We start from the raw sequence: 213206 nt of genomic DNA, 5'->3' as shown, positions 1-213206 counted from the left end.
GGATAGTGTTAAATTAGGGGGCATCGAACCCCCTAATTTAACCGTGCTTACATCCCCGCCCACGAGGGGACGGGGTTTTACACACGTTCAATAAATCAAGTCCTAATATAAAAACAAAAGCGATTGATCGTTGTAATAGCGCTCAAATTATGATGTGGAGCAAAAAAGTTTCATATCTTTAGAAAAAACTAGGTTTCTCCTATAGGTAGATTCCAGAAAACTGAAAAATATTTATACTAAGTTTATAATTTGTTAACTGCAAGAAGATTATCTACCTACCTCTGCGTAAGAAGTAGAGCGGTGAGAAGTTTTAGACTTTTGTGGGAAAACAGTACTTTTTGATGCCAAAAATTACTGTCACACAGCTTATGCATTCTCGCCGTTTTTTGTTAATGATATCTCTAAAAATTACTTGGTAATAACACGGCTGTTTAACCCCAAAAGCTCCCCAATAGGAGAAAAGTAAATGATTTTGGACACAAATAAGCCGCACAAACAGGTGAAAATGAAAGATCCCGTAGTCGCTAACCAACTAATTAATAGCCAGTTAGATGCAGTTGTGAAGAGCGAGGTGGCTACCGCAGATTTCAAGAGTAGACTTATTGCAAACAGTATTTGTTCAACAGGTGGAAAAGGGAAAGGAGAAAATTACTTCCTTTGCTCCACTTATGTAAGAAGTTTATTAATGTCTTGTTTGGTAGCTATTGGACTGCTGACGGCAAGTTGTGGCTCGTCGCCCAAAGAATCAGCAGATGCAGAATCTCAGAGTCCTGGTAATAAGGAAGGTAGTCGTGTAACACCTGTAGATGTGGTGATCGCTCGAACTGAGTTGCTGGAAAAACAACTAGAATACATAGGTAATACAACACCCTTCCGTATTGTATCACTGCGATCGCAAGTAGAAGGTCGCTTGTTGGCTTTGAACCTGGATGTGGGCGATACAGTAAAGCTTGGGCAAAACGTCGGGCAGTTAGATGATGCCATACTTTCGACCGGATTAAAGCAAGCAGAAGCTGAACTAGCAGCCCTGAAATCAGAAGTAGCTAGGGCAAATAATCAGGTAAGTAATGCCCGTGCTGACGTTGAAAAGGCACGGTTAGAGGTTCTGCAAGCTCAGGCAGATTCAGAACGGCAACAGAGGTTGTTTAAAGCCGGAGCGATCGCAGAAGTCAACGAGGTACTCAAGGATGTAGACTTACCTGATGGCGTTTCAATTGTGCCTAGTTCTGCCCAAGAAACTAATCAGCAACTTCAAGATGCTTTAAAAACTTTGGGGGCGTTGGCAACGTTCTTAATCTTTGTAGTTATGGCGGTGCAATACAATTCGCTAATTGACCCATTGGTAATTCTGTTCACCATCCCACTGGCGTTAGCTGGAGGAATTTTTGGACTTTACATTACCAAAACTGCGATCGGCGCAACTGTAATTGTTGGTGTCGTGCTGCTGGTGGGAATTGTTGTGAATGCGGGAATTCTCATGGTAGAACTTGCGAATCAAATTCGGGATGAAGAAGGTTGTAGTCGCCAAATTGCGATCGTGAAAGCTGCTCCCCAACGCTTGCGCCCGATTATCATGACCACAGTCACCACTATCTTGGGACTGTTCCCCTTAGCATTAGGTATTGGGGAAGGTTCTGAGTTTTTGCAGCCTTTAGGGATTGTAGTTTTCTTTGGGATGGCGATCTCTACAATGCTGACATTATTTATCATCCCCTGTTTTTATATTCTGCTGCACGATTTGCTGGGTGGAAATTGGGCAAAGCCAGTGTTTATCAGGTTACGTAGATTTACGAAAAAATTGATTTGAATCCCTGATAAGCTGTTGCGTATTTAATTTGTATATGCGACGCGGGCAATTCGTGCCGAACTACAATACCCTGTCCTGACTTTAATCCCTCTTCTTACCAAGGAGAGGGACAGGTTTTGCGTAGCAGAACCAGGGTGAGGTTTCAACTTTGTGTATACCATAGGTGGGGAGAGGCACACTGAGGATATAAATCACATTTCTCAAATAACATATTGCTGAATTTGTCAACGCATAAGTTATAACTGAGATTTTTTATAAAGATTGCGTGAAATTACTAGTTATTGTGATAGAGCTTTACAAGAATTGCTTTATAAATCAACATACGAGTATATGTAAACTCACTGAGCAGGCACACATTAACTGCTATTTATCTAGCAAGTATATAGCAGTTCAAAGGTGAGGTTTTGCTGTTTGATTTAACCCACCCGGCATAGCATTTTCTCAACCAATATCGAAGAGGACAGAAATATGACAATAGTAACCAAAATAGCCTTATCTCTTCTAGGAGCAGTAGGAATTAGTTTTTTGTCTTTGACACCAGCGAGAGCCGTTATCTTGGTAGAATCCATTGTGACGACTCAAGATCCAGACATACTCAACACTAAAAGCCCAAGAATTCTTACAGATTATCAACCAGGGCAAGTAATAGAATATGGTGTTCCAGATGTAGCTAATAACTTTCTAAATAACACTGGGTACGATATAGAAAGCTTAGTCTTTGATTTAAAAACGCTGTCCTATAGTAATACTGATTCTACTCCAGCATATAATAATGAGCCTGTGGAGTGGGGAGATGTTAATGGAGATGGAAAAATTGGTTACTCTAATAACCCCAATCTAAAGGATATTTTTACAGACATTACCATCAGTGGCAGTACTATTACTTTTAGTGGTGGCGTAATTCCAAACGGAAGCCTCTTTTACAATCCCTTCGCTACCCTACCAAATCTAGCACCAGGCGCTGGAATCATTCCACCAGTGCCATCAGATAAAGCAGATAAGGATGGGCCTATTAGAGTCGCTGCTTATTATACCGCCATTCCTGAGTCAACTAACGTTTTGGGTATAGTAGCCTTTGGTGCTTTAGGTGTAGCTTTAAAATTAAAGCGATCGCTACATGGTTATTAGGGACTAGGGACTGGGGACTGGGGACTGGGGAAAGTAGCAATTCCCAATTCCCTTTAATCACAATAGACTGCCAATGTTTCCTGATGAACGCGGGCAACACTCAACCATTCGAGGTTTTGATTTGCCCGATTTTTCCACTCATGCAGCATATCGGCATTACTGAGTAATTGGACTAAAACCCCAGCTAAAGCCTTACTATCTTTTGCTGGCACTAAAAGACCTGCTTGCCCATTGTCTAAAGCTTCAGGAATCCCATCTACTTGAGTGCCAACGATCGCGATTCCAGCTTCCCTAGCTTCGGAAAGTACCAAAGGGCAAGGATCTCGATGGGAAGCTAACACAAATATGTCACAAGATATCAGGTAGCGTTGAGGTTCCGGCTGGAAGCCTTCAAAATGAATCCGTTCTTTTACAGAAGTTGCCTGTGCTTGTGCCTCAAATAGCTGTTTATCAGGGCCATTGCCTACCAAATAAAGGTGTGCTTGGGGAAAATCTGGGGCAATTTGTTCAAAGGCAGCGATTAACTCAGCAATACCTTTGCGTTGATACATTCCGGCTACAGTAGCGATCGCTGGACGTTGTAACTCTAAAGGTTGATAATCTTGTATTTGCCGGGTGCGAGGACTGCCCAAAGTTCCATTGCATACTACCCGCAACTTGTCTTCTGGGATACCCCGCTTTTCCATAGAATCTCGCACCGCTTTGCTAACGGCAATTACTCTGTCAGCTAAACCCATCAGCACACTAGAACGCTGAAATTCGTTATGGACTGTGGAAACTAAAGTATATTTATTGCCTTTAAAAATGCGTGCTAAAATTACTCCCGTCATCATGTGAGCATGAACGATATCCGGCTGAAATTCTGCTGCGATCGCCCGGTAACGTACAGCCGCTTTGATAATACTTCTCGGTTTTCTAGTTTGGTCTAGTTGGTAGTGTTTGACACCATATATATTTAGTAATTTTTCGTATTCACCACCAGCAGAAATAACCGCTACCTCATAGCCAGATTTTGCCTGTAAACAAGCCAGATCCACAGCCACATTTACAATACCGTTACCTATTTCTTGAACGTGGTTCAAAATATGTATGATTCGCATAATCTTTGATATATGTATAAAAAATAAAGATAAGTAATAAGTGTAAATCAACATAATTCTTGAGGTATTTAGCAACAACTCAAGATTAGTCAGCAGCGCGAAAAATTGACTAATAGCGCTTCTAACTACTTACTTAGCTTTAAAGATTTATTCAATAACGGCTCAATAAATCGGGGAAAAATTCCAAAATTCTGAAACCTGAAGTAGATAGGCAATGCAGCATTAGAATCTGGAAGTCCGTATAAGTGATATGGAAGTGACTCTACCGTGGAATGCCAAGCCTTACCAGATTGAAGGAGGCAGGAGTCTTTGTAGTAAGCACTTTAGTGCTTATAAAATTAAGTGATAAAGTCCTTACTACGAAATTACTGAACTATCAATTTAAATTTTACACAGTACTAAGACTCAATCAATACAAGTTTACGAACCTCAGAATTTTGTCCCTGAGAACGGCGTGATGAGGCAGCAGTTAGCAAAAACTTCCAAGAGTTAGGAGAAAGTATAGAAGAATCTATCATTGAAACAAAGCTCTTGAGATTTTTTTGCTTCAGTGATACTAAAATCCAATGGAGTTTCAGGTAATTTTTTATATCTTGAAATCCGGGAATCTTTGAGCGATGTTGCTCATTTACCAGGGCGTAAATTTTTTCCTTCATCAAAATATTTGTCGCCAACCGCCGAGACAAAGAAAACTTTTGATTATACGCACCAGTCCAGATAGTGCGGTAAGCAAGACACTGGTTGAAGAAAATGGCATCGCCAAACTGGGCAATCCGAATCCACGAATCGATGTCATCACAGTTAGCATCAAGGGTGGAGTCCCAACCACCAGTTTGTAGAAAAGCATCACGACGGCAAGCTACTTGTACAGGTGTGCCAAAGGGTACAAGCTCTAATAGCATACCGTAGTGAATATCGGCTTGGGGGATATAAAAAGCTAAACCAGGGCCTACTTGTGGGGTGCGACTGAGTTCAACTTCATTACCATCCACCTGAGCCGCCACACAAGAGCAGATTACAGCATCGGGACGAAGTGCGATCGCTTTAGCCATCTCTTCTATGCAATTAGGCGCTAAATAGTCGTCATCATCCAAAAACTTAATCCAGTCGCCGCTAGCTTTGGCAACTCCAGCATTTACCGTTGCTGCATGGCCAAGGTTAACTTCATTCCGATGGTAAACAACCTTATCCCCTAAGCTTTTGAGATAGGTTTGGGTATCATCAGAAGAACAGTCATCGGCAACAACCACCTCACACTCAATGGTTTGGTTCCAAGCCGACTCAATTGCTCTTTTCAGCAAGTTCAAGCGATTATAAGTACTGATGACGACGCTAAATTTCATAAATTTCCACCTGTGGTACAGCATTTTGCAATATAGCTTCGATCTATCGGGTCTTGTCTCAGTAAAATTCTCAATCTCTAATAAGTAGAAGTAGACTGAAATAGGATTATCGATTTATGATTGATGATCGTGGGTTTTTTTTAAGCAGACAGAAAGACTATGAACGCTCAAGAGATTATCCGCTCCATTGAAGCGGAACACATAAAATCTAATCTGCCCGACATTTATGTGGGCGATACAGTAAAAGTAGGAGTGAAAATTAAAGAAGGCGAAAAATTCCGGGTACAACCCTACGAAGGAGTAGTCATTGCCAAACGCAATGGTGGCATCAACGAAACTATTACAGTCCGTAAGGTTTTTCAAGGTGTAGGTGTTGAGCGCGTATTTTTGTTGCATTCTCCCCGCATTGACAGCATCAAAGTATTACGTCGCGGTAAAGTCCGCCGTGCTAAACTTTATTATCTCCGCGATCGCGTAGGTAAGGCAACCCGGATTAAGCAACGGTTTGACCGCCCTTTGTGATTCAAACTTCTTTCATTATGGGAGAAATCTCAAGCGGCATCTGCCGCTAACTTGTTTTATCAACGAAATTGAAGTATGATAGAAATCGCTTGTTGCGTTAAACTAAAATTTAGTTCAGCGCAATGACTGAATAAAAAACAGCTTGTGCGCTCTTAGTTCAGTTGGTAGAACGCAGGTCTCCAAAACCTGATGTCGGGGGTTCAAGTCCTCCAGGGCGCGCTCAAGAGCAAAAAACAAAGCCCGAAATAATTACGCAGTTGCTAATTCAGCAGCTAGCGATAATAATTTCGGGTAAACTTATTGTATTTGCAGTTGTTTTGCTTTCAGTTAACTAAGTAAAATAGAGTCGAAACTGCAAAACTGGATAACCGAATTTTAGATTTCTTCTCAATCCAAAATCTGAAATTGATTACTTTGGACTGAAATGGAATAAATCTAAAATCCAAAATCCAAAATTGACTAAGAAACCGGGGGATAAACCGTCGTGGCTAAAAAAAGTGAAGCAGAATTGCCAGAAACTACAAATGGGTTTAGCTTAGGCAACTTCATACAGGGAACCAAAGAAGAACTTGACAAAGTAGTTTGGCCCAGTCGTAAACAGATAGTGAGCGAATCAGCTGCTGTGTTGTTAATGGTGGCACTCTCCGCATCTTTGATATACTTGGTCGATGGATTGTTTGGTTGGGCAGCAAAACAGGTGTTCTGATGACTTTTGCAACAGACGAACCTCGCAACTCCACGTTGCAGTCGGAGGAAACAACAGAAACAGCAGAAGCAGCGTCAAAAGAAGCACGCTGGTATGCTGTGCAAGTAGCTTCAGGCTGTGAAAAGCGTGTAAAGACTAACTTGGAGCAACGCATTCAAACTTTTGATGTAGCGGACAAAATTATCCAAGTAGAAATTCCGCAAACGCCGGCGGTGAAAATCCGCAAAGACGGCAGTCGCCAGCATACAGAAGAAAAAGTTTTTCCTGGTTATGTGTTGGTGCGGATGATGATGGATGATGATACCTGGCAGGTGGTACGAAACACCTCTCATGTAATTAACTTTGTCGGCTCAGAACAAAAACGTGGTAGCAGCAAGGGTCGCGGTCATGTCCACCCCATACCACTGAGTGGTTCAGAAGTTGAACGCATATTCAAACAAACCAGCGAACAAGAAGCTGTTGTCAAAATTGACATGGCTACTGGTGATAAGATAATGGTGCTTTCTGGGCCATTTAAAGACTTTGAAGGCGAGGTAATTGAAGTGTCTCCAGAACGGAGTAAACTTAAAGCCTTGCTCTCAATTTTCGGCAGGGATACACCAGTAGAACTGGAATTTAATCAGGTAGAGAAACAGAGTTAAATACAAATGGCGAAGAAAGTAGTGGCGGTCATTAAACTGGCCCTGAATGCTGGAAAAGCCAACCCAGCACCACCAGTCGGGCCCGCCTTGGGTCAACATGGTGTTAACATCATGATGTTCTGCAAAGAGTACAACGCCAAAACAGCAGACCAAGCTGGAATGGTGATACCTGTAGAAATTTCGGTTTTTGAAGACCGGAGTTTTACATTTGTACTCAAAACGCCACCAGCATCAGTGCTGATTCGGAAAGCAGCGAAAGTTGAAAAAGGCTCGAATGAACCCAACAAAAAGAAGGTTGGGTCAATAACTAAAGCACAATTGCAAGAAATAGCCCAAACCAAACTCCCCGACCTCAATGCCAACGACATCGACGCGGCAATGAAGATTGTGGGAGGAACGGCTAAGAATATGGGTATAACAGTCACGGATTAGTCATTGGTCATTGGTCATTAGTCATTGGTAACTGACGAAAGACAAAGGACAAAGGACAAATAACTAAAAATTATCGGGGGAGAGGCGAAGCTTCGGAATTACCCCAGGAGAAAAAAATGGTAAAAATATCGCGTCGTTTGCAGACGCTGCAAGCAAAAGTAGAAGAGAAGGATTATCATCCTTTAGAGGCTTTAGCCCTTCTTAAAGACACAGCAACAGCTAAATTTGTTGAAGCTGCCGAAGCCCATATCCGATTGGGAATTGACCCCAAATATACAGACCAACAGTTGCGGACAACGGTAGCACTGCCTAAAGGTACAGGACAAATCGTTCGCGTGGCAGTGATAGCCAGAGGCGAAAAAGTAAACGAAGCGAGCAACGCTGGTGCTGATATAGTCGGTTCAGAAGAACTGATTGACGAAATCCAGAAAGGTAGAATGGATTTTGACAAGCTGATTGCCACGCCCGATGTGATGCCACAAGTGGCAAAGTTGGGTAAGCTGCTTGGGCCGCGTGGTTTGATGCCATCGCCCAAAGGTGGAACCGTAACATTTGATTTAGCAGGTGCGATCGCAGAATTCAAAGCTGGTAAACTAGAATTCCGAGCCGACCGAACTGGTATTGTCCATGTTATGTTTGGTAAGACAACCTTCTCGCCTGAAGATTTGTTAGTCAACCTGAAGGCATTGCAGGAGACGATTGACCGTAACCGTCCTTCAGGAGCTAAAGGTCGTTATTGGCGCACATTTTATGTGTCAGCCACAATGGGGCCATCAATTAAAATTGATGTCACCGCCCTACGAGATTTAAAACTGAGCGAAGCAGCTTAAAAAGGACTGGCGACTGGGGACTGGGGACTGGAGACTGGGTAATACCCAATTTTCATCATTTAACCCAATACCCAATCACCAGTACTTAATTAAATAGGCAAAGCCGAAGACAGCAGGTGCTAATAGCTTAAATATCCTGCCGAGGTTAAAACTCTAATTGTCAAAATTACCACCCCGAAAGGTGTGATAACTATGGCATCACGAGTCTTAATACTCAACCCCGGCTAAATTAGTCGGGGTTTGTTGTTTGGGTTCAGGTTTAGAAGAAACGTACAAGTAGGGCAATCACCGATTGTTTTAAGGAGGTGAGATTGGAATGGGTAGAACACTAGAAAATAAAAAAGAGATAGTAGCTGACCTCAAAGAAACTTTGAGTAATTCAACTCTGGCACTGGTAATTGACTATCAGGGGCTAACAGTTTCGGAAATCACAGACTTACGGCGGCGGCTACGTCCCAGTGGCACCGTTTGTAAGGTGACAAAGAACACCCTGATGGGCATTGCCATTAAAGGTAATGAAAAATGGCAGCCTTTGTCAGAATTGCTCAATGGTTCTTCCGCTTTTTTGCTGGTAAAAGAAGATTTTTCATCGGCAATTAAGGCATACCAAGAATTCCAAAAAGTCACCAAGAAGACAGAACTTCGCGGTGGTGTCCTGGAAGGTCGCCTACTCAAAGAACCTGATGTCAAGATACTGGGAGACTTGCCATCTAAGGAACAACTTATCGCGCAAATTGCTGGAGCTATCAACGCCTTGGCTACCAAGATTGCTGTGGGTATCAACGAAGTTCCTGGTTCACTGGCTCGTGCTTTACAGGCTGTGGCCGACCAAGAGCAAAGTGGTGGTAGCACCGAAACTGCTGCTGTCCAAGATAGCAGTGCCGAAACCGCAACTGTTGCTGATAGCAGCACTGAAACTGCTGCTGAATAGACTTCGTGGTTCATCAGTCAATAGTCAAAAGCTAATGACTAATAAATAATCAAAATTACAGGAGTTATATCAATGTCTGCTGCAACCGATCAAATTTTAGAAGACCTAAAAAAACTGTCTTTGCTAGAAGCTTCTGAGCTAGTCAAGCAAATTGAAGAAGCTTTTGGCGTGAGTGCTGCTGCACCCGTTGGTGGCATGATGATGATGCCTGGTGGTGGTGGTGCTGCTCCTGCTGAAGAAGCTGTTGAGCAAACCGAGTTTGAAGTAATTCTTGATTCAGTCCCAGCTGATAAAAAGATTGCCGTGCTGAAGATTGTCCGGGAATTGACCGGTTTGGGTCTGAAAGAAGCGAAAGACTTGGTAGAAGCTGCGCCCAAGGCAGTTAAAGAAGGTATTGCTAAGGATGCTGCTGAAGATGCTAAGAAGCGCATCGAAGAAGCTGGCGGTAAGGTGACTATCAAGTAGTCACAATTCTATTACTAGTTTTTATTAAGGAGCCTGAGTCAGGCTCCTTTTTTTTCATATCAAGTTAATATAGTACTTTTGTTCTGATGAACGTAAATTTTATTTTCGAGTTTTGCATTTGGAGTCCGCAGATCATTCCTAAATTTATCAAGCAGTGGAAGAAAGAACATAACCAAAACATCACTTTCAATCAAAGCTATGATGGCTCAGGTTCGCAGACTATTGCGGTAATTGACGGTAAGGAAGCTGACGTAGTACACCTGTCACTTGCGCTGGACATTAATAAACTTGTTGAGGCAGGTTTTATTCAACCGGGTTGGGAAAAAGAAGCGCCTAACAATGCAATTGTTACCAAATCTCTAGATGCGATCGCCATTCGTGAAGGTAATCCCAAAAATATCAAAACGTGGGCAGATTTGGCACGAGATGGCGTAAATGTGGTTACACCTGACCCCAGAAGCTCTGGCGGCGCTCGCTGGAACTTTCTTAGTCTTTGGGGTTCTGTGACAAAAACTGGTGGAAATGAAAATCAAGCAATAGACTTTATTTCCAAGGTCTATAAAAATGCACCTTTGTTACCTAAAACAGCTCGAAATGCCACTGAACTGTTTTTCAACGATAATAAAGGTGATGTTTTGCTCAATTACGAAAACGAGATGATTTTGCTAGCAAAAAATGGCAAAAAAATCTCATACGTTGTCCCCGATGTAAATATCTCCATCGAAAATCCTGTTGCTGTTGTAGATAAAAATGTCGATAAACATGGGACTCGCGCAATTGCTGAAGCATTTGTTAAATTTATTTACACCCCCGACTCACAACGAGAGTTTACTAAATTAGGATTTCGTCCCGTTGACTTAACTGTTACAAAAGAAACAGAAGGCAATTTTCCCAAAATTAAAACTATCTTCAAAGCTGAAGATTTAGGAGGATGGAACAAGATTCAGCAAAAATTCTTTGATGAAGGTGCGATCTTTGACAAAATTCGAGCTAAAAAGTCTTAGAAGTTTTGCCAAGTAGATAGCATAATTTAGACATGTAATAAAATCCTTGTTTGTAGTGAGCGATGAATCGCTCATGTAAGGTTTATCAAAACTGAAGTCCTCACTACAAACTTGAATTGATTTACGTCTGGCTACTTAGCTAATCATCTTCTCTAAAGCGATTTGCAAATCTTTTGTTAAATCACTCACAGCTTGTCTAGATGCCTGGCGATCGCCCTGAGAATTTGACCAACGTTCTGTAACTGAAATTGGCTCTCCCACAGTAATTTGTGCTTGTCGCAAACCTAAGCGCGGTCGTCCTGGGAGTGTTGTATCCTGAATTCTAGAAAGCATATCGAATACAAGTAAAGCTGTTTCCGCAAACCGTTCCGCCGTTGGTTGTTCTTGAATATAAGTAGCTGTAACTGCAACAAAGCTTTCCACAATTCGCATGTGCCGCATTCGCAAGTCTGCTTCCTCTGCAATCCAGTCTGCCAAACCACGTTTAAACGCTGGTATAGCATTGATATCTGGCAAATCTTCTCGATAAATGTAATTCCAGCCAGCCTCTTCTAAGCGGCGACATCGGTCAATAAAATTACCCTGCGCTTGAACTCCAAAATGCTGTTCGGTAACTTGTAAAGCTTTATCCAGTAAGCAATGAAGTCGGTTAATCAACACCTGATTAGGACTAGCAGATTCATCACTTAAGATGGTTTTTGGAATGTCTTGATGATAGAAGCGACGATAAAACTCTTCCATCTCGGTAATCAGATATTCAGCTAACCTACAGAGGCGTTGATAATAAATCTCTTTTTGATCGCCCGAATCAATTTCCTTAACTGCCAAGCCGCTATCAGCTTCCAACTTACTTAAGAGCCAATCCAGCTTAGACCAAGGTGGCTCAACGTAGCGATACTGGATGGCGATCGGTACAATAATCACAGTCTCAGTCCGGTTGGCTTTATGCAAGTCTTCTGCACACCAGAACCCCATTTGAGCAACACCAGGTTCCAGTGGGCTAACAATGCCACTATGACCATTAGTACCTCCTTCGGGTGCGACTGCGATCGGTACTTTCCCATTAGCAAACAACTCTCGTGCTGTTTGAATAGCTTGCCGATCTAGTCGCCTACCGCGATGAACTGGCACACCCCCCAGCCGGGAAAACAACCAAGCTAGCCAATCTCCAGCCCAAACCGTCATTCCGCGATCGTAGAGAAAATAGCTATGAACAAGCGATCGCAGTGTAATACCTTTCTGACGAGCTACCCGTGGCACAATGTGAGAAAGCAAATACAACATACAGAGGGGATCTTCTACCTCTGGGTGACGAAATGCCAACAAAAAGCGAATTTTTCCCGCCTGGAATTGTTGATAAAGTTCAGCCAATACCTCAACATTCTTGGCTTCAACCCTGACAATACCAGCCGGTAGCCAAGGGCGAGTGCGAAATCGTAGTGCGATCGGCAATAACCACCGAACAATCTGGAGTATTGGCAGATTAAGGCGTTGGGGAATAAATTTCAGTGGTGGTTGAGTAGAGTGAATCGTTTTAGGCAAGTCGCTCTCCAGATTGTATTTCTAGCGATTGTACAACTTGGGGTCTTAGTTTGGCGTTAGATATTGCTCAGTTGTTACTTTTAACAATAGACCATATAACAGAATAAAAGTTATTTTTTATGTTTGGGAAAATTGCGGAATAGATACACAAAGACTGCTAAGTTTAATAAAAAAACCAATATCTTAAGAGGAGATATCCCCCTAATCAATTCATAAATTTCTGGTGGAATGCTGATACCGACAAGTACCAATACTAAAATATGTGCCCACCGTTTTTCATACCACAAACCAACAGCTTCAATACCAGTTACAATAGCATATATTCCTGCGCCAACGCCGCTAAATGCCAGAGTTCTGGGATTTAAGTTGATAACTTTTTGTAAAACCCAATCAATGATTATCGATTTACCTTCTAAAACATAATCGTCTGAAAAAGCCTCTAGATTTTGATAATTTTTTAACGTCAATAATAAAGCGATCGAAGTAACCATAAGCAGCAAGGCCGTAAATGATTTGTAGAGAACAATTGCCACTAAGCCCAATGGACGCTTTTTCAAATAACCCCCTAATGTATATAGAAGTAAAATTTTGATTAACTGGCTCTTAATGATGCCAACTAAGATGCCTATTGTAGCAGTACTTTATCCGACTATCTTAGCCCAAAGATTTATCTAACTAAGTACGACTTTGAATATTAGGGCAATTGGATGCAACACCAACTTATCTATCCCTTAACTGCTTGACTAGTACAGCACAGCGTAAATAAACCACCCATTCCAAATCAAGAGAACGCTCACCCTGTATTCATTTTGAATTTTGAATTTTGAATTCCGCCTTGCGGTACTAGCATGTGCTATAACCCATTCTGTAGTAGAGAATGGGGTTTTGATTTAGGGATGTTTGCTTTGAGATATTCAAAGCGATCGCACATTTATCAAAATTAGATCCAATGGAGGTTAGCGGACTCGAACCGCTGACATCCTGCTTGCAAAGCAGGCGCTCTACCAACTGAGCTAAACCCCCATAAAATTAAAATAGTCGGTAACTTTGGTTGCCGTTGTTATTCTAACTTATATTGTTCCATTACTAAAGGGATGAAGCCAGAAAATATCCAAGTTGTTGCAGCACTGTATAAATTCGTCAAGCTGCCAGATTTTGCCGAGAAACGATATCCTCTACTGTCTTACTGCCAAGAGCAAGGTGTCAAGGGGACAATTTTGCTGGCACAAGAAGGCATTAACGGTACAATTGCGGGTTCGCGTCAGGCGATTGATTCTGTTCTCTGTTTTCTGCGTACTGACCCCCGTTTAGCAGACCTAGAATACAAAGAGTCCCATGCTGAAACCCCACCCTTTGAGCGGATGAAGGTGCGGTTGAAGCCAGAAATTGTCACTTTGGGATTGCCTGAAATAGATCCAAATGAGCAAGTTGGCACTTATGTCAGTCCCCAGGAATGGAATGATTTGATTAGCGATCCTGAAGTAACCGTGATTGACACCCGCAATGATTATGAGGTGAATATCGGTACTTTTCAAGGGGCAGAAAATCCTCAAACTGGCTCATTCCGAGAATTTCCCGATTATGTGCTACGCCACCTCGACCCAACTAAACATAAAAAAGTTGCTCTGTTTTGTACTGGCGGCATTCGCTGTGAAAAAGCTTCATCCTTCATGCTTGCCCAAGGCTTTGCAGAGGTCTATCATCTCAAGGGCGGAATTCTCAAGTATTTGAAAGAAGTTCCAGCAGAGAAAAGTTTATGGGAAGGAGAATGTTTTGTCTTTGACGAGCGGGTAGCCGTTAGTCATGGGCTGGAGAAAGGGAGTTCTGAGCGATGCTTCAGTTGTGGGTATGCAATTTCTGAGGAAGATAAGGTATCTGACAAGTACGAGGAAGGTATCTCCTGTGCTTATTGTTTTGATAGCCTCACCGAAGAAAAAAGAGTGCGTCAACAGAAAAAATGGCGGCACTACCAAACCCAAGTTGCTAATTCTAAAAATCGGAATGTTAGTAACCTATAACTACTTTTCATAACCGAGATAAAAGAAGTTTACTCCTCAAAATTTGGGGTTTTTTAGGAGTAAACTAATTTTTATGAATTAGAGATATTGACTCAATTCGGTTTTGACTTTCTCGAAGAACTTTGATCGCTTCTGGATCTTTGAGTGTTTGAGACTGGAGTTGCAATAGGCTGGAGACTATTTGTAAATTATTTTTAACTCGATGATGGACTTCTTTTAACAGGATTTCTTTTTCAGCTAAGGCATGTCTTAACTTTACTTCAGCTTTTTGTCTTTGAACTAGTTCAGTTTGAGCTTGCTCAAAGATGCTGGATTGTTGAATTGCGATCGCTAATTGCACTGTCAGTTGATCGAGCAAGTTAACTGACTCTGGATTTTTGTCAGGATCTATGAGTCATAAGCTATTCCACAGTGAAATTGCATAAGCTGGGCGCTCATATTGCCCACCTTACAAGACTTATGTTTAATTCGATTATGTAAATTAGATATTGTTTGGCTTACCAAACAATACTTTCGATAGAGGGGCGAATCAGTGATAACTATATTCTAGATAGATGCACTCATACTCCTGATTTTTCTAAGATAATCCCAACAATGAAAGATTAGGAATGTAGTCATGGCTGAAGAACAAAAACAAAAATCTAACCAAGAAAGCACACCTAGTGCTTCTGGTGGCTACCAAACCCCCATCGACGAAAAAATCCGCAAAACTGGCGATGCCGAAAAGAGTGATGCTAAACCCACCGCTACACCAGAAGCACCAGGAGAGGATTCTGTAGCAGGTAGCCCCAATCAGGGAACAGAGTCACGCTAATTGGTTTGAACTTTTCCCAGTTCCAATAATCTAATTGGGTTTTTTAGTAACGCGCATTTAGTAAACTTTGAGTGGATAGTTGTGGTTTAAATCACGATTATCTACTTATTTTTTTGTGTAAGAATCGTTTCTAGGGAGGATGGAGGTTGATGGAGTAAGTAGACATTGCTTTTATATAATGTCCAATGTATTAAATTATACCCTAAAAATTCCTTGCTTGTATTTAGTGAATAGCTGAATTTTGTCAGCACAGCTTAAAGGACAAATCAGCTATCCCTGAAATCTGCTAAACTTCATGATTCTTAATCCTGTTAGCTTTCTCTTCTGGCTGACAGAAGTCACACAATCCAATAGGCTGATCTTAAAGTGGTAATTTTTCACTTGCCGTTAATAACTATCCATACAGAAAATGTCCCTGAAAATCGTTCAAGACTTTGATGGCAGTTTCACACTTGAAACACAAGCTCAAGAAACTCTATTTAATTTATTGACAAGCGTTGCTTTCATAGATCAAATTTGTCAACAGTTGCAGTGTGAGCAAGTTAAATTTACAGAATTACTTTTTCAACCAGTTCCTTACAGCTTAACTACTGCTAAAGGAATGCCAGCAGAATTTGAAAAATATCATGAGTCTGATGAATATGCCATCATTAACGTACCACCAAATTTTATGTTTAGTGCTAAAATTTTCAAACCCAGTCGCCTTTGTGCAATTTATCAAAAATTTGGCAATGGTTAATTTTTAAGATCATTTTTCGCTAATAGGCAAATACTAAACTTGATATTTGATGTATGACTTTTGAAACTAATCTTTCTTCTTTGGCAACCCTAGAATATATTCCTTACATTGATGATTCTGGTCAATTACCCGAACAATTTCAGGGCAAAATCGGGGTATATGCTATCTTTAACCAAGAAAAAACTCTGCAATTTGTAGGATATTCTCGTGATGTTTATCTCAGCCTAAAACAGCATTTAGTCCGCCAGCCACAGCATTGCTACTGGGTGAAAATTCAAACTATTGAACGCCCTAGTCGCACAATTTTAGAAAATACTGAAAATGTTTGGATTAGTGAAAATGGTAGTGTGCCTTGGGGAAATGGGGAGCAAAAGGAAAAATGGACGCATCCTATTGATGTCAAAGCGATCATGACACCTGAAGAACAGGCAAAATATCAAAATCCAGCTAATGATGAATTAGCACAAATAAAAATTATTAAAAATGTAGCGCGGAGAGTAGAAGCAGAAATTTCAACACAATTGCTAGAAGTGCGTGGTTTGCAAATACAAATTCGTTTCAATCCTAAATTGAAAGAAGAAGGTTTACTAGATTTGAAATGAAGGTTGTTTTGGGAAAACTATCTTATAAATATCGCTTATAATCTCCCATGACAATACATCTGCTGAACGATCGCTATCAAGTTGTCCGTGAACAAGATGGTAAACCAGTGCTAATTGATTTTGGTGCTGTCCGGGAATCAATGGCAACAGTGGTGAACTCTCAAGGTAATCCTACCAGTTCGATTGTAATTGGTACACCTGGCTATATGCCGAGTGAACAAGCCGCAGGTAGACCAATTTTCTCTAGTGATTTATATAGTTTAGGAATGACGGTAATTTATTTGCTGACTGGTAAACAGGCGCAACAACTAGAAACTGATTCCCAGACTGGTGAGATTATCTGGCGACAGTATGCTGGTCATGTTAGCTCAATTATGGCAGAAGCGATCGATAAAGCGATCGCTTATCATCCGCGCGATCGCTACCCCACAGCCAGAGCAATGCTGGATGCTTTGCAGAGCATAGCAAATCCAATTCCACCAACACAACCCTTTTTAAATCAACGAACTGTAGTCTCTGCACCACCAAATCGGGCAGTGCCTGTCAAACCACAGCCGACTCCTCAAAGCAAGAGTCAGAATAATATTCTTATCGGCAGTTTAATCGCAGGTGGGTTAGTTGGTGCATCTGTCATCATGAGCCAGGTGTTACCAAAATCTACTCAATCTACAGCAGACAAAACGGTGTTACCTTCAGAAACACCATCAATTATTACAAGCCCCGTAATAGAAACTCCCAAAGTTATACCAACTACCCCATTTCTTCCTGTTCAATCTACACCTTCCCCAGCTAAATCAATAGCACCACTTACCACCACATCTGTCAACACTTATTTCTGGCTTTCCCAAAGACTTGTAACTGATGCAGATTTGGATGGGAAAGATGGTTTTGAACTAGATATTATGCGAAATTCAATTTTTGCCAGTCATGGCCGCCGTTTTGATACTCCTGAATTACAATATTACTTTAATAACCAACCTTGGTATCGTCCTAAATATTCATCACAAGGATTTCCACCTAAATTGCTGTCAAAATTCGAGCAACAGAATGTAGACTATATCAACACATATCAAGACCGTTACCGCTTAAGATATTTTAAAAAATAAAATTTTTATCATTATACCATTTAAAAATATACCTAATATGAATCTGCTTAGATTTATGAATTTATTTATGTCGGTAGGTAAGGGGCAAGGGGAAAGAAGGCTTGTTGTTTGTATTGAGTTTTTTTAAATCAAATATGAGTTCTATATGTTGCTAAAGGCGTAATAGTGTAAGCCCTTATACAATTTGTATTTGAAAATGTGCCTAATTGTAGAGTCAATTCATGAATTGCCCCTACAGACAAGTGGAAACTCAGATGTAATCGGTATTATGCCCTATGCATGTATTGCAAATCTTCTTGTAAATGCTATAAGTAGTAAGTGTATTAGCTTAGGCTTATCAAACGATTTATTTCTACTTATTAGATGATATTGAGGTATATTAGTGTAAGATATCGGACAGATTACTAAATATTTAATAGCCTAAAATCATGAGATATTAGAGGCTAATCCTAGCGAAGTGTATATATAGTCAGAGCTAACCTGTTTTTTTATCTACCAAATTCCATCTCTAGATACTAGGCCGTTTCCGAACCAGGCATTTATATATAATATATAAACTTGCTATCTACAAGATTAGAAATCTATAAGTTAAAGAAATGCAATTTTTATATTTTCTTTGTTATTTTGTATTTAACGGGACAGTTCTTCCTGATTTGGTGGGTTTAAATAACAATTAGTTAAACCATTTACCTCTGAAGATGCATGTAAATTCTTTCAATTGTGCTTATTTTGTTTCTTTCTTTACAAACAAGCAAAATGCAAATTGATTAGAGAAATTAAATGGTAATATCCCAATCGGCAAATAGTTCATCTACAGAAGTAAAACCTTGCCTAAAACCATGCTTAAAACAAACAATCGGCGTATTTTTCTATCTGCTTTTATTCAACCTGTAGGACAAAATCATCAAGCAGATAGTAAAAACCAATTAGCTCAACCTAAATTAGATTTACTGCAACCATTACGCCAATGGCTGGATAAAATTGAGATTCATAATCGGAAATTAGCTAAATTTATTGCGAAACTGATCCCCGCCCAGTGTCCATTCGAGCGTGATGTCATCGTTTTTGGTCGCAAAATAGCCCATATTCCGCCAATGTGCAAGCTAAATCCGCTTTATAACGAACTTGTATACTTGCGTTTTCGCGCTTTGTGTTATCTAGTAGATCAGTGTGGAGAGGATATTCAATCCTACTGCTAAACATAACTAGATAAAGCACAATATGGAAATTAAAATTGAGCATCAACCTAACACAAGAACGCCTCAATGAATTGGGTGTCTTTAAATGGAAAATTTGGAATAAGGAAGTCTCAAAATTCCCTTGGACTTATGATTCTCAAGAAACTTGCTACATTTTGGAAGGAAATGTAATAGTTACTCCTGATGGTGGACAGCCAGTGCAAATGGGTAAAGGTGATTTGGTGATTTTTCCTGCTGGCATGTCCTGCATCTGGGAAATTACAAGTGATGTGAAAAAACATTATTACTTTGATTAACCAATCAATAGACAAAAGCGATCCCCGTCGATTTGACAACTTTTCTATTGGTTTGTTTGGTTAAGATAACTACCAAAATAGCGCTCAAATTTTTGACGCATTTGATTAAAAATATAGCTTTTCGCCACAGTAGAAGAAACATACAGCGCTTTGCAACTAAATTAAGTACATCCTTCTTTAACCCTAGTGAATGCCTTGTAGCGGGTATACCTTAATAAATTGAAATCTGCTGTAATTTTATCAGTGAGGTTGTATACAACAAGGGGCAAAATCCCCTTGTTTGACAAGCCTGATTTTGCACAATTTCAGAAATAATTGGTGTAAATGAGTTGCCGGAAAAAATTCAAGATATATGAATAAATATAATTTTAAAGTATGTAGGACTTACGCAAAACTACACGCGGTAGGGGGAATTAATGAATTCCCCCTACCGGAAACTCAAGGTTTGGGCTATTTTTTGCCTAAGTCCTGGTATGGTGCGTTAACATATCCCATAAAGTACCTGGAATTGTTGATGATCTGTGGCAACTTACTTATATTTAGATTTCTTAACATAGCTTAAAATATTAATTATCATCGGTTTACTTGACTCTAATTTGCGATCCCCGATGTAAAAGTTGACTTGCTCAATAAACCCCACTTGTGAGAGGGAGTATCTAAGCCTTAATCTGTAAGAACAACTAATAAAACAGCACTAAACTTTTGTAGAATTTCTCTCAATTCCCGGTAATTATATCGGGATAGTAGTCTTATGAATTATGAATTAAAAACTACCATTGACTCTTTAAAAGGATAGTACTAATGTTAGTAGTAGTGCTTTTAAGGACACTATTTATGCATCAACAAATCAGGAGGTATCTCAAATGATGATGATGATGATGAATGAAACTATGACTGCCGAAATGCAAGCTTGTATGGAAGTCTGTATGGACTGTCATAAAATGTGCATGGAAACCATGACTTACTGTATGGCCAAAGGTGGTATGCAGATGAACAAGAACATGATGAGCATGATGAGCATGATGCGCGATTGCTCTGAAATGTGCATGATGTGCATGAATATGATGATGAGCGGTTCTGAGTTCATGGGACGCACTTGTATGCTTTGCGCCGAAATGTGCGATCGCACTGCAATGGCCTGTGAGATGATGAGCGATGACATGAAAATGATGGAATGTGCTGCCGCTTGCCGCAAATGTGCAGAGTCTTGCAGAAGTATGCAGATGATGCCTGCTTAATTTCCCTAACTAGCAGAAGTTTCTCTGCAACCTAATATTCAAGCGCTCAGACTCTTTGGAATCTGGGCGCTTGAAGTAAGATGATTTTGAAGAATTTCCCGTGTCCTGTATATTTCTACGTTCACTCCATTAAAATTAAGCGTAGAGGATCTAAACGCACATACCAAGGAAAAGGTTGGTCTTTCATAGTCGCCCATTTTTCTTTGAAGACTTCAGCTTGCAGATGGTAATCTTGAGAATTCTTACCAGCAGAATGTAATTTGAGAAACAACGTCATTCGATGGGGCGTTTCACTGGTTCGTACTACCCAGCAGGGAAAGGTATTTTCCTGTAATGAGTCGTTGGTAAAAATGAACTGATGGGCACGAATGCCGATATGGGATAATTCGCTCTTGACTGGTTCAACTACTTGGAGACTACAACCCCAATCAATCGCTTCTACCTGTTCTGATGACTGGAGAACAGCACGTGAGAAGTTTTTGCATCCGGTAAGTTGAGCGACACTAACGGTAGCAGGATGCTGAAAAATATCATGTTTGCTGCCATGATGAATCGCTCTACCATGCTCTAATACCAACAGGTTTGGGCAAATTCGATAAGCTTCTTCCATATTATGAGTGACAAATAAAGTCACACCTTGGTAATCAGCCAGAGTTTCTGTCATTTGCTGCTCTAATTGACTACGCAAATGGGTATCAAGTGCCGAAAACGGCTCATCTAAAAGTAATGCTTCCGGTTGACTTGCCAATGCTCTTGCCAAGGCTACCCGTTGTTGTTGTCCCCCAGAAAGTTGGTGCGGATAGCGATCGCCTAATCCCTGCAACTGCATCGCTATAAGTTGCTCCTCTACTTGCACTCTAATACTTCCAGCAGATAGTTTTTTCGGTAAGCCAAAAGCAATATTTTGCGCCACACTCATGTTCGGAAAGAGGGCATAATTCTGCACCAAAAAACCGATGCGGCGATCGCGGCTGGGTAGATTAATTCCTTGTTCAGAGTCAAACAGGACTCTGCCATTTAAAACTATGCGCCCTCTTGTTGGCGTTTCTATCCCCGCAAGGCAGCGCAAAATCATGCTCTTACCTGCTCCAGAACCCCCCAATAATCCCAAAGGTTGCTCATCAGTAGTGAAAGCAACTTTTAAATCAAAGCTAGGAAGGATTTTTTCAATATTGACTAACAATCCCCCTGATTCAAAACTAGATTGCGGAGTGTAAAGAATTTCTCCCCCTGCCCCCTGCCCCCCGCCCCCTGCCTTCTTCTCCCGCAATTCTTGCCAGAAATTAACCCCAATAATTCCAGATAGAGAAATCGCCATAATTGCGATCGCCCAAAACCACGCCTCGTTCATTGCTCCCGCTTCCACAGCAAAATAAATTGCCATTGGAATTGTCTGCGTTTGTCCGGGAATATTACCAGCCAGCATTAATGTTGCACCGAATTCTCCCAAAGCACGGGCAAAAGCGAGCATTGTGGCGGCAACAATGCCGGGTACTGCTAGGGGTAAACTGATGCGCCAAAAGATTGTAGCTTCGGTTGCACCAAGGGTTCTAGCTACTCGCAGCAGATTACCATCTATTTGTTCAAAGGCTCCAAGTGCAGTTTTATACATTAATGGGAAAGAAACTACTGTGGCTGCGATCGCAGCACCATACCAAGTAAAAACGATGGTGAAGTCAAAAGTCTCCATGAGTTTCCCTACAGGGCCATTTTTGCCAAAAAATAGCAGCAACAAGAAACCGACAACTGTAGGCGGTAAAATCAAGGGTGCAATAAAGATACCCTCAATTAACGATTTACCTTTGCCACGATATCCCAACATCCAGTAGGCAGCAGCGATCCCCAAAAAGAAAGTGATAAATGTGGCAAGTAATGAAGTTTTGAGTGATATCCAAAGGGGCGATAAATCCGATGGCATAGTTGCGTAGGGAAGAATTAGCTTAAGTAATTACTAATTTACCAACTTTAATTTAAATATGTCGGTAAAAGTTGGTAAGTTACATAACAACTCCTAAAAAACAAGATCCCCGACTTCTTAGAGAAGTCGGGGATCTGATTGTTTGCGAATTATTTAAGATTGCTATAGTTGACTGCTGTAGGCACTAAAACCATAAGCCAAAGTCTCTTTTAAAGCATCTGATGGTTTAAGACTTCTGTTAATAGCATTAGCAAAAGGTACTGGAATTCCTTTAATGGTTTCCGGCAAAATTGCATATTCTTGCGTTGGTTCCACAATGTATTCTGAACACTTAGTTTGCAGACCAGCATCTGCTAACATTTCATTTATTTCAACAGCAGAATATTGCTTGAGATAAACTGGATTTCTTACAAATGGGTTTAGCTTTCTGATAAAGTTGTGGATAATATGAGAAGGACAAGATTTATTGTGAAAGGAATGATTGAAAACAAAAATTCCACCAGGTTTTAGGACGCGAGATATATCAGCCAACAAATTCCTTAATTGTGCATCGGGGATATGCATAAAGACGCAATTGGAAATTACCAAATCTATAGAATTCTCTTCTAAAGGCAAAATTTCAGCAGAAGTGCAAATCAAGTTAAATTCGGCTTCTGGAAAAAAATTATATTCTTGTTTAACCTTGATTAACCGCCGCAATAAAGGTTCAGAAATATCAATACCATAATATTTTTCGCATTTGAGATTTTTCGCTTTCGAGAGATGCAAAGGTGCGCGTCCATAACCAGAGCCAATCTCTAGAATAGAGCCAACAGATTTATTCAATGGAAATTTGTTCCACGTCCCTCCAGGTGTGCCAGTTAGCAGAGTATAATCTTGTTTTATGGGCGATGTCTCTGCAAGTTTTTCAACTTTTTGGGAACCATAATATGTTTTACCAATTGCGTCCCATGTTTTTTTATGTTGAGTATTATTCAATTCTTCATAGTCACTAGGAAAATAAATGCCATCTCGTAATTCAAAGTCATTTAGACTGAATTTTGTATTTGCTAATTGAGTCATTATGATTATTCCTCATCAATAGTTAAGTCTGTTTTCTGTTATACTCGTAACTCAGCATTAACCGCAAGGGATTTTTACTGAACTGCATTCCAACCAAAACCGCGATCGCAACACAAGTTCGTATACATTAGTTGATGGACAGCAACAATCGGAGGCTGGAATGGTAGAAGGATCGCAACAAAAACGGGTGGTAGTTGTAGGTGCTGGTTGGGCTGGTTTAGGAGCAACCTACCATTTGGCGAAACAAGGTTATGATGTGACTCTTCTAGAAGCAGGCCCTTATCCCGGTGGGTTGGTGGCAGGTTGGCAAACAGCCGCCGGAAAATCTGTTGAAGCTGGCATTCATGGCTTTTGGTATCCTTACAAAAATATTTTTTCCCTAATCAATCAATTAGAAATTAATCCTTTTACTACTTGGACTCGTTCTTCGCAATATTCGCCAGCAGGCTTAGAAGTTGAATCACCGATTTTTCAAGACTTACCGCGACTCCCCTCCCCACTAGGAACTTTTCTATATACTAAGTTTAAACGATTGCCACTAATTGACCGTCTGAGCGCCCTGCCTTTACTGTATGCTGTTGTTGATTTTGACAATTCTGATCAAGCTTGGCGGCGCTATGATTTTGTAACTGCTAGGGAATTGTTCAAAGACTTTAATGTTTCTGCGCGACTTTACCGCGAGGCTTTTGAACCAATGTTATTAGTGGGCTTATTTGCCCCTGGTGAACAATGTTCAGCCGCCGCGACTTTAGGGATGCTTTACTTTTTTATTCTGGCTCATCAACCTGATTTTGATGTAGTTTGGTGTCGAGGAACTGTTGGAGAAAAGATATTTCGTCCTTGGGTAGAACAGATTGAAAAAGCTGGTGCGCGAGTGCTACCCAAGCGTCGGGTTACAGACTTAATTGTTGATAGCAATCATCGGGCCAAAGGTGTGGTTTGCGGTGATGAAGTAATTGAAGCAGATGCTGTGATTTTTGCGGTTGGCATTGCGGGAATGAAGAAAATCGTCTCAACTAGCCCTAGTTTACAAAGCCATGAAGAATTCCGTAATTTGAGCAATTTAGGAGCAATTGATGTTTTAGCAACGCGGCTATGGTTTGACCGCAAAATTGATATTCCGCGTCCTTCTAATGCTTGCTTTGGATTTGACGCAAGTACAGGTTGGACGTTTTTTGATTTGAATGCTCTACATGATGAATATCGGGATGAGCCAGGAACGGTGATTGAGGCTGATTTTTATCACGCAAATCAGTTTCTCAGTTTGAGTGATGAGGAGATTGTGGCAATAGTTCAGGGTTATTTAGCAACTTGTGTGCCGGCCTTTCGGGAGGCAAAGATTGTTGATAGCAGTGTAATTCGGCTACCTCAAGCGGTGACTCACTTTGCACCTGGTAGCTATGGTTATATGTTACCCGCTAAGACAAGTTTTGAGAACGTGTTTATGAGTGGGGATTGGATTGTGAACCGGCATGGTTCCTGGTCACAGGAAAAGGCTTATGTTACTGGTTTGGAGGCGGCGAATTTGGTGGTGTCTTATTTGGGAAAAGGTCAGCCAGCCGAGATTTTAGCTGTAGAAGAGGATGAAGTGCATATCCAAGTGGCGCGATCGCTCAACCAAACTCTACGTGACTTGGGCAAATCTATCCTACCTGACTTTTGGTTGCCTTAATCTGTATGGACGCGAAGAGTTAGTCATTAATTCTAATCTAAATTCGGTAAGCTAAAGAAAGCTATGCTATACGATCCTTCTAATGTAAACCAAATCACATAAGCTTATGGAGCCAGACTCTTTACTAACTGAGGTGATTCTGACACATCCGCCTGAGTCACTCGGTAAAGTGCAACTTGATTGGACACCCCAACCCGGAAATTATCTCGATTTTGAGGGTAAAACCTACGCAGTTTTAGAACGCCGCCATCGATACCAACTAAAAGCTGGGCGCTACCGCTTACATAATGTTGCCATTTATGTACAGTCTGCTAAACGGCCATCTGAGAAAAGTTTGGTAGGTGGACGTTGGGTAATTGGTGATGCCACCTGTTCCTACAATGCTCATTCAGAACTCATTCGCTGTGCAGTCAACCCAGATGGCCCTTGCGAATCTTGCCGCTTTTATGAAGAGTTAGAAGTTACAAGTTAGGATTTATAAGGTAGTTTTTCACGTATCCACTTAGTAAGTTGGGATAAGGTGCGTAGGCGTAGCCCATCGTTCGCGTAGCGTCTCGCAGAGAAGATATCGCTTAATTTATCTCAATTGACAAAGGCGATCGCCCCTTTTTGCTAGAGTTAAAAGTATCAAGACTGCTTATACTAATACCAATCATTAGCTCTTTGCTGTCTCCGGCTAGCAAAATTATGTTGAAGACGATAAAAATAAATAATTTCCGTAGCTTCAAATCTTTCGAGCTTCAGCAGCTTGGTAGAGTTAACCTGCTCGTTGGAAAAAACAATATCGGTAAAACATCAATACTGGAGGCTATTCAACTTTTATGCTCACGGAATAATCTTGAGCCACTACGTCAGACAATGACTAATCGAAGTGAATATTTTTTTGATGATGAGCGTAGTGAACGTAGATTAAGGTTAGGCCAATCTCAAGACCTTGATCTTCGTCACCTTTTTTATGGTCACGAGATTGAACTGGGGAGCAAATTTTCAATAACAGGTACTAATGGCAATATTCAAGAGGATCTTATTGTATCAATAGAAGAACGCAAAATTTCTTCAAAAGAGCCACTTAGCTCATCGCCTGAGTTTCCAGATGATGAAGTCCCAGATGCATTAAAGGAACTAGATTTCAGTATTAAGTGGAATTATGGGCGAGAAGAAAAGCCTTGGAGACTACCGCTATCAGCTAATGGCGGACTTCCTATAGAGGATTATACTCGTCAATTGCGTAGAGATACTAAAAATTCAGCACCAAAAATACAATTTATAACATCATCTTCTCTAGGAACTGAGAAGATGATTGAACTATTTGATCAGATAGTACTAACGCCTGAAGAAAAACTTGTAGAGCAGGCACTTCATAGAATAGACTCTAAAATTCAACGGATTGCTCCAGTTAGTTCTCGAAAGTCTAGGTATTCTTTAGATTCGCGGGGCGGTTTTTTTGTCCTTCTTTCTGGTAATCAGCGTGTACCAATTGGCAGTATGGGTGATGGTATTTGGCGGATATTAGGACTTGCACTGGCTACAGTGTGTGCTAAAGACGGATACTTATTTGTTGATGAGATTGATACCGGACTCCATTTTACGGCAATGTCTGATATGTGGAAACTGATTTGGGAAACAGCCAAAAGATTAAATGTGCAAGTTTTCGCAACTACACACAATAGTGATTGTTGGACAAGTTTAGCCAGTATTGCAGAGCAGCAAGATGCCACTGAGGATGGTATTAGAATTCACAGAATCGAGAAAGGTAAAGAAACAAGTGTAGTTTTTATTGAACCTCAAATCGTCATTGCTGCTGAAAGAGAAATTGAGGTACGTTAGTAATGGCAAAAGGTTATGAACCCAAAAAACTGTTAGTAGAAGGACAGGAAGATTTACGAGTTATACCAGAATTAATAGAAAAAAACGGAATTCGTTGGGGTGATAAAAAAAGGGAAGCAATTGTATCAATACAAGATTGTGAAGGTTACGAGAACATTGATGCAAACCTTATTTCTACTGAATTACAAGCATCAGGACTCACTAATTTAGGCGTGATAATAGACGCAGATGAAGATTTACCTGCACGTTGGATAAGTATAAGAAATGCTTGTTTGTCAAGTATACCTGACATTCCTGAAGAAATATCAGAGACAGGACTTATCCACATTACAAAAAATGGAATTAAGTTTGGTATCTGGATTATGCCAGATAACCAAATGAGAGGTATGTTAGAGACGTTTTTAGCTTACATAATTAGAAATGATGGTGAAACTATTTGGCAATATGCTCAGGAAGTAGCAAAAGAGGCAAAAAACAAAGGAGCATCATTCAAAGATTCTTATCTTGATAAAGCTAAAATTTACACTTGGCTAGCATGGCAAGAAGAACCAGGAAGACAACTTCATCAAGCTATAAAGTATGAAATTCTTAATCCACAGCATCCTAAAGCGCAGACATTCGTAACCTGGTTTAAAACTCTGTATGAGCTATGATTTAATTTGCTGGATTTGATATATTAGAGAATCTGAATAGGATAAGGCGATCGCACTTGTTACTGTACCATTTGAGATTTCTCTACAAGATTTATACAACAAAGTTAAGTTTGAGCCTGTTGAATCGGAAGGGGAAAGTACTGATATTGAGGGTTTGCGGTAAGGGTGCGATGGCCTTACCTGTGCAGATTATCTTAAAAAGATTTAAGCCACTTTTAACGGTTTCTGAGGAAAAGTAATTGGTTCTGGCAGAGGTTTTCCTTGCTCTTGATACCATTCAATCAGAGACTCAATCACTTCTTGCCCATGTTTAGCGGCTTCTTCATAACTCTTACCATGAGTGTGGAATTGCTGCCAAGGAAATTCTGGTAAGTGTACTAAGTAGCAATTATCCTCATCTGACCATTGAATTACCATACTGTAGCGATCGCTCATTATTCTTCCTCTATTTCTCCTAGTTGCTCCAAAACACGATTTACTTGCTGTTTTGTAAGCTTTTTAGAAGCTATATTGAAGTTATACAGGTTATGAAATAATATCTGTATTCAAAAGATTTCAGAAGTATCAAAAGCAAAATAAGATGGTTCACAAGATTGCCTTGTTCAATCACAAGGGTGGTGTCAGTAAGACCACAACGACTTTTAACTTAGGTTGGATGCTTGCTTCAAAGGGTAAGAGAGTTATCCTTGTAGATACCGATCCTCAATGTAATCTAACAGGAATAGCTCTAAAAGAAGAAACTGAAGATGACGAAGCAAGGATAGAAAACATCTACAACACACGTTCAAATATAAAAACTGGCTTGGCTCCTGCTTTTGAGTCACAGCCACGGGCTATTGAAGCTGTAGATTGTATTCCGATAGAAGGACAAGAAGGTTTATTTTTATTGCCTGGTCATGTTGGCTTTGCTGAATACGAAGTAACATTAGGTATCGCGCAGGAACTCAGTGGCTCAATTCAGACACTCAAAAACTTGCCAGGTGCTATTTCTGATATTTTAGAAAAAACTGCTAAGAAATTTAATGCTGACTATATTCTGATTGATATGAGTCCAAGTTTAGGAGCAATCAATCAGAATTTACTGATGACAAGTGACTATTTCTTAGTACCTACAACTGCTGATTTTTTCTCTGTGATGGCAATTGATTCTCTGTCTAGAATTTTATCAAAGTGGTGTAGTTGGGCAAGGATGGCAAGCGTAAACCCTATATTAAAGGAAGCTACTTATCCCTTTCCAGAATTTAACTTGAAATTTTTAGGAACTATAGTTCAAAACTATAGAATTATTAGGGGTAAAGAAACAGCAGCATTTCAATCATGGATAGAAAAAATTGAGCGAAGAGTTGTTTCTCAACTAGTTCCGATTTTACGTGATAATAATCTGCTATTGCCTAATAATGTCTATACTAATCAGGATATTAATAGTAATTTTACCCTGACAAAGATTTCTAACTTTAACAGCTTAATTGCTCTATCACAGGAACACAGGACACCTGTTTATGCGCTAACACCTGAACAGTTAAATCAAAAAGGCAAAGTGTTAGATAATAATCAGGCAAAGCAAGAGGAGTTTAAAAAAACTTTTTCTGACTTAGCAGATAAAATTATTGCACTATCATCCAGTTATGCAATTAGCGCTTGACCAGTTTCGCATTAGTATTCAGCGTGTTAGGGATCTTATTGCTGTTCATACTTCTGTTAAGGCTCAAGCTACTGCTGCTCTGGATCTTTCAGACATTTTACGAGCTGCCCTAGTTCTAACTGTTAGTGCCTTGGATTATTATATCCATGAGGTTGTCACCTTGGGTATGGTGGAAATTCATCGAGGACAACGTGCTGAACCAGTATCTTCAGCTAATACAACTCAATCAGCCTTTTCCCGTTTTCAAGTTTCGTTGGGAAGCGCTCGTGAAGATAGAAAAATAGCCATAGATATCGCCTCTTGGATAGAGAGTGACATACAGCAGGTTTATGGAGCTAACTTTTTACAGCAGTCTCATACTATTTCTGGTTTAATTCCAGCTATATCAAATAGTATTTTGAACAGATTAAATAATACTTCATGGTTAGAGGACGAGATTCGAGAACGTCTAAGTTATCAAAGCTTTCAGCAGCCCGATAAAATAGCTGATGCAATTAGACAAATTTCTGATAAAAAATTGTGGGATGAGGTTGCTACTAAAATGAGTAAGCCTGCTAAAGATATTAAGCAACAACTTACTTTAATTGTGGATCGCAGAAACAAAATTGCTCACGAAGCAGATATAGATCCTACCCTCAACATAGGTAATCGCTGGTATATCGACGAATCAATGGTTGGTGATACAGTAGATTTTATTGAGCAGCTAATAGAGAGTATTCATCAAATCTTGTAACTTTGGGTGGATCAAGGGTAGATATTGTTGACTAATTGAGCAAGATAGGCAAGCAATCGTTGTGGAGAGATGAGGGCTATGATCGCACCCCCTCCTCCAAACTTCGATAAAATCACTATGGTGCTACTTAACCCTAAATCTGATGAAAAGCGATATCTCCGATGGGCTACGCCTACGCTCCCTTTCCCAACTCTCTCTTCAACGTCCTGAACTACTCGCGCCAGCAGGTAATTGGGAATGTGCTAAAGCTGCTGTGGAAAATGGGGCAGATGCGATTTACTTCGGTTTGGATCGGTTTAACGCCAGAATGCGGGCAGAAAATTTTACTGAGGCAGACTTACCCAGCTTGATGAAATTTCTGCACAGTCGCGGCGTAAAGGGTTATGTCACTGTCAACACACTAATATTTCCTAAAGAACTAGCAGAAGCCCAGCAGTATCTCCGCACAATTATTGCCGCAGGTGTGGATGCGGTGATTGTCCAAGATGTGGGAATTTGTCGTCTCATCCGTCATCTGTCGCCCGATTTTCCCATCCATGCTTCCACCCAAATGACCATCACCAGTGCGGCTGGGGTAGAATTTGCCAAATCCCTCGGCTGTCAATTAGTGGTGCTGGCGCGTGAATGTTCTCTTCAGGAAATCAATAAAATACAGCAGCAGATTGCCCTACAAGAAGCTTCGCTGCCCTTGGAAGTATTTGTTCACGGTGCTTTGTGCGTGGCGTATTCCGGTCAGTGTTTGACTAGCGAGGCTTTAGGCGGACGTTCTGCTAACCGAGGCGAATGTGCCCAAGCTTGTCGGATGCCCTACGATTTGATTGCCGATGGGGAAGTTGTAAATTTAAAAGAACGCAAGTATTTACTCAGTCCTCAAGACTTAGCAGGCTTAGATGTTTTGCCCGATTTGGTGAAATCAGGAGTAACTTGTCTCAAAATTGAAGGTCGTTTGAAAGCTCCAGAGTATGTTGCTAATGTCACCCGTGTTTATCGGCAAGCTTTGGATGGAGTGATGACGGAATTGGAAAGACCTAACCCCCTAACCCCCTTCCCGAAGCGGGAAGGGGGAATAAAAGCTCCCCTCTCCGCTATGCCTAACGGCAGGCTTACGCCAACGGAGAGGGGTTGGGGGAGAGGTCAATCAAATCAAGAACATTACAACCTAGAAATGGCATTTTCTCGCGGACTCTACACGGGTTGGTTTGGCGGGATTAATAATCAGGAATTAGTTCACGCCCGCTTTGGGAAAAAACGTGGAGTTTATTTAGGTGAAGTTACCCGCATTCACAACGAACAGGTAACAGTTAAACTCGAAGCGCCTGTAAAACCAGGGGATGGAATAGTATTTGACTGCGGTCATCCAGAGGCGAAGGAAGAAGGCGGCCGCGTTTATGCTGTAGTGTCCAAGGGTAAAGAAGCCATGCTCACCTTTGGACGAAATGACTTGAACCTGCGGCGAGTGCATATAGGCGATCGCATTTGGAAAACCAGCGATCCAGAACTCGATAAGCAACTGCGTCAGAGTTTTGCAGGTGAGAATCCCCAATTTCAGCGTCCCATTGATGTAGAGGTTTATGGAGAACTTGGTCAGGCGTTGATTGCGATCGCCCGCGATCGACTCGGTAATGTTGTACAGGTGGAGTCTGCAATTTCTCTGGTGGAGGCGCACACGAAACCCTTAGATACAGCCCGTTTGCAAGAACAATTTGGTCGTCTCGGTAACACACCTTTGGTTTTGAAAAAACTAACAAACCACCTCAGCACTTCCCTTATGTTGCCCGTAAGTGAGTTGAATCGGATGCGGCGGGAAATTGTGGCGCAGTTGGAAGAATTGCGAAGTCAACCCAAACGCTGGCAATTACGTTCTGATGTCTCTTTCCAAGACTTACTCCCTTCCTCATCTTCCTCATCCCCTTTATCTCCTTCACTCATCGTCTTAGTACGAAACCTCAAGCAACTCCAAGCCGCGCTCAAAGCTGGTGTTGAAACACTGTACTGTGAATTTGAAGACCCTCGCGCCTACAGAGAAGCAGTGCAAATGGTGCGCCAACAACAGCAAAAAAACAAAGCAGAAAATTCTTCACTCCCCACAATCTGGGTTGCACCACCCCGAATTACCAAACCTGGGGAAAATTGGATTTTGCAGCAGGTACGCGCCTGTGAAGCAGATGGCTATCTGATACGAAACTATGACCAACTGCAATTCTTTGCTCAAGACCGTTGTATTGGAGATTTTTCGCTCAACGTTGCTAATCCCTTAACAGCAGACTACTTTCAGCAACGCTTTGGGTTAGAACGGCTGACGGCATCTTATGACCTGAATATTACCCAACTCCAAGATTTGCTCACCAGTTCTCCACCCCAGTGGTTTGAGGTGACAATCCATCAGCATATACCGATGTTCCACATGGAGCATTGTGTTTTTTGTGCTTTTCTATCGACGGGTACAGACCATACCAACTGTGGACGACCTTGTGAAAAGCAGGAAGTAAAATTAAAAGACCGTGTAGGTAGCGAACACGTTATTAAAGCAGATGTAGGTTGCCGTAATACTGTATTTAACGGCACTGCCCAAACGGGAGCCGAGTACGTACAGCGCCTTCTAGAACTTGGATTAGGTCACTTTCGCATCGAGTTTGTGAATGAGACACCAGAACAAGTGAGTAAAACAATACATTGCTACAGTCAATTATTGCAAGGTAAGATTACAGGTTATCAACTCTGGCGAGAGTTGAAACTGCAAAATCAGCTAGGTGTAACTCGTGGCCCATTGGGACTTTGACCAGATAATTCATCTAACTTTTCACGTCGTGAGGAAAAGCTCACGAAAAACCCAACCCCCTAGCCCCCTTCCCGATGCGGGAAGGGGGAAAATTCAAAGTCTCTCTCCTTTTAGGAGAGAGATTTAGAGAGAGGTTTTCCAGATACCGTGAAAAGTCACGATAATTCATAATTCTGGAGCAGTTGAGTGAAAAACTTAATGTTTCCTTAAAGCTGTAATAGTCAGTGCTTAAGCCCGTATCACTATATTCCTGATGGTTACAATCAGTTTGTAAAAATCAATGCAACTACAGTTATTGAAGTGGACGCTTCTTCCCGTTGCTTTTGTGGCCGGGAGCCTCCTAAGCGCACAGGCGGCAGTGGCAGCAAGCCTTGGTGATATCTTCGTCATAGATATGGAGAACCACAACTTCACGCAACCAAGTAGCGATACAAATGCGCCCAATCAGATATTCGGCAATGTTGCTACCCCGTATCAGAACAGCCTCATCACCCCCGGATATCCGAATGCCGCTCAGGTCTCCTACGCCGGTGCTTATCATAACGTCCTGGCTACACCATCGGGCAATAACCCCAGCATCCACCCGTCTGAACCAAACTATATTTGGCAGGAAGCCGGAGATAACTTTGGCGTGTTGAACGACAATGATCCTTTTAAGAACCCCGGTGGTACTAACCAGAACGCGATTAACCTTAGCGGACTACTCCAGAACGCTGGCATCTCTTGGAAGTCTTACCAGGAAGATATCGACCTAGCCACCAACAGCCAGGGTAAGCTGACCAACACCGTCCTACCGCAAAGTCAGTGGACTGTTCCCTTGAGCAGTGTCAGTGGTACGTCGGCGGACTACACTAACCCCTACAACGGTAGCAACCAGTATAACTTCGCCGCCAAACACGACGGGCAGCTGTTCTTTACCGACACCAACGGCGGCAACGATCCAACGCCTTCAAACCCCGAAGCCTCCCACTATGCACCATTGCAGCAGTTGTCAACAGACCTTGCTAACAATACTGTCGGCAAATATAACCTCATCACCCCCGACCAGTACAACGACTCACACACCGCATTGACCGACGGCTTTACTTATAATGGGGTGCATTACACAGGCGATGAGGCCGAACTCGCACAGGGTGACAACTTCCTTGCCACGGTCATTCCCCAGATCATGTCATCCGATGCTTACAAAAATAATGGCGCGATCGTGATCTGGTGGGATGAGACTGAAGGCAAGAATCAAAACGACTTCAGCCACACCCTACCGGAAATAGTGATCTCACCTCTGGCTAAAGGCAACGCCTATGAAAGCCTCGTAAATTATACCCACTCCTCCGACCTGAAAAGCTGGCAGGAACTCTTCGGTGTGTACGGGCTAGGGGGCGGGTTTTTGGGTGATGCAAACTCCCCAGACACCAAAGACCTCTCGGATCTGTTTAAGGATGGGGCACTAGCCTCTCCTGTTCCTGAACCTTCCTTCGATCTGGGTATGGCAATATTCACAGTCTTAGGGCTGTTCCTCAAGACACGCAAGCGCTGGCTGTCAGAGTAAGACAGGCAAGGATAGAAACAAAACAGGGGCATGACAATTCAACCCAAAAAGCATCCGCGTTGACATCAACATAAAACTCTCGAATGATTGTTTTTAGTTGTAACCAAATATTTTCTTATTGTTGTAAGCCACCCTATTCACCACTGCTGGGCAGTTTGTTTAACTATCTCCACAAACCTCTGCACAGTTGGGGATGTCTCGTTTTTTCGCCAAATCATTGCAATGCTAACTTTTGGGGTAGGTTCTTGTACAATTTTATAAACTACCCCGATCCGTTGCAGGTTTTGCAAAGATTCTGGCACGATCGCAACACCCATCTCGGCTGCTACTAAGCTAACAATCGTTTGCATCTGGATAGCTTCTTGAGCAACCTTGGGACTAAAACCTGCTTGCTGGCAGATACTGATGATTAAATCATAAAGTCCTGGCGCTAATATCCTGGGAAATAAAATAAATGCTTCATTGGCAAGGGATGTCAAACACACATCAGATTGACTCGCTAGCAAATGTGCTTCAGGTAGTGCCACCATCAGCGACTCTTGAAAAATTGTTTCGCAGCTAAATCTATTTTCTTCAACAGGTGGACGCAATAATCCCACATCCATCCTACCTTCTCCTAACCACTCTAACTGTTGATCTGTAGTCAGTTCATGCAACTCGATATTCACACCAGGAACGTGACTACGAAAAGTTCGCAAAATAATAGGCAAAATATTATGCGCCGCAGAACTGACAAAGCCAACCACCAACTGTCCAATTTCGCCCCGACTGGTTTGCCGCCCAATTTGGATTGCTTGTTGTAATTGCCTCATAATTTGCTGAACTTCACCCAGAAACACTTGCCCCGCTTCTGTTAACTGTACTTTTCGTTTCGTGCGGTGAAACAGTTCAAAACCCAATTCCCCCTCTAGCTGCCGAATTTGTTGACTTAGGGGAGGTTGGGCAATGTGCAATCGTTCCGCCGCCCGTCCAAAGTGCAGTTCCTCTGCCAAGGTGACAAAGTAGCGCAAGTGTCGTAGTTCCATCTGTTACCTGAACTCATATCTTTAAAATATTAGTTAAGGTGAAAATATATATTGGACATAATTAAAAATATTTTTTACTCTGATGAATAGGCGGTGATCAACCCAAGGCAGAGGATTGATTATCGGAAAATAAACCCTCTGTAATTTCACCACTTATGAAGAATATTTCAATACCTAATAATTATTGGGACACTTCCCTTTACGAAGATAAACACGCCTTTGTCTGGCGGTATGGCGAAGACTTATTGCAATTACTCAACCCTCAGCCAGGAGAATCGATTTTGGATCTTGGCTGTGGGACTGGACAACTCACAGAAAAAATTGCCCAAGCTGGTGCTGAAGTTATGGGAGTTGATTATGCATCCACAATGATAGAAAAAGCAAGAGAAAACTATCCCCATATCCGCTTTGATGTTGCTGATGCTAGGAACTTTCAACTAGACAAGCCATTGGATGCTGTGTTTTCCAACGCTGTATTACATTGGGTGAAAGAAGCAGAGAGCGCGATCGCTTCCATCCATCAATCCCTAAAACCCGGAGGTCGTTTTGTGGCAGAATTTGGGGGGAAGGGTAATGTTTTGGCGATCGCCACAGCTTTAGAAAGTGCCTTAGAAGCAATTAATATCCCTGCACAAGCCCTAAATCCTTGGTATTTCCCTAGTATCGGTGAGTACGCCAGCCTCCTAGAACAGCAAGGCTTTGATGTAATTCATGCCATACTTTTTGCTCGTCCAACTCCTTTAGCAGAAGGAGAAGCAGGTATGGCAAACTGGATTCAGATGTTTGCTAGTTCTTTTTTAGCAGGACTTTCTGATGAGCAACAAATACAAATAATTCGCGTCGTAGAGGAATATCTCAAGCCGACGCTGTATCAACAAGGAACTTGGACAGCAGACTACCGAAGAATTCGCATCGTTGCCATCAAAGTTTAAATTATGCGAATTTTTACTAATGCCTTAATTACGAATTAGTATCAGCTATGCATATACCTAAATTGTACGATGCCTGCGGCGGGCTGCGCCATCGCCAAACATCATTTTCATTACTACTAACCATTGTCCTCACCACTTTACTAGTACCGTCGCCCTCACAAGCGCAAACGCCCTCAATACCGTCACCTTCTAGTGCGCCTTTAGAACTAGAGTTATTGACTAAGCCAAAAGACTATATAGTCACAGCTAACACGATTCATCCAGAAGGATTAACCGTTCCGAGTTTATGGTGGGCGCAACAAAACTCTGAGAAAAAGCTATTAGATAATTGGATAGCATATCCAGCTTCTGGCAAAGAACCTGCACGAGTAGACTTGATCGTGAATCAGCAAATTTGGAGCTTACTAGAGTATGTAGAGCGCTACGACTTCGTAAATCGCTTAGGTAGTGCAGCACGGAACTTTGGTTACAATGTTCGGGTATTTAACTATCAAAAAGAACCCTTGGCAACCTACACTTGTAACTTTAGTACAAGTCCAGCTTTATGTAGTATCCAAACCAATGTTAAGAACAAGATAGGTTTACAGAGTTTACTTTAGTAAATAGTTAGGAGTTAGAAATTGGAGGAGATGAGCAAGATAGGAAAATTTAAATTCCCAATTCCCAATTCCCAATTCCCAATTCCCAATTCCCAATTCCCAATTAAACCTTAATTTTGGCAAATAAAGACTCGTATTGTTTGATTGCAGATGGCGGTAAAGGAAGCAAAAATTCACTCTTATCGAAAACTGCGCGTAGGCGTAGCCCGTCGTAGACATCGCTCTGTAACAGACTCAGTAATGGTTCTTGAATGTCGGAAGCGGTAATATTTGTAGAAATTGGCGAATTACTTTTAGTCAGCACCGAAATTTGTTTAGCTATGCTTGGTTGCAAACAAAAATCAATCCATTGATCTGATAAAGTATCCTTAGTAATACCTGCTGGACGTACCCACAAGTCCGCCCACATCGCTGTTCCTGACTGAGGGATAACTACACTCAGTTGGGGATAACGTCCCAGAACTTGTAGGACATCACTTGACCAACCAACCGCTAACCAAGTGTCTCCCATAATTAGAGGTTCTAAGTAGTTATTGGAACTGTAAAACCTCACCCGTTGGTTTAATGTCTGTAATTCCTTTTCCAAGTCTGGTACTTGGTCAAGATTCTCTGTATTGTAAGATTTTCCTAGCTTCTTTAAGACCAGACCAATAACTTCTCGTGGTTGATTAAGTAGAGAAATGCGTTGCTGAATTCCATCTCGCCACAAATCACTCCAATCTTTGGGTGTCCAATCCAATTCTCGCAACTTGTCACGGTTATAAACAATCACTGTGCTACCCCAACGATAAGGCGCACCCCACACCTTCCCTTGAGTATCTAAGTTACCTTGGTCGTTGCGCGTTACTAATTTTTTCCACTTTTCATCTAAAGCGGGCCATTGCTTTAATTCATTTCCCTGTAACTCTTGGAGTGGTTGAATGAGTTTCTGCTCAATAGCTGCTTTTAGCCAATAATCTCCCAATGTTATGAGGTCTGCATCAGCCGTTTTTTGACCTTGCCTAAAGGGTATAAAACGACTCCATCCTTGTTCATCGCTAGATTTTGGTTTTTGCTGCCAATTTTGTAATTGCTGAAATAAATCTTCTATCTGCTCGACTGGGGCAAACTTTAACTCTACCTGTTGCTGTAAACCTTTGTGGAACTGATTCACTACCTGACCAGGTATAGAACCTTTTAATAACTGTACTTTTAGTTGCGTCTGCTTGTTTCCAGCACAGCCAAAAAGCAGTTGTGAAAGTACCAGTGTACTTGTACCTAGCAAGAAAGACCGTCGATCCATTGATTTTGGATTTGAGATTTTTGATTATACCTAATATTAAGCAGAGATTCACCAGATGCTGACTATCTGAAAAAGTGGAGTTGCAAAATCATCTGTATTTTTGCTTGATAATACCGATAATTTTGAATATTTGACTTAAATTAGCGATTTTTTGAGCCAATTCATGCATAAATATGAATTTTTCTCTATAAATTTACTGACTAGTATTTTTAATCAAGATTTACTTGTCTTTACAAGTAATCATTTAAATGTCACAATTGCACCAAAAATTATCAATACTTAAATAATCCATAAATATAGTTAAGGTTGGGAATAAATTGAATAACATAAAGAAAATGTACGGATACAGGGTATTAAATGGAGCCATTACAGCAGCAGATCCTGACTTTAAGCGAAAAACTGGATGCCCTCTGCCAAGTGATCGATCAACTTGATATTAAAGTCACTCAAGCTTTCTCAGAGTGTTCTTTAGCGAATACACAAGCAAAGGATAATTATCAGGAAAACGGCGCGCCTGGAGGCTATCAGATTAGACGCATAAGTTTGAATCCAGAAATGGAACATAAGGATGTATTGACAGATGGTATTTATCTTGACATGCATCGTCAAAGTGGAGATAACATAACACCAGAAATTCAAATCCAACGACTGACAGCGCAATTAACAGCAGCATATAATCGCATCGCTGCTTTAGAAGAACAATTACTTAGAGAAAGAATTCATTAAATTTAACCTGATTCAACAAATTAAAAAATGCCTTGAGGCACAGAAGACAAGCCTTTAGCTTCAATCTAGAGCTAGGGCTTTGTAGGTATATTAAATATAATCAACTAATCTAACTATTAAATTGATAAAAAACTTAAACACACTATTACATATACTTACGTAATAGTGTGATATATCTATTTGTAATCTTTTAGTGGATTGTTCACTATGAAACAAAAAAAAACAACCCTAAGACTGGTGTAGTTAGGGGATTTTATACTTCAAAAGCCAAGATTTTCTTATTAATCAGCATTTTTATCATTAGTGTTTTTGGCATTTTGTTATCAAATTGGTTGATGACAAGCCAGACAGCTTTCGCAACAATTGACTTTTTGGAACCTGCTCCTACTCAACCGCTAGGCTATTACGACTATTTTGGCAAACTACTTAGCCCTCAACAAGCAGCAGGAGTAGTTGCAAATAAGGGACTCGATCCTAATGACCCCATTTCCTATCAACGGGTAGGTGCAGTTAAAATTACTCAGGAATTAATCGCCCAAGGTGAAGATATATTCTTCAACCGGAAGATTGGCGACACATTTGGTTTACAAGGGGTATTCGGTTTTGGATATGGCATTGCTAAAATTTTGCCAGAATTACAGACAGCAATAGTTAAGTTGCAAGGTCAGCCGACAACGAACTTACAACTTATTCTTGAGAAGGATATAGCATTAGGTAGTCGAACTTTTCCCCAAGGAAGTGTCATTAATACAGGCTTAAAAGTGGAAAAGGGAGGGACTTTTCCGGTTGGACTGGGAATTACAGTTAATACAACAACAAATACAAGTCAGATTGACCTTCGTTGTGCTGCTTGCCACATATCCCTTTCAAATAAAGGTGAACGTCTTATGGGAGTACCTAATAGTGAAATCGCTACAGCTTTGTTAGTTACTCTAGCATCAAATTCATCTGCTGGATTTGCACGGTTAAATCTTAACCCCCTCAACCCGGAATATCGAGGCAATGGTAAAATTATTCTGGATAGTAAAGGTAACAAAGTAGAATTACCCGATCCTGAAAAGTTTGAAAAAGCTTTTGATGATGCAGTCTTAGATGTGCCTTTTGGGAATTTTGAGAGTACACCGGATGGTATTAGAAACACGACCCAAATTCCCAGCCTCTTCACATTTAACAATCATCCCTATACAGCCTCTGGAGAGTTTGCTTTTGGCCCGTTTGCTGGACTAACCTCTACCAATAACGGTGTTCATTCTTCAGAAATTAATCTGTTTGCAGCTGCTCAACTCAGTGCAGAAACCCTTGGCATTGACCGAGAAGTTTATATTGGTACACTTCTTCAGAATGCTGACAATCTCAGCCTACGTTTACCAGAAGGAGTTATAGTAAAACCCTCAGAATGGCTGCGGAAGATCGCACCGAATCCTACAGAAGCAGAATTAGAAGACCAAATTCCTGCTCCTGGCACAGGAACTTACCCAAACCTGCGTCCTAGTTTGTTTACTTACAACGGCTTAGTTTTCAGCCCAAATACTCAAAAGCCCACTGATATTGCCAGTGGTACTTTCCTATTTGCTGATAACGCTATGTCTGCTTTTCAAAATAGCTTAGTACCCCCTGCTAACCAGACTTCGGAAAACTGGCAAGCGTTGAACAGCAATTCTGTTAAGCGTGGCGCAAAAATATTTGAGAAGGCCAATTGTGCAACTTGCCATATTCCACCCTTCTTCACTGACAACAAAATTCATCCAATTGATGAAATTCATACTAATCCAGCCCGCGCCCAGTCTCGTTTGGGGTTAAATAATTTGTTAGTACCACCCAAGCTATACACTTTTAATACTCCCGTTCCCATACCTGCTAATGCTGAAGTGCTGGATGTACCAACACAAGGTATCTCAGATAGTCCCACAACTCTACCCAAAGGGATATTGCCAAAAGGCGGTTACAAAACTGCTACCTTACGTGGTCTTTATTTAAGCGCACCATATTTGCATGATGGTGGTGCAGCAGTACAGGCAGGAAGCCTTGCTGTTGATTCAGATGGTAGTTTCACGGTTGTTAACAAGAATGGCTTAGGGCTTTCTGGTACTCTAAGCCAAGGTATACCAGCCGATGCTGCTAGCAGCTTACGTGCCTTAGTCGATCGCGATCTTCGTACTGAAGTTGTGAAAGCCAACAAAGCTAACCCTGCTTTAGTGCGTAGTAACCTTGATGGCACAGGTCATCACTTCTACGTAGATAGACAGGCTGGGTTTAATTCCAAGCAGCAAGTAGACCTAATTAATTTCTTGCTAGCACTTGATGACAATCCTGGAAGTTTCTAATAAAGCTACGGCTGATATTCTAATGTTAGGGATTTCCAAGAAATAAATAGTTAAATATTTTTTATTTGGAAGTCCTAACTACAACAATAGAGTTCAGTTAAGGTTAAAATTCTTTCTCATACTTCTGGGAAGCTACTGTTTGTTTTCGCTTTGTCCACCAGCCAAAACTAAGAGCAAGCAATGAGCCAACTACTGTGTAAGGTTCAGGAACAGGACGTGGTATTACACTAAAGTTGCCATAATCTACATCGCTTGAAAGCTCTGAATAACCTTCATTGAAACTACTGTAAAATACGTTAACATTGCCATTTCCGTCTTCCCCGCTTCCAGAAACCAGGTAAGAAAAACCGTTCTGGGTTAATAGCGGGGTACTTGCATTTAAAAAATTATCGTTGATTCCGTATGTACCTGGAGAAAGTAGCCCGACGATTGTCTCGGTAATTCCTTCGACTTTCCTTGTACCAGTGATTCCTGTGATTGTGTAATTGTTTTTTATAGGATCTAAATCAGTAGTGGTGAGGATGCCGCTAGCAGAAATCGCTGTACCATTTGCTTCATAACTGGGAAAAGAGTACTGAAAATCAAATAATTGTACAGCTTGTGCCGCAGAAGATGTACCGACACCAGTGATACCTATAGCAGCACTAGCAGTAGCAATACCAAGCTTTTGGACTAATTTCATTAGATAAATCTCCTGAAAAACAAGAAGGTAAATAAAGTTGCAATAGCTCAAATTACTATCAAGACGCTCTTACCCACAAAAACACAGATAATTCAGGAATTTCTGGTTTTCTGAGATCAAAAGTTCGGTAGACACGCAGATACAATTTGAATAATGAAATTATAAACAATTCTCCTCCGCATAAAAAAAGGCAGCTGTGAAGATCAAGAAGGTAGCACCGTAAGGAATTAATCCTGAAGCGTACAATGCTATACGATTACAGATTGCGCCCATAGCATGTTCAACAAAATCTAGGGGAGCAAGGCTTACTAGAGAGGCTAAGAATCTGTTGATAGCTTATTCTTCAGGCTTAGTCCTTTAACCCGCAGCAAGTCATAATCGTTAGAAACTAAAATTAAACCGCCCGCGTGCGATCGCTCCCATCCTGTTTGTAGCAAATTACCATTTGTCCACCAGCGCAACCAGGGTAATTCTAGATTTTGATAGCGACCTTGCCAAATTCCTAATTCCACACCCATCGCCAGCCGTAGAAATCGCTTACCAAAGCAAATAAGACTTTATGTTCTGTATATCAATACCGTAGAAAAAGATAATTACTACCAGCTTCACTGCCAGCGTAGTCAAGAATACTCTAATAGCCTCAAGCGAATTTACCCAAATAACACATCTAGGGTAAAAACCAATAGATAAAATACCAATAGTGACATAACCAACTAAAGTTAAAGTCACAGTCATTGCTACAATACCAAATGTGAACCCTGCTGCAATTATAGTTCCAATTCTATCTTCAATAATTAGCGCTATTATAGTTCCTATGATCAAGGCTAATACTAACCAAGAGAATATATCAATATAAAAATCATTTTCAAGAATCCACTGTATACTCCAAACAATGAATACAGTTAAAATTACAACAATTGCTCCTACTTTTGCTCCGGTAATAGCTAAATTCAGGTTAGTAACTTCCTTCATCAAAGGAATAACTAGAGTTGCATTCATAACTCCAATTGCAATCCCTGCAAAGAAGGTAGTGCTTAATAGTAAATCTTTATGAGGCGAAGAAGGGCTATCCATAATAACAATATTTTAAGAATCGGTTTGCAACCAGTTTTCTAAATTAATCCCCTGCACTCTCAGCAAATCAGAATCATTAGAAACCAGAATTAATCCGCGTGCGATCGCTGTAGCCGCTATCAATATATCTTGTTCTTGTATCTTCAAACCCCTACGTTGTAAATCCACATGAATTTCGCAGGCTTTTTCAATAATTTCTATATCATCCAGAAATAAAACTTCATATTTACTATAAAACTGATTAAATTCAGCTAACTGCCTCGTAGCATTTGCATACAACAGTCCTCTTTTAAGTTCATAGTAAGTTATGCAACTGATAAAAACTTCTTCTCCTGAACGATTAGCATCCCGTAGTTTCTTGCCAACAGTTGCATTTCTCCTCAAAATATAACTAACAATATTTGTATCTAGTAAATAAGTCACTTTGTCTATTTTCGTTTTACTGCTTCATCGTACATTTTGATTTGCTCTGGGGTCAAATCATTTAACGTACCAGAAACCGCTTCTAAGACAAGAATCTTATCAATTCTGCGTGTTAGTTCATGCTCGGTTATAGCTCTCATTTCCTCTGTTGATAACTGTCCAAAGAGTTCTACTAACATTTCTATCATTTTTTGTTGGTTTAACTTAACTTGATATAAGGTATTACCTTTAATTAGCTTTTCAACGATTGGTGATATGCGATTCCTGACTTCTTGATGATAATTAGCAACTTCTGGCATAATTCCCTCCATTTATCAAATAATTATCTTAATTATAAACAATCTTACTCAGCGAACCTCTACCTCTGCGTCTACCTCAGCGTTCCTACCCTACGGGAAGGCGTTCGCGTAGCGTCTCGTAGAGAAGCGCCTATGCGTTAAAAAAAAGGCGGGCTTTTCAGCCCACCTCACACAATTTTGAGAATATTGTGTTGCTATTAACCCAACAATTGTTTAGCCTTAGCTAATACATTATCAACGCTAAAACCAAACTTCTCTAAACAAACATTACCTGGAGCCGAAGCACCAAAGCGATCGATACTAACGCAATCGCCTTCAGTACCTACGTATTTGTGCCAACCGAAACTGCTAGCAGCTTCTACAGACAAGCGTTTGGTAACAGCTTTCGGCAGAACTGATTCTCTATAAGCCGCATCCTGTGCTTCAAATAGTTCCCATGAAGGTAGCGAGACGACACGAACTTTCTTACCTTCGGCTTTGAGTTTTTCGGCTGCACCAACAGCGAGGCTCAATTCTGAACCAGTCCCAATCAAGATAATCTCAGGTGTGCCTTCGCTATCTACCACGGTGTATCCACCCTTCGCCACACCCTCAATTGATGTACCTGCCAAGTTGGGAACGTTTTGACGGGTGAACGCCAATAGAGATGGAGCGTTTTGCTTCGACTTTTCGATCGCTATTTTATAAGCGCCAGAGGTTTCGTTACCGTCTGCGGGACGAAACACTAATAAATTAGGAATAGCTCGTAAGGAAGCTAGAGTTTCAATGGGTTGGTGTGTCGGCCCATCTTCACCTTGCCCAATAGAATCGTGAGTCATCACCCAAATCGAGCCAGCTTGAGAAAGGGCGGATAAACGGATGGCAGCACGCATATAATCTGTGAAGATCAAAAAGGTAGCACCGTAGGGAATTAATCCTGAAGTGTGCAGCGCTATACCATTACAGATTGCGCCCATAGCATGTTCCCGCACCCCAAAGTGGATGTTGGGGTTTTCGTAGTTCCCTTTTTTGAAGTCGCCCTTACCCTTGATTTCGGTCAAGTTGGAGTGGGTTAAGTCAGCCGAACCACCAATCAATTCAGGTAAAACTGTCGCTAGTTTGTTGAGGCAGTTTTCTGAGTGTTTGCGGGTGGGCAATCCTTTGTCTTCGGGGGTGTAGGTGGGTAGTACCTTATCCCAACCGTCGGCTAGCTTGCCGCTTAGGTAACGTTCAAATTCAGCCGCTTCTTGGCCATACTTAGCTTTGTAGTCGGCAAATGTTTTGTTCCATTCCTCTTCATAACCTGCGCCACGTTCAACAGCTTTACGTGTGTGGTTGAGAGCTTCTTCTGGAATTACGAAAGGCTCGTATTCCCAACCCAAATTTTTCCGAGTTAATGCTATTTCGTCTCCACCCAAAGCAGCGCCGTGAACGCCAGCAGTGTTTGCTTTATTGGGGGAACCATAACCGATGATGGTTGTCACCTTAATCATTGAAGGTTTATCGGTGACAGATTTAGCTTCTTCAATTGCTTTAGCGATCGCTTCTAAATCTGTATTACCATCTTTAACATGCAAAACGTGCCAACCGTAAGCTTCAAAGCGCTTGGAAACATCTTCGGTGAATGCCACATCTGTGGAACCGTCGATGGAAATGTGGTTGTCGTCGTACAGAGCGATGAGTTTGCCTAATCCCAAGTGTCCTGCAAAAGAACAAGCTTCACCAGAAATTCCTTCCATGTTGCAACCGTCACCTACAATTACGTAGGTGTAATGGTCAACAATCTTGGTATCGGGTTTGTTGTATTTAGCGGCAAGGTGCGCTTCGGCGATCGCTAAACCGACTCCATTGGCAATTCCTTGACCCAAGGGGCCAGTTGTGACTTCCACGCCTGGGGTCATGAAGTTTTCGGGGTGTCCAGGGGTTTTGGATTCCCATTGACGGAATTGTTTGATATCTTCAATGGTGACGCTATCGTAGCCTGTCAGATACAGCAGGGCGTACAGCAACATCGAGCCATGACCGGCAGACAAGACAAAGCGATCGCGGTTAAACCATTTGGGATTCTTGGGATTAAACTTCATAAAGCGATCCCAGAGGACAAAAGCCATCGGAGCTGCGCCCATTGGTAATCCTGGGTGTCCCGACTTTGCTTTCTCTACGGCATCAACAGCCAAGAAGCGGATCGAGTTAATAGCCAGTTCTTCGACAGACAATTCTTTGGCGGATTGGGTTGCAACAGTCATAATCTCTTGTTTTTAACGACGGGTTAGCACTCTTTGTAGCTTCTCTTGCTGGGGTTATTTTAGATTCCCCACAGTATCCTCATCATCCCACTCCCACTTGTCGATGGACAAGCGGGATCTCCTGAGTTTATGGTGATAAATCAAGCTGATAATTGGGTCATGCTGAACGCTTAAATTATATCGGAATGATATTTCTGATACTTTGGACATGGGGCATTGGGCATTAGGCATTAGGCATTGGGCATTGGGCATTGGGCATTGGTTATTAATTGTTGTCCCTCACTCCCTCATCTCCCCCTGCTCCCTGCTCCCCTGCCTTCTTTTAGACGTATTTCTTAAAGGCCAGTGTGACATTATGACCGCCAAATCCAAAAGAATTGGATATTGCCACCTCGACTTTTTGAGCGCGGCTAAAGTTAGGCACGTAATCTAAGTCACATTCTGGATCGGGATTTTCCAGATTGATTGTCGGTGGAATTTGGTCATTAGCGATCGCCAGTACTGTTGCTACTGCTTCAATACCTCCAGAACCGCCTAATAAATGACCTGTCATCGATTTAGTCGAGCTAATTGCCACCTTATAAGCATGTTCTCCCAAGGCTTTTTTGATTGCTGAGGTTTCAGTTGAATCATTAGCCGGAGTACTAGTACCGTGGGCATTAATATAGCTAATCTGTTCGGGAGTGATATTAGCATCTTTGAGCGCCAGTTCTATGGCTCTCGCTGCCCCTAGTCCGCCAGGGACGGGGGATGTGATATGGTATGCGTCACAGGTCATACCATAGCCAATCATTTCAGCATAAATGTGAGCGCCGCGACTTAGGGCGTGCTGTAGTTCTTCTAGAATTAAAATTCCTGAACCTTCACCCAAGATAAATCCATCGCGATCGCGATCGAAAGGACGACAAGCATGAGCCGGATCGTCATTGCGAAAAGAGAGGGCTTTGCAGGCGGCAAACCCAGCCATTGATAATGGTGTCACGGCTGACTCTGTTCCGCCGCAAATCATCGCTTGGGCATATCCCCCTTGAATTAAGCGAAAGGCATCGCCTACAGCGTTGGAGCCAGCAGCGCAGGCAGTTACAGGACAGGAATTTGGTCCTTTAGCACCCGTGTGAATTGCCGTTAATCCTGCTGCCATATTGGCGATCATCATCGGTATCATGAATGGACTACAGCGATCGGGCCCACGGTTGAGGTAGATAGTTTGCTGGTCTTCTAATACCTTAATGCCGCCAACGCCAGAACCGATCATGACACCTACCTGTTCTGCATTCAGTTCATTAATAACTAACTGCGCGTTAGCTAGAGCCTGTTTTGCTGCCACAACCCCAAATTGGGAAAATCGATCCATGCGCTTTGCGTCTTTGCGCTCCAAGTAATTGTATGGATCGAAATTTTTTACCTCACCCGCAATGCGGCAATCATGGCGAGACGCATCAAAAAATGTGATGTAGTCAATCCCATTGCGTCCACTCAATAATCCATCCCAATATTCTGTTGCTGTGTTACCTATAGGTGTAATCGCGCCAACACCAGTTACAACAACGCGTTTACGTGTATGATCTGTCATGATTCAGTTAAAGGTGGCGAAAAAGCAGCAGGCATTAAACAGTGCTGAGTTCTGTTAGCGGATAGCTAGGGTTTAGCCCGTCCTGAGTTCTGAGTTTTGGAAGCACTCAAAGATGGAGAGAACTCCGAACTTTTGCCTCCTAAAACTCTAACTCTTAAACTTTTAACTGTTCAGCACTCAGTGAAAAGTTAAATGAGTGGTTTTTGCCATAAACGCCCAGAGGGGGCATGGCATTGCCATCTGAACTTTGAAAACTCCAAACTTTATTTAAGCTGATGCGGTAACTTTGTTATTGATGTAATCTACTGCGTCTTGAACCGATATAATCTGCTCGGCAGCTTCGTCGGGAATTTCGATATCAAATTCTTCTTCCAAAGCCATCACGAGTTCAACAGTATCTAGGGAATCGGCTCCTAAATCTTCCATAAATTTGGACTGTGGTGTGACTTTTTCAGGGGGGTCAACACTCAGTTGTTCGATAACGATTTTTTTGACCTTATCAAAAAGTTCGGTTTGGCTCATAAATAATAAAAGTCCTTAACCAGTTGCTAGGTTCTGCTCTTTACGGGAGACATTGTTTTGAGCATATACATCTTATCGTCAAGCGCGATCGCCCGTATACTACACAAGGGTTTTTCTGTTAGAAAACCCCTACCGTCCTTCAAAATAATCGGGTAAGTTTTTTGGGAACAGTTGAGTCGGGGAGCGGGCTACGCCATCATCGATACCATATAAATGCTTCGGTGGTCTAATTATTGCTAATTTTTTTTACAATGTCTCGATCGGTATTTCCAGCCTTGCTAGCAATCAGAATATGTAGACGCTGCGGCTTTGAACCTAGATGGTTAAAGGTCGCTCAACGTCAAACATCAGAACTTTAGTGCTAACAAGGAATGATAAAACAGTTATTGTTTAGAGCGATCGCTCTAACCCAAATATACCTCTATGCTATCTCAGACACTCAAACTGAAATACGCCTACTTTCCCGGTTGTGTTGCTCAAGGGGCCTGTCGGGAACTTTACCAGTCAACTCAAGCCCTTACCCAAGCACTGGGTATCGAATTGGTTGAACTTAAAAAAGCTGCTTGCTGCGGTTCTGGCACATTTAAAGAAGATTCCCAACTGCTAGAAGATACAGTTAACGCTAGAAATATTGCTTTAGCAGAAGAATTAAATTTGCCCTTACTTACTCATTGCAGTACTTGTCAAGGTGTTATTGGTCACGTCAACGAACATCTGAAAGAATGTCAGACTTCTGACCCTGCTTACATTGAACAGGTTAATGGCTTGCTCCATAAAGAAGGTTGTTCGCCCTATCGCGGCAGTACTGACGTTAAACATCTCCTCTACGCTTTGGTAACAGATTACGGTTTAGAGGAAATTACCAAACGTGTCACCCGGAAGTTAAGTGGATTAAAATGTGCGGCTTTTTATGGCTGCTATCTCCTCCGCGCCCAAAAAACCATGCCTTATGACGATCCGTTCCAACCAGAAGCGATGGAAAATATGTTTCGGGCGGTGGGTGCAACACCAATTTATTACCGAGGCCGGACACAATGTTGTGGTTGGCCTCTGGCTAGTTATGCCACTACTCAATCTTTCAAGATGGCGGGGATGCATATTCAAGACGCTTTGACATCTGGTGCTGACTGTATAGTTACACCTTGTCCACTGTGCCACTTAAATTTAGACTCGCGTCAGCCAGAGGTAGAAAAGGTTATTGGGCAAAAGTTAGGTTTACCAGTATTGCATTTACCCCAATTGATTGCTTTGGCACTTGGGGTTAGCCCAAAAGAACTGGGTTTAGAACGGCATGTTGTTTCCACCAAGCCAGTACTAGATAAATTAGGATTTTAGTATGTAGATATACCTTAGAGGCTGTTTGAAAAGTATTTTGCTGTGACTTTAGGTACTGTTAGATAGATCCCCCCTTAAAAAGGCTGCGGTGTACACAAAAGTCGAATTACCCCCCTTAATCCCCCCGATGCATTGGGGGGAAACAGGAAATCTAGTTCCCTCCCTAATGCATCGGGGAGGGTTAGGGTGGGGTAAAACTAACGCTCAAACCCCGATGAGTAAGCTATTTCAGACTTGTTTGTACCCCGCAGCTAAAAAAGGGGGGAACCGGAATCAAAGTCCCCCAATTTATCGGGGGATTTAGGGGGATGTAAACGATACTGTTAAATGCGAGGATTAATTGACTGAGATTGACTTGACTTCAATTTGCGATCGCCCATTAGTGTGATGCGCGAGAGCCGCCATTCCATGTTCTGAGGCCCGCAGTTCTTGATCGGATATTTCTGGCTCCTTAATATAGACCGAACTCACTAAGATATTCAAGACTCCACTTTCTTCAGCCTGACGCACAGCACGATGCGTAATTAATTCACCCACATTCAAAATTACATTGTCTTGTGGATCAAGAATGACGCGGGTAACTGGACGACCGAGTGCTTGTTCAATTCGTTGCTTCTTCAGCGCCCGTGTGCTGCGTCCTTGTAACTTTTCTGCCTGATCTTTCAAAGCTTGCCAGAAAGTGTTGAGGTTCTTTTGGGCAACGCTTGCTTGACCGCGCAGTTGAACTTTGGTTTCTAACCATGTGTCACTTGCGCTAGAACTAACTGCATTTACCACAGCCAGACCAGCAGCATTTAGTAATTCTGCTTCTTTACGGTAAGTTTGGGCGCGAGCCAGGACGGATTCAGTTACAATTTGCCCAGATGCTGCAATAATTAAGCCATCGTCAGCACGCACTGTTTGCAGGACTCTACGCCCTTTTGCCTGCTGGATCGCCACATATTCTGTCAGCCCATCAACCGATTGACGCAAGTTAGCACCAACGCTGTGAGTTGCGCTCTGAATTTGATTACTAGTAGATTCTGTTGCTGCTTTCAAATTGCGGCTAATGTTTGCAGTCAAACTGCCTCCCGTAGCTCGATAGAGTTCATCGAGGATACTCATGCGATCCGCCGCTTCTGCATCAACTAGTGTGACTTCCTGCCCCTGTAGTAGCAGTACATTACCGTCTGGAGTCAGCACATCCCACTCAACATGCTTGCCAATCACGTATATTTTTTGCTCCGCAGGGTCAACCAGATTGTTTGTCAGGGAGGCAGATGCATCTCGATTGAGGTCTTGCAGTTTGCTGCTAGTAGCATCAGTTGCAGCTTGCAGTTGCTCACGTGCATTATCGCTTGTTGACTGTAGCCTGCGGTTTACATTCTCTACTGAGCTTTGAAATTGCTCACCTGCCGACTGGCTGGCTTTTTGTAGTCTGCGGTTAGCCATTTGGGCTGATTCTTGCAAGCTATCTTCAGTTGCTTGGACGGCTCCCCGGATACCACCCACCTGTTCTTCCATCATCTGAGCAGTTTGTGGAGGCACAAAGGCAACATCGTAACCAATTGTCAGCGTTTCGGGAGCGGGAACGAACGATCGCCCCGAATAAGCATCCGCAAATACACCGCCAGAAACTTCGTATCCTTCCACCAGTCCACTATGTTCATCGAAGAACAAATCAACTAGTCCACCAAGGTCGAGTCCCTCAGTGGTTAGAATTCTCGTTCCTTTTAAAATCATATTCTGGTGCAGAATCTCTTTAATTGCAGGTACACGATGTGCCTTAACAACAGATTTTTTTGAGTTAACGACGATCGCATCTAAGCCGATCGCTTGCACCTCTTCCAAGGGAATGACTTTAGCATCCCGAAACAGTCCTTTTTCTTCAACTAGGAAACCCAAAAGTTGATTATGTTTTTGATCGAAAATTAAATCTATAATTCGCTCAATTTTCTTACCATTGTCGTATGTGACGACAACTTTATCGATAACATCACTACCTTTACGCATTTATCTATTCCTGATAGTTTTTATTTATTTGGTTGACCAGTAACTTGTTCGTTGGTTGGCTGAATTTTTAGCTGAAAATACCGCCCCTCTCTGCCAAAACCAGGGACAATATCAATAACGCCAAAGTATTCAAGAAATACCCCAAAGATAGCGACAAGGATGATGAGAACGGTGATATTTGCTCCAGTATTAGAGCGTTGTCCTACAAGCCTGGGCATTTTTTACCTCTTATTTTTTGTTTTTTATTGTGAAGCTTACTATAAAAATCATACATATTTATTTATATCATTATTAGTTGTCCTTACACATATACCTTTCGGAATATGGTATTTACCAGTTTATTCTTCAAAAAGATATTTCTCAAAGTACATGTATTTGCTATCTATTACCAAAACTCTTTTGAAAAATAAATTATTTTTATAGATAGCTTTAATAATATTTAAACTGTAATAGCTTAAGAATAATTTTAGTCAATATGTTTTGTGAATTATAGGACAATACGGTTCAGTTAAGCATTTTTTTCTTCTCTCTGTTTCCTCTGCACCTCTGCGGTAGCCTGCGGCAAGCCGTTCGCGTAGCGTCTCGTAGAGAAGCGTCTACGTTAAAAAAATTGAGTTTCACAAAGAGTTTTAACCTTAACTGAACCGGATTGAATTATAGGAATTTGGTTTGATTTATGAAAAAATTTAATTATATATAGGGTATAAGTTTTTTCACACAATTTATACAACTTATACGCAATTCAAGCATTTACTGAAACATGATTAGAGAATGATCTAATCACTCCAAATCACGTTTTTTGGGCTGAAATTGATTTATCACTCCGCTAAAGCGTCTCTAATCACCTGCTTATACGCTAGACAATGCCATTGATTAGCCGTTATCAATACTCAACCAAAGGGCATACTAAGCATATAAATTTCTGCTGTGAAACTTGTACAGTAAGGTAGGTACAGATGGATGCGATCGCCACAATTCCCAAATATCAACTAATAGAAAAACTCTATGCTGGCTCTCGAACAGTGGTCTATCGAGGCATAAGAGAAGCAGATCGGCTGGAGATTGTGGTCAAATTGCTACAGCGTGAGTACCCAACCTTCAATGAATTGTTACAGTTTCGTAACCAGTATACCATTGCCAAAAATCTCGATAATCCGGGGATTATTCGTCCGTATAGTTTAGAAACCTACCGCAATAGCTATGCCTTAGTAATGGAAGATTTTGGCGGTACTTCACTACGAGACTATGTTCAAAATCAACCACTAGCATCCAGAGAGTTTTTGGAAATTGCCATCCAACTGGCAGATATCCTCAACTACCTGCACTATCACCAAATTATTCACAAAGACATCAAACCTGCAAATATCCTCATTCACCCAGAGACAAAGCAAGTTAAAATTATCGATTTTAGTATTGCCTCATTATTACCCAAAGAAACGCAGGAAATTAAAAATCCCAATGTTCTAGAAGGAACATTAGCCTATCTTGCGCCAGAACAAACTGGGCGGATGAATCGAGGGATTGATTATCGAGCAGATTTCTATGCACTAGGAGTTACTTTTTTTGAATTGCTAACGGGAGAACTACCATTTTTGACTGACGATCCAATGGAGTTACTACATTGCCATATTGCCAAACAACCGGATACATTCAAAATTCAGAATTCAAAATTCAAAAATGGAGAAGTAGTTCCCCAAGTTCTCTGTAACATTACGATTAAGCTGATGGCAAAAAATGCTGAAGATCGCTATCAGAGTGCATTGGGATTGAAATATGATTTGGAAAATTGTCTAGAACAACTCAATTTTACAGATAAGATTGAAACCTTTAAGATTGCAACCAGGGATGTGTGCGATCGCTTCCTGATTCGAGAAAAATTATACGGTCGAGAAAATGAAGTTCAGCAACTACTAGCCGCATTTGAAAGGGTTTCTCAAGGAGCCAGTGAACTAATGTTAGTAGCAGGTTTTTCTGGCATTGGTAAAACTGCTGTAGTTAATGAGGTTCATAAACCCATTGTTAAACAACGCGGTTATTTTATTAAAGGTAAATTTGACCAATTTAATCGGAATATTCCCTTTTCTGCTTTTGTACAAGCTTTTCGTAATCTCATGATGCAGTTGCTAACAGAAAGTGACCAACAACTAGATCATTGGAAAACTAAGATTATAGAAGCTGTTGGTGACAATGGACAAGTAATCATTGAAGTTATTCCTGAATTACAAATAATTATTGGTCAACAATTACCAGCACCAAATTTATCAGGAAATGCGGTGCAGAATCGCTTTAATTTATTATTTCAGAAGTTTGTAGAATTATTCACAACTAAAGAGCATCCTTTAGTAATATTCTTAGATGATTTGCAGTGGGCTGATTCAGCCTCTCTGAAGTTAATGCAATTGTTGATGCGTGAATCAACTAGTGGATATTTATTATTAATTGGTGCTTATCGAGATAACGAAGTTTTTGCTGCTCATCCTTTGAATTTTACATTAGAAGAAATTAAGAAAGCAAAGACTACTATTAATACGATTATATTAGCTAATCTCAGCTTGTTAAGTTTAAATGAATTGGTGGCTGATACCCTGAGTTGTTCTCTAGAAGTTGCCCAACCATTAACTCAACTCATTTGTCAAAAGAGTAAAGGTAATCCGTTTTTTAGTACACAATTTCTTAAAGCTCTCTATGAAGATAACTTAATTACTTTTGATCAAAAATTAGGTTACTGGCAATGTGATATTGTAGCAGTCAAAGCTTTAAGTCTAACTGATGATGTCGTTGAATTTATGGCGTTGCAATTGCAGAAGCTGCCGACAGCAACACAGAATATTTTGAAACTTGCAGCTTGTATTGGTAATCAATTTGATTTAGCAACTTTGGCAATTGTTTCTGAGCAGTCAGAACTTGAAACCTCATCGGATTTGTGGAAAGCATTGCAAGAGGGGTTCATCTTGCCTCGAAGTGAAATATACAAGTTCTATATAGGACAAGAAATAGAAGATGAGCTAAAAAGTTCTCAAACTATTAGTTATAAATTTTTGCACGATCGCATTCAGCAAGCGGCTTATTCTCTAATCCCAAATGATGATAATCAAGTAATTCATCAGCGAATTGGGGAACTGCTATTAAATAACACACCTATTGAAAAGCAAGAAGAGAGAATTTTTGAGATTGTTAATCAATTAAATATTGGTGCGAACTTAATTATTGAGCAGTCAGAGAGAGAGCAATTAGCACAGTTAAATCTGCTGGCTGGGCAAAAAGCTAAACTATCTACTGCATATACTGCGGCAATGGAATATATTAATTTTGGAATTCAGCTATTGGCAACAGATAGTTGGGAACGAAAATATACCCTGGCTTTAGCTTTGTATGAAGAAGCTGCTGCGGCTGCTTATCTAACTGGCGAATTTGACAAAGTAGAAGAGTTTGCTCTAGAAGTACAACACCATGCTAAAGTTTTACTAGATCGGGTTAAATCTATTGAAATTCAAATCCAATCTTATTTAGCTCAGAGTCGCTTTGATAATTCAATTCAGACTGCGATCGCACTTCTGAATCTCTTAGGTGTTAAACTCTCTCCCCAAGCCAGTCAAATGCAAACATTACTGGGTTTAGGCAGAGTAACATTACGATTGCTAGGTAAATCTCCTTTAAGTTTAATTGACTTGCCTAACATGACTGGAGATGAACAACTAGCGGCAATCAGAATTCTAGCTAGTACTAATTCAACGGCTTATATTGCCCGCCCAGATTTACTACCACCAATTATTTTAAGCGAAGTCAGTTTATCGATGCAGTATGGTAATGCAGCAGAATCTGCATTTGGTTATGCCTGGTATGGATTAATTCAATGTGGCATTATCGGAAATATTCAGGCAGGTTATGAATTTGGTCAATTGGCATTAAAAGTTTTAGATAAATTTAATGCTCAGGAGTTAAAAGCTAGAACTTTTTTCATTGTTGAAACATTTGTTAATCACTGGCATCAACATACTCAAAAGACAATTGCACCGTTAACCGAAGCTTATCAAGTAGGTTTAGAAACGGGAGATATTGAATATGCATCATGGGCTAGTTATACTTGCAGTTTTCATGGATATTTTATCGGTGAGGAGTTGTCTGAGTTACAAAAAAAGATGGATAATTATGCCGAAGTCTACAGGCAATTTAAACAAGATAAACCTTATGTATACACAAATTCGTTTCGTCAAGCAATCAAAAATCTGTTGGGAGAATCTACTAATCCTAGTGAATTATCAGGTTCTATTTATGATGCCCAAAGCATTCGCGCATTACAAAAACAAGTAGGCGATCGCACCGGATTAAGCTTTAGCTATACCAATGAATTAATACTTTGCTACCTGTTTGAAAATTATGCTGCGGCTTCAGATGCAGCGATTAATTCCATAATCTATTTAGATGGGGTAACATCGGCATCAGTAGTACCAGTAGTTTATTTTTATGACGCATTAACACAACTAAATCTTTATCCCAAAGCAACCACGATTGAGAAAAAACAAATTATTAAACAAGTCACTTCTCATCAAAAAAAGTTTAGAAAATGGCTACATCATGCCCCAATGAATTACCAACACAAATTTGACTTAATTGATGCAGAACGTCATCGAGTTTTGCAACATAAAAACAAAGCAATGGAATTATATGATTCCTCTATCTCCCTCGCCAAAGAAAACGGTTACATTCAAGAAGAAGCCCTCGCAAACGAACTTGCAGCCAAATTTTACCTAGAATTGGGAAAAGAAAAAGTAGCTCAGGGATATATGCAAGAAGCTTACTATTGCTATGCTAAATGGGGTGCTAAGGCAAAAACTGATGATTTAGAAAAACGCTATCCTCAGCTACTCCAACCTGTTTTGCAACAACTAAAACTTAGCTTCAATTCTCTAGAAACTATAGCATTCATTGGCGGCACTTCAACTTCAAAATCAACTACTACTAGCATTTATGATATTTTAGATTTTGTTTCTGTGAGCAAAGTAGCTCAAGTTATTTCCCGCAGTATCCAATTAGATGAATTAATTACTAGCCTCACTAAAATTATCTTAGAAAATGCTGGAGCAAAAAAATGTGTCTTAATTCTGCCAGATAAAGATAAATGGCAAGTTCAAGTGATTGCTTCTATTAATCCTAGCGATCAACAAACTACAACAGTTATTAGTTCACAACCGTTAGATGATTCTCGAGAAGTTCCTGGACAGCTAATTCAATATGTTAAACATACATTAGAACCCCTTGTAATTGACAATTGCCAAACTGAAATCAGTGGCGTGATTGATGATTATATGTTGCAATATCAACCAAAAAGTGCTTTATGTGTACCGATTCTTAATCAAGGGCATTTAGTTGGGATTATTTATTTAGAAAATAGTTTAACTCAAGGAATATTTACAATTAATCGCTTAGTAGTTATTAATTTGCTTTGTACTCAAGCCGCAATTTCTCTAGAAAATGCTCGGCTTTATCAACAGTCACAACAAGCATTTCACGATTTACAAAAAGCTCAATTGCAACTTGTACAAAGCGAGAAAATGTCAGCATTGGGTAATTTAGTTGCAGGTATTGCCCATGAAATCAACAATCCTATAGGCTTTATTTCTGGAAATATTCCCCCAGCATTAGATTACCTCAAAGATATATTCAGCTTACTTAATTTATATCAACAAGAATATCAGCAAAGTAATGCAGCAATTGCAGATAAAATTAATAAGATTGATTTGAAATATATACAAGAAGATTTACCGAAGTTGATTGCATCTATGGAATTAGGAATTAATCGTATCCGCGATATTAGCAACAGCTTAAGAACTTTTTCTAGGTCAGATCAGTACTACAAAGTTGCTTGCGATATTCATGAAGGTATTAATAGTACAATTCTGATTTTGAAACATCGTATCAAAGCAAATGAAACGCGTCCAGCAATTGAGGTTATTACAGATTATGGTGATTTGCCTGAAGTTGAATGCTTTTTTGGACAACTGAATCAGGTATTTATGAATTTATTAGCAAATGCTATTGATGCTTTAGAAGAATCAAGTCAGGGACGCAGTTATAAGGAAATTGAGGCTAAGGTTAATCGCATTACAATTCGGACATTTTTACAAGATGAGCGTGTAAATATTTTGATTGCTGATAATGGTAATGGGATGACATCAGAGGTAAAAGAAAGAATTTTTGACTATTTATTTACAACTAAAGGAGTTGGTCAAGGTACAGGATTAGGATTAGCGATCGCTCGTCAAATTGTGGTAGAAAAACACGGTGGTCAAATTGTTGTGGAGTCTGAAGTCGGTGCAGGTACGCAATTTGCGATCGCTATTCCTATTTAGAATTTACAAAACCCTTTGGGTAGGGAATTGTCAATTCCCCATTTCCAAATTTTATTGATTAATCATTGCTATTTTTAGATTTACGTTGCAATTGTTTTAGTGATTGATACATATCTGGCAGGCGACCATAAACAGCACATACCTTGAGATATAGTTTGTAAGGAAGCGCTGGAGTTCCGCAGACAACTTCTCCTGGTGCAACATCATTGTGAATTCCACTTTGAGCAGATGTCATTGCTCCATCTCCTATCTTGACTTGATTAACTATTCCTGTTTGTCCAGCTAAAATCACACGATTTCCTAGTTGAACACCTCCCGCCATACCAACCTGGCCTGCGATCGCACAGCCAGAACCAATTTTGCAACCGTGACCTATTTGCACTAAGCTATCAATTACTGTATTGCGACCTACCCGTGTTTCTCCGACGGATGGACGGTCAATACCACTGTTGCAGCCAACTTCTACGCCATCTTCTAAAACTGTATAGCCAGATTGTTCCATTTTGAACCAACCAGTCTGGGTAGGAACAAAACCAAAACCTTCTGCACCAATGACAGCACCACTGTGAATTACGCAATCTGCACCGATGCGGGTGCGTTCGTGGATGGTACAGTTGGCGTGTAAGGTGGTGCGATCGCCAATTTTAGCATCTGGATAAATCACCACATTGGGATGAATAATTGCACCATCGCCAATTTCTACGCCTTGCTGAATCACAGCATGGGGGCCAATATAAACATCACTACCAACTTTTGCAGTGGAGTGAATCACAGCAGTGGGATGAATTTCTGGGATGGGGCGATATGGTTGGTAAAAAAGTGCGATCGCTTTGGCAAAGAACAGTCGCGGATCTGGGGTTGCTATCCAGACAATACCCCTTTCTTGTGCGACTACCTGTAATTTTTCGTCTTTGGGCAAAATTAAAGCAGTAGCATTGGTATTACTGACAAAAGACCCAAATTTTGCCCCTTCTACGTAACTGAGAGTACCAGTTGTAGCTTCATCAATGGCTGCTACTCCTGTAATTTCTGGGTCATGGTCTGGGTTGCTAGTCAGGCTATGATTAGTGACGGCATCACCAAATTGGCGGAGGATTTCGCTGAATTTCATTGTTGAATGTGTTCAAAATTGATCTACAAAGGATGGTAGCTTTATTTTTGCCGCTTTGTACTAGTCGCTATTCGCCATTGCTACCCCTGCTAAATACCCAGTTGTCCAAGCACTTTGGAAGTTAAAGCCACCGGTAACGCCATCAATATCTAAGATTTCTCCAGCAAAATAAAGACCAGGAATTAACCTACTTTCCATCGTCTTGAAGTTGACTTCTTTGAGCTTAACGCCACCACAGGTAACAAATTCTTCTTTGAAGGCTCCTTTGCCATTTATTAAATATTGTCCCTGAGTAAGTTCCTGCACCAGTTGATTTAAGCTTTTACTAGATATTTCTGCCCAACGGTCATCCGTAGCGATCCCTGCACGGGCAATGATATATTGCCAGAGACGATGGGGTAAATCAACGCCGCGATGTAATGCGATCGCTTTTTTTCCCCATTCATCCTTAACTGCTAAAACTTTTTCTCGCACTTGTTCTTGTGGCATCAGGGGCAGCCAATTAATCGATAATTTGGCTTGATAGCGGCTTTCGTGCAGAACTCTCGCACCCCAAGCAGAAAGCTTCAAAACAGCCGGGCCACTCAAACCCCAGTGGGTAATTAACAATGGCCCAGTTTGTTGTAATTGGGATTTTCCGCCCGCAGATAACCGTAATTGAACAGGGTTAATGCTAACTCCAGCTAACTCCCGCAACTTTTGATCGAGAATGTTGAAGGTAAATAATGAGGGGACTGGCGGTTCAATTTGATGTCCTAACTCTTGGACAATTTTATAACCGACAATGCTGCTACCGGTAGCAAGAAGTAAGCGATCGCATTTAATCGTCTCTCCCAACTTTAAAAGAATCTCAAACCCCCCATCTGCTGAGGTTCTCACCGAAGTTACATGTGTACCGATACGGAGTTTTACCCCAGATTTCGCCACCGCTTTAATTAGACATTCCACAATAGTTTCTGAAGTATTGGTGACAGGAAACATCCGGCCATCAGCTTCAGTTTTGAGATAGACTCCACTAGCAGCAAACCAAGCTGCTGTATCTTGAGGGCCAAAATGAGTCAAAGCACCCCGCAAAGCTTTTGCACCTCTGGGGTAATTTTGGACTAACTCCTCCGGCTCAAAGCAAGCGTGAGTAACATTGCAGCGTCCACCACCAGAAATTAGGACTTTCGCCAGTGGTTGACGACTGGCTTCGAGTAAAGTAACTTGGGCATCAGGATTGGCTTTAGCACAAGCGATCGCGCCAAAAAATCCCGCAGCCCCACCCCCAATAACTACAATTCGTGACGGTAGCAAGTTCTAAAATTTCTCAATAGCAAGTACTTTACTAGGCTAGCCGTTATCTTCACTATTCAACTAGTTCAAATTGATCTTTTGTGGCTCCACAAGTCGGACAGACCCAATCATCTGGTATATTTTCAAAGGGTGTTCCTGGTGCTATATCGCTATCTGGATCGCCTGCTTCTGGGTCGTATTCATAGCCGCAAACGGTACATCTATACTTTGCCATGTTCCTTTCCCTTAGTAAATTGTTGGTATCGCTTCCCTATTAAATACTTCTAGGGGTGAGTAATAATAGCCACGCTACAATTCTTAAACGAGAGTACAGGTATACCCTTGGAGAAAATTTTCCAGATTATGAGAAATCAGATTACAAACGCCACCAAGTTCTTTGGGCGTAACTGATCAACCCGATCGCGATCGCTCCTAGTAGCAGTAGCAAAATTATTCCACCTGGAATAAAAGTGAGAATAGCAAAACCTCTCAGTACCCAGATAGCTACGCTAACGCCGAGAAGCATACCAAAAATCTGGATTAATCTACGATTTAAAGAAGATTGACTCACTTAATTTTCCTCTCAACTCAACAGACATTACACTTGATATTGACAATTAAAATATGAAGTTACGATGAAGTTAGAGTTTCATCAGAATTAACACGCAAAAATCAAGAAATGCAAGCCAAATTTTTGGGTAAGGTGCTTGATGTTAGTTCGTGTTTGTGCCATTCTAGCGATTAAGAACTTAGTTTTTGATTTATAAATATTTCTATTATTAAATCGGCTTAAGTGCCAATTGTGTTAATTGTGATAAGAACTACAGCTTTTACGTAAAGTAACTGAAATAATTACCAATAACTAACCCTTGCCGGAAAGGATAGGTATTACACTGGAACTAAAATTTAATGAGTTAGAGCTTAATCAAGTTTTATAGCTTGTAGTTTCAACTTTATTTAGGTGGATGAGTTGAGGAGTAACAAAAATGATTATGTCTGCGTCTTATATCTCAGACTCAATTATTGCAGGTTCAGATATGGCTTGGAGTCAAGATAAGCAAAAGTTGCTGGTACAGGGTGAAATCTTGGTAGAAACGCGATCGCACAAAAGCTGTGGTGGCGCTGTCACAGCTTGGATGTATTTGCCGATGGTGCGATCGCAAGTTTGGCAGCAATTAACCGATTATCCCCGGTGGGTGCAATATTTTCCTGATATCACCAAAAGCGAGATATCACACAAAGGCGAAGTTAAACGCCTGTATCAAGCAGCACAAAAAGCCTTTTTCTTTTTCACGGCTCAAGTCGAAATTTACCTCAGCGTTGTAGAGGTGCTGGGGCAACAAATCCAATTCCGCATGGAAAAAGGGACTTTTGAGGATTTTAACGCCAATTTAGAACTCCAAGATTGCGGTAATGGCACGTTGCTTGCTTATACTGTGCAAGCTACACCTCTGATTCCGATTCCATCAATTTTTATTCAACAAGCAATGAACTTTGAGTTACCTGCAAATATGCGTAAAATGCGACAAGTGATTTGTAAGACTAAGTAATAAAAATGTCATTGGCAAAAACTATTTTAGAATTTCGGTTTGAGTTTTTGCAGCGACTAGGTTCGATATTTTAGTTCCTGCAAAGACGCTTTCTTCTTTATAGGAAGCGTCTTTATTGCTTATACAAATTTGAAAAATGATTACAACAGATGGATTAATATAACCCAGGCAGAAAAGGGAATTTACAATCCATCAAAAATCCAAAATGGTATTATTTTTATTGTTATTGGCGATCGCTTGTGTCAAGTTGAGGCAGATATAGCTATGACAGGATTTTTTCCAATCGTTGCTATACCCCGACTATAGTTAAAATAGCCTGCATTAGTACCTCTGGCTCAATTGGTTTAGAAATATGGTGTTGAAATCCGGCTGCTAGTGCAAGTTGTCGATCGATCTCTCCTGCATAAGCAGTGAGGGCGATCGCCGGAATTCCGCCGCCGCGATCGGGTGACTGCTTTCTAATTTGACGAATTAGTGTATAGCCATCCATGTCGGGCATCCCAATATCACTGATTAGCAAATCAAATTTTGCTTGCCCCAAACTGCTCAGAGCTTCATGTGCTGATTGGGCTTGATTCACTTGCGCCCCGTACTGTTCTAGCAGGAAGGCAATTAACTCCCGCGAATCTTTGTCATCATCTACAAGCAGCACTTGCAATCCATTCAAATCGAAGTCTGAGAGATTACGAGACGCAGTATCATCTTGATTCAGTTTTACCGCAGCGATTGGTGGAAACTTGGCTGAAAAAGTTGCTCCTTGCCCTTCTCCAAAGCTTGTTGCCTGAACTGTTCCTCCATGCAGTTCCACCAAATGACGCACGATCGCTAACCCTAATCCCAATCCTCCAAATCTTCGAGTTGTTGTCCCATCAGCTTGGCGAAAGTAGTCAAAGACATAAGGCAGAAATTCACCAGAGATCCCCATGCCAGTGTCGCTGACAGTGATTTGAGTGTATTCCAAAGGATGAGTCTCTAGTTCATCCTTGATCCTTTCTAACCGCACCTCTACTCGACCACCCTGTGAGGTAAATTTAATCGCGTTAGAAAGTAGATTCCAAACAACTTGTTGCAGGCGACCAGAATCACCCAACACTTGCCCAACGTTCGGTTCAAATATTGTTTGAATCTGAATGGATTTAGCTTCAGCAGCAAGCCGCACGGTTTCCAGGGCAGCTTTGATGGTAAAAGTTAGACTGACTGGAACTGTATTCAAACTCAACTTGCCTTGGAGAATGCGCGATACATCGAGCAAGTCTTCAATTAGTTGCGCTTGTAGTTTAGCGTTGCGCTCGATCGTTTCGAGTGCATACTGAGTTTTGGCTGCATCCTGCTGGCGCGTTTGCAAAATTTTTGCCCATCCCAAAATCGGATTCAGGGGCGATCGCAATTCATGAGACAACACTGCCAAAAACTCATCTTTAATCCGATTAGCTTGTTGGGCTTGTTCAGTTTGTTGTTGCAAAGAAAGCATCAGCCGATTGAGGTGTTCGTTCTGCTCTTGCAGCAAGGCTGATGATCGCTTCCGTTCGGTGATATCGGAGAGGATGAAAACGGCACCTGTGAGATTCCCATATCGATCAAATACCGGGTCGATGGTTTTGGCAAACCACCGTTCTGTGGACTGAAATTCTAGAATTTGCCGTTGGTGAGTTTCTTTAGCACGGCGAAAGCAAGCACCATCACCAACTCCCAATTCTGCGCCCATCAACTCATGGTGAACACAACCTAATATTTCCTGGGCGGGCTTGGAAAAAAGCTGCATCATTGCTCGATTGCAGCGCAGAATTACCCCTTCCCTGTCTACCAAACATACGCTGTCTTTGATCGAGTCAAAGGTGGTTTGCCACTCCCGTGCTGAGGATAGAGCAGCTTCTTCCGCTCGGCGAATTCGCAACAGCGATCGCACCGTAGCCAGCAATTCAATGGGTTCAACAGGTTGCGCTAGATAAGCATCGGCACCACTGTCTAAGCCTTCTGCTTTATCCTGGCTGAGAATAAAACTTGCAGAAAGGTGTAGCACGAGAATAAAAGCAGTTTCAGGATTTGCCTTAATTTGGCGACAGACTTCAAAGCCGCTAATATCTGGTAATTTGACATCCAAAATCACCAGAGTAGGCTGATGTTCAGTAGCGGCCTTTAATCCTGCTGCTCCGGTTGCCGCTTCCACGACGGTAAAGCCTGCATTTTGCAAAATCCGGTTCACAACATAACGATTGGCTTCGTTATCGTCAACATGCAGGATGATAACCCGTGGCTCAGACATGACTTTGCCCGCAAGCATCTAGAACAAGTCCGGCTTTGATCAGCGCATCTTGAAGTTGGGCGTTCGCCAAAGGCGGGGCGTAGCCCATCGCTGCCGTTTGAGAACCTGTTTCTTTGGAAAGAATGGCGATGCTTTTTTTTGCTAATTGGCTGTGCGTTTCTGCATCCAGTTGTGCAGAGGAGTAGATAATCGTCGGAATCGACTCAGTGACAGAATTGCTCTTAAGCTCCTTGAGGACATCAAAACCGCTCAACCCTGGCATCTCCAAGTCAAGCACGATTGCGGTCGGTTGCTCCCGTTGTGCTAAATTTAATCCTTCCCATCCGTTCATGGCTTCTAAGATACTCAATTGTGTATTTATTAACAACTGTTTCACCAAATACCGATAGGCGGGGTCATCGTCAATTAACAAGATTTTTTGAGGCTTGTTCTGATTAATTAGCGTATTAAGTTTGTTCAACAACTGCAATCTGTCTACCGGCTTAATTAGAAAACCGTTGGCTCCTAGCGCTAGTGCTTGCTTCTCGTTGTCAATGATGGTAATAACGAGTACAGGGATCTTACAGGTCGTTTCATCTCCTTTGATTTCTCGCAAGAACGTCCAGCCGTTTTGCCCTTCTAGCATAATATTTAGCATAATTGCCACCGGTTGAATTTGTTGTAAGACAAGCCTTGCCTGAGCTAAAGTCCGGGTGGCAATTAATTGATAAGTTGACTCCTGAAGGTGCTTTTCGTAAATAAATAGCGTTTCTGGATGATCTTCAATCGCCAGAATCGGCAGGCGAGTTGGCTCAAGTGATGCAATCGGTTGCAGTTGGGTGGGAAATTCAGTTGCATAAGGGTAGACCATCGGAATCGATGCTGTAAAGGTGGAGCCTTGACCCAGTTTACTTGTAACTGAAATACTGCCGCCGAGTAGCTCTGTTAACTTGCGCGATAACGGCAATCCTAACCCGGTTCCTTTCACCTGCTTTTGCAGAGAAGACTCAATTTGGACAAAATCCTCAAAAATGCGTTCCACATCGGCTGGAGCTATACCGATACCCGTATCGGACACGGAGAAGGTCACGGTATGACCCATTTGCACAGCAGTTACACGCACCTCTCCCTGCTCAGTAAATTTGAGCGCATTTGAGATAAAGTTTCTCAGAATTTGCGCGACTTTGCCCTCATCGCTATATATCTGCAAAATGCCGTCAGGTTCGTCGACAATCAGCGCCACAGAGGAGCCTTGAACCAATAATGGGCGCAGCATTCCTCGCAGCGTGGCAAACAAGTCACTGACTTCAAAGGAACTGGGACGCACTTCAGTTTTTCCAGCTTCCACCTTTGCCAAATCTAGTAAGTCGTTAACTAGTTCTGATAACCCGCTTGCCGCCTTTTGGATGAATGTCACCTGCTTTTCTTGCTCGGTGGTCAAATCGCCATCCATGCGTGCCAGTAGCATCCGAGATAGTGACAAAATCGAGTTAAGCGGTGTGCGAAACTCATGGCTCATGTTCGAGAGAAAGCGGGTTTTTAGCTCGTTTGCCTTTTGTAGAGAGTCTGCCTTCTCATCCAGTTCTGCGTAGAGAGCAACCACACCACGATTGGTATCTTCTAGTTCTTGGTTGAGATGGATCAGTTCTTCCTCGCGCTTGCGTAGCTTTGCCATTGCCCGCAATAATTCCTGGTTTTGTCGCTGGATCTCTTCATAGGGATTTTGGGGCGATCGCTCCATCATGGTTTCTCGAATCTGCTGCAATTGCGAATCGGTAAAACTCGGTGTGCGCTTCGACAACCTTTTGCTCATCAGCACCGTTGTTCCCTCTCCCGGCAGCGATTCGATCTCAAAGAGATCCATCAGCTTGTGGCTGCCCATAATACCTAATCCGATTCCGGTATCAGAGGTGTAACGTCCTGCCAAAACGTCTGCCAGATGAGGAATACCTGCACCCCGATCCTGAATCCGAATCAGAAACGCCTGTGGCTCTCCTGCCACACAAAATTCCACCGTTCCCCCTCTGGCATACTGAAAGGCGTTGCGGGCAATTTCGGAAACTGCCGTTGCCAATCGTGCCTGATCTTGAGTATCAAAACCCAATTGCTCGGCGATCTCACGAGTTCGTTGCCGAGCTTGCACAACATCCTGTTCGTAATGGATGGCGATTGCCAAAATGATTGTCAAGTCCCTTCTCCTTCGGAGACGCTGCGCGAACGCTCCAGTTCAAAATTGCACTTTTTTTAAAGCTTAAATCTTTAATTACGAATTACGAATTACGAATTATTATTTCCCCTTCCTTTCGCCACTAACACCGTCACATCGTCACGCTCTCGGTTAAAATCTCGGTATAGCACACCTGCAATCAGGCTGGGATGTTTTTGATTCAAGCCTGGATAGCGATCGAGAAATGCTAGTCAGGATCTCCCGCATTTCCTCCCACACCTCTGCCTGAATATTGCTCAACTTGCCCTGTCCAACGGTAATGCGAAACAAGCTAAGGAATTCCCGGCACTCTTCCTTTAGCTCGGCTTCTTTAATCAAGCCTCTGCGAATATTGATAGTGGCTAACTCCTGAATCCACTCCGACAGCAGTTCTGCCTCATAGGTTTCCAGGATCTCTGGGATCTTACTTTCGTTCATCGTTACTATAAGTGCAACCGTTTTCATTAGTTCAAAATCAGTGTATGACGATTCAGCCGAACGTGAAAGCTGAAGTTGGAGAGCGATTTTTTCACAGAGATGGGCAACATCCTGCCGTTGGACTTAAACTTTAAAATTTGTCTGAATAATGTTTGGATGAAAATGAGTTTAATCAAAAACGCAAAGGCGCTCTCGTGTAACTTAGCGTCTTTGCGTCAGGTTTTGAATGATATTTAACCAATAAAGGGGTCAAGTGCCCATCCCCTATGGGTTGATTGTAATGCGATTGGGGTTGAAATCCCCATTACAAAACATAATTACGAATTACGAATTATTTAATTAGCTGCTAAATAAACACCTCAGCAGGTAAGCGACTAAAAGAAAGACGCTCATTTTGCACATCCACAAAGATGGTGTTGCCGTTGTTGAATTCACCGCGCAAGATGGCTTTGGCAATTTGAGTTTCTAACTCGCGCTGAATCGCCCGTTTCAGTGGACGCGCCCCATATACGGGGTCGTACCCTACTTCCGCTAAAAAGTCAAGTGCAGTATCTGACAGTTTGAGGGATATTTTGCGATCGCTCAATCTTTGCCGCAATCTTTCCACTTGCAGTAGCACAATTTGCCGCAATTCCTTTTTATCCAAACCGTGGAAGATGATGATTTCGTCAATCCGGTTCAGGAACTCTGGACGGAAGCTGTTTCGCATCGCTTCCATTACCCGACGACGCATTTCATCGTAGTGGGCATTATCCCCAGCGACATCAAGGATGTATTGCGAACCGATGTTGCTAGTCATGATGATAATAGCGTTCTTAAAGTCCACCTTATGACCTTGGGCATCAGTGACGCGACCATCATCGAGAATTTGCAAGAATATATTGAATACATCCGGGTGTGCTTTCTCAATTTCGTCGAAGAGAATCACAGAGTAAGGACGGCGGCGAATCGCTTCTGTAAGTTGTCCGCCTTCTTCGTAACCCACATATCCCGGAGGCGCACCGATTAAACGGGAGACGGCGTGTTTCTCCATGTACTCAGACATATCGATTCGCACCAGCGCTTCTTCGCTATCGAACATAAACCCCGCCAGCGCTTTGGCCAACTCGGTTTTACCCACACCCGTAGGCCCAAGGAAAATAAAGCTAGCGATGGGACGATTGGGATCGGCTAGTCCAGCGCGCGATCGCTGAATTGCATCCGCTACAGCTGTGACTGCTTCATCTTGTCCAATCACGCGGCGGTGCAGTTCATCTTCTAAATGCAGCAGTTTCTCTTTCTCAGATTCCACCAACTTGCTGATCGGAATTCCTGTCCATTTAGAAATAATTTCGGCAATATCACCTTCTGTAACTTCTTCCCGTAATAGTGATTTACCACTTCTTTGAGCGCTTGCCAATTCAGCTTCTACTGCTTCTAATTGACGATGCAAATCGGTTAATGTACCATATTTTAACTTTGCAGCCTTTTCAAGTTCGTAGTCACGTTCTGCTTGCTGAATCTCCAAGTTAACGCGTTCGATCTCTTTTTTAACCGACGAGATTTTGTCAATAATACCTTTTTCAGACTGCCATTGAATATTTAGCGTTCTTTGTTCTTCTTGGAAATCCGCAATTTCTTTTTCTAGTCTATCTAGACGTTCACGAGAAGCTGCATCGCTTTCTTTTTGCAGAGACAACTGCTCCATTTGCAATTGCAGAATCTTGCGGTCGATTTCGTCAAGTTCTTCTGGTTTGGAGGTAATCTCCATTTTCAGTTTAGCAGCCGCTTCGTCTACTAAGTCGATAGCTTTGTCAGGTAAAAAGCGATCAGAAATATACCGACTGGACAATATAGCTGCTGCAACTAAAGCACTATCAGAAATCGTCACACTATGGTGGGTTTCATAGCGTTCTCTCAACCCACGCAAAATCGAAATAGTATCTTCTACACTAGGCTGATCGACATAAACTTGCTGGAAGCGTCTTTCTAGTGCAGCATCTTTTTCGATATGTTTGCGGTATTCATCCAGAGTTGTCGCCCCAATACAGCGCAATTCGCCCCGCGCTAACATGGGTTTTAATAAGTTACTAGCATCCATCGCGCCTTGGGTTGCACCAGCGCCGACAACGGTGTGAATTTCATCAATAAATAAAATAATCTTGCCGCCAGATTCAGTAACTTCTTTTAATACTGCTTTCAGGCGTTCTTCAAATTCACCCCGGAATTTTGCCCCCGCAATCAAAGCACCCATATCTAAAGAAATCAACTTGCAGTCTTTGAGTGACTGGGGTACATCACCTGCAATAATGCGCTGTGCTAATCCTTCGGCGATCGCAGTTTTACCAACACCTGGTTCACCAATTAGCACAGGATTATTCTTGGTGCGACGAGAGAGAATTTGGATAGTGCGGCGAATCTCATCATCTCGCCCAATCACTGGGTCAAGTAAACCTTCATGAGCGGCTTTTGTGAGGTCACGCCCGTATTTTTCCAGTGCTTCGTATTTGCCTTCTGGATTTTGGTCGGTCACTTTTTGGCTCCCCCGAACTTGTTTAATAATATCTTTTAGCTTGCCTTCGTCTAAACCGAATTCTTGAAATAAAGCTTTGCCAAAGCGGTCATCTTTAGCGTAAGCCAGCAATAAATGTTCAATTGAAATATATTCGTCTTGAAACTCCTTGCGATACACGTCTGCTCGATCTAGCAGTGTATCTAAGCTGCGTCCCAAGTATACTGAGGTACTATTACCCGATACTTTCGGCTGACGTTGAAAAAAGTGTTCGGTGCGATCGCGGAGTTTTTGGAGGTTAACACCCGCTTTGGTGAGAATCCCAGTTGCTAGACCATCTTGTTCTAGCAGCGCTTTCATCAGGTGTTCGCTTTCAATCTGCTGTTGTTGATATTGTTTAACAATATCGGGGGTATGGGCGATCGCTTCCCAGGCTTTTTCTGTAAATTGGTTAGGATTAGTAGGTTGCATAGGCTTTTTCAGGAACGTTGAGGCGCGGTAGCTTGTCAGAGGCTACCACCAGAACACCAAGTCAAGAAAATTTCTGTTCTCACATAGATATTGTAAGAACATGATAGCGATCGCCTAGATCGGTGTTCACGTCTTGTAAAAGTGGTATTTTCCCCTAGTTCCGATTTTCCTATATGCGATTCTTGTTTATTGCAACGAGTCAGGTAAGTGTTGGAGCGATCGTCAGCTTGAACATAAAGTCTTACCATACAACACAATATGGATATTAACCAGCAAAAAGAACAATTTAGCATCAGCTATATGAGAGCGATCGCTGCCCTTGCAGGTTATTCTTTATATATACCAATTGAGGCAGAATAGAACCAAAGGCACTGTGAACACACAATGACTACTCAATTGATGATTCAACCCTCATCTTTAATGTCTTCTGGTATCAGGATGAGCGAATTTGGTGACATTTATCTATTCAAATTTACCGATGAGTTACAGTCTCGCTTTGAAGAACTGTTGCAGAAGAAAAAAGCTGATGCGCTTCCTCTTGAAGAAGAAGCTGAATATGTAGGTATCTCCGAATTAGAGCGAATATTTACCTTGATTAACGCTCAATTGGCGGCGAAAAGTAAATGGTGTCCGAACAAACTCGAAGACTTGTAAGAAAACGGTCTGAATATCTCTGTGAATACTGCCACTCTCCAGAATACTTAAGTCCAGACCGTTTTAGCATTGACCATATAATACCGCAGTCTTTGGGTGGTTCTGATGAACTGGATAATTTAGCATTAGCTTGCCATCGCTGTAATGAGCGTCACTATAATTTTACAGTAGGTACTGATCCTAAAACCCAAGAAAAAGTCTCTCTATTTCATCCCCGTCAGCAACAATGGCCTGACCATTTTATGCGGCTATTCGGGCTGTTGCTGTTCTTAATTCAGCCTCAACCAAAGTATTCAGTTCTATGAGACAACCACCATTTCACTGATACAAACTGCTGTCAATAGCTGTTGTAGCTACTTGCTAAGGCAGAGAATGGTGATGCTTCAGTTTCAATTGAACTGTTGATCCGGGGGATGCTGGCAACAGGTGCAACCCTTCAAGAAATTGGAAAGGTTATTGCCGAAGCTGGCTGAACCTCAGCATAAATCTAAATGCATATACCAAGCATGACGTTTAAAGTTCTTCCACCCTCACACAGAGTTACCATGATCCCAGGTCGCCTAGTGGATGCTGAAAATGATTGACCCCGACGACTTTGAAGATGATGACTTTAACTTTGAGGATGAGGATTTATTGAAAATAAAACCCATCAGCCAAATGACTGAAGGGGAAAAGCTAGAGCGATTTAAGCGGTTCTTCGAGAGCAGCAGCCGTGCTATGCTGCAAGATTGTCTATTTCGCATCGTCAATTACGAAGATGGTACGGGTACGTTAGAAATTCTTTGCCCCAATGAAGTCGTCAGACAACGCCTTTCCAAGAAAAAGCGCAAAATTACCAACAACATCAACACCTGCTGGAGTCATATCAGATGGTTTTCCCTATGCGTCCAGCAAGATAGTGAGTTGCATTGTCAGAAGTTTACCCGTAACGGAGATTTGGTGACATTTTAGCAGTGAGGGGGATGAGGGAGAAATAAGCAATGCCCCATGCCCCATGCCCAATGCCCCATGCCCAACAATAAATAACAAATGACTAAAAAACAGAAATTTCCTTACCTAGTCGGTTCTAAGTGGACGGCACAGAAAAAAGTTGATGGCTGGCGGCATTTCCAAGTTGTCAATCGGAAAAATCAGGCTAAGTGGGTTTATGCCGAAATGGTTTCAGCTTGCGATCCTAAAGTCCGTTTCTGGATAAATGCCAAATTATTACAAGATAACTCCCAGTGGCAAGCTGGCTGGCAAACATTACAGGAAATCCAGGAAATTAAAACTGAGGTGTCCTAATTGCCATAAGCCCCACAGCCAAAAGATTTTAACCTCACTTCCATTCCTCTCTTTTTTAGGATAGAAGCTTTGAATCTTACTCCCCTTCCCTTGTAGCTACGGTGTACACACAAGTCTTCTAGAGTTGCCCCAGAGCCTTTTGATCCCCTCAACCCCCCTTAAAAAGGGGGGCAAAAGTCTCTTAAATTCCCCCAATTTATCGGGGGATTTAGGGGGATCTGCAACGATTTTGGGTTTGTACAGAGATGTGTGTACACCGTAGCCCTACAAGGGAAGGGGCTGTTCTTGTTAGGTCTGTATTTAAATTCAACCCAGAAGCACTATATTTAGCAAATTAATAATATTTTACAAAATCACACTAATTCACTCTCAAGCAGCAATTAAGTGGTTCTCTCTACAGATTAAAAACTGCCAGATTATCTGCGATACCTTCGGTGAGCTACGCTAACGCAAATTCCATTAGTATTTCCAGCATCAGGCTGCATATACCTCTCTCTACCCTTATCGCTGCACCCCAATACCTTGAAAACAGCTTGCACTAACATTACCTAATTCTATGAAAACCATTCAAAAAAGCCAATTTCAGCTTTTTGTTTTTTGTAACTATTTTTATAAAAAAAAGTAATAAAAACTTTTTATCGATGACTTTTAGCGCTAAATATGACTTTTAAGCTAAATAAAAGCAAAAATAACCATAATTAAGTTCTAATTCATCGGATAAAACCGTTTTACAAATTTAGAGCCGCTTTCCTTTCTATGTAATTTGCCCAATAATGATATCAACAGACCTCACGCATCGCCATCTCAGGAAAGGTGAAGGCAAATGTTTGAGCCACAAGTTTGACAAGAAGCTATAAGAGGGAAACAACAGTGAAACTAGCAGTCTACGGAAAAGGTGGTATCGGTAAATCCACAACTAGCTGTAATATATCCGTCGCCCTAGCTAAACGTGGCAAGAAAGTGCTACAAATTGGCTGCGATCCAAAACATGACAGCACCTTCACCCTGACTGGGTTTTTGATTCCCACAATTATCGACACCCTCCAAGAAAAGGATTATCACTACGAAGATGTCTGGCCAGAAGATGTAATTTATAAAGGCTACGGCGGTGTGGATTGCGTAGAAGCAGGTGGCCCACCTGCTGGTGCTGGGTGCGGTGGGTACGTAGTCGGTGAAACCGTAAAATTACTTAAAGAACTCAACGCCTTTGATGAATACGATATAATTCTTTTTGACGTTCTGGGGGATGTAGTGTGTGGTGGTTTTGCAGCACCACTCAACTATGCAGATTACTGCCTGATTGTTACAGACAACGGCTTTGATGCTTTGTTTGCTGCCAATCGGATCGCCGCTTCAGTCCGTGAAAAAGCTCGAACTCACCCACTACGTTTAGCAGGGTTGATTGGCAATCGCACCTCCAAGCGCGACTTGATTGAAAAATATATAGAAGCTGTGCCAATGCCAGTTTTGGAAGTTTTACCTTTGATTGAAGATATCCGTGTTTCCCGTGTGAAAGGTAAAACTTTGTTTGAAATGGCAGAGCAAGATCCTTCCCTAGACTACGTTTGCGACTACTATCTCAGCATCGCCGACCAAATTCTAGCGCGTCCTGAAGGTGTTGTACCTAATGACACACCAGATCGGGAGTTGTTCTCTTTGTTATCCGATTTTTATCTAAATCCGGGTAAACCCCAGGTTCCTAATTCACAAGAGGAACTAGACTTGATGATTGTATAAATCACCAAGTTCTCAGGATGGGGGACAATAATATGGCTTTCTTTCACAGTTTTACGGATTCAATAAAGCAAAAGTGGTTGCAATTTTTCCAGAATAATCGAGACTGGATTACCCTGCACATGAAAGTGGAATCAGTGTACACCCCTGATGGCGGGAAGCGGCCACCTTCTTACCTCATCCTGGGAGTTCTTAACGCCCTAGAGCCAAAGCTAGCGCAGTTAATGTTGCCCTTTGCCAAACTTAATCCTGATGCCGATACGCTGATTGAGGTGCTGGATTTGCATTTTGACCCAGATTTCGCTCTCGGTAATCGCTTCGTTGTCAACCCAGATGTAGAGAAATACGTAGAAGAAGCAGCAGCGATCGTTGATGAAAAGCCTGAAGATGAAACATTGACACATTATTCTCATACCAATGGCTATACCAATGGCTTTGGGGCGGAGGTGGTAGTTCAAGAGTTCGCAATCCTGGATTCCGACGATCAAAGTTTGGAAATCAGCGAGTTGGAGGAAACCGAAAATGACTTTGGCGATATTTCCTTATCCAACGGACACACATCAAAGGATGAGTCTCTCGAAATCTCTAGTTTAGAAGCAGATGAGTTTGGGGAAATTGCCTTCGATACAACAGCTGCAATCGAAGTAAAGCTGGATGAAGACGAGGCACTTGAAGATAGTCCACTAGACGAGAATGCGTTTAAAGACGTGTTATCAGATGTCTGGGGTGATGAAACAGCTTTGCAAAAGGCTGAAGAAAATAACGATTTTTTGGGGGAAGAACTGCCAGCAGGCGTTTTTGATGAATCAGAAATTGCCCGTCTCTTCCCCAATGCTTAATTATTGCCGTTCTTCGCAATTTTAAGTTTTAGATTTGGGACTTCGGCTACGCTCAGTCGAACGGTTTTGGATTAGGAGTTAGGGAAATTGTCGTTAGACAGCAGATACTTTTGTTGTCCCAGCCTTCAATCCAAAATTATCAATCTAAAATCTGAAATTGGTTGAATTGCCATTAAATATCAAGGGGAGAAAAAACCAAAATGACTGTCGCTCAACAACCAGAAGCTTTAAGCTTTGAATGTGAAACTGGAAATTACCATACCTTTTGCCCAATTAGCTGCGTGGCGTGGTTATACCAAAAAATTGAAGATAGCTTCTTTTTGGTGATTGGGACAAAAACTTGTGGCTACTTCCTGCAAAATGCGATGGGGGTGATGATTTTTGCTGAACCCCGCTATGCAATGGCAGAGTTGGAAGAGGGCGATATTTCAGCACAACTGAATGATTATGATGAGTTAAAGCGGTTGTGCTTACAGATTAAACGCGATCGCAATCCTAGTGTAATCGTCTGGATTGGTACTTGCACTACCGAAATTATCAAAACAGATTTGGAAGGTTTAGCACCGAAGCTAGAATCCGAAATTGGGATTCCCATTGTTGTAGCGCGGGCAAATGGTCTAGATTACGCCTTCACCCAAGGCGAAGACACTGTATTAGCTGCAATGGCTAACCGTTGTCCTGATAAGGCTCCGGTGGCGGAAACAGAGAAAATTGAACGGAATGCGATCGCTAAATTGCTAAACTTCGGTAAGAAGAAAGAAGATGTCGCCCAAGATGAATCTGAGTATGTAGTTCATCCACCCTTGGTTCTCTTTGGCTCTCTTCCCGACCCCGTAGTTACTCAGTTAACCTTGGAACTGAAGAGACAAGGCATCAAAGTTTCCGGCTGGCTACCCGCGAAGCGCTTCACTGAACTGCCAGTACTGGAAGAAGGGTATTATGTCGCTGGTGTCAACCCCTTCCTCAGTCGCACTGCTACAACTTTAATGCGTCGCCGCAAGTGTAAACTCATTGGCGCACCCTTCCCCATTGGTCCCGATGGAACTCGCGCTTGGATTGAGAAAATCTGCTCGGTGTTTGGTATTACTCCCAAGGGATTGGATGAACGGGAAGCACAAATTTGGGCAGGTTTGGAAGATTATGTGAAACTGATTCGCGGTAAGTCTGTATTCTTTATGGGTGATAACTTGCTGGAAGTTTCCCAAGCAAGATTCTTAATCCGTTGTGGGATGACAGTTCACGAAATCGGCATTCCCTACATGGATAAGCGCTATCAAGCTGCTGAGTTGGCGCTGTTGGAGAAAACTTGCCAAGAAATGAATTCACCTCTGCCAAGGATTGTAGAGAAGCCGGATAATTATAATCAACTTCAACGGATTTATGAGTTGAAACCAGATTTGGTAATTACTGGTATGGCTCACGCGAATCCGTTGGAAGCACGCGGTATTAATACAAAGTGGTCTGTGGAGTTCACTTTTGCTCAAATTCACGGCTTTACAAATGCGCGTGACTTGTTGGAGTTGGTGACTCGTCCGTTGCGTCGGAATAATAATTTGAAAGATTTGGGTTGGGATAAGTTGGTGAGAGAAGAAGCGAAGATTTAGATTTGGGTTTGGATTGAGCAACAGCATAATACTATGTTACGGGCGAACTTTTCGGGTTCGTCCTTTTTTTATGAACCGCAGAGGCGTAGAGAACACAGAGGAAGAGGAGAAATTGGAATAATCAAAAATGCTAAAATTTGTATATTAATCTTAGTTTTTTACTTCTTAACTTAATAGAAATTACAAAATTGTCTCCTCAAGGACAAGTAATTATTCCCAAATCTTTGCGGGAAGCTCATCAATGGGAAGTAGGTCAAGAATTTATTATTATTGATATAGGTGATGGAATTCTTTTAAAGCCTAAGAAAGCTTTTGTAGTAACTAAATTAGATGATGCAGCAGGTTGCTTAAAATATCAAGGTAAATCTAAAACTCTTGAGGATATGGATAATGCAATTCGCCAAGGTGTAGAGGAATCGTGATTTAAAAGTAGAAAACTGGCTCAAACCTGATTAAAAAAGCTAACAAGTTTCTATTCCCTAACTCCAGAACTCACCATGACTCAAAAAAACTATCAACTCCCCCTAACCTTCGAGCAAATTCTTAATCTTGTCCTACAACTTCCCGCACAAGAACAAGAACAACTTATTCAAGAAATAAAGAAAATCTCTTCAAATAATAAAGATGAAGATTTACTTAGTGTTTTTGACAGAATCGGCAGAAATGCTCAAGCAAAAGGATTAACCGAAGAAACTCTAGAAGAATTACTCGCTGATGAATCATAAACTAATTGTCATTGACACGAATGTTTTACTTAGTGCTACTCTAAGTCCTAATGGAACAGCCCGTAAAGCCCTAGATAAAGTCTATAAAGAATTCAAAATTGCTCAAAACGATGAAACTTATCAAGAATTAAACACACGAATTTAAAAACGTAAGTTCGATAAGTATATCTCAGATGAAGACCGACAAGATTTTTTGGACATAGTTAAAAAGTACAGTCAATTTATAGAAATAAAATCTCAAATAAACACCTGTAGAGATCCAGATGACAACAAAATTTTAGAACTTGCTAAAGATGCCAATGCAGAATTTTTAATCACAGGAGATCAAGACCTTTTATCACTCAAGATCCTAGCCGAATATCAAAACCAGATTATTACTCCCAGAGACTTTCTTGACCTTGATTAATTCATCTTTAATCCTGTAACTAGTTCACATGGAAGGCTGTAACTCTAAAGGTTTGGATGGAATTATGTACATTAATTCTGCACCGTCTGGTTTAATTTCTGTAGACGGAGTTAATTTAAGCCAGTCATGAAAGCTGATTCCTAATTGGGATATTGCTTGTACTTCTGTTTGATATGCTTCAAAACGAAGGTTGGTTTCAATCATAGATTCCATTACTTCAAATACTTGGGGAAGACGTTTGTAAGCTTCTTGTTTCAAATCATCCTGACTTGGGCCGAACCAACCACCTTCAACCTCAACCTGAGTTAAAATTGCTGCTGGTATTGAGTCTAACCATTTTTGAGGATCTTTGGCTATCTTAAACAGATTTTTACGTTGAAGCTCAAACACAGCATTTTCATCCAAAGCTGGATCAATCCATTGGTAAATTCGAGTTAGTCTTCGCAAATCAATCTGACCTTTTAACTCAGGATCTAAGTATGCTGCGGGATTAGAGGTTAGGAGAATATCAACATATTTCTGAATACGAGAACGAATAATTATTGACCCTTCTTGGAAGCGGCGAAGTGCTGTATCATGTTCTTCTAGTTCTAAATAGCAACGTGCTTCAGCTAGATAGGCTAAAGATAAAGTCAGTAGATATTCATCAGCAATTTGGCTTTTTTGCTCAAGTTCGATATCAGTGTATTCAGTATAAATATGCTCTGCTTCTAAAAAGCGGTTAATAGCTTGTAGGGCGCTGCTTCTTCGATTTTCAGTTTTGGTCATCGTAAAGGCATTAGTTGCTAATTCGATTGCAGCACGAAAATTAGCATAGAAACTAAGGTCGATTTTACGGTTAATCTTATTTAACAGTTTTTGCGCTTCTTGTAAGCGTTTTTCTAATTCCTTAAGCCGTTGTGCTATTACAGCAAAGCCTATAACTGAGACACCAAGATTAAGTACACTGACTGCACTAGTTACTTGCAAAATTCCTTGAGTGATCTGCACACTTTGCCCAAGCTTACCTAACTGATTTTCAATCCCACCCAAACGCTGATTAACATCAGCTAATCCTTTTCCTGTCACAGCCGCATTAGCCCCTGAAGCAACAAGATTTGCGCTTGAGAAAAAAAGGTTGAATAAATTGTTAGGGGTATCAGTTAACGTTGGGACTTGGGAATTATTTGATTCCTGCTCCCGCAACCAACTAACGACTTGTTTTGTCCCTACATCTCTGATAACACCCCCTACCCTTTCAAAACTTCCATCTGCCAATCCTTTGGCAATCCAATCAGCAAGCATAAAGGTTACTGTCACTGGTAAACTCATAATTTTCTCCTAGTTGCTAAAATTTCAGCAGTGTGATGCCTGGTAGCCAGTCGCTTCCATTCTGCACAGCAAATACCTGCGCTTTACTCAGTATTCCCAATTTGAGTTCTATTCTGTCTAAGAGCGATCGCTCTTTTTTAACCAGAAGATGCAGAGCGATCGCACATACAAGCGTTGAACGAAGCTTGAAACCCGCTCTCAATTAGGAAATTGCAGATGAGAGAGCGATCGCTCAAATCTCATCTCAGTTAGATACAGTTAGAATATGCTGGTAAATATGCGAGTAAACAAAAATTATGCTTAGTGGAATTAAGCAAAAGGCTATTGTCGGAAAAGATGGCAAAATTGAACTTTCTACAACTGAATTACCAGAAGGAACTGTGGTAGAAGTTATTGTGCTAATTGAACCACCAACTGAAGAAGATGAAACTACCTATCTTCTAAAATCAGAAGCTAACAAAAAACATCTACTCAAAGCTTTGAATAATGTACAAAAAGGAAACCTAATTTATCTCGATTTAGATTAGCGATCGCCATTTTTAATAAATTCAACTAACTAATAGCAAAGTCTGTATATTTCCGCACAGATGGTAATTGAAAACCTAAAACAATATCTTCTTTTGGGACACCTAATTCAACCAATTCATTAGCAATTCCTACCTCCGTCCCATCTTGCTGAATCCAGATTTTCTCGTCAATAATATCTAGATGGAGAACAGTCCCATATATGCGGTCTTGCTCCCGCCAACCTATTTTCCTATCTTCAATTCCCAATTCCCTAATTGCATACTTCTATGTAATCAGAAGTATCTACACCAACCTAAACAACTCCCCTGACAGGTTAAACTAGGTCTGGTAACAGCTGCTCCACGTTCCTTATGAGGCTTTTATGGGAGCTAACCTCAAACAGATTGCCAACTATTTAGATAACCTTGGTTGGGACTACCGTTTTGATGACCAAGAAGACCGAATTATAACAGGTGTGGAGGCTGATAACTTAGAAGATTTTCTAATAGTTGTTCAGTTGGATGAGGGGGGAAAATTTTTCCGGGTATTTGCCCCTCAAGTTCTGGCAGGAATTCAAGATCATCCTTACAAGGGAGTTATCCTACAAACGATCCTTGCCATTTCCTGGGAAACCAAAATGTTGCAATGGGAGTATGACCCATCGGATGGTGAAATTCGCGCCATTATTGAGTTTCCTTTAGAAGACTCGATTCTCACAGAAAAGCAATTTCACCGTTGTCTGAGTGGATTAATTCAGATTGTGGATGGGATAGCGATACCTCGCCTGAAAGAAGTGATGGCAACAGGTTTTGATCCGGGGAATATAGAACTTGGTGAAAGACTGTTACTCAGTATCCAGGAAGAAGCCCCAGGATTACTAGATTTGCTAGAAAAGGCCATGGAGGCGCGGAAAAAACGAGGAAGTTTTCCCAACGACTGAGACGGATCATCACTTAAATAGCTATACTCCAAAGTGATACCCTCACTATATACTGAAATTTTCTGGGGCTGGATATTATGACATCCTATGCAACCTCCTCTGCCAAAGCGGAAATGAGTGAACTACGGCGGTTGAAAGGCTTACTACCGCCAGAATTACAGAGCTGGGTCACGGTTGAAGGCACAACTGAGGTCAATCCACCCCTGGTTCGTTGCGAAGAAATTGGTAAAGACCAGGTAGAAATTCAAATTGACCTGGTGAAATGGGATGCCCTCGCAATGGATCAGCGTAATCTGCTGTTCTGGCATGAAGTTGCTCGCGTTCAAAATGACACGATTCCTAAAGATGGTTGGGAAATGGCAGCACTAGCCATCGGTTTAGGTGGTGCTGTAGGCGAATTGTGGGTACAAGATGGATTGCTGCTGGTGTTAGCTTTGTCGCTGTGTGGTGTGTCAGGCTGGAGACTGTACCAAAAAAATAGTGGGGAAAAGCAACTAAGAGAATTGCTCAATGCTGATGAGAAAGCGATCGCTCTAGCAACTCGTTTTGGTTATAGCCTCCCCAATGCCTACAAGAGTCTCGGTAGCGCCTTAAAAACCCTGATTGACAATACTCCTAGTAAGCGCCAACGATCGAAATACGAAGCAAGGCTGTCTGCCCTCAAGCGCAGTGCCAATAAAGCAAAAGCTAAATCCAAAACTCCAGATGAAGGCGGGTTGTAATTAGTCATTTGTCATTTGTCATTTGTCATTTGTCTTAGGAGGTAGGAGTTTGGAGTTTGGTGTGAAATCTAAACTTCAAACTCTGTCTTTGGCTGGAAATGCCTGCTGAGGCGGCTGTTGCTTTGCTGATTCGCGGCAGCAATGACTATTTCATCGAATCTTACTTTTTTCTTGACTACATCTTTATCAAACTCAAATTTTACAGAAGCTTTTACAGCTGGTTCAGCATCTTATGCGTCTGAGGAATCACACGGACATGCTTGATAAAGCCCTTCATCAAAGCTTGCCAGGTCAAAACTTGATCGGACGTAGGTGCAAGCATCGGTATTGGGGAGAATTGTTCGGATGCTGCTAAAGGCGTAACAGGTTGTAAAAATACTGAGATATCTGGACTAACCTCTGCCACCAAAGAAGCTGAACGTTCTAACTCGGCTGGATCTGTGTTTTGAGACACAATTATCTTGACAAAAACATTTAAATATGAATCATGACATATTTGGAGAAATTTAGCATGTTCTTGCCAATGACTTTCACCGCTAACACTGGGCAATTTGAAATCCATACCCACAGAGTCTAAATAGGGAAGAATCATCGCTAATTGTTCTGAGCGATGTCCGCCAGTTTCTAAGTATATTGGCAGACCAGTTATGTCTCGCACTTGGGGTAGAAACTGCGTTAGAAATGGGGCATGAAGAAGTGGTTCACCCCCAGTTAAGCTAATGCTATCGTGTAAACAAGGTAGATTTTGCTGTTCCACCCATTGGATTAATATGGGTAAAGAGACAGGGTTAGAGTGGATTTCAAAGTCGCGCAATCCAGGCGATCGCTCTATCCGACAAGTAGCAGGTGCATTCCAAGTGTGGGCACTATCACAAAAGTGGCAGCGCAAATCACACAAAGCAAAACGAATAAATATTTGACGTGTCCCTACATTCAGTCCTTCCCCTTGAATGGCAGAAAAGACCTCAATTAGGCGTGCGGTAGGTGTAACCGTAGTTTTAGCAATCATTTGATGAGAGCAACGCGATCGCGCTGCGTCGGCACAACAGCAAGGATGTTTTTTGGCTTCTTGTTCTATTGTGAATCGTCGCTAGCGATCTCCAATCTCAGCCCCGGTAAAGAGAAATTAGTCCTTATTACTACTGATTCCGATATTAGGTTAGGTAATTTTGGAGGACAAAATAATGTTTGGCAGATTACATTATACATGGCAACGAAAGTGCAGAGCTTCATGACTAGCCAACCGACAGAGGTCGATTTTCCAGTTAATTCCCTAAACGACACGGCTATAATCCAGGTACCCGCGCGGTTGAGCGTGCTGGAGGCTTTAGGCTTTAAGCAAACCTGCCAAAGCTTAATTGGGCCCAATTCACATCCTAAACAAATCATTATTGACTTTCACCAAACTACTTTTATGGATAGTAGTGGTTTAGGTGCATTGGTGAGTAATTTTAAATATGCCCAAACTCAAGGTATTACATTAACACTGCGGAATGTAACACCTCAAGTAATGGGAGTCTTAAAACTCACGGGATTGGATCAGGTTTTTCCCTTAGAGTCGGTTGACGATGGGTTGCTAATAGAGCCAGAAGATTTAGTTGATAATCGGAAGACAACTTCCCGTAAGGTAGAGCCGTTACCTACTACTCATCCTTCTGTGGCATCTTGGATGAAACGCTTCTTAGATATTGTGGGGTCTGTGGTTGGTTTATTAATTACAGGAGTTTTGTTTATTCCGATTGCGATCGCTATTCAAATTAACGATCCCGGCCCCATTTTCTTCAGTCAAACCCGTTGTGGTTGGATGGGAAAGCGCTTTGAGATTTGGAAATTCCGCTCTATGTGTGTGGATGCAGAAGCGAAAAAATCCCAAGTTAAAAACCAAGTGCAAGGTGCATTTTTCAAGAATGAAAACGATCCTAGAGTTACTAGGGTAGGGCGCTTTTTACGGCGAACTAGTTTTGATGAATTACCGCAATTTTGGAACGTCCTTAAAGGAGAAATGAGTTTAGTTGGTACCCGACCACCTACACCCGATGAAGTCGAACGTTATGAAGTACCAGAGTGGCAACGTTTAGATGTGAAACCTGGTATGACTGGCGAATGGCAAGTCAATGGAAGGTCTACAGTCCGCAGTTTTGAAGATGTAATTCGCCTAGATTTGCAGTATCAAAAAAATTGGAGTTTGGTGTACGATTTAAAGCTAATTTTCAAAACTATAGCTATTCTATTTAATAGAAACAGTGGTGCTGTTTAGCTAACTACCCTTATTCACAATTTTTTGATAATTACCCAACTCTCGCAATATTTCTTAAATACACCCAAGCCCATAATGGGCTTGGGTAAATTTTAGGTTTTACAATGTTAAAATCACTAGTTAAAAACTAGATAATTGTTTAATATATTCAATAACTTGGTCTTTACTGATTATTCTTTCAACTGGCACACAATAAGATGGATATATGTAATGAGTTTTACCTGATAGATAACTTTTACGCTGGTCTTTTATAATTCCATACCTGTCAGGATAAATAAACCACTCAGTACTAGGACGTTTTGGTGTTATTGCTCCCCAAGCTACATTAGACTTTAGACAATACCAAATAATTACTGTAGGTGGATATATCCACTGTTTACTCTCTACTTCGCCACACATCCATCCTTTATAACCTGCTGGCAATTTCTTAGGATCTGTAGTATTTCCAGGCACACTTTTTACAGATATCCAAAACAACTTATTACTTAAACTATCATAGACAGGAATATCTTCATCAGTACCAAACTGACTCATAACTGACTTTCCTACATTAATACCTCTTTTTTCTAATCCCTCACAAACCTTTTTGACTGCAACATCTCCCTCACCTTTTAATTCTTCCCAGTTCATGCTTGGTATATTGTTTTTTAAAACTCACCTGTCATTGTTTGATCCTCAATTTCTAACAGAGGATTGCTCAATTGTTTTTCTACTAATTCTGTGAGAATTTGATTGCAATATTCAGAAATTTCTGGGTATTTTTGTGCTATCCATCCCACAGGTGTAATTACTAATGAATCGCTAATATCTACACCCATTTTCATCATTTGTATAGTTTCTTCTATTGCTTCATATAAAACGGCTTGTAATTGAGGAAATTTGTTAACACGGTATGCATATTTAGATACGGAAAGAACATCATTAAGAGTTAAACCGTATTCTTTAATATAATCAATATTCTCCGCTAAAGGAGAATATAACTCTGGATATATTTCTACGTTAATTAATACAGAACGGATGTACTCTCTTTTTGCCTTTTTGTAATTAGCAACTAAGTTTTTACAACTTTTGATTGAAGGTAAAAGCATCTGAAATAAAAACTTTATTTCAGACAATACTTTTTTTTGCCCCAGTTCTTGATCTACAAGCAGTTTGTTAGCTGATAAATCTAGCATCCAACGAACATAGATCGGGCAAAGCCTCCAATAATTTGTGACAATTTCTGTGAGTAATTTGAAGGCTTCAGTATAGTTTTTGTATTGCGTTGGTTTATTATTGTTAGTTTTAGCTTCCTTGGCTAAATTTAAGCAATATAAAGCCATAGAAAACTTTTTATTTACTTGTAATAAATATGCATAATTCTTTAATAATTCAAAAACTGTATTTAGGTTATTTTCCTGATACTCTTGTGCAAGTTTAAAAGCTAAATTACTTGCTTCTTGGAATTTATGAGATTTTATTGATAATTCATTAGCAGCTTCAGCTTCAGCCGCCAAATGAGTTATTTGTACAAACATTGAAGTAGCTGGAGATTGAGAACTAATACGTTCTTCCAACCTGTGTCTAGTTTGAATAACTAGGTTTTGAAGCTCATTTATGTCAATAGTTTCTAACAAATCTTTGTTAAAAACACCTTCTGGATTTGTAAAATAAGGCGTTTTCATGATTTACCTATCCTCAAAATAGGAGTCGCAACGATTACCATATTTTTCAGCCTAATACAAAGGCGCAAAGAAAAACTCTGCGCCTCTGCCTGAACTTAACCAATAAACTTCTGAATACCAACTACTTCAACCTGCTGCACTTCTGGCAACAAACGCTTCATGCTTTGCTTAACAAATCCCTGCAAAAAACCAATCTGCTGATTTTGCTGAAATACTTTTTGCAAAGTTTGCCGCAAGTTTTCCAAATTCAAACCAGTCCCAGAATCTATTACTATTTCCTGCTGTTGGAAATATTCAATTAGACTTAACCCTGCAACTCTAGTCAGATAAGCTGCACTTACTCCTTGCACTACGCCACCAGCAACAAAGGTAACAGCATTACTTTTAAGAACAGTACTAATCGCCTTTGTAGAAAGTTCAACTAAACCCAGTTTCAGCATCAAACTTCCCATTGTTACAGCTACAGTTTGCGACTGTTCCAAGGAAAATTTCTGCTGATAGATATTACCCAAATCCATTACAATCTGAGCATTAATTGCCGCAGTCGCCAGAATATCAAGGGCTGGAACTGGGTTAGCAAAGGCAGCAGCCGCAGCTATCCATTGATATTGTTCAATAATTGGGGTGGCGCGATCGCGTCTAGTTCCATTCAACCAGTTTTTCGCCTCAGCTTTCAACAATCCGGCTTTCCTCATGGCAGTTACCCAAACCAGCCGTTGTCCTTGCTGTGCCAAAACTTCACCCAACTGCTGCGTCAACTGCTGGATATCTGCTGTTGGTTGTTCCATCCACTCTTGCACAGTACCATCAGCTTCATGCTTTCGGACTTTGATAGCAACGGGAGAGGCGGCTGTTGCAACTACATTTCCCTGCATTCGCTGTTTCAATGACAGCAAGATGCTGGCGCTTTCATCGGCTAAATACTGGTCTTGTTTGTTAAAAACCAGGATTGTCGGCTGATTTGCTGCTTTTAGCTGCTGTAAGGTTTGAAATTCTGAGTCTGTCAAATCACCACTTGTCAGGAACAGGACAAAATCTGATTTTGCAACTTCTGCTAAAACAGCTGCATCTGAATTGTCCCCAGTTTCTCTAAACAAAGGTGCTGTCTCTTCTAAAGACACCCAGTTTTGTGTCTCTAGATTTTGCTTTAACACTGGAATTAAGGTGCTTTTACCTACAGATTTCCCGCCAGTCACAGCCACTTTAATTTTTTGTCTATCTAATTCAAAGAACAATTGGGCAACTTGTTCTCGCAGTGTCGCTAATGCTGGATGGTTTTCTGCTTCTTGTGCCAGTTGGTTAATTACAGTTTCAGTTTTAGCGATCGCACTTTCCACAGTCGCCCGATCTACGAGCATACCATTTAGCTGCTCTAAACTGTCCTTCGGGCGATTTTGCTGGAATAACCACAAACCACCACCTACAGCTAAGGCACTCAACAAACCAAACTCACCCACCTGCACTATAGAATCGTGCCAACTGTCCAACATCCAGAGAGAAAAGGACAGTCCCAATCCTCCCACTAAAATTGGTCGCTGCAACTTCACAACCATGATTCTCCGCGCCTTTTAGATGGCTATTTCTTCCAGAATAGATTAAAAACCTGCTTCTTGGAATTGAACAGGCGATCGATCACAACTTTCTTTACCTATAGATTTTGTTAAAATTAACTCCCAAGCATTCCTATATTGTGCCGAACGTGGTTTACGCTGTCTTTTTTCAGCTTCAACTAGGTGTACTTCGCTCCCATAATCTATGAACACATCTACGGGAAAGACATAGAACAGGTCAAGTTTTTCTATATATACCAGGGCAAAATCAAAGTCTGATAGCTAATATGCTTCTCGAACCATCAGCCGTCGATTAGTTTTAGTGCGGCGATTATCTACAACATAATTGCCCGAAGGCTCATCTAACCAAGCATATTTGACTTGGATTTTAATTAAAGTTCCCTTTACATCAAATGCTAGATCGTAAGGTAGGCGATCGCCAAAAGGTTTTAAAACTTCCCAACCACGCTTTAAGGCATGAAGAACAGCAGCTTGTTCTGCTATGTCTCCTCTAAGCTTTGTGTCCATCTGCAAAATAAAAATAATTAAATAAAACAAAACCCCAGAATCTTTTCAAATTCAGGGGTTTTATTTTAATTTGGTGGCGGGAAGTGGATTTGAACCACTGACCTTCGGGTTATGCTTACCAACTACAACTTTCGTTGCCCAGTTATACTGGTTTGTGGTCTGGACTGTCCCTTCACCCTCGTCATTATCGTTAGGGTGTCTGCCTTCCAGTCTCTACACCTTCCTCATTTCTGAGGCTTGGTTCGGGATTACCGCGCTATTGGCTTCCCCGAGTTTGACAGATAAACGCACATAAGTTTCTTTACGTGCCGCCCATAGCAAACTTAACTAATAAGCGTGTAGTTAACTTTGCCCGTTGAGCCCGACGAGCTACCAGGCTGCTCTATCCCGCGTTGCTCTCGACTTATTTATAGTAACCTATAGTCAAGAGTTTGGCAACTACAAAAACGATAATTCTCCAATTACTTCTAAACGCGTGTATTTTCCCAAGGTGGCAAACTTTTCTGAGAGGCTTTCGGCAGCGCTAGGACTAATCCAACCCATTTGCTTGAGTAAGTGAATCGCAACGGCATGTTTGGCTCGTTTTGTCCCATCCATGACTTTAATTGCTAATCCCAAGCCTTCACCGAGTCTACCAATGCACTGAACTCCTTCAGCACCACTTTTACTGACTAGTTCCCCTGGAGTTAAGCGCATCAGTTCCGTATCAAATTCTCCATCTCCTGCTACCATTGCAGGGTGATGAGTCATAGCCCGGACGATGCGCTCCATATCCAGATTGGTACTAGAGGCTAGCAGCGCATATAAAGATGCCATGTGACCCAGTTGCATCACATAAGTGGGTGCGCCACAGTCATCATGAGCGTTGATAAATTCTGCGGCTGGCATTCGCAGCAATTCTGCTACTTTGCCTAAAATCAATTGCTGTATTGGGTGCTTGCGATCCAAGTAGTTATTTAAAGGCCAACGGCGTTGTTGACAAACAGCTAACATTCCCGCATGTTTTCCAGAGCAATTGTATTCCAAAGGACTGTGTTTACCTTCAGGAGTTGGACACTGGAGTATGGTGGGGTCAAGATCGGCCCGCCACAGGATATTAAATACCTGTCGGACTTGATCTATGCTTCCCTTATGGGAACTTGTGATAATTGCTAAGTCGCGATCGCTGAGGTCATAGCGTTCCAGTGTACCTGTAGTGGTGACTGCGAGTGCCTGAAAGGGTTTGAGGGCTGAACGGATAAATGCAGCAGTTTCAGAATTTCCGGCAACGGTTAGAACCCGTCCTCGTTCGTCGCATACAACAGCCTGGACTATATGCCTGGATTCAATAATACCTTCTCGCAGCAACCGGACTTCCAGTGCTGTGGCTTGAGTTCGTTTTCCCATTGTCATGGGTTTATATTTATTACCTTTTTTAATTAATTTAGTCATTGGTCATTGGTCATTAGTCCTTAGCTAATGACTAATGACCAATGACTCTTTAAAACAAATGCCAAACTATCGTACCAGTAACGTACATTCCCGCCAAGCCAGCAAAGGTAAATTGCAACCGCCGCAAAATGGGTTTGATTTCGTATGCAACAATTAAGCGATCGCGGTTAAGGATTTCCTGTGGTTTCGTCCAAGTTTGGCCGTCGTACCAGCCGGACTCTTCATAAAATACTGTGGGACTGCAAAGGCGATCGCACACGTAGAACCAGCCTAAGTATAACCTTACGAGTGCCAGGACTACCCCAACACTGGCTGTTGCTGCACCACAAAGGATAAAATGTGCAATATACTTGTGGGGAGGAAAACTTGCTGCTGCCACGGGTGCTGCGATCAGCCAAGACAAACTCCAAATCCAAGCAATTTTCGTGATATACTCGCGCAAATCTAAAGTGCTATCACGAAAGAGCCAGGAATTTTTTAACTCTTCGTACTCATTGAGCGGTTGTTGGTCTGTGGGAACTGGGCAATTTGAAACCGAAGACCTAATCATGTTGGCTTACCTTCACCCTCATCAGATTCTGGAAGGGAAATACGTTCTGCATGAATCCAGAACGCTTCTAAATTATAAAACTCCCGTTCTTTGGGCATCATGATGTGAACGATCACATCACCATAGTCTTGTAATACCCAACTCCCCTCGACTTTTCCTTCTGTCCTTATGGGACGACGGTGCAACTCAGTTTCGACTTTTCCTTCAATTGCTTGAGCGATCGCTCTTACTTGTACCTTAGAATAGCCAGTCATCATCACAAAGTAATCGGCTAGGTAAGATACCTCTGCTACTTTGAGCAATAAAATCTCACCCGCTTTGCGGTCTGACGCAGCAGCTGCTATCGTTGCAGCTAATTTTCCGCTCTCCTCTTCAGTATGGGCGTAGCTTTTTACCACACTCTTCGTTAGTGGGACAGATTGTAATGGGAAATTTCCTTGGAAATAATCAGTCATTAAACCTCATGTGCTTTCTTTCTTTTGAAACAATTGTTTACATTTACTTACAAATCACAAACAATTGAGCTGAAAATGTGTCAATAGGTTTTTTTGAATACTAACAAAAAAACGGATGCCTATGGGGTCTAGTTTGATAATTGACTGCTGAGATTTTGACATTAGCAATCAGCAGTTGCAGATGGCTATTCTGTAGCGATAAATTAACTAATAGCTTTTTATAGTAGCTATGATTTACGCACTGTACAAAAAAAGCATCTTGTGTATTCACGTAAATAGGTCGTTTTAGGCTTTTGAAGGTTGCTTTTGATTGCTGGCGTAGGCGCAGCCTACCGCAGGCATCACCAAAATATGATTGAAAAACCTAGCCAGAAGCCTTGAAAACTATACCTGTTATTTTCGCTTTTCTGTCAATGCGTAAGTCCTAGCTACTAGGACTTACGCATTGACAGAAAACAATAAATACATATCGCGGAAAAACCATATTTCTCGTAGGGGTTTAGCATTGCTAAACCCCTACTCCACGGTTAAGTTATCGGTAAAAATATAATTAGTCAAAGTCTGAAACAAGCTATTTCGGTGAAAGCATACTATGACTAATTTGTACAGTGCGTAAGTCCTAAGATAGTAATGCCAACATTTATGTTGGTACTGTTCGGACAACATTTACCTACTAATACCAATTCGCTATGAAGATGCACTTAATTATTAAGCGAACCGCCAAGTACGCCAAGTAAGCCATCGCGTAGCGTCTCGTAGAGAAGAGAGAAGGAGTAATAATTAAGTGCAAGCTCACAGAGAATCGGTATAAGTACAGCCCACCATAAACAGGGTACGAAAATTATGCTGTAACAGGAGCAAAATCGTAGGGGTTTTGAATTTAGCACTTTGTGCAATCTAACCCCACTGCTGTAAATTAAACTTCTTGTTTCGTAACTCTTGTGGACTGAATTGCTCCACGCTCTGCCACCAATGAGTAACACAACAACTCATACTGATTTAAAGCTTGTTCAAAAGCATAGTTTTCAACAGCATATTTGCGACTTTTATAACCCAGAGTGTTGACTTTTTCGGGGTTGTGGTACAAGTCTAAAATTGCCATTGCTAAAGCTTGGGGATCTTCTGGAGGAACTATAACTCCACCGCCACTTTGCCACACGGCTCTTGCTGCTGTACCGTTGTCAGGTACAGAGGCAACTAAGGCCGCTCCACTTGCAAGCAGCACTTGAATTTTTGATGGCATATTGAAGGATACAACATTTTTCTTTTGTACTACTAAACCAACATCCGCAGCTGCCAACATTTGTGGCAAAGATTTGCGGGGTTGAAATGGTAATAACAAAACATTATCTGCACCGCAGTCTAGACATTCCTGTTGCAATCGCTGTAAACCTTTTGCCTCTCCAACAATAACAAAAACAATATCTGGGATATGGCGTAACACAGAAGCAGCTTTGACAACACTTTCTAAGCCTTGGGTTAGGGCAATGTTACCAGAATAAAGTACTACAAATTTCTCATTCAGGTTATGTGCAGCGCGAAAAGGGTTATTTTCTTGAGGCAAAGGGCGAATAAAATTTACATCAACCCAGTTGGGAATTTGCACAATTTTGTCAGCATCTACACCCTTAGCTCGCAAATTGTCCACAAACCCATCGGCAATAACGCTAATTTTACTGGCAGTGTGGTAAGCAAATTTTTCCAACACTGTAAATAACTTTATAAGCAGTTTATTTTTGAGTAGACCGACGTGGACAGCTGCTTCTGGTAATATATCTTGTAGATTTAAAATTACAGGACAAGCACGTAACCATCCTAAAAGAGCAACTGGTACACAGCTTGGCAAAGATGGCGATGTTGAGAGAATCACATCTGGCCGCCAACCGAAGAGGGCCGGTACAAAACTAGTGACAACGAAACTAGCATCTAGTAACACCCGATCTAATAGGTTGGGTTGGGGACGAATCCAAACGTAACTGCGTTGGATTTTAACGCCATTTTTGTATTCGTTGAGATACCACTTGCCCCGATATTCCTGATAAATTTGACGCTCAGGATAGTTGGGCATAGCGGTGACTACGCGAACCTCATGTCCACGTTTGACTAGTCCCTCTGCTAACTCAGTCATCAGTGGGGCAATACCAATTGGTTCTGGATAGTAGTTGTAAGAGTAAATTAAAATCCGCATAAAAGTTAGTCCGAAGTACCCCGGTTTTTTGTTTAATGACAAATTTTTGTCTTAAACATCATTTGGAGCTTGGAAACTCCTATATTTAATTGTGACTTCAGACTCTTTTTCTGTCAGGGATTTTCTTTAAAGATTGAGTAAACTTTGATATTGAATACTTAGAGTAAGTGTGAATTTATTTTACTATTTAAGCATTCTGAAAATTGTTTATTGTTGATTGGTACGTAAGTATAAACCCTAATTTATCAGTTCGATATTAGCTAAGACTGTTTCACGATATTACTTGTTGAATGAGCGATAGCCCTTGTATTTTCTCCTTTTTTGCTGGTTCAGGATTCCTAGATTTAGGTTTTGAAGCCAGTGGTTTTAAGATTGTTTACGTCAATGAAATTTTTTCAACATTCATGGGAGCATACCGTTATTCACGGCAGATTATCAATCTACCGTTGCCAGAATACGGGTATCATGACGGAGAAGCAGGAGATGTAACCCAACTTCTCGAAGGTTTACAAACACAACATCTCCGGGAGTTAGTACAAGACTGCCGTAAATCTAATAATATTGTCGGCTTCATTGGCGGGCCTCCCTGCCCTGATTTTTCTATTGGCGGCAAAAATAGAGGACGTTTAGGAGATAATGGTAAGCTTTCTGCTTCTTACGTTGAATTAATTTGCCGCAATCTTCCAGATTTCTTTTTATTTGAAAATGTTAAGGGGTTGTGGAGAACGACAAAGCACCGTTTATTTTTTGAATCGCTCAAGCAAGAATTACTCGAAGCTGGCTATATATTAACAGAACGCTTAATCAATGCTATTGAGTATGGTGTACCCCAGGATAGAGAAAGAATTATTCTCATTGGTTTTCGCAATAGTTTTATTAAGGATATAGGAATAAAACTTGGTAGTGATAAATTATTAAATGAAGGAAATTTTCCTTGGAATAATCACATTTTATATCCTCAAACAAAGATTTTTGCTTATCCTTGGCGGAAGTGCGATCCATTCCAAGAAAATTCTGTTATGTCTTGTCCTGATGGCATTCCTCAAGAATTAACAGTTGAATACTGGTTTAGAAAAAATAATGTGTTAAAGCATCCCAATGCTAAAAACTGTTTTCAACCAAGGGCAGGTATCACAAAATTTGCTGCTATTGATGAAGGAGATGATTCTAAAAAGTCTTTCAAGCGTCTTCACAGATGGCGTTATTCTCCGACAGCTTGCTATGGAAATAATGAAGTACATTTGCATCCTTACAAAATCCGGCGAATTTCTGTAGCAGAAGCTTTAGCTATCCAATCTTTGCCTGAAAATTTTGTCCTCCCAGAGAATATGTCCCTCACGAATATGTTTAAGACTATTGGGAATGGTCTACCATATTTTGCATCAAAAGCGTTAGCTAAAACTATTATTGACTTCTTGGGAACGGTTGTGACAAATGCTGTTGATATTTCAAAGCTTACTACTGTCTAATGTCAACTTAAACACTTACACTAATTCTGCAACATCTACAAAGCCGACATCCAAAATAAGTCAGCAGCTTGTTTTCAGAATAAACTCGTAATAAATATGGTTTAATATATATATAAGAAATGTTTTAATTTTTTATAAAGTTTAATAATCAATTACTGGCAGAAGACACGATGGCAGCAGACTATCCAGATATTGATATTGCGCCATTTATCGATCACTCCCTGTTAATACCAATAGCTACTCCAGAGCAGGTTGAGCAGTGGTGTGAAGAAGCATACAGATTCAATTTTGCGGCGGTTTGCTTATACCCCGCTTATGTCAAGCAAGCGGTCGAACTCCTTCATGGTAAAAATCCGAAAGTGTGTACGGTGATTGGCTTTCCTTCTGGTGCGACGACTTCAGCAGTGAAACTGTATGAGGCTCAAGAGGCGGCGGATAGTGGGGCTACGGAGTTGGATGTGGTAATGAACTTAGGCTGGTTGAAAGCTGGTAAAACCGAAGAAGTCCACCGGGAAATCGCCGAAATTTGTGAAGAGACTGGGCAAACTGTCAAGGTAATTTTGGAAACCAACCTGTTGACAGATGCAGAGAAAAAAATAGCTGCTGAAATAGCTATGGAGGCGGGGGCAGCTTTCTTAAAAACTAGTACAGGCTGGAATGGTGGCGCAACAGTGGCAGATGTGCGATTTTTGCAAGAATTAGCAAAAGAAAGAGTAGGAATTAAAGCTTCAGGTGGTATCCACACTATCAATCAAGCCCTAGACTTAATCGTAGCGGGTGCTACTAGATTAGGTACATCTCGTGGTATGGATTTGATCCGCCAGCGCGATAACCTGGGAAAGGGTGAATAGTCATTTGTTTCTCGTCCTGCCTTGCGGGAAACTGGTGGCACGTCTATGTCATTTGTCTTTTGTTCTAACCTAATGACCAATGACCAATTACCAATGACTAATGACTAATGAGTAGAACCTACAAAGCAACGGGAATTAATCTTAAAACTCAGGTGCTGGGAGAATCGGATAAAATAGTGACGATTTTGACACCAGAATTTGGTCTGATTCGAGCAGTCGCTCCAGGGGCACGCAAGCACAACTCCAGTCTGGGCGGTAGGAGTGGTATGTTCGTTGTGAATGAACTATTGATTGCGAAAGGGCGATCGCTTGATAAAATTACTCAAGCACAGACACTAAAAACTTATCCTGGTTTAGCTAAAGATTTAGGAAAACTGGCTGCGAGTCAGTATTTAGCTGAAATAGTCCTCTCTCAAGCTTTGAGCGAACAACCCCAAGAAGAACTTTATGAGTTGTTCAATGAACATCTCTATCGGTTGGAAGCATTGTCTAGTACAAATGCATCTAGTGTTTTGGCTCATCTGGCTCATGGCGTGTTTCACCTTTTAGCCTTAGCAGGAGTAACGCCGCAAGTGCAACTATGCTGCTTATCTGGGCGCTCCCTCAAGCCAGACTTTACAAACCCCAAATGGCAAATAGGATTTAGCGTCCCTACGGGTGGAACGATTTGCTTAGAAGCTTGGAAACGTTTACGAACAGAGGGGGAGGGGGAGATTAAGAACCAATACCCTATTCCCCATGCCCCATTCCCCATGCCCCATGCCCAAACAGTTGTTGTGCATCGGCAAGAAATACCTGTGATTTCTAGTCGTCTGGGTGCTATGGAACTGGCTTTGCTTCAACATCTGTCACAACCAGAGATAATTCAAATTGATGGTGCTAAAGACCATAACTGGTTATCTGTTGAGCAGATTTTGCGCCAGTATGCTCAGTATCAATTAGGTCGTCCTATTCGCTCTGCTACTTTGATCGACTCTTATTTTGCTGCCAACCATGATGCAACCATCTGATTTGGATAAAAAAATCCCACCTTTGTCACCAAGCCTCGTTCAAAAACAGAATAGGGTATCAGATCCTACAATCAAGAATCACTTGAGTGCCATTTCAAACTCTACACCTAGTCAAATCAATAGCCAAGAAATATCCCCAAAAGACGTTTCTAAAAACGATCAAAGTTGGACAGCCCAGATCCCAAAAACTGATGTTCCAAGTCCATCAGAAACACAATCTGAGGAGAAATTAACTAGTCCTGAGTTAGATAGCAATGGGCAGAGTTTGCCAGCAGGCACTATTCCAGAAAAAGAATCACCCAAATTAGATGGATCTGGTTCAGGTGGGGAAACTGTTTCGGGGAATGTAACACAGCAAGGGTTTTTACCTGTATTAAAAAACCCTAATTTCCTGGCTCTTTGGGGCGGTCAAGTTTTCTCCCAACTAGCTGATAAAGTGTATTTGGTACTGATGATTGCTTTGATTAATACTCAGTTTCAGGGTAGTAATCAGAGTATTAGTGGTTGGGTATCAGTTTTGATGATGGCTTTTACGATTCCAGCAGTATTGTTTGGTTCCGTTGCTGGCGTGTTTGTCGATCGCTGGTCGAAAAAGGCTGTGCTGGTGGCAACGAATATTTGGCGCGGCATCCTGGTTTTGTTAATTCCCTTCCTGCTGTGGTTGACTCATGACTGGAAACCCATAGGAGTGCTGCCAGTGGGTTTTTTGATCATCCTGGGTGTGACTTTTTTAGTTTCCACACTGACGCAGTTTTTTGCACCGGCGGAACAGGCAGCAATTCCCTTAATTGTAGAAGAACAGGATTTACTCTCGGCAAATTCCCTTTATACGACAACGATGATGGCATCGGTGATTGTTGGGTTTGCTGTTGGGGAACCGTTGTTAGCGATCGCAGATGGACTTTGGTCGCAAATTGGTGGTAGTGGTAGTTTGGGCAAAGAACTTTTAGTCGGTTGTAGTTATGCGATCGCTGGACTAATTTTATTCCTCCTGGCAACCAAGGAAAAACACCACCACCCCGATACAGAATTCCCTCACGTATTCTCTGATTTGCGAGATGGTTTTGCCTACCTCAAAGCAAATCATCGCGTCCGTAATGCTTTGCTTCAGCTGATTATCTTGTTTTCTGTCTTTGCAGCATTAACTGTTCTAGCTGTTCGGATGGCAGAAATAATTCCCAACATGAAAGCCTCTCAGTTCGGCTTTTTACTAGCAGCCGGTGGTGTTGGCATTGCTGCTGGGGCAACAATTCTCGGTCAATTTGGTCAACGTTTTTCTTATACCCAGCTAAGTTTGTGCGGTTGTATGGGTATGACAGCATCCTTGATTGGTCTATCAATATTTACAACCCAACTGTGGTTAGTCCTTTTACTGGTAGCACTATTAGGTATCTTTGGGGCACTAGTGGGAATTCCCATGCAAACTGCAATTCAAACAGAAACACCTCCAGAAATGCGTGGTAAAGTCTTTGGTTTACAAAACAATGTAATTAATATAGCCCTCTCCTTACCTTTGGCATTAGCAGGGGTAGCAGAAACCTTTGTAGGATTACAGGTAGTTTTTTTGGGGTTAGCTGCGATCGTCTTTTCAGGAGGTATCTTAACCTGGTATAACTCACAGAAATAGTTATCAGCTAAGAGGAGTTATTATTCATTACCTTGAAGTAATTACTAATTTCCTTAAAGCTTTTCTGTTCATGGTAAACTGTGGTCAGTGAAAATTTATCATATACTTGTGGGATATGAATCTGACATTAGTCAGAATAAGTTGTTTAAGTATCATAAATTAACAACTTATAAGTAAAATAAATAAAGCCATCAATCTTCTGGTTTAATAAGCTTAATAAGGCTTTTTAAACTAAAATATAATGGAAATTTTTAATAAATAAAAAACCAGCAAGTATAGCTAGATAAAAGAAAAATCACAAAGGGCACATAAGTAATAGATTAAACCCGCTTTTCTTACAGCTAAATAAAGAATGCGTATAGCCTGGATTGGAAAAAAATCACCCTTTTGCGGCAATGTCACCTACAGTCGAGAAATTACAAATGCTTTGCTAGATAGGGGACATCAAGTTAGCTTTCTTCACTTCGCCCAGGAAGAGTCTGAACCTGACAATTGGCCAAATCTTCGAGAGGTTTCCCTCCCTTTCATTTACAAGTCCCAGGTTTACACAATTCCTACTTTTAAAGCAACTAAAGTTTTAACTGATTCACTACGGGAAATTAAGCCAGATGTAGTACACGCTTCCTTGACGTTATCTCCTCTAGACTTTTTTCTACCAGAAATCTGTGAGGAACTGAGATTGCCTCTAATTGCCACTTTTCATACACCGTTTGCTGGCAAGGGGGCAAAGCTGGTATCGGGAACACAACTTTTGGCTTATCAGCTTTACGCACCTTTTTTAGTTAACTACGATCGCGTGATTGTATTTTCCCAAATTCAGCGAGAATTATTGGCAGGGATGGGCGTAAGGGAAGAAAATATTGCCGTAATTCCCAACGGTGTTGATACCGTTAAGTATTCTCCAGGATTTTCTCAAATCAAAGCGGAATTTAAAGCCGAACGCTTGTTTGTTTACCAAGGTCGCATAGCACCAGAGAAAAATGTCGAAGCCCTCCTCCGGGCTTGGAAGCAGTCTGCGATGGGGCCTGGTACTAAGTTGCTAATTGTTGGCGACGGCCCTTTAAAGTCTTCTTTAGAGCCGTTTTATGGTTCAGAATACGGCATTATCTGGTTGGGATTTGTTGCTGATGAAGACCGACGCATTGAGATTTTGCGCGGCGCAGATGTATTTGTTTTGCCTTCATTGGTAGAGGGTTTGTCCCTATCTTTGTTAGAGGGAATGTCATGTGGGTTGGCTTGTTTAGCAACAGACGTGGGTGCAGATGGAGAAGTATTGGAAAAGGGCGCAGGTGTAGTTATTAGTACTAAAACAGCGCGATCGCAATTAAAAACCCTCTTGCCAGTGTTACAAGACCATCCAGAGTTAACAACTTTACTGGGGCAAAAAGCCAGACAGCGTGTATTAGACCGCTATACCCTCAGTAAAAATATTACTTTGCTGGAAGAACTTTATAAAGAAGTTTTAGCACAACGACCTCTACCGCTAAGTCGGAGAGCGTAGAGAAAGGGAAAAAGTGCGTAGGCGTAGCCCATCGGAGATATCGCCCTGTAAATTCTCAGATGGTAATTAATGAATTCGATCGGGTAACAATGTTAGAGTCGCTGGATATCTTCTGACTTAACTTATAGGCGCTATGGATGTTTTTTTCTGGGCAATTATCGGCAAAAATTAATAAATTAGTTAACATGAAATAATAAATAACAGTAAATTAAAGCTACAAAATCAACAAATGACTGCAATTATTGACCTAAAAATATTATATGAATCCAATTACCTGCAATGGTTAGAAGAGACTATTAAATGTCTCAAAGCTGGGAAATTAGTAGAGGTTGACTATGAAAACTTAATAGAAGAACTGGAAGATTTGGCTAAAAACGAGAAAAGGCGAGTAAGAAGTCTGTTTGAACAGATTATTAGACATTTATTACTTTATCAATATTGGGATTTAGAAAAGCCAAGAAATGATAATCATTGGGTAGCAGAAATTATTAGTTTTCGTAATCAATTAAATGAAGATTTAAGTGCAAATTTACGTAATCATTTAGAGGAGAATCTCAGCATAATTTATAGCAATGCTTTAGATTATGTTAAGGCTAAAACAAAACTAAATAATTTACCTGAATTATGTCCTTATACCTTAGATAAAATTTTTGATAAAAATTGGTTGCCTTAATCTTAATTTTTGATTTGGGTGAAACTGCTACTTTCTCAAGCTAGGTTTTAGGGTTTGTAGTAAGGACTTTAGTACCTAGAAAATAAGGACTTTAGTCCTTATTAGGAAATTGCTTAACCATAAATTTAAATTTTACAGACTAATACCCTCAGTCCAGATTTTTGTATAGTCTACCTATCGATCAATTAATCTTTGAATTATCCAGTAAAGGCCATCCTAAACTGGTTGGTTGTTCATAAACGTGCTTTAGAGTATTTACATCTCTAGCGGAAATAGGCGATGGGTTACGAATTTGGGAAAAGTATAAAGCATCCGTTTGTAGCGGACTGTGACCCCAAATTCCTAGCGCATGACCGAATTCGTGGCGGGCTGCTGCAACTAGATACTTACCTGTTTGACTGGGGCTTAACAAGATGGTGAAGCTGTGGAATAAAACTTTGTTGCTGGTGTGTAACTCGTAAGTAGTTTGTGCCGATCGCGCACGAGGTATATTATTATCAGGGGAAATTTGTAGAGGTGGCTGTTTTTGTGCGATCGTAATATCAGCAATTTCTGGCTGTTCGACTACTGTTATGGGTAAATAATTACTCCACTCTTGTACACCCTGTAAGACACCGTTAACCCAGACTTGAGCTTGTTTTTCGTTAACGGCTTTTGGTGTTTCTACGTAAACTCGAATAGGAAATTGTGACCAGACTAAATAACCAACTTGGGTGGTTGTGACTTGGGAAAAGTAGTCACCACTCTTACTGCTATCTTGCCACTGTGCGAGTGTGGGCGGTAAGGGATGGGGTTTTGGGGTGGATGAGGTGGAGAGAGAGATTACTGAGTCTGAATATACGTATTTTGGTATGATTGTAAACCCATCACTCGACTGAAGATTAACAAAAAAGATTAACAGCCCTGTGCCAATAAATAGGGCAAGAGCTGTAATTAACCGTTGTGAAATTAAATTTATTAGGATGTTAAGTATTTGGTGTTGGGTTTTTTTCCCCATTGACCTATCCTTATTTAGGTAGCCAACCAGCACTTAAAACCACTGTTAAACCGAGAAAAATTACTGTCAATGCCCAAGTAATTCGGTTTAAGGTGTTTTCTGCACTTTTGGTACTGCTAAATAGCTGCGCTTGTCCACCAATAGCGCCGATGCCGTCACCTTTGGGGCTATGCAGTAAAACTAAGATAATCAGACCGGTGGCGGAAAACGCCCAAATGCCTTGCACGATATTAGTAGCTGTCATGGTAGGAATCTCATTTATAAAAAATTTCAAAATAGGAGTCAGAATTCAGAAGTTAGGAGTTTTTAGTAAACTCCTAACTCAGGACTCAGCAATCTTTTACAGCCCTACTTGCACGGGGGTGCGAGTGCGTTGCAGATCATAATCTGCTGTTTTCAGTAGCGATCGCCCAGTCATTTCTGATGGTTGAGGCAGCTGTAAAATCTCTAGAATTGTGGGGGCAATGTCGGATAGCTTACCATCGGTTCGCAGTTCGACATTTGTACCATATCCAGGGATTTTGACTTTCTCGCCTTCCACCAAGATAAAGGGGACTGGGTTAGTAGTGTGGGCTGTCCAGGGATTACCCCCTTCATCTAGCATATACTCAGCGTTGCCATGATCGGCAGTAATAATTGTTGTACCACCGGCTTTGATAACGCTTTCTAATAAGCGTCCCAGACAGCGATCGACTGTTTCAACTGCTGTAATAGTAGCGTCGATTTGACCAGTATGCCCTACCATGTCTGGGTTGGCATAGTTAATCACAACTAGAGAATACGTACCCTTTTGAATGGCAGCGATCGCAACATCTGTAACTGCTGCTGCTGACATCGCTGGGGCGTGATCGTAAGTCGCTACCATCGGGCTGCTTACCAGTTCCCGATCTTCTCCAGCAAAAGGTTCCTCCAGACCCCCATTAAAGAAATAGGTGACGTGGGCGTATTTTTCTGTTTCGGCGGTGCGGAACTGATTCAAACTATGATTGGCTATGACTTCTCCCAGAATGTTACTGAGATTCTGAGGCTCAAAGGCTACAGCCACAGGTAAGTCTGAATCATACTGCGTAAAGGTGACAAAAGACAGCGGTGTGATTTGCTGCCTTGCAAAACCGTTAAATTTGGGACTGACTAAAGCTTGAGTCAGTTGTCTAGAGCGATCGGGGCGGAAGTTGAAAAATATTACCCCATCCCCTGGTTCTATTGCGCCTGGTGCAATTCGGATTGGGTTGACAAATTCATCTTTTACCCCTTCGGCATAAGATGCTTGCAAGATTTCTACAGCCGTGCGATTATCACCTGTACCATCTTGGGTCATCACGTCGTAGGCGCGTTTGACTCGATCCCACCGATGATCGCGATCCATCGCGTAGTAGCGACCGCTAAGGGTGACTATGCGCCCAATTCCGGCGCGGCCTATATAATCTTGCAGCAGTGTGATTGCTCTTACACCGTCAGTTGGGGCGGTGTCACGGCCATCAGTAATGGCGTGAATACAAACTTCTGGAATTCGCTGGTCTTTTGCTAAGTCAAGTAGTCCGAATAGATGGGTGATATGCGAATGTACCCCTCCCTCAGAACAAAGCCCGACTAGATGCAGCTTGCTATTCCGAGAACGAACTTCCTGGCAAATTTTGACAAGTACTGGGTTTAAGGCAATAGAACCGTCTTCAACCGCATCGGAGATGCGTACCAGTTCTTGCGGTACAACTCGCCCAGCACCAATGTTCAAATGACCAACTTCCGAGTTGCCCATTTGACCCTCTGGCAACCCTACGGCTTTTCCTGATGTGCGGATGAGGGTATGCGGGTAAGCTGCCCATAAACTGTCCATAATGGGAGTTTTAGAAGCAACAATAGCGTTTCCTCGCTTTTCCTCGCAGTAGCCCCATCCGTCTAAAATGACTAGCACCACAGGAGCAACAGGTGCTTTGGTCATAGTAAAATTGCCCTTTACTTTTTGTAATACCCGAATGATACCACTGCTAATCCACGGCGCAAGTGAATTTTTGCTTATGAACTTCTTTTATTAAGGACTTGCAGTTTTTTGAAAGATTTTTTAAATTTTAGTAATTTTTCTGTAATGTTTTGGAACGCTAATAAGGAGTGATTAGTTAGTAAGCTGGCATCCATTTAAGTTGCACATTAACTCGTGAGTTTGTCGTTGTGCAGCGTCTTGTTAGGCGATTTTTTGAATATAGAATGAGGCAGGCTCACTCTCAGGTGTTAAGAATGGTGCAACCGATTTAAGTTTCTCGTAATGATTGTGATGCAAATAGTTAAGAGCACCTAGAATTTTCCAACTACTGTTATATGATAGGAATGCTTCTAACAAATATTGTTCATTCCAGAACCTAACTTCATCTTCTACCCATAGCTTAAGATAATTTTTTGGTGAAAAAATGTCATGTATATGAACAATTACACCTTTGTTGAGAGAAGGTAATAATTCAAGATACTCAAAAAGTACATCACCTTGAGGTCTTATCATGTGAGACGAATCAATGAACAAGATGTCATTTTCTTGAAGCTTGGAGAAGAACGTTAAGTCTATATCTTCAACCCTTTTCCTGACTACAGAAACGCCTGCTTCTTCAAGCCAGGGCATTTCATAAGGCTCGATGCAAATAAGTTCACAGTTATAGCTCGGATCATCATCGTGATTTCTACGAATTGCATTAATTGCCATCAAAGTGGAGTTCCCGCTACCAACTTCAAATATCCTTCTTGGCTTAATGGCTCGAATAAGCTGATACCAATATTCAGCATCTCCTGATTCGAATGCGTCGTTATTCAAATAGTATTTAAGAGTATCGGGTTTCTCTTGAGGAGTGTCTGCAAGCTCCTGAGAAAATGAAAACCTTTCAAGGATTTTTAGTTGTTCAGGAATATTCCAGTTTATTGCGGGGAGAATTCTGTCTTGGGACAAGTCTAACTTCGGATTTCGATTATCGAATTGTGGTTCGTAGTAATGATTGAGTATTGGAAAAACACCTACATTCATTAAGGCACTCTTGCAATGCGGCAGCTTCTGTACTTCTACTCTACGAATTTGCTTCAGCAAGAATGCAGCAGGATAGACAAAGGGCGCTAATACTATGTCTGCTACCGGAAGAAGTTGTTTTTTCAATTTTTTCATGCAAACTCTTATTTATCGATTTGTATGCCTAGCTATTTACTATACCAGAAGCTGGAGTTTAGTCTAAACTCCAGCTGAGTTCGATATAAGAAATTAGCTTGAGAATCTTGTCTGATAAGCTTTCAGACAAAATGATACAGGCGCTTTCTTACAGCGATTATTGAGAATTAAAGGTGTTTGTTGAAAATACAATGTTTATTGTCATTATAGGAGCCTTGTTGAGAACAAAGTCCGAGTGTGTTTTTCAGCAAAAAGCTTTATCTCTAAGGTTTCTAGGCATTTTCTTACGTCGAACTCAGGTAAACTCCAGTTATCAGTGACACTGGTAATTGGTAACTGATAACTGTAGGGTAAAGGGGCTGTTAACCAAGGCAAAAAACTGACAAATGATAACTTTTAAACTTTACCACTGAGCAATTTTCCAGTTTTTCATTTCCTTTTCGCGGAAGCTTTAGCAGCTTTTTTTGCTGCTTTTTCGGCTTCTATTGTAGCTAACTTTGCTTGTTCTTTTTCTTCAGCAATTTTTTGGAGATAGTAATGATAATCTCCTAAGTAAACGCGGAATTCACCATCACGAATTTCAACTATTTTGTTAGCTACTTGAGAAATAAAGTAGCGATCGTGGGAAACGACAATTGCCGTACCATCATAGTTTTTGAGCGCTTCTTCCAGCATTTCTTTAGCTGGAATATCTAGGTGGTTTGTCGGCTCATCTAAAATTAGTAAGTTTGCGGGACGTAAGAGCATTTTTGCCAATGCCAAACGAGCTTTTTCTCCTCCACTTAATGCCCCAACCGCCTTAAATACAGTATCACCAGTGAATAAGAAGCGTCCCAAAAGTGTGCGTACTTCTTGATTATCCCAGTCTGGAACTTCATCATGAATAGTTTCCATGACAGTCTTCTTCAAATCCAAAGCTTCGGCTTGATTTTGCTCAAAGTAACCAGGAAGAACGTTGTGATCCCCTAATTGAACACTACCTTCTGTGGGTGGTTCCATACCCATAATCACGCGCAGAAGTGTAGATTTCCCAGCACCATTGGGGCCAAGGAATGCAATGCGATCGCCTCTTTCAATTAGGAGGTTTGCTGCTAAAAATAGGATTTTCTCACCATAAAGATGAGTTAAATCTTTAATATCCACTACCTCGCGTCCACTGCGGGGTGCAGGGGGGAAACGGAAGTGGAGAGTTCTTACCCCTGCAATAGGTGCTTCAATGCGTTCAATTTTATCAAGTTGCTTTTCCCGGCTTTTTGCCTGGGTACTGCGGGTAGCACTGGCGCGAAACCTATCAACAAAGGTTTGCTGTTTTTCTAATTCTTTCTGCTGGCGTTCGTAGGCGCTAAGTTGTGCTGATTGACTTTCAGCTTTTTGTTCCAAATATGCCGAGTAGTTACCAAGGTAGGTACTGGAAACGCCACGTTCAGTTTCCACAATTTGGGTGCAGAGGCGGTCAAGGAACTCCCGGTCATGGGACACTATTACCATCGGCGTAACCAGCCCTCTAAGGTAATTTTCCAACCACTCAATGGTTTCTAAATCTAGGTGGTTAGTCGGTTCATCCAGCAGCAACAAGTCGGGTTTTTGCAGCAGGATTTTACCCAAACTCATCCGCATTTGCCAACCACCACTGAAGGCGCTGACGAGGCGATCGCCATCTTCTAGCCCAAACCCCATCTCTGGTAAGATTTTCCCGATGCGTGCGTCTAAGTTGTAGCCATCCAAGGCTTCAAATTTGCGCTGAAAGCGATCCAACTTGTCGATCAGTCGATCCAGTTCATCTGGGTTAGCCGTTTCCATCTCTTGTGGTATGTGCGCCAGAGATAACTGTACTTCGTTGGCTTCTTTGAAGACAGTCCAAAATTCCTCTCTAACGGTGCGAGTGGGGTCTACTTCAAACTCTTGGTTAAGGTAGGCTATGTGTAAGCTGTTGGGACGAATGATTTCGCCGGCGGTGGGTTCCATTTCCCCTGAGATGATTTTCAGTTGGGTGGATTTTCCCGCACCATTGACACCGACTAAGCCAATGCGATCGCCTGGTTTAACTTCCCAGTTGATATCTTTGAGAACTTCGCCTGTGGGATAAATTTTACTTATATGTTCTAATCGCAGCATTAAGTTTCTCTCAGGTAGGGAGTAGGTGGTTGAGGACGAAGTACTAACACCGCCTCCAATATTAACAAAAATTAACTATAAAATCGTCGTGATTAAGTTTTGAGAGGCGCATATAAAGTTTAGCCCCAATCACGTATAAAACTTACGCCTCCCTCTTAATAGTGATTTTTTATTACTTTGAAATTAGTGAATTTACTGAGGGCGATTATTGACAATCCTACATAAATTTAATGGTTGATGACTTCGCTATATCAGAAAAATGATTGCTTTTGCATGATTAGAAGGGTATATAGGACTCCGATTTGATTCTTGAAAAAATACCGAGGCTTAAAAGCCTGTTTTATCAAGGTTTTCTCTGAAAATCTTGTTCAGAAATCAGATCAGATATAAGTCCTATAGCAGCATTTAATAAATGTGAAGAAAAAACTATTTAAATAATAATACTAATGTTGAATAACATCTCTACCAAGATCACTACCGACTCCACTCAAGACCTGCATGAGGAAATTCCTGCCAATCGCCTAGTTTTCATCGACCCCAAGGTGGAGAAGTACCAAACCTTAGTAGCAGGTGTCTTGGCGAATACTTCTGTTGTAGTTTTAGATGACGATCGCGATGGCATTGAGCAAATTAATCAAGTACTGGCATCCCATCGGGGAGTTAACAGCCTACATATTGTTTCTCACGGCGCACCAGGACAAGTTTATTTAGGAAACAGTCAACTCAACAACGAGACACTCAATCACTATGCAGCCCAACTTATGGGTTGGGCAAGTGCGTTGAGTACAAATGCACAACTGCTACTGTACGGTTGTGAAGTAGCTCAAACAGAGCAAGGCATGGCATTTGTCCAGCGTCTGAGTGAACTCACGGGTGCAGTAGTAGTGGCATCTGATAATTTAACGGGGAGTACTGCATTAGGCGGTGACTGGAAACTGGAAGTAAACACAGGCGTAACTGTTCCTTCTCTAGCATTCCAGCCAGAAGTTATGGCAGCCTATGCTTCAGTACTGGCTGTAGTACTTCCTGACTCCAGCTTTGGCGGTGATGGTAAGGTCACTACTGATTTAGGCTTCATCGCTATTGATATTGGTCGCAGTGTTGGTTGACAAAAAGATGGGAAAATTATCGTCGCCGGAAACAACAACGGTGACTTTGCCTTAGTGCGTTACAACACTGATGGCTCACTCGACACCACCTTCAGCAATGATGGCAAAGTTACTACTGGTTTCGGCTTACTTAGCATTGACATCGGTTACAGCCTTGCTGTGCAACCTGATGGCAAGATTCTCGTAGCGGGAACTGACAGCAGTGACTTTGCCCTAGCACGTTACAACAGCGATGGCTCACTTGACACCACCTTCAGCAGTGATGGCAAAGTTACTACTGGTTTCGGCTTACTTAGCATTGACATCGGTTACAGCCTTGCCGTGCAACCTGATGGCAAGATTATCGTCGCCGGAACTGACGGCAATGACTTTGCCCTAGCACGTTACAACACTAATGGCTCACTCGATACCACCTTCAGTAGTGATGGCAAAGTCACAACTGATTTAGGCTTCATTGCCGTTGACATCGGCTACAGCACTGCTGTACAAGCAGATGGCAAAATTGTGGTCGCAGGAACAAGTAAGGGTGACTTTGCCCTAGTGCGTTACAACAGCGATGGCTCACTCGACACCACCTTCAGCAGTGATGGCAAGGTTACTACTGATTTCGGCTTACTTACTATCGATAACATCTACAGCCTTGTTGTACAAGCAGATGGCAAGATTCTCGTGGCAGGAACAAGTAACGGTGACTTTGCCCTAGCACGTTACAACAGTGATGGCTCACTCGACACTAGCTTTAGTAGTGATGGCAAGGTTACTACTGATTTCGGCCTCCTCCCCAACGAAATTGCCTACAGCCTTGCTGTACAAGCAGATGGTAAGATTCTCGTGGCAGGAACAAGTAACGGTAACTTTGCTCTAGTGCGTTACAACAGTGATGGCTCAATCGACACCACCTTCGACAATGATGGCAAGGTCAGTACTGATTTAGGCTTACTCACCGTTGACATTGCCTACGGTCTTGTTCAACAGCCCGATGGCAAGATTATCGTCGCCGGAACTGACGGTACTGACTTTGCTGTGGTGCGTTACTTGGTTGACCAAGTTCCCACAAACTTGGCATTGAGTCAGTTAAATGTTGATGAAAATATACCTGCGGCGACAGTAGTTGGGACATTTACGACTACAGACGCAGATGCAGGCGACACATTCACCTACAGTTTAGTCACCGGGACTGGGGATACCGATAATAGTGCATTCACTGTTACGGGAAATCAACTTAAAATCAACAGTTCCCCAGACTTTGAAACCAAATCTAGTTACAACATCCGAGTTCAAACAACTGATTCGAGTGGGCAGTCCTACAGCAAAGAGTTAACAATTATAGTTAACAATTTGGACGAGGCTGGTAACGATGCGCCCACAGACTTGGCATTGAGTCAGGTAACTGTTAATGAAAATGTACCTGCGGGGACAGTAGTTGGCACATTTACAACCACAGACCCAGATGCAGGCGATACATTCACCTACAGTTTAGTCGCCGGGACTGGGGATACTGATAATAGTGCATTCGCTGTTACGGGAACTCAACTTGAAATCAATAGTTCCCCAGACTTTGAAACCAAATCTAGTTACAACATCCGAGTTCGGACAACTGATGCAACTGGAGCATCCTTTGATAAAGAGTTAACAATTATAGTTAACAATCTGGACGATCCTGGTGTTAACGATGCGCCCACAGATTTGATAGTAAGTAAGCTAGCGGTTGATGAAAATGTACCTGCGGGGACAGTAGTTGGCACATTTACGACCACAGACCCAGATGCAGTCGATACATTCACCTACAGTTTAGTCGCCGGGACTGGGGATAGTGATAATAGTGCATTCACTGTTACGGGAAATCAACTTAAAATTAACAGTTCCCCAGACTTTGAAACCAAATCTAGTTACAACATCCGAGTTCAGACAACTGATGCAAGTGGAGCATCCTATACCAAAGAGTTAACAATTGCAGTTGACAATCTTAACGATGCGCCCACAGATTTGACAGCAAGTAAGCTAGCGGTTGACGAAAATGTACCTGCGGGGACAGTAGTTGGCACATTTACAACCACAGACCCAGATGCAGGCGACACAACATTCAGCTACAGTTTAGTCACCGGGACTGGGGATACTGATAATGGTGCATTCACTGTTACGGGAACTCAACTTAAAATCAATAGTTCCCCAGACTTTGAAACCAAATCTAGTTACAACATCCGAGTTCGGACAACTGATGCAACTGGAGCATCCTTTGATAAAGAGTTAACAATTATAGTTAACAATCTGGACGATCCTGGTGTTAACGATGCGCCCACAGATTTGATAGCAAGCAATCTGACTGTTAGTGAGAATGTACCTGCGGGGACAGTAGTTGGCACATTTACGACCACAGACCCAGATGCAGTTGATACATTCACCTACAGTTTAGTCGCCGGGACTGGGGATACTGATAATAGTGCATTCACTGTTACGGGAAATCAACTCAAAATCAATAATTCCCCAGACTTTGAAACCAAATCTAGTTACAACATCCGAGTTCGGACAACTGATGCAACTGGAGCATCCTATACCAAAGAGTTAACAATTGCAGTTGACAATCTTAACGATGCGCCCACAGATTTGACAGTAAGTAAGCTAGCGGTTGATGAAAATGTACCTGCGGGGACAGTAGTTGGCACATTTACGACCACAGACCCAGATGCAGTCGATACATTCACCTACAGTTTAGTCGCCGGGACTGGGGATAGTGATAATAGTGCATTCACTGTTACGGGAAATCAACTTAAAATCAACAGTTCCCCAGACTTTGAAACCAAATCTAGTTACAACATCCGAGTTCAGACAACTGATGCGAGTGGAGCAGTATACAGCAAAGAGTTAACAATTATAGTTAACAATCTGGACGATCCTGGTGTTAATGATGCGCCCACAGGCTTGACAGTAAGTAAGCTAGCGGTTGATGAAAATGTACCTGCGGCGACAGTCGTTGGCACATTTTCAACCACAGACCCAGATGCAGGCGACACAACATTCAGCTACAGTTTAGTCACGGGGACTGGCGATACCGATAATAGTGCATTCACAATTCTCAACGATCAGCTCAAAATCAATAGTTCCCCAGACTTTGAGACTAAATCTAGTTACAACATCCGGGTTCGGACAACTGATGCGGGTGGAGCAACCTATGAGAAAGAGTTGACAATTGCAGTTAACAATCTGGACGATCCTGGTGTTAACGATGCGCCCACAGGCTTGACAGTAAGTAAGCTAGTGGTTGATGAAAACGTTCCTGCGGCGACAGTCGTTGGCACATTTACAACCACAGACCCAGATCCAAGCGACACATTCACCTACAGTTTAGTCACCGGGACTGGGGATACCGATAATAGTGCATTCACTGTTACGGGAAATCAACTTAAAATCAACAGTTCCCCAGACTTTGAAACCAAATCTAGTTACAACATCCGGGTTCGGACAACTGATGCGGGTGGAGCAACCTATGAGAAAGAGTTAACAATTGCAGTTAACAATCTGGACGATCCTGGTGTTAACGATGCGCCCACAGGCTTGACAGTAAGTAAGCTAGCGGTTGATGAAAACGTTCCTGCGGCGACAGTCGTTGGCACATTTACAACCAGCGACCCAGATCCAAGCGACACATTCACCTACAGTTTAGTCACCGGGACTGGGGATACCGATAATAGTGCATTCACTGTTACGGGAAATCAACTTAAAATCAACAGTTCCCCAGACTTTGAAACCAAATCTAGTTACAACATCCGGGTTCGGACAACTGATGCGGGTGGAGCAACCTATGAGAAAGAGTTGACAATTGCAGTTAATAATCTGGACGATCCTGGTGTTAACGATGCGCCCACAGGCTTGACAGTAAGTAAGCTAGCGGTTGATGAAAACGTTCCTGTGGGGACAATCGTTGGCACATTTTCAACCACAGACCCAGATGCAGGCGACACAACATTCGGCTACAGTTTAGTCACGGGGACTGGCGATACCGATAATAGTGCATTCACAATTCTCAACGATCAGCTCAAAATCAATAGTTCCCCAGACTTTGAGACCAAATCTAGTTACAACATCCGGGTTCGGACAACTGATGCGGGTGGAGCAACCTATGAGAAAGAGTTAACAATTGCAGTTAATAATCTGGACGACCTTGGTGTTAACGATGCGCCCACAGACTTGACAGTAAATGAACTAGCTATTGACGAGAACGTACCTGCGGGCACAGTAGTTGGCACATTTACAACCAGCGACCCAGATCCAAGCGATACATTCACCTACACTTTAGTCCCAGGGACTGGCGATACCGATAATAGTGCATTCACAGTTGATGGCAATCAGATCAAAATCAATAGTTCCCCAGACTTTGAAACCAAATCTACTTACAACATCCGGGTTCGGACAACTGACGCGAGTGGAGCAATCTATGAGAAAGAGTTGGCGATCGCAGTTAACAATCTGGATGATTCCGGTGTTAATGATCTACCAACCCTTACGAAGAATGCTAACGATATCTTTACTATCAAAGGTAAAGGTAACAGTGAAAAAGCAACCCTCTCAGTCAAGCTCACAGGACAGAGTTCTAATGAAATTTATGAACTGGGAGTATTTGTCGTAGATGATGAACAAGGGAAGATTCAAGGTATTGCCTCTAATGATCCTGGCTACACTGAAGCAGCTTTGAAACGATCCAATGTGATTCTCTCCTCGCTTACCAATTATCCCACTGGATTTAATGCTGATTTGAACAGTTTAGGGGAATTTACTTCTGGTGAACAGCTAAGATTTTACTTGGTACGCAGTAGCACTAGTGATAGTATCTTGGCTGGACAAGCTCCTTTAAAGGACGTACTGATTTCTGACTCGACCAATCTCAAAATCACAAGTTTGGGTAACAATAACTTCTCCTTATCTTGGAAAGGTAGCAACAGTAGCGAATTCTCGGATCTGGTCGTCCAAATTCAGGCAACAGATGAAGATTTGCCTTTGGGTGCAGCTTCCCAAGGACACCAACAAGGAGAACTCCTTGATTTACGTGGTATCACACAACCTGTAAAAGCTGATTTTGTCGTCAATAGAGAAGCTTCATACAACAATTTTGTCGGCTTTTATAAAGTGACTGATGAGAATGGGGGTATCGACACCAATGGCGATGGTACAGCAGATATTTTGATTGGGCAGGCTGGTTATGCTCAAGCTGCTGTCCGTGGACGTGTTGCAGGCACTGACTTGACGGTGAATAACCAAGGTACTACAACTTCTTCTAGTGCTTTCGAGGCGGATTCTCTGTATGCACCACTGATTATTGTTAATGGCAGACCCGATGCCATTCTCGATGGCAATGTTAATAATGATCCGAAGGTTTACTTCGCATTTTTGGGCGCTAATTCAGATAAGACAGATCACATTCGTCTGTTAGAAAATAATACCTTTGGGTTTGAGGATTTAACAAATGGGGGTGACAAAGATTTCAACGATATGATTGTGAAAGTTAATTTGAGCGTCAACGCTGTGTAATATTAAACCCAGATAGTTATTTAGTAAAATCGAAGCACCTCATGCCGCAAGCAAGATGAGGTGCTTTTATGCTCAGAAATTCCTCTTTAAGCTCTTTACTCTGTGTTCTCTGCGCTTCTGTGGTTAAATAAATGACTTGTAAACCGCACAGGCGCAGAGAGCGCTGAGAAAAAACAATCTTATTTTACGAGTCATCTTGAAAGGGCTAGTTTATAGCAATAGACCACGAGCTAGTTTGATGATTTAAATTCAATCATGAACAAATATTCAAGTGGCCTTCGCTTCATCCCCAGATGCTTCAGCCACAGCCGCCAATCTATCTGCCGCAGCTTGCACAATTTGAGCCACTTGGGCCAAAGGCATGTGCTGGATTTGTCTCAGAATCAGACTCAAATCTGAAGTTTCTGGAATTGGCTTGCCATCAATGCAGCTAATTAACTCTTCCATTGTGTAGCCTGCTTTCGATGCGATTTGAGCCAAATTTTCTGTATCTGGAACCTTCACACCTTTTTCCCACATCTGAACAGCAGTAGCAGATACTCCCAAAAGCTTACCAAAGGCTCGCTGACTCATTGAACCGCGAGCTAGTTTAATGATTTCAATCAGTTTTTGTTTGCTTTCGATCTTCACTGCTTATATAGCTAGCCAACTTTATTTACAAGTTTACTTTCAATAATACAAGTTTACTTTTATATTGACAGCCTTGTGTTTTAGTACTAGAATATATCTCTGGTTGTAAATTGGCAACTACAGGCATCAAGCTAGTAGACTAACCCATGAATCTTTAAATCAACCCAAAAAACTTAGTTTGCTACGGCGCTTGTGCTAGTAGCTAGACTTTGCTGCGAAGAAATAATATCGAAGGTGCATCATGTTTCGCAAGCCACGCAAAATTAACCAATATCGCCGCAAAGGTAAAAATCTTATAGCCACTAATAAAATTAAACCAGAAAAGTGGAATATTTCTGAAGCAGAAACCAAAGAAGCCTTAAAAGTTAAAGGCTACGATGTTAAGCAAATCAAGAAAATCCACCTTCTGAAGCATCAAGTGTGTATTTCCTACTGGGATGCAAAAGGCAATATATGCAGCAGCTTTTTTAGCTACCGGATTTTTGCGCGTTGGCAAGAAGAAGTAGAAAAGCTAATTTATACCTGTCAAACCCTCAAGGAATGGGCGAAGCTAAATTACGTTATGAAGTACGAATTTGCTTATTACCACTATCCCAGTGCAATGGAAGATGCACTCCACGCGATATTAGAAAACCACCTATGTGTGTTAAAAGCAACAGTACAAGAAGTGGTTTTACAGAAATATTAACAGCAGAAATTAGTTAGCGGCAGCAGTCGCTAACTCCGCGAGACGTTCCTGTTGGTCTAGAGATATACAAGATTGGATCAGCGTCTCTAAATCACCATCCAAAACAGGGTTAAGGGAATAATTCTGACCTAAGCGGTGATCGGTAGCCCGGTTATCTTTATAATTATAGGTGCGGATTTTTTCCGATCGCGATCCTGTACCAACTTGCGATCGCCGCATGGAAGTAACAGCTTCCTGTTGTTCGCTTAACTTGATCTCATACAACTTGGCCCGCAGAATTTGCATTGCCCGTTCTTTGTTTTGCAACTGGCTGCGTTCTTCTGTACAGAAAATCCGAATCCCTGTTGGTTTATGCATCAAATCGGCGGCTGTTTCCACCTTGTTGACGTTTTGTCCACCAGCACCGCCAGAACGGGCTGTAGTCATTTCAATATCTTTCGGGTCAATGTGAATTTCCACATCATCCACCTCTGGCATAATCGCCACGGTAGCTGTAGAAGTATGAACCCGTCCGCCAGATTCAGTTGCCGGCACGCGCTGCACACGATGCACTCCAGCTTCAAACTTTAACTGGCTGTAAACGTCATTACCTTTAATTTCAAGAATGACCTCTTTCCAGCCACCCACTTCTCCTTTAGATTCGCTTACTAGAGAAACTTTCCAACCTTGAGTTTGGGCATAGCGGGTGTACATCTGCATCAAATCGCCAGCCCAAATACTTGCTTCATCGCCACCAGTACCAGCGCGAATTTCCAACATGATATTCTTTTCATCATTGGGGTCGCGTGGTAGCAGCAAGACTTTCAAGCGAGACTCTAAATGTTCTATTTTTTCTTCAAGTTCCTTTACTTCCAGCGATGCCATTTCTTGTAACTCTGGATCACTTGCAGATTCTTTGTAAACCTGACGCGCTCCGCTCAAATCTTCTTGGGCTGTTTTCCAAATCTCATAAGTATCAACGACCTCTTCCAAAGAAGAACGAGACTTAGCAATTTCTTGATACTCATCAGGATTGCTAGCGGTATCGGGGTCGCCAAGACGACGGGTTAACTCATTAAAGGTTTGTTGAACGGATTTTAGTTTATCCAGTAAGTATGATTCAGCCATGACGATTGAGATCGCTCCTTAAAAAAATAACAAATTGGCTCGAGCATATAAATGAAAATCGACCCAGCTGATGCAGGGCCGTCGTTAACAGCAGAGCCAACTCGCTACTTTTTGTCTAGTTCGTCGCCAGATGTTTGAGTGCTGCTCATACCGTACTTACGGAGGAAGCGCTCTACTCGACCCTCAGTGTCAATAATCTTCTGAGTACCAGTGTAAAAGGGGTGATTTCCAGACCAAACATCTACGTGCAATTCTGGCTTAGTAGAGCCAATGGTCATAACAACTTGACCGTTGCAGTAAACTTTAGCATCTGGATACCACTTGGGGTGAATATCAGCTTTAGCCATTGTTCTTTTTCTGATGAATCTATATCAATTATAACTTTTAGCTTTTCAGCCTTTGTAAAATTTTAGATTTTAGACCTTCAACAACTCCCTCCGAGCTATCAGATTACCTATCTTTTCTTCTCTTTCCTCCTTGGCGTTCTTGGCGACCTTGGCGGTTCGTTAAAAATTAGATATTCTTCCGACTCTATAAGAGTAATCTTAAATCCAAAATCCAAAATCTTTCGACTGAGAGTAGCCGTTCGCGTAGGGTTCCACAGGAAAGTCCAAAATCCAAAATTCTCTAACGCTTAGAGTACTGAGGCGCTTTCCGAGCTTTATGTAAACCATATTTCTTCCGCTCTTTTGCTCTGGGATCGCGAGTCAAATAACCTTCGGTTTTCAAAGGTGGGCGGTTGTCTGGGTCTAGTTGGCATAAAGCACGAGCAACTCCCAAACGAACAGAATCAGCCTGTCCGGTCAAGCCGCCGCCTTCTGCTTTCACCAAAATGTCATATTCGTTTTCTAGTCCCAGAGTTTCCAGGGGTGCTTTGATGACTCCCAAGTAGTTAGGGTTAAATTGGAAATACAAGTTTCCATCTTTACCGTTGACAGTCAGTTGACCACTGCCTGGAACCAAGCGTACCCGTGCTACTGCGTTCTTCCGGCGGCCAGTACCCCAGTATACGGCGCGACCGCTATTGGCATCTGCTACTACCATTAATTTTCTTCTCCAGGAATTGTACTAACTTTTAGTTCTTTAGGTTGTTGAGCATCGTGGGGATGCGTAGGCCCAGCATAGACTTTCAGCTTGGTGAACAACTGCTTACCCAGGCTATTTTTAGGTAGCATACCTTTAACAGCCTGTTCTAAAATCCGCTCTGGTATGCGCTGTTGCAGTTTAGCGAAAGTTTCCGTTTTCATCCCACCGGGACGACCAGAATGGCGACGGTAAAGCTTTTGAGTGCGCTTTTTACCTGTGACTGCGATTTTCTCGGCATTAATGACGATTACGAAGTCACCTGTATCTAGGTGGGGTGTGTATTCGGGTTTCTTTTTGCCTCTTAAAACCTGGGCGATTTCGCTAGCAAGGCGACCGAGGCGTTTATCGGTGGCATCTACTATGTACCACTCACGCTCAATCGACGCTTGAGAAGGAAGGTATGTTTTAACTGTTGTCATTTGTTATTTGTCCTTTGTCATTTTTAATTTGTCATTAGTCATTTGTCTTTTGTCATTTATCATTACTAAGAACCAATGACTAATGACTCTTGACTAGTGACGAACTTTGGTAAGGTGTCGTACCAAATCTCTTTTGAAAAGGGAAAATCTGGATAGCCGACTCGCAACAAGCATAAGCCTTGGGGCGGGGCGGCGTGTTTCACTTCTTCCCGGCGTTGTTCTTTCCAGAGTTCGGTGAAGCTAGAAAGTGTCCGTTGTCCAGAACCTACCTGTACCAACATCCCTACCAACAGCCGTACCATGCCATACAAAAATCCATCTGCCTGTATTTCAATATGGATAAATGGCCCACTGCGACGACACTCTGCTGCTTGCACCTCTACCCAGGAATGCGATCGCTTTGAGCCTGCACGATGAAAAGCAGCTAAATGATGCTTTCCTAAGAGAGGTTTCAGGGCAGCTTGGATTAAAGATTCATCCAGGGGTGCATAATAATAATGCCAACTGAAGGGTCTTACAAACAAGTTAAGCCGATCTTCAGTATATATTGTGTAGCGATATCGTCGATAGGCTGCACTAAAACGAGCGTGCCAACGATTATCTACACTAGCTGAAGCCCTGATTAATATATCTGGCGGCAGATAGCTGTTGAGGATTGTTGCCCACTTGTGAGGCGGAATTAAACCTGTTGCTTCAAAATGGGCTACTTGAGCAGCAGCGTGAACTCCAGAATCAGTTCGTCCAGCACCATGTAGTGTTACATAATGCCCAAGAATAGTAGCGATCGCTATTTCTATCTCTTCCTGGACTGTCCGTTGTTTTTTTTGCCGTTGCCAGCCATGAAAATGAGTGCCCAGGTATTGAATTACCAAGGCTACTCGATGAGTTTGTGTAGGCTGGGGGCTTTCTAACATACAGATTTTGTCCTTTGTCATTTGTTTTTTGTCATTTGTTATTCACTAATGACCAATGACTAATGACTAATGACCAATAATCAATGACTTAAACCAATTCAATTATTGCCATTTTTGCATTATCGCCCCGACGCGGTACGGTACGCAGGATGCGGGTATAACCGCCCTGGCGATCACCATATCGAGTCGGAACTTGCTCAAATAGAGCGTGAACCAATTGTTTGTCGAATATATAGCCAAGGGCTTCGCGGCGTGCTGCCAGGGAGCCATTTTTAGCTAGGGTGATCATTTTTTCCACTTCACTTCGCAGAACTTTCGCTCTAATTAAAGTGGTGGTGATCTTACCATGACGGATCAGCTCGGTGGTGAGCGATCGCAGTAAAGCACGGCGTTGATCGGCTGGTTTACTGAGTTTTTTGACGCGACAACGGTGACGCATAATTATCCACTATGAATTATGAAGGTTTTTCTTAAGGGTGTTTAGAGCCTCTTTCCATTGGCAGAGTGATGCCCAAGCGTCGCTGCAAAGCTTCCACGACTTCTTCTGCTGATTTCTGCCCAAAGTTCTTAATTTCTAAGAGGTCTTCTTGGGTATAATCCAACAAATCTGCCACAGAGTTAACTTGTGCCCGTTTGAGACAGTTATATGCCCGCACAGAAAGTTGCAACTCTTCGATGGGTATCTGGGCAGTTGGATCGTCTGGAATATCTGAACCTGTGTCTGTTGGTTCTAGGGAGATGTCCTTCAACGGGTTGAATAAATCTACCAAGATCGCAGCAGCAGAAGATAGTGCTTCTTGAGGGGAAATACTGCCATTTGTCCAAACTTCCAACAGTAGTCGGTCTTTTGGAATCAGGCCTTCCCCGCGAGATTCTTCAACACTATAGTTGACTTTTCGCACTGGCATAAATATGGAGTCGATTTGAAGAAAGTCCAACGATGTGGCTTCCTCACGTCCTCGCTCTACAGTGCGATAGCCTTTGCCTTTCTCGATCCGAAACTCCATTTCCAGCTTTCCACCCTCAGCGATGGTGGCTACATACTGGGTTGGATCGATGACTTCTACTTCACTAGGTAAATCAAAATGCGCCGCAGTGATTGTTGCAGGGCCCCTAACAACTAATCTACCAATCTGGGGTTGCGAGGAATAGTTTTTGAGGATAACTTCCTTCATTTTCATGAGGATTTCCAGCACATCTTCCCGCACGCCCTGAACTGTAGCAAACTCGTGTGAAACGCCTTCAATCCTCACTGCTGTAACTGCTGTACCTTCTAGGTTAGACAGTAAAACCCGCCGCAGTGCATTGCCAACTGTTGTTCCTTGACCGCGTTCTAGAGGTTCCAGAACAAATTTACTGTAATGGTTCCGACTTTCTTCAGTATTCGACTCTACACATTCAATCTGAAACTGCGCCACGGATGAGCCTCCCTTTTTCTAAGGTGCTGCTAGCAGACAAATCAATTGCCTCCCGAATTTACTTTATGTCCTGTAGGTTATAGGTCTATCAAACTATTAGTATGAAATTACGATATAGTTTGACGCTCATATTGACCTTTCAGGCGCTAATAATATTTTGGGTTTCCGAAGCTTAACAACTTTCCCTACGAGAAAATCTGATTTGCTTTTGGTCGCCCAAGCTTTTACCCAATGACAGTTTTCACGTTATGCGCTTAATCGGTCATTGTAAGTAACTTTACTTTCTTTGGTTGTAGTTTCTCGTCCTCAATGCCCAAGTCTTGGTGATTAAACTCGGCGGCGTTTGGGTGGACGGCAACCATTGTGAGGAATGGGGGTAATATCCCGAATGAGTGTAATTTCCAGTCCTGCTCCTTGAAGTGCCCGGATAGCAGTTTCTCTACCTGCTCCTGGCCCACTGACCATTACCTCAATTTGGCGCATTCCTTGATCGATGGCTCTACGGGCTGCACTTTCAGCAGCAGTTTGCGCTGCAAAGGGAGTTCCCTTTTTTGCTCCCTTAAAACCGCTAGAACCAGCACTAGCCCAGGAGATGACATCTCCATTTTGATCGGTAATGGTGACAATGCTATTGTTGAAAGTAGACTGGATGTAGGCCATCCCACTGGGTACATTCCGTTTCTGCTTCTTGCTCCCGGATTTTTTAGTTGGTTGTCTCGCCATACTTGTTTAGGTGATTTAAGGTGAAACTTGCTCTGATTAGCAAGCGTTGCAAATTTATTTCCCTGGAGCCTTCTTCTTACCAGCCACTGTCTGCCTTCTGCCTCGACGGGTTCTGGCATTGGTTCGAGTTCTTTGTCCTCTGACTGGTAAGCCCATGCGATGACGACGACCTCTGTAAGTACCAATGTCAACTAAGCGCTTGATGTTCAAAGACTCCAAGCGCCGCAAGTCGCCTTCAACTTGATAGTTGCTTTCTATTTCCCCTCGCAGGGTTGTCACATCGGCATCACTTAAGTCCTTAACGCGGGTGTCTGGGTTGACACCAGTAGCCGCTATAATTTCTTGAGCGCGTGATAAACCAATTCCGTAGATATAAGTCAGACCGATTTCGACGCGCTTATCGCGTGGAAGGTCTACTCCGGCAATCCGTGCCACAATGAACTCTCCCTATTGTTGTCGCAATTACTGTTGGTTGGAAAAACGTGATTAATCGCGTCTTTTTGTTTTAATGATCAGATGAGTGTTACAACTTAACTCTGTTGGTAAGAGCGTTATCCTTGACGTTGTTTGTGCTTCGGGTTCACACAGATCACCATAACGCGACCACGACGTTTGATCACGTTACACTTTTCACAGATTTTCTTGACTGAAGCTCTAACTTTCATTGCCTTTTATTCTCTGACTCCAAATATTAAATTATAGCATTTATAGGGGAAAAAATCCACTAAATTGACTAGTAAACAGTCAAAAAGATGGTTTTCTGGTAAAATTCTCTACATATAGTTAGTTCTTGCGTAGTCGATAGGTAATTCTGCCTTTAGTCAAGTCGTAAGGAGTTAACTCTACCTTCACGCGATTGCCAGGAAAAATCTTGATATATTGACGGCTCATGGGAAGATATGCCAAGACAGAATCGCCATTGTCTAATTGAACTCGGAACTTCTGAGCATTTACGATTGAGCCATCATCCGTTTTAACTAGAAAGCTGTCACTAGTTAATAACTCTGTAACGCTGCCTTCCATTTGAATGGCTTCTGGCTTAGTCAATAATTTACTTACCTCCGATGAAGATTTTAGTTGCATTTACTTCTTACGCAAGCGGTAGGTGATTCGACCTTTGGTCAAGTCGTAAGGAGTTAACTCTACCTTGACGCGATCGCCAGGCAAAATCTTGATATAATTGCGGCGAATCTTGCCGGAAATGTGAGCTAGCACGTTAAATCCATTGTCCAAGTCAACGCGAAACATCGCATTGGGCAAGGACTCTGTAACCGTGCCTTCCATTTCAATCAAATCTTGCTTAGACAATTTGTTTTTTCCTCAACTCAACAATTTAGTCTTCTCTTGCAGCACTTCATCTGCAAGGGAACACATTTTAAGAAATATATCAACAGTTTATTAATATATCTTAGCTAAAATTGATCTGTTTCTTGGGAGGGAGAATTGGGCATTGGGCATTGGTTATTTACCCCTGCTCCCTCATCCCCTTATCCTCAAGCGATTACCTTTTGCAGTTCACTAGTGACTTCTTCTTGGGACTGATTACCATTGACTGTTAAGAGTTTTTGGCGATCGCGATAATAATCAATTAAAGGTGCAGTTTCATTGCGGTATACTTGTAACCGCCGACGAATCACCTCTTCGGTATCATCTTTTCGCCCTCTCGCTAGCAAACGCTCTACCACAACATCATCTGGTGCATCTAGATTGACTACCCTTTCACCAGTCTGATGTATTGTTTCCAGCAATTCTTCTAGAAAAGCCGCTTGAGTCACTTTCCGGGGAAAACCATCAAGAATCCAACCATTCTCTGCATCTGGTTGGTTGAGGCGCTCCTGTACCAAGTCCTGCACTAGCTGGTCGGGGACTAACTCACCGCTATTTACATAGTTTTGAGCCTTGATTCCCAAAGGAGTTTGCTCTTTCATGGCTTGTCTTAAGATTTCCCCAGTAGAAATATGGGGAAATCTTAAGTGTTCAGCCAATGCTTGAGCTTGTGTTCCTTTACCAGCCCCAGGTGGCCCCAAGAAGATTAGTCGCGTCACTATTGTTTCACCATTCCTTCATAGCGCTGAGAGATCACGTAAGTTTGGATTTGTCTTGCCGTATCAATTGCCACGCCCACTAAAATTAACAGAGAGGTCGCACCTAGTCCCTTAAATGTGGGTACTCCTAAAGCACTTTCTACACCTGTTGGGATAATTGCAACCAAGCCCAAAAAGATCGCACCCAAAAAGGTGAGTCGGTTTGACACGCGCTCGATATACTCGCTAGTTGCTTTGCCGGGACGAATACCAGGAATACTAGAACCCATTTTCTTCAAATTCTGCGCCACATCTACTGGGTTGAGAATCAACGAAGAATAGAAGTAGCTGAAGAAAATGATGGAAATCATGTAAACCAAAGCATACACCCAAGAGCCAGAACCGCTTGGACTCAAATAAGTGTTAATTATATTTGCCAATTCAGCATTCTTGGCGAAATTTGCAATCAGCAGTGGCAAACTGAGGATTGCTGCGGCAAAGATAATTGGCATTACGCCGCCTTGATTTAGCCGCAATGGTAAAAAGCTCCGTTGCTCTGCCAAAACTCTACGACCTACTTGGCGACGAGCCGAAATAATCGGGATGCGGCGCATTCCTTCTTGGACAACCACAATACCAACAATGGTTGCCAGGAAAACTAGGATTAGTACTATGACACGACCAACTGTTTCCCGACCGCCGACTTGTACCAAATCGATAGTATCGCCTAAGGCTTTTGGTAATGATGCGACAATGTTGACAAAAATCAACAATGATGCGCCATTGCCAATACCACGCTCTGTAATGAGTTCTGATGCCCACATGACGAACATAGAACCAGCCGTCAGAGCGATCGCAGTTTCAGCTACAAAGATTGGCCCTGGATTTAAGGCAAATTGCTGGAGGAATAATGCCGAAAAAGCTGTACTTTGAAGAATTGCCCAACACACAGTTACATAGCGGGTAATTTGCGATATTTTCCGCCGGCCTGCTTCGCCTTCATTTTTCTGTAAATTTTCTAACGATGGAATCGCTGCGGTGAGCAATTGGATAATAATAGACGCATTAATAAAGGGTAAAATCCCTAAAGCAAAAACGCCCAAAGTCGAAAGTCCTCGCCCAGAAAATATATCCAATAAACCGAATATGGAATTATTGCCCGATATGGCTTCGGTAAATCTAGGTCTATCAATCCCTGGTACTGGCAAGTAGATGCCCAGGCGAACCAAAATCAAAACACCGACAGTTACAAGCAGCCTACCTCTCAGCCCGGCTGCTTGTGCCATCTGCATAAAAGTTTCTTGAGCCGTTGGGGCTTTATCTCGACTGATCATAGAGTGCTACCTTTATAGTGAACCAGGCGCTGACAGCGAGTTGGCTTGCATTTAAGTGCGCTGTTCCGGCTCACTCATAAGACTTCACAACTCCCTCCAGCTGCCTCAATTTTGCTACGAGCTGAACCTGTGAAAGCTGCCGCTTGTACCTTGAGCGGAATGCTCAATTCCCCGTTACCTAAAATTTTCAATCGCCCTTTGACAGCAGTCAGGATACCTGCTGCCTTCAATGAGGTCAAAGTTACTTCCGTATTAGGGGGAAGGGAGGCTAGCTTCTCTACATTAATCGTAGTGTAAATCTTCTGATTAACAATCGGGAAGCCCTTCAGCTTAGGTAATCGGCGGTACAATGGCTGTTGACCACCTTCAAAACCGGGTCGAGTGCCGCTACCAGAGCGAGATTTTTGACCCCGCATACCTAGACCAGCGCTAGCACCTTGACCGGCAGAAATACCTCTGGCTACACGCTTTTTGCGTTTCTTTGAGCCTTTTTGCGGCTTAACATCATGGAGTCTCATAAGTTACCAAGTTGTCATTTGTCGTTTCTCATTTGTCCTTTGTCATTTGTCCTTTGTCATTTGTCATTTATTATTCACTAATGACCAATGACTGATGACTAAATTAGATGTAGAGATTTTGAATAGGAATACCGCGATCTTCGGCGACTTCAGAAAGAGTCCGCAATGTAGATAAAGCATTGACTGCGGCTCTAGCATTATTGAGCGGATTGTTGGAACCAAGTTGCTTGGCTAAGACGTTACGAACTCCTGCCAATTCCAGCACAGTCCGCACAGCACCACCAGCAATTACTCCAGTACCAGGTGAGGCTGGACGCATAATTACTTTTGCACCACCACCCACACCATTAATAGGGTGAGGGATGGAGTTGGATTTAGTAATTGGGATATCAATGAGGTGTTTTTTGCCGTCGGCTACGCCTTTTTTGACTGCGCCGATTACATCTGAAGCTTTGCCTACTCCGACACCAACTTGACCGCGTTCGTTACCTACAACAACGATCGCTCGGAAGCTGAGTTTTTTACCACCTTTGACGACCTTGCTCACGCGGCGGATTTGGATAACCCGCTCTTGCCAAGTAGTTTCTTCTTTTTTGGCACGCTTTGTTCTACTTTTACGCTCTGTTGCCATAATTTATACTCTGGTGAACGTCATTTGTCTTTTGTCATTTGTCATTTGTCTTTTGTCATTTGTCCAATGACTAATGACTAATGACTAATGACTTTAGAAATCTAAACCGGCTTCGCGTGCTGCATCAGCTAGGGCTTTGACACGACCATGATATAAGTTACCACCGCGATCGAAGACTACTTTGGTGATGCCTTTTTCTAGCGATCGCACTGCGATCAACTTACCAACTTGTACCGATGCGTCGCGGTTTGCACCTGACGTTAAACTAGATTTCAAATCTGGTTCTAAAGTCGATGCTGCCACGATGGTTTGATGTTGACTATCATCAATTACCTGGGCATAAATATGCTCATTAGAACGGAATACCGCTAAACGCGGACGTTCTGGGGAGCCAACGACTTTACCACGAACCCGGCGATGACGACGGTTTTTTGATTCTCTACGAGTAAGTTTCATTTCTACTTCTTACCACCCTTACCAGTCTTACCAGCTTTACGTCTTACCACTTCACCGGCATAGCGAATGCCTTTACCTTTGTAAGGTTCTGGTGGACGAACGGCGCGAATTTTTGCGGCTGTGTTGCCTACGATTTCTTTGTCGTAGCCGCTAACAATTACGTTAGTGGTACCTTCTACAGCAAACTGAATTCCTTCTGGTGGTTCAATTTGCACCTGATGGCTATAACCCATGTTTAAAACTAGGTTACGTCCTTGAAGTTGTGCCCTGTAACCAACACCTTGAATTTCCAAACGGCGCTGAAAACCTTGGGAAACTCCCTCGACCATATTGGCAACTAAAGTGCGGCTCAAGCCGTGCAGTTGCTTCGATGTCCGAGTTTCATCCCGACGATTTACGTGTAATATTTCTCCCTCTTGAGAGAGCGAGACATTATCTCTGAGAGTGCGAGAAAGTTCTCCTTTCGGGCCTTTCACCACAATATTCGTACCATCGATCGCCACTTTAACTTTGGCGGGAATAGTAATTGGACGTTTACCAATACGAGACATTACTTTTTGTCCTTTGTTATTTGTCCTTTGCCTTTTGTTATTTATCCTTTGTCTTTTGTCCTTTGTCCTTTGCTTAAGACAAATGACTAATGACCAATGACTAATGACAAACGACTAATGACCAATGACTACCAAACGTAACAAAGCACTTCGCCACCCAAGTTTTGACGACGCGCTTCGCGGTCAGTCATAATCCCACTGGATGTAGAAATAATGGCAATGCCAATGCCGCCTAGTACTCTTGGTAATTCTTTTCTATTGGAGTAAACACGCAAGCCTGGCTTACTCACTCGCTTTAAGGCGGTGATTAGAGGCTGACGATTCTTACCTTTATATTTCAGGGAAATCACTAGGTTGTGTTTTACCCCTTCTTCTGCTTCTTCGATTTCAGCAATAAAGCCTTCCTCCCGTAGCACTTTGGCAATGCTGCGGGTCATTTTTGTAGCTGGCACTTGTGTACTTTGATGCCGCGCCAGGTTGGCATTGCGGATGCGCGTCAGCATATCTGCAATTGTGTCGTTAGCCGCCATCGTTCCCTCTATAGATGAACTTACTGATCGCGAAAGGGCATTCCTAATTCTTTAAGTAAGGCGCGACCCTCTTCGTCGTTTTTTGCTGTGGTGATGATGGAAATATCCATCCCACGCACTTGATCAACGCTGTCGTATTCCACTTCTGGAAAAATTAGCTGTTCTCTTACACCCAGAGTATAGTTACCCCGTCCGTCAAAGCTTTTAGGGCTAACGCCGCGAAAATCTCGAATTCTGGGCAGTGATAGGCTAACCAGTCGGTCGAAAAAGGCATACATCCGCTCGGCTCTCAGAGTAACCATGATCCCCACGGGCATCCCTTGACGAATCTTAAAGCCAGCGATCGCCTTTTTCGCCCGCGTTACCACTGGTTTTTGACCGGTGACAAGCGCAATTTCGTTGATGGATGCTTCCAGCGACTTTGCGTTTTGAGCAGCTTCACCCAAACCTCGGTTAATAGTAACCTTTACCAACTTCGGTACTTGATGAACGTTGGTATATTGAAACTGATTAATCAGTTTGGGGACGATTGTCTCTTGATATAAGCTTTTGAGTCTTGTTGCCGGCATAGTTTTTTGTCCTGATATCCCTGGGCTTGGTCAGGGAACTTTTATTGTCCTTTGTTATTTGTCTTTTGTCTTTTTACTAATGACAAATGACTAATGACCAATGACTATTTATCTAGAATCTCGCCAGTTTTCTTGAGTTTTCTGACTTTTTTCCCTTCTGAGGTAAAGGTATAACAAACACGACTGGCAACGTTTTGCTTAGTTGAATAAAGCATCACGTTGGAGCTATGAATTGGGAATTCTTGGGTGACAATCCGCCCTGATTCCCCTTCTTGCTGGGGTTTGACGTGCTTGGTTTTAATGTTGACACCTTTGACGATCACTTTACTCAGTTGGGGAAGTGCCTGGACAATTTCACCAATTTTGCCTTTGTCTTTACCAGCAATCACTTGTACGGTGTCGCCAGTTTTGACGTGCATTTTGTGGAATACTTTGGGCGTACCTTGTTTGGTTGCCATTAAAGCACCTCCGGAGCCAGAGAAACAATTTTGGTAAAGTTTTTATCGCGCAGTTCCCGAGCAACTGGGCCAAAAACCCGTGTACCTCTAGGATTACCGTCTTTGTTGATAATCACAGCAGCGTTATCATCAAAGCGAATACTCATGCCACTGTCACGAGATACGGCTTTCCGCGTGCGGACAATTACTGCTTCCACAACATCAGACTTTTTAACAGCCATGTTGGGTGTAGCATCTTTGACAACGGCGATAATTTTATCACCGATAAAACCATAACGGCGGTTGCCTCCACCTAAGACGCGGATGCACATTAGTTTACGAGCGCCGCTATTATCTGCGACATTTAGGTAAGTCTGGGGTTGAATCACAATTATTCTCCCTTGTGGTGTTGTTAGTTTCTAACAACGATGAGGTTTAAGCGGGCTTGACGTTCAGGACTTCTGTGATTTTCCAGCGCTTGGTTTTGCTCAGGGGTCTAGTTTCCTGAATGCGAACGCGATCGCCTACTTTACACTTATTTTCTTCGTCGTGAACTTTATATCGTTGGGTGTTAACCACAATTTTGCCGTACTTGGGGTGAGGAGCGCGGTTTTCTATGGCAACTACCACAGTTTTTTGCATTTTATCGCTCACTACCAAGCCAACTCGTTCTTTAACTGCCATAATCTCCTACTTTTCTGCTTTAGCCGATTGACTTGCTGCCCTTTTGCGTTCTGTTTCTAATGTCAGCAATTGGGCTAGGCGATGTCGAGCCTGTCTGAACTGGTGGGGCTTTTCTAATTGTCTTGTCGCTTTTTGCAAGCGCAACTGAAACAGTTGTCTTTTGATGGCGACAATTTCATCAGAGAGCTTTTCGTCACTTAATTCTCTAGCTTCTGAAATCTTGGGAAGAGGCATAAGCTACTCCTGCTCCTGTGGTTGAGGGCGCACAATAAACTTGGTTTTTATAGGCAGTTTAAATGAAGCTAAACGCATAGCTTCCCGGGCGATTTCTTCAGTCACTCCGCCGATTTCAAACAAAATTCGTCCTGGCTTGACTACCGCTACCCAAAACTCTGGATTACCTTTACCGGAACCCATCCGGGTTTCAGCAGGACGCATGGTTACAGGTTTATCAGGGAAAATCCGAATCCAGATTTGTCCACCCCGACGAATATAACGAGTCATTGCCCGACGAGAAGCCTCGATTTGCCGGGAGGTAATCCAAGCAGGTTCTTGTGCTTGGAGTGCAAAATCACCGAAGTTGAGGGTGCTACCACGGGTGGCTAGTCCCTCCATCCGTCCGCGCTGTTGTTTGCGGAATTTAGTTCTTCTAGGGCTTAACATGATTGGCTACTGGGTACTAGGTACTGGGGATTAGGGATTGGGAATTAGGGATTGGGGATTGAGAATTCTTACCCAGTCCCCAGTCCCCATTCCCCAGTCCCCGTTTACCCTTCATTTGAGCGGTCTTCAAATTGCTGGCGACGACGTTGTTGTTGACGGCGACGGGGTTCACGATCGCGATCGCGGGGATCTCGTTCGCGATCGCGGCTTGCGGGTGGTAGCGGATCTGGTTCCTGTCCAGGAATAATTTCTCCCTTAAAGACCCATACTTTGATACCCAAAATGCCGTAAACAGTTTTTGCCGTGCAATAAGAGTAGTCAATGTCAGCCCGTAAGGTATGTAAAGGTACTCTACCTTCACGAGTCCATTCTGTCCGGGCAATTTCTGCACCGTTGAGCCGGCCGCTGACTTGGATTTTAATCCCTTGGACACCAGCGCGTTGGGCCCGTTGAATCGATTGCCGCACTACCCGCCGAAAGGAAACTCGACGTTCCAATTGTTGAGCAATGTATTCAGCAATTAGGTAGGCATCTGCATCAACTCGTTGAACTTCAACTACGTTAATGCGAATTTGGCGATTACTACCCAACAGTCCTTGGAGTCCGGTACGCAAGGATTCAATACCTTGTCCACCACGTCCTACTACTACACCGGGTCTAGCTGTGCGTACTTCTAAGTCGATTTGGTCGGCTTTGCGCTCAATCCGTACTTCGGAAATACCGGCATTGTTTTGAGCCTGTCTACCCAGCTTTTGTTCTATGTATTGACGGAGTTTGTAGTCTTCTTGTAAAAGTTCTGGATAACGGTCAGGAACAGCAAACCAACGGGATTGATGTTCATGTGTAATACCCAGGCGAAAACCAACTGGATGAATCTTCTGTCCCACGAATGCTTCCTCTAAGATTTCTTACTTTACGTAATTTATTCGTGTAAGCGTGCTTATTTTTCTGGTGCGGCTCCAACGGCCACGGTAATATGACACGTCGGTTTGCGAATTTGGTAAGCTCGACCTTGCGCTCTTGGTTGGAACCGCTTCAACGGTGGCCCTTGATCGGCGTAAGCTTGAGTAATCACTAGTTGAGTCCGATCTAACCCAGCATTGTGTTCAGCATTGGCAGCAGCGCTTCTGAGAACCTTCAATATGGGATCAGTGGCGCGATAGGGCATGAATTCTAAGATGATTAACGCTTCTCGGTACGATCGCCCCCGGATTTGATCGAGTACCCGACGCACTTTGTAGGCCGAGATGCGGATAAAACGAGCGATCGCTTTTACTTCAGTAGTATTAGTAGCCATAATTTTCTCCAATTTTGTCATTTGTCATTTGTCATTTGTCACTTGTCTTTAGCTAATGACTAATGACTAATAACTAATGACTACCTACCTGCTTTTTTGTCGCTTTTTCCATGACCTCTGTAGGTGCGTGTCGGGGCAAATTCACCCAACTTGTGTCCTACCATCTGTTCGTTTACAAAAACTGGAACGTGTTGTCGTCCGTTGTGAACAGCTATGGTATGACCTACCATTAGAGGCAAAATTGTCGAAGCTCTTGACCAAGTTTTAATAACTTCTTTTCTGTTGTTGTCGTTGAGCTTTTCAATTTTCTTTAGGAGATGATCCGCAACGAAGGGACCTTTTTTTAGAGAACGACCCATAGTTCAATTTTGGATTTAGGATTTAGGATTTAGTAGTGAGGAGTGAGGAATTAGAAGTTAGATTTTACTCTCAACTCATAACTCTTAACTCCTAACTCTTTAAGACTCACGACCACCGCGACCGCGTTTAGAAGACTTACGGCGACGACGCACAATAAATTTACTGCTAAGTTTCTTGCGATTGCGTGTCTTCGCGCCCAATGTAGGTTTACCCCAAGGTGTAACAGGCCCCGATCTACCGATGGGCGCTCTACCTTCACCACCACCATGTGGGTGATCCACTGGGTTCATGACGCTACCTCTAACCTTGGGACGGCGACCTTTCCAGCGATTGCGTCCTGCTTTACCTGCACTCAAGTTTCTAGCGTCGGTGTTGCCTACTTGCCCAATAGTGGCGTAGCAATCGCGCCGAATTAAGCGGACTTCTCCTGAAGGCAACTTGAGTGTTACATAATCACCTTCTTTTGCCACAACTTGAGCGCTAGCACCAGCAGCACGCACGATTTGACCACCTTTGCCAGGAGTCATTTCTACGTTGTGAACACTAGTACCCAAGGGAATCCTCGATAGAGGTAAGGCATTACCATCTTCAAAGGGAGATTCAGGGCCAGAAACAATTATTGTTCCAACTTTCAATCCGTTGGGATGAAGGATGTACCGTTTTTCGCCATCTTGATAATACAAAAGGGCAATTCGGGCATTACGGTTTGGATCATATTCAATTGCTGCGACTTTAGCAGGAATATTATGTTTATCCCTTTTAAAATCGATGATCCGGTAAAGTTGTTTGTGTCCGCCACCCCGACGACGACTGGTAATCCGCCCGGTATTATTCCGACCTTTGGCGCGATGCTTCGAGGTAGTTAGGGATTTTTCTGGCTCGGTTTTTGTGATTTCCGCAAAGTCAGAAACTGTAACTTGGCGAGTGCTGGGGGTATAAGGGCGGTAAGAACGAGTACCCATAATCTATTTTGGATTTTGGATTTTGGATTTACTTAATTTCGGATTTTGAATTTTTGATTTAATGAGTGTTTAACTAATTGCAACCATCTTTGGTATTTATTCAGTCAACTCCTCAATCTAAAATCTAAAATCTAAAATTCCTAGACTTCTGGGAATAGAACTTGTCTAATCTTGTCTTCATCCCCAGGTGCGACTGTAACAATAGCTCGCTTGTATTGGGGCTTATAACCGATAAATTTACCAACGCGCCGCTTTTTACGTGGTGGTAAGGTGGTGTTGACTTTTACAACCTTGACCTGAAATAAGTCTTCGATCGCAGCCTTGATTTCTGGCTTAGATGCCTTTGGAATTACTTCAAAGGTGTACTTATTTTGCTCCATTAAGATAGTCGCCTTCTCGGTGACTATTGGGCGACGCACTAAGTCGGCAAGATCGCGGGGGTCAAAGCTAGGCACTGTAGACCTCCTGAATTTTTTCTAGGGCTGATGCCGTAACTACAATTTTGTCAGCGTGCAGTAAATCAAAAACATTTAACTGGTTGGCTGCAATTAGTTTTAAATTTTCAATGTTGCGGGCTGACAAATAAACATTATCTGTATCCGCAATTTCAGACAAAATTAAGAGTGCCTTGCTTTCTGGCACTACTCCCCAACGGGCAAGTGCTGCTACTAAGTCTTTTGTCTTCGGGCGAGATAGCTCGGTGCTAAATTCTTCTACTACGATCAAGTCGTCAATACGACCGACAAATGCTGTCCGCAGTGCTAAACGTCGCTCTTTGCGGTTCAGCTTGAGGTCGAAGTCTCTGGGTTTTGGCCCAAAGATCACACCACCACCACGCCACAATGGTGAACGAATAGACCCTGCACGAGCGCGACCAGTACCTTTTTGTCGCCAAGGTTTGCGACCGCCGCCTCTAACTTCAGCACGAGTTTTTGTACTGGCATTTCCTTGACGAGCATTAGTCAATTGCCGTACCAAGGCGCGGTGTACAATGTGAGACGCTGTTTCTTCCTTGGCAACGCGCAACTCGAAGGTCGTCTCGCCGACCTGTTCTCCTTGCCAATTTTTAACTACGCTTTCAACCATCTTTCTTATTTGTCCTTTGTCATCTGTCATTTGTCATTTGTCTTTTGCCATTTGTCCTTAGCCAATGACTACTGACTAATGACTTTTGACTAATGACTATCCCACTACTTTTGCAGGTACAACACTTACTAGAGCGCCTGGTTTACCAGGAATGGCTCCTTTAATTAGTAATAAATTGCGTTCTGCATCAACTCGCACTATGGTCAGCTTACGGATTGTGATGCGTTTTCCACCCAAACGCCCTGCCATCCGCTTACCTGGATACACACGACCTGGTGTTGTACCAGCACCAATCGAACCTGGCGCTCTGTGGTTTTTGGAACCGTGTGACATAGGCCCACGGGCAAAGTTGTTGCGCTTCTGGTTTCCTGCAAAACCGCGACCGATGCTTGTGCCGACTACATCGACAATTTGACCCGCACTAAAAATATCTGCTTTAATCTGTTGACCTAAAGCATAATCACTAGAATTATCAGTGTGATATTCATTTAGGTGACGCAATGCTGGGGCAGATGATTTAGCCAAATGACCCAGTAGTGGTCTGTTGAGCGCCTTTGGTTTAACTTCGCGAAAACCAACTTGAATGGCAAAGTAACCGTCGGTTTGTTTCGTTTTAACTTGTGTTACGGTGCATGGCCCTGCTTGAATGACAGTCACAGGAATGGCTACTCCTGCTTCGTCAAATATTTGGGTCATGCCCAGCTTGGTGCCGAGAATACCTACAGACACAGTAACTGGTTCTCCTTTCTACTTGCTGGCCTTGGAATTGGACTCTAGAGGACACGCTTTGTACGCATCAGTTTAGGCTGAGTTAGCCTGCGAAATTTGGAATGGTTTCAGTAAACCAATCCAAATGCTTTTGGGACACAACAAACCGTGTCCGTACTGCTTGGTGAATCTGTTTAGCTTCACTCAATAGATCACCAGAACAGCTACAATTCTCTTCTCTTTGGAAGGAGTAACTTCTGGAATCAATGCAAGGCGCTACAGTTTTAAGCTGTGTGCAGCAATGCTTTCGTCCAAGCAATTGCTTTGGCACGTTCTGGAGGCAGCGCTGTCGGCGGGTTTTCCGATTGGTATACGCCCTTCTAGACGATTTCCCGGAGGTTGGCTACTGCCGTGTTGCAGTTGGACTTAAGCGGTTTTTACCACCCAGTATCCGTTAACTGAGACTGACGTAATGCCATGAAACCAACATTGCTGCTCAGTTTTACTTCCTTAAATACCTTAAACTATTGTTTAAGATTTCGCCGCTTTTTCAGAGGCACAGGAGCAAATTGACTCTGGAGCTTAGGATTGGCTTTGATTGTTCATCCATAAGTTCCAATGTTGACCTGAAAGCTTTCTTAGTTTACCAGTCTACGAGCAATCTGAGTTAGATTATCCAATTTGGATTAAATCATCAGCTTTCAATGCTAACACTACCTCAGAATGACAGTAAAAAGTCTACATAATTTGCGTTTTTGGTCACAATCTAATAATATAAATTATTTATTTATGTTTGTCTAGTAATTTATAGAGTTATTTTTGGAGAGACGCGATGAATCGCGTCTGTACAAGAGTGGGGGAGATGAAGGGGACAAGGGGGAATTATTAAATAAGTCTTTTCTCCATGCCCAATGCCGAAAAAAATGCTTTGAATCTATCGGTTCAGGGTAAATAATAGAGATATCTAAGTGGGATAAGACGAAAATCTATGGCACTAATTACCACTGGCAACGGTTTAATCCGCGATCTGGAAAAATTTGGCGCTCTTGGAGTGTATACACCTCTGGAAGGGGGTTATGAAGGTCGATATCAGCGCCGACTACGCGCTGCTGGCTATACTACTCTCCACATTACTGCTAAGGGACTGGGCGACGTAGCTGCGTATCTCACAAGAATTCATGGAGTTAGACCTCCTCACCTTGGGAAAAAAAGTACTGGTAGTGGTGCGGCAGTAGGTCAGGTGTACTATTTACCCCCAATTCTCAATTCTCATCTAGAACAGCTACCACCAAAGTCAAAGGGGCTGGTTTTGTGGATTATTGAAGGGCATATTCTTTCTAATGAGGAACTTGAGTATTTAACGAATTTACCTCAGTTAGAACCACGAGTGAGAGTAGTAATTGAGAGGGGTGGCGATCGCTATTTCCGTTGGACTTCTCTTGAAAAAACTCTGTTAGCTAGTTAGTCCTTTGTTATTGGTCATTAGTCATTTGCTTAAAACTAATGACTAATGACTCAATTCAATCAGCATTTCAATAATGCTGAGTCGAAAACCACAAGAGGCAAATAATCGGCGTGAAGCCTCGTTAACACCTGCTGTATCCAGACGAATTTGTTTAACGCCCATCTGATGAAAGCGTTCAATACTGAGCATTACCATCTGCCGCGCAATTCCCTTTTGGCGATATTCTGGCTCAACCCAGATATCATGGATAAAAGCAAATTCCTGTAACCGATAAATTGGTATTTCTCGCTCAATTGTCGCCACGAGAAACCCTACAAGTTGCCCTTCATTTTCAGATGCTAGAAATATACTGCGTACGCTGGAAGCGTCGGCGGAGTCATCGCTATTAGCTAAACTTGTCAACCATTTTTCATAACGCTGTTCTGGATTCGGTAGAAAACCATATTTGGCAGAATACCAAGACTCATGCAAAGCACAAATTTTGGCAACCATTGGTAAAACTGCGGGTACGTCAGCTGTGGTAGCGGGGCGAGTCAGCATAAGTTCTGGAATTTGTTGCAGAAACTTTGTAGGCGGTCATCTGGAATGATTATAAGATTTAGAGATTATGGCAAAAGGCTTTCTGATTTTGAGGAAGAGATTTTAGTTTGTTGTCCACAATGCGATGCCTACGGCGGGCTGCGCCTACGCACTGCCAAAATACTAACTGTAAACTCGGACAAAAGAATTACCTGTCAGCATTGTAGCTATACAAAACAACAGTCAAAAGATGGGAAGCGAAAAGCCGCATTGCTGCTGTGGCAAAACAATTACAAGGCTAAAAGCAATTCTGGCTATGAAATATTAGACCATTTTTTTGGCTTACCTCTGTGGTTACAAACCTCCTGTTGTGGTCAGGTGCTTTGGGCGTATAATGAAGCACATTTGAACTTCTTGGAAAGTTATGTTCAATCAGAGTTGCGAGAACGCTTGTCAGATGACAGATTAGGCTGGCACAATGGCAGTCTTGCCAGCCGTCTACCCCGATGGATCAAGCTGACAAGGCATCGGGAAAAAGTTTTACAGAAAATTCAACAGTTAAAGCAGAGGTTGTGATTAAGGTTTTAATCTTGTTGGTGAGCAAATTTATAACCACCCCATAGAGAAAGAGCGATCGCAATCACTAGCAAAATCGGTATGCTATACCAAGGAAACTGGGATAAGGGTAAATGGGCTGCTGCACGCAGTCCAATGCTGGCGTAGGTCAACGGTAACAGGTAAACTACGACTTTCAGGGCAGCTGGTAATGTCCCAGGATCAAAGAAGGTTGCCCCTAAGAATGACATGGGGATAATTATAAAATTGTTGTATAGTCCGACAGATTCGAGCGATCGCACACTCAACCCTACAATTACCCCTAACCCTGCAAATACCGAACAATTCAGCACCACTAACAGTAAAAATAGTGGGTTGAGGAAATTCCAGTTTCCAGTCAACAGTACCGCTACCGAAATCACGCAAGCAGATGTCATTAACCCCCGCACTACTCCCGCTAGCATTTTTCCAACATGCAATGCTAAGGGATGTATGGGAGTTAACAACAATTCCTCGAAGGTTTTAGTAAATAATCTGTCTCCACAAATCGAAAATGTCGTTCCTCCAAAGCTTATCGTCATCGACGATAGTGCCACCATTCCCGGTAACATGAATTCCAAATAGTTATTATAGTTACCACTAATCCCTGAGCCAGGTTTGATGGAACTACCCAAACCTAAACCAAAAGCTAAAATGTATATCAGTGGAGATATTAAGCCTGATGCAGCAATTTGTACTATTCTTACACGTAAATCTAACCAGTCCCCCCAAAAAATAGTCAGACTATCAGCTAGGAGAATTTGAAGTTGTGAAGTTTTGAACCTCTTATCCGAAAGTAGCGTTTTTTGAAATGTCACGTGCTTTCTGTTACTTATCAAAATTTCATTAATTGTTAATTTACATTGTTTAATACATAAATTACTAGGGACAACAAAAATATCTCCTGCTAAAAATTAACAATAAAATCTAGATAATCCAAGCATTTTGGCTAGATTTACAACTTAGGCAAACCTGACGGGGCGACAAAAATGGCTAGTACCGCTTCATGTAATTCCTAATGATGCTCTCTACGAGATGCTGCACGTATTATACTTAATTTTGAATTGGCATACTGTATAAATTTTGACTCCTATTTGGCGATTTAAGTATGAATGCAATATGTTGTACTGACATAGAGTTGTGTGCGAGTCTGGGAAGATTCTTCAATGCAGAGACGCAAATTAAGGAAGTGCAATGTCGAATTTTGATCTGGTTATTCAGCTATTTTTGCAATTAACAGTTATTTTAGCTACTTGTCGCATCATCACCATTTTAGGACGGCGCTATCTTGGTCAAACCGATGTTGTTTGCGAAATGATTGCAGGTGTGATGCTAGGGCCATCACTTTTGGGATTGATTGCACCGGGTTTTCAGCAATGGCTTTTTCCTAAGCTTCCTATAATCACTGCTGTAGGACTCAAGATACCCAATCCATCGATGTCGATTTTATATGCTATCAGCCAGATTGGGTTGGTAATTTATATGTTTTTGATTGGTTTAGAGTTCAACACCAAACTATTAAAACATCATATCAAAAGCGCAAGTTTGCTCTCTGCTGCTGGGATTATCACTCCTTTTATTTTAGGAGCGATCGCATCTTTTTGGTTTTATCACAATGGTGATTTCTTTCAACCCAAAGTTATGCCTTGGTCAGCAGCTTTGTATCTAGGTGCATCGATGACAATTACGGCATTTCCCATGTTAGCTCGTATTCTTTACGAACGCGGTCTTACACAAACCCGTTTCGGTACTTTGGCTTTAGGTGCAGCATCGGTAGATGATGCAGTTGCTTGGTGTTTGCTGGCGATCGTCTTGGCTAGCGTGAAAAATTCTCTGAGTATTGCCATATTAGCAATTGGTGGTGGCATTTGCTACATACTATTTGCAATTTTTCTCGGTCAACCTCTAATGAGAGCATTCACACGCATGACAAAACGTGATGCAGGTGTGAATAGACAAACTCTGACTTTGATGTTGATAATTTTGATGTTTTGTGCGTGGTTTACTGATATCACAGGTATCTATGCAATATTTGGCGCTTTTGTACTGGGAGCGATAACACCACGTGGAGAATTTGCCCAACAAATTCGTCAATATACTGAGTTTTTAACTACTTCTTTTTTGCTACCAATATTTTTTGTTTTCTCTGGACTAAATACTCAAATTGGATTAGTAAACACACCTACTTTATGGGGAATTACGCTGTTAATTATTGCGATCGCAATTCTTGGCAAAGGTGTTGCTTGTATGTTGGCTGCAAAATTGGCGGGAGAAAATTGGCGTGAATCTGCAACTATCGGCGCTCTGATGAATGCTCGTGGTTTGATGGAATTAATCATCCTCAATATCGGTCTTGAACAAGGTATAATTACCCCGACTTTATTCACTATAATGGTTATTATGGCAGTCATTACTACACTTATGGCATCACCACTAATTGCCTTTTTATTGCAAGGCACAAGCTATGATAATTTTTCTGCTTAAATAAATATAAATAGGAAATTTAAGTCCAAATTCACTGATATTAATTACATCTGGGCTGAGTAAAATTATTCGCTTAAACTCTAGCGACATCTAACAAGATTGACATTTTATAGTCTTTTAAAGAATCATCTGAGAGAAACCAGATAGTTAATTGTGAGGAAACCATGCACATAGTTATTCTCGTTCTGGTTGAAGTACTGATTGTTATTGGACTTTCACGGCTAGTAGGACTAGGATTCCGTTCTATTAAACAACCTCTGGTAATTGGTGAGATTGTTGCCGGGATTATGCTCGGCCCATCCTTATTTGGTTTAGTTGCTCCCGATCTAGCAGTTACCTTGTTTCCACCAGAAACTTTTCCTTTTTTAAATGTTTTGTCTCAGGTGGGACTAATATTTTTTATGTTTCTGATTGGACTAGAACTAAATCCAAAATATCTCAGTGGGCAATTAGAAGTAGCAATTTTAACTTCTCATGTCAGCATTTTGGTGCCGTTTTCTTTAGGAACATTGCTAGCGGTAATCCTTTATCCTCTAGTTTCCAATGCTAGTGTATCCTTCACAGCTTTTGCTTTGTTTTTAGGGGCAGCGATGTCGATTACTGCCTTTCCAGTATTGGCGCGAATCATTACTGAAAACAATTTACAAGGAACGCGTTTAGGAACATTGGCGTTAACTTGTGCAGCCGTGGATGATGTGACAGCTTGGTGTCTGCTAGCAGTAGCGATCGCAGTAGCTAGAACTGGTGACTTTGCTGGTGCTATACCTACAGTTATCGCCAGCATAGTTTACATCGGCTTGATGTTGACGGTGGGACGTTGGTTTCTCCAACGCCTTGCCAAACATTATCTGCGTGCGGGACGACTCAGCCAATTGCTGCTAGCTGGGATTTATATGGCAGTAGTGGCATCGGCATTAATTACTGAACTAATTGGTATTCACTTAATTTTCGGGGCATTTTTACTGGGAGCCGCCATGCCCAAAAACGAAGATTTAGTGCGGGAATTGGCTGTAAAAACCGAAGATTTTGTCCTGATATTTTTGCTGCCAATATTTTTTGCCTACAGTGGGTTAAAAACACAGATTGGCTTGCTCAACCGTCCAGAATTGTGGCTGTTGTGTGCCTTGGTTTTAGGAGTGGCGATCGCAGGCAAATATATTGGTACTTATGTTGCAGCCCGTGTTAGTGGCATTAGTAAGCGGGAAGCCTCGGCACTCGGTTGGTTAATGAATACTCGCGGTTTAACCGAACTGATAGTGCTAAACATTGGTCTAGAGTTAGGGGTAATTTCCCCCCTAATATTTACCATGCTGGTAATTATGGCATTGGTAACTACATTCATGACCTCGCCCCTCCTGGAATGGACATATCCGAAGAAGCTGATCAGGTTAGATGTTGTAGAACCGGAGTCGGAAGCAGGAACAGGTATAGACACCTCTGCTGGAGGTGAAATTTCGCCTCATCCTTTCCGAATTCTGGTGCCAGTAGCTAATCCAAGTACTCAAAAAGGTTTAGTACAGTTAGCAGTAGCTTTAGCGCAGCCCGCCGTCGGTATCGCTCTCAATTATCGATATCCTGCCATTGTTAATCCCCTCAGCCTGATTGAATTTGAAGAAGACTATGCCTTTGAAAGTACCCCAGTTGAAGCAGACAGATTAATTGCCCAGCGCCGCCGCCAGCTAGAAGAATTAATTAATACTCTCGAACCGCCAGAAACTCGTTCTTGTGTGCATCCTATCGTTCGCATATCCAGCAACGTTGCCCGCGAAACAGCACAGATTGCCACATTAGAACAAGCTGATTTAATTCTCGTGGGCTGGCATCGCCCAGCTTTTAGTAGTAATCGTTTAGGTGGACGAGTCGGACAAATGCTTACTACTGCACCAGTGGATGTAGCAGTGTTTGTAGATAAAGGCAAAGAGCGATTAGAAAGTTTACTTGTACCTTATTCTGCAAATATCCATGATGATTTAGCACTAATACTAGCTCTGAGGCTGCTAATTAATCGTGAGACTTGTATGTTGCAGATATTACAGATAGTGGCAAATCATACTAGCGAAGAATTGAGTTACGAACTGCACACGATGCTGGAGCAATTACCCACCAGTGTACGCGATCGCATTGAAATCAAAATTATCGAAGCCCCAGAACCAATCCAAGCTGTAATTCAAGCCTCAGAAGGTGTTGACTTAACTATTGCTGGTACTAGCCGCGCTTGGGGTATTGAGCGCCAAACTTTGGGAAGATATACAGATCAACTAGCGATCCAATGTCGTTCTTCCCTGTTGATTACTCGCCGCTACAGTCAAGTCACCGCCCACCTTGCCTCTATGCTTCCTGAAGTTAGTAGTCAAGAGCCAACCATTGAGGAATTGAAATTATGAATCATTTCAAGTTCAAATCCTTGGCTTTTTACGGAGTAGCAATAATTTCAGTACTACTGTTGTTTAAAACTGTAAGTGTTTATGGGGAAAACAATCTTAAGGCTCCTCCGAACGTTAACGGGCGCTATAGTCTAACTTTGTCAGAAAATTTGCCGAACTGTGAAAAATCGGATACTCTAACCTTAAATATTCAGCAATCGGGTATTTACTTAAATGCCTCTGTATTACCGGCAAACGCTGAGGCCGATACTGACGAAAAGCACTCTCTGGCAGGCATCTTTAGAAATCAACAATTAAATTTATCTGGGAAAGTTGGCAAATCAATCCTTTGTAATATTCCTCGCCCCCAAAACGATCCTCTGAACTCAGTCACAATTCAAATGCAACTTGTGGATAAAGGTAATCTGACAGGTCAATTAACCGTAAATGACATTCCACAAACCCTGAAATTTACTGCTGTGCCTGAAAAAGCCGAGGAGAAATCTCAGAAGTGATGAAGTGGGGAGTGGGGACTAAAGAGCAATGTGAGCGCATTGTATGGGTTTTATGGAGCAGATAAAAAGAATGAATCAGCGACTAAAGACTAGGCAATTTTGCCAATGGCGCAAGCAGCTATTTAACATCAGTCTATTAGGCTTTTGGACAGCGATCGCCCTCGAAACTTGCACTACTGCTGCTACACCTGGGGCAAAGCTAGATAATTGGCGGTTTTCACCCAAGACACAGCAACTCGAAATCACCCTCTCAGCAGGTACAACCCCTCATTATTTCTACTTAGCACAACCCTCTCGGCTTGTTGTAGATTTACCGAATACTAAGTTGGGCAAAGTTTCCACACAACAAAATTATTCTGGAGCAATCAAGAGTATTCGCGTTTCTCAATTGAACGCAAATGACACACGCATTGTCTTAGATTTAGCACCAGGGACTGCTTTTAATCCTAAACAGGTACAACTGCAACCCATTTCCCGAAAAAACTCCACTCGCTGGGTATTACGTCCGGTTTTTTCTGGTAAAACTACTGCCGTGAAACCAGGAAACTCCCCATCTTCATCTAAGAAACAGCCTCAAACACTGTATAAGCCACAGCCGCCTAGTAACTTACCCGTAACTAGTACTAATTTACAAGCGCCCTTACTCACAATTCCGCCGATATCAAACGATCTACCTTCAACAATTACTAATAACTCAGGGCAGCCTTTTGTCACTGTACCTCCCCTAACTCCGAATACATCCTCTCAACAACCTGCTTTGGTTCTTCCCCCTCCTTCTTTCCCAAATCAACCCGGTAACTTGAATAACATTCCTCCTTCTGGTGTGTCAGAATTTCCAGTTCCAACAACCCCCAATGTTTCCAATCCCCAGATTATTGAGTTTGGTCAACCTTTACCCAAAACTAAATAGGGCATGGAAAATCAAACCAATGCCCCATGCCCAATTCTAAAATCTGTCAGTTTCTTGAGGTGTTCCAACTGCTCCAGGTTGAGCCGTAAAGAAGTTTTGAGCAGCTTCATTTTGATATATACACCTAATATCAGGTTGGCCACTGTCTAAGTTACCTGTAAATCCAAAGGTATTCAGGCGATTTTTGCACTCATTTACCTGATCCGATGTCACCAACTTGCGTTGCTCTAAAAGCGCCCAGTTATTTTGTCGGATCACACATCCAGGACGCATACTCGGTTGGGCAACATAAACATTAAAAGGGTTGAGAGTAACAAACAGTCTAGCGTCCATCACCATCGCGCTAGCTCCATACTGCACACAAATTTCAGGGTTTGGTGCTTTAGTGTCAATAAATTCACGAGAAGCCACATTTGACGGGGCTAACGTAGTTGTAGAACTAAAAGCAATGCCAATTCCAATTCCCAAAATTAACACCCCTCCCATAATTGCGATGGTGAAGAGGTTAAACATAGGGGATTGGAAAATAGAGGGTTTAGAAGTAGTAGCCGATCTACCAGGGGGTTTACGTTTCATTGTTGCTTAATCACCTTCACGTCGATTTTGGAGGGAGTGGTCTAAAGTTTTCTCTCTATTTTCAGTATGCCTAGTCTGGACTGTAATTGCCTACAATTGTCTTTGCGATATTCTTGTTAATTGAGAAAAATAGCAAATATCTAAATTATAGTATGTGTAAATAATTAAAGGTTGGTAGTTATAAATTTAAGGTTAAAGCCCTGATTACGCTCTAATATCAATTTTACATTGTTTAGAGGATATCTCAGAGGTTTTTATTCGGTGCTTTTCACCAGGCAAGTTGCTTGAGCATTAAATTAATTATGGCGATATCAATGATCAATGAATGTTTATGTTGTCTCAAGTAGGATTTTATAATCTTTACTTAATCGTTTGCACCAATTAAACAGACTTATTAGTTTTCTCAACGAGCTAAGGTTTAGCTAAAAAAACAAAATCTTTGTATTTTTTATAACCTGTGATAAAACTCCACAGCCAGCTACAAACTTTTTGTGATGTTACAACCACTCTCCGCCCCGGAAACGCCAACGAAGAAATATAATCCGCATCAGGCTTTGTGAACTAATAAATACTGCTAGCCACACAACGCTATAGTGCAATAAAAAAACTGCTAACGGTAATTCTTCTTTCGGTAAAGGTATTGGTAAAAAACCAAACAATTTTACTCCACAAAATACAAATACTAATTCCCATATCCCTGCTAATAGTTGATAAGCTGCGGGCCAATCCCTGTCCCAACGAGATTTTTGGAGATAGTTATAAAGCACATCCCAACCTAAGCCAAATATGGCGACATAAGCAAGTATCCAGAAATAAACCGAGTTAGCACCAGGGCCAATCCAACCCATTGCAAAAGGTAAAGATACGAGTACGCCTACAGTTGCAAGTAATAATAATCGAGTTTGCCAACGACCAAATAAAGTTGGTGTCATAAAAGTGAAGAGACGCGATTAATCGTGTCTGTTAGAGTTTTTATAGATTGATTGTGAAAGAATGTTACGTCTATTTTCATTGAAAATTTAACACGATTGTGGTGCTTTTTGTGAGTATGGTAAATACAAGGATATAGGCTAACGCAAAAGCACCAACATATCTATATTATTAAGATGGTTTAAGATGATAATTAAATTGAGAATAGTAAGCTGCATTGGCAAAGCTTACTGAATGTATCGCATCCCAATCTATCACATCTTCTAACAAAGCTTGATAACCAAGTGTATTGGGATGAAGACCATCTTCACTCAAGTGTTTGAGCCGCCAATTTTCACCGCGTTTCATCCACTGCTCAAAAATATCCAAATATGGAATCTGCCTTTTGGTGCAAGCAATTCGAGTTGCTTCTTTGTAGCGGTACTGATCGGCATGATTATAGTAAAAACAATCCAAAAATGGCATCTTGGCTTCATCTACTGGCACCATGCCCACAAATAATACAGGGCAGAGTTGCTGTGCTAAATCTAAAAGAGTTGTAATTTCTTTTTCAAATAGGGTGAAATCTGTGTAACTTCGGCCATCGGGACGCGCCAACCGCGCTGAGTCATTCACTCCTACGGATAAAATAATCAAGTCTGGGACACGATTTCGCAGTTCACCACGATGGCGAAATTCAACTTCTAGCCTTTGTGCTACTTGTTGCGTGCGATCGCCTCTTACCCCTAAATTATAAAGAATATGACCGGGGCTATCCGGCAACATCCACCATCGTCTTAGTTGCTCAATCCAGCCTCCCTTTTCCGGATCGCCGAATCCATAAATTAAGCTGTCCCCCAGTGCGACAATCTTCATTGGCTGAAAGTTATTTGGTGGTACAGACAGCTGCATTGAGGAAGAAGCTAGAAATGTGTGCATTTAACAACTATATTTTATATCTTTACAAGATTCTATACATTTCTATACCATAGATGGCTATATTTAGTGTCTAAGCATCTATGAGTTTTCTAATTTTTGACATAGTTGCAAGGTGAATATTGTTGTAGTTGAGACTCAAAACGACTAGAGCGATCGCACTACGGACTTATGTAAAATATCTCTCAAACTCTGATATTATCAGTATTTTCTGCGCTTATATGGTAGCCTATAGTAAGCTGCTTTACGTGTACATTCTTCCGTAACTCGTGCGTAAGTTCTATTTATTTTAGATGTGCATGGGTGATATTTACGATAGGCTACACTTAAGCCCATTTGCCAAATAAGTGTGATAATTAAACCGTAAAGGGCAAGTTCGCATATAGCATATATTAATATTTGCCTACAGTGCTGTAGAAAGCAAAGATGTCATCAAATTGATAATTTTGATTCCTAATCAAAGGGATTTTTGGAGGAAATTTTTTTATTGCTGGGTGAGTATTCAGAGCAATTCATCGCTTCTTCTGTGAGAACAATAGAAGGATTTACTGCACATTTTAGATAATGATTATTAGAATAAAAACGGCAGTTTTGACAGGGAAGCTTGTGTAAATTTTTGACGGAAAAAGACATTTTATTATCTAAAAATGCCCGAATCTTTTGCATGATGACGAAAAAAGCTATCCAACCAATTATAAACCCAACAGGGGATAAAGATACTGCTACATCAGGGATAGTTAATTCATGGGTTTGTGCTTGCTCCTTTTTTTCACTACTCTTTACTACTTGATGTAAATTACTATTGACTAATACAGTTTTTTGCAAAATTTGCTCGTGATACATAGTATTTACCTTTTACTATATGTCTTTCATTCCTTTTTTTTGGAATATTAGGTGAATAACTAGTTATTGGAGAAAGTTCCAAATTATTATTGCTTGTTCCATAATGATTATGTTGATTACGCTCTTGATTTGGAATATTATTATTGATGAAAAAATAAAAATATAGCATTTTTAAAATATTGCCTTTAACCGATTTAACACAATTATAAAATTGTTTATATATTAATAATTTTAGGTAAAAAAGAACATGTTTAAATTAGGTTTATTCATAAATTTTTAACATTTAATTCATAATAAATTACTAGATAAATTAGATTTTGTCAGCAGAAATTTTAATGTTTACAAGCTTTTAATTATAGGTTTAGCAAAATAAGACCTCAGCTATATCTGCCAATAGTTTTGCTTATAATTTTTAAGTTATATATCCAAGGGAATAAATTAGATAATTGAGTTCTAAATAAATATTTTTATGTTAAGATATATTCAGAAATATTGAGAAAGTTTTCTGGATATTAAAGCTACATAAAAATATGCTTTGATTGTTGAATGTACTAGTTTATACTAATTTGCCATGAAGATGCACTTAGTTATTAAAGAAACCGCCAAGTACGCCATCGCGTAGCGTCTCGTAGAGAAGAGAGAAGGAGTAATAATTAAGTGCAAGCTCACAGAGAATCGGTATTAGGCAGGAAATAGGCAAGGATTAACGGGAAACAAAGCTCTTTTATCAGGACTAAGTTTTTTAACAAATAAAAATCTAAGTTACATTTGTTACAAGCTGCGCGATTAATTATTTTTGCCTTTGCAGCTTATCTAGTAAAGGTTTATTCCTGAATTGTGGCTTTTAGAATGCATTAAATAACCCGATTATGGACGGTTCATATCCAAATTATGGGTAACGATCTGTGGGAACATGCCTATTACCTGAAATATCACAACCGTCGCGCTGAGTATTTGAATAATTGGTGGAATGTAGTGAATTGGCTCCAGGTTAACAAGCGATACCTTTCTTTCCCTGCGGGACACTCTGTGAATTGAATGCTATAGGAACAGTAAGCTTCTCTACGGAATGCTAATGCAACTTTCAAAGAAAACCGTACAAAGCTACCTCTAGAGGTAGCTTTGTTGTGGGAGCTTCCTAAGAGGATGTTTGAAAAGTCTAAATTAATGCCAGCCCTGGCGATTGGAAATCGCGGCTACACAGACAAAACCTGCCTCCGCAGGTTTGAAATACCTAATTTTATGTTAGTCCGAGCAGGCGGACTTAGCCTGTGTAGTAGCGTTCGCTAAACGTGCCGGAGGCTCTATTATATTCGCCCAAAACTTTTCAAACAGCCTCTAAAGCTATACTAACAATCCTAAGTCTGCCGATTGTATTGTTTACTGTGGCTATGAACCCATGCCTGTAATGCAAACGCAGACATACTATAAGTATCTGTCATTGGTAAGAACAAGCAAGTAGCCAATACTACACAAGTTAAGAGTGCGATGCCTGCAGCGGGCTACGCTTACGCATTCTTTTAGAGATTTTTCAGAAACAAATTCTCCCCTTTTTATGGTATTGAGAGGAATTAATGCAGAATGTTAACTTGTGTAAACGAAATTAACAAACATAACAATAATTTGTAATAAATAATGATACGGCATCGTTGTATAAAGAGAACTTGGAAGTAAAAAACAACATCTTAATCAGGTTTTCCAGTCGTTCACAGAAGTTTGAAGTTTTTTAACAAAAGTTTTAATCTGAAAGCCTGGAGATCGTAAACTTATTTCGTGGATGTCTGTTTTAAACCTTTCGTAACTCGTCAGGCAGTGCTGACATCAAAAAAAGCTGAAGCACTCAGTTTTGAGTCCAATTATTCTTAACCAAGCAAATTAGGAGATTTAACGCAATGGTTTTAGATGCATTTGCAAAAGTAGTTTCCCAAGCTGATACACGTGGGGAATACCTCTCCGATGCACAATTGGATGCATTGAGCGAACTAGTAAAAGATGGTAACAAGCGTGCAGATGCTGTTAACCGGATTACCAGCAATGCTTCCGCTCTAGTTGCTGCTGCGGCTCGTGATTTGTGGGCAGAACAGCCCCAATTGATCACTCCCGGTGGTAATGCTTACACCAGCCGTCGCGCTGCTGCTTGCATCAGAGACTTGGACATCATTCTTCGCTACATCACCTACGCAATCTTTGCTGGCGATTCCAGCGTTCTAGATGACCGTGCCCTCAACGGCTTGCGTGAAACCTACTTGGCATTGGGAACCCCTGGAGCTTCAGTTGCTGTTGGTATTCAAAAGCTGAAAGCAGCTTCCCTAGCAATTGTCAACGATACAAACAACATCACCAGAGGCGATTGCAGCGCTTTAGCATCTGAAATAGCTAGCTATTTTGATCGTGCTGCTTCAGCAGTAGCTTAAGGCAGATAGTCCTGCTATTGAATGAGATAATTGTCCATTCATTAGGACAAAAGAAAATTTCAACCAAAAGTTTGTAAAAGGGAAATACCAAAATGACAAAAACACCTCTAACTGAAGCAATTGCATCAGCTGACTCTCAAGGTCGTTACCTCAGCAGCACCGAAATTCAAGTTGCTTTTGGTCGCTTCCGTCAAGCACCAGCTAGCTTACAAGCTGCAAAAGCATTGAGCGCTAATGCTCAACGCTTGACCGAAGGTGCTGCTCAAGCAGTATATAACAAGTTCCCTTACACCACCCAACAACAAGGCCCTAACTTCGCGTCTGATGCACGCGGTAAAGGCAAGTGCGTTCGTGATGTCGGCTACTACTTGCGGATTATCACTTATGCTTTAGTTGTTGGTGGTACAGGCCCCTTGGACGATTTCTTGATTTCTGGCTTGGCTGAAATCAACCGCACTTTTGACCTATCTCCTAGCTGGTACATTGAAGCTCTCAAGTACATTAAAGCTAACCACGGTCTAAGCGGCGACCCAGGTGTTGAAGCAAATTCCTACATCGATTATGTAATCAATACTCTAAGCTAGAGTGTTTCTTTAGCCCGGAGAGGAAATCAGCTCTTATGACAAGTGAGTTCTATGAGTTGTTTACCTCTCCGGGCAGTTTTATTTTCAAAAAACTGTTAAAAGACTAGAAAAAAAATTTTCTAAAAGTTTTCAGTTTTGCAGTTAAAACTGAGGAGGTTTAAAGATGGCAGCTTTGGGACAAGCAGCAAGGTTAGGAATTGGAGCGTTTGAAAACTCAGCACCTGTAGAACTACGCCCCGATAGAACTGAAGCAGATGTGGCAGTGGTTATCCGGGCAGCTTACCGTCAGGTTTTGGGTAATGCATATCTCCTAGAAGGAGAGCGTTTGGAGAGTGCAGAATCACTTTTACAACAAGGTTTAATCTCGGTTCGGGGATTTGTGCAAGCTATTGCTCAATCGGAACTCTATCGGGATAAGTATTTCCACTCCAATTCACAAACTAGGTTTATCGAGTTAAATTATAAGCATTTATTGGGGCGTGCCCCAGAAGATGAGTCAGAGATTTCGTATCATGTTGAGCTTTATAACTCACAAGGTTACGAAGCTGAAATTAACTCCTACATTGACTCATTAGAATATCAAGAGAGTTTTGGCGAAAATATTGTACCCTACTATCGAGGCTTTAAAAGTCAGGTAGGACAGAAAAATGTTGGATTTAGCCGACTGTTCCAACTGTATCGGGGTTATGCGAATAGCGATCGCGCCCAAGGACAAAAACAAGGACGGCTAACCTGGGAAGTCGCTAAAAATCTAGCTTCACCCATTTATCCAGTCTCTACTGGAGCCTTAACCGGTCTTTCTACAGGTGGTCGTGGGGAAACATATCGCATCAGAGTGCTACAAGTAGCTTCCCCCAATTCAACTGTAGTGCGCCGTGGAACTGCGGAATTGATCGTACCCTACGAGCAACTGTCTAGTAAATTGCAGCAGTTGAATCGCAAAGGCAGTAGAGTTATTAGCATTACTGCCGTATAAATAGGACTGGGGCTAGGGACTGGGGGCTGGGGACTGGGGGCTGGGGACTGGGAAAGAGTTTTCCCAATGCCAAGTACCCTATCCCTAATCCCCAGTCCCTAATTACTAATTACAAAAGGAAAATTACCAATGGCTATTACAACAGCAGCGTCCCGTCTAGGAACGGAACCTTTTAGCGACCAATCTCCTGTAGAATTGCGTCCCAATGCAAGTAAAGAAGATATAGAGAGAGTAATTGTTGCTGTCTATCGTCAGGTGTTGGGCAACAACTATATATTGGCATCTGACCGCCTCGAAAGTGCTGAATCTATCCTGCGGGATGGAAAAAATACAGTGCAAGAGTTTGTGCGGCAAGTCGCTAAATCAGAACTGTACAAATCCAAGTTCTTTTACGACAATTTCCAAACTCGCGTTATCGAACTAAACTATAAACATCTGTTGGGTCGTGCCCCTTATGATGAGTCTGAAGTGGTCTATCACTTGGACTTGTACCAAAACAAGGGATATGAAGCCGACATCGATTCTTATATTGATTCGTCAGAGTATCAATCGAGCTTTGGTGAAAATATAGTGCCTTACTATCGCGGCTTCAAAACCCAAACAGGACAGAAAACTGTCGGATTTAGCCGGATATTCCAACTTTATCGCGGCTATGCAAGTAGCGATACTTCCCAACTCAAAGGCAAGTCCTCCCGTCTTGCTGCTGAACTAGGTCGCAATAGTGCATCTGTTGTTGTTCCTCCATCTGGTGCTTCTTCTGGTTTTTCATACGTTCCTTCCGAAAAAGGTGTTACCCCCAACAGCACTTTTGGTGGTGCAGGAACTTTTGGCAAAGAAGGCAGACTCTACCGCATTGAAGTAGCAGGTGTTTTTGGTGCCGGATATCCTAGCACACGCCGTGTTAATCAAGCAGTAATTATACCTTATGAAGAACTATCTAGTTACTTCCAGAGAGTGGTAAAACAAGGTGGTAAAATAGCTAGTGTGAAACCTCTTTAGGGGTCTTGAACATTTGTACTTGTTCAATTCTGCGGAGGGGCATCTCGTAGAATTAAAACAAAGCTCAGTTAATGTCCGACGGGATACCGGGAGTCGCTGAGAAGCCCATACTCTATGCAAGCATACAGTGTGGGAGTATGTCACTGTAATTTGTCAATAGTCATTAATCGATGACTAATGACTATTGAAAATTTGAAATTTAAAACTTGGAAGTGATTTATGCTTGGACAAATTAGTAGTAGTCGTAACTTCCGGTATGAAGTAGTCGGTTTGCGCCAAAGTGAAGAAACCGAGAAAATGAACTATCCCATTCGTTCTAGTGCCAGTGTCTTTATCACAGTGCCTGAGAGCCGGATGAATCAAGAAATGCAGCGAATTACTCGCTTGGGTGGCAAAATAGTCAGCATTCAACCATTAAACGCTGAGACGACAACAAATAACGAACAAAGCGATCATCCTTCTTCCTAATGAATTCCAGTCCACAGAAAATTGAAGATTTATCATCGACAGGTGATGTTGACGGTGGATCTTTAACAGTAGAACAAGCGATCGCTAATTTAGAAAGTGCGGATTTAGGCTTGCGCTTTTATGCTGCTTGGTGGTTGGGTAGGTTTCGGATAGGTGAACCAGCTGCGGTTACAAAATTGATCGCAGCTTTAGAGGATGAAGCCGACAGGACACCAGAAGGCGGATATCCTCTGAGACGGAACGCAGCTAGAGCTTTGGGGAAACTAAGCGATCGCCAAGCAGTATCACCTTTAATTGCATGTTTAGACTGCTCAGATTTTTATGTACGAGAAGCAGCAGCACAATCCTTAGAAATGTTAGGCGATCAGGTTTGTATTCCCGCCTTAATCAAGCTGTTAGTAGTAGGCTTACAGGGTGAGGAACTTATCTCAGAGCAGCCTGATTTATCTCAACCCTACGAGGCCATTTTAGAAGCCTTGGGAACCTTGAGGGCGACTGAAGTTATTCCTTTAGTAAAGCCATTTTTAGAGCATCCAATTGAATTGGTGCAATATGCAGCTGCGCGAGCTATGTATCAATTAACGCAAGAACCAGCTTATGGAGAACGGTTGGTAAAGGCTTTGGCGGGTGAGAGATTACAATTACGTCGGGCAGTGTTAGCAGATTTGGGAGCCATTGGATATTTACCCGCAGCAGATGCGATCGCACAGACTCTTGCTGAAAATAGCCTCAAGCTCATTTCTCTCAAAGGATTACTAGAACATCAAGTCAATTACACTACACCAAGCACTTTGTCAGAAGGTGCGATTAAAATCATTAATTTGATGGACTCGTTGTTGTAGTCATAAATTATAAAGAATAAGTTCTTATTAATACGTTACAAAAAATGTTTTTAAACCCCCTAACCCCATTGCAAAATCAGGGTTAGGGGATTTATGCATGATGTCAACTAGGGATAACTGAAGTTAGAATTAGCTGACAGCTAATTACTCATGAGAAATTGTTATGAATAACAGCGATCTTGCCCAAATATTAATCCGTGCTGTAGAAGAAGCGGACTCTTCAGAGCGCTTAATAGACGCAGTTCAAGATTTAGCAGCAGCACATCTAGAGGAATCTGTTCCGACTCTAATTGCAGCTTTGGGCTACAACAATCCAGGGGCGGCGGTGGCGGCGGTAGATGGACTAATTGCGATCGGGGAAGCCGCAGTATCACCACTATTGAAACTAATTGATGACTACAACTATGGTGCTAGGGCTTGGGCGCTTCGTGCCTTAGCGGGAATTGGCGATGTTCGAGCGCTGGATACCTTGTTTGAGGCAGCAAAAACCGATTTTTCCTTAAGTGTGCGGCGGGCTGCTACTAGAGGATTAGGCACTTTGCTCTGGCATCAATTACCGCCTGAGAAAGTAGAATCTGTTCAGACTCAGGTACTAGAGGCGCTATTACTGATTTCTAAAGATCCAGAATGGGTAGTGCGCTATGCAGCAGTGACGAGTTTAGAAACATTGGCCATTGCGATGCCTGCGGCGGTAAACAACCCAGTAAGTTTACCCGATCGAGCGTCACGAATTACAAATCAACTACAGCAAATGCTCGATACAGATGTTGATCTCGGAGTTCGTACCCGTGTCAAGTTTGCACAAGAAAAAATTCAGCAGCAACAACATCAAGAAGTCTTTGCACCAAAAAGAAAGCTACAAGAAACTGAAGTTGATGTGCCTCATCGTGGCGGCGGCAGACGTTAAGCAATTCAAAATTTATCGTAGAGAAGTCAATGGTGAGGCATTACAGCATTTAGAAGTATTGAAATGGGTGAAAGTTTAGCTGCTATTGATAACCTGAAATAGGAATCCAATAATATGGAAATTAAAAAAGAGGAAAGTAGAGCAAGCCTTTTTAAGGAGAGTCACCTTCGAGTTCAGCAATTTTCATCAAAAACCATATCTTTAACCAACGACTGAATTTCTGCCTGGATATTGCCACGGGCGCAGGGTTCGGCGAACTCTGACATTAAAGGCGTAAAGTAGATATGCGATCGCTGTAAAAATTGTTCTAAAACCTGCTGACGACCTGTGATATAGTCCTTCTCTAGAACCCAGCAATATTCCTGGCGAATAGCATGGGCGTATTCTTTATACTCCACTGAGTTAGCAGCCAAAATCGCTAAATCTGCATCAAGTAGAACTTGGCTATCATAGTCATTCAGCGCAGCTTGGTGATCTTTAGTGTTTAGAATCAGACGGGTGACAATAGTTATAATACTTTCTGGAATACCTAAATTACTTAGCAATTCAAAAGCATAGTCTGCGCTTCGTTCTTCATTATCTTGAGCTTTAGTATCATACACTACATCGTGAAACCAGGTAGCTAGTTGAACAGTAGCTAGGTTATTGGTGTAGCCTTGCAAAATCTGAACTGTGCTGAGGACGCGATCGATGTGTTTGAGTGTATGGTAGTAGCGATCGGGAGTAGAGTAAGCTACTACCAAGGAATTAAAGGCTTTTTCAGCCGCTATCTGGTCAACACCAAAGGGTTTGAGTGTGTGTTGCCAGTTAGAAAATAAAATATCCATAAAGTTTTCTGTAGGCATAGAGTGAGTATACCCATTCTTAGTATTGGAAAAAACAAGTACATCCTGTTAAAACAGCAGTAGAAGACTTGAGGTACAACCTCACCTTCTGACTCTGTTGGTATAAAGAGGGAGAATTTTCCCTTCCCACAAGCTAAAAGTAGGGGTGCGATCGCGCGAATATATTTACAATTTATAAATCAATGAAACTTTGGACGCTCAATCAAAATCTGGACAACGGAAGATTCATTATACAAAAAGTCCTTGGTGGCGGTGGTTATGGTGTCACTTATAGCGCCATAGAACAGCCTACAGGTAAAGTAGTCGTTATCAAAACCCTTAACCATATTCAACAAAGTAAAGAGGACTTTCAGCAGCGACAGGTAAAATTTGTCAATGAAGCGTTGCGGTTAGCCAGATGTACTCATACCCATATTGTCCAAGTCTATGAAGTTATCCAAGAAGATGGACTCTGGGGCATGGTGATGGAATATATTGATGGGGAAGATTTAGGCGCTTATGTTGAGCAGCATGGACAATTGTCGGAAGATGAAGCTTTACGCTTCATTGACCAAGTAGGTGAGGCTTTAGAATATGTCCACAAACAGGGATTTTTACATCGAGATATCAAACCCAATAATATTATTTTGCGCGGTGGCAAATCAGAAGCAGTTTTAATTGATTTTGGGTTAGCAAGAGAATATACAATTGGACAAGTGGGGAGCATGACTAATGAGAGAAGCAACGGTTATGCACCCATTGAACAGTATGAAAGACAAGGCAATTTTGGTCATTATACTGATGTTTATGCCTTAGCTGCAACGCTATATAGTTTGCTCACAAAAGAAGTGCCTTTTCCTGCAAATTTTAGAGATAAGGGCATACTTTTACCACCACCAAAACAATTTAATCCGCAAATTAGCGACAGGGTAAATGATGCGATTATGAAAGCGATGGCGTTGCAACCCCAAGAACGTCTACAGTCGGTGTTAGAGTTTCGAGAATTGTTGGGTAGTGCGAGCATCCAACCACACCAACAGCAAGGGCAACAGTTAATTGCAAATATCAAAGGTTTAGAATTACAATCCCAAGAGTTTCCGCAATTGTTGTCATCTCAACAATTGCTGGAGATAGATAAAGAAGAATCAGAAGAAACCATATTGTTAGTGTCGCCAAAGCAATTGAATCCTCAAATTAGCGATAGGCTAAAGGATGGAGTTCTTAAAAATATGCTATTGCAATTCCAAAAAAGTTTACAATCAGCACCAGAGTATAGAGAAAAATCGCCTGAGATTAAGTTAATTTCTGCTGTGAATATAGACTACACCCGACTGCGAGATTTACTAGCAGCCGGAGAGTGGAAAGAAGCCAATGAAGAGGCGACACGAGTGATGCTAGGAGTCCCTAAAAGAGAAAAGGAAGGCTGGTTTCGCCCTCAAGATATTGACAACTTTCCCTGTGAAGATATCCACACCATTAACAAATTATGGGTAAAATACAGCGACGGGCGTTTTGGTTTTTCGATACAAAAACGCATTCATCAAAGTATGGGTGGAACCAGAAACTACGATAAAAAAATCTGGGAAGCTTTTGCCCATCGCGTCGGTTGGAAAAAAAATGGAGAATGGATATTATACTCTAGACACCTTTGTACCTGGAATTTAAATGCACCTTATGGACACCTTCCCCTCCCTCATCACGGTTTTATGTGGGGTTGTGGGTGTTTTCTTTCCCATAAAGATTTGTAGAAGGATGTAGGTGGGCTACGTATGAATCAATATTGTTATATCTAATACATGTAAGTTATGATCGTGGGCATTAATTTTCTATTTTTCAGATGCCAGATAAAATCATCCTCACCGTCATTCAGGGACAATTATTAGGACAGCAATATATTTTTGACTACCGCACTAGCTGCATCATCGGCAGAAGTCCAGATTGTAATCCCCAGTTACCAGATGATGAGAATCATCGGGGTATCTCCCGCTATCACTGTCTACTGGATATCAACCCCCCTGATATTCGGGTGCGGGACTTTGGTAGTAAAAATGGCACTTATATTAACGGTAAAAACATCGGCCAACGTAAACGATATCAAACGGTCGAAGAAGCTGTAAATCTCCAGTTTCCAGAACATGACTTACAAGCAGGCGACGAAATAAATTTAGGTCACACTATCTTTAAAGTGAGTATTGAAGCATACCAGGAAGAGAAAAATCCGTCAAACCTCGTTGCTAACAATGTTCCTGTCAACGAGAACCCGGTACAACAACAGCCTTATTTCTGGGAAATCATCACCCACTTCCTAAAATTGGCTGAAGGTGGCGATCGCAATTTCAAAGCAATTAGTGGTTATAATCTTGTCAAACTACTCAGCAGTAGTGAATTTGGAGAAGTTTATTTAGCACAGCATAATCAGTCTGGCAAATTCATAGCCCTAAAGGTCATGTTACCAGCAGTGGCAGCAAATGAATTCGCTGTGCAGATGTTTCTCCGGGAGACGGAAAACACCAAGGCTTTGCAACATCCTCACGTAGTGCAACTTATGGATTGCGGCTACTCAGAAATCATCTTCTTTTTTACAATGGAGTATTGTGAGGGCGGTACTGTATGGGATTTTATGCAGCGACTGGGTGGGCGATTGTCTATTGATATTGCTGTACCGATTATTCTCCAAATTTTAGATGGTTTGCAATATGCCCACAATGTTGAAATTCCTTATGTCAAACTGGCTGATGGGAAGTTTGGCAAAGGTAAAGGTATAGTCCACCGCGACCTAAAACCGAGTAATATCTTCCTTACTAATATTGATGGAAAACTGGTTGCTAAAATCGGTGATTACGGTTTATCTAAGGCATTTGACTTAGCTGGTTTAAGCGGTCAAACTTTGACTGGGACTCAAGCTGGTACTCCCGTTTTTATGCCTCGACAGCAGGTGCTTAACTTTAAATATGCCCAGCCGGAGGTAGATATTTGGGCAGTTGCGGCTTGTCTCTACAATATGCTAACAGGTAGTTTCCCCCGCAACTTCACAGGCGATCCCTTTCTGGCAGTTTTACAAAATGAACCTATACCAATTCGGGAACGAGATGCGACAATTAGGCAACCACTAGCACAGGTGATTGATTTGGCCTTAGTTGATAAGCCAGAAATCCACTTTAAGAGTGCAGCAGAGTTTAAGCAGGCGTTGTTAAGTGCGTTGTCCTAATAGAGTTTAGGCAATACTTCTCGGTTAGCGCAATTAGTCGTTGGAGATCCCCCCAACCCCCCTTAAAAAGGGGGGCTTTTAACCCTCTTTTACCCCCTTTTTAAGGGGGTCGCCGTAGGCGGGGGGATCTGAATCTAGGACGACTCAACCCTTATCCGAGAAGTATTGAGAGTTTAGCGACTTCCAAATAAAAAAATATCCAACTATTTATTGTGGGGCGGGCAAGATGCCCACCCCACAAGATGGGATAATTTATAACTTGGAATTCATATAGGGACTTCCAAGTTATAAATTACAAATTAACAATTCAGCATCATGGTGACAGCTAAATGAAAGAGTCAAAATAGAAGACACAGGCTTTATAAAAAAAGCTTTGCCTAGATTAACGGAGTTTATTATCAGTGGTATTACAAGTACAAACAAGCACCTACGAAGCTAAAACCCAAGAAATTGCTAAACAACTTCTAGCAGCAACGTCCGAAAATCGTTCATTTTTGTCTTCCCTGCGGGATCAAATGCGCTGGGATGATAAATTACTAGCTTGGGCAATGAGTAATCCTGGGTTACGGGTGCAACTATTTCGCTTTATAGATACGCTACCTGCTTTGCACAGTAAATCAGAAATTGCCTCACATTTACAAGAATATTTAGGCGATGAGTCTGTAGAATTACCGACAGCTTTGAAGGGAATGCTAAACTTTGCTAACCCCGACTCTATGCCCGGACAAGTTGCTGCTACAACCGTTGGTACAGCTGTCGAAACTCTTGCTCATAAATATATTTCTGGGGAAAATATTAAACAAGTCATCAAAACAGTTGAACGACTGCGAAAAGAAAAAATGGCTTTCACCATCGATTTACTTGGTGAAGCGGTAATTACCGAAGCCGAAGCGCAGTCTTATCTAGAACGCTATCTAGAATTAATGCAACAATTGGTGGAAGCATCGAAGAATTGGGCAGTTATCCCGGCGATTGATGAGGCTGATGGTGAACCAATCCCAAAAGTTCAGGTTTCTGTTAAATTAACGGCGTTTTATTCCCAATTTGACCCTTTAGATGCTAAAGGTAGTGAGGAGCGAGTTAGCGATCGCATTCGGATTCTTTTACGTCGTGCTAAAGAGTTGGGCGCAGCTGTGCATTTTGATATGGAACAGTATGCTTATAAGGATATAACTCTCAGCATCCTGAAAAAACTCTTACTAGAAGAAGAATTTCGGCAACGCACAGATATCGGCATGACAATTCAAGCATATCTGCGTGATAGCGAGCAAGATACCAAAGACGTAATTTCTTGGTTGAAAGAACGCGGTTATCCTTTGACAATCCGCTTGGTGAAAGGCGCATATTGGGATCAAGAAACTATCAAAGCAGCCCAGAAGCATTGGCAACAGCCAGTTTACAACGATAAAGCGGCAACTGATGCTAACTTTGAAACCATCACTCAGTTATTGCTAGAAAATCATCAATATGTGTATTCTGCCATTGGTAGCCATAATGTGCGATCGCACTCTCGCGCCATTGCTATAGCTGAAAGTTTAAATGTCCCCCGCCGTCGGTTTGAATTACAAGTCCTCTACGGTATGGGTGATAAAGTTGCAAAAGCTTTGGTTGACAAGGGTTATCGAGTTAGAGTTTACTGTCCCTACGGTGAATTGTTGCCTGGAATGGCGTATTTAATTCGGCGTTTGTTGGAAAATACAGCGAATAGTTCTTTTTTACGCCAAAATCTCGAAAATCGACCAATTGAAGAGTTATTAGCACCGCCAATTGTCAAAGAAGAGAAGAAATCTTTAACTATTGACTCTCATTTCCTTGGTGCTGCTGATACAGATTATGCGGTGGAAGAGATAAGAACGAAAGCGGCGAAAGCTTTCCAAAGCGTTCGTCAACAATTGGGTAAAACTTATTTGCCGTTGATTAATGGGGAATATGTTAATCCGCCAGAATTTGTTGATTCTCTCAATCCTTCTAATTTTAGTGAAGTAGTTGGTAAAGTTGGGCTGATTAGTGTTGAACAGGCTGAACAGGCGATGCAAGCAGCCAAAGCAGCGTTTCCTGGATGGAGGAAAACACCCGCTAAACAACGCGCTGATATTTTGCGGAAAGCGGGTGATTTGATGGAACTCCGCCGCGCCGAACTTTCAGCTTGGATAGTTTTGGAAGTTGGGAAACCAGTTAAGGAAGCTGATGGAGAGGTTTCGGAAGCGATAGACTTTTGTCGATACTACGCTGATGAGATAGAACGGCTAGATAAAGGTGTTAATTATGACCTTGCTGGGGAAACTAATCGTTATATCTACCATCCACGGGGAATTGTTGTTGTAATTTCTCCCTGGAATTTTCCCCTTGCGATCGCTTGTGGAATGACTGTTGCAGCTTTGGCTTCAGGGAATTGCACTCTCCTCAAACCGGCGGAAACATCTTCTGTAATTGCAGCTAAACTCACAGAAGTCTTGGTAGATGCTGGTTTTCCTAAAGGTGTATTTCAATACGTGCCTGGTAAGGGTTCGCAAGTCGGCGCTTATTTGGTAAATCATCCAGATACTCATGTAATTGCTTTTACTGGTTCTCAAGAAGTAGGCTGTAGAATTTACGCAGAAGCGGCGATCCTGAAACCCGGACAAAAGCACATGAAACGGGTGATTGCGGAAATGGGTGGCAAGAATGCGATTATTGTCGACGAAAGTGCTGATTTAGACCAAGCTGTTGTAGGGGTAGTGCAGTCGGCATTTGGTTATAGCGGACAAAAATGTTCTGCTGCTTCCAGGGTGATTGTGCTGGAACCGATTTATGAAGCCTTTGTGCAACGGTTGGTAGAAGCGACAAAATCCTTGAATATTGGAGAAGCAGAGTTAGCTAGTACCCAAGTTGGGCCAGTAATTGATGCTAATGCCCGCGATCGCATCCGCGAGTATATTGAGAAGGGTAAGGCAGAAGCACAATTAGCTTTAGAATTACCAGCACCCGAACAAGGATATTTTATCGGCCCTGTGATTTTTAGTGAAGTCTCGCCAAATGCCGTAATTTCTCAGGAAGAAATTTTTGGCCCTGTGCTGGCGGTAATTCGGGTAAAAGATTTCCAGGAAGCCTTAGCAGTCGCCAACGGGACAAACTACGCCTTAACTGGCGGACTTTATTCTAGAACACCTTCGCACATTCAGCAGGCGCAGACAGAATTTGAAGTTGGGAATTTGTACATCAATCGCAATATTACCGGAGCGATCGTTGGACGGCAACCTTTTGGTGGATTCAAACTTTCTGGAGTGGGTTCTAAAGCCGGAGGCCCTGATTACCTCCTCCAATTCCTGGAACCACGCGCGGTAACAGAAAATATTCAGCGCCAAGGTTTTGCACCAATTGAAGGGGCAGATTAAACTACAAGAGTTAAGTCGCTTCTTTACGAGACGCTACGCGATCGCTCCAATTCAAAATTCAAAAAAGGTCAGTAGGGATTATAAGCTAAAAAACATTTAAGTCGCATAATCAAATTAAATCAAACTCTTGTGGGGTGGGCATCTTGCCCGCCCAGTTTATGCAAGTTAAATGCTGAATAGCTTACCTTAATATGCTTGGGTTAAGGCTTGATTCTCCTTAACCCTGAGCAAAATCATCACTAAGCCAAGCATAAGGTAAAATTTTCTCACTCATCTCATTCATCCTCCCCTACTAACGAAAGGACTGGATTTGGTAGAAAAATAGTGAAATGACTACCCTTTCCCAAAGTCGATGTAAAAGTCACATCTCCACCATGCAAACGTGCTAATTTGCGTGTAAAAGCTAACCCCAAGCCAGCGCCTTCATACTGCCGATTTAAGCGACTGTCAAGCTGTTTAAACGGTTCAAATAGAAATTGAAACTGACTTGAGTCTATACCAATTCCAGTATCTGAAACTGTGAAAGTTATTCCTTGCGGTACTTTTTTGACTACTAGTGATACGTTCCCGGCTGGGGTAAATTTAATGGCGTTGATAAGCAGATTGAGTAACATTTGCTTGATGCGCCGCTCATCAGCAATACAAATATTCTCTTGTAGATCAATTTCACAGGTGAGTTGTAAACCCTTTTCTGAGGCGCGATCGCGCACTGTCCAGATGGCATAATTACATAAATCTGACACTGGTAAAGGTGACAAGAATAATTCCTCTTTACCTGCTTCTACCTTAGATAAATCAAGAATATCGTTAATCAGTGCCAACAAATGCTCACCACTACTATATATACAACTTACATATTCGGTTTGCTTTTCATTTAGAGAGCCAACTATTTCTTGTTGCAGCAACTGTGACAACCCCATAATCGTATTTAGAGGCGTTCGTAGTTCGTGACTCATAGTTGTTAAAAATTCACTTTTTGCCCGACTAGCAACTTCTGGTGCTTCTTGAGAAGCACGCAGTTTCAACTCTGTTTCCTTGCGTTCAGTAATATCTTCAATCATCGCTAGAAAAAACTCAGGTTCACCATTGCTGTCTGGTATAACAGAAACAGAGATGTGAGTCCAAACTAAACTACCACTTTGGTGTAGGCAGCGTCTTTCCATTTCAAGGCGATGCCTCTCGACAAACGGTTCCTGATGTTTGGAGGGTTGGAATCCAAACCTTGAAGTTGTCGCTGAATTTGTCCGAATTCCTGACATCAGTTGTTTGTAAAGTTTTAAATCTCCCTTTTCTATCGAAATGTAATCTGTAAAGGTCTTATTGTATAATTCTTCTCGGCTATATCCCAAAATATCGCACAGTACTGGATTGGCATCGACTATCTTTGCTTTCATATCTATAAGTCCAATACCAATAGAAGAACGCTCAAAAATCGCTCGAAATTGCGCCTCACTTTGTCGCAGTGCTTCCTGCACAATATTTCGCTCGTTTGCTTCTATAGCCAGGGTAACAAAATCTGCAATTGAGCCAGCAAAAGTTTCTTCTTCTAAAGTCCATTGGCGAATATCACCAATGTGTTCGTGACACACAACACCTACTAAACGATCCTCTAGCCAAATCGGTGTATCTAGCAGGGATGTGATGCCCAAAACAGAAAGATAAGACTCGGATAATTCTTGGGTTCTTATATCGTTTCTGGCATCATCTACGGCAATGGTGCGTTCCTCTTCTAAAGCCTGGAAATAAGCTGGATAATTTTCTTGTGAAAGCGAGTTACCAAAGCTATGCTCCTTGGCACTTACATCATATAAATTGATACATTCAATTTTTGAATGTTCTTCATTATATAACCACACCCCGACTCGCTTTACTAAGAGCGTCTGAGCAGCAGTTTCTGTAATCTCTCTTAATACTGCATTGAGATTACCTTGTTGAAATGTCTTGCTTCTGGCCAACTTTACTAGTGTCTGGCTTTGTTTTCGCCGACTATTTTCTCTGATTTGTAAAGCCTCTTGGGCCTGCTTTTGCTCTGTAATATCTCTAGCTGACACCACCTGCATTACTTGACCTCAAAAAGAAATAATTTTGCTTTAAAGTTCTACGTAAAAGTTAGAAGTATATTTGTATAATTACAATTACTGCATGGTGCTTTTCATAACCGGAAAATTTATTCTTTTCAATCAAATATTCTGATTCTGAATAATGAGTTATAAACTAGATTTGGCTATAGCAATCCTAAATCATTTCTGAGAGAGAAGATGCCATACTTCTTTTAAAAGTAGGGGATCTGTGACTTTCAATCCTCGGAAATCAAATAGGATTGCCATCATAACTTCTAATACTTCAAATTAGTGATTTTTGCTAGGGGGTAGTTAGCATTTGGAATAAATTTTACCTACGTAATCATACCATAGTAATCGCACTAAATCAAACTTGATTTGACTTGGTTAAACCTCAAGTTCTGGAGTTTGCTCACAGATAATAACTATCACTACCCAAATGCCGTTGATTCTCCTAGAGAAAGATACTTAATGAGTCAAATTTTGCGAATATTAAGGTAATGCCAGCTTTTATGGAGGTGGAGCGATGACGGATAGTAATTTGAGAATTGTTTCTCTGATTCCCGGTGGAACAGAGATTTTAGCGGCACTAGGGTTGGTTAATGCTATTGTGGGGCGATCGCACGAATGCGATTATCCTCCAGAAATCCTCAATCGCCCCATTTGTACCCAAGCACGCTTAAATTCCAATGCTTCTAGTAGCCAAATTCACAATGATGTGAACAATTTATTGCAATCTGCTCTCAGTATTTATGAAATCAAAACAGATATTTTAGAGCAGTTGCAGCCTACCCACATTCTCACTCAAGACCAGTGCGATGTTTGTGCTGTCAGTTTACACGATGTTGAAAAGGCAGTTGCTACACTTATTGACAGTAAACCGCAGATTATTTCTTTACAACCCAATATTCTCAAAGATGTTTGGGCTGATATTGAGCGAGTTGGTAATACCTTCAAGGTAGACTCTGTAAAAGTCTTAGAAAATTTAGAAGCTCGTGTAAAAATTTGTCAGCAAAGAATCCAAGGACTTTCTTTACATGAACAGCCTACTGTCGCCTGTATTGAGTGGACTGATCCTTTGATGGTCGCTGCTAATTGGATTCCTGAATTAGTTAACTTAGCAGGAGGACATTCTCTATTTTGTGTTACAGGTCAGCCTTCTCCTATTTTGCCGTGGGAGACACTATTAACAACTAATCCAGATGTAATTGTTTTTATGCCTTGTGGTTTTGATTTAAATCGCACTCGCCAAGAAGCTAAGTTGTTAACTCAACGTCCAGAGTGGGAAAAACTGCACGCTACGCAAGCTGGTAGGGTGTACATTACTGATGGCAATTCTTATTTTAATCGTCCAGGGCCGAGACTGGTAGATTCTCTAGAAATCTTGGCAGAAATTTTGCATCCAGAAATTTTTCAATACGGTTATAAAGGAACAGCTTGGGAACTTGTTTAAGGAAGAATTCCGAACTCAGGAGTCAGAATGGGCTAAACGCCCCGCTAGCGCTAACAGTATGAATTGGAATCAGATGGCGTTATAGTTTCATCGCTTGCTCGGTCAAGTATTCTGAATTATCTCTTTTGATTCCTTTTTATGGTGTTGGTTCAGAATCTGTAGATGGTTCATTGTTAAATAACAGCAGGCGTGCAGCGAGGATGGCAAATCCGATAGCAGCGATCGCTTTTAACAAGCGTGTGGGTAATAATTCAGCTACTGCACCCCCTGCTAACGCTCCCAATAGGCTTGTCAACAGCAATGCGCCTGCTGAACCAAAAAATACTGCACGTGGAGAATTAGAACGCCCTGAAAGTGCGATCGCTGCTAGCTGACTTTTGTCACCCAATTCTGATAAAAAAACTGTAATAAAGCTCAGTCCTAAAAGATGCCAATCCATATTATTTCAGGGGGAATGGGGAATAGGGGAGTTTTTCTAATGACAAATGACAAATAACTAATGACTAGTAAATACATCCCAAAACAACATTAGGGAAATCACCAACAACATCACGCCTGCTGATTTTTCTACAGTTTTTGGGCTGAGTCGGCTGGATATCCAACTACCTAAAAGCACACCTAATAAGCTGGTGGTTATCAGTGCCGCCGCCGATCCGATAAATACCATCCACGGCGAATGAGATTGTGCGCTCATTAACAGAGTGGATAGCTGAGTTTTATCTCCAATTTCTGCTAGAAAAATTGTTACAAAAGTTGTACCAAAGACTACTAACACTGATTCCTGCTTTTGAGGGTTCTCGGCAACTAATGGCTGAACTGGCTGGGCGATCGCAGGAGTTAGGCTAAAATCATTGCTGTCTTTAAGTTCTAGCTCGATGTCAGTCTGAGGTATGCCAGAAATCTCCAAAGGTGCAGAGTCAAGTTTCACAGGCAGTAGTTTTGGTTGCTAGATTGTTTTCATATTTCTATCATATTCTCAGATTTTTGTAATAAATTGCAACTACATAAATAAAGACAAAAAAATTATGGGGTGTCTTTGTGTGCTTGCATCCTGCTTACAGCCCAATAGCTTTATCGAAGCGTAGAATTTCTAAGCTGTGATCGCCGTATACTCCTTCTATTTGCTGACGACAGCAGTCAATAGCAAAATCGTTGACTTCTTCGGGTTCAACCCCATACATATCTTGAAAAACTTCTGATTCCACGCGGCAGAAACGAGGACGATCTTCGTAGATGCGACATTCTCGCGTGGTGTGGTCGAAATTAACGCACCATCCATTTTCACCTACCATACTGAGGTAGAGTTCTAGTTCTGGTGGAGAGAGATACTCATCTAAATCTGGACGATCTGCTGGATCGAGATTACAGCAGGCTCCACATTGCTTTACACATTGCCAGGTTGACATTTTTAATTAGGGCATGGGGCATGGGGCATGGGGCATGAGTAAGAAGAATTAATAATCAATGCCCAATGCCCTATTTTACTTTTTTATGTCTTTTCTTATAATTTTGTTAAGTAAATTAAATCCAGTAGGCCATAGACAGATATGATCGATTGCGGGTTTTGTAACTAAGTTATTGAATTTTTTAAGACAATTGGGAGGAGAAAGGGAAAAATGTTTGACGCTGTATCTGACTTGTTTAACGCTTTTACCAGTATCAATTGGGAAGTTATTTTCCAATTGCTATCCGTGGCGCTGATTGTGATTGCTGGGCCAGTAGTAATCTTTTTGTTGGCATTTCGCAACGGCAACCTATAAGATTTCTGAGTGCTGATTAAGAGTTAGGAGTGAGGAATAAAATTTAATTCTCAACTCATAACTCATAAATCAGCACTCACAGTTACAAGTGATAAGTTAACTTCTAACTCTTAACTGATAACGCCTGAAGTGCAGCTTGAATAATACTGTCATACTGTGGCTGAGAAATGTCAACTTCTTTGGCGTTTTGACGATTAGTGCCTAGTAGACCGATTATATGTCCTGGCTGCATGACTAACACCTGGCCTTCAGGATTTTTAATTCTTAATTCTGCCCCAATACCGTTTTTATAGAAACCACAGGTATACTGTCGCTGATTGTAGTTAAAGTTTGCACTTGAGGGGATAGGTGGGGAAGCACAAAATTGTTGAAGCTGAATTGGCAATCTGACACCGATTAACTCTAGCTCGATGGTGGTGTTACCGTTAAAATAATTTTCTCGCAGTTTGTAAGCTACATCCACTCGCGCTGGTAAGCGGAAGTAGTCGCCCCAACGCCAAGCGATCGCTTTAATTCTATACTCCTGATTATCAATAGTTTGGGCAATTGTCAGTTTGATGTGACCTTTACCAACGATTTTTTGCTCAACCACTTGAACATTAGGTGTCCAGAAAACTGGATCTGGGTTATCCATACCGCAGGGGTGGAGAGCATTAAGCTGTTGGTAAAGCTGCTGATTGAGCCGATCGAGGTTGACTTCGGCATCAATTTTGAGCAGAGGTTTGAGATGCTGCGGTTCAAGACACTGGTTAGCAAACTCAATCAAACGCGATCGCAACACCTGTAAATTCTCTGCTGGTAGAGAGAATCCCCCGGCGGCTTTGTGTCCGCCAAATTTGCCTAGTAAATCGTGACAATATTCCAAAGCTTCAAATACATGAAACTCTGGAATTGAGCGTGCTGAACCGCGTATATGTTTATCATCTTCATAAGTACCGATGAATACAGGTACACCGTAGCGTTCTACTAAGCGGGAGGCGACAATGCCAATAACGCCGTGATGCCAATTGGGTTGAACAACAATTAATACCCGGTCTTGTTGTAGAGATGTAACATATTCTGCTTCTACATAAGCGATCGCTTCTTGTTCAATTTGCTGACACATCTCCTGGCGACTGGCATTTATTTGTTCGCACTGCATTGCTCTTTCCAGCGCCACCCCCATATCATCTGTAGTCAGCAATTCAATCACAGTTTGGGGATTACCAATTCGACCGATAGCATTAATTCGTGGCCCCAGGCGAAACCCAATATCTTCAGGCTTTAGCGATTTTGGATTTTGGATTTTGGATTTTGGATTGGCAATTTTCTCTTCTGCTCCCCTGCTCCCCTGCTCCCCTGCTCCCTGCTCTCTCGCCTGTACGCCACCTACCTGAATTAACGCCTGTATCCCAGCTAAGTTGGATTTGGGTAAATGCTGTAAACCACGTTTCACCCAACGACGATTTACACCAGTTAAGGGGGCTAAATCTGCGATCGTTCCGAGTGTAAACAGTGCTAGCATCGGCTGGATCAAGCCCTTAGTCTCCCCTAGCTGTTGTGCTAAAGACACTGCCAAAATGTAGGCAACACCAACACCAGCAACACCCCGATAAGGTGAGGATTCGGCTATTAGTTTAGGGTTGAGGATAGCGTTAGCTGGTGGTAATTTTTGGGGGATATCGTGATGATCGGTGATAATCACTGCTAAACCAAGTTCTCTAGCTCTAGCGACTGGTTCAAACGCAGAGATGCCATTATCTACAGTCAGAATTAACCCTACGCCTTCACTGTGGAATTCTTCAACTATGCGTTTATTGATACCGTAGCCTTCGTGCATCCGGCTGGGAATAGCATAATCTACCTGTGCGCCTAAAGTGCGGAGACTACGTAAAAGTAGAGCCGTGCTAGTCATTCCATCAGCATCGTAGTCACCACAAATAGCAATTTTTGTTTGAGAAGCGATCGCATTTTGCAACAACTCCAAACTAATTGCCAAATCTGGGAAATCTTCTAACGGCGAAGGTAAAACTAAAGACTCTGGATTTAAAAATGCTTGTGCCTGTTCTGGTGTTTCGATCCCCCGATTAATCAATAACTGGCTGATAATGGGTGAAAGATTTGTCAAAGCTGCCAGATTTTGGGCAAATTCTGGTTTTTGCGGATAAATCTGCCAGCGCTGATCGGGTAAGCGTCGGCGAGGCTTTGATACTTCAGATACAGGTCGGTCTAGCACAATAAAAGTTAGGATGTATATTGACTAATTAATTGTCGTTTTTATATTTGACAAAAATTTAGCTGTGAACTTTCATAACGAAAAATTAACTGTCCCTTGCCGTTTTGCTAGATAGTAACTTATCAAAAGTTAGTGAGCTAGGATAATTGAAGAGAGTTAAATTAGCTCTCATTTACAGAAAATGCATAGTTACCATCTGGAAATCGGATAACTGGAATCCAAAAAGGTACTCCATCCTAGCCTCTAGGAGGATCAATTTTTCCATTAATTCGAGTCATTAGTAATGTAGGATAATCGCGGTTAATTCTATACGGAGCGTTTCCAGTATTGCCAGGTAAAACAGCTCCTATTTGAGAATAGTTCCTGTCCGCACTTTTCCCAATATCTGCTGATCGATTAACGATAACTAATGTACCAATGTTTTGATATCTTTGTTGATCTCGGAGGGCAGAAACGGCTTGCCTAATCAAATCATCATTCCAAGCACCACTTGAGCCAGGTGTTTTGTACTGAAAATTCAGAACCTCTAAAAGCTCATCAATTGTTACTGTATATGGTTGTTGCTGATTAGAATATCTAGAAATAGACAGTAGATTATCAAGTTCTTGGGTTTGATTACCCAAAATATGAGGTTCAGATATTGGTAATGACGGAAAATACTGCTTTCCTCCTTGATAAGTGATTCGATTTGTATTCTCATTTAATACATTACGGCGAGTCGGTTTAATTCCTCTTGCCATCAAAGGAATAAGCTGAATAGGTAAATGAGTTGCTTGGCACTGTTCTCTAACTAAATCATCACTCTCATGAATGTCAACAAATCTTTGAGCTAGATGAGTTGGCAAGTAAATACGAATAGCTGCTAATTCATTTCGACGATATCCATACATTCTCGCGTGCTGTAAAACTGTATCCATTTGTGGTTGTTGAGCATCTCTACCGTAGTAAGTAACTAGAAGATTCTTGACAGTGACACCGCGACCTATTTTTGTACCACCTATATAGAGGGTATGTCTTCGTGCTGGATTAGGTCTAATTCCTTCACCAGTAACAGAGTTAATTTCTATGACTTCTGTAGAGGTAATTCGTCTTGCCGTTTCTGCTAAAACATCATTGAATGGTGGAACATTCGCAAAACTTTGTTGTAAATTATCATAAGCATTTTGTAATTGTGTTCTGAGAATAGGAGACACACCCGTTATTGGATTATTAGGATTTTGTCTCAGATAGTTCGTCAATTCATTCTTAAAGTTATCAACTAATACTGCTGCTAAATGATGATCTGCCTGTCTAAAACTAGTATGGAGTAAATAGGTGTATTTTTTAGAATTTCCCTGTATTCTTAAAATTGCTGACCCTAGAAAAAATACCAGCATTGATTGTATAACAGTATCAGGAATACGGTTGCTAGTCTGTAACCTATCAAGCTCAATGTCAGGTACTAGACGAATATGGCCTGAATTATTAAAGTTATTGCTACCAAAAAAGTAGTTACCACCCACATAACCTGTACCTGGTGTGGTGATAACGACAAAATCGGGTCTGAAAGCACTTTGACTATCTTGTAATAGTAATGCTTGAGGAGTAGCGGTAGTTTGCAAGTATGTATGAGAATTCAGATAATTTCTTAAATCAACAATTGCTCTATTTACTGAACTTGTAGGTTTGTTTTGATCATTAATATTCGTATCTAAACTAGCTTGATCGGCCTCATCATCAATGATAATAACTGGTTGGTTTTCCCAGTTTGATAGCTGGACGATATTTAAAGCTTCTCGCAAACGACGTGGATCTTTAGGACAAACTAAAGCTAGTGGTAAACCATGAGTAGTTCTTGAAGTTTGTCTAATTTCTGTCTTACCAAAAACTTGAAAACTATCTAATGCCCCTTTTATTCTTTCAAGCGTTTGCTCATAGATGTCATTTAGATTGGATGTCATTACTACAAAATTATTGAAACCATTATCTGCGGCTAAAGCCATCGTTGTCAGAATAATCGATGTTTTACCACTTTGTATGTGACCATAAATTAATCCCTTAACAGAGCCATTTTCTGTTGGCTCTAAACATCTTTCTAATACTTCAGATGCAGTTTGAACAATTTGCTCAAAATCATCGTATGAGATATTTTCTTCATCATTTAAATACTCTCGAAGATTAGTAACATTATCTCCATTAACTGTATTTATATGTGCCATAGTTTTTCATCCTTAATCTGTTAAAATATCAAAAACAAAATTATAGTTTTAGTATGTATTGTGCTATTTGAAGCGTTAAAAGAAAACTGACAGTATTAGCTAACTGCTGTTGCTTGTGCATTATACCTAAAGTTTTAGAATTATCTGTATTACCGCAAAAACTAAACCAATCAGGAAGAGACTGTAGACGACTAGCTTCTCGCAATGATAATCCTCTATTTTGCTCTGGATGAATTATCATACTTTTGCGATAATTGCCAATTGTGATTGAAGGTTCATCCCACTTTAATCGCTTGTAGATATTACTATGGGTATTTTCTATATCAGAATAGTTAGTCATCATGTGTCGAATATTTTGCCAGTTGCCACCAGCCGGAATATGTCTATACCTATCAATTACATAATCCGCTTGTTTTGAAATAATGTGACCTTCTATAGTACCTAAAGTTGCCATTTGGCGCATTTGTTGCAAAAACGGATTCGAGCTTAATTGTTCCTGTGTAGGTTCGTCGTACTCCTGAATAACTCGGTGTTCTCCATTGTCAACTACAGGCAGATCAGAAATTGCTTCTTTGACTGTCACATAGTTATATTTACCCATTGCTCCATGTGTAGGTAACGGAAATGCTCCCCATTCACCAAAATGATCAGATGTATAACCTAAATCTTGGTGCAATGCCAATAAAAAAAATCTATTCCGGTGTTGTGGAACTCCATACCAAGCAGCATCTAGAACTGCGGGAAAAAGAACATACCCAGCATCCGTAAATTTTCTTGCAATATAATCAACTACCGTCAATTTGCGCTTATTCTTACTTTTATGAGAACGAGGTGTCCATAGAATACCTTGCACATTTTCCAAAAGAATTGCTTTTGGTGCTAGTTCTAAAGAACATTCAATAAAATATTCGACAAGTTGATTATAAGTATTCTTAGCATCCCAATTGCTTCGATTGGATTGTGAAAAGCCTTGGCAAGGTGTTCCACCAATAACAATATCGACACCATCTGCTTTTTTGACGGCTTCATGTACAAGTTGAAAATCGTGTTTTTTGGTTAAATCGATAGGAATAAAATCAGAAGGTATACTGTCTTCAATCCTGTTGTTTGAGCTATTATAAAAACATTTATAATTAGTTTCGAGACTTTTTAAAAAAATTGGGTTAATTTCGGCAGAATTTATAATTCTAAAGCCTTTTGTTTTATCATTAGCCATCAGAAATCCAACGCCCATTCCACCTGCCCCCGCGAAAAGCTCCACAACACGCACATCATTTCTGGATGCTGTAAGCGCACCATGTAAAGCAGTATCTTCAAAGATAGGAGACAAAGAGCTATTAAGTTCTTGATCTTGTTCTTTAGATAATTTGATATTAGCTCTGTAACGAACTCTTGAACCTGGATTGCAAGCTGGCTTGATCATGAAATATCTGTTGTAAAACAAAGAATTAAATTATAAGACAATACGGTTCACTTAAGGATTTTCGGTACTGATTTTAGACCTGTAAAGACGCAAAATTTCGCGTCTCTACCAAGGATTTTGGGCTTAACTGAACAGTCTTGTCCTATATAAGGCAGTAGTGCGTCACTGATGACACATAGTTAGTCTATGTACATAGGAGTTTTGAACTAAAGGTTATTTCATAACTCATAACTAATAACACTCTTTGCGATCTAAAGCACGTTGATTCTACCATCATCCATAATATATAACGAGCGATCGCCTGGAGAGCGCCAAGTCGGACGGAGTTCTAGCCGCAATGTGCCAAAGTTAGGTTTCGAGACAATTGCTTGTAGTGATAAACCTTTTTCGCTCCAAAATATCAAAGATGTATTTGGCTCCGTACCCTCTATTTGTTCTAAACTTAATTTTTGCCCTGGACTTAAGGAAATTGCGTCAGTCCCAGAGGGTTTTTGGATTTTAATCAGGTTGGGTGTGCTATTTACAACTTCAACCCGGATGTGTTGCCCAGGTGTAAACTGAATTGGGTGCGACCCACACTTAGAGGCACAAGTTCGAGCTAAAGTATTACTGGGATTATTGATTGATGCAACTAGAATAGTAGCTGCAACTAAAGCAAATGACAAAGGCTTAAACATAATACACAGTATAAGTACTAAACACAAATACTACCTTTATTTGGTACTATCAAGCCTCAGTATATTTTACAGAATTACTTTGGTAATTCCCAGTTATTAAATTACTAATAGGACTTACGCAAAAACCCTCTCAAACTCTCATTCCTCCGTGATCTCTGCGCCCTCTGTAGTTCGTTTTCCGTTACCCGTGCGTAAGTCCTAACTAATTACGAATTATTTGTTATAAACATCTCCTCTCGCACCAATAGCGTAAATTTCGATATCTCTGGAATCAATATCGACTGTAAAAATAATTCTGTTTTTACCTATACGTAGTCTGTAAAATCCCTCCCAATCACCTTTCATCTTTTTGATATCTAGTTCTGTAAACGGGATAATGCCTTGATCTTCGACAGCAATAACAATTCGCTTTATTTGCTCCCGAATATTTTCGACATCTTCGGGATTTGCTTTTTCTAAAAATTTAATCGCTTTTTTGCGAAATTTTATTGCCATATCTTACCCAATTGGTCATATCAATTAGTTCATCCTCAGCATCATCTGAAGGTATACCAAATTCGACTTCAAGTTCGCGTTGCTCACCATCATTTATGTAAGGAATGAGAATTTGGCAAAGGCGAAGTCTTTCTTCTTGCAGAACTTCACGCATAGTTTCTTTAATCAATGCTTTTAATTCTTGAATTTCCACTGTATGCCGTTTATTTATGGTTATATGTATATATATTAGCTAGTCTCAGCTTGTACGGGTGGGAATTTATGCGAAAATAGGAAGCCTACAAAAGTTCGGGGAGGTTTTCCAAACAATAGCTCCTTTGCAAGTTATTTATATACAGTAGTATAAATTCCAGTAGACAGAAGTATTTTGTAAGGGGACATTGAGTTGACTAGATTTAGATGAAAGGGAAAGGTTTTGATAATAGTCGCTCACAACTGAACTCAGTTTTTACCTCTCCCCTCCTACTATGATGGCTCTTTAACCAAAGCGTCCACTGATATAATCTTCAGCTTCTTTGGTTTGAGGAGAACTGAACATTTGGGCTGTAGGATTAAACTCAACTAATTTTCCGCGACGTTTGCCATATTCGTCAATTTCTGTATTGAAGAAAGCTGTGAAATCTGCCACTCTGGAAGCTTGCTGCATATTGTGTGTCACCATGATAATGGTGTATTGCTGCTTCAGTTCTAGGCAGAGTTCTTCTACTTGACGGCTAGAAATCGGGTCGAGAGCAGAACATGGTTCATCCATCAATAATACATCTGGCTTCATGGCGATCGCACGAGCAATGCAAAGTCGTTGCTGTTGTCCGCCAGATAATGCAGTTCCCTTCTCTTTGAGTTTGTCTTTGACTTCATCCCAAATAGCAGCACGTCTGAGGGAATCTTCCACCAATTCATCAATATTGCCTTTGTAACCGTTAGAACGCGGCCCAAAGGAAATATTTTCGTATATTGACTTGGGAAAAGGATTCGGCCTTTGAAAAACCATTCCGACTTGGCGGCGTAACTTTACAGAGTTTATCTTAGGATCGTAAATATTGCGATCGCGATAATTCAGTCTACCTTCAACCTTCGCTCCAGGAATTAAATCATTCATCCGGTTGAAGCAACGCAGTAAGGTACTTTTACCACATCCTGAAGGGCCAATAAAAGCAATAATTTGTTTTTCAGGAATCTTTAAGTAAACATCTAGAAGTGCCAAAGATCCACCATATAAGACCTTCACACCTTCAACATTGAAGACACTCTTCTCTTGGTCAATTGTGGCGCTATCTGATTGACTTCTACTGTTGCTATAAGTCATTTTGCGTATCTCCTAATAACCGGGAATCTATTTAATTAGATATTTAATTACCTAACTAATTGAGAAGCGTTGTCGAATATAAATTGCAACACCATTTAAAACTAAAATTAAGGCTAACAACGCAATAATTGTTGCTGCTGCTGCACTAGCAAAACCTGGTTCAGGACGAGTAATGTAACTGTAAATTTGAATGGGTAATGCCATAAATCTCTGGAACAAACCAGGGTTAAAGGTGAGAAAACCCACAGCACCTACAACAATTAGAGACGCTGCATCACCAATTGCACGGGATACAGAGATAATCACACCTGTCAAAATACCAGGAACAGCATAGGGGATGACATGATTGCTGATAGTTCGCCATTTTGTGACACCTAATCCGTAAGAAGCATTTCTTAGGGAATCTGGGACAGCACGAATTGCTTCTCTAGCTGTCACAATAATTACTGGTAAAGACAGCAAAGATAAAGTCAATGCACCAGAAATCAAAGCGGGGCCAAACCCAAGTAAATAATTGAAAACCCCTAAACCCAGCAATCCATAGACAATAGAAGGCACACCCGCCAGATTACTGATATTAATCTCAATAATCGCTGTCCACCAAGCTTTAGGTGCATACTCTTCTAGATATAAAGCTGCTCCGACACCAATGGGAACAGTGACTAAAATCACAACCAGCCCTAAAAGAATGCTGCTGATAATTGCAGGTCGGATACCACCTTGTTCAGGAAAACGAGAAGGAGTTTCCGTAAGAAAACCGGGTGACAAAAATCTTCCTAATCCGTCTCGAAAAATATCAAAAAGTAGCAACGCTAGGACAAATAAACCAATCAGCAATCCTAACAAAAAAAGTACTTCAAATACTTTCCCTAATCTCTCCCTACTTTCAACATTATCGGTAAATTCTGCCGCAGAATCTAGAGAATCATCTTGTTGATAACTTGTAGTCATATATATCTATTTAATCGTATTTTTCTTTAAAGCGATTAGCAATCCAGTAACTAACAATATTCAAAGCAAGGGTAAGTAGAAACAGAACAGCGCCTACAGCATATAATGTCTTGAAATTGAGACTACCACGCGGACTATCTCCACCAGAAATTTGTGCCATATAAGCTGTCATTGTTTCTACTGATTCCGCAAAGTTAATAGTTAGTCTTGGTTGTTGTCCGGCGGCGATGAGGACAGTCATTGTTTCACCCACAGCGCGAGAAATACCCAAAATAATCGAGGCTATAATTCCAGAAAGTGCGGCTGGTAGAACTACTTTAAAAATGGTTTCCAGTTTAGTTATACCTATAGCATAAGCTCCTTCTCGCAAAGAACGTGGAACTGCTTTAATAGCATCTAAGCTGATAGAACCAACAGTAGGAGTAATCATTACCCCCATCATTAACCCCGCACTCAAAGCGTTGAATATTTCCAGAGGGATCGCATTTCGCAGCAATGGTGTAAGGAACAAAAGCGCAAAGTAACCATATACTACCGTGGGTATTCCTGCCAAAAGTTCCACTGCTGGACGTAAAATTGCTGCCACTTTGGGTTGAGCATATTCACTCAAATAAATAGCAGAAGATAAACCCAAAGGAATAGCAACCGCCATAGCAATAGCTGTAGTCAATAAAGTGCCATTAATCAAAGGCCAAACGCCAAAATGTTTATTAGCAAATAGAGGTGTCCATTTAGTATCAAGAAAGAATTGGGCAAAAGAGACTTCTTGGAAAAAACTGAATGTCTCCTGAAAGATAATTATGACAATACCAAAGGTAGTCAAAACCGAAACTAAAGCACAAGCAAATAAAATTGCTGCAACAATCTTTTCTGATATATCTTCAGAAGCATTTTTATCCAGTGATTGTCTGGATAGTAGATAAGGATCGTCTGGATAATTAGTATTTTGCATAAACAGTTATTTTTTAACTACAACAAGACTATAATGACTCAGACTTTATTTAAATAAAGTTTGTGATTGGTTCACCCGGTTTTGCTTTTTTAAACTTTGTCCCAGTTTCACCAGTAGCAAATTTTCGTTTTACCTTGATGTAAGCTTCATCAGGTAGCGCTACATAACCAACACTATCTACCCACTTCCAAGAATTTTCTAAATAAAAATCTACAAATTCTTTGACTGCTGGCTTGGTATCTAAAGACTTTTTACTGACATAGATAAACAGAGGACGAGACAAAGGTGTATAGATATTTTTAATTACATTATCTACTGGCACTGGTTTTTCACACTTTCCTGTAGGACTTTCTACAGCAACTAGATTCAGTTTTTCTTGATTTTGAATATAGTAAGATATCCCCACATAACCCAAAGCTGTTGCATCGCCTGACACTCCTTGTACGAGAAGGTTTTGATTCTGAGTAGCAGTGTAGTCTGTACGGCCATTCTTGGCTTTGCCAGTTACAGCTTGAGTCATATAATCGAATGTTCCGGTATCAGAAGATGGAGCATACAACTTCAGGTTTTCGTTAGGAAATTTGGAATTCACTTGATTCCATTTCAATATTTTACCGTCTGATTTTCCACCCCAAATTTTACCTAGTTCCTTAATAGTTAGACATTTTGCAAAGTTATTTTTGCGGTTGGCAATCACAGCAATACCATCTAAAGCTATAGGCAACTCAACAAATTTAATATTCTTACTTTTACATTTTTTTATTTCTTCATCTCTAATAGTACGAGAAGCACCAGCTATATCAATATCGCCATTACAAAACTTACTGAAACCACCACCAGTACCACTTGAGGCAACGCTTACTTTCGCTTCAGGTTTGACTTTACCGTATTCTTCTGCAACTGCTAAAGAAATAGTAAAACCTACAGCTGCACCATCAATACTTACCTGACTTTTCTTTTCCTCGCTACTGCTACAAGCAGTGATATTACTGGCAATAATCATTAAAAATATGAGGAAAAAGCTATCCTTAAATCTGCTACGAAAGCTCATACATTATCAATTGGGTAAAGTGACTGAGAATTATTTATACTTGGCTATCTGCTAGTATCTAATCTAGATATCAGGCTTTACTGGCAGCTTGAACTTTGTCAAAAATTGCCCCATATCCAAAAAACTTTTTCTGGATAACATCCCAGCCACCTAAATCTTGAGATGTGAATAAAGTTTTAATTGGCGGATGTTGTGATGCTACTTCTTGGGTGACAGTGGGGTTAACAGGACGATATTGTAATTTAGCAAATTCTCGTTGGGCTTCTGTAGAGTAAAGAAAATCAACAAATGCTTGTGCAACTTCCCTTGTACCGTGTTTATCAACGTTTTTATCAACTACGGCTACTGGATTATCTATAGAAATATTGACTTGGGGTATAATATAAGGTAATTTAGTCCCATTTTTACCTGCTAGAATTACCTCATTCTCGTAGTTTATTAAGACATCACCCTGATTTTTTTGAAAAAATAAATCGCTAGCTTCACGAGCATCTTTCGTCAGAATAGGAGTATTTTTATAAACTTTGGTGACATAATTTAATGCTGTCGTTTCGTCACCTCCGGTTAGACTCACGGAACCCCAAAAAGCTAAGAATTCCCAGACAGCAATACCAGAAGTTTTTGGATTAGCCGCAATCACCTTCACGCCATCTTTTGCTAAGTCTGCCCAAGTATTTATACCTTTGGGATTGCCTTCGCGGGTAACGATCGCAGCAACCGATCTACTAACAATACCACTTCGCGGAGCTTTGGTTTCCCAACCCGTTTTAATCAAACCTGCAAGAGAAATTTTGTTGACATCTAGGGGAAGGGCCAAATGTACTATATCTGCTTCTTGCGAACCAGCAATCACAGCCGCCGCTTGAGCGCCAGAACCACCATAACTTTGCTCAAATGTGACGTTTTGATTATGTTCTTGCTTCCACTTTTCGACAAATTTGGGAATTATTTGGTCATGAGCCGCTTTAGTGACAGAGAAAGAAACGAGTTTCAGCTTAACATCATTTTTGCTAGCTGAACTGCTTCCAGAACAGGAGGCAACTGTTAAACTCAAAAAAGCACCTATTAGAAACAGGCTCACAAAGCTTTGTAGAGTGTGTCTATTCAACCAATTTCTAATTGTGTGTTGATATGAGAGTTGTATGGTCTGCCAAGCTTTCATGACATAAGACTGTATTCTCTCAATTAGTAATTTGCTTAAATGTGTTGATTGTTGCGACTGGCTCATCAGAATCACCCCTAAATCTACGGTATTTGTAGACGGATACCGTAATTAAGAAGATTATAGGGTATATAGAATAATATTTATCATCTGGATTAAATTTTTTTTATAAGTAGCAAAAGTAGGATCTAAACTCTGCGTTCTGCCAAACTCCAAAAAGCTGATTTGTTTACAGCATACATACGTTACTTTTGTATAGAATTGCCCCAATATTTTATTGTTAAGAATTGGGGAAAAGCTAAAAAAGTTTCTCCCTTTTGTCCATAAAAGACCACTAAGAGGTTTTACTACCCAAAACCTGTCCCTCTGCGAGTCGGAGAGGGAAAGAATTGAACTTTAAAAAAGTTCGTCGCACTCACGTAACATTAGTTCATCTGATGGCTTCGGGAATTCTCAAAAATCGATATAATTCGTAAGATTCATATAAGTATCTTCACTAGTTATTGCGTCGTATACTCTACCTGTATTGCTACAACCAGCTTAGGATAGAGTAAAAGCACTTTTTGTGAAAGATGGTAGAAAAAATCACAGCCTTGTTTAATGGCAAAGTGTTCTATCCGGCTGAACCGATCGCACTGCCAATCAATACCCGCGTGCGAATTAGTATTGAAATTTTACCGCCAAGCGAACACGAAACGGTATCATTTCTGCAAACAGCGCGATCGCTCAATTTAGATGGGCCACCTGATTGGTCTACCAATATAGATAAATACTTGTATAGTAAGTAAACTTTCCATGCATTCTGAAGTTTTTCTTGATACATCATTTGCCATTGCTTTATCTGCACCGAGCGATCGCTTGCATGACCGAGCCTTATATCTGGCTAAAATGTTACAAGCAGCAGAAACTCGTCTGGTGACAACACAGGCGGTAATGTTGGAAATTGGCAATGCCTTATCCCAACAACCTTATCGCCAAGCGGCAATCACATTATTAAATTCTCTAGTAGCAGACTCCAAAGTAGAAATTGTCCCCCTCTCCCAGGAACTCTACGAACGCGCTTTCGAGTTATATCGGGAACAAACAGAGAAAGAATGGGGATTTGTGGATTGCGTATCTTTTATTGTCATGCAATATAGCGGAATCACTGAAGCGCTGACTGCTGACGAGCATTTTCAGCAAGCTGGATTTCGAGCATTACTACGAGAAAACTTGCCTTAAGGATTGGGAATTGAGCATTTGGGCATGGGGCATAGGTTACTCACAAATGACTAATGACTAATGACTAATGAAATATTTCGTTACAATCAACGTGTGCATTAGGCATTGAAGAGTTATTAGCCATGAAATTGATTTCCGATCCACCGATTCCTGTGAAAATTCAAAAGATGAAGGAACGGGTGCGGTGGATGCATCCAAGTTTTGTGCAACGGGGAATTGACCAAACCAGCATGGTTATTGACGATGGCAGGGAAGATAGTCCAGAATTTTCCTTTATGGTTATTGGTGATTCTGGTACTCAATCCCATTATCGACACCACCCCCAACGAAAGGTTGCCGAACTGATGCTGCCTCACCAGGATGATTGCAGTTTTGTGTTGCACACAGGTGATGTAATCTATGTGGTTGGTTCCCAAGAATTTTATTCAACAAACTTTATTGAGCCTTATCGGGAATTTCTTGTAGGTGGGGACAACCCGAACAGTATTCCTTATGACCGTATGGTGTTTAATCTGCCGTTCTTGCCAGTACCTGGTAATCATGATTACTATGATGTCCCCTTAATGTACCGTTTATTTACTGGAACAACATCTTCATTACGTCGCCTGTTCCGCTACAAAGATATCGAGATTGGCTGGCATGGATCGTATCAAGGTAATGCTTATGCACGGGCATTTATGGATTATACCCAGGCGATCGCTTCCCCACAACAATTAGAACGTCATTTAGATCGACACTACACTGCTAAGACTAACACAGGCCAATGTTTGCGTTACGAACCCGGACAGTTTACCCGTTTACCCAATCGCTATTACACCTTTCGTTATGGCGGAATTGACTTTTTTGCACTAGATTCTAATACTTTTAATACACCATCACCCTTACCTGCAACTCAAGAGGGGGAAATTTACCGTCGGGAATTGCAAAAACGTCGCCAGGAAATAGATCGAGAAGAATTGCAGATTTTGGGAATCTGCGATGGACTAAACCCAGATAAACCCACCGAAGCTGAACAACTTGATGAACTTACCGCCAAATTAGATCAAATAGATGAGATCAAAATCGATATTGAAAAACAATTGGCATCTGATAAAATGCCTGAGATCGATTTTGAACAACTTGAATGGTTGCGAAGCAGACTTATTGAATCTTGGAACACCTCCGAAGTGCGCGGACGTGTAATCTTTTTTCACCATCCGCCTTATGTCACTGAGGCTACCAAGTGGAATCAAGCTCAAACCTTGGCGGTTCGCCACCGCTTGCGCTGGGTGTTTGAACAAGTGGCACAAAATCTTGGTTCTCTAATTAAAGAACGTCCCATAGTCGATTTGATTTTAAATGGTCACGCTCACTGTTTGGAGCATCTTTGCACAACTGATACCGGATTTGCTGACTCTCACATTAACTGCATTATCTCTGGTGGTAGTGGTCATCGTCCCCGTTATCAACGGCGAGAGGGAACTGAATTGATGGAGACTTTTACGGAAATAGCAGATAAACCCACTCGGAAAGTTGCTGATTCAAAGCTTTTTATTGGTCGTCATGATTACAATCTCCAAAAGCGATTGCCTTACTCATCTGTGCGGATTGATGTTTTGGCTGGTACTCCACCCAAGTTTATCATCAGACCGTTGGTTACAGAACGAGTTGGGGATGAGTGGTGTAACCGCGAACTTGAACCTTTTGTGATTTAAATGGGAATATAGTTAAGTTTCTCTTTCTTTGCGTTCTTCTCTACGAGACGCTGCGCGAAGGACACAAAGAAAGAAAGTTTGGTGCAGCTTTACAAAGCAATGATATTAACCCAAGCGTATTGATTTAAAGGGGATGCGATCGTTGCACCTTCATCACTTGAAAATGAAATCCAACTCGTGGTTTTTGCAAGCGTTTATATCTTAATCTTGAATAGAGTTTTGATAATTTCAGATTATGGCAGGACATAGTAAATGGGCAAATATTAAGCGCCAAAAAGCGGTAGTAGATGCAAAAAAGGGAAAAACCTTCACTCAGTTATCGCGGGCGATTATCGTCGCCGCTAGAAGCGGCGTACCAGATCCGGCGCTGAATTTTCAACTTCGCACGGCAATTGACAAGGCAAAGGCAGCGAGTATCCCCAATGATAATATTGAACGAGCGATCGCTAAAGGTGCAGGTACTTTTGGGGGTGATAACGCTATCTTTGAGGCAATTCGCTACGAAGGTTACGGCCCTTGTGGTGTAGCGATTTTAATTGAAGCCCTCACAGATAATCGCAATCGCACTGCTGCTGACTTGCGAGTAGCTTTTAGTAAAAATGGTGGCAATCTTGGTGAAACAGGTTGCGTTAGCTGGATGTTCGATCAAAAAGGCGTTTGTGTATTACAGGGTGTAGTTGACGAAGAACAGCTTTTAGAAGCCTCCCTCGAAGGCGCTGCTGAGTCTTATGAGATGACTGAAGATGAGATGGCTGAGGTTTTTACTGACATTGGCAATTTAGAAACCCTTAGTCAGACACTCAAAAATCAAGGCTTTAAGGTGACTGATGCCGAATTTCGCTGGATACCTAGTAATAGTGTAGAAGTTACCGATCCAGATCAGGCGCGATCGCTTTTCAAGTTAATTGATACTCTAGAAGGCTTGGATGACGTGCAAAATGTCACAGCTAACTTTGAAATAGCAGAAGAATTGATGGTTCTCAGCTTTTCTTAATTAAAATTCACACATATCCGATAGTGCAATAGCGCTTATTAAGATGATGTCGAAAACGTTACATCTAACCTTGAAATGCTAGTAACTCTTATGGCTATGAGTATTTTTTAGCCAAGTATTCCCTGTAATTCCAATATTTTACGCTTGTAAAAATAGACACGAAAGATTCATATCAATTACAAACTTATGACATACACCTAGTGGATAGTTAGATTGTTGATTAGTTGATGAGGATTTTCAAGTGAAGAAGTTCGCTAAAGTTTTGCTTTTGGCTTTAATATTTGCTGCACCTGCAACCGTTTTTGCATCTCAAGCTCAAGCTAAAACTACCTCCCATGTTGCTAGCGTAAAATCTGGCAAAGTTAAACATCACAGACATTACAAGCATCATACTAAAAATCTAGCTCCTAAAACTCATAAATAGTTCCTATTATGTGCAGAAGTCTCTAGTAGCTATGTAATCAAGCTTAGTATTGGTTTCTCTGAAAAAACAATTGTATTATTTAACCCCGTTGAAATCCCTACCAATCAACGGGTTTTTTTTAATTAATTTGCTCATGATGGCACGATCCGGTCAAAGTAAAAGTTAAGATTTAAGATTAAATCAACAAAAAAATGGTTCTAGCATACCTCTGATGTCAAATGCTGTTCAAGTACCATGAAAGGAACTTTTTGTAGTTATTTTACTTGGATTGATGAGCATAAAAGAAGTTAGCAGAACCACAAAAACTTGTTACAAACCGTCCTTAATTCCCGATATTTAACTGTTTACGCTTCCGCGTGGAAACAATACCGAATGCACCCATTGCTAAAAGACCAAGTACAGAAGCTGGTTCAGGAACTGTTTTGAAACCTTCTGGTGGTTTTTCTGCAAAGTAAACTTCATCCAAAAAGTTTCCGATTGTGGGATCACCACCAGCAGCAGATACTGAGTCAAACTGCCAGCGTGTTTTACCACCAGTGGCAACAGTCGTACCTTGATATTGTACCCAAGCTGTGTTGCCAGTACTGTATAGTTGGCTGAAGAGAGTATTGTTAGTAGCAAGGTCAATAATAGATAAACGCATCGTATCTACACCTTGACGACCTTCATGGAAAAATCTCCAAAACATAGTTGAACCAGCTGTAGTATCTACATCTTGATATAAGCTAGATACCTGATTAGCATTAAGTTCAGCATATTGATTTGTACCTAATGCTCCAGCATGAAACAGTCTAGGAGTTTGAATTTCAATTTTATTATCTGTAGCTGTAGTCTTCCACCCAGGAATAAGAGATTCGTCTATCGAGTCCCATGACAGATCACTACGAACAACAGTAGCTTCAAAACCACCATTAATTAAGCCTGAGGCGTTAGCTTCTTGTGCATTTCCAACAATACCCAAAGACAGAGCTACAGATCCAATAGTTACCAAAGCCAGTTTGTTAATGTTTTTCATGTTCACCGAGGTATTAGTGTTTCAGCACCTCTCAAATATAAGTTTCAGTAGCCAATGTTTTGGTAAAGACATAGTGAAAAAACTGTCTTAATTCATAAAAGTAGTAATCTATTTTATAGTATGTCTGGAAATTTTTCTAAGTAAGACTACTGGTGATCCTTGCTGACAAGGCGATTCAAGTCATTGGATTTTTGGCATAAAAAGTCTGCTTAACCTTCATAACCTTTCCTTGAAGTCAGCAACGAGATTTTTCAATGTTTGCTTTTCTAACTTGCTCAAAGAGGCGCGATCGCGTCAAAATAAGAGTTAAGACGCTGTAACCTAACTTAACAATGGCACTGCTTGAGCAAATTTCCCCTCACCCAACACCGCCAGACTTGCGGGGATATGAATATGATTTGGTAATTGTCGGCGGTGGGATTATTGGGTTAACTCTAGCCTCTGCTTTAAAAGATTCTGGCTTGAGTATCTTGCTGATTGAAGCAAAAGTGGCATCAGCGGCCGTAGCGAAGGGACAAGCTTATGCAATTCATCAGCTTTCGGCGCTAATTTACCAAGGAATTGGAGTTTGGGACAAAATATTGCCTCAAATCACCAAATATTGCCGAGTTCGTCTTTCGGATGCCGATTATCCCAATGTGGTGGAATTCACCACAGATGATATAAATGCAGCAGAGTTGGGTTATGTGGCAGAACACCAAGCGCTGTTGCAGCCTTTGCAAGAGTTTGTCCAAAATTGTCCAAATGTGACTTATCTGTGTCCGGCGGAAGTGGTGAATACGCAGTACCAGCAAGATATAGTAGCGATAGATATAAAGGTTGCCGATCGGTTACAGACAGTTCGCAGCAAATTACTGATAGCAGCAGATGGGGTGCGATCGCCAATTCGTCAAGCTGCTGGCATCAAAACCTCTGGCTGGAAATATTGGCAGTCTTGCATCGTGGCATTTGTCAAACCAGAAAAATCGCATAATAACACCGCTTACGAAAGATTTTGGTCTAGCGGCCCCTTTGCGATTTTACCTCTACCGGGGAACCGTTGCCGCATTGTCTGGACAGCCCCCCACGAAGAAGCAAAAGCTTTATGTGCTTTAGATGATGAGCAATTTTTAAGAGAACTTACCCGTCGTTACGGCGATCAGATGGGGAAATTGGAATTACTAGGCGAGCGCTTTGTATTCCAGGTACAACTCATGCAAAGCGATCGCTATGTTCTCCCCCGACTGGCATTAATTGGTGATGCGGCGCACAATTGCCATCCTGTCGGCGGACAAGGTTTAAATCTGGGGATTCGAGATGCAGCAGCTTTGGCGCAAGTAATCCAAGCAGCGCACCAAGCGGGTAAAGATATTGGCGATATTCAAATTCTTAAAGGTTATGAACGCTGGCGCAAGCTAGAGAATTTAACAATTTTAGGTTTCACCGACTTATTAGATCGGATGTTTTCTAATAATTTCTTACCTATAGTAGTGGTTCGTCGCTTGGGTTTATGGTTTTTGCAGCGAGTCCCTGTTTTAAAGGTGTTTATGCTGAAGTTGATGATTGGCTTGAAGGGAAGGACTCCAGAATTGGCAAAACGATAAAACAGGAGTCAGAATTCAGAATTCAGCATACTCTAGCTATGAAGGGATAGAGTTTTAATATCGAACCACAGAGGACGCAGAGGACACAGAGGAATAAGAGTTTCAGAGAGTTCTTGCGTAATTCCTAACCAGCTTGAAAAATCTGATTTGGGGTAAGATTTAATTCGGGAAAGGTTTGGGAGATAATAATCTCATTATCTCGAAACTTACTTATCTGATATTCGCCATCAACCAAGTTACAAACGGTGATTGTCGGTTGTTTGGGATTGCCGATAAAATTACGTCCACCCAAGGCAGCATAATCGACAATCCAGTATTCCGGGATACCCATCTCTTCGTAGTCAGCGTATTTTAAATAGTAATCGTCCCGCCAGTTGGTTGATACAACCTCAATTGCTAAAGGTATCGATGCACCCAAACTCAGGGTAGATTTTTTTTTCCACAATGGTTCATTTTCCAGGTTGGCACGATTTAACACCAACACATCTGGGAAGTAACCAGAATCTTTTTCAGGAGGTTTAACTATAACTTGGTTAGGGATACCGTAGGGCAATCCTAGACGTTTGATTTCAACAGGAATTTCGACACCTAGAAAACTTTTAACTTCCTCATGTTCCCCTACTGGTTGTGCCATTTCAATAATTTGTCCTTTATGCAGTTCGTAGCGTAATCGTCGATTTTCGGGTAGCCAATCGACAAATTCCTCAAAGGTTACTAGCTTGGGTATGGCTTGAGTCATAGATGATAGAGAATTACTGAATCATAAAAATATTATCTCTAATTTAGCGATCGCATTGCTTGCGAATTAGCCTAGCCTTTTACAGTGCGATCGCTGTACCTGGAAATAAACGCTCACGAATTGGCTGCCCAAAGAATGGAGAAATGGTTTTGGGTGATGCGTTACCCTTCGCTAACGCATCCTACGAGATCGGGCGATCGCACTCACGAATTTATTGTTGAGGTGGTGGAAAATTGTGATGTTGGTGCTTGAATAATTAGAGCAAACATACTAGCCTGAACTGGAAGTCGCTATGATTCGATTGACCACGCCCGATGACACGAATGCATTACTTACATTGGCAGAAGCGACAGGACTTTTTGAGTCAAACCAAATCGAAGAACTCGTCCAAATGCTAAATCAGCATTTCAATGACAAAGCAGACAGCCAAGGTGTATGGTTTACCGACTACGACAATGAGCCAGTGGGCGTTGCTTACGTTGCACCGGAACGAATGACCCAGGGAACATGGAATCTCTATCTGATCGCTATTCATCCCGATCGTCAAAGACAGGGACGCGGAGCCGCTTTGTTGCGCCACGTCGAGCAAATGCTAGCCGATCGTGGTGAGTGTTTGCTGCTGGTGGAAACATCTGGGTTAGAGAACTTTGAATACGTTCGTGCATTTTACCGAAAAATCGGTTACGAAGAGGAAGCGAGGATTCGAGGATTTTACAAGGCGGGGGACGATAAAATCATTTACCGCAAGTCGCTGAGAAATGAGGCCGCAAGTTCTCGGTGAGGACAGTACCATCGCCGATCTTGTAGGATGCGTTCGCGATCGCGTAACGCATCCCCCATGTAATCGCTCATGAAAGATAATACCAGAGAGAGATGCAATAGTATTTAAAATGTGTTGACTACTCATTACTGACAGCATAGGATTGAAAATTAAGATTTTTCTACATAAAATTAAAAATCTAAAATTAAAAATTGGTAATAGTGATGGCTAGGAGTGTTAAAGTTTCAAGAAATTCATCGGAAATTTTCAGCGAGTATTCATGCTGAAGAAACTACAGAAAAAGCAAATTTCGATCATTGCAGGTGCGGCACTGTTTGCCTTTTTAGCTGGGGCGATGGTATCAGCACCTCAGATTGGTAAAACCGTTGGGCAATGGCTCAAACTGAGTAAGAATCAGACAGAGCAAACATCTGATGGTAGTATTGCCCAATCAGTCGTTTTTCCACTGATATCACAATCTCTACCAGAACGGGCAACAAAACTAGCAGAAATTGCCGGACAGTCGCCTTCGCCAGATCGAAATCGCGCTCGTTATCTTTTGGCGAGTGATTACATTGAAAGAACCCAAGCCCAAAAAGCGCTGGCTTTACTCCAAGGACTAGAGAAAGACTATCCGCTCCTCGCGCCTTACATTTTGCTGAAACAGGCGCAGGCAGAGGATATGCTGGGCGAAGATGGCAAAGCTTCGGATCTCAGGCAAAGCGTGCTGAAACGGTATCCTAAAGAAGCGGCTACGGTGAAAGCAATATATCTAATTGCCCAACCGAAGCAACAAGAAATAGCGATCGCTCAATTTCCTTCCAACCCTCTGACTTGGGAAATTATTCGCAAACGCTTACAAGAAAATCCCAATCAGCCAAAATTACAATTGATTTTGGCTACTTATGCTTACGATCAACCAGGTATAGTGGGCGTTTTAGATCAGTTAGTAAAACAGACTACCCTGAAACCCGAAGACTGGGAACTAATTGGTACAAGCTATTGGGAAAATAGTCAATTTCTGAAAGCGGCGAATGCTTATGCCAAAGCACCCAAAACATCGCGCAACCTCTACCGGACTGCACGGGGGTTACAGGTAGGGGGCAAAGATAAAGAAATAGCGATGCCTGCGGCGGGCTACGCCTACGCTACTTATAAACAATTGGTGCAGCAATTTCCCAATACCGAGGAAGCTGGAACTGCACTATTGCGATTAGCAGAAAGCGCAAAAACAGGTAAAGATAGTTTACCTTATCTTGACCAGGTAATTAGTAAATTCCCTAAACAAGCAGCTACTGCACTGGTACAAAAAGCCAAAACTTTCCAAACCCTCAAAGATCAAAAGTCAGCTAGCGCGGCGTGGCAATTACTCATAGCCAAATACGCCAATTCGGATGAAGCGGCAGAGTATCGTTGGAAAATCGCCCAAGATAAAGCCAAAGTCAAAGATTACGTTGGTGCTTGGCAATGGGCAGAGCCAATTGTCACCAATAATCCCAATAGCATTTTAGCTCCCAGAGCAGGCTTTTGGGTAGGTAAATGGGCAGCCTCACTAGGCAAACAGCAGGAATCTCAAACTGCTTATAAATATGTGGTTAGCCAGTTTCCCTACTCTTACTATGCATGGCGAGCGGCAACTATGCTGGGGCTAAATGTTGGCAACTTTGACAACGTGCGCGTCATGAACCCGGAAGTCATCACACCCCAGCGTTCATTACCCCCTGCTGGTTCTAATACTTTCAAAGAATTATATCTGTTGGGTCAAGACCGCGATGCCTGGTTACAATGGCAGACAGAATTCCAGAATAAAATTCAGCCAACGGTAGCAGAGCAATTTACTGAAGGGTTGGTGAGGTTGGCAAGGGGAGAAAATATTATCGGTATTGACAAAATTTCTAAATTGGAAGACCGGGAAATACCAGCTGAACTTACCCAATATCAGACTCTAAGCAAACAGATTACCTACTGGCAAGCGCGTTATCCATTTCCCTACCTCCGAGAGATTGAAAAGTGGTCTATTGAGCGTAAACTTAATCCTTTGTTAGTCACCGCTTTGATGCGTCAAGAGTCACGGTTTGAGCCAAAAATCAAATCCGTCGCTGATGCTACTGGTTTAATGCAGTTGTTACCAAGTACAGCTAAATGGATTGCACCACAAATCAAAGTGGATTTCAAAACAATAAATCTAGAAAATCCCAACGATAACATCATGCTGGGTACATGGTATTTGGGTCATACCCATGACCAATATAACAATAACTCACTGTTAGCGATCGCTAGTTACAATGCTGGCCCCGGTAATGTCTCCAAATGGCTGCAAACTCTAACTACAAAAGATCCAGATGAGTTTGTTGAACAAATTCCCTTTGATGAAACCAAAAATTATGTGCGTCAAGTATTTGGTAACTACTGGAATTATTTGAGACTTTACAACCCTGAGATTTCTGGAATTGTAGGGAAGTACTCGAATACACACCCAAAATTACCAACACAGTAATTTGACGCGATACGTTAAAAGTTTAAAGCCTCGCCCCTTGTGGGCGACTCAGTTTTCCTCCTGCCCTCATTGATCAAAACAAGGCTACTTGGCTTAGTAGGCAAGAGGTTTTTAAGGGATTTCCAAGGAATAAATTATCCTAAAAAACGAACCACAGAGACAATAGAGTTGCCAGTGCGTTGGGCGGGTTCCCCGACTTGTAGCAACTGGCGCAACACAGAGAGGAGAGATTAAGAGGATTTTTGCCTCAGTTTTGGAATATTTTTTATTTGGAAGTCCCTTATAACCGATCAATTATCTTGGCATTTTCTGGTAACTCGGAGTGTTTTTGCCCAGTAGTACGCGCCCTCGCTGTGAACAAACCAATGGGAGTATTTAATAAATCTACAAGGGTGGCTTGACCCGCAATCGCTTTTTTAATATCTCTTGGTATTTCCTTCAATAACCAACGCACCAAACGATAGCCGTATTCTTTAGGTGTCATCTCTCGCATCAAATCTACACCGTGTAGTTCGTGCAGATAGCGGTTTGAGCGCCCGTAGCGTCGCCATTGACTTTGCAGTTCTCTGAGTGTGGCGCGATGACGGTGCTGAACGATCGCATTCGGGGCAAATTCTAAACGCCCGATGTTTTCTCCCAAAATTCGCCAGCAAATATCGGCATCGCCACCAGTGGTAAGATAGGGACGAAATAAACCCGCTTTTTCTAAGGCAATGCGTCGAATCGCTAAATTAGCAGTTTGTCCGTACGGACGAAAAGAATGCTTAAGGGTATGCTTTTGCGACAAAGTTTCTTCACGTTCTGCATGTTGTTCTAGCAGAGTTGTGCCTGGTAGTGCCAAAATCTCACCAGCGACAATTACCACTTCTTGATTGACAAAAGGCTGAATTAATGCATCTAACCATTGCGGTTGGGGACGGCAATCAGCATCGGTAAAAACTATAATTTCCCCCACAGCAGCGCGAATCCCTGCATTCCGAGCAGAGTATGAGCTTTGAATTTGGTTTTCGCTTAAGGGGTGAATTGTAATTGGGCAGTTTTCGGCAGATGTTTTGAGGATGGTGAGAGTGCGATCGCTACTATTGTTGTCCACCAACAAGTATTCTACCCGTTCTTTTGGGTAAGTTTGAGATAACAGACAATTGATTAAATCTGGTAAATCCGCCTCACCGTTATAAATAGGAACAACCACCGAAACCATTGGTAAAAGCCTGGTGGCGGTGGTTGCATCAACTGACTGATGATTCATAAAATCTGAAATTTTGGTTTAGGATTACTAGTTAGTATTCCCAAACCAAAATCCTAGAATGGTAAATTAAGCAGTTTTCGTAATTCCAAAAATCTGGATTTGGGAATACTACTTGCTATATAAACACCTGGCAACAAATCACTCGCATCCATCTAAAATTTCAGGCTATCGGCGCGGCTCATGGGTCGAGTCGGCTGATTTGCTGGAGGCTGGGCAAAGTTGTTATTTGATAAAATTGCGATCGCTCTGGCATATTGGGGATCGCTCTTAGTTCCAATTAAATCGGGATTAGAAGCTAACTGCCGCTCTTGCGCCTCTGTCAAGTCTAACTTGATATCTGGGGCAATCCCTTTATGGTTAATATCTGTTCCTGCCGGAGTGTAGTAATGGGCAATGGTGACAGCCAAGCCGGAACCATCTGCAAGTTCATGAACTGACTGCACTAGGGCTTTACCAAAGGTTTGACCACCTACAACTACCGCCCGCTTATTATCCTTAAGCGCCCCGGTGAGGATTTCACTAGCACTAGCTGAATTACCATCCACTAATACTGCCAAGGGACGATTTGTTAGGGCAGTGCGATTAGCTTTAGTTTCTTCAGTGCCGCCCACACGGTCTACTGTCTTGACAATTCCGCCGTCATTGTACCACATCCGGGCAATTTCAATGCTAGCCTGCAACAAACCGCCAGGATTTCCCCGCAAATCTAAAACATAAGAATCAACTTTCTTAGTGTTCAAATCGCGGATAGCTCGTTGCATTTGGTCTGCGGCATGGGCGCTAAATTCCCGCAAACGGATATAACCAACGCGGCGATTCCCTTCTTGTCTGAGGGTATAACGTACTGTTGGGACTTCAATACTTGCTCTGGTTAGCTTCAAATCAAAGGCATTTTGTCCTGCTCGTCCCAGGCGTAGTTTGATGGGACTACCCGCTTTGCCACGAATTAACTTAGAAGCGTCATCCACTTTCATTTTGAGAGTAGATTTGCCATCAATTGCCAAAATTTCATCGCCTGCTTTGATCCCAGCTTTCAATGCTGGAGAATTTTCTATGGCTTCGACCACAGTGAGGCGCTGAGTTTTTTGGTTTACTTCCATCCGAACCCCAATACCAGAGACTTCTCCAGATGTTTGGCTAGTCAAGGCTTCAAACTGTTTGGGATCCATGAATCGAGTGTAAGGATCTCCCAACTTTTGTAAAGCTTCGCGGATGGCAGTGTATGCTTCTTCCCTAGAAGAATAATCTTTGCTCAACAGGCTTTGTCTGGTTGCTTGCCAATCTTGTTGATTAAATTTACCATCAACATATTCATGATTCACCAGTTGCCACACCTGGTCAACTATCACTTTTGGGCTGTCTTGTAGGGCTAGAGAGGCACGGACAGCACGAGTCCAAGCAGGGCCGAACACAGACATCGTAGCAGTAGTGGCGATCGCTCCACCAATCAAGGCTACTTGGAGCGGTGAGTAACTTTTCGCAGATTGGTTCATGTATATTAGCTGGAATAATTGTGTTATTGACAGTTTAGCAATCAGGCTTTCCAGAAGTTTTTAAGTTTTTATACCCCAAACTAAGCTATGCTTTCTTCATCATTTATATCGTTGTAGTGATGCCGAAAATACTGCATTATTAACAACCATTTCTCAGTTTGTTAGCCATCTCCGGAAGGCTATACTGAAGATGTGACACTTTGATTAGCGTCATGTTTGTACTGATTCATTACTTTTATAAGATAGCACTTTGATCGCTTAATTGCAGCCTTGTTAGACAGCTATTAAATTAGGTTTTCTTACCGAAGTCATGAAACGTAAATTTACCAACAAATCGTTAATTTCTATTAAAAATAATTTCGATAATCTGTGGCAATTGTTACAAAAACTAACTGGTGTATTGTACTTTGTCTTAGGCACTTGGCTGATTTTTACTACTATAACCTTAGTTTTTGCTTCTTCACAGCCAGTAGATGCCTTCTTGGTGCTTGGTGGCAGTATTAGTCGAGAAACTTATGTTGCTCAACAAGCAAAGAAATACCCGCAAACCCCAATTTTAATTTCTCATGGTTCACCAGACCCCTGTATATGGTTAATTTTTCAGCCGGAGTTAGTAGAGTTACAAAACGTTTGGTTAGAAAAGTGTGCAAATTCTACCTTTGAAAATTTTTATTATGGTATTCCAATTCTCCGGCGTTGGGGAGTGCATAAAGTCATGTTGATTACTTCGCCAAGTCACTTACCCAGAGCCTTATGGATGGCACAGATTCTCTTAGGCGCTCATGGTATTTGGGTTGAGTCAGAGATTGTTGAGGAATTGGGTATTCCTGGGAATCGTGAATCTTGGGTGAAAACTGGATTAGATTTAACACGCAGCCTATTGTGGGCGATTTTAAGTCAAATTATTGAACCAGAATGCTCAAATGTAACAAGGCTTACCGAAGTAGATATGCAAGCTTGGGAGCATAAAGGTTTTCATTGTGAACACCAAGGCGGATTGAGGAGATGAGGTAGATAGGAGTTTACCAGATTACTATACAGTAGACAGTGGTTGTATGACTTGTTGGATGGGAGCGATCGCTATGGTGAATCAAAAGCCTTTAGCGTTCCTATAGTGTAGCAATCACAACATTTATCTAAATGATAAGTTTTTAAATAAAAATTGTAATTAAAAAATATATTTTTTATTAATTAATTTTACCCTAATAAGTAATTTTTAAAATAACATTAATTGACAATTCAATTGATGTGTATAATTTGTATTTTTTAATATTATTGATAAATCTTATTTTGCATAGAAATTCTAAAATTCAAAATTTTCCGTTAGATAAATAATTTTAAATTTATCTAATTCAAACGATATCTTTACAATATCTTCTTTAAAATTGAGTATTTTTATAGATTCAGTAAAGTTCTGATATTAGTAGCATGTTATTCAGCTGCTTGGAACACAAAATATCAAGTTTAGTGGTAGATTTTATACTTAGTTGTTACAAAAAGTTGGACAACTTCTCCTGAAATTCATCATGAGTAAAGTAAACAATTTATTGCATAACTGGCTGTTAAAGTCTGTTTCTGATCCCGCCTTGGCTTGGCTAGAGCATAAACAGGCACAAATTGCTAGCGGTGCTGCTGAAAAAGTTTTTTTCACGGCATTTAGTTCTGTCCCGCGTTATCTAGGTAAAGAGGATTTGCAGCTAACATTCCAGGACTTGGAAGCAGCGCAAGATACGATTCCAGGTTGGTATCCTGGTAATTGGAGTGTAGATCAAGCAGGTCGCACACTCTTGCTTTTAGCCTTGCCCCACAATGATACTGAGGGCTATTTGCGAGTCTCCAAAGGAGAGGCTGCGCCAACGCTCGATCGAGTTATTTCCACTGCCGATATGGGAGAGCTAGTCGCCGTTTATCAAAGTTTGCCTTTGTTACCACATCCAGAGTTACATCGCCACCGTGCTGCTGAGGGAATTCGCAGCAATATGAGTAATGTATTCCAAGCTATAGCACTACGTAATCCTTATCCAGCAAACTATTTGGATGATGCTGCTTGGAATCAGATGGTGCTGAAGGCTGTGTTTGTCGGTAGTCCGTTGCATTTAATTTGGGGACTAGACCGACGTGCTAACCCAGAATTGGCAAGGATGTTAGCAGACTATGCCCATGAACGTTGGGCGGCTAAACGCTCAGTTACGCCAGAACTTTGGCGACCTGTAGGGCGGTTTGCAGATAGCACAATCATCACAGATTTGGAAAAAGTACTAGCTAATGGAGATACAGACGAGCAACAAGCAGCAGCATTAGCTTGTTCTGAGTCTTCTTTACCCCAAGCACAAGCATTACTTTCCCGTTATCCAGATTTACAGTCATCCATTCAAGAAGGTAATCTGACTTGGAACATTTTTAGCCACAAATGAGTAGTGAGTGCTGAGTGCTGAGTGCTGAGTGCTGAGTAGCGAGCAGAGGAAAAAGAGGTAATTTTTAATTCTCCCCAATCCCCAATCCCCAATCCCCAATTATTAAACCACACCATGATGTTTATCGATCCTCACATTCACATGTGTTCTCGTACTACTTACGATTATTTAGTAATGCGGGAATATGGCATTGTCGCCGTTATTGAACCAGCCTTTTGGTTAGGACAACCGCGAACCAACGCTGGCACATTTAAAGACTATTTCAGTAGTCTTGTGGGCTGGGAACGTTTTCGTGCTAGTCAGTTTGGCATTCAACACTACTGTACAATCGGACTAAATCCCAAAGAAGCTAATAACGAGGCACTAGCAGCAGAAGTGATAGAACTGCTACCACTTTATGCCTGTAAAGAAGGTGTTGTGGCAATTGGCGAAATTGGCTACGACGACATGACAGAAGCAGAAGATAAGTACTTTTGTCAACAGTTAGCATTAGCCAAAGAACTCGATATGTTAGTACTAATTCATACTCCCCACCGGAATAAGAAAGCGGGTGCTATTCAGAGTATGGAGCGCTGTATTGAATATGGCTTAGACCCATCACAAGTAATTATTGACCACAACAACGAGGAAACCGTTGAAGAAGTATTAGGAAGAGGTTTTTGGGCGGCTTTCACAATTTATCCCCAAACCAAGATGGGTAACGCCAGAATGGTAGAAGTTGTCCGTAAGTATGGATGCGTTAGCGTAGCGGGACACGATAGTGTTCGTCGGATCATTGTAGATAGTAGTGCTGATTGGGGTATCAGCGATCCTTTGGCAGTCCCGAAAACGGCTCAGTTAATGTTAGATAGGGGTATTCCTGAAGAACATGTGCGAGCAGTTTGTTATGAAAATGCTCTAGCTGCTTACAGTCAAACTGGGCAGATGAAAGCGTCAGACTGGCTCAATTCCCAATCTGTCGATCAGCGTCAAATGTTCAATGGCAATTCTGTGTTGCGCGGACAAGAACCAGGAATCAAATCAGTTTCAGATTATGTATTGATTGAGTAGAGAATTGGGCATTGAGTATTGCCAAAGAGATTTTTATCTTATTTTGAGAAATTAGTAGGCACGGAGGCAGATGAATGAATGTTGCAAGCTTAAATTTGCAAAGCTGGCGGGGTTATCTAGAATTGATGCGTCCTGCTAATATTGTTACTGCTTGGGCAGATATTCTTGTTGGTTTTGCAGCATCTGGCTCTGGGATGATTTTTGTTCAATTAATAAATGGAGAAGCAAATTTTGTCATCTTAATCCCATTAGCTTGGTTGTTATTAGCTACAACTGGTTTATACGGCGGCGGTATAGTTTTTAATGATGTTTTCGATGCGGAATTAGATGCAAAAGAGCGACCAAATAGAGCAATTCCTAGTGGTCGCGTATCTCGTCAAAATGCTACTTTATTGGGGAGTATACTGTTTGCCATCGGCATTATAGCTGCTTTTCAAGTATCTGCCTTGAGTGCTGCGATCGCTATATTCATCACTCTTTCTTCTCTCCTGTACGATTCACTCGCCAAACATCATCCTTTTTTCGGCCCGCTTAATATGGGTTTGTGTCGTGGCAGTAACTTATTATTAGGTGTGAGTGCTGTACCAGAAATAATAGGAGAACGTTGGTATTTAGCGCTGATTCCAGTTATTTATATTGCTGCTATCACCGCAATTAGCCAGGGTGAAGTTCACGGAGGTAAGAAAATTACGGGAGTAGTTGCATTACTGTTAATTGCAATAGTTTTGACGGCAGTTTTAGCTTTAGGAGTATTAGGAGAGTATACAGCGATCGCAGCATTACCATTTGCGGCTTTATTAGCAATCAGAATCTTGCCTAATTTCATTAAAGCTGCCCAGGAACCAGTAGCCGAAAACATCAGAAATGCTGTAAAAATAGGGGTTTTATCTCTAATAGTTTTAGATGCAACAGTTGCATCTGGTTTTGCTGGTTTGTATTACGGTTTGTTAGTTCTAATTTTGCTGCCAATTTCCATGAAACTAGCGAAAATATTTGCCGTAACTTAAGTTTGAATGTACATACCATGAATAGTCTGTAGGGGCGCATAGATATGCGCCCATCTCCATGAATGTGTGACAGATATCTTGTGAACTTTTATCAGCCAAAGACAACAGATTATTAGTATATATAGGGCGTAAGCTAGAAAATGAAAATTACAAAAGATAGCAACTTTCATTTAACTTATTGCAGCAACATTCATCCTGGTGAAAATTGGCTAGAGGTTTTCACCAATTTAGAAAAGTATATTCCTCAACTCAAATCACGTTTATCACCTACAGAGCCTTTCGGTATTGGCTTGAGATTAGCAGATATTGCCGCAAAAGAACTTTTAGAAAGTAATAATTTAGCTGAATTCCAAGCATGGCTAACTCAGCATAATTTATATGTTTTCACCTTAAATGGATTTCCTTATGGCGGATTCCATCGGCAGGTTGTAAAAGACCAAGTTTATGCACCAGATTGGTCTACACAAGAACGAGTGAATTATACCTTAAATTTGACAGAAATTTTAGCTGTTCTGTTACCAGAAGAATTAGATGGCGGAATTTCTACACTGCCATTATCCTATAAACCTTGGTGGTTAGAAGACGAAGTAACTTTTGATACGGTTCTGAAAAAGAGTTGTTTGAACATAGCATCAGTTGTTGTAGAGATGATTCGTACCCATGAAGAAACAGGAAAGATATTACATATTGATTTAGAACCTGAGCCTGATGGTTTAATTGAAAATACCTCAGAAGTTATTGATTTCTACCAAAATTGGTTGCTGCCAATTGGTGGTAATTACTTATCAGAAAAATTAAATATTGAACAGAATCTAGCAGAGACGAAATTGCTAGAACATGTCCGGGTTTGTTATGATACCTGCCATTTTTCAGTTGAGTATGAGGAACCGCAATCTGTATTTGCGCGTTTGCAATCGGCAGGAATTAAGATTGGCAAAATTCAAATTAGCGCTGCAATTCAAGTAAAAATACCTGCTGATGTAGAAAAGCGGAGTTTAATAGTTGAACGCTTACGTCCTTTTGCCGAATCTACTTATCTCCACCAGGTAATTGAACGTCGCAGTGATGGTACACTCCATAACTATTCTGACTTAATAACTGCATTACCACATCTAGAGCAATCTTTAGCTGAAGAATGGCGAATTCATTTTCATGTCCCAATTTTTATTCATGACTATCAAATTTTGCAGTCTACGCAAGATGACATTGCTACTGTTTTGCATCTACTTCAAACAAATAATGTTTGCTCACATTTAGAAATTGAGACTTACACTTGGGATGTATTGCCATCAGAAATGAAGATAGATTTAATAACTTCTATTCAGCGTGAGTATGAATGGGTATTAAAAGAATTTGCGGCAAATTAAGAGGAAATTAATTTCATGCAGAAAACTGTTGTTATCAATGTCGTGGGATTAACGCCTAGTCTACTAGGAGAAAACACACCGTTTTTATCTTCTTGGGCTGCAAAAGGGCAGTTAGCTTCTATTGGAACAGTGTTACCTGCGGTGACTTGTTCAGTTCAAGCTACTTATTTAACAGGAAAATTCCCTGATGAACATGGAATTGTCGCTAATGGTTGGTACTTCCGCGATGAATGTGAAGTGAAGTTTTGGCGACAATCTAATAAATTAGTCCAGGCTCCCAAAATTTGGGAAATAGCTAAATCAATTGACCCAAATTTTACTTGTGCTAACCTTTTTTGGTGGTACAACATGTATTCTTCAGCAGATTATGCGATTACGCCGCGCCCAATCTATCCCGCAGATGGGAGAAAATTACCTGATATTTATACCCATCCTAGTGATGTGCGATCGCAAATTCAATCTGATTTAGGAAATTTCCCTCTGTTCGATTTTTGGGGGCCAAAAACTTCCATTAGTTCTAGCCAATGGATTGCCAATTCTGCAAAATGGATTGAGGAACGCTACAGCCCTACATTATCACTAGTTTACTTACCACATTTAGATTACTGTCTGCAAAAATTTGGTAACAATCAAACACAGATTCAAGCTGATTTGCAAGAAATTGATGCTGTTTGTGGCGATTTGATTGAATATTATCAAGCACGCAATACTCAGGTTATTATTCTTTCTGAATATGGCATTACCCCAGTTTCTAAAACTGTGGATTTAAACCGTGTACTCCGGGAAAATGGTCTAATTGCTATCCGAGAAGAATTGGGGCGAGAACTGCTCGATTTTGGTGCTAGCATTGCCTTTGCTGTTGCCGATCACCAAATTGCTCATGTGTATGTGAACGATCCAGCGTACATCCCGAAAGTGCGATCGCTTTTAGAAGCGACTGAAGGCGTAGCGCAGGTATTGGATGAAGAGGGTAAACAAGCCTACCACCTTGCTCATCCTAGATCGGGAGAGTTGGTAGCGATCGCTCAATCTGACGCTTGGTTTACCTATTATTATTGGCTCGATGATGCAAAAGCACCTGATTTTGCTAGAACTGTAGATATCCACCGCAAACCTGGTTACGATCCTGTAGAACTTTTCCTCGATCCACAAATCAAATTTCCTCAAGGCAAAATTGCTCTCAAGCTACTTAAGAAGCAACTAGGTTTCCGCTACTTAATGGATGTAATTCCTCTGGATGCTTCTCTAGTACGTGGTTCTCACGGTAACATTACCACTTCTTCAGATGAAGGGCCTCTATTTATTACCCAGCAAACTCACTTAGTTAATGAACATCAAATTGAAGCGACAGATGTTTGCTCGTTGATTCTCAAACATTTAAATACCTGAAAGGCAGTATAGAAGCGATATATCGTCTCTACATATTACCAAAATACAAAAAAATTTCTTGTAATTCATAATCATATCGAGTATGCTTTGTATATAAACTCGTTATGACTATGAATTAGATTGTTCTATCAGTAGGCATCCGTCAATCTATTGACTAAAATATACTGTGGTCAATCTAAATAACTTACATGGAGAGCTTCTTTAACCATGACTGAACCCCAAAACTTAACAACTGCTGACGGTATTCCTGTTAGCGATAACCAGAACTCACTTACGGCTGGAGCGCGTGGCCCTCTATTAATCCAGGATTTCCACCTCTTAGAAAAGCTGGCTCATTTCAACAGAGAACGTATTCCTGAAAGAGTTGTCCACGCTAAAGGTGCGGCGGCTCACGGTACTTTAACTATTACCAATGACATTACCCGCTACAGTAAAGCCAAACTTTTTTCTGAAATTGGCAAGAAAACGGAACTTCTGTTGCGCTTTTCTACAGTTGGGGGAGAAAAGGGTTCAGCAGATGCCGAGCGCGACCCTAGAGGTTTTTCCCTCAAGTTTTATACTGAGGAGGGTAACTGGGATCTTGTAGGTAACAATACCCCTATTTTCTTCATCCGCGACCCTTTGAAGTTTCCTGATTTTATCCATACCCAGAAGCGCAATCCTCAAACCAATTGCAAAGACCAGAATGCAAAGTGGGATTTTTGGTCACTCAGTCCAGAATCGCTTCACCAGGTGACGATTTTGTTTTCAGATCGGGGAATTCCAAAAACCCATCGAAACATGGACGGCTTCGGTAGCCATACCTTCAGTTTAATTAATGCTGAAGGTAATCGCGTCTGGTGCAAATTTCACTTTAAGAATCTGCAAGGGCATCAAACTTTGACTGAGGAAGAATCAGCCAAGATTAAGGGTGAAGATCCCGATCATGCGACTCACGATCTATTTGAAGCGATCGCTAACAAAGATTATCCCAAATGGCGGATGTGTATTCAGGTGATGACCGAGGAACAAGCGGAAAAACATCCAGATAATCCCTTTGACTTGACCAAAGTTTGGAAACAAGGAGAATATCCTTTAATTGAAGTCGGGATATTAGAGCTAAATCGGAACCCAGAGAATTATTTTGCCGAAGTAGAGCAAGCCGCTTTTAGCCCTAGTGCAGTGGTTCCGGGTATTAGTTTGTCTCCAGACAAAATGCTTCAAGCTCGGATCTTTTCTTACCCAGATGCTCAACGCTATCGCTTAGGTAGTAACTATCAGCAACTACCTGTCAACCAGCCCAAATGTCCAGTGATGCATTATCAGCGAGATGGCTTTATGGCACCGGGGAACAACCACGGTAGCGCTCCTAACTATGAACCCAATACTGCTGAGGGTACGCCCAAAGAAAATCCAGCTTATGCAGAACCACCTAGTCATTTGGGCGATGTCACAGTCGATCGTTACAGTCATCGTGAAGGAAACGACGATTACACCCAAGCAGGTAACTTGTATCGGTTACTAACTCCTGAGCAGCAAGAGCGTCTTGCTCATAATATCGTCGGTAGTCTCTCTCAAGCGAGACAGGATATCCAAATGCGCCAACTTTGCCACTTCTTCCGGGCAGATATTTCTTATGGTCGTCGTGTAGCTGAAGGATTGGGCATTTCAATCGATCCCTCAATGTTTTCTGCCACTGCTCAACTTGTACGGTAACTGGTAGCCTCATAGTTTCGTAGGGTGTGTTATGCCGTAGGCTAACGCACCGAAAACTTAGATGGTGAGTTACGTACTTAAGCTAAATTTAGATCCCCGACTTCTTCAAGAAGTCGGGGATTTGATAATAAAGAAAATTCATTTGATTAACTTACAAAATCAATCAAGGTAATTAGAGATGAAATTAACAGCAACAGAAAACTGAGACAAGTTGATTTTATTCACTTAGTTTATTAAAAACTTCTAAAATCTGTCGGCAAATCTGTTTGAGCTTATCCTCGATTTCACTAGAAGGCGAAGATGTGCCAACAACACTCCAGTTTTCCACCGTAGAAAGTCGCCAAGCTTCACCGCGATGATCGAATCCAGCTACCTCCACACCGATCGCACGGCGGGAATTATTGATGGGATCTTGATAAAATCGGATTTGAATTAAAATACTACGACTTCGCCAAGATTTGCTGATACCAGGAAAGTGAAAGCCAATATCTATAGAATCTGGATCAACTAACTCCCTAGTTTCCGGGTCATTCTTCCAAGGTTTAAGATCGGATTTGGCATCAGGAAACTCGAATTTGAACAAATTAACCACTGTAGCTATGTTGCTGGCGAGTTCAAGGTTCGTTGCCTGTTCAGCTGCGTTCACTAAAAAACACTCCTATATTGCGTCGGCATCTTCTGGGGATGTGAAGACAGAAAAACCGCCAGAAGGCTTATATTACTGGTGTTTCAGCTTATCAATACCTTTAATATTTCGCAACTCCAAATCATACTTCCCTAACAATCGTTGTTACTAACAGACAGCAAAAATCGCTTCTTCTTGGGACTGGCTAACACCTATTAAGTAATTGTACTTAAAAAAATCCTCAAAAGCAGATGGAACTCTGCTCTTTAGAGAAAATATCAAGATTTTCTGCAAAATCCTTGGCTGACAAGAACGATAAATTGCGCTAGCGATCTAAAATGACACTGTGAATCGGTAAACAAAAAGCAATTAAGTTCAATATATGGTGCGTCAACGCTCGATTTTTTCATTTTTCCTAGTACTATTGGCCACATTCCTGATTAGTTGTGGTGGCCCTGGTGTTGCGATCGCACCTCCAACTTACACAGCGACTCAACTTGAAAGAATTCAGACTTATGTTCCTGAAATTCAGGCTGTGCGCGATCGCTCAGATGAGTTGAGAACCCTGATTAAAGAAGGTGATTGGATCAATGTGCGTAACTTTATACACGGCCCAATAACAGAAGTAAAGCTGAATCTGACTTATGTCACTCCCAACCTTCTACCCAAAGACCAACCTACAGCTCGTCAAATAACGCGAGATTTTTTTAAAGACCTGGTTAAACTCGATAAAGCTACTAGTGCTAGCAATCCTCTAGTTGCTTTAAATAACTCCCAAGCTGCTTTCGCAGACATTGACAAATTCCTCGATTTGCTTCCTAAAAAAGAAGAAGGTTAATAATTAGAGACGCGATGAATCGCGTCTGTACAAGAGTTAGGAGTTAGAGACGCGAGAAATCTGTGTCTGTACAGGAGTTAGGAATTTCAAATTTTTAACTCCTAACTCCTAACTTCTCACTTAAGGCATAAGTAATGAATGTAGTAATTATCGGTTGTGGTGTAGTTGGGGCTGCGATCGCTTATGAACTGAGTCTAGTAAAAGGACTCAAAATCACAGTTTGCGATCGCCAACCACCAGCCCAAGCTTCCACGGGCGCTGCACTTGGCGTTTTGATGGGCGCAATCAGCCAAAAAATAAAGGGCAAAGCTTGGCAGATGCGACAAACTAGCATCCAACGCTATGAAACTTTGATTCCCGAATTAGAAGCTTTAACAGGTCGCAAAATCCCTTTTAACCGTCAAGGAATTCTCAGTCTGGGTTTGGAAGAGGAGAATTTAGCAGCATGGGAAAAACTTGTAGAAATTCGCCACTCTCAAGGCTGGCATTTAGAAATATGGGACACGGCTAAACTCCAGAATATCTGTCCTCAAGTTGATTGCGAAAAAATTACTGGCGCTGTTTATTCTCCCCAAGATCGTCAACTCGATCCCACTGCTCTCACATTAGCTTTAGTTGAGGCTGCCCAGCAAAACGGCGTAACTTTCAAATTTGGTGTGACTGTTTTGGATGCTCAAACCTCATCACCTGAATCTTCCCCCCAATTTTGCATTCAACTTGAGACTACAGAAGGAAAAATAGGCGGAGATTGGTTTGTAGTCGCAGCAGGGCTAGGTTCAACACCACTGACGGCAAAATTAAATCAGATAATTGATATCCGCCCCGTACTTGGACAAGCGTTGCAAATGCGTGTAGGGCATCCATTAGGCAATCCCGACTTTCAGCCAGCGATAACGGGTAATGATGTGCATATTGTTCCTGTAGGCGGTGGAGATTATTGGGTAGGTGCGACGGTGGAGTTTCCCAGTAATGGAAATGAGATACCGCCAAATCAAGAACTATTGGAATCTGTTAGAGAACAAGCGATCGCATTTTGCCCAGAGTTAGCCACAGCAAAAATTCTCCGCACTTGGTCGGGGTTACGTCCCCGTCCTGAAGGTCGTCCAGCCCCAGTTATTGGTAAATTACCAGGGTTTAATAACATCCTCTTAGCTACCGGACACTATCGCAACGGCGTTTTACTAGCACCCGCCACAGCTTATGCAATTCGTGAGATGATTAGCGATCGGGGATTAATCAGTAGGTAAACCTAGCTGTTGTCTCAACTTTAATTATTTCTATATGTTACCCCGGTCGGATTATAGGATGGGATACTTATTTTTGTACCAATAATTGATTGTTCGCCATCTCTGAGTAAAAATTTAGAACTATTAATTTTAACGACTTCATACTTTTCTGTTATAAACAAAGAACCCAAAGTGGCTATAACATCGGCAATAGAAATTTTAAAAACTAGCGGTATCTGTAAATTCAAAAATGATTTGGGAATACTTTTAATATTTAAATGCAGCCTGCGATCGCTTACATACCAGATTCCACTAAATTTATTCCCTGTTACAAGTTCTTTAGGTTTATGTAGAATGAATGTTTGAACCCTAGTTTGCTCGTAAGTCATATCATCTTTAAAGACAATAGATATTTTTTCCCAAGACGTATCAAAACGCCATTTCCCAAAAAGTAAAATTTCTATTTCTGTATCAGAAAGATTAATATTATTCATAATTTAAGATTTTGGATTTTTTAAAGTATTAATGTTTGCTTACAAATTTTTGTTCTAGAAAAAAATAAGTGCATCTGCCAAATTAACCAAGACCCCACGCGCCACGCTGCCATTGACAGGTCTTTTGTAGATGAGTTTGAGGATAAATCGAAGGTATGTTGGTCATAGTGTAACCATTTAGCCGGTAGGTGTCCCATCGGTGTCATCGGGGACAATTTAAAAGTTAGTTGCTCATAGTCTAACCAGTTTCCCTCTTTTCGCCAACCAAGGCGATCGCCAAGTCTCTTTTCTGCTTCATAGTCTACTTTACCACCCATTTCGCTCCAGATACTTTCCTGAACACTGAAGCCAAAATAACCATAACTGTATTGTTCCCACAGCTGATCGATAATGTGTAAGTCTTGACAAGAAAAGTTATCAATATCTTCCTTATAAACCTCATTCCAATAATCCTTCTTCATGACTTGTAGGATTAATTTAGTAGTTTCAATATCAGCTTCTTTCCATTTATGCTCACCCAGCAGATCCCGCAGTTGTGTATAATCGATATTTCTCTTGCTTGGGAACGTAACATTGTTATTTGTCAGTTCCATAAATCTTGTTTTTTCAACAGGCGCTATAGAGACAAAATTTACTTCTGCTATGTCTAATACTTTTCTTTGATCGGTGAGTTGCTTAGATATGTAATTAGAGATTAAATCAATTCCCTTGTCTAAAAATACACCATTTTCACTCAAGTCTAAATTATCGATTTGCCAATCAAATAATTGAGATTCAATAAAAGCATCTTTTAATCGGGCTTTTTTATCATAACTTGTCACCATAAAATCAAGAAAAGTTTCAGAAATTGTCTCAGTGTCTCCAATGTTTAATAAATTTGATTTATGTTTCAAAATATTGTCCCCTAAGATTTTAATATCTCCAACAGTTGCGTAGAAATATTCATCTACTTTGACAGCTTCATCTATTAAAGATTGGAAAGGACTAAAGTAATCTTGCAAAGAATTTTCAAAATTGATTGCAGTATGAGCAATTTTAGCTATTTCTTTACGTAATTTATTGGCTTTTATTTGATATTCATAAATCTCTTGATATACTTCTATATCTTTGACTATTTGCTGAACGATTTCTTCTTGTATTTTGGTATCTTCTGTCAGTTTTTTAATTCCATTACCAAGCAATTTTATCTTTTCTAGCATCATAAAATAGGCATTGGTTAATAGTAAAACTGATTTAAAGTTTTCTTGCTTTTCCCATTTCAAATCTTCAATTATTTTTAGATTATTTTTATTTTTTATCTCTAAATTTATTCTTTCATCTTCTAAATTTTTTATTTCTAGATATTTTTGTTTGAATAACTTCTTTAAGTCATCTGTAAGTTTTAACAAAAAATTATGATAACTATCCTTATAGTTTTCTAGTAAATTAATAATATCAATGTAATCCTTAATGAAAAGTCTGATCTCCTCAAAAATCTCTCCCTGACTAATTTCTTCTTTCCGCTTAATTATTCCTCCAAACTGATGATTATATCGAATACCTTCTTTAATTAGTCTTTGACGTTCTCTAATTTTTTTTTGAACTATTTTTACACCATTATTTTTGAGGATCGGCAATTGATAAGTTTGTTCGTAAATGGAAATATTTTCGTAAGCAATTAATTGTCTTTGCTGTTTAGTTAGCATATCCTTCATTTTTAAAACTATGAATACTTCTTAAGCTCTTACCCATTTCAATACCTTCGGATCTTTGTTATACCGATAGGTAAAGCCATCTTTAGTAGTAATGGATTTTCCCAGGCTAGCCTTGCTACGAATAGTATTAATAGGATAGTCTGTTAATGTTTGCATTTCCTTATGAGAAAGTGCTGCAATTATGTCTATCTCAATCGATATTTCTGGTTGAGTTGGAGATTGATTATCGGGTGCGATATTTATTGATATCTCAGTATTTTTTTGGTAATAATTGACAATTTGCTGTGCTTTTTGAAGGCGATAATCTTCCACAGTTACAAGTTGCCAACTAGAATCTTGTGATAATTCTAAAACCCATTGATGATAATTAAATAAACTTTCTCTATGTCCAACACTGATAAAAGTTGTCTTAGTTGATTGTAACTGCTCATATAATTTTCCTTCATTGTTCAAATCTAAAGCGCCTGTTGCTTCATCTAATATAGTAAAGCTAGGATGAGTAATTAATAATCGTGCGAATGCAAGACGCTGTTGTTCACCCAATGAGAGTATATTCTCCCAAGGAACTTCAGTATCAAAACCATCTACTCGACTTAGCAAGTTTTGCAAGTTAACTCGTCGCAAAATTTCTTCTAGTTCTCCATCGCTCATTTTGCGATTTGTTTGAGGATAGAGTAACTGTTCGCGCAAAGTTCCCAAAATTATATAAGGACGTTGGGGCAAAAACAATACTTGCTCTAAGGGAGGCCGCACCAGACGACCACTTCCAGCATTCCACAAACTAGCGATCGCTCTCAACAGAGAACTCTTACCTCGACCACTCGGCCCAACAATCAATAAACCTTCTCCAGGCTGAACAGAAAGTGATAAGTCTTCGACGATTACCTGCTCATAGTTTGGTGTTTGTAAGGTGACATGCTCGAAAGCAAGACGGTTTTCTTCTATAGTTTTAATTGTACTTACATTCTCTGGTTCTTTGGTGACAGCTTTTAACGCATCTGACAACTCGCTTAAACGCTCAACGTAACTAGAAAATCTTCCAGAAGTTCCAAATTCATTGATTACTTCTGCCATAGCAGTAGCAAACAGATTGCAAGCTAAACTAGCTTGGCCAACTTGTCCAAAATCAATTTCATCTCTAATATATAAAGGCCCAAGTACTATAAATGGAAAAATTTGGATAACAGCCTGATATCCTCTACTAAAAATATCCTTATTTCTTTCCCAATTAATCTTGCGTGTAGCACTTTTTATCAGATTACTAAATCGGCGCTGAATTATATTAACTTCTTGTTTTTCTCCCTGAAAAAAAGCTATCGATTCAGCGTGATTCCGAACATGGGTTAAAGCATAAGCGTAGTCAGCTTTAAATTCGAGTTCTTCTTGATTAATCTTATTCAATTCTTGAGTCAAGTAAACAGCAATCACATTGCCTATGATGGTATAAACAACTAAAGCAACTGCAACAAATTGCGAAATTGACCAGAGAATGACTAAAAAAGTTATCATTTCTAGCGTTTTTTCTAGTAAAGTAGCTGAAAAATTGAGAGCGCTTTTGGTAATAGGTTCGATTTCTTGCGATAGACGTTGATCTGGGTTATCAATATCAGATTTAAAGTTTATTTTATAATAAGCACGCTTTCCGAAATATTTTTCTAATGTGTGATTATTTAGCCATTCATACCAATCAAGAGCAATTTTTTTTCTGATAAACTTCGTAAATCCTACTAGAAGTGTGACGCAGATAAGAGCAGCAGCGTAAACCAATACTGTATCAACAAATTTATTAAAATCTTTCTCTTGAATGATCGCATCGACCAAATAGCGACTAACGAAGCTATTAAAAGCAGTTACACCTACGAGCGCAATTATTAATAATATTAGGATAATCAGCATTCCCCAGGCGCGAATCACACTTGAGAAAACTCTTCCCTGTGCCTCTGTGGGATACCAGTAAGGCCCTGCGATCGCTTTAATATTTTCCCAAAATTGAGTAAAAGTTGAAATAAAAGAATCCTTTTTTAAGGGTTGATCGTGAAAAGTCGTAGATTGCATTTTCTATTCCTGTTTGAGGCAATTAAAGGGGCGAGTTTTTGTTTAGTTGGGTAATAGAATAAAAGACTTGCATAGTTTTATTAATAAGTTTGATATGAAATATAATCAAGAGAAACGAACCGCAAAGGCGCAAAGTACGCAAAGAAAGAAGCTATGAAATAGTTAATCTCTACTGTGCGCTATCTGCGATCGCCAGCTGTAATTGTCTTGCTAAGATTTTTACATTGGGTTCATAAAGCATTCGACCGTGGTTTCCAGGTACTTCAATCACTCTGACATCATGTTGAGTATAGGCTTGCCATCCCCAATCAGGTAGATCGCAATCGGAAAAAGCTTGGAGTTCTTGCAAAAGAATCTCCTGAACTTCTTGAGCGCGGAATAAAACAATGGGTGCAGAAATTGGATGATGGGGCTGATATTTAGCATAATTGACCGTCAGTATTTTCATTACTTGCAGATTTGTTTTCAGTAAGGAGAGGGTTGAGTGTTCCGGTAGAACATTATGACGGTACAAATATTCTGCCGTCAGTTCCCATCTGGCTTGATCATCAGTTTGAACGGCTAAATCAGCATATTGCAGACCTAAAGAGATTCCCCTCAGGGCTTCAATTCGCTGAATCGTTTGCCAAATCCAATCAAGGTCTGTTCTATCAGTAATACACTCAGGGCGAGAAACTAGTCCGGCATCAAAGATAGCTAGTAAACTCACCGTTTCACCTTGCTGTTCGAGTTGAGAAGCCATTTCAAAGGTAACGGCACCACCTGAAGAATATCCTGCCAGGATGTATGGACTGTTGGGTTGCTGTTGGCGTAATTGCTCAATCAGCTGACTAGCATGAAGCTCAACCGACTCAGGGAGCGCAGTAGAACCGTTTCTTCCTGGAGTTTCGAGTCCATACACTGGCCGTTCATTTATGAAATTGATCGCTAAATCTCGAAAATAGAAGCTGTGTCCGTTTGCGCCAGGAAGACAAAATAGAGGGGTTGCATCTCCTAGAGGTTGAAGTACAAGTAAATCAGAATTTGACTGTTGAACCTCATGATTACTTAGTTGTTGTGCGAGTTGAGCAATAGTAGGATTCTGAAATAAACTACTTAAAGAAAGTTGTCGCTCAAATATTTGTTGAATATTATTGAGCAGTTTTACCGCTAGTAAAGAATGGCCACCCAAATCAAAGAAGTTATCATGAATTCCAATTTCTTGACGTTCTAGAACAGCAGACCAAACCTTTGCTAGCTGTTGTTCAACTTCGTTGCGTGGGGCTTCATATAAGCCTTCAATCTCACCATTGGGAGCGGGTAAAGCTTTTCGGTCAATTTTCCCATTGGGAGTTAAAGGCAACTTATCTAAAACAATAATCTGAGCAGGTATCATGTAATCTGGCAGACGGGATTTAAGATCGTTTTTTAATTGTGTAGATAAATCACTAGTAATTCCCGTTAGATATGCAATCAAACTCTGGTTTTTCTCAGTTTTATATAAAGTTACAATTGCTTCTTTAACTAAGGGATGTTGCAATAAAATTGATTCAATTTCACCGAGTTCAATCCGAAATCCTCTTAATTTAATCTGATCGTCAATGCGACCCAGATACTCAAGATTACCATCAGAATTCCATTTTGCTAAATCACCAGTTTTGTAAATTCGCTCTATTTTACCGAATAAGTTAACTTGAATAAACTTTTCAGAGGTTAAATCAGGGCGATTCAAATAGCCTCGTGCTAAACCCACTCCCGCAATGCACAATTCCCCTGACATTCCTGGGGGCAATGGTTGGTTGTGAGCATCAAAAATGTAGATGCGGATATTAGATAATGGTTGCCCAATGGAAGGTTTTTTCTTATTTGGTTTACAACTAGCGATGGTGGCAATAACTGTCGATTCCGTTGGGCCGTAGCAATTGAAAAAATGTCGTCCTGTTCCCCATTGTGTCACCAATTCGGCTGGGCAAGCCTCACCACCAAGGATTATGGCTTGCAAATCAGGTAAGGTGGCTGGAGGTAATACAGATAAGGCGGAAGGAGGTAATGCAAAATGGGAAATTTTGCAATTAGCTAACAAGTCAATTAAGGCTTGACTTGGTAACAAAGTTTCTTTCTGGGCTAAGTACAAACAAGCACCTGCTCCCAAAGCAGTCGCAATTTCACCAATTGATAAATCAAAACTAAAAGAACCAAATTGAAGCCAACGACTTTGGGGTTTAACTTGAAAAATTTTCGCCCAATTTAAAGCTAGATTAACAATTGCTTGATGTTCAATCATCACCCCTTTCGGTCGTCCCGTCGAACCAGAAGTATAGATGACATAAGCTAAATCATGAGGCGTACTTTGGGGATTGGGATTATCTGACGCGATGTGCAACTTATTCTTAGAACCCCTCTCCAAACCTCTCCCCCACAGGGAGAGAGGCTTTGATTCTTGCTCCCCAACGCTAGTAGGGAAGGGGTTGGGGGTTAGGTTTGAAAGAAAGTTACACACGGCATCATCATTTAATACCTCACCAAAATTTTCTTCATCCAAACAAATTACCTGACAAGGATTTTCCAGTTCAGCTAGGGGTAATTTGTCTTTGAGGAAACTTTGGGTTAGTAACACTGATATCCCAGAATCTTCTAACATGAACCTAATCCGCTCTTGAGGATAATTGGGGTCAATCGGTACATACGCGCCACCCGCTTTGAGGATACCGAGTACACCAATAATCATCTCGAATGACCGTTCAACGCAGATACCAATTAAGGTGTCTGGCTGAATTTGGTAATTTTGAATCAGGTAGTGAGCTAATTGGTTCGCTTTTTGATTAAGTTGTTGATAAGTTAGGCTTTGAGATTCAAACACCAAAGCGAAGTTATTAGGGTTTTTATCAACTTGTTGTTCAAATAGATTAACTAAAGTTTTATCGTGGGGATAATCGGTTTCCGTTCGATTCCAGCGTTGTAGTTGTAGAGCTTCGGCGGTTGTCATCAAAGGTAGAGTTTTGATGAGTTGCTGAGGTTTATCAACAATTCCCTTAAGCAAAACTTGAAACTGTTCCGCCATCCGTTGGATAGTACTTTTCTCAAAAAGATCGGTAGCGTATTCCCAAGAACAATTTAACTGGTTGTCAGATTCTATGACCATAAGTGTAAGGTCAAACTTAGCAAATGGACAATATAAATCGAGCCATTGAATCTCTAATCCTGGCAAACTAATGTCGGGACTTTCATTATTTTCCAGGGTTAACATGACCTGGAATAAAGGATTATGACTCATACTGCGTTCTGGCTGTAACTTTTCTACCAGAAACTCAAAGGGAATATCTTGATGAGAGTATGCATCTAAACAAGTTTGGCGAGTTTCTTGAAGTAATTCAATAAAGCTTTGCTCAGGTTTGATTTGGTTACGCAATACTAAAGTATTGACAAAAAAGCCAATCAATGATTCTGTCTGGCTATGGGTGCGGTTAGCAATAGGAGAACCAATACATAAATCTTCTTGGCGACTGTAACGAGAAAGTAGAACATTCAAAGCCGCCAACAAAGTCATAAATAGGCTTGTGCCTTGTTCTTGACTTAAGGCTTTAATACCAGCGCTTAATTCTGGCGTTAGGGAGTAGAGATAACGTGCGCCTCGGTAGCTTTGCAATGCTGGACGGGGATAATCGGTAGGTAACTCCAGTAATGGGGGAGAATCCTGAAGTTGATGTTTCCAGTAGTTAATTTGAGTTTCTAATACCTCACCCTGTAGCCAGTTTCGCTGCCAGTTTGCGTAGTCGCTGTATTGAATGGGTAATGGTGCAAGGCTTGGTATCTGATTTTGGACAAAAGCCGTATAAGCTTGCCTGAACTCACGAACAAACACCCCCATTGACCAGCCATCACTGACAATGTGGTGCATATTAATCAGCAACACATATTTTTGCTCTTTGATTTGCAGGAGTTTTGCTTTAAATAAAGGGCCAGTATTTAAGTCAAAGGGTTCTTGAACATGAGCATCGATAAAATGCTGGATGGTTGAGGATTGGGGATATTCTTCAAGGTTTCGGTAGTCTTGTATCGTTAGAACTTCGATATTATCTAAATTTGCGTAGTTTACCGCCGCAGGCATCGCAACCTGCGGATTTCCTGCCACTGTGGGAAAATACATCCGTAGGCTGGCATGACGGTTAAGCAGATAAGCAAAACTAGAGCGCAGGGCATCAATATTGAGGTTGCCGTCGAGTTGTAAAACCATCGGCATATTGTAACTAGCTGACGGCCCTTGGAGTTGCGCTAAAAGCCAGAGGCGTTGTTGAGCAAATGAAAGAAATTTTGGGGCATCATCTGCTAAAGTCGGGATTTCCTCGGCGATGACAGTTGTAGCTTTGGCAGAATTTAAAAATGCTAATATATCTGCTTTGTTGGTTTGAATTTCTTGCTTGAGTTCAGAAGTGAGGGTGTTTTTAGTAGTCCGAACTCGGAGCTTATCATCTTCAGCCCAAATTCGGCATCCTATATTCTGTAAACGTAGCATTAAACCAACAACTTGCTCATTTTTAGTCATAATTTTAGTCGGACAAAATCAAAATTTATTATTAACAGTAAAATAGGACTTTTAAAACTATTTTTCATGATTTTTAGTAAGCACTTTAGTGCTTAGAATATAAGGACTAAAGTCCTTACTACGAACTTACCCTTTTAAATTAGTTCTGGTTGCTGTACAATTGCTTCCAATTCTACATTGTCGTAAAGGTCGGTAAAAGTATAGGTCAGGTTAATGCTTTGGAGTTCAAATGTTTGGTCATCAGGTGTATAGGTTTGTAGCACCCATAAGCCTTGATTGTTACGGCGAAAGGTTTCAACTCGTTGGTGTTTGCTGTTAACTAAAACATATTCCTCTAGGCTATCAAGGGTTTGATAGTCGTTGAATTTGTCACCTCGGTCGAAGCCTTCGGTAGACTCAGATAAAACTTCGATAATAAGTTTAGGAAAACGTTTATAAGTTGAGATTTCTCGGTCTTTAGGATCGCAAGTTACGATGAGATCGGGGTAATAAAAGCGGTTACGTTTTTTAAGTTGGGCTTTAATATCGGCAAAGTAAACTCGACAGTCTGACCCTCGAAAGTGATTACGAATCAATAAAGCCAGGTTTAGGGCAATGGTATTGTGGGTGTCAGTTGTTCCTACCATTGCATAAACTTGACCATCAATATATTCGTGTTTAATGTTGCTTTTTTCTTCTAGTTTTAGGTATGCTTCGGGAGTGAGAAAAACAGAATCTGATAGGGCAATCATAGGTTAAATTAAAGATAATTTTTACTTGAAGATGTGTTTTCAGTCGTGGTACTTTAAAATTCGATTTCCTCTTCGTCTGAGTTGAGAGACTGCATACTTTCGTCAGTGGAATTAACCCAAATGCAGGTATCAAGATAATTAGCTAATTCACTGAGGATAGGGAATTCAAATACCTTCCGCAGCGACAGTTCCACCTTGAATGTATCACGAATGCGGGCAATGAGTTGGGTTGCTAATAATGAATGTCCCCCTAAGTTGAAGAAGTTATCTTGTCGGGCAATTGCTTCATATTTCAGCAGCTTCGCCCACAATTCGGTAAGCAATTTTTCTGTTGCTGTTACAGGCAATTCAATGTTTGTTGGTACAACTCCTATGTCTGGCGCAGGTAAGGCTTTGTGGTCTACTTTACCATTTGGTGTTAATGGCAGTTGCTCTAAAACAGTGAAATGGCTAGGAATCATATAATCAGGAAGCGTTTTGCCCAGAAAATCCCGCCATTCGGCTAATAATGCTGGATCAACTTGATTAGTACGACATTGTAACGGTTGATTTGCATAATCTTGCCAAGGTTTAAGTTGCAAATTTTCTCCTTGAGTAAATCGTGGGAATGTCACTTGTTCGGGAAGATTTTTTTGAAAAATAACATCATAATCAGGAAAATTTGTAGGGTTATATTGGATAAAAGGCGTATAGGGCAAATTTCCCGCTAAAGTTCGGAATGCTTCGGGTTCTATACCCGGTTTAGTTTGGGCAATTACCGCTTTTAAATCTGCAACAGTACCATCTAATTGAGCAATTTCTTCTAATAGAGTCATTTCTGATGTAAGACGAGCATTAGGAATATTCTTGATACCTAACAAATCAGGTTTCTGAGTCGTTAAAATTTTCTCGATTGTTTCCAAATTCAGTTCTTCACTTTGCCAATCTAAGCATTGAGGTGATGCAACAGGAATATCTATTCGATCCAAATGTAAAATAACGTCATAACGAAAACGGCTCATTTCCGTTTGGGCATAACCCCGTTGCAATTGAATTTGTAGATGGCTAATTCGCGGAAATCTTTGTTTTAAGGCGATAAAGAAATCAGGATCGATCAGTAATTCGCCTTCGGTTTCGATGCTTTTTTGAATCTGTTGATGCAAGTCCTTGATTGACAACTCATCGGGGGCGCGATGAAACTCAACTGCGCTGTGGAAAGCTTCCAAGAGATGCAGATTTCGCACATCTCCAATAAAGATCGATCCTTGATTTGTCACAGCATTGATAGCCCCCTCCAACACTGACAAAAAGTAATCCAAGGAGGGAAAATACTGGATTACTGAATTCATGATTACCAAGTCATAAGCATTTGTCTCAATACCGTCAAACTGATTCGCAGCACTGGCTTTTAAGCTAACTTTGTGTTGGAGAGATTGTTGTTTGAGATGTCGTTCAATATAGTGCAATGCTTCAGGTGAAAGATCCGTACCTAAGTATTGCTGACAATGAGGCGCAATTTTAAATAATAACAGTCCTGTTCCACAACCAATTTCCCAAATCCGTTGTGGTTGCAGTTCCAGAATTTGGGCTACTGTTGTATCTCGCCATTCCTCCATCGCCGCTTGAGGAATCGCTTCTCCTGTGTAACTATCATTCCAGCCTGCAAGATTCAAGGTTGGATCTTCGGTTAGGGTTTGTTGCTGAGAGTAGCTATCATTAAAAACTTGCTGCCATAATTCAACCTGTTCAACTTGCAGACTTTTATCTTCAAAGTTGTTATCTGTTGGTGCGGGTACAATGTAAGCTAGCAAGCGTTGAGCGATCGCACTTTCTCCTGCTAAAATCACAACTGCTTGTCCAATTTTGGGGTGTTGAGCTAATAAAGCTTCAATTTCACCCAATTCAATCCGAAAGCCCCGCAGTTTGACTTGGTTATCAATCCGCCCCAGATATTCTAAGTTTCCGTCTCGCAACCATCTTGCTAAATCTCCAGTTTTATAAACTCGTTCTTGTTTACCAAATAATTCCAGTTCGATAAATTTTTCTGCTGTGAGTTCGCCACAATTTAGATAGCCACGGGCTAAACCAGCACCCGCAATACAAAGTTCGCCAGGAATTCCAGGAGGTAGCGGTTGATTTTGGTTGTCTAAAATGTAAATTCGTGCATTGGCAATTGGTTGTCCAATTAATAAATCGCCTACTACATCCCTTTTTCCGGTTGCTTCATAGACACAACACCCCACAACCGCTTCTGTAGGCCCATATTCGTTAATCAAGCGGGTATCGGGGGCATGAGTTAGCCACGGTATTATTTGGTTCGCGTGTAATGCCTCACCACCTAAGACAAAGGCATTAACTCGATTTGGCATAGCATCAGCATCAAGTTGCTGATTTAAGATTTCCAGATGGGATGGCGTGATTTTAACAAGGGAGAGATGTTTGTTCTGTTTGACAATGTTTGCTAAAGCTTCAATTTCTTGTTTTTCTCTCACCAAAGTAGTGGTACGTCCACAAATTAGAGGTAGATAGAGGGAGGTAATGGTTGCATCAAAGCTCAGGGAAGACTGTACAGGTGTACCTTGCCCTTGCGCTACTGCATAGAAGTCTTTTGCCCAGTGCAAATAGTTACTTAAACCACGGTGCAGTATTTCTACGCCTTTTGGCCGTCCAGTAGAACCTGATGTATAAATTATATAAGCCAAATCATCTTGATTTTGGATTTTAAGATTTTCTGTTCCCTGTTCCCTATTCCCTATTCCCTCTCGATCTAAATAGAGTACTTGGTATTGCCGATCGCACTCTTTAATCGCTAGCTGACTATGAGTTAGCAAAACCCTTGCCCCACAGTCTTCCAGCATAAAACGAATCCGTTCTTGTGGATAGTTGGGGTCAATTGGCACGTAAGCCCCGCCCATTTTGAGAATACCAAACAAGCCAATGACCATCTCTAGCGATCGCTCCACACAAATCGCTATCAGTGGATTATCGGGTAATTGTTGCTCTTTTTTGAGTTCTAATAGAGAATACGCCAGTTGATTAGCTTTTTGATTCAGTTCTTGATAACTCAGGCTGCAATCTTCAAACACCACAGCAATATTATCGGGGGTTTGTGTAACTTGTTGTTCAAACAAAGTTACGAGGGTCTGATTTTGAGGATAATCAATGTTAGTTTGATTCCAAACTTGCAGTTGTTGAATTTCTGCTGTTGTCATCAAGGGCAGCTTACTAATCGGCTGTTGGGGATTTTCAATAATCGCACCAAGTAAGACTTCAAAGTGTCCCGCCATGCGTTGAATGGTTTCTGCCTCAAATAAATCGGTGGCATATTCCCACATACAATGTAGTTGCTCGTCTCTTTCGCAGAGATCGAGTGTCAAATCAAACTTGGCATAAGGATAACTTTGATTCAACCATTTAATATCAAGCCCTGGTAGA

The 213206-nt window shown here is 41.4% G+C and carries 198 protein-coding genes, 2 tRNA genes, 10 pseudogenes and 1 other annotated feature (1 of these 211 cut by a window edge); of the genes and pseudogenes, 97 read left to right on the top strand and 113 right to left on the bottom strand.

The window, feature by feature from the left end; all coding sequences use genetic code 11:
- Window positions 1–466 precede the first annotated feature (466 nt).
- Both V7K38_RS25240 and V7K38_RS25235 read left to right on the top strand, forming a co-directional pair.
- Window positions 467–1807, top strand: coding sequence for an efflux RND transporter permease subunit (locus V7K38_RS25240; RefSeq protein WP_334861760.1), 1341 nt, complete (start codon window positions 467–469; stop codon window positions 1805–1807).
- 468 nt (window positions 1808–2275) lie between these two features.
- Window positions 2276–2935, top strand: coding sequence for a hypothetical protein (locus tag V7K38_RS25235; RefSeq protein WP_334861758.1), 660 nt, complete (start codon window positions 2276–2278; stop codon window positions 2933–2935).
- 53 nt (window positions 2936–2988) lie between these two features.
- Here V7K38_RS25235 and V7K38_RS25230 read toward each other — a convergent pair whose 3' ends face one another.
- Both V7K38_RS25230 and V7K38_RS25225 read right to left on the bottom strand, forming a co-directional pair.
- Complete coding sequence (locus V7K38_RS25230; protein WP_334861756.1) at window positions 2989–4035, bottom strand: glycosyltransferase family 4 protein; 1047 nt, start codon at window positions 4033–4035, stop codon at window positions 2989–2991.
- A gap of 398 nt (window positions 4036–4433) precedes the next feature.
- On the bottom strand, window positions 4434–5378 hold the full coding sequence (locus V7K38_RS25225; protein WP_334861754.1) for a glycosyltransferase family 2 protein: 945 nt from the start codon (window positions 5376–5378) through the stop codon (window positions 4434–4436).
- Window positions 5379–5537: 159 nt separating this feature from the next.
- On the opposite strand from V7K38_RS25225, the gene rplS reads away from it, so the two are divergent.
- From rplS to V7K38_RS25180, 9 genes are all read left to right on the top strand, one after another.
- A complete protein-coding gene (gene rplS, locus V7K38_RS25220; protein ID WP_334861752.1) occupies window positions 5538–5900 on the top strand; it encodes a 50S ribosomal protein L19 in 363 nt (120 codons plus the stop codon).
- A gap of 146 nt (window positions 5901–6046) precedes the next feature.
- Window positions 6047–6119: transfer RNA gene (locus V7K38_RS25215), tRNA-Trp, on the top strand.
- A 265-nt stretch (window positions 6120–6384) separates the two neighbouring features.
- Window positions 6385–6606 carry a preprotein translocase subunit SecE gene (secE, locus tag V7K38_RS25210; RefSeq protein WP_094331819.1) on the top strand — a complete coding sequence of 74 codons (222 nt, stop codon included), beginning with the start codon at window positions 6385–6387 and terminating at the stop codon, window positions 6604–6606.
- Window positions 6606–7247, top strand: a complete 642-nt coding sequence (gene nusG, locus V7K38_RS25205; protein WP_334861750.1) for a transcription termination/antitermination protein NusG — start codon at window positions 6606–6608, stop codon at window positions 7245–7247. Before secE ends, nusG begins: the two co-directional genes overlap by 1 nt.
- A gap of 6 nt (window positions 7248–7253) precedes the next feature.
- A complete protein-coding gene (gene rplK / locus V7K38_RS25200) occupies window positions 7254–7679 on the top strand; it encodes a 50S ribosomal protein L11 (RefSeq protein WP_334861748.1) in 426 nt (141 codons plus the stop codon).
- 116 nt (window positions 7680–7795) lie between these two features.
- The gene (rplA, locus tag V7K38_RS25195) at window positions 7796–8509 is read left to right on the top strand and encodes a 50S ribosomal protein L1 (protein WP_334861746.1); all 714 of its coding nucleotides are present in this window, start codon (window positions 7796–7798) and stop codon (window positions 8507–8509) included.
- An 85-nt stretch (window positions 8510–8594) separates the two neighbouring features.
- Window positions 8595–8763: a sequence feature (ribosomal protein L10 leader region), on the top strand.
- Between the two features lie 62 nt (window positions 8764–8825).
- Complete coding sequence (rplJ, locus tag V7K38_RS25190) at window positions 8826–9440, top strand: 50S ribosomal protein L10 (RefSeq protein WP_334861744.1); 615 nt, start codon at window positions 8826–8828, stop codon at window positions 9438–9440.
- A gap of 72 nt (window positions 9441–9512) precedes the next feature.
- Window positions 9513–9905 (top strand): 50S ribosomal protein L7/L12, encoded by a 393-nt coding sequence (gene rplL, locus V7K38_RS25185; protein WP_334861742.1) that lies wholly within the window; start codon window positions 9513–9515, stop codon window positions 9903–9905.
- 86 nt (window positions 9906–9991) lie between these two features.
- On the top strand, window positions 9992–10909 hold the full coding sequence (locus tag V7K38_RS25180; RefSeq protein WP_334861740.1) for a sulfate ABC transporter substrate-binding protein: 918 nt from the start codon (window positions 9992–9994) through the stop codon (window positions 10907–10909).
- A gap of 135 nt (window positions 10910–11044) precedes the next feature.
- Here V7K38_RS25180 and V7K38_RS25175 read toward each other — a convergent pair whose 3' ends face one another.
- The 3 genes from V7K38_RS25175 to V7K38_RS25165 form a co-directional block, all read right to left on the bottom strand.
- Window positions 11045–12451, bottom strand: coding sequence for a lysophospholipid acyltransferase family protein (locus V7K38_RS25175; RefSeq protein WP_334861738.1), 1407 nt, complete (start codon window positions 12449–12451; stop codon window positions 11045–11047).
- Between the two features lie 110 nt (window positions 12452–12561).
- Complete coding sequence (locus V7K38_RS25170; protein WP_334861736.1) at window positions 12562–13008, bottom strand: DUF2127 domain-containing protein; 447 nt, start codon at window positions 13006–13008, stop codon at window positions 12562–12564.
- A gap of 393 nt (window positions 13009–13401) precedes the next feature.
- Window positions 13402–13474: transfer RNA gene (locus V7K38_RS25165), tRNA-Ala, on the bottom strand.
- Between the two features lie 71 nt (window positions 13475–13545).
- On the opposite strand from V7K38_RS25165, the gene trhO reads away from it, so the two are divergent.
- Window positions 13546–14469, top strand: coding sequence for an oxygen-dependent tRNA uridine(34) hydroxylase TrhO (gene trhO / locus V7K38_RS25160; protein ID WP_334861734.1), 924 nt, complete (start codon window positions 13546–13548; stop codon window positions 14467–14469).
- 67 nt (window positions 14470–14536) lie between these two features.
- Here the strand turns inward: trhO and V7K38_RS25155 are convergent.
- Window positions 14537–14833, bottom strand: a pseudogene (locus V7K38_RS25155) (histidine kinase dimerization/phosphoacceptor domain -containing protein); the annotation flags it as partial.
- A gap of 252 nt (window positions 14834–15085) precedes the next feature.
- On the opposite strand from V7K38_RS25155, the gene V7K38_RS25150 reads away from it, so the two are divergent.
- From V7K38_RS25150 to V7K38_RS25120, 7 genes and pseudogenes are all read left to right on the top strand, one after another.
- Window positions 15086–15283: a hypothetical protein gene (locus V7K38_RS25150; protein WP_334861732.1), complete on the top strand. Its 198-nt coding sequence runs from the start codon at window positions 15086–15088 to the stop codon at window positions 15281–15283.
- Between the two features lie 409 nt (window positions 15284–15692).
- A complete protein-coding gene (locus tag V7K38_RS25145) occupies window positions 15693–16022 on the top strand; it encodes a hypothetical protein (RefSeq protein ID WP_334861730.1) in 330 nt (109 codons plus the stop codon).
- A 53-nt stretch (window positions 16023–16075) separates the two neighbouring features.
- The gene (locus tag V7K38_RS25140; protein ID WP_334861728.1) at window positions 16076–16624 is read left to right on the top strand and encodes a GIY-YIG nuclease family protein; all 549 of its coding nucleotides are present in this window, start codon (window positions 16076–16078) and stop codon (window positions 16622–16624) included.
- A gap of 80 nt (window positions 16625–16704) precedes the next feature.
- Window positions 16705–17730, top strand: a pseudogene (locus V7K38_RS25135) (YARHG domain-containing protein); the annotation flags it as partial.
- 839 nt (window positions 17731–18569) lie between these two features.
- Complete coding sequence (locus V7K38_RS25130; protein WP_334861726.1) at window positions 18570–18929, top strand: Mo-dependent nitrogenase C-terminal domain-containing protein; 360 nt, start codon at window positions 18570–18572, stop codon at window positions 18927–18929.
- A 22-nt stretch (window positions 18930–18951) separates the two neighbouring features.
- Window positions 18952–19225 (top strand): annotated as a pseudogene (locus V7K38_RS25125) (cupin domain-containing protein).
- Between the two features lie 866 nt (window positions 19226–20091).
- Window positions 20092–20463 carry a four-helix bundle copper-binding protein gene (locus tag V7K38_RS25120; protein ID WP_334861783.1) on the top strand — a complete coding sequence of 124 codons (372 nt, stop codon included), beginning with the start codon at window positions 20092–20094 and terminating at the stop codon, window positions 20461–20463.
- A gap of 121 nt (window positions 20464–20584) precedes the next feature.
- Here V7K38_RS25120 and modB read toward each other — a convergent pair whose 3' ends face one another.
- Window positions 20585–22381 carry a molybdate ABC transporter permease subunit gene (gene modB / locus V7K38_RS25115; protein WP_334861723.1) on the bottom strand — a complete coding sequence of 599 codons (1797 nt, stop codon included), beginning with the start codon at window positions 22379–22381 and terminating at the stop codon, window positions 20585–20587.
- 162 nt (window positions 22382–22543) lie between these two features.
- Window positions 22544–23443, bottom strand: a complete 900-nt coding sequence (locus tag V7K38_RS25110; RefSeq protein ID WP_334861721.1) for a class I SAM-dependent methyltransferase — start codon at window positions 23441–23443, stop codon at window positions 22544–22546.
- A gap of 160 nt (window positions 23444–23603) precedes the next feature.
- Here V7K38_RS25110 and V7K38_RS25105 point away from each other — a divergent pair, with 160 nt between their 5' ends.
- From V7K38_RS25105 to V7K38_RS25085, 5 genes and pseudogenes are all read left to right on the top strand, one after another.
- A complete protein-coding gene (locus V7K38_RS25105; RefSeq protein ID WP_334861719.1) occupies window positions 23604–25115 on the top strand; it encodes a hydroxysqualene dehydroxylase in 1512 nt (503 codons plus the stop codon).
- Window positions 25116–25221: 106 nt separating this feature from the next.
- A complete protein-coding gene (locus V7K38_RS25100) occupies window positions 25222–25587 on the top strand; it encodes a DUF6464 family protein (protein WP_334861717.1) in 366 nt (121 codons plus the stop codon).
- A 215-nt stretch (window positions 25588–25802) separates the two neighbouring features.
- Window positions 25803–26942 (top strand): AAA family ATPase, encoded by a 1140-nt coding sequence (locus V7K38_RS25095; RefSeq protein ID WP_334861715.1) that lies wholly within the window; start codon window positions 25803–25805, stop codon window positions 26940–26942.
- A 2-nt stretch (window positions 26943–26944) separates the two neighbouring features.
- A complete protein-coding gene (locus tag V7K38_RS25090) occupies window positions 26945–27595 on the top strand; it encodes a DUF3226 domain-containing protein (RefSeq protein WP_334861713.1) in 651 nt (216 codons plus the stop codon).
- A gap of 40 nt (window positions 27596–27635) precedes the next feature.
- A pseudogene (locus tag V7K38_RS25085) lies at window positions 27636–27758 on the top strand (Uma2 family endonuclease); the annotation flags it as partial.
- A 41-nt stretch (window positions 27759–27799) separates the two neighbouring features.
- On the opposite strand, the gene V7K38_RS25080 reads toward V7K38_RS25085, so the two are convergent.
- Window positions 27800–28030 carry a type II toxin-antitoxin system HicB family antitoxin gene (locus V7K38_RS25080; RefSeq protein WP_334861711.1) on the bottom strand — a complete coding sequence of 77 codons (231 nt, stop codon included), beginning with the start codon at window positions 28028–28030 and terminating at the stop codon, window positions 27800–27802.
- Between the two features lie 145 nt (window positions 28031–28175).
- Between V7K38_RS25080 and V7K38_RS25075 the strand changes: the two genes are divergently transcribed.
- The 4 genes from V7K38_RS25075 (at window position 28176) to V7K38_RS25060 (ending at window position 34298) form a co-directional block, all read left to right on the top strand.
- Window positions 28176–29237, top strand: a complete 1062-nt coding sequence (locus V7K38_RS25075) for a ParA family protein (RefSeq protein ID WP_334861709.1) — start codon at window positions 28176–28178, stop codon at window positions 29235–29237.
- Entirely contained in the window at window positions 29221–29970 is a 750-nt protein-coding gene (locus V7K38_RS25070) for a HEPN domain-containing protein (RefSeq protein ID WP_334861707.1), read from the top strand. The genes V7K38_RS25075 and V7K38_RS25070 overlap by 17 nt, the downstream gene beginning before the upstream one ends.
- Before the next feature lie 142 nt (window positions 29971–30112).
- Window positions 30113–32749 (top strand): U32 family peptidase, encoded by a 2637-nt coding sequence (locus V7K38_RS25065; protein WP_334861706.1) that lies wholly within the window; start codon window positions 30113–30115, stop codon window positions 32747–32749.
- 280 nt (window positions 32750–33029) lie between these two features.
- Complete coding sequence (locus V7K38_RS25060) at window positions 33030–34298, top strand: alkaline phosphatase family protein (RefSeq protein ID WP_334861704.1); 1269 nt, start codon at window positions 33030–33032, stop codon at window positions 34296–34298.
- A 137-nt stretch (window positions 34299–34435) separates the two neighbouring features.
- On the opposite strand, the gene V7K38_RS25055 is transcribed toward V7K38_RS25060, so the two are convergent.
- On the bottom strand, window positions 34436–35323 hold the full coding sequence (locus tag V7K38_RS25055) for a LysR family transcriptional regulator (RefSeq protein ID WP_334861702.1): 888 nt from the start codon (window positions 35321–35323) through the stop codon (window positions 34436–34438).
- Between the two features lie 155 nt (window positions 35324–35478).
- Here V7K38_RS25055 and V7K38_RS25050 point away from each other — a divergent pair, with 155 nt between their 5' ends.
- Window positions 35479–36255 carry a methyltransferase domain-containing protein gene (locus tag V7K38_RS25050; RefSeq protein WP_334861700.1) on the top strand — a complete coding sequence of 259 codons (777 nt, stop codon included), beginning with the start codon at window positions 35479–35481 and terminating at the stop codon, window positions 36253–36255.
- Window positions 36256–36302: 47 nt separating this feature from the next.
- The gene (locus V7K38_RS25045) at window positions 36303–36854 is read left to right on the top strand and encodes a hypothetical protein (RefSeq protein WP_334861698.1); all 552 of its coding nucleotides are present in this window, start codon (window positions 36303–36305) and stop codon (window positions 36852–36854) included.
- A 103-nt stretch (window positions 36855–36957) separates the two neighbouring features.
- Here the strand turns inward: V7K38_RS25045 and V7K38_RS25040 are convergent, their stop codons facing one another.
- Complete coding sequence (locus V7K38_RS25040) at window positions 36958–38136, bottom strand: extracellular solute-binding protein (protein ID WP_334861696.1); 1179 nt, start codon at window positions 38134–38136, stop codon at window positions 36958–36960.
- A 357-nt stretch (window positions 38137–38493) separates the two neighbouring features.
- Here V7K38_RS25040 and V7K38_RS25035 point away from each other — a divergent pair, with 357 nt between their 5' ends.
- Together V7K38_RS25035 and V7K38_RS25030 are read left to right on the top strand one after the other, a co-directional pair.
- Window positions 38494–38862: a hypothetical protein gene (locus tag V7K38_RS25035; protein WP_334861694.1), complete on the top strand. Its 369-nt coding sequence runs from the start codon at window positions 38494–38496 to the stop codon at window positions 38860–38862.
- Between the two features lie 335 nt (window positions 38863–39197).
- Window positions 39198–41186, top strand: a complete 1989-nt coding sequence (locus tag V7K38_RS25030; RefSeq protein WP_334861692.1) for a di-heme oxidoredictase family protein — start codon at window positions 39198–39200, stop codon at window positions 41184–41186.
- Between the two features lie 103 nt (window positions 41187–41289).
- On the opposite strand, the gene V7K38_RS25025 is transcribed toward V7K38_RS25030, so the two are convergent.
- The 8 genes and pseudogenes from V7K38_RS25025 to acpP form a co-directional block, all read right to left on the bottom strand.
- Window positions 41290–41868 carry a PEP-CTERM sorting domain-containing protein gene (locus V7K38_RS25025; protein ID WP_334861690.1) on the bottom strand — a complete coding sequence of 193 codons (579 nt, stop codon included), beginning with the start codon at window positions 41866–41868 and terminating at the stop codon, window positions 41290–41292.
- Between the two features lie 317 nt (window positions 41869–42185).
- Window positions 42186–42386: pseudogene (locus V7K38_RS25020) on the bottom strand (hypothetical protein); the annotation flags it as partial.
- A gap of 19 nt (window positions 42387–42405) precedes the next feature.
- The gene (locus tag V7K38_RS25015; RefSeq protein WP_334861688.1) at window positions 42406–42942 is read right to left on the bottom strand and encodes a hypothetical protein; all 537 of its coding nucleotides are present in this window, start codon (window positions 42940–42942) and stop codon (window positions 42406–42408) included.
- A gap of 12 nt (window positions 42943–42954) precedes the next feature.
- Entirely contained in the window at window positions 42955–43365 is a 411-nt protein-coding gene (locus V7K38_RS25010; protein WP_334861686.1) for a type II toxin-antitoxin system VapC family toxin, read from the bottom strand.
- 5 nt (window positions 43366–43370) lie between these two features.
- Window positions 43371–43664, bottom strand: a complete 294-nt coding sequence (locus V7K38_RS25005) for a hypothetical protein (RefSeq protein ID WP_334861684.1) — start codon at window positions 43662–43664, stop codon at window positions 43371–43373.
- Window positions 43665–43861: 197 nt separating this feature from the next.
- Window positions 43862–45889 (bottom strand): transketolase, encoded by a 2028-nt coding sequence (gene tkt, locus V7K38_RS25000; protein ID WP_334861682.1) that lies wholly within the window; start codon window positions 45887–45889, stop codon window positions 43862–43864.
- A gap of 322 nt (window positions 45890–46211) precedes the next feature.
- The gene (gene fabF, locus V7K38_RS24995) at window positions 46212–47462 is read right to left on the bottom strand and encodes a beta-ketoacyl-ACP synthase II (protein ID WP_334861680.1); all 1251 of its coding nucleotides are present in this window, start codon (window positions 47460–47462) and stop codon (window positions 46212–46214) included.
- 267 nt (window positions 47463–47729) lie between these two features.
- Window positions 47730–47984 (bottom strand): acyl carrier protein, encoded by a 255-nt coding sequence (gene acpP, locus V7K38_RS24990; RefSeq protein WP_334861678.1) that lies wholly within the window; start codon window positions 47982–47984, stop codon window positions 47730–47732.
- 423 nt (window positions 47985–48407) lie between these two features.
- Between acpP and V7K38_RS24985 the strand changes: the two genes are divergently transcribed.
- A complete protein-coding gene (locus V7K38_RS24985) occupies window positions 48408–49319 on the top strand; it encodes a CoB--CoM heterodisulfide reductase iron-sulfur subunit B family protein (protein ID WP_334861676.1) in 912 nt (303 codons plus the stop codon).
- A gap of 336 nt (window positions 49320–49655) precedes the next feature.
- Here V7K38_RS24985 and V7K38_RS24980 read toward each other — a convergent pair whose 3' ends face one another.
- Window positions 49656–51311: a PRC-barrel domain-containing protein gene (locus V7K38_RS24980; RefSeq protein ID WP_334861674.1), complete on the bottom strand. Its 1656-nt coding sequence runs from the start codon at window positions 51309–51311 to the stop codon at window positions 49656–49658.
- Between the two features lie 20 nt (window positions 51312–51331).
- Entirely contained in the window at window positions 51332–51529 is a 198-nt protein-coding gene (locus V7K38_RS24975; RefSeq protein WP_334861672.1) for a hypothetical protein, read from the bottom strand.
- Window positions 51530–52267: 738 nt separating this feature from the next.
- Here V7K38_RS24975 and V7K38_RS24970 point away from each other — a divergent pair.
- Complete coding sequence (locus tag V7K38_RS24970) at window positions 52268–57661, top strand: trifunctional serine/threonine-protein kinase/ATP-binding protein/sensor histidine kinase (RefSeq protein ID WP_334861670.1); 5394 nt, start codon at window positions 52268–52270, stop codon at window positions 57659–57661.
- Between the two features lie 58 nt (window positions 57662–57719).
- Here V7K38_RS24970 and lpxD read toward each other — a convergent pair whose 3' ends face one another.
- From lpxD to V7K38_RS24950, 4 genes are all read right to left on the bottom strand, one after another.
- On the bottom strand, window positions 57720–58772 hold the full coding sequence (lpxD, locus tag V7K38_RS24965; RefSeq protein ID WP_334861668.1) for a UDP-3-O-(3-hydroxymyristoyl)glucosamine N-acyltransferase: 1053 nt from the start codon (window positions 58770–58772) through the stop codon (window positions 57720–57722).
- 60 nt (window positions 58773–58832) lie between these two features.
- Entirely contained in the window at window positions 58833–60068 is a 1236-nt protein-coding gene (locus V7K38_RS24960; protein WP_334861666.1) for an NAD(P)/FAD-dependent oxidoreductase, read from the bottom strand.
- A 52-nt stretch (window positions 60069–60120) separates the two neighbouring features.
- Window positions 60121–60282, bottom strand: a complete 162-nt coding sequence (gene rd, locus V7K38_RS24955; RefSeq protein ID WP_334861664.1) for a rubredoxin — start codon at window positions 60280–60282, stop codon at window positions 60121–60123.
- Window positions 60283–60423: 141 nt separating this feature from the next.
- On the bottom strand, window positions 60424–60618 hold the full coding sequence (locus tag V7K38_RS24950; RefSeq protein WP_334861662.1) for a hypothetical protein: 195 nt from the start codon (window positions 60616–60618) through the stop codon (window positions 60424–60426).
- Window positions 60619–61039: 421 nt separating this feature from the next.
- Between V7K38_RS24950 and V7K38_RS24945 the strand changes: the two genes are divergently transcribed.
- Window positions 61040–61597: an SRPBCC family protein gene (locus V7K38_RS24945; protein ID WP_334861781.1), complete on the top strand. Its 558-nt coding sequence runs from the start codon at window positions 61040–61042 to the stop codon at window positions 61595–61597.
- A gap of 289 nt (window positions 61598–61886) precedes the next feature.
- Here V7K38_RS24945 and V7K38_RS24940 read toward each other — a convergent pair whose 3' ends face one another.
- From V7K38_RS24940 to V7K38_RS24920, 5 genes are all read right to left on the bottom strand, one after another.
- A complete protein-coding gene (locus V7K38_RS24940; RefSeq protein ID WP_334861660.1) occupies window positions 61887–63860 on the bottom strand; it encodes a hybrid sensor histidine kinase/response regulator in 1974 nt (657 codons plus the stop codon).
- Complete coding sequence (locus V7K38_RS24935; RefSeq protein ID WP_334861658.1) at window positions 63853–66027, bottom strand: ATP-binding protein; 2175 nt, start codon at window positions 66025–66027, stop codon at window positions 63853–63855. The genes V7K38_RS24940 and V7K38_RS24935 overlap by 8 nt, the downstream gene beginning before the upstream one ends.
- A gap of 150 nt (window positions 66028–66177) precedes the next feature.
- Window positions 66178–66483, bottom strand: a complete 306-nt coding sequence (locus V7K38_RS24930) for an RsbRD N-terminal domain-containing protein (RefSeq protein WP_334861656.1) — start codon at window positions 66481–66483, stop codon at window positions 66178–66180.
- Window positions 66484–66829: 346 nt separating this feature from the next.
- Window positions 66830–69445: an ATP-dependent chaperone ClpB gene (clpB, locus tag V7K38_RS24925; protein WP_334861654.1), complete on the bottom strand. Its 2616-nt coding sequence runs from the start codon at window positions 69443–69445 to the stop codon at window positions 66830–66832.
- 35 nt (window positions 69446–69480) lie between these two features.
- Complete coding sequence (locus tag V7K38_RS24920; protein ID WP_334861652.1) at window positions 69481–69693, bottom strand: hypothetical protein; 213 nt, start codon at window positions 69691–69693, stop codon at window positions 69481–69483.
- 136 nt (window positions 69694–69829) lie between these two features.
- Here V7K38_RS24920 and V7K38_RS24915 point away from each other — a divergent pair, with 136 nt between their 5' ends.
- The 11 genes and pseudogenes from V7K38_RS24915 to V7K38_RS24865 form a co-directional block, all read left to right on the top strand.
- Entirely contained in the window at window positions 69830–70099 is a 270-nt protein-coding gene (locus V7K38_RS24915; protein ID WP_334861650.1) for a hypothetical protein, read from the top strand.
- On the top strand, window positions 70069–70404 hold the full coding sequence (locus V7K38_RS24910; RefSeq protein WP_334861648.1) for an HNH endonuclease: 336 nt from the start codon (window positions 70069–70071) through the stop codon (window positions 70402–70404). The genes V7K38_RS24915 and V7K38_RS24910 overlap by 31 nt, the downstream gene beginning before the upstream one ends.
- Window positions 70405–70666: 262 nt before the next feature.
- Window positions 70667–71050, top strand: a complete 384-nt coding sequence (locus V7K38_RS24905; RefSeq protein WP_334861646.1) for a hypothetical protein — start codon at window positions 70667–70669, stop codon at window positions 71048–71050.
- 78 nt (window positions 71051–71128) lie between these two features.
- A complete protein-coding gene (locus V7K38_RS24900) occupies window positions 71129–71383 on the top strand; it encodes a TIGR02450 family Trp-rich protein (RefSeq protein ID WP_334861644.1) in 255 nt (84 codons plus the stop codon).
- An 870-nt stretch (window positions 71384–72253) separates the two neighbouring features.
- Window positions 72254–73120, top strand: a complete 867-nt coding sequence (gene bchL / locus V7K38_RS24895; RefSeq protein ID WP_334861642.1) for a ferredoxin:protochlorophyllide reductase (ATP-dependent) iron-sulfur ATP-binding protein — start codon at window positions 72254–72256, stop codon at window positions 73118–73120.
- Between the two features lie 32 nt (window positions 73121–73152).
- Window positions 73153–73956: a DUF5331 domain-containing protein gene (locus tag V7K38_RS24890; RefSeq protein WP_334861640.1), complete on the top strand. Its 804-nt coding sequence runs from the start codon at window positions 73153–73155 to the stop codon at window positions 73954–73956.
- A gap of 200 nt (window positions 73957–74156) precedes the next feature.
- The gene (locus tag V7K38_RS24885) at window positions 74157–75560 is read left to right on the top strand and encodes a ferredoxin:protochlorophyllide reductase (ATP-dependent) subunit N (RefSeq protein WP_334861638.1); all 1404 of its coding nucleotides are present in this window, start codon (window positions 74157–74159) and stop codon (window positions 75558–75560) included.
- A gap of 173 nt (window positions 75561–75733) precedes the next feature.
- The gene (locus tag V7K38_RS24880; protein WP_334861779.1) at window positions 75734–75982 is read left to right on the top strand and encodes an AbrB/MazE/SpoVT family DNA-binding domain-containing protein; all 249 of its coding nucleotides are present in this window, start codon (window positions 75734–75736) and stop codon (window positions 75980–75982) included.
- A gap of 75 nt (window positions 75983–76057) precedes the next feature.
- Window positions 76058–76285: a hypothetical protein gene (locus V7K38_RS24875; RefSeq protein ID WP_334861636.1), complete on the top strand. Its 228-nt coding sequence runs from the start codon at window positions 76058–76060 to the stop codon at window positions 76283–76285.
- Entirely contained in the window at window positions 76275–76430 is a 156-nt protein-coding gene (locus V7K38_RS24870) for a hypothetical protein (RefSeq protein ID WP_334861634.1), read from the top strand. The genes V7K38_RS24875 and V7K38_RS24870 overlap by 11 nt, the downstream gene beginning before the upstream one ends.
- A 15-nt stretch (window positions 76431–76445) precedes the next feature.
- Window positions 76446–76691 (top strand): annotated as a pseudogene (locus V7K38_RS24865) (putative toxin-antitoxin system toxin component, PIN family); the annotation flags it as partial.
- A gap of 24 nt (window positions 76692–76715) precedes the next feature.
- On the opposite strand, the gene V7K38_RS24860 reads toward V7K38_RS24865, so the two are convergent.
- Complete coding sequence (locus V7K38_RS24860; RefSeq protein WP_334861632.1) at window positions 76716–78002, bottom strand: hypothetical protein; 1287 nt, start codon at window positions 78000–78002, stop codon at window positions 76716–76718.
- 16 nt (window positions 78003–78018) lie between these two features.
- Complete coding sequence (locus V7K38_RS24855) at window positions 78019–78204, bottom strand: hypothetical protein (protein ID WP_334861630.1); 186 nt, start codon at window positions 78202–78204, stop codon at window positions 78019–78021.
- 94 nt (window positions 78205–78298) lie between these two features.
- On the opposite strand from V7K38_RS24855, the gene V7K38_RS24850 reads away from it, so the two are divergent.
- Window positions 78299–78529, top strand: a complete 231-nt coding sequence (locus V7K38_RS24850; RefSeq protein ID WP_334861628.1) for a hypothetical protein — start codon at window positions 78299–78301, stop codon at window positions 78527–78529.
- Window positions 78530–78554: 25 nt separating this feature from the next.
- On the opposite strand, the pseudogene V7K38_RS24845 reads toward V7K38_RS24850, so the two are convergent.
- Window positions 78555–78755: pseudogene (locus V7K38_RS24845) on the bottom strand (XisI protein); the annotation flags it as partial.
- 136 nt (window positions 78756–78891) lie between these two features.
- Here V7K38_RS24845 and V7K38_RS24840 point away from each other — a divergent pair.
- Complete coding sequence (locus tag V7K38_RS24840) at window positions 78892–79449, top strand: hypothetical protein (protein WP_334861626.1); 558 nt, start codon at window positions 78892–78894, stop codon at window positions 79447–79449.
- 77 nt (window positions 79450–79526) lie between these two features.
- The gene (locus tag V7K38_RS24835) at window positions 79527–80171 is read left to right on the top strand and encodes a DUF3318 domain-containing protein (protein ID WP_094342488.1); all 645 of its coding nucleotides are present in this window, start codon (window positions 79527–79529) and stop codon (window positions 80169–80171) included.
- A gap of 211 nt (window positions 80172–80382) precedes the next feature.
- Here the strand turns inward: V7K38_RS24835 and V7K38_RS24830 are convergent, their stop codons facing one another.
- Window positions 80383–81180: a 7-carboxy-7-deazaguanine synthase QueE gene (locus V7K38_RS24830; RefSeq protein WP_334861624.1), complete on the bottom strand. Its 798-nt coding sequence runs from the start codon at window positions 81178–81180 to the stop codon at window positions 80383–80385.
- 198 nt (window positions 81181–81378) lie between these two features.
- On the opposite strand from V7K38_RS24830, the gene V7K38_RS24825 reads away from it, so the two are divergent.
- Complete coding sequence (locus V7K38_RS24825) at window positions 81379–82428, top strand: sugar transferase (protein WP_334861777.1); 1050 nt, start codon at window positions 81379–81381, stop codon at window positions 82426–82428.
- A gap of 120 nt (window positions 82429–82548) precedes the next feature.
- Here V7K38_RS24825 and V7K38_RS24820 read toward each other — a convergent pair whose 3' ends face one another.
- The 8 genes and pseudogenes from V7K38_RS24820 to V7K38_RS24785 all read right to left on the bottom strand — a co-directional run bounded on the left by V7K38_RS24820 (window position 82549) and on the right by V7K38_RS24785 (window position 90794).
- Complete coding sequence (locus tag V7K38_RS24820; protein WP_334861622.1) at window positions 82549–83058, bottom strand: hypothetical protein; 510 nt, start codon at window positions 83056–83058, stop codon at window positions 82549–82551.
- A 17-nt stretch (window positions 83059–83075) separates the two neighbouring features.
- A complete protein-coding gene (locus tag V7K38_RS24815) occupies window positions 83076–84092 on the bottom strand; it encodes a hypothetical protein (protein ID WP_334861620.1) in 1017 nt (338 codons plus the stop codon).
- A 95-nt stretch (window positions 84093–84187) separates the two neighbouring features.
- Window positions 84188–85645 (bottom strand): YcjF family protein, encoded by a 1458-nt coding sequence (locus V7K38_RS24810; protein ID WP_334861618.1) that lies wholly within the window; start codon window positions 85643–85645, stop codon window positions 84188–84190.
- Window positions 85646–85687: 42 nt separating this feature from the next.
- A pseudogene (locus V7K38_RS24805) lies at window positions 85688–86170 on the bottom strand (group I intron-associated PD-(D/E)XK endonuclease).
- A 438-nt stretch (window positions 86171–86608) separates the two neighbouring features.
- On the bottom strand, window positions 86609–87562 hold the full coding sequence (locus V7K38_RS24800; RefSeq protein ID WP_334861775.1) for an asparaginase: 954 nt from the start codon (window positions 87560–87562) through the stop codon (window positions 86609–86611).
- An 88-nt stretch (window positions 87563–87650) separates the two neighbouring features.
- Entirely contained in the window at window positions 87651–88151 is a 501-nt protein-coding gene (locus V7K38_RS24795; RefSeq protein WP_334861616.1) for a CGLD27 family protein, read from the bottom strand.
- Window positions 88148–88606 carry a ribosome silencing factor gene (gene rsfS / locus V7K38_RS24790; RefSeq protein WP_334861614.1) on the bottom strand — a complete coding sequence of 153 codons (459 nt, stop codon included), beginning with the start codon at window positions 88604–88606 and terminating at the stop codon, window positions 88148–88150. The genes V7K38_RS24795 and rsfS overlap by 4 nt, the downstream gene beginning before the upstream one ends.
- A gap of 916 nt (window positions 88607–89522) precedes the next feature.
- Window positions 89523–90794, bottom strand: a complete 1272-nt coding sequence (locus tag V7K38_RS24785; protein WP_334861612.1) for a glycosyltransferase family 4 protein — start codon at window positions 90792–90794, stop codon at window positions 89523–89525.
- A 290-nt stretch (window positions 90795–91084) separates the two neighbouring features.
- Here V7K38_RS24785 and V7K38_RS24780 point away from each other — a divergent pair, with 290 nt between their 5' ends.
- From V7K38_RS24780 to V7K38_RS24755, 6 genes are all read left to right on the top strand, one after another.
- Window positions 91085–92263 (top strand): DNA cytosine methyltransferase, encoded by a 1179-nt coding sequence (locus V7K38_RS24780; protein ID WP_334861610.1) that lies wholly within the window; start codon window positions 91085–91087, stop codon window positions 92261–92263.
- 170 nt (window positions 92264–92433) lie between these two features.
- Window positions 92434–93114, top strand: coding sequence for a deoxyribose-phosphate aldolase (gene deoC / locus V7K38_RS24775; protein WP_334861608.1), 681 nt, complete (start codon window positions 92434–92436; stop codon window positions 93112–93114).
- A 107-nt stretch (window positions 93115–93221) separates the two neighbouring features.
- The gene (gene recO, locus V7K38_RS24770; protein WP_334861606.1) at window positions 93222–94124 is read left to right on the top strand and encodes a DNA repair protein RecO; all 903 of its coding nucleotides are present in this window, start codon (window positions 93222–93224) and stop codon (window positions 94122–94124) included.
- A complete protein-coding gene (locus tag V7K38_RS24765; RefSeq protein WP_334861773.1) occupies window positions 94111–95751 on the top strand; it encodes an MFS transporter in 1641 nt (546 codons plus the stop codon). Before recO ends, V7K38_RS24765 begins: the two co-directional genes overlap by 14 nt.
- A 352-nt stretch (window positions 95752–96103) precedes the next feature.
- Window positions 96104–97252: a glycosyltransferase family 4 protein gene (locus tag V7K38_RS24760; RefSeq protein WP_094342476.1), complete on the top strand. Its 1149-nt coding sequence runs from the start codon at window positions 96104–96106 to the stop codon at window positions 97250–97252.
- A 229-nt stretch (window positions 97253–97481) separates the two neighbouring features.
- Window positions 97482–97925, top strand: coding sequence for a DUF29 domain-containing protein (locus tag V7K38_RS24755; RefSeq protein WP_334861603.1), 444 nt, complete (start codon window positions 97482–97484; stop codon window positions 97923–97925).
- 181 nt (window positions 97926–98106) lie between these two features.
- On the opposite strand, the gene V7K38_RS24750 is transcribed toward V7K38_RS24755, so the two are convergent.
- The 5 genes from V7K38_RS24750 to V7K38_RS24730 form a co-directional block, all read right to left on the bottom strand.
- Window positions 98107–98922 carry a peptidase gene (locus V7K38_RS24750; protein ID WP_334861601.1) on the bottom strand — a complete coding sequence of 272 codons (816 nt, stop codon included), beginning with the start codon at window positions 98920–98922 and terminating at the stop codon, window positions 98107–98109.
- Window positions 98923–98932: 10 nt separating this feature from the next.
- A complete protein-coding gene (gene secG, locus V7K38_RS24745; RefSeq protein WP_012410686.1) occupies window positions 98933–99166 on the bottom strand; it encodes a preprotein translocase subunit SecG in 234 nt (77 codons plus the stop codon).
- A gap of 96 nt (window positions 99167–99262) precedes the next feature.
- On the bottom strand, window positions 99263–100861 hold the full coding sequence (gene gpmI, locus V7K38_RS24740) for a 2,3-bisphosphoglycerate-independent phosphoglycerate mutase (protein ID WP_334861599.1): 1599 nt from the start codon (window positions 100859–100861) through the stop codon (window positions 99263–99265).
- Window positions 100862–101101: 240 nt separating this feature from the next.
- Window positions 101102–102061, bottom strand: a complete 960-nt coding sequence (locus V7K38_RS24735) for a class I SAM-dependent methyltransferase (RefSeq protein WP_334861597.1) — start codon at window positions 102059–102061, stop codon at window positions 101102–101104.
- Window positions 102062–102490: 429 nt separating this feature from the next.
- Window positions 102491–104176, bottom strand: coding sequence for an ABC-F family ATP-binding cassette domain-containing protein (locus V7K38_RS24730; protein ID WP_334861595.1), 1686 nt, complete (start codon window positions 104174–104176; stop codon window positions 102491–102493).
- A gap of 446 nt (window positions 104177–104622) precedes the next feature.
- On the opposite strand from V7K38_RS24730, the gene V7K38_RS24725 reads away from it, so the two are divergent.
- Together V7K38_RS24725 and V7K38_RS24720 are read left to right on the top strand one after the other, a co-directional pair.
- The gene (locus V7K38_RS24725; protein WP_334861593.1) at window positions 104623–105285 is read left to right on the top strand and encodes a DUF4347 domain-containing protein; all 663 of its coding nucleotides are present in this window, start codon (window positions 104623–104625) and stop codon (window positions 105283–105285) included.
- Window positions 105286–105297: 12 nt separating this feature from the next.
- Window positions 105298–110808, top strand: a pseudogene (locus tag V7K38_RS24720) (cadherin domain-containing protein); the annotation flags it as partial.
- Window positions 110809–111075: 267 nt separating this feature from the next.
- Here V7K38_RS24720 and V7K38_RS24715 read toward each other — a convergent pair.
- The gene (locus V7K38_RS24715) at window positions 111076–111438 is read right to left on the bottom strand and encodes a helix-turn-helix domain-containing protein (RefSeq protein ID WP_334861591.1); all 363 of its coding nucleotides are present in this window, start codon (window positions 111436–111438) and stop codon (window positions 111076–111078) included.
- A gap of 241 nt (window positions 111439–111679) precedes the next feature.
- Between V7K38_RS24715 and V7K38_RS24710 the strand changes: the two genes are divergently transcribed.
- Window positions 111680–112126 carry a hypothetical protein gene (locus V7K38_RS24710; RefSeq protein ID WP_334861589.1) on the top strand — a complete coding sequence of 149 codons (447 nt, stop codon included), beginning with the start codon at window positions 111680–111682 and terminating at the stop codon, window positions 112124–112126.
- A gap of 9 nt (window positions 112127–112135) precedes the next feature.
- Here the strand turns inward: V7K38_RS24710 and prfA are convergent, their stop codons facing one another.
- From prfA to rplC, 32 genes are all read right to left on the bottom strand, one after another.
- Window positions 112136–113233, bottom strand: coding sequence for a peptide chain release factor 1 (gene prfA, locus V7K38_RS24705; protein ID WP_334861587.1), 1098 nt, complete (start codon window positions 113231–113233; stop codon window positions 112136–112138).
- A 104-nt stretch (window positions 113234–113337) separates the two neighbouring features.
- Window positions 113338–113580: a 50S ribosomal protein L31 gene (rpmE, locus tag V7K38_RS24700; RefSeq protein ID WP_334861585.1), complete on the bottom strand. Its 243-nt coding sequence runs from the start codon at window positions 113578–113580 to the stop codon at window positions 113338–113340.
- 280 nt (window positions 113581–113860) lie between these two features.
- Window positions 113861–114277, bottom strand: a complete 417-nt coding sequence (gene rpsI / locus V7K38_RS24695; protein WP_229554269.1) for a 30S ribosomal protein S9 — start codon at window positions 114275–114277, stop codon at window positions 113861–113863.
- Complete coding sequence (gene rplM, locus V7K38_RS24690) at window positions 114277–114738, bottom strand: 50S ribosomal protein L13 (protein ID WP_265272220.1); 462 nt, start codon at window positions 114736–114738, stop codon at window positions 114277–114279. The genes rpsI and rplM overlap by 1 nt, the downstream gene beginning before the upstream one ends.
- A 65-nt stretch (window positions 114739–114803) precedes the next feature.
- Window positions 114804–115652, bottom strand: a complete 849-nt coding sequence (gene truA / locus V7K38_RS24685; protein ID WP_334861770.1) for a tRNA pseudouridine(38-40) synthase TruA — start codon at window positions 115650–115652, stop codon at window positions 114804–114806.
- 88 nt (window positions 115653–115740) lie between these two features.
- Window positions 115741–116091, bottom strand: coding sequence for a 50S ribosomal protein L17 (gene rplQ / locus V7K38_RS24680; protein ID WP_094328447.1), 351 nt, complete (start codon window positions 116089–116091; stop codon window positions 115741–115743).
- A 31-nt stretch (window positions 116092–116122) separates the two neighbouring features.
- Window positions 116123–117070 (bottom strand): DNA-directed RNA polymerase subunit alpha, encoded by a 948-nt coding sequence (locus tag V7K38_RS24675; RefSeq protein ID WP_334861583.1) that lies wholly within the window; start codon window positions 117068–117070, stop codon window positions 116123–116125.
- A 327-nt stretch (window positions 117071–117397) separates the two neighbouring features.
- Window positions 117398–117793, bottom strand: coding sequence for a 30S ribosomal protein S11 (rpsK, locus tag V7K38_RS24670; RefSeq protein ID WP_012410703.1), 396 nt, complete (start codon window positions 117791–117793; stop codon window positions 117398–117400).
- A 54-nt stretch (window positions 117794–117847) separates the two neighbouring features.
- Entirely contained in the window at window positions 117848–118228 is a 381-nt protein-coding gene (rpsM, locus tag V7K38_RS24665) for a 30S ribosomal protein S13 (RefSeq protein ID WP_190727936.1), read from the bottom strand.
- 116 nt (window positions 118229–118344) lie between these two features.
- The gene (gene rpmJ / locus V7K38_RS24660; RefSeq protein WP_015129703.1) at window positions 118345–118458 is read right to left on the bottom strand and encodes a 50S ribosomal protein L36; all 114 of its coding nucleotides are present in this window, start codon (window positions 118456–118458) and stop codon (window positions 118345–118347) included.
- A 118-nt stretch (window positions 118459–118576) separates the two neighbouring features.
- Window positions 118577–118876 carry a translation initiation factor IF-1 gene (gene infA / locus V7K38_RS24655; protein WP_442940799.1) on the bottom strand — a complete coding sequence of 100 codons (300 nt, stop codon included), beginning with the start codon at window positions 118874–118876 and terminating at the stop codon, window positions 118577–118579.
- On the bottom strand, window positions 118877–119101 hold the full coding sequence (infA, locus tag V7K38_RS24650) for a translation initiation factor IF-1 (RefSeq protein WP_006276978.1): 225 nt from the start codon (window positions 119099–119101) through the stop codon (window positions 118877–118879).
- Between the two features lie 185 nt (window positions 119102–119286).
- Window positions 119287–119838, bottom strand: a complete 552-nt coding sequence (locus tag V7K38_RS24645) for an adenylate kinase (protein WP_334861580.1) — start codon at window positions 119836–119838, stop codon at window positions 119287–119289.
- Window positions 119838–121151 carry a preprotein translocase subunit SecY gene (gene secY, locus V7K38_RS24640; RefSeq protein ID WP_174708100.1) on the bottom strand — a complete coding sequence of 438 codons (1314 nt, stop codon included), beginning with the start codon at window positions 121149–121151 and terminating at the stop codon, window positions 119838–119840. Before secY ends, V7K38_RS24645 begins: the two co-directional genes overlap by 1 nt.
- 74 nt (window positions 121152–121225) lie before the next feature.
- A complete protein-coding gene (gene rplO / locus V7K38_RS24635; protein WP_334861576.1) occupies window positions 121226–121669 on the bottom strand; it encodes a 50S ribosomal protein L15 in 444 nt (147 codons plus the stop codon).
- A 103-nt stretch (window positions 121670–121772) separates the two neighbouring features.
- Window positions 121773–122300 carry a 30S ribosomal protein S5 gene (gene rpsE, locus V7K38_RS24630; RefSeq protein WP_334861574.1) on the bottom strand — a complete coding sequence of 176 codons (528 nt, stop codon included), beginning with the start codon at window positions 122298–122300 and terminating at the stop codon, window positions 121773–121775.
- Between the two features lie 93 nt (window positions 122301–122393).
- Window positions 122394–122756, bottom strand: coding sequence for a 50S ribosomal protein L18 (rplR, locus tag V7K38_RS24625; protein ID WP_334861572.1), 363 nt, complete (start codon window positions 122754–122756; stop codon window positions 122394–122396).
- Between the two features lie 2 nt (window positions 122757–122758).
- Window positions 122759–123307, bottom strand: coding sequence for a 50S ribosomal protein L6 (gene rplF / locus V7K38_RS24620; RefSeq protein WP_334861569.1), 549 nt, complete (start codon window positions 123305–123307; stop codon window positions 122759–122761).
- A 128-nt stretch (window positions 123308–123435) separates the two neighbouring features.
- Window positions 123436–123837: a 30S ribosomal protein S8 gene (rpsH, locus tag V7K38_RS24615; protein WP_334861567.1), complete on the bottom strand. Its 402-nt coding sequence runs from the start codon at window positions 123835–123837 to the stop codon at window positions 123436–123438.
- 20 nt (window positions 123838–123857) lie between these two features.
- A complete protein-coding gene (gene rplE / locus V7K38_RS24610; protein ID WP_334834777.1) occupies window positions 123858–124406 on the bottom strand; it encodes a 50S ribosomal protein L5 in 549 nt (182 codons plus the stop codon).
- A 104-nt stretch (window positions 124407–124510) separates the two neighbouring features.
- Window positions 124511–124864: a 50S ribosomal protein L24 gene (gene rplX / locus V7K38_RS24605; RefSeq protein WP_012410714.1), complete on the bottom strand. Its 354-nt coding sequence runs from the start codon at window positions 124862–124864 to the stop codon at window positions 124511–124513.
- On the bottom strand, window positions 124864–125232 hold the full coding sequence (rplN, locus tag V7K38_RS24600) for a 50S ribosomal protein L14 (protein ID WP_012410715.1): 369 nt from the start codon (window positions 125230–125232) through the stop codon (window positions 124864–124866). The genes rplX and rplN overlap by 1 nt, the downstream gene beginning before the upstream one ends.
- A gap of 46 nt (window positions 125233–125278) precedes the next feature.
- Complete coding sequence (rpsQ, locus tag V7K38_RS24595; protein WP_094328457.1) at window positions 125279–125527, bottom strand: 30S ribosomal protein S17; 249 nt, start codon at window positions 125525–125527, stop codon at window positions 125279–125281.
- Between the two features lie 6 nt (window positions 125528–125533).
- Window positions 125534–125761 carry a 50S ribosomal protein L29 gene (gene rpmC, locus V7K38_RS24590; protein ID WP_334861565.1) on the bottom strand — a complete coding sequence of 76 codons (228 nt, stop codon included), beginning with the start codon at window positions 125759–125761 and terminating at the stop codon, window positions 125534–125536.
- A gap of 3 nt (window positions 125762–125764) precedes the next feature.
- Window positions 125765–126190 carry a 50S ribosomal protein L16 gene (gene rplP, locus V7K38_RS24585; RefSeq protein WP_094328458.1) on the bottom strand — a complete coding sequence of 142 codons (426 nt, stop codon included), beginning with the start codon at window positions 126188–126190 and terminating at the stop codon, window positions 125765–125767.
- A 104-nt stretch (window positions 126191–126294) separates the two neighbouring features.
- Window positions 126295–127077 (bottom strand): 30S ribosomal protein S3, encoded by a 783-nt coding sequence (rpsC, locus tag V7K38_RS24580; RefSeq protein ID WP_094342453.1) that lies wholly within the window; start codon window positions 127075–127077, stop codon window positions 126295–126297.
- 53 nt (window positions 127078–127130) lie between these two features.
- On the bottom strand, window positions 127131–127487 hold the full coding sequence (gene rplV / locus V7K38_RS24575) for a 50S ribosomal protein L22 (protein WP_334826955.1): 357 nt from the start codon (window positions 127485–127487) through the stop codon (window positions 127131–127133).
- 80 nt (window positions 127488–127567) lie between these two features.
- Window positions 127568–127846, bottom strand: coding sequence for a 30S ribosomal protein S19 (gene rpsS / locus V7K38_RS24570; RefSeq protein ID WP_012410721.1), 279 nt, complete (start codon window positions 127844–127846; stop codon window positions 127568–127570).
- Window positions 127847–127945: 99 nt separating this feature from the next.
- Window positions 127946–128809 (bottom strand): 50S ribosomal protein L2, encoded by an 864-nt coding sequence (gene rplB / locus V7K38_RS24565; RefSeq protein ID WP_194141721.1) that lies wholly within the window; start codon window positions 128807–128809, stop codon window positions 127946–127948.
- Between the two features lie 140 nt (window positions 128810–128949).
- Entirely contained in the window at window positions 128950–129264 is a 315-nt protein-coding gene (locus V7K38_RS24560; protein WP_069070779.1) for a 50S ribosomal protein L23, read from the bottom strand.
- Window positions 129257–129895 (bottom strand): 50S ribosomal protein L4, encoded by a 639-nt coding sequence (gene rplD / locus V7K38_RS24555; protein ID WP_012410724.1) that lies wholly within the window; start codon window positions 129893–129895, stop codon window positions 129257–129259. The genes V7K38_RS24560 and rplD overlap by 8 nt, the downstream gene beginning before the upstream one ends.
- Before the next feature lie 96 nt (window positions 129896–129991).
- Complete coding sequence (rplC, locus tag V7K38_RS24550; protein ID WP_334826959.1) at window positions 129992–130624, bottom strand: 50S ribosomal protein L3; 633 nt, start codon at window positions 130622–130624, stop codon at window positions 129992–129994.
- 245 nt (window positions 130625–130869) lie between these two features.
- Between rplC and V7K38_RS24545 the strand changes: the two genes are divergently transcribed.
- Both V7K38_RS24545 and V7K38_RS24540 read left to right on the top strand, forming a co-directional pair.
- Window positions 130870–131061: a hypothetical protein gene (locus tag V7K38_RS24545; RefSeq protein ID WP_334861563.1), complete on the top strand. Its 192-nt coding sequence runs from the start codon at window positions 130870–130872 to the stop codon at window positions 131059–131061.
- 530 nt (window positions 131062–131591) lie between these two features.
- On the top strand, window positions 131592–132068 hold the full coding sequence (locus V7K38_RS24540; protein ID WP_334861562.1) for an NAD(P)H-quinone oxidoreductase subunit N: 477 nt from the start codon (window positions 131592–131594) through the stop codon (window positions 132066–132068).
- Window positions 132069–132110: 42 nt separating this feature from the next.
- Here V7K38_RS24540 and V7K38_RS24535 read toward each other — a convergent pair whose 3' ends face one another.
- Window positions 132111–132608 carry a GNAT family N-acetyltransferase gene (locus V7K38_RS24535; protein WP_334861560.1) on the bottom strand — a complete coding sequence of 166 codons (498 nt, stop codon included), beginning with the start codon at window positions 132606–132608 and terminating at the stop codon, window positions 132111–132113.
- 45 nt (window positions 132609–132653) lie between these two features.
- Between V7K38_RS24535 and V7K38_RS24530 the strand changes: the two genes are divergently transcribed.
- Window positions 132654–133163, top strand: coding sequence for a hypothetical protein (locus tag V7K38_RS24530; RefSeq protein ID WP_334861558.1), 510 nt, complete (start codon window positions 132654–132656; stop codon window positions 133161–133163).
- Between the two features lie 8 nt (window positions 133164–133171).
- Here the strand turns inward: V7K38_RS24530 and V7K38_RS24525 are convergent, their stop codons facing one another.
- A complete protein-coding gene (locus V7K38_RS24525; RefSeq protein WP_334861556.1) occupies window positions 133172–133999 on the bottom strand; it encodes an ABC transporter permease in 828 nt (275 codons plus the stop codon).
- 376 nt (window positions 134000–134375) lie between these two features.
- Here V7K38_RS24525 and V7K38_RS24520 point away from each other — a divergent pair, with 376 nt between their 5' ends.
- The 4 genes from V7K38_RS24520 (at window position 134376) to V7K38_RS24505 (ending at window position 139453) form a co-directional block, all read left to right on the top strand.
- Window positions 134376–135665 carry a cation:proton antiporter gene (locus V7K38_RS24520; protein WP_334861554.1) on the top strand — a complete coding sequence of 430 codons (1290 nt, stop codon included), beginning with the start codon at window positions 134376–134378 and terminating at the stop codon, window positions 135663–135665.
- A gap of 164 nt (window positions 135666–135829) precedes the next feature.
- Window positions 135830–138049, top strand: coding sequence for a cation:proton antiporter (locus tag V7K38_RS24515; RefSeq protein ID WP_334861552.1), 2220 nt, complete (start codon window positions 135830–135832; stop codon window positions 138047–138049).
- Window positions 138046–138543, top strand: a complete 498-nt coding sequence (locus V7K38_RS24510) for a hypothetical protein (protein WP_334861550.1) — start codon at window positions 138046–138048, stop codon at window positions 138541–138543. Before V7K38_RS24515 ends, V7K38_RS24510 begins: the two co-directional genes overlap by 4 nt.
- Window positions 138544–138613: 70 nt before the next feature.
- Entirely contained in the window at window positions 138614–139453 is an 840-nt protein-coding gene (locus V7K38_RS24505) for an AMIN domain-containing protein (RefSeq protein ID WP_334861548.1), read from the top strand.
- Between the two features lie 36 nt (window positions 139454–139489).
- Here V7K38_RS24505 and V7K38_RS24500 read toward each other — a convergent pair whose 3' ends face one another.
- The 4 genes from V7K38_RS24500 to V7K38_RS24485 form a co-directional block, all read right to left on the bottom strand.
- A complete protein-coding gene (locus V7K38_RS24500; protein WP_334861546.1) occupies window positions 139490–140029 on the bottom strand; it encodes a DUF3172 domain-containing protein in 540 nt (179 codons plus the stop codon).
- Between the two features lie 497 nt (window positions 140030–140526).
- Window positions 140527–140961, bottom strand: a complete 435-nt coding sequence (locus tag V7K38_RS24495) for a hypothetical protein (RefSeq protein WP_334861544.1) — start codon at window positions 140959–140961, stop codon at window positions 140527–140529.
- A 169-nt stretch (window positions 140962–141130) separates the two neighbouring features.
- Entirely contained in the window at window positions 141131–141877 is a 747-nt protein-coding gene (locus V7K38_RS24490; protein ID WP_334861542.1) for a GDSL-type esterase/lipase family protein, read from the bottom strand.
- A gap of 450 nt (window positions 141878–142327) precedes the next feature.
- Window positions 142328–142717, bottom strand: coding sequence for a hypothetical protein (locus V7K38_RS24485; protein ID WP_334861540.1), 390 nt, complete (start codon window positions 142715–142717; stop codon window positions 142328–142330).
- An 857-nt stretch (window positions 142718–143574) separates the two neighbouring features.
- Between V7K38_RS24485 and V7K38_RS24480 the strand changes: the two are divergent.
- The 8 genes and pseudogenes from V7K38_RS24480 to V7K38_RS24445 form a co-directional block, all read left to right on the top strand.
- Window positions 143575–143755: pseudogene (locus V7K38_RS24480) on the top strand (Fe-Mn family superoxide dismutase); the annotation flags it as partial.
- A gap of 854 nt (window positions 143756–144609) precedes the next feature.
- Window positions 144610–145131 carry a phycocyanin subunit beta gene (locus V7K38_RS24475; RefSeq protein WP_094328475.1) on the top strand — a complete coding sequence of 174 codons (522 nt, stop codon included), beginning with the start codon at window positions 144610–144612 and terminating at the stop codon, window positions 145129–145131.
- Between the two features lie 92 nt (window positions 145132–145223).
- Window positions 145224–145715, top strand: a complete 492-nt coding sequence (gene cpcA / locus V7K38_RS24470; protein ID WP_334861538.1) for a phycocyanin subunit alpha — start codon at window positions 145224–145226, stop codon at window positions 145713–145715.
- Between the two features lie 163 nt (window positions 145716–145878).
- A complete protein-coding gene (locus tag V7K38_RS24465; RefSeq protein WP_334861536.1) occupies window positions 145879–146691 on the top strand; it encodes a phycobilisome linker polypeptide in 813 nt (270 codons plus the stop codon).
- A 129-nt stretch (window positions 146692–146820) separates the two neighbouring features.
- Window positions 146821–147690, top strand: a complete 870-nt coding sequence (locus tag V7K38_RS24460) for a phycobilisome linker polypeptide (protein ID WP_334861533.1) — start codon at window positions 146821–146823, stop codon at window positions 147688–147690.
- Window positions 147691–147909: 219 nt separating this feature from the next.
- Window positions 147910–148158 (top strand): phycobilisome linker polypeptide, encoded by a 249-nt coding sequence (locus V7K38_RS24455; RefSeq protein WP_442940798.1) that lies wholly within the window; start codon window positions 147910–147912, stop codon window positions 148156–148158.
- The gene (locus V7K38_RS24450; protein WP_334861531.1) at window positions 148158–149000 is read left to right on the top strand and encodes a HEAT repeat domain-containing protein; all 843 of its coding nucleotides are present in this window, start codon (window positions 148158–148160) and stop codon (window positions 148998–149000) included. The genes V7K38_RS24455 and V7K38_RS24450 overlap by 1 nt, the downstream gene beginning before the upstream one ends.
- Before the next feature lie 163 nt (window positions 149001–149163).
- Window positions 149164–149907: a HEAT repeat domain-containing protein gene (locus tag V7K38_RS24445; protein ID WP_334861529.1), complete on the top strand. Its 744-nt coding sequence runs from the start codon at window positions 149164–149166 to the stop codon at window positions 149905–149907.
- 173 nt (window positions 149908–150080) lie between these two features.
- Here V7K38_RS24445 and V7K38_RS24440 read toward each other — a convergent pair whose 3' ends face one another.
- Complete coding sequence (locus tag V7K38_RS24440; protein ID WP_334861527.1) at window positions 150081–150752, bottom strand: HD domain-containing protein; 672 nt, start codon at window positions 150750–150752, stop codon at window positions 150081–150083.
- A gap of 182 nt (window positions 150753–150934) precedes the next feature.
- Between V7K38_RS24440 and V7K38_RS24435 the strand changes: the two genes are divergently transcribed.
- From V7K38_RS24435 to pruA, 3 genes are all read left to right on the top strand, one after another.
- Window positions 150935–152479: a serine/threonine-protein kinase gene (locus V7K38_RS24435; protein WP_334861525.1), complete on the top strand. Its 1545-nt coding sequence runs from the start codon at window positions 150935–150937 to the stop codon at window positions 152477–152479.
- Window positions 152480–152568: 89 nt separating this feature from the next.
- Window positions 152569–153939, top strand: coding sequence for a protein kinase domain-containing protein (locus tag V7K38_RS24430; RefSeq protein WP_334861523.1), 1371 nt, complete (start codon window positions 152569–152571; stop codon window positions 153937–153939).
- Window positions 153940–154340: 401 nt separating this feature from the next.
- Window positions 154341–157313 carry an L-glutamate gamma-semialdehyde dehydrogenase gene (gene pruA, locus V7K38_RS24425; protein ID WP_334861521.1) on the top strand — a complete coding sequence of 991 codons (2973 nt, stop codon included), beginning with the start codon at window positions 154341–154343 and terminating at the stop codon, window positions 157311–157313.
- Window positions 157314–157588: 275 nt separating this feature from the next.
- On the opposite strand, the gene V7K38_RS24420 is transcribed toward pruA, so the two are convergent.
- A complete protein-coding gene (locus V7K38_RS24420) occupies window positions 157589–159373 on the bottom strand; it encodes a GAF domain-containing sensor histidine kinase (RefSeq protein WP_334861519.1) in 1785 nt (594 codons plus the stop codon).
- Between the two features lie 526 nt (window positions 159374–159899).
- Here V7K38_RS24420 and V7K38_RS24415 point away from each other — a divergent pair.
- Window positions 159900–160826: a cobalamin-binding protein gene (locus tag V7K38_RS24415; protein WP_334861517.1), complete on the top strand. Its 927-nt coding sequence runs from the start codon at window positions 159900–159902 to the stop codon at window positions 160824–160826.
- Window positions 160827–160962: 136 nt separating this feature from the next.
- Here the strand turns inward: V7K38_RS24415 and V7K38_RS24410 are convergent, their stop codons facing one another.
- From V7K38_RS24410 to V7K38_RS24400, 3 genes are all read right to left on the bottom strand, one after another.
- A complete protein-coding gene (locus tag V7K38_RS24410) occupies window positions 160963–161265 on the bottom strand; it encodes a TMEM165/GDT1 family protein (protein ID WP_334861515.1) in 303 nt (100 codons plus the stop codon).
- 57 nt (window positions 161266–161322) lie between these two features.
- The gene (locus V7K38_RS24405; protein ID WP_334861513.1) at window positions 161323–161754 is read right to left on the bottom strand and encodes a TMEM165/GDT1 family protein; all 432 of its coding nucleotides are present in this window, start codon (window positions 161752–161754) and stop codon (window positions 161323–161325) included.
- A 127-nt stretch (window positions 161755–161881) separates the two neighbouring features.
- Complete coding sequence (locus V7K38_RS24400) at window positions 161882–162232, bottom strand: YkgJ family cysteine cluster protein (RefSeq protein ID WP_334861511.1); 351 nt, start codon at window positions 162230–162232, stop codon at window positions 161882–161884.
- A gap of 210 nt (window positions 162233–162442) precedes the next feature.
- On the opposite strand from V7K38_RS24400, the gene psb30 reads away from it, so the two are divergent.
- Window positions 162443–162586, top strand: a complete 144-nt coding sequence (gene psb30 / locus V7K38_RS24395) for a photosystem II reaction center protein Ycf12/Psb30 (RefSeq protein ID WP_114086065.1) — start codon at window positions 162443–162445, stop codon at window positions 162584–162586.
- A gap of 103 nt (window positions 162587–162689) precedes the next feature.
- On the opposite strand, the gene V7K38_RS24390 is transcribed toward psb30, so the two are convergent.
- From V7K38_RS24390 to V7K38_RS24340, 11 genes are all read right to left on the bottom strand, one after another.
- Complete coding sequence (locus V7K38_RS24390; protein WP_334861509.1) at window positions 162690–164801, bottom strand: single-stranded-DNA-specific exonuclease RecJ; 2112 nt, start codon at window positions 164799–164801, stop codon at window positions 162690–162692.
- Window positions 164802–165037: 236 nt separating this feature from the next.
- Window positions 165038–166999, bottom strand: a complete 1962-nt coding sequence (locus V7K38_RS24385; protein ID WP_334861507.1) for a Z1 domain-containing protein — start codon at window positions 166997–166999, stop codon at window positions 165038–165040.
- A 40-nt stretch (window positions 167000–167039) separates the two neighbouring features.
- Window positions 167040–168422, bottom strand: a complete 1383-nt coding sequence (locus V7K38_RS24380) for a DNA cytosine methyltransferase (protein WP_334861505.1) — start codon at window positions 168420–168422, stop codon at window positions 167040–167042.
- A gap of 251 nt (window positions 168423–168673) precedes the next feature.
- On the bottom strand, window positions 168674–169099 hold the full coding sequence (locus V7K38_RS24375; RefSeq protein WP_334861503.1) for a hypothetical protein: 426 nt from the start codon (window positions 169097–169099) through the stop codon (window positions 168674–168676).
- Between the two features lie 213 nt (window positions 169100–169312).
- Window positions 169313–169594 (bottom strand): type II toxin-antitoxin system RelE family toxin, encoded by a 282-nt coding sequence (locus V7K38_RS24370; protein WP_334861501.1) that lies wholly within the window; start codon window positions 169592–169594, stop codon window positions 169313–169315.
- Entirely contained in the window at window positions 169563–169787 is a 225-nt protein-coding gene (locus V7K38_RS24365) for a hypothetical protein (protein ID WP_334861499.1), read from the bottom strand. The genes V7K38_RS24370 and V7K38_RS24365 overlap by 32 nt, the downstream gene beginning before the upstream one ends.
- Before the next feature lie 285 nt (window positions 169788–170072).
- Window positions 170073–170900: a phosphate ABC transporter ATP-binding protein PstB gene (gene pstB, locus V7K38_RS24360; protein WP_334861496.1), complete on the bottom strand. Its 828-nt coding sequence runs from the start codon at window positions 170898–170900 to the stop codon at window positions 170073–170075.
- A gap of 51 nt (window positions 170901–170951) precedes the next feature.
- On the bottom strand, window positions 170952–171851 hold the full coding sequence (gene pstA / locus V7K38_RS24355; RefSeq protein ID WP_334861494.1) for a phosphate ABC transporter permease PstA: 900 nt from the start codon (window positions 171849–171851) through the stop codon (window positions 170952–170954).
- A 10-nt stretch (window positions 171852–171861) separates the two neighbouring features.
- Window positions 171862–172803 carry a phosphate ABC transporter permease subunit PstC gene (gene pstC, locus V7K38_RS24350; protein WP_334861492.1) on the bottom strand — a complete coding sequence of 314 codons (942 nt, stop codon included), beginning with the start codon at window positions 172801–172803 and terminating at the stop codon, window positions 171862–171864.
- Between the two features lie 49 nt (window positions 172804–172852).
- Window positions 172853–173854: a PstS family phosphate ABC transporter substrate-binding protein gene (locus tag V7K38_RS24345; protein ID WP_334861490.1), complete on the bottom strand. Its 1002-nt coding sequence runs from the start codon at window positions 173852–173854 to the stop codon at window positions 172853–172855.
- A gap of 70 nt (window positions 173855–173924) precedes the next feature.
- The gene (locus V7K38_RS24340) at window positions 173925–175082 is read right to left on the bottom strand and encodes a sulfate ABC transporter substrate-binding protein (protein WP_334861488.1); all 1158 of its coding nucleotides are present in this window, start codon (window positions 175080–175082) and stop codon (window positions 173925–173927) included.
- 506 nt (window positions 175083–175588) lie between these two features.
- Between V7K38_RS24340 and V7K38_RS24335 the strand changes: the two genes are divergently transcribed.
- The 5 genes from V7K38_RS24335 (at window position 175589) to V7K38_RS24315 (ending at window position 179349) form a co-directional block, all read left to right on the top strand.
- On the top strand, window positions 175589–175804 hold the full coding sequence (locus V7K38_RS24335; RefSeq protein WP_334861487.1) for a hypothetical protein: 216 nt from the start codon (window positions 175589–175591) through the stop codon (window positions 175802–175804).
- Between the two features lie 7 nt (window positions 175805–175811).
- Entirely contained in the window at window positions 175812–176237 is a 426-nt protein-coding gene (locus V7K38_RS24330) for a type II toxin-antitoxin system VapC family toxin (protein WP_334861486.1), read from the top strand.
- Between the two features lie 122 nt (window positions 176238–176359).
- The gene (locus V7K38_RS24325; RefSeq protein ID WP_334861485.1) at window positions 176360–177931 is read left to right on the top strand and encodes a metallophosphoesterase family protein; all 1572 of its coding nucleotides are present in this window, start codon (window positions 176360–176362) and stop codon (window positions 177929–177931) included.
- 235 nt (window positions 177932–178166) lie between these two features.
- Window positions 178167–178925, top strand: coding sequence for a YebC/PmpR family DNA-binding transcriptional regulator (locus V7K38_RS24320; RefSeq protein ID WP_334861483.1), 759 nt, complete (start codon window positions 178167–178169; stop codon window positions 178923–178925).
- A gap of 241 nt (window positions 178926–179166) precedes the next feature.
- Window positions 179167–179349: a hypothetical protein gene (locus tag V7K38_RS24315; protein WP_334861481.1), complete on the top strand. Its 183-nt coding sequence runs from the start codon at window positions 179167–179169 to the stop codon at window positions 179347–179349.
- A 322-nt stretch (window positions 179350–179671) separates the two neighbouring features.
- On the opposite strand, the gene V7K38_RS24310 is transcribed toward V7K38_RS24315, so the two are convergent.
- Entirely contained in the window at window positions 179672–180364 is a 693-nt protein-coding gene (locus tag V7K38_RS24310) for a PEP-CTERM sorting domain-containing protein (protein WP_334861479.1), read from the bottom strand.
- Window positions 180365–180696: 332 nt separating this feature from the next.
- On the opposite strand from V7K38_RS24310, the gene V7K38_RS24305 reads away from it, so the two are divergent.
- Complete coding sequence (locus tag V7K38_RS24305; RefSeq protein ID WP_334861477.1) at window positions 180697–181947, top strand: FAD-dependent hydroxylase; 1251 nt, start codon at window positions 180697–180699, stop codon at window positions 181945–181947.
- A 124-nt stretch (window positions 181948–182071) separates the two neighbouring features.
- Here V7K38_RS24305 and V7K38_RS24300 read toward each other — a convergent pair whose 3' ends face one another.
- The gene (locus V7K38_RS24300) at window positions 182072–182686 is read right to left on the bottom strand and encodes a Uma2 family endonuclease (protein ID WP_334861475.1); all 615 of its coding nucleotides are present in this window, start codon (window positions 182684–182686) and stop codon (window positions 182072–182074) included.
- A 59-nt stretch (window positions 182687–182745) separates the two neighbouring features.
- Here V7K38_RS24300 and V7K38_RS24295 point away from each other — a divergent pair, with 59 nt between their 5' ends.
- The 3 genes from V7K38_RS24295 (at window position 182746) to V7K38_RS24285 (ending at window position 185943) form a co-directional block, all read left to right on the top strand.
- Window positions 182746–182907: a hypothetical protein gene (locus V7K38_RS24295; protein ID WP_334861473.1), complete on the top strand. Its 162-nt coding sequence runs from the start codon at window positions 182746–182748 to the stop codon at window positions 182905–182907.
- Window positions 182908–182978: 71 nt separating this feature from the next.
- Window positions 182979–183467, top strand: coding sequence for a GNAT family N-acetyltransferase (locus tag V7K38_RS24290; protein ID WP_334861471.1), 489 nt, complete (start codon window positions 182979–182981; stop codon window positions 183465–183467).
- Window positions 183468–183726: 259 nt separating this feature from the next.
- Entirely contained in the window at window positions 183727–185943 is a 2217-nt protein-coding gene (locus tag V7K38_RS24285) for a lytic transglycosylase domain-containing protein (RefSeq protein ID WP_334861469.1), read from the top strand.
- Window positions 185944–186223: 280 nt separating this feature from the next.
- On the opposite strand, the gene V7K38_RS24280 is transcribed toward V7K38_RS24285, so the two are convergent.
- Window positions 186224–187192: a glycosyltransferase gene (locus tag V7K38_RS24280; protein ID WP_334861467.1), complete on the bottom strand. Its 969-nt coding sequence runs from the start codon at window positions 187190–187192 to the stop codon at window positions 186224–186226.
- Window positions 187193–187344: 152 nt separating this feature from the next.
- Window positions 187345–188685 (bottom strand): carboxyl-terminal processing protease CtpB, encoded by a 1341-nt coding sequence (gene ctpB, locus V7K38_RS24275; RefSeq protein WP_334861465.1) that lies wholly within the window; start codon window positions 188683–188685, stop codon window positions 187345–187347.
- Window positions 188686–188995: 310 nt separating this feature from the next.
- Between ctpB and V7K38_RS24270 the strand changes: the two genes are divergently transcribed.
- The 7 genes from V7K38_RS24270 (at window position 188996) to V7K38_RS24240 (ending at window position 197607) form a co-directional block, all read left to right on the top strand.
- Window positions 188996–189694: a YdcF family protein gene (locus V7K38_RS24270; RefSeq protein ID WP_334861463.1), complete on the top strand. Its 699-nt coding sequence runs from the start codon at window positions 188996–188998 to the stop codon at window positions 189692–189694.
- Window positions 189695–190211: 517 nt separating this feature from the next.
- Entirely contained in the window at window positions 190212–191099 is an 888-nt protein-coding gene (locus V7K38_RS24265; protein ID WP_334861461.1) for an EboA family metabolite traffic protein, read from the top strand.
- Window positions 191100–191213: 114 nt separating this feature from the next.
- A complete protein-coding gene (locus V7K38_RS24260; protein ID WP_334861459.1) occupies window positions 191214–192149 on the top strand; it encodes a TatD family hydrolase in 936 nt (311 codons plus the stop codon).
- 74 nt (window positions 192150–192223) lie between these two features.
- Window positions 192224–193156, top strand: coding sequence for a UbiA-like protein EboC (gene eboC, locus V7K38_RS24255; protein WP_334861457.1), 933 nt, complete (start codon window positions 192224–192226; stop codon window positions 193154–193156).
- Between the two features lie 140 nt (window positions 193157–193296).
- Entirely contained in the window at window positions 193297–194523 is a 1227-nt protein-coding gene (eboE, locus tag V7K38_RS24250) for a metabolite traffic protein EboE (RefSeq protein ID WP_334861455.1), read from the top strand.
- 15 nt (window positions 194524–194538) lie between these two features.
- Window positions 194539–195912, top strand: a complete 1374-nt coding sequence (locus V7K38_RS24245; protein ID WP_334861453.1) for an alkaline phosphatase family protein — start codon at window positions 194539–194541, stop codon at window positions 195910–195912.
- Window positions 195913–196119: 207 nt separating this feature from the next.
- Window positions 196120–197607, top strand: a complete 1488-nt coding sequence (locus tag V7K38_RS24240) for a catalase (RefSeq protein ID WP_334861451.1) — start codon at window positions 196120–196122, stop codon at window positions 197605–197607.
- 217 nt (window positions 197608–197824) lie between these two features.
- Here V7K38_RS24240 and V7K38_RS24235 read toward each other — a convergent pair whose 3' ends face one another.
- The gene (locus V7K38_RS24235; protein WP_334861449.1) at window positions 197825–198253 is read right to left on the bottom strand and encodes a hypothetical protein; all 429 of its coding nucleotides are present in this window, start codon (window positions 198251–198253) and stop codon (window positions 197825–197827) included.
- 361 nt (window positions 198254–198614) lie between these two features.
- On the opposite strand from V7K38_RS24235, the gene psbQ reads away from it, so the two are divergent.
- Both psbQ and V7K38_RS24225 read left to right on the top strand, forming a co-directional pair.
- Complete coding sequence (psbQ, locus tag V7K38_RS24230; protein WP_334861447.1) at window positions 198615–199070, top strand: photosystem II protein PsbQ; 456 nt, start codon at window positions 198615–198617, stop codon at window positions 199068–199070.
- A 134-nt stretch (window positions 199071–199204) separates the two neighbouring features.
- Window positions 199205–200317, top strand: a complete 1113-nt coding sequence (locus tag V7K38_RS24225) for an NAD(P)/FAD-dependent oxidoreductase (protein WP_334861445.1) — start codon at window positions 199205–199207, stop codon at window positions 200315–200317.
- Between the two features lie 20 nt (window positions 200318–200337).
- On the opposite strand, the gene V7K38_RS24220 is transcribed toward V7K38_RS24225, so the two are convergent.
- From V7K38_RS24220 to V7K38_RS24195, 6 genes are all read right to left on the bottom strand, one after another.
- Entirely contained in the window at window positions 200338–200790 is a 453-nt protein-coding gene (locus V7K38_RS24220) for a hypothetical protein (RefSeq protein ID WP_334861443.1), read from the bottom strand.
- Between the two features lie 20 nt (window positions 200791–200810).
- Window positions 200811–202484 (bottom strand): GUN4 domain-containing protein, encoded by a 1674-nt coding sequence (locus V7K38_RS24215; RefSeq protein WP_334861441.1) that lies wholly within the window; start codon window positions 202482–202484, stop codon window positions 200811–200813.
- Between the two features lie 21 nt (window positions 202485–202505).
- Window positions 202506–204539 (bottom strand): ABC transporter ATP-binding protein/permease, encoded by a 2034-nt coding sequence (locus tag V7K38_RS24210; protein ID WP_334861439.1) that lies wholly within the window; start codon window positions 204537–204539, stop codon window positions 202506–202508.
- Between the two features lie 169 nt (window positions 204540–204708).
- The gene (locus V7K38_RS24205) at window positions 204709–209061 is read right to left on the bottom strand and encodes a non-ribosomal peptide synthetase (protein ID WP_334861437.1); all 4353 of its coding nucleotides are present in this window, start codon (window positions 209059–209061) and stop codon (window positions 204709–204711) included.
- A 134-nt stretch (window positions 209062–209195) separates the two neighbouring features.
- Window positions 209196–209792 carry a Uma2 family endonuclease gene (locus tag V7K38_RS24200; protein ID WP_334861435.1) on the bottom strand — a complete coding sequence of 199 codons (597 nt, stop codon included), beginning with the start codon at window positions 209790–209792 and terminating at the stop codon, window positions 209196–209198.
- A gap of 53 nt (window positions 209793–209845) precedes the next feature.
- A protein-coding gene (locus V7K38_RS24195) for an amino acid adenylation domain-containing protein (protein WP_334861433.1) crosses the window boundary here: on the bottom strand, window positions 209846–213206 show its end. It continues 4364 nt past the right edge of the window; the window shows 3361 of its 7725 coding nt (coding positions 4365–7725); the start codon falls outside the window, past its right edge; it ends in the stop codon at window positions 209846–209848.

This window comes from Nostoc sp., from assembly GCF_036917465.1.
In the GTDB taxonomy this organism is placed as follows: Bacteria; Cyanobacteriota; Cyanobacteriia; order Cyanobacteriales; family Nostocaceae; genus Nostoc.
Note: the sequence above shows the minus strand (reverse complement) of the source record. Positions and strands in the feature narration are given on the sequence as shown.

Excerpts from the sequence above, each read along its gene's own strand:
- V7K38_RS25240 (WP_334861760.1), top strand. The coding sequence starts at position 467 with ATGATTTTGGACACAAATAAGCCGCACAAACAGGTGAAAATGAAAGAT.
- V7K38_RS25235 (WP_334861758.1), top strand. The coding sequence starts at position 2,276 with ATGACAATAGTAACCAAAATAGCCTTATCTCTTCTAGGAGCAGTAGGA.
- V7K38_RS25230 (WP_334861756.1), bottom strand. The coding sequence starts at position 4,035 with ATGCGAATCATACATATTTTGAACCACGTTCAAGAAATAGGTAACGGT.
- V7K38_RS25225 (WP_334861754.1), bottom strand. The coding sequence starts at position 5,378 with ATGAAATTTAGCGTCGTCATCAGTACTTATAATCGCTTGAACTTGCTG.
- rplS (WP_334861752.1), top strand. The coding sequence starts at position 5,538 with ATGAACGCTCAAGAGATTATCCGCTCCATTGAAGCGGAACACATAAAA.
- nusG (WP_334861750.1), top strand. The coding sequence starts at position 6,606 with ATGACTTTTGCAACAGACGAACCTCGCAACTCCACGTTGCAGTCGGAG.
- rplK (WP_334861748.1), top strand. The coding sequence starts at position 7,254 with ATGGCGAAGAAAGTAGTGGCGGTCATTAAACTGGCCCTGAATGCTGGA.
- rplA (WP_334861746.1), top strand. The coding sequence starts at position 7,796 with ATGGTAAAAATATCGCGTCGTTTGCAGACGCTGCAAGCAAAAGTAGAA.
- rplJ (WP_334861744.1), top strand. The coding sequence starts at position 8,826 with ATGGGTAGAACACTAGAAAATAAAAAAGAGATAGTAGCTGACCTCAAA.
- rplL (WP_334861742.1), top strand. The coding sequence starts at position 9,513 with ATGTCTGCTGCAACCGATCAAATTTTAGAAGACCTAAAAAAACTGTCT.
- V7K38_RS25180 (WP_334861740.1), top strand. The coding sequence starts at position 9,992 with ATGAACGTAAATTTTATTTTCGAGTTTTGCATTTGGAGTCCGCAGATC.
- trhO (WP_334861734.1), top strand. The coding sequence starts at position 13,546 with ATGAAGCCAGAAAATATCCAAGTTGTTGCAGCACTGTATAAATTCGTC.
- V7K38_RS25150 (WP_334861732.1), top strand. The coding sequence starts at position 15,086 with ATGGCTGAAGAACAAAAACAAAAATCTAACCAAGAAAGCACACCTAGT.
- V7K38_RS25145 (WP_334861730.1), top strand. The coding sequence starts at position 15,693 with ATGTCCCTGAAAATCGTTCAAGACTTTGATGGCAGTTTCACACTTGAA.
- V7K38_RS25140 (WP_334861728.1), top strand. The coding sequence starts at position 16,076 with ATGACTTTTGAAACTAATCTTTCTTCTTTGGCAACCCTAGAATATATT.
- V7K38_RS25130 (WP_334861726.1), top strand. The coding sequence starts at position 18,570 with ATGCTTAAAACAAACAATCGGCGTATTTTTCTATCTGCTTTTATTCAA.
- V7K38_RS25120 (WP_334861783.1), top strand. The coding sequence starts at position 20,092 with ATGATGATGATGATGAATGAAACTATGACTGCCGAAATGCAAGCTTGT.
- modB (WP_334861723.1), bottom strand. The coding sequence starts at position 22,381 with ATGCCATCGGATTTATCGCCCCTTTGGATATCACTCAAAACTTCATTA.
- V7K38_RS25110 (WP_334861721.1), bottom strand. The coding sequence starts at position 23,443 with ATGACTCAATTAGCAAATACAAAATTCAGTCTAAATGACTTTGAATTA.
- V7K38_RS25105 (WP_334861719.1), top strand. The coding sequence starts at position 23,604 with ATGGTAGAAGGATCGCAACAAAAACGGGTGGTAGTTGTAGGTGCTGGT.
- V7K38_RS25100 (WP_334861717.1), top strand. The coding sequence starts at position 25,222 with ATGGAGCCAGACTCTTTACTAACTGAGGTGATTCTGACACATCCGCCT.
- V7K38_RS25095 (WP_334861715.1), top strand. The coding sequence starts at position 25,803 with ATGTTGAAGACGATAAAAATAAATAATTTCCGTAGCTTCAAATCTTTC.
- V7K38_RS25090 (WP_334861713.1), top strand. The coding sequence starts at position 26,945 with ATGGCAAAAGGTTATGAACCCAAAAAACTGTTAGTAGAAGGACAGGAA.
- V7K38_RS25080 (WP_334861711.1), bottom strand. The coding sequence starts at position 28,030 with ATGAGCGATCGCTACAGTATGGTAATTCAATGGTCAGATGAGGATAAT.
- V7K38_RS25075 (WP_334861709.1), top strand. The coding sequence starts at position 28,176 with ATGGTTCACAAGATTGCCTTGTTCAATCACAAGGGTGGTGTCAGTAAG.
- V7K38_RS25070 (WP_334861707.1), top strand. The coding sequence starts at position 29,221 with ATGCAATTAGCGCTTGACCAGTTTCGCATTAGTATTCAGCGTGTTAGG.
- V7K38_RS25065 (WP_334861706.1), top strand. The coding sequence starts at position 30,113 with ATGAAAAGCGATATCTCCGATGGGCTACGCCTACGCTCCCTTTCCCAA.
- V7K38_RS25060 (WP_334861704.1), top strand. The coding sequence starts at position 33,030 with ATGCAACTACAGTTATTGAAGTGGACGCTTCTTCCCGTTGCTTTTGTG.
- V7K38_RS25055 (WP_334861702.1), bottom strand. The coding sequence starts at position 35,323 with ATGGAACTACGACACTTGCGCTACTTTGTCACCTTGGCAGAGGAACTG.
- V7K38_RS25050 (WP_334861700.1), top strand. The coding sequence starts at position 35,479 with ATGAAGAATATTTCAATACCTAATAATTATTGGGACACTTCCCTTTAC.
- V7K38_RS25045 (WP_334861698.1), top strand. The coding sequence starts at position 36,303 with ATGCATATACCTAAATTGTACGATGCCTGCGGCGGGCTGCGCCATCGC.
- V7K38_RS25040 (WP_334861696.1), bottom strand. The coding sequence starts at position 38,136 with ATGGATCGACGGTCTTTCTTGCTAGGTACAAGTACACTGGTACTTTCA.
- V7K38_RS25035 (WP_334861694.1), top strand. The coding sequence starts at position 38,494 with ATGGAGCCATTACAGCAGCAGATCCTGACTTTAAGCGAAAAACTGGAT.
- V7K38_RS25030 (WP_334861692.1), top strand. The coding sequence starts at position 39,198 with ATGACAAGCCAGACAGCTTTCGCAACAATTGACTTTTTGGAACCTGCT.
- V7K38_RS25025 (WP_334861690.1), bottom strand. The coding sequence starts at position 41,868 with ATGAAATTAGTCCAAAAGCTTGGTATTGCTACTGCTAGTGCTGCTATA.
- V7K38_RS25015 (WP_334861688.1), bottom strand. The coding sequence starts at position 42,942 with ATGGATAGCCCTTCTTCGCCTCATAAAGATTTACTATTAAGCACTACC.
- V7K38_RS25005 (WP_334861684.1), bottom strand. The coding sequence starts at position 43,664 with ATGCCAGAAGTTGCTAATTATCATCAAGAAGTCAGGAATCGCATATCA.
- tkt (WP_334861682.1), bottom strand. The coding sequence starts at position 45,889 with ATGACTGTTGCAACCCAATCCGCCAAAGAATTGTCTGTCGAAGAACTG.
- fabF (WP_334861680.1), bottom strand. The coding sequence starts at position 47,462 with ATGACAGATCATACACGTAAACGCGTTGTTGTAACTGGTGTTGGCGCG.
- acpP (WP_334861678.1), bottom strand. The coding sequence starts at position 47,984 with ATGAGCCAAACCGAACTTTTTGATAAGGTCAAAAAAATCGTTATCGAA.
- V7K38_RS24985 (WP_334861676.1), top strand. The coding sequence starts at position 48,408 with ATGCTATCTCAGACACTCAAACTGAAATACGCCTACTTTCCCGGTTGT.
- V7K38_RS24980 (WP_334861674.1), bottom strand. The coding sequence starts at position 51,311 with ATGCGTAAAGGTAGTGATGTTATCGATAAAGTTGTCGTCACATACGAC.
- V7K38_RS24975 (WP_334861672.1), bottom strand. The coding sequence starts at position 51,529 with ATGCCCAGGCTTGTAGGACAACGCTCTAATACTGGAGCAAATATCACC.
- V7K38_RS24970 (WP_334861670.1), top strand. The coding sequence starts at position 52,268 with ATGGATGCGATCGCCACAATTCCCAAATATCAACTAATAGAAAAACTC.
- lpxD (WP_334861668.1), bottom strand. The coding sequence starts at position 58,772 with ATGAAATTCAGCGAAATCCTCCGCCAATTTGGTGATGCCGTCACTAAT.
- rd (WP_334861664.1), bottom strand. The coding sequence starts at position 60,282 with ATGGCAAAGTATAGATGTACCGTTTGCGGCTATGAATACGACCCAGAA.
- V7K38_RS24945 (WP_334861781.1), top strand. The coding sequence starts at position 61,040 with ATGTCTGCGTCTTATATCTCAGACTCAATTATTGCAGGTTCAGATATG.
- V7K38_RS24940 (WP_334861660.1), bottom strand. The coding sequence starts at position 63,860 with ATGTCTGAGCCACGGGTTATCATCCTGCATGTTGACGATAACGAAGCC.
- V7K38_RS24930 (WP_334861656.1), bottom strand. The coding sequence starts at position 66,483 with ATGAACGAAAGTAAGATCCCAGAGATCCTGGAAACCTATGAGGCAGAA.
- clpB (WP_334861654.1), bottom strand. The coding sequence starts at position 69,445 with ATGCAACCTACTAATCCTAACCAATTTACAGAAAAAGCCTGGGAAGCG.
- V7K38_RS24920 (WP_334861652.1), bottom strand. The coding sequence starts at position 69,693 with ATGGTAAGACTTTATGTTCAAGCTGACGATCGCTCCAACACTTACCTG.
- V7K38_RS24915 (WP_334861650.1), top strand. The coding sequence starts at position 69,830 with ATGACTACTCAATTGATGATTCAACCCTCATCTTTAATGTCTTCTGGT.
- V7K38_RS24910 (WP_334861648.1), top strand. The coding sequence starts at position 70,069 with ATGGTGTCCGAACAAACTCGAAGACTTGTAAGAAAACGGTCTGAATAT.
- V7K38_RS24905 (WP_334861646.1), top strand. The coding sequence starts at position 70,667 with ATGCTGAAAATGATTGACCCCGACGACTTTGAAGATGATGACTTTAAC.
- V7K38_RS24900 (WP_334861644.1), top strand. The coding sequence starts at position 71,129 with ATGACTAAAAAACAGAAATTTCCTTACCTAGTCGGTTCTAAGTGGACG.
- V7K38_RS24890 (WP_334861640.1), top strand. The coding sequence starts at position 73,153 with ATGGCTTTCTTTCACAGTTTTACGGATTCAATAAAGCAAAAGTGGTTG.
- V7K38_RS24885 (WP_334861638.1), top strand. The coding sequence starts at position 74,157 with ATGACTGTCGCTCAACAACCAGAAGCTTTAAGCTTTGAATGTGAAACT.
- V7K38_RS24875 (WP_334861636.1), top strand. The coding sequence starts at position 76,058 with ATGACTCAAAAAAACTATCAACTCCCCCTAACCTTCGAGCAAATTCTT.
- V7K38_RS24870 (WP_334861634.1), top strand. The coding sequence starts at position 76,275 with ATGAATCATAAACTAATTGTCATTGACACGAATGTTTTACTTAGTGCT.
- V7K38_RS24860 (WP_334861632.1), bottom strand. The coding sequence starts at position 78,002 with ATGAGTTTACCAGTGACAGTAACCTTTATGCTTGCTGATTGGATTGCC.
- V7K38_RS24850 (WP_334861628.1), top strand. The coding sequence starts at position 78,299 with ATGCTTAGTGGAATTAAGCAAAAGGCTATTGTCGGAAAAGATGGCAAA.
- V7K38_RS24840 (WP_334861626.1), top strand. The coding sequence starts at position 78,892 with ATGGGAGCTAACCTCAAACAGATTGCCAACTATTTAGATAACCTTGGT.
- V7K38_RS24835 (WP_094342488.1), top strand. The coding sequence starts at position 79,527 with ATGACATCCTATGCAACCTCCTCTGCCAAAGCGGAAATGAGTGAACTA.
- V7K38_RS24830 (WP_334861624.1), bottom strand. The coding sequence starts at position 81,180 with ATGATTGCTAAAACTACGGTTACACCTACCGCACGCCTAATTGAGGTC.
- V7K38_RS24825 (WP_334861777.1), top strand. The coding sequence starts at position 81,379 with ATGGCAACGAAAGTGCAGAGCTTCATGACTAGCCAACCGACAGAGGTC.
- V7K38_RS24820 (WP_334861622.1), bottom strand. The coding sequence starts at position 83,058 with ATGAACTGGGAAGAATTAAAAGGTGAGGGAGATGTTGCAGTCAAAAAG.
- V7K38_RS24815 (WP_334861620.1), bottom strand. The coding sequence starts at position 84,092 with ATGAAAACGCCTTATTTTACAAATCCAGAAGGTGTTTTTAACAAAGAT.
- V7K38_RS24810 (WP_334861618.1), bottom strand. The coding sequence starts at position 85,645 with ATGGTTGTGAAGTTGCAGCGACCAATTTTAGTGGGAGGATTGGGACTG.
- V7K38_RS24800 (WP_334861775.1), bottom strand. The coding sequence starts at position 87,562 with ATGACAATGGGAAAACGAACTCAAGCCACAGCACTGGAAGTCCGGTTG.
- V7K38_RS24795 (WP_334861616.1), bottom strand. The coding sequence starts at position 88,151 with ATGATTAGGTCTTCGGTTTCAAATTGCCCAGTTCCCACAGACCAACAA.
- rsfS (WP_334861614.1), bottom strand. The coding sequence starts at position 88,606 with ATGACTGATTATTTCCAAGGAAATTTCCCATTACAATCTGTCCCACTA.
- V7K38_RS24785 (WP_334861612.1), bottom strand. The coding sequence starts at position 90,794 with ATGCGGATTTTAATTTACTCTTACAACTACTATCCAGAACCAATTGGT.
- V7K38_RS24780 (WP_334861610.1), top strand. The coding sequence starts at position 91,085 with ATGAGCGATAGCCCTTGTATTTTCTCCTTTTTTGCTGGTTCAGGATTC.
- deoC (WP_334861608.1), top strand. The coding sequence starts at position 92,434 with ATGGCAGCAGACTATCCAGATATTGATATTGCGCCATTTATCGATCAC.
- recO (WP_334861606.1), top strand. The coding sequence starts at position 93,222 with ATGAGTAGAACCTACAAAGCAACGGGAATTAATCTTAAAACTCAGGTG.
- V7K38_RS24765 (WP_334861773.1), top strand. The coding sequence starts at position 94,111 with ATGCAACCATCTGATTTGGATAAAAAAATCCCACCTTTGTCACCAAGC.
- V7K38_RS24760 (WP_094342476.1), top strand. The coding sequence starts at position 96,104 with ATGCGTATAGCCTGGATTGGAAAAAAATCACCCTTTTGCGGCAATGTC.
- V7K38_RS24755 (WP_334861603.1), top strand. The coding sequence starts at position 97,482 with ATGACTGCAATTATTGACCTAAAAATATTATATGAATCCAATTACCTG.
- V7K38_RS24750 (WP_334861601.1), bottom strand. The coding sequence starts at position 98,922 with ATGGGGAAAAAAACCCAACACCAAATACTTAACATCCTAATAAATTTA.
- secG (WP_012410686.1), bottom strand. The coding sequence starts at position 99,166 with ATGACAGCTACTAATATCGTGCAAGGCATTTGGGCGTTTTCCGCCACC.
- gpmI (WP_334861599.1), bottom strand. The coding sequence starts at position 100,861 with ATGACCAAAGCACCTGTTGCTCCTGTGGTGCTAGTCATTTTAGACGGA.
- V7K38_RS24735 (WP_334861597.1), bottom strand. The coding sequence starts at position 102,061 with ATGAAAAAATTGAAAAAACAACTTCTTCCGGTAGCAGACATAGTATTA.
- V7K38_RS24730 (WP_334861595.1), bottom strand. The coding sequence starts at position 104,176 with ATGCTGCGATTAGAACATATAAGTAAAATTTATCCCACAGGCGAAGTT.
- V7K38_RS24725 (WP_334861593.1), top strand. The coding sequence starts at position 104,623 with ATGTTGAATAACATCTCTACCAAGATCACTACCGACTCCACTCAAGAC.
- V7K38_RS24710 (WP_334861589.1), top strand. The coding sequence starts at position 111,680 with ATGTTTCGCAAGCCACGCAAAATTAACCAATATCGCCGCAAAGGTAAA.
- prfA (WP_334861587.1), bottom strand. The coding sequence starts at position 113,233 with ATGGCTGAATCATACTTACTGGATAAACTAAAATCCGTTCAACAAACC.
- rpmE (WP_334861585.1), bottom strand. The coding sequence starts at position 113,580 with ATGGCTAAAGCTGATATTCACCCCAAGTGGTATCCAGATGCTAAAGTT.
- rpsI (WP_229554269.1), bottom strand. The coding sequence starts at position 114,277 with ATGGTAGTAGCAGATGCCAATAGCGGTCGCGCCGTATACTGGGGTACT.
- rplM (WP_265272220.1), bottom strand. The coding sequence starts at position 114,738 with ATGACAACAGTTAAAACATACCTTCCTTCTCAAGCGTCGATTGAGCGT.
- truA (WP_334861770.1), bottom strand. The coding sequence starts at position 115,652 with ATGTTAGAAAGCCCCCAGCCTACACAAACTCATCGAGTAGCCTTGGTA.
- rplQ (WP_094328447.1), bottom strand. The coding sequence starts at position 116,091 with ATGCGTCACCGTTGTCGCGTCAAAAAACTCAGTAAACCAGCCGATCAA.
- rpsK (WP_012410703.1), bottom strand. The coding sequence starts at position 117,793 with ATGGCGAGACAACCAACTAAAAAATCCGGGAGCAAGAAGCAGAAACGG.
- rpmJ (WP_015129703.1), bottom strand. The coding sequence starts at position 118,458 with ATGAAAGTTAGAGCTTCAGTCAAGAAAATCTGTGAAAAGTGTAACGTG.
- infA (WP_442940799.1), bottom strand. The coding sequence starts at position 118,876 with ATGCAACTAAAATCTTCATCGGAGGTAAGTAAATTATTGACTAAGCCA.
- secY (WP_174708100.1), bottom strand. The coding sequence starts at position 121,151 with ATGATCAGTCGAGATAAAGCCCCAACGGCTCAAGAAACTTTTATGCAG.
- rplO (WP_334861576.1), bottom strand. The coding sequence starts at position 121,669 with ATGAGACTCCATGATGTTAAGCCGCAAAAAGGCTCAAAGAAACGCAAA.
- rpsE (WP_334861574.1), bottom strand. The coding sequence starts at position 122,300 with ATGGCAACAGAGCGTAAAAGTAGAACAAAGCGTGCCAAAAAAGAAGAA.
- rplR (WP_334861572.1), bottom strand. The coding sequence starts at position 122,756 with ATGAAACTTACTCGTAGAGAATCAAAAAACCGTCGTCATCGCCGGGTT.
- rplF (WP_334861569.1), bottom strand. The coding sequence starts at position 123,307 with ATGTCTCGTATTGGTAAACGTCCAATTACTATTCCCGCCAAAGTTAAA.
- rpsH (WP_334861567.1), bottom strand. The coding sequence starts at position 123,837 with ATGGCGGCTAACGACACAATTGCAGATATGCTGACGCGCATCCGCAAT.
- rplE (WP_334834777.1), bottom strand. The coding sequence starts at position 124,406 with ATGCCGGCAACAAGACTCAAAAGCTTATATCAAGAGACAATCGTCCCC.
- rplX (WP_012410714.1), bottom strand. The coding sequence starts at position 124,864 with ATGGCAACCAAACAAGGTACGCCCAAAGTATTCCACAAAATGCACGTC.
- rpsQ (WP_094328457.1), bottom strand. The coding sequence starts at position 125,527 with ATGGCAGTTAAAGAACGAGTTGGCTTGGTAGTGAGCGATAAAATGCAA.
- rpmC (WP_334861565.1), bottom strand. The coding sequence starts at position 125,761 with ATGCCTCTTCCCAAGATTTCAGAAGCTAGAGAATTAAGTGACGAAAAG.
- rplP (WP_094328458.1), bottom strand. The coding sequence starts at position 126,190 with ATGTTAAGCCCTAGAAGAACTAAATTCCGCAAACAACAGCGCGGACGG.
- rplV (WP_334826955.1), bottom strand. The coding sequence starts at position 127,487 with ATGGCTACTAATACTACTGAAGTAAAAGCGATCGCTCGTTTTATCCGC.
- rpsS (WP_012410721.1), bottom strand. The coding sequence starts at position 127,846 with ATGGGTCGTTCTCTAAAAAAAGGTCCCTTCGTTGCGGATCATCTCCTA.
- rplB (WP_194141721.1), bottom strand. The coding sequence starts at position 128,809 with ATGGGTACTCGTTCTTACCGCCCTTATACCCCCAGCACTCGCCAAGTT.
- rplD (WP_012410724.1), bottom strand. The coding sequence starts at position 129,895 with ATGGTTGAAAGCGTAGTTAAAAATTGGCAAGGAGAACAGGTCGGCGAG.
- V7K38_RS24545 (WP_334861563.1), top strand. The coding sequence starts at position 130,870 with ATGCAAGGCGCTACAGTTTTAAGCTGTGTGCAGCAATGCTTTCGTCCA.
- V7K38_RS24540 (WP_334861562.1), top strand. The coding sequence starts at position 131,592 with ATGGCACTAATTACCACTGGCAACGGTTTAATCCGCGATCTGGAAAAA.
- V7K38_RS24535 (WP_334861560.1), bottom strand. The coding sequence starts at position 132,608 with ATGCTGACTCGCCCCGCTACCACAGCTGACGTACCCGCAGTTTTACCA.
- V7K38_RS24530 (WP_334861558.1), top strand. The coding sequence starts at position 132,654 with ATGATTATAAGATTTAGAGATTATGGCAAAAGGCTTTCTGATTTTGAG.
- V7K38_RS24520 (WP_334861554.1), top strand. The coding sequence starts at position 134,376 with ATGTCGAATTTTGATCTGGTTATTCAGCTATTTTTGCAATTAACAGTT.
- V7K38_RS24515 (WP_334861552.1), top strand. The coding sequence starts at position 135,830 with ATGCACATAGTTATTCTCGTTCTGGTTGAAGTACTGATTGTTATTGGA.
- V7K38_RS24510 (WP_334861550.1), top strand. The coding sequence starts at position 138,046 with ATGAATCATTTCAAGTTCAAATCCTTGGCTTTTTACGGAGTAGCAATA.
- V7K38_RS24505 (WP_334861548.1), top strand. The coding sequence starts at position 138,614 with ATGAATCAGCGACTAAAGACTAGGCAATTTTGCCAATGGCGCAAGCAG.
- V7K38_RS24500 (WP_334861546.1), bottom strand. The coding sequence starts at position 140,029 with ATGAAACGTAAACCCCCTGGTAGATCGGCTACTACTTCTAAACCCTCT.
- V7K38_RS24495 (WP_334861544.1), bottom strand. The coding sequence starts at position 140,961 with ATGACACCAACTTTATTTGGTCGTTGGCAAACTCGATTATTATTACTT.
- V7K38_RS24490 (WP_334861542.1), bottom strand. The coding sequence starts at position 141,877 with ATGCACACATTTCTAGCTTCTTCCTCAATGCAGCTGTCTGTACCACCA.
- V7K38_RS24485 (WP_334861540.1), bottom strand. The coding sequence starts at position 142,717 with ATGTATCACGAGCAAATTTTGCAAAAAACTGTATTAGTCAATAGTAAT.
- V7K38_RS24475 (WP_094328475.1), top strand. The coding sequence starts at position 144,610 with ATGGTTTTAGATGCATTTGCAAAAGTAGTTTCCCAAGCTGATACACGT.
- cpcA (WP_334861538.1), top strand. The coding sequence starts at position 145,224 with ATGACAAAAACACCTCTAACTGAAGCAATTGCATCAGCTGACTCTCAA.
- V7K38_RS24465 (WP_334861536.1), top strand. The coding sequence starts at position 145,879 with ATGGCAGCTTTGGGACAAGCAGCAAGGTTAGGAATTGGAGCGTTTGAA.
- V7K38_RS24460 (WP_334861533.1), top strand. The coding sequence starts at position 146,821 with ATGGCTATTACAACAGCAGCGTCCCGTCTAGGAACGGAACCTTTTAGC.
- V7K38_RS24455 (WP_442940798.1), top strand. The coding sequence starts at position 147,910 with ATGCTTGGACAAATTAGTAGTAGTCGTAACTTCCGGTATGAAGTAGTC.
- V7K38_RS24450 (WP_334861531.1), top strand. The coding sequence starts at position 148,158 with ATGAATTCCAGTCCACAGAAAATTGAAGATTTATCATCGACAGGTGAT.
- V7K38_RS24445 (WP_334861529.1), top strand. The coding sequence starts at position 149,164 with ATGAATAACAGCGATCTTGCCCAAATATTAATCCGTGCTGTAGAAGAA.
- V7K38_RS24440 (WP_334861527.1), bottom strand. The coding sequence starts at position 150,752 with ATGCCTACAGAAAACTTTATGGATATTTTATTTTCTAACTGGCAACAC.
- V7K38_RS24435 (WP_334861525.1), top strand. The coding sequence starts at position 150,935 with ATGAAACTTTGGACGCTCAATCAAAATCTGGACAACGGAAGATTCATT.
- V7K38_RS24430 (WP_334861523.1), top strand. The coding sequence starts at position 152,569 with ATGCCAGATAAAATCATCCTCACCGTCATTCAGGGACAATTATTAGGA.
- V7K38_RS24420 (WP_334861519.1), bottom strand. The coding sequence starts at position 159,373 with ATGCAGGTGGTGTCAGCTAGAGATATTACAGAGCAAAAGCAGGCCCAA.
- V7K38_RS24415 (WP_334861517.1), top strand. The coding sequence starts at position 159,900 with ATGACGGATAGTAATTTGAGAATTGTTTCTCTGATTCCCGGTGGAACA.
- V7K38_RS24410 (WP_334861515.1), bottom strand. The coding sequence starts at position 161,265 with ATGGATTGGCATCTTTTAGGACTGAGCTTTATTACAGTTTTTTTATCA.
- V7K38_RS24400 (WP_334861511.1), bottom strand. The coding sequence starts at position 162,232 with ATGTCAACCTGGCAATGTGTAAAGCAATGTGGAGCCTGCTGTAATCTC.
- psb30 (WP_114086065.1), top strand. The coding sequence starts at position 162,443 with ATGTTTGACGCTGTATCTGACTTGTTTAACGCTTTTACCAGTATCAAT.
- V7K38_RS24385 (WP_334861507.1), bottom strand. The coding sequence starts at position 166,999 with ATGGCACATATAAATACAGTTAATGGAGATAATGTTACTAATCTTCGA.
- V7K38_RS24380 (WP_334861505.1), bottom strand. The coding sequence starts at position 168,422 with ATGATCAAGCCAGCTTGCAATCCAGGTTCAAGAGTTCGTTACAGAGCT.
- V7K38_RS24375 (WP_334861503.1), bottom strand. The coding sequence starts at position 169,099 with ATGTTTAAGCCTTTGTCATTTGCTTTAGTTGCAGCTACTATTCTAGTT.
- V7K38_RS24370 (WP_334861501.1), bottom strand. The coding sequence starts at position 169,594 with ATGGCAATAAAATTTCGCAAAAAAGCGATTAAATTTTTAGAAAAAGCA.
- pstB (WP_334861496.1), bottom strand. The coding sequence starts at position 170,900 with ATGACTTATAGCAACAGTAGAAGTCAATCAGATAGCGCCACAATTGAC.
- pstA (WP_334861494.1), bottom strand. The coding sequence starts at position 171,851 with ATGACTACAAGTTATCAACAAGATGATTCTCTAGATTCTGCGGCAGAA.
- pstC (WP_334861492.1), bottom strand. The coding sequence starts at position 172,803 with ATGCAAAATACTAATTATCCAGACGATCCTTATCTACTATCCAGACAA.
- V7K38_RS24345 (WP_334861490.1), bottom strand. The coding sequence starts at position 173,854 with ATGAGCTTTCGTAGCAGATTTAAGGATAGCTTTTTCCTCATATTTTTA.
- V7K38_RS24340 (WP_334861488.1), bottom strand. The coding sequence starts at position 175,082 with ATGAGCCAGTCGCAACAATCAACACATTTAAGCAAATTACTAATTGAG.
- V7K38_RS24335 (WP_334861487.1), top strand. The coding sequence starts at position 175,589 with ATGGTAGAAAAAATCACAGCCTTGTTTAATGGCAAAGTGTTCTATCCG.
- V7K38_RS24330 (WP_334861486.1), top strand. The coding sequence starts at position 175,812 with ATGCATTCTGAAGTTTTTCTTGATACATCATTTGCCATTGCTTTATCT.
- V7K38_RS24325 (WP_334861485.1), top strand. The coding sequence starts at position 176,360 with ATGAAATTGATTTCCGATCCACCGATTCCTGTGAAAATTCAAAAGATG.
- V7K38_RS24320 (WP_334861483.1), top strand. The coding sequence starts at position 178,167 with ATGGCAGGACATAGTAAATGGGCAAATATTAAGCGCCAAAAAGCGGTA.
- V7K38_RS24310 (WP_334861479.1), bottom strand. The coding sequence starts at position 180,364 with ATGAAAAACATTAACAAACTGGCTTTGGTAACTATTGGATCTGTAGCT.
- V7K38_RS24305 (WP_334861477.1), top strand. The coding sequence starts at position 180,697 with ATGGCACTGCTTGAGCAAATTTCCCCTCACCCAACACCGCCAGACTTG.
- V7K38_RS24300 (WP_334861475.1), bottom strand. The coding sequence starts at position 182,686 with ATGACTCAAGCCATACCCAAGCTAGTAACCTTTGAGGAATTTGTCGAT.
- V7K38_RS24290 (WP_334861471.1), top strand. The coding sequence starts at position 182,979 with ATGATTCGATTGACCACGCCCGATGACACGAATGCATTACTTACATTG.
- V7K38_RS24285 (WP_334861469.1), top strand. The coding sequence starts at position 183,727 with ATGCTGAAGAAACTACAGAAAAAGCAAATTTCGATCATTGCAGGTGCG.
- V7K38_RS24280 (WP_334861467.1), bottom strand. The coding sequence starts at position 187,192 with ATGAATCATCAGTCAGTTGATGCAACCACCGCCACCAGGCTTTTACCA.
- ctpB (WP_334861465.1), bottom strand. The coding sequence starts at position 188,685 with ATGAACCAATCTGCGAAAAGTTACTCACCGCTCCAAGTAGCCTTGATT.
- V7K38_RS24270 (WP_334861463.1), top strand. The coding sequence starts at position 188,996 with ATGAAACGTAAATTTACCAACAAATCGTTAATTTCTATTAAAAATAAT.
- V7K38_RS24265 (WP_334861461.1), top strand. The coding sequence starts at position 190,212 with ATGAGTAAAGTAAACAATTTATTGCATAACTGGCTGTTAAAGTCTGTT.
- V7K38_RS24260 (WP_334861459.1), top strand. The coding sequence starts at position 191,214 with ATGATGTTTATCGATCCTCACATTCACATGTGTTCTCGTACTACTTAC.
- eboC (WP_334861457.1), top strand. The coding sequence starts at position 192,224 with ATGAATGTTGCAAGCTTAAATTTGCAAAGCTGGCGGGGTTATCTAGAA.
- eboE (WP_334861455.1), top strand. The coding sequence starts at position 193,297 with ATGAAAATTACAAAAGATAGCAACTTTCATTTAACTTATTGCAGCAAC.
- V7K38_RS24245 (WP_334861453.1), top strand. The coding sequence starts at position 194,539 with ATGCAGAAAACTGTTGTTATCAATGTCGTGGGATTAACGCCTAGTCTA.
- V7K38_RS24240 (WP_334861451.1), top strand. The coding sequence starts at position 196,120 with ATGACTGAACCCCAAAACTTAACAACTGCTGACGGTATTCCTGTTAGC.
- psbQ (WP_334861447.1), top strand. The coding sequence starts at position 198,615 with ATGGTGCGTCAACGCTCGATTTTTTCATTTTTCCTAGTACTATTGGCC.
- V7K38_RS24225 (WP_334861445.1), top strand. The coding sequence starts at position 199,205 with ATGAATGTAGTAATTATCGGTTGTGGTGTAGTTGGGGCTGCGATCGCT.
- V7K38_RS24220 (WP_334861443.1), bottom strand. The coding sequence starts at position 200,790 with ATGAATAATATTAATCTTTCTGATACAGAAATAGAAATTTTACTTTTT.
- V7K38_RS24215 (WP_334861441.1), bottom strand. The coding sequence starts at position 202,484 with ATGAAGGATATGCTAACTAAACAGCAAAGACAATTAATTGCTTACGAA.
- V7K38_RS24210 (WP_334861439.1), bottom strand. The coding sequence starts at position 204,539 with ATGCAATCTACGACTTTTCACGATCAACCCTTAAAAAAGGATTCTTTT.
- V7K38_RS24205 (WP_334861437.1), bottom strand. The coding sequence starts at position 209,061 with ATGACTAAAAATGAGCAAGTTGTTGGTTTAATGCTACGTTTACAGAAT.
- V7K38_RS24200 (WP_334861435.1), bottom strand. The coding sequence starts at position 209,792 with ATGATTGCCCTATCAGATTCTGTTTTTCTCACTCCCGAAGCATACCTA.